This window comes from Synechococcus sp. WH 7805 (genome assembly GCF_000153285.1).
In the GTDB taxonomy this organism is placed as follows: domain Bacteria; phylum Cyanobacteriota; class Cyanobacteriia; order PCC-6307; family Cyanobiaceae; genus Synechococcus_C.
In genome coordinates this window covers 2,023,455-2,250,758 of record NZ_CH724168.1, presented here as the reverse complement: position 1 = coordinate 2,250,758, position 227,304 = coordinate 2,023,455, and the positions used below count along the sequence as shown (strand labels likewise).

The 227,304-nt window shown below is 57.6% G+C and carries 224 protein-coding genes, 5 tRNA genes, 3 rRNA genes and 3 pseudogenes (1 of these 235 cut by a window edge); 125 read left to right on the top strand and 110 right to left on the bottom strand.

Going from position 1 to position 227,304, the window contains the following annotated elements; genetic code table 11:
* Positions 1-482 carry the 3' portion of a histidinol dehydrogenase gene (hisD, locus tag WH7805_RS11370; protein ID WP_232199049.1) on the top strand. Its footprint begins 787 nt before the window's first position, so 482 of the gene's 1,269 nt are visible here — the last part of the coding sequence; its start codon lies off the left edge, out of view; it ends in the stop codon at positions 480-482.
* 2 nt (positions 483-484) lie between these two features.
* Here hisD and rpiA read toward each other — a convergent pair whose 3' ends face one another.
* The 4 genes and pseudogenes from rpiA to WH7805_RS14785 all read right to left on the bottom strand — a co-directional run bounded on the left by rpiA (position 485) and on the right by WH7805_RS14785 (position 6,153).
* The gene (gene rpiA / locus WH7805_RS11365) at positions 485-1,201 is read right to left on the bottom strand and encodes a ribose-5-phosphate isomerase RpiA (protein WP_006043252.1); all 717 of its coding nucleotides are present in this window, start codon (positions 1,199-1,201) and stop codon (positions 485-487) included.
* A gap of 36 nt (positions 1,202-1,237) precedes the next feature.
* Positions 1,238-2,295 (bottom strand): annotated as a pseudogene (locus WH7805_RS11360) (trypsin-like peptidase domain-containing protein).
* Between the two features lie 125 nt (positions 2,296-2,420).
* Entirely contained in the window at positions 2,421-5,720 is a 3,300-nt protein-coding gene (locus WH7805_RS15015; RefSeq protein WP_006043249.1) for a glycosyl hydrolase family 18 protein, read from the bottom strand.
* Positions 5,721-6,006: 286 nt separating this feature from the next.
* Positions 6,007-6,153 (bottom strand): hypothetical protein, encoded by a 147-nt coding sequence (locus tag WH7805_RS14785; RefSeq protein ID WP_006043248.1) that lies wholly within the window; start codon positions 6,151-6,153, stop codon positions 6,007-6,009.
* On the opposite strand from WH7805_RS14785, the gene WH7805_RS11350 reads away from it, so the two are divergent.
* Positions 6,152-6,334 carry a hypothetical protein gene (locus WH7805_RS11350; protein WP_006043247.1) on the top strand — a complete coding sequence of 61 codons (183 nt, stop codon included), beginning with the start codon at positions 6,152-6,154 and terminating at the stop codon, positions 6,332-6,334. The two genes, WH7805_RS14785 and WH7805_RS11350, sit on opposite strands and share 2 nt — an antisense overlap.
* Before the next feature lie 425 nt (positions 6,335-6,759).
* On the opposite strand, the gene WH7805_RS11345 is transcribed toward WH7805_RS11350, so the two are convergent.
* A complete protein-coding gene (locus WH7805_RS11345) occupies positions 6,760-7,464 on the bottom strand; it encodes a response regulator transcription factor (RefSeq protein ID WP_006043246.1) in 705 nt (234 codons plus the stop codon).
* Positions 7,465-7,592: 128 nt separating this feature from the next.
* Between WH7805_RS11345 and grrP (WH7805_RS11340) the strand changes: the two genes are divergently transcribed.
* From grrP (WH7805_RS11340) to WH7805_RS15010, 11 genes and pseudogenes are all read left to right on the top strand, one after another.
* Positions 7,593-8,498, top strand: coding sequence for an extracellular substrate binding-like orphan protein GrrP (grrP, locus tag WH7805_RS11340; protein ID WP_156783691.1), 906 nt, complete (start codon positions 7,593-7,595; stop codon positions 8,496-8,498).
* A 47-nt stretch (positions 8,499-8,545) separates the two neighbouring features.
* Positions 8,546-8,908 carry a GrrA/OscA1 family cyclophane-containing rSAM-modified RiPP gene (grrA, locus tag WH7805_RS11335; protein ID WP_006043244.1) on the top strand — a complete coding sequence of 121 codons (363 nt, stop codon included), beginning with the start codon at positions 8,546-8,548 and terminating at the stop codon, positions 8,906-8,908.
* 52 nt (positions 8,909-8,960) lie between these two features.
* Positions 8,961-9,230 (top strand): hypothetical protein, encoded by a 270-nt coding sequence (locus tag WH7805_RS13960; RefSeq protein ID WP_071933710.1) that lies wholly within the window; start codon positions 8,961-8,963, stop codon positions 9,228-9,230.
* Between the two features lie 113 nt (positions 9,231-9,343).
* Positions 9,344-10,282 (top strand): extracellular substrate binding-like orphan protein GrrP, encoded by a 939-nt coding sequence (gene grrP, locus WH7805_RS11325; protein ID WP_006043242.1) that lies wholly within the window; start codon positions 9,344-9,346, stop codon positions 10,280-10,282.
* 34 nt (positions 10,283-10,316) lie between these two features.
* On the top strand, positions 10,317-10,649 hold the full coding sequence (gene grrA, locus WH7805_RS11320) for a GrrA/OscA1 family cyclophane-containing rSAM-modified RiPP (protein WP_006043241.1): 333 nt from the start codon (positions 10,317-10,319) through the stop codon (positions 10,647-10,649).
* Positions 10,646-11,797 carry a cyclophane-forming radical SAM/SPASM peptide maturase GrrM/OscB gene (gene grrM, locus WH7805_RS11315; RefSeq protein WP_006043240.1) on the top strand — a complete coding sequence of 384 codons (1,152 nt, stop codon included), beginning with the start codon at positions 10,646-10,648 and terminating at the stop codon, positions 11,795-11,797. The genes grrA (WH7805_RS11320) and grrM overlap by 4 nt, the downstream gene beginning before the upstream one ends.
* 317 nt (positions 11,798-12,114) lie before the next feature.
* Positions 12,115-12,582: a ribosome maturation factor RimP gene (gene rimP / locus WH7805_RS11310; protein ID WP_006043239.1), complete on the top strand. Its 468-nt coding sequence runs from the start codon at positions 12,115-12,117 to the stop codon at positions 12,580-12,582.
* Positions 12,583-12,631: 49 nt separating this feature from the next.
* On the top strand, positions 12,632-14,044 hold the full coding sequence (gene nusA / locus WH7805_RS11305; protein WP_006043238.1) for a transcription termination factor NusA: 1,413 nt from the start codon (positions 12,632-12,634) through the stop codon (positions 14,042-14,044).
* Positions 14,041-14,322: a YlxR family protein gene (locus WH7805_RS11300; RefSeq protein WP_006043237.1), complete on the top strand. Its 282-nt coding sequence runs from the start codon at positions 14,041-14,043 to the stop codon at positions 14,320-14,322. The genes nusA and WH7805_RS11300 overlap by 4 nt, the downstream gene beginning before the upstream one ends.
* Positions 14,323-14,385: 63 nt before the next feature.
* The gene (infB, locus tag WH7805_RS11295; protein WP_006043235.1) at positions 14,386-17,805 is read left to right on the top strand and encodes a translation initiation factor IF-2; all 3,420 of its coding nucleotides are present in this window, start codon (positions 14,386-14,388) and stop codon (positions 17,803-17,805) included.
* Positions 17,805-18,365 (top strand): annotated as a pseudogene (locus tag WH7805_RS15010) (low-complexity tail membrane protein); the annotation flags it as partial. The gene infB and the pseudogene WH7805_RS15010, both read left to right, overlap by 1 nt.
* A 42-nt stretch (positions 18,366-18,407) precedes the next feature.
* On the opposite strand, the gene WH7805_RS14780 reads toward WH7805_RS15010, so the two are convergent.
* On the bottom strand, positions 18,408-18,629 hold the full coding sequence (locus WH7805_RS14780; RefSeq protein ID WP_006043233.1) for a DUF3493 domain-containing protein: 222 nt from the start codon (positions 18,627-18,629) through the stop codon (positions 18,408-18,410).
* Positions 18,630-18,711: 82 nt separating this feature from the next.
* Between WH7805_RS14780 and WH7805_RS11285 the strand changes: the two genes are divergently transcribed.
* A tRNA-Thr gene (locus WH7805_RS11285) sits at positions 18,712-18,784 on the top strand.
* Positions 18,785-18,867: 83 nt separating this feature from the next.
* Positions 18,868-20,025, top strand: coding sequence for a DUF389 domain-containing protein (locus WH7805_RS11280; protein ID WP_156783690.1), 1,158 nt, complete (start codon positions 18,868-18,870; stop codon positions 20,023-20,025).
* Between the two features lie 78 nt (positions 20,026-20,103).
* Here the strand turns inward: WH7805_RS11280 and WH7805_RS11275 are convergent, their stop codons facing one another.
* Positions 20,104-21,687 carry a TRIC cation channel family protein gene (locus tag WH7805_RS11275; protein WP_156783689.1) on the bottom strand — a complete coding sequence of 528 codons (1,584 nt, stop codon included), beginning with the start codon at positions 21,685-21,687 and terminating at the stop codon, positions 20,104-20,106.
* Between the two features lie 449 nt (positions 21,688-22,136).
* On the opposite strand from WH7805_RS11275, the gene WH7805_RS14775 reads away from it, so the two are divergent.
* Both WH7805_RS14775 and WH7805_RS11270 read left to right on the top strand, forming a co-directional pair.
* On the top strand, positions 22,137-22,310 hold the full coding sequence (locus tag WH7805_RS14775) for a hypothetical protein (protein ID WP_006043228.1): 174 nt from the start codon (positions 22,137-22,139) through the stop codon (positions 22,308-22,310).
* 55 nt (positions 22,311-22,365) lie between these two features.
* Positions 22,366-23,247 carry a GNAT family N-acetyltransferase gene (locus WH7805_RS11270; RefSeq protein ID WP_006043227.1) on the top strand — a complete coding sequence of 294 codons (882 nt, stop codon included), beginning with the start codon at positions 22,366-22,368 and terminating at the stop codon, positions 23,245-23,247.
* A 152-nt stretch (positions 23,248-23,399) separates the two neighbouring features.
* Here the strand turns inward: WH7805_RS11270 and WH7805_RS11265 are convergent, their stop codons facing one another.
* Positions 23,400-23,627: a DUF3136 domain-containing protein gene (locus WH7805_RS11265; protein WP_006043226.1), complete on the bottom strand. Its 228-nt coding sequence runs from the start codon at positions 23,625-23,627 to the stop codon at positions 23,400-23,402.
* Between the two features lie 144 nt (positions 23,628-23,771).
* On the opposite strand from WH7805_RS11265, the gene WH7805_RS13945 reads away from it, so the two are divergent.
* From WH7805_RS13945 to WH7805_RS11250, 3 genes are all read left to right on the top strand, one after another.
* Positions 23,772-23,990, top strand: coding sequence for a CP12 domain-containing protein (locus WH7805_RS13945; protein ID WP_006043225.1), 219 nt, complete (start codon positions 23,772-23,774; stop codon positions 23,988-23,990).
* A gap of 62 nt (positions 23,991-24,052) precedes the next feature.
* Entirely contained in the window at positions 24,053-24,739 is a 687-nt protein-coding gene (locus tag WH7805_RS11255; protein WP_006043224.1) for a response regulator transcription factor, read from the top strand.
* A gap of 83 nt (positions 24,740-24,822) precedes the next feature.
* On the top strand, positions 24,823-25,062 hold the full coding sequence (locus tag WH7805_RS11250; protein WP_006043223.1) for a DUF3136 domain-containing protein: 240 nt from the start codon (positions 24,823-24,825) through the stop codon (positions 25,060-25,062).
* A gap of 408 nt (positions 25,063-25,470) precedes the next feature.
* Here WH7805_RS11250 and psbA (WH7805_RS11245) read toward each other — a convergent pair whose 3' ends face one another.
* The 3 genes from psbA (WH7805_RS11245) to psbA (WH7805_RS11235) form a co-directional block, all read right to left on the bottom strand.
* Entirely contained in the window at positions 25,471-26,550 is a 1,080-nt protein-coding gene (psbA, locus tag WH7805_RS11245) for a photosystem II q(b) protein (RefSeq protein ID WP_006040880.1), read from the bottom strand.
* 154 nt (positions 26,551-26,704) lie between these two features.
* Positions 26,705-28,243, bottom strand: a complete 1,539-nt coding sequence (locus tag WH7805_RS11240) for a bifunctional orotidine-5'-phosphate decarboxylase/orotate phosphoribosyltransferase (RefSeq protein WP_006043221.1) — start codon at positions 28,241-28,243, stop codon at positions 26,705-26,707.
* 159 nt (positions 28,244-28,402) lie between these two features.
* The gene (psbA, locus tag WH7805_RS11235; protein WP_006040880.1) at positions 28,403-29,482 is read right to left on the bottom strand and encodes a photosystem II q(b) protein; all 1,080 of its coding nucleotides are present in this window, start codon (positions 29,480-29,482) and stop codon (positions 28,403-28,405) included.
* A 375-nt stretch (positions 29,483-29,857) separates the two neighbouring features.
* Here psbA (WH7805_RS11235) and WH7805_RS11230 point away from each other — a divergent pair, with 375 nt between their 5' ends.
* The gene (locus tag WH7805_RS11230; protein WP_006043219.1) at positions 29,858-30,217 is read left to right on the top strand and encodes a hypothetical protein; all 360 of its coding nucleotides are present in this window, start codon (positions 29,858-29,860) and stop codon (positions 30,215-30,217) included.
* Positions 30,218-30,710: 493 nt separating this feature from the next.
* Positions 30,711-31,079, top strand: coding sequence for a hypothetical protein (locus WH7805_RS11220; protein WP_006043217.1), 369 nt, complete (start codon positions 30,711-30,713; stop codon positions 31,077-31,079).
* 2 nt (positions 31,080-31,081) lie between these two features.
* Here WH7805_RS11220 and WH7805_RS11215 read toward each other — a convergent pair whose 3' ends face one another.
* Positions 31,082-32,005, bottom strand: a complete 924-nt coding sequence (locus WH7805_RS11215; RefSeq protein ID WP_006043216.1) for an aspartoacylase — start codon at positions 32,003-32,005, stop codon at positions 31,082-31,084.
* A gap of 50 nt (positions 32,006-32,055) precedes the next feature.
* Here WH7805_RS11215 and WH7805_RS11210 point away from each other — a divergent pair, with 50 nt between their 5' ends.
* The 4 genes from WH7805_RS11210 to WH7805_RS11190 all read left to right on the top strand — a co-directional run bounded on the left by WH7805_RS11210 (position 32,056) and on the right by WH7805_RS11190 (position 36,244).
* Positions 32,056-33,045, top strand: a complete 990-nt coding sequence (locus tag WH7805_RS11210) for a glutathione S-transferase C-terminal domain-containing protein (protein ID WP_006043215.1) — start codon at positions 32,056-32,058, stop codon at positions 33,043-33,045.
* The gene (locus tag WH7805_RS11205; RefSeq protein ID WP_006043214.1) at positions 33,042-33,680 is read left to right on the top strand and encodes a DUF2301 domain-containing membrane protein; all 639 of its coding nucleotides are present in this window, start codon (positions 33,042-33,044) and stop codon (positions 33,678-33,680) included. The genes WH7805_RS11210 and WH7805_RS11205 overlap by 4 nt, the downstream gene beginning before the upstream one ends.
* Entirely contained in the window at positions 33,677-35,587 is a 1,911-nt protein-coding gene (locus tag WH7805_RS11200) for an ABC-F family ATP-binding cassette domain-containing protein (RefSeq protein WP_006043213.1), read from the top strand. The genes WH7805_RS11205 and WH7805_RS11200 overlap by 4 nt, the downstream gene beginning before the upstream one ends.
* A 438-nt stretch (positions 35,588-36,025) precedes the next feature.
* Complete coding sequence (locus tag WH7805_RS11190) at positions 36,026-36,244, top strand: CP12 domain-containing protein (RefSeq protein ID WP_006043210.1); 219 nt, start codon at positions 36,026-36,028, stop codon at positions 36,242-36,244.
* Between the two features lie 94 nt (positions 36,245-36,338).
* On the opposite strand, the gene WH7805_RS11185 is transcribed toward WH7805_RS11190, so the two are convergent.
* Together WH7805_RS11185 and obgE are read right to left on the bottom strand one after the other, a co-directional pair.
* Positions 36,339-36,521, bottom strand: a complete 183-nt coding sequence (locus tag WH7805_RS11185; protein WP_006043209.1) for a hypothetical protein — start codon at positions 36,519-36,521, stop codon at positions 36,339-36,341.
* Positions 36,522-36,616: 95 nt separating this feature from the next.
* Positions 36,617-37,606, bottom strand: a complete 990-nt coding sequence (gene obgE / locus WH7805_RS11180) for a GTPase ObgE (RefSeq protein WP_006043208.1) — start codon at positions 37,604-37,606, stop codon at positions 36,617-36,619.
* A gap of 59 nt (positions 37,607-37,665) precedes the next feature.
* On the opposite strand from obgE, the gene WH7805_RS11175 reads away from it, so the two are divergent.
* Positions 37,666-38,898: an ABC transporter ATP-binding protein gene (locus tag WH7805_RS11175; protein WP_038005436.1), complete on the top strand. Its 1,233-nt coding sequence runs from the start codon at positions 37,666-37,668 to the stop codon at positions 38,896-38,898.
* Positions 38,899-38,917: 19 nt separating this feature from the next.
* Here WH7805_RS11175 and WH7805_RS11170 read toward each other — a convergent pair whose 3' ends face one another.
* The 5 genes from WH7805_RS11170 to WH7805_RS11150 are packed head-to-tail and all read right to left on the bottom strand — an operon-like array spanning position 38,918 to position 44,080.
* On the bottom strand, positions 38,918-41,302 hold the full coding sequence (locus WH7805_RS11170) for an endonuclease MutS2 (RefSeq protein WP_006043206.1): 2,385 nt from the start codon (positions 41,300-41,302) through the stop codon (positions 38,918-38,920).
* Positions 41,302-41,700, bottom strand: coding sequence for a VOC family protein (locus WH7805_RS11165; protein WP_006043205.1), 399 nt, complete (start codon positions 41,698-41,700; stop codon positions 41,302-41,304). Before WH7805_RS11165 ends, WH7805_RS11170 begins: the two co-directional genes overlap by 1 nt.
* Positions 41,701-41,721: 21 nt before the next feature.
* Positions 41,722-42,000, bottom strand: a complete 279-nt coding sequence (locus tag WH7805_RS11160; RefSeq protein WP_038004687.1) for a hypothetical protein — start codon at positions 41,998-42,000, stop codon at positions 41,722-41,724.
* 38 nt (positions 42,001-42,038) lie between these two features.
* Positions 42,039-43,040 (bottom strand): porphobilinogen synthase, encoded by a 1,002-nt coding sequence (gene hemB, locus WH7805_RS11155; RefSeq protein WP_006043203.1) that lies wholly within the window; start codon positions 43,038-43,040, stop codon positions 42,039-42,041.
* A 50-nt stretch (positions 43,041-43,090) separates the two neighbouring features.
* Positions 43,091-44,080: a DnaJ C-terminal domain-containing protein gene (locus WH7805_RS11150; protein WP_006043201.1), complete on the bottom strand. Its 990-nt coding sequence runs from the start codon at positions 44,078-44,080 to the stop codon at positions 43,091-43,093.
* A gap of 117 nt (positions 44,081-44,197) precedes the next feature.
* Between WH7805_RS11150 and WH7805_RS11145 the strand changes: the two genes are divergently transcribed.
* The 3 genes from WH7805_RS11145 to WH7805_RS15005 all read left to right on the top strand — a co-directional run bounded on the left by WH7805_RS11145 (position 44,198) and on the right by WH7805_RS15005 (position 47,067).
* Entirely contained in the window at positions 44,198-44,566 is a 369-nt protein-coding gene (locus WH7805_RS11145; RefSeq protein ID WP_006043200.1) for a hypothetical protein, read from the top strand.
* 4 nt (positions 44,567-44,570) lie between these two features.
* Positions 44,571-46,211: a SulP family inorganic anion transporter gene (locus tag WH7805_RS11140; RefSeq protein ID WP_006043199.1), complete on the top strand. Its 1,641-nt coding sequence runs from the start codon at positions 44,571-44,573 to the stop codon at positions 46,209-46,211.
* Positions 46,212-46,869: 658 nt separating this feature from the next.
* On the top strand, positions 46,870-47,067 hold the full coding sequence (locus WH7805_RS15005) for a hypothetical protein (protein WP_006043196.1): 198 nt from the start codon (positions 46,870-46,872) through the stop codon (positions 47,065-47,067).
* A gap of 141 nt (positions 47,068-47,208) precedes the next feature.
* Here WH7805_RS15005 and WH7805_RS11130 read toward each other — a convergent pair whose 3' ends face one another.
* Positions 47,209-47,373 (bottom strand): DUF3764 family protein, encoded by a 165-nt coding sequence (locus WH7805_RS11130; protein ID WP_006043195.1) that lies wholly within the window; start codon positions 47,371-47,373, stop codon positions 47,209-47,211.
* 703 nt (positions 47,374-48,076) lie between these two features.
* Between WH7805_RS11130 and WH7805_RS11120 the strand changes: the two genes are divergently transcribed.
* Positions 48,077-48,652, top strand: coding sequence for a hypothetical protein (locus WH7805_RS11120; RefSeq protein ID WP_006043193.1), 576 nt, complete (start codon positions 48,077-48,079; stop codon positions 48,650-48,652).
* Between the two features lie 509 nt (positions 48,653-49,161).
* Here WH7805_RS11120 and WH7805_RS15175 read toward each other — a convergent pair.
* The 4 genes from WH7805_RS15175 to WH7805_RS13595 all read right to left on the bottom strand — a co-directional run bounded on the left by WH7805_RS15175 (position 49,162) and on the right by WH7805_RS13595 (position 52,875).
* Positions 49,162-49,341, bottom strand: a complete 180-nt coding sequence (locus WH7805_RS15175; RefSeq protein WP_156783686.1) for a DUF3764 family protein — start codon at positions 49,339-49,341, stop codon at positions 49,162-49,164.
* A gap of 397 nt (positions 49,342-49,738) precedes the next feature.
* Positions 49,739-50,251 (bottom strand): hypothetical protein, encoded by a 513-nt coding sequence (locus WH7805_RS11115; protein WP_006043191.1) that lies wholly within the window; start codon positions 50,249-50,251, stop codon positions 49,739-49,741.
* Positions 50,252-50,424: 173 nt separating this feature from the next.
* Positions 50,425-51,057 carry an outer membrane protein gene (locus WH7805_RS13940; protein ID WP_232199003.1) on the bottom strand — a complete coding sequence of 211 codons (633 nt, stop codon included), beginning with the start codon at positions 51,055-51,057 and terminating at the stop codon, positions 50,425-50,427.
* 852 nt (positions 51,058-51,909) lie between these two features.
* Positions 51,910-52,875: a calcium-binding protein gene (locus tag WH7805_RS13595; RefSeq protein ID WP_006043189.1), complete on the bottom strand. Its 966-nt coding sequence runs from the start codon at positions 52,873-52,875 to the stop codon at positions 51,910-51,912.
* Between the two features lie 700 nt (positions 52,876-53,575).
* On the opposite strand from WH7805_RS13595, the gene WH7805_RS14480 reads away from it, so the two are divergent.
* Entirely contained in the window at positions 53,576-54,064 is a 489-nt protein-coding gene (locus tag WH7805_RS14480; RefSeq protein ID WP_156783684.1) for a hypothetical protein, read from the top strand.
* Between the two features lie 138 nt (positions 54,065-54,202).
* Here the strand turns inward: WH7805_RS14480 and WH7805_RS13590 are convergent, their stop codons facing one another.
* Complete coding sequence (locus tag WH7805_RS13590; protein WP_006043187.1) at positions 54,203-54,622, bottom strand: hypothetical protein; 420 nt, start codon at positions 54,620-54,622, stop codon at positions 54,203-54,205.
* A 435-nt stretch (positions 54,623-55,057) separates the two neighbouring features.
* On the opposite strand from WH7805_RS13590, the gene WH7805_RS11095 reads away from it, so the two are divergent.
* Positions 55,058-55,480, top strand: coding sequence for a hypothetical protein (locus tag WH7805_RS11095; protein ID WP_232199002.1), 423 nt, complete (start codon positions 55,058-55,060; stop codon positions 55,478-55,480).
* Positions 55,481-56,052: 572 nt separating this feature from the next.
* Here WH7805_RS11095 and WH7805_RS11085 read toward each other — a convergent pair.
* A complete protein-coding gene (locus WH7805_RS11085) occupies positions 56,053-56,793 on the bottom strand; it encodes a hypothetical protein (protein ID WP_156783683.1) in 741 nt (246 codons plus the stop codon).
* 535 nt (positions 56,794-57,328) lie between these two features.
* On the opposite strand from WH7805_RS11085, the gene WH7805_RS14475 reads away from it, so the two are divergent.
* A complete protein-coding gene (locus tag WH7805_RS14475; RefSeq protein ID WP_156783682.1) occupies positions 57,329-57,790 on the top strand; it encodes a hypothetical protein in 462 nt (153 codons plus the stop codon).
* Between the two features lie 361 nt (positions 57,791-58,151).
* On the opposite strand, the gene WH7805_RS11080 is transcribed toward WH7805_RS14475, so the two are convergent.
* Entirely contained in the window at positions 58,152-58,637 is a 486-nt protein-coding gene (locus WH7805_RS11080; protein WP_232199001.1) for a phosphoribosyltransferase, read from the bottom strand.
* Between the two features lie 546 nt (positions 58,638-59,183).
* On the opposite strand from WH7805_RS11080, the gene WH7805_RS11075 reads away from it, so the two are divergent.
* Both WH7805_RS11075 and WH7805_RS11070 read left to right on the top strand, forming a co-directional pair.
* Positions 59,184-59,645: a hypothetical protein gene (locus WH7805_RS11075; RefSeq protein ID WP_006043180.1), complete on the top strand. Its 462-nt coding sequence runs from the start codon at positions 59,184-59,186 to the stop codon at positions 59,643-59,645.
* A gap of 295 nt (positions 59,646-59,940) precedes the next feature.
* Positions 59,941-62,016 (top strand): 4Fe-4S binding protein, encoded by a 2,076-nt coding sequence (locus tag WH7805_RS11070; protein WP_006043178.1) that lies wholly within the window; start codon positions 59,941-59,943, stop codon positions 62,014-62,016.
* 723 nt (positions 62,017-62,739) lie between these two features.
* Here WH7805_RS11070 and WH7805_RS11065 read toward each other — a convergent pair.
* From WH7805_RS11065 to WH7805_RS11055, 4 genes are all read right to left on the bottom strand, one after another.
* Positions 62,740-63,477, bottom strand: coding sequence for a carbamoyl-phosphate synthase subunit L (locus WH7805_RS11065; RefSeq protein ID WP_198005754.1), 738 nt, complete (start codon positions 63,475-63,477; stop codon positions 62,740-62,742).
* Between the two features lie 432 nt (positions 63,478-63,909).
* The gene (locus tag WH7805_RS14470) at positions 63,910-64,455 is read right to left on the bottom strand and encodes a hypothetical protein (RefSeq protein WP_156783681.1); all 546 of its coding nucleotides are present in this window, start codon (positions 64,453-64,455) and stop codon (positions 63,910-63,912) included.
* A 608-nt stretch (positions 64,456-65,063) separates the two neighbouring features.
* On the bottom strand, positions 65,064-65,447 hold the full coding sequence (locus WH7805_RS11060) for a hypothetical protein (protein WP_006043175.1): 384 nt from the start codon (positions 65,445-65,447) through the stop codon (positions 65,064-65,066).
* Positions 65,448-65,488: 41 nt separating this feature from the next.
* Positions 65,489-65,707 (bottom strand): hypothetical protein, encoded by a 219-nt coding sequence (locus WH7805_RS11055; RefSeq protein WP_006043174.1) that lies wholly within the window; start codon positions 65,705-65,707, stop codon positions 65,489-65,491.
* An 876-nt stretch (positions 65,708-66,583) separates the two neighbouring features.
* Between WH7805_RS11055 and WH7805_RS11040 the strand changes: the two genes are divergently transcribed.
* From WH7805_RS11040 to WH7805_RS11025, 4 genes are all read left to right on the top strand, one after another.
* Positions 66,584-67,804, top strand: a complete 1,221-nt coding sequence (locus WH7805_RS11040; protein WP_006043170.1) for a hypothetical protein — start codon at positions 66,584-66,586, stop codon at positions 67,802-67,804.
* A gap of 544 nt (positions 67,805-68,348) precedes the next feature.
* Positions 68,349-68,600, top strand: coding sequence for a hypothetical protein (locus tag WH7805_RS11035; protein WP_156783680.1), 252 nt, complete (start codon positions 68,349-68,351; stop codon positions 68,598-68,600).
* Positions 68,601-68,854: 254 nt separating this feature from the next.
* Positions 68,855-71,350: a phage/plasmid primase, P4 family gene (locus WH7805_RS11030; RefSeq protein ID WP_006043168.1), complete on the top strand. Its 2,496-nt coding sequence runs from the start codon at positions 68,855-68,857 to the stop codon at positions 71,348-71,350.
* 7 nt (positions 71,351-71,357) lie between these two features.
* Positions 71,358-71,684, top strand: coding sequence for a hypothetical protein (locus WH7805_RS11025; protein ID WP_006043167.1), 327 nt, complete (start codon positions 71,358-71,360; stop codon positions 71,682-71,684).
* A 43-nt stretch (positions 71,685-71,727) separates the two neighbouring features.
* Here WH7805_RS11025 and WH7805_RS11020 read toward each other — a convergent pair whose 3' ends face one another.
* Positions 71,728-72,768 carry a hypothetical protein gene (locus tag WH7805_RS11020; RefSeq protein ID WP_006043166.1) on the bottom strand — a complete coding sequence of 347 codons (1,041 nt, stop codon included), beginning with the start codon at positions 72,766-72,768 and terminating at the stop codon, positions 71,728-71,730.
* Positions 72,769-72,783: 15 nt separating this feature from the next.
* A complete protein-coding gene (locus tag WH7805_RS11015) occupies positions 72,784-73,344 on the bottom strand; it encodes a J domain-containing protein (RefSeq protein WP_006043165.1) in 561 nt (186 codons plus the stop codon).
* Positions 73,345-73,774: 430 nt separating this feature from the next.
* Between WH7805_RS11015 and WH7805_RS11005 the strand changes: the two genes are divergently transcribed.
* Positions 73,775-73,993 carry a hypothetical protein gene (locus WH7805_RS11005; RefSeq protein WP_156783679.1) on the top strand — a complete coding sequence of 73 codons (219 nt, stop codon included), beginning with the start codon at positions 73,775-73,777 and terminating at the stop codon, positions 73,991-73,993.
* A 35-nt stretch (positions 73,994-74,028) separates the two neighbouring features.
* Here WH7805_RS11005 and WH7805_RS11000 read toward each other — a convergent pair.
* Positions 74,029-74,253, bottom strand: a pseudogene (locus WH7805_RS11000) (phospholipase D-like domain-containing protein); the annotation flags it as partial.
* A 206-nt stretch (positions 74,254-74,459) separates the two neighbouring features.
* A complete protein-coding gene (locus WH7805_RS10995) occupies positions 74,460-75,356 on the bottom strand; it encodes a hypothetical protein (protein ID WP_156783677.1) in 897 nt (298 codons plus the stop codon).
* Between the two features lie 752 nt (positions 75,357-76,108).
* Between WH7805_RS10995 and WH7805_RS10990 the strand changes: the two genes are divergently transcribed.
* Entirely contained in the window at positions 76,109-77,281 is a 1,173-nt protein-coding gene (locus WH7805_RS10990; RefSeq protein WP_006043160.1) for a class I SAM-dependent RNA methyltransferase, read from the top strand.
* A gap of 3 nt (positions 77,282-77,284) precedes the next feature.
* On the opposite strand, the gene WH7805_RS10985 is transcribed toward WH7805_RS10990, so the two are convergent.
* Complete coding sequence (locus WH7805_RS10985) at positions 77,285-77,683, bottom strand: phage holin family protein (protein ID WP_006043159.1); 399 nt, start codon at positions 77,681-77,683, stop codon at positions 77,285-77,287.
* Positions 77,680-78,120 carry a hypothetical protein gene (locus WH7805_RS10980; protein ID WP_038005427.1) on the bottom strand — a complete coding sequence of 147 codons (441 nt, stop codon included), beginning with the start codon at positions 78,118-78,120 and terminating at the stop codon, positions 77,680-77,682. The genes WH7805_RS10985 and WH7805_RS10980 overlap by 4 nt, the downstream gene beginning before the upstream one ends.
* Positions 78,121-78,174: 54 nt before the next feature.
* Here WH7805_RS10980 and WH7805_RS10975 point away from each other — a divergent pair, with 54 nt between their 5' ends.
* The 3 genes from WH7805_RS10975 to WH7805_RS10965 all read left to right on the top strand — a co-directional run bounded on the left by WH7805_RS10975 (position 78,175) and on the right by WH7805_RS10965 (position 83,361).
* Entirely contained in the window at positions 78,175-78,576 is a 402-nt protein-coding gene (locus WH7805_RS10975; RefSeq protein ID WP_006043157.1) for a hypothetical protein, read from the top strand.
* Positions 78,577-78,693: 117 nt separating this feature from the next.
* Positions 78,694-82,245 carry a chromosome segregation protein SMC gene (gene smc / locus WH7805_RS10970; protein WP_006043156.1) on the top strand — a complete coding sequence of 1,184 codons (3,552 nt, stop codon included), beginning with the start codon at positions 78,694-78,696 and terminating at the stop codon, positions 82,243-82,245.
* A 60-nt stretch (positions 82,246-82,305) separates the two neighbouring features.
* Complete coding sequence (locus WH7805_RS10965; protein WP_038004673.1) at positions 82,306-83,361, top strand: PRC-barrel domain-containing protein; 1,056 nt, start codon at positions 82,306-82,308, stop codon at positions 83,359-83,361.
* A 20-nt stretch (positions 83,362-83,381) separates the two neighbouring features.
* Here the strand turns inward: WH7805_RS10965 and msrB are convergent, their stop codons facing one another.
* The 3 genes from msrB to WH7805_RS10950 all read right to left on the bottom strand — a co-directional run bounded on the left by msrB (position 83,382) and on the right by WH7805_RS10950 (position 85,214).
* Entirely contained in the window at positions 83,382-83,795 is a 414-nt protein-coding gene (msrB, locus tag WH7805_RS10960) for a peptide-methionine (R)-S-oxide reductase MsrB (RefSeq protein ID WP_006043154.1), read from the bottom strand.
* Positions 83,796-83,820: 25 nt separating this feature from the next.
* Entirely contained in the window at positions 83,821-85,107 is a 1,287-nt protein-coding gene (locus tag WH7805_RS10955) for a hypothetical protein (RefSeq protein ID WP_006043153.1), read from the bottom strand.
* 25 nt (positions 85,108-85,132) lie between these two features.
* Positions 85,133-85,214, bottom strand: a tRNA-Leu gene (locus WH7805_RS10950).
* A 148-nt stretch (positions 85,215-85,362) separates the two neighbouring features.
* Here WH7805_RS10950 and accC point away from each other — a divergent pair.
* Positions 85,363-86,706 carry an acetyl-CoA carboxylase biotin carboxylase subunit gene (gene accC / locus WH7805_RS10945; protein WP_006043152.1) on the top strand — a complete coding sequence of 448 codons (1,344 nt, stop codon included), beginning with the start codon at positions 85,363-85,365 and terminating at the stop codon, positions 86,704-86,706.
* Between the two features lie 21 nt (positions 86,707-86,727).
* Here the strand turns inward: accC and WH7805_RS10940 are convergent, their stop codons facing one another.
* Positions 86,728-87,057, bottom strand: a complete 330-nt coding sequence (locus WH7805_RS10940) for a YggT family protein (RefSeq protein WP_006043151.1) — start codon at positions 87,055-87,057, stop codon at positions 86,728-86,730.
* Positions 87,058-87,144: 87 nt separating this feature from the next.
* Between WH7805_RS10940 and psbX the strand changes: the two genes are divergently transcribed.
* The 4 genes from psbX to WH7805_RS10925 all read left to right on the top strand — a co-directional run bounded on the left by psbX (position 87,145) and on the right by WH7805_RS10925 (position 89,308).
* Positions 87,145-87,267: a photosystem II reaction center X protein gene (gene psbX / locus WH7805_RS13920; RefSeq protein WP_006043150.1), complete on the top strand. Its 123-nt coding sequence runs from the start codon at positions 87,145-87,147 to the stop codon at positions 87,265-87,267.
* Between the two features lie 81 nt (positions 87,268-87,348).
* Positions 87,349-88,296, top strand: coding sequence for a Ycf66 family protein (locus tag WH7805_RS10935; RefSeq protein WP_006043149.1), 948 nt, complete (start codon positions 87,349-87,351; stop codon positions 88,294-88,296).
* A 23-nt stretch (positions 88,297-88,319) separates the two neighbouring features.
* Complete coding sequence (locus WH7805_RS10930) at positions 88,320-88,820, top strand: Tol biopolymer transporter periplasmic protein (RefSeq protein WP_198005774.1); 501 nt, start codon at positions 88,320-88,322, stop codon at positions 88,818-88,820.
* Entirely contained in the window at positions 88,817-89,308 is a 492-nt protein-coding gene (locus WH7805_RS10925) for a PD40 domain-containing protein (protein WP_006043147.1), read from the top strand. The genes WH7805_RS10930 and WH7805_RS10925 overlap by 4 nt, the downstream gene beginning before the upstream one ends.
* Here WH7805_RS10925 and WH7805_RS10920 read toward each other — a convergent pair whose 3' ends face one another.
* The 3 genes from WH7805_RS10920 to WH7805_RS10910 are packed head-to-tail and all read right to left on the bottom strand — an operon-like array spanning position 89,309 to position 91,885.
* The gene (locus WH7805_RS10920) at positions 89,309-89,512 is read right to left on the bottom strand and encodes a chlorophyll a/b-binding protein (RefSeq protein WP_006043146.1); all 204 of its coding nucleotides are present in this window, start codon (positions 89,510-89,512) and stop codon (positions 89,309-89,311) included.
* A gap of 8 nt (positions 89,513-89,520) precedes the next feature.
* Complete coding sequence (locus tag WH7805_RS10915) at positions 89,521-91,518, bottom strand: ABC transporter ATP-binding protein/permease (protein WP_050751990.1); 1,998 nt, start codon at positions 91,516-91,518, stop codon at positions 89,521-89,523.
* A gap of 25 nt (positions 91,519-91,543) precedes the next feature.
* Positions 91,544-91,885 (bottom strand): histidine triad nucleotide-binding protein, encoded by a 342-nt coding sequence (locus WH7805_RS10910; RefSeq protein WP_006043144.1) that lies wholly within the window; start codon positions 91,883-91,885, stop codon positions 91,544-91,546.
* A 70-nt stretch (positions 91,886-91,955) separates the two neighbouring features.
* Here WH7805_RS10910 and WH7805_RS10905 point away from each other — a divergent pair, with 70 nt between their 5' ends.
* Positions 91,956-93,533, top strand: coding sequence for a YifB family Mg chelatase-like AAA ATPase (locus WH7805_RS10905; RefSeq protein ID WP_006043143.1), 1,578 nt, complete (start codon positions 91,956-91,958; stop codon positions 93,531-93,533).
* Here the strand turns inward: WH7805_RS10905 and WH7805_RS14770 are convergent.
* The 5 genes from WH7805_RS14770 to def all read right to left on the bottom strand — a co-directional run bounded on the left by WH7805_RS14770 (position 93,518) and on the right by def (position 95,396).
* Positions 93,518-93,661: a hypothetical protein gene (locus WH7805_RS14770; protein WP_198005752.1), complete on the bottom strand. Its 144-nt coding sequence runs from the start codon at positions 93,659-93,661 to the stop codon at positions 93,518-93,520. The genes WH7805_RS10905 and WH7805_RS14770 overlap by 16 nt on opposite strands.
* A gap of 87 nt (positions 93,662-93,748) precedes the next feature.
* Positions 93,749-93,919, bottom strand: a complete 171-nt coding sequence (gene rpsU, locus WH7805_RS10900; protein ID WP_006043142.1) for a 30S ribosomal protein S21 — start codon at positions 93,917-93,919, stop codon at positions 93,749-93,751.
* Between the two features lie 44 nt (positions 93,920-93,963).
* Positions 93,964-94,530, bottom strand: a complete 567-nt coding sequence (locus WH7805_RS10895; RefSeq protein ID WP_006043141.1) for a DUF3747 domain-containing protein — start codon at positions 94,528-94,530, stop codon at positions 93,964-93,966.
* A 58-nt stretch (positions 94,531-94,588) separates the two neighbouring features.
* Entirely contained in the window at positions 94,589-94,786 is a 198-nt protein-coding gene (locus WH7805_RS10890) for a hypothetical protein (protein WP_038005425.1), read from the bottom strand.
* 4 nt (positions 94,787-94,790) lie between these two features.
* The gene (gene def, locus WH7805_RS10885; RefSeq protein ID WP_038004666.1) at positions 94,791-95,396 is read right to left on the bottom strand and encodes a peptide deformylase; all 606 of its coding nucleotides are present in this window, start codon (positions 95,394-95,396) and stop codon (positions 94,791-94,793) included.
* A gap of 63 nt (positions 95,397-95,459) precedes the next feature.
* Between def and WH7805_RS10880 the strand changes: the two genes are divergently transcribed.
* On the top strand, positions 95,460-97,394 hold the full coding sequence (locus tag WH7805_RS10880; RefSeq protein WP_006043138.1) for a prolyl oligopeptidase family serine peptidase: 1,935 nt from the start codon (positions 95,460-95,462) through the stop codon (positions 97,392-97,394).
* On the opposite strand, the gene WH7805_RS13585 is transcribed toward WH7805_RS10880, so the two are convergent.
* The 3 genes from WH7805_RS13585 to mtnA are packed head-to-tail and all read right to left on the bottom strand — an operon-like array spanning position 97,391 to position 100,700.
* A complete protein-coding gene (locus WH7805_RS13585; RefSeq protein ID WP_006043137.1) occupies positions 97,391-98,908 on the bottom strand; it encodes an alpha/beta fold hydrolase in 1,518 nt (505 codons plus the stop codon). The two genes, WH7805_RS10880 and WH7805_RS13585, sit on opposite strands and share 4 nt — an antisense overlap.
* A gap of 36 nt (positions 98,909-98,944) precedes the next feature.
* Positions 98,945-99,607: a class II aldolase/adducin family protein gene (locus WH7805_RS10870; RefSeq protein WP_006043136.1), complete on the bottom strand. Its 663-nt coding sequence runs from the start codon at positions 99,605-99,607 to the stop codon at positions 98,945-98,947.
* Positions 99,600-100,700: an S-methyl-5-thioribose-1-phosphate isomerase gene (gene mtnA, locus WH7805_RS10865; RefSeq protein ID WP_006043135.1), complete on the bottom strand. Its 1,101-nt coding sequence runs from the start codon at positions 100,698-100,700 to the stop codon at positions 99,600-99,602. The genes WH7805_RS10870 and mtnA overlap by 8 nt, the downstream gene beginning before the upstream one ends.
* 14 nt (positions 100,701-100,714) lie before the next feature.
* On the opposite strand from mtnA, the gene WH7805_RS10860 reads away from it, so the two are divergent.
* Complete coding sequence (locus WH7805_RS10860) at positions 100,715-102,220, top strand: sodium/glutamate symporter (RefSeq protein WP_006043134.1); 1,506 nt, start codon at positions 100,715-100,717, stop codon at positions 102,218-102,220.
* A gap of 83 nt (positions 102,221-102,303) precedes the next feature.
* Positions 102,304-103,050: a class I SAM-dependent methyltransferase gene (locus WH7805_RS10855; RefSeq protein WP_006043133.1), complete on the top strand. Its 747-nt coding sequence runs from the start codon at positions 102,304-102,306 to the stop codon at positions 103,048-103,050.
* Here the strand turns inward: WH7805_RS10855 and WH7805_RS10850 are convergent.
* The 5 genes from WH7805_RS10850 to WH7805_RS10830 all read right to left on the bottom strand — a co-directional run bounded on the left by WH7805_RS10850 (position 103,014) and on the right by WH7805_RS10830 (position 108,139).
* Entirely contained in the window at positions 103,014-104,282 is a 1,269-nt protein-coding gene (locus WH7805_RS10850; RefSeq protein WP_006043132.1) for a SufS family cysteine desulfurase, read from the bottom strand. The two genes, WH7805_RS10855 and WH7805_RS10850, sit on opposite strands and share 37 nt — an antisense overlap.
* Positions 104,279-105,475 carry a SufD family Fe-S cluster assembly protein gene (locus tag WH7805_RS10845; RefSeq protein ID WP_006043131.1) on the bottom strand — a complete coding sequence of 399 codons (1,197 nt, stop codon included), beginning with the start codon at positions 105,473-105,475 and terminating at the stop codon, positions 104,279-104,281. The genes WH7805_RS10850 and WH7805_RS10845 overlap by 4 nt, the downstream gene beginning before the upstream one ends.
* A gap of 2 nt (positions 105,476-105,477) precedes the next feature.
* Positions 105,478-106,266 (bottom strand): Fe-S cluster assembly ATPase SufC, encoded by a 789-nt coding sequence (gene sufC / locus WH7805_RS10840; RefSeq protein WP_006043130.1) that lies wholly within the window; start codon positions 106,264-106,266, stop codon positions 105,478-105,480.
* A gap of 68 nt (positions 106,267-106,334) precedes the next feature.
* Positions 106,335-107,774: a Fe-S cluster assembly protein SufB gene (gene sufB, locus WH7805_RS10835; RefSeq protein ID WP_006043129.1), complete on the bottom strand. Its 1,440-nt coding sequence runs from the start codon at positions 107,772-107,774 to the stop codon at positions 106,335-106,337.
* Between the two features lie 5 nt (positions 107,775-107,779).
* Entirely contained in the window at positions 107,780-108,139 is a 360-nt protein-coding gene (locus WH7805_RS10830) for a ferredoxin-thioredoxin reductase catalytic domain-containing protein (RefSeq protein WP_006043128.1), read from the bottom strand.
* A 209-nt stretch (positions 108,140-108,348) separates the two neighbouring features.
* On the opposite strand from WH7805_RS10830, the gene WH7805_RS10825 reads away from it, so the two are divergent.
* The 9 genes from WH7805_RS10825 (at position 108,349) to WH7805_RS10785 (ending at position 115,800) form a co-directional block, all read left to right on the top strand.
* Positions 108,349-109,422: a class I fructose-bisphosphate aldolase gene (locus tag WH7805_RS10825; protein ID WP_006043127.1), complete on the top strand. Its 1,074-nt coding sequence runs from the start codon at positions 108,349-108,351 to the stop codon at positions 109,420-109,422.
* Positions 109,423-109,463: 41 nt separating this feature from the next.
* Complete coding sequence (gene sufR, locus WH7805_RS10820; RefSeq protein WP_006043126.1) at positions 109,464-110,129, top strand: iron-sulfur cluster biosynthesis transcriptional regulator SufR; 666 nt, start codon at positions 109,464-109,466, stop codon at positions 110,127-110,129.
* Positions 110,129-110,506 (top strand): hypothetical protein, encoded by a 378-nt coding sequence (locus WH7805_RS10815; RefSeq protein ID WP_006043125.1) that lies wholly within the window; start codon positions 110,129-110,131, stop codon positions 110,504-110,506. The genes sufR and WH7805_RS10815 overlap by 1 nt, the downstream gene beginning before the upstream one ends.
* 60 nt (positions 110,507-110,566) lie before the next feature.
* Positions 110,567-111,157, top strand: coding sequence for a phycobiliprotein lyase (locus WH7805_RS10810; protein ID WP_006043124.1), 591 nt, complete (start codon positions 110,567-110,569; stop codon positions 111,155-111,157).
* Positions 111,158-111,249: 92 nt separating this feature from the next.
* Positions 111,250-112,008 (top strand): phycobilisome rod-core linker polypeptide, encoded by a 759-nt coding sequence (locus WH7805_RS10805; protein ID WP_006043123.1) that lies wholly within the window; start codon positions 111,250-111,252, stop codon positions 112,006-112,008.
* 158 nt (positions 112,009-112,166) lie between these two features.
* On the top strand, positions 112,167-113,240 hold the full coding sequence (locus WH7805_RS10800; RefSeq protein ID WP_006043121.1) for a DUF4912 domain-containing protein: 1,074 nt from the start codon (positions 112,167-112,169) through the stop codon (positions 113,238-113,240).
* 10 nt (positions 113,241-113,250) lie between these two features.
* Positions 113,251-113,433 carry a hypothetical protein gene (locus WH7805_RS10795; RefSeq protein ID WP_006043120.1) on the top strand — a complete coding sequence of 61 codons (183 nt, stop codon included), beginning with the start codon at positions 113,251-113,253 and terminating at the stop codon, positions 113,431-113,433.
* 39 nt (positions 113,434-113,472) lie between these two features.
* Entirely contained in the window at positions 113,473-114,903 is a 1,431-nt protein-coding gene (locus WH7805_RS10790; protein WP_006043119.1) for a phosphatidylserine/phosphatidylglycerophosphate/cardiolipin synthase family protein, read from the top strand.
* Positions 114,904-115,422: 519 nt separating this feature from the next.
* Positions 115,423-115,800 carry a hypothetical protein gene (locus tag WH7805_RS10785; protein WP_232199000.1) on the top strand — a complete coding sequence of 126 codons (378 nt, stop codon included), beginning with the start codon at positions 115,423-115,425 and terminating at the stop codon, positions 115,798-115,800.
* 5 nt (positions 115,801-115,805) lie between these two features.
* Here WH7805_RS10785 and WH7805_RS10780 read toward each other — a convergent pair whose 3' ends face one another.
* The gene (locus WH7805_RS10780) at positions 115,806-116,045 is read right to left on the bottom strand and encodes a hypothetical protein (RefSeq protein ID WP_006043117.1); all 240 of its coding nucleotides are present in this window, start codon (positions 116,043-116,045) and stop codon (positions 115,806-115,808) included.
* A gap of 112 nt (positions 116,046-116,157) precedes the next feature.
* Here WH7805_RS10780 and WH7805_RS10775 point away from each other — a divergent pair, with 112 nt between their 5' ends.
* The gene (locus WH7805_RS10775; RefSeq protein ID WP_006043116.1) at positions 116,158-117,816 is read left to right on the top strand and encodes an alpha-D-glucose phosphate-specific phosphoglucomutase; all 1,659 of its coding nucleotides are present in this window, start codon (positions 116,158-116,160) and stop codon (positions 117,814-117,816) included.
* 53 nt (positions 117,817-117,869) lie between these two features.
* Here the strand turns inward: WH7805_RS10775 and WH7805_RS10770 are convergent, their stop codons facing one another.
* The 3 genes from WH7805_RS10770 to WH7805_RS10760 are packed head-to-tail and all read right to left on the bottom strand — an operon-like array spanning position 117,870 to position 122,685.
* Positions 117,870-118,163 (bottom strand): hypothetical protein, encoded by a 294-nt coding sequence (locus WH7805_RS10770; RefSeq protein WP_006043115.1) that lies wholly within the window; start codon positions 118,161-118,163, stop codon positions 117,870-117,872.
* Complete coding sequence (locus tag WH7805_RS10765; RefSeq protein ID WP_006043114.1) at positions 118,160-121,567, bottom strand: efflux RND transporter permease subunit; 3,408 nt, start codon at positions 121,565-121,567, stop codon at positions 118,160-118,162. Before WH7805_RS10765 ends, WH7805_RS10770 begins: the two co-directional genes overlap by 4 nt.
* 11 nt (positions 121,568-121,578) lie before the next feature.
* The gene (locus WH7805_RS10760) at positions 121,579-122,685 is read right to left on the bottom strand and encodes an efflux RND transporter periplasmic adaptor subunit (RefSeq protein WP_038004662.1); all 1,107 of its coding nucleotides are present in this window, start codon (positions 122,683-122,685) and stop codon (positions 121,579-121,581) included.
* Positions 122,686-122,709: 24 nt separating this feature from the next.
* Between WH7805_RS10760 and WH7805_RS10755 the strand changes: the two genes are divergently transcribed.
* Positions 122,710-124,989: an AAA family ATPase gene (locus WH7805_RS10755; protein ID WP_006043112.1), complete on the top strand. Its 2,280-nt coding sequence runs from the start codon at positions 122,710-122,712 to the stop codon at positions 124,987-124,989.
* A 70-nt stretch (positions 124,990-125,059) separates the two neighbouring features.
* On the opposite strand, the gene WH7805_RS10750 is transcribed toward WH7805_RS10755, so the two are convergent.
* The 3 genes from WH7805_RS10750 to WH7805_RS10740 all read right to left on the bottom strand — a co-directional run bounded on the left by WH7805_RS10750 (position 125,060) and on the right by WH7805_RS10740 (position 126,989).
* A complete protein-coding gene (locus WH7805_RS10750; protein WP_006043111.1) occupies positions 125,060-125,689 on the bottom strand; it encodes an alpha/beta hydrolase in 630 nt (209 codons plus the stop codon).
* 164 nt (positions 125,690-125,853) lie between these two features.
* Positions 125,854-126,360 carry a thymidylate synthase gene (locus WH7805_RS10745; protein ID WP_232198999.1) on the bottom strand — a complete coding sequence of 169 codons (507 nt, stop codon included), beginning with the start codon at positions 126,358-126,360 and terminating at the stop codon, positions 125,854-125,856.
* A 14-nt stretch (positions 126,361-126,374) separates the two neighbouring features.
* Complete coding sequence (locus tag WH7805_RS10740; RefSeq protein WP_232198998.1) at positions 126,375-126,989, bottom strand: 4'-phosphopantetheinyl transferase superfamily protein; 615 nt, start codon at positions 126,987-126,989, stop codon at positions 126,375-126,377.
* A gap of 49 nt (positions 126,990-127,038) precedes the next feature.
* Here WH7805_RS10740 and bcp point away from each other — a divergent pair, with 49 nt between their 5' ends.
* Positions 127,039-127,506: a thioredoxin-dependent thiol peroxidase gene (gene bcp / locus WH7805_RS10735; protein ID WP_006043108.1), complete on the top strand. Its 468-nt coding sequence runs from the start codon at positions 127,039-127,041 to the stop codon at positions 127,504-127,506.
* Here bcp and WH7805_RS10730 read toward each other — a convergent pair.
* Both WH7805_RS10730 and WH7805_RS10725 read right to left on the bottom strand, forming a co-directional pair.
* Positions 127,503-128,186 (bottom strand): type III pantothenate kinase, encoded by a 684-nt coding sequence (locus tag WH7805_RS10730; protein WP_006043107.1) that lies wholly within the window; start codon positions 128,184-128,186, stop codon positions 127,503-127,505. The two genes, bcp and WH7805_RS10730, sit on opposite strands and share 4 nt — an antisense overlap.
* A 2-nt stretch (positions 128,187-128,188) precedes the next feature.
* Positions 128,189-128,941: a phosphoadenylyl-sulfate reductase gene (locus tag WH7805_RS10725; RefSeq protein ID WP_006043106.1), complete on the bottom strand. Its 753-nt coding sequence runs from the start codon at positions 128,939-128,941 to the stop codon at positions 128,189-128,191.
* Between the two features lie 89 nt (positions 128,942-129,030).
* On the opposite strand from WH7805_RS10725, the gene WH7805_RS10720 reads away from it, so the two are divergent.
* From WH7805_RS10720 to WH7805_RS10700, 5 genes are all read left to right on the top strand, one after another.
* Positions 129,031-130,206, top strand: a complete 1,176-nt coding sequence (locus WH7805_RS10720) for an NAD(P)/FAD-dependent oxidoreductase (protein WP_006043105.1) — start codon at positions 129,031-129,033, stop codon at positions 130,204-130,206.
* The gene (hflX, locus tag WH7805_RS10715) at positions 130,203-131,909 is read left to right on the top strand and encodes a GTPase HflX (RefSeq protein ID WP_006043104.1); all 1,707 of its coding nucleotides are present in this window, start codon (positions 130,203-130,205) and stop codon (positions 131,907-131,909) included. The genes WH7805_RS10720 and hflX overlap by 4 nt, the downstream gene beginning before the upstream one ends.
* A gap of 132 nt (positions 131,910-132,041) precedes the next feature.
* Positions 132,042-133,445: a TrkH family potassium uptake protein gene (locus WH7805_RS10710; RefSeq protein ID WP_038005415.1), complete on the top strand. Its 1,404-nt coding sequence runs from the start codon at positions 132,042-132,044 to the stop codon at positions 133,443-133,445.
* A 24-nt stretch (positions 133,446-133,469) separates the two neighbouring features.
* Positions 133,470-134,174 carry a TrkA family potassium uptake protein gene (locus WH7805_RS10705; RefSeq protein ID WP_006043101.1) on the top strand — a complete coding sequence of 235 codons (705 nt, stop codon included), beginning with the start codon at positions 133,470-133,472 and terminating at the stop codon, positions 134,172-134,174.
* A gap of 11 nt (positions 134,175-134,185) precedes the next feature.
* Entirely contained in the window at positions 134,186-135,349 is a 1,164-nt protein-coding gene (locus WH7805_RS10700; protein ID WP_006043100.1) for an anhydro-N-acetylmuramic acid kinase, read from the top strand.
* Here the strand turns inward: WH7805_RS10700 and WH7805_RS10695 are convergent, their stop codons facing one another.
* Positions 135,350-135,670: a hypothetical protein gene (locus WH7805_RS10695; RefSeq protein ID WP_038005413.1), complete on the bottom strand. Its 321-nt coding sequence runs from the start codon at positions 135,668-135,670 to the stop codon at positions 135,350-135,352. It abuts the gene before it with no gap.
* 140 nt (positions 135,671-135,810) lie between these two features.
* On the opposite strand from WH7805_RS10695, the gene WH7805_RS10690 reads away from it, so the two are divergent.
* Positions 135,811-136,125, top strand: a complete 315-nt coding sequence (locus tag WH7805_RS10690) for a hypothetical protein (RefSeq protein WP_006043098.1) — start codon at positions 135,811-135,813, stop codon at positions 136,123-136,125.
* A 79-nt stretch (positions 136,126-136,204) separates the two neighbouring features.
* A complete protein-coding gene (locus WH7805_RS10685) occupies positions 136,205-136,432 on the top strand; it encodes a hypothetical protein (protein WP_006043097.1) in 228 nt (75 codons plus the stop codon).
* Here WH7805_RS10685 and WH7805_RS14765 read toward each other — a convergent pair.
* Positions 136,410-136,580: a hypothetical protein gene (locus WH7805_RS14765; protein WP_006043096.1), complete on the bottom strand. Its 171-nt coding sequence runs from the start codon at positions 136,578-136,580 to the stop codon at positions 136,410-136,412. The two genes, WH7805_RS10685 and WH7805_RS14765, sit on opposite strands and share 23 nt — an antisense overlap.
* Before the next feature lie 74 nt (positions 136,581-136,654).
* Between WH7805_RS14765 and WH7805_RS10680 the strand changes: the two genes are divergently transcribed.
* Together WH7805_RS10680 and WH7805_RS10675 are read left to right on the top strand one after the other, a co-directional pair.
* Positions 136,655-138,379 (top strand): ATP-binding cassette domain-containing protein, encoded by a 1,725-nt coding sequence (locus tag WH7805_RS10680; protein WP_006043095.1) that lies wholly within the window; start codon positions 136,655-136,657, stop codon positions 138,377-138,379.
* Positions 138,380-138,494: 115 nt separating this feature from the next.
* Complete coding sequence (locus WH7805_RS10675; RefSeq protein ID WP_006043094.1) at positions 138,495-138,674, top strand: hypothetical protein; 180 nt, start codon at positions 138,495-138,497, stop codon at positions 138,672-138,674.
* On the opposite strand, the gene WH7805_RS10670 is transcribed toward WH7805_RS10675, so the two are convergent.
* Positions 138,675-139,850, bottom strand: a complete 1,176-nt coding sequence (locus tag WH7805_RS10670; protein ID WP_006043093.1) for a trypsin-like peptidase domain-containing protein — start codon at positions 139,848-139,850, stop codon at positions 138,675-138,677.
* Positions 139,851-140,033: 183 nt separating this feature from the next.
* On the opposite strand from WH7805_RS10670, the gene WH7805_RS10665 reads away from it, so the two are divergent.
* The 8 genes from WH7805_RS10665 to WH7805_RS10630 all read left to right on the top strand — a co-directional run bounded on the left by WH7805_RS10665 (position 140,034) and on the right by WH7805_RS10630 (position 145,806).
* Positions 140,034-140,294: a DUF2973 domain-containing protein gene (locus WH7805_RS10665; protein WP_038005411.1), complete on the top strand. Its 261-nt coding sequence runs from the start codon at positions 140,034-140,036 to the stop codon at positions 140,292-140,294.
* A 56-nt stretch (positions 140,295-140,350) separates the two neighbouring features.
* The gene (locus WH7805_RS10660) at positions 140,351-140,734 is read left to right on the top strand and encodes a hypothetical protein (protein ID WP_006043091.1); all 384 of its coding nucleotides are present in this window, start codon (positions 140,351-140,353) and stop codon (positions 140,732-140,734) included.
* A 230-nt stretch (positions 140,735-140,964) separates the two neighbouring features.
* Complete coding sequence (gene hrpB, locus WH7805_RS10655) at positions 140,965-143,487, top strand: ATP-dependent helicase HrpB (RefSeq protein ID WP_038004658.1); 2,523 nt, start codon at positions 140,965-140,967, stop codon at positions 143,485-143,487.
* Between the two features lie 68 nt (positions 143,488-143,555).
* Entirely contained in the window at positions 143,556-143,702 is a 147-nt protein-coding gene (locus WH7805_RS10650) for a chlorophyll a/b-binding protein (RefSeq protein ID WP_006043088.1), read from the top strand.
* A 102-nt stretch (positions 143,703-143,804) separates the two neighbouring features.
* Positions 143,805-143,981 carry a hypothetical protein gene (locus WH7805_RS14760; RefSeq protein WP_198005751.1) on the top strand — a complete coding sequence of 59 codons (177 nt, stop codon included), beginning with the start codon at positions 143,805-143,807 and terminating at the stop codon, positions 143,979-143,981.
* Complete coding sequence (gene xseA, locus WH7805_RS10640; protein WP_006043086.1) at positions 143,971-145,119, top strand: exodeoxyribonuclease VII large subunit; 1,149 nt, start codon at positions 143,971-143,973, stop codon at positions 145,117-145,119. Before WH7805_RS14760 ends, xseA begins: the two co-directional genes overlap by 11 nt.
* A gap of 47 nt (positions 145,120-145,166) precedes the next feature.
* On the top strand, positions 145,167-145,448 hold the full coding sequence (gene xseB, locus WH7805_RS10635; protein ID WP_006043085.1) for an exodeoxyribonuclease VII small subunit: 282 nt from the start codon (positions 145,167-145,169) through the stop codon (positions 145,446-145,448).
* The gene (locus tag WH7805_RS10630) at positions 145,441-145,806 is read left to right on the top strand and encodes a DUF2834 domain-containing protein (RefSeq protein ID WP_006043084.1); all 366 of its coding nucleotides are present in this window, start codon (positions 145,441-145,443) and stop codon (positions 145,804-145,806) included. Before xseB ends, WH7805_RS10630 begins: the two co-directional genes overlap by 8 nt.
* Before the next feature lie 30 nt (positions 145,807-145,836).
* Here WH7805_RS10630 and WH7805_RS10625 read toward each other — a convergent pair whose 3' ends face one another.
* The 11 genes from WH7805_RS10625 to WH7805_RS10575 form a co-directional block, all read right to left on the bottom strand.
* Positions 145,837-146,184, bottom strand: a complete 348-nt coding sequence (locus WH7805_RS10625; protein WP_038005408.1) for a hypothetical protein — start codon at positions 146,182-146,184, stop codon at positions 145,837-145,839.
* 49 nt (positions 146,185-146,233) lie between these two features.
* The gene (locus WH7805_RS10620; RefSeq protein WP_006043082.1) at positions 146,234-147,166 is read right to left on the bottom strand and encodes a YihY/virulence factor BrkB family protein; all 933 of its coding nucleotides are present in this window, start codon (positions 147,164-147,166) and stop codon (positions 146,234-146,236) included.
* 102 nt (positions 147,167-147,268) lie between these two features.
* A 5S ribosomal RNA gene (rrf, locus tag WH7805_RS10615) occupies positions 147,269-147,385 on the bottom strand.
* A gap of 116 nt (positions 147,386-147,501) precedes the next feature.
* Positions 147,502-150,366, bottom strand: a 23S ribosomal RNA gene (locus tag WH7805_RS10610).
* Between the two features lie 418 nt (positions 150,367-150,784).
* A tRNA-Ala gene (locus WH7805_RS10605) sits at positions 150,785-150,857 on the bottom strand.
* Positions 150,858-150,866: 9 nt separating this feature from the next.
* Positions 150,867-150,940, bottom strand: a tRNA-Ile gene (locus WH7805_RS10600).
* A gap of 184 nt (positions 150,941-151,124) precedes the next feature.
* Positions 151,125-152,609, bottom strand: a 16S ribosomal RNA gene (locus tag WH7805_RS10595).
* The 16S, 23S and 5S rRNA genes sit together here with 2 tRNA genes alongside, the layout of an rRNA operon.
* A 593-nt stretch (positions 152,610-153,202) precedes the next feature.
* Positions 153,203-154,042 carry an inositol monophosphatase family protein gene (locus WH7805_RS10590; protein ID WP_006043081.1) on the bottom strand — a complete coding sequence of 280 codons (840 nt, stop codon included), beginning with the start codon at positions 154,040-154,042 and terminating at the stop codon, positions 153,203-153,205.
* Entirely contained in the window at positions 154,017-155,732 is a 1,716-nt protein-coding gene (locus WH7805_RS10585; protein ID WP_232198997.1) for a TolC family protein, read from the bottom strand. Before WH7805_RS10585 ends, WH7805_RS10590 begins: the two co-directional genes overlap by 26 nt.
* A 66-nt stretch (positions 155,733-155,798) precedes the next feature.
* Positions 155,799-157,196: a TIGR03279 family radical SAM protein gene (locus WH7805_RS10580; protein WP_006043078.1), complete on the bottom strand. Its 1,398-nt coding sequence runs from the start codon at positions 157,194-157,196 to the stop codon at positions 155,799-155,801.
* Positions 157,197-157,215: 19 nt separating this feature from the next.
* Positions 157,216-158,076: an undecaprenyl-diphosphate phosphatase gene (locus tag WH7805_RS10575; RefSeq protein ID WP_006043077.1), complete on the bottom strand. Its 861-nt coding sequence runs from the start codon at positions 158,074-158,076 to the stop codon at positions 157,216-157,218.
* A 147-nt stretch (positions 158,077-158,223) separates the two neighbouring features.
* On the opposite strand from WH7805_RS10575, the gene WH7805_RS10570 reads away from it, so the two are divergent.
* From WH7805_RS10570 to nadB, 3 genes are all read left to right on the top strand, one after another.
* The gene (locus tag WH7805_RS10570; protein WP_006043076.1) at positions 158,224-158,943 is read left to right on the top strand and encodes a DUF3120 domain-containing protein; all 720 of its coding nucleotides are present in this window, start codon (positions 158,224-158,226) and stop codon (positions 158,941-158,943) included.
* Between the two features lie 114 nt (positions 158,944-159,057).
* Complete coding sequence (gene psbU / locus WH7805_RS10565) at positions 159,058-159,435, top strand: photosystem II complex extrinsic protein PsbU (RefSeq protein WP_006043075.1); 378 nt, start codon at positions 159,058-159,060, stop codon at positions 159,433-159,435.
* A gap of 53 nt (positions 159,436-159,488) precedes the next feature.
* Positions 159,489-161,171 (top strand): L-aspartate oxidase, encoded by a 1,683-nt coding sequence (gene nadB, locus WH7805_RS10560; RefSeq protein WP_006043074.1) that lies wholly within the window; start codon positions 159,489-159,491, stop codon positions 161,169-161,171.
* A 22-nt stretch (positions 161,172-161,193) separates the two neighbouring features.
* Here the strand turns inward: nadB and WH7805_RS10555 are convergent, their stop codons facing one another.
* Complete coding sequence (locus WH7805_RS10555; RefSeq protein WP_006043073.1) at positions 161,194-162,135, bottom strand: vitamin K epoxide reductase family protein; 942 nt, start codon at positions 162,133-162,135, stop codon at positions 161,194-161,196.
* Between the two features lie 70 nt (positions 162,136-162,205).
* On the opposite strand from WH7805_RS10555, the gene rimO reads away from it, so the two are divergent.
* A complete protein-coding gene (rimO, locus tag WH7805_RS10550; protein ID WP_006043072.1) occupies positions 162,206-163,612 on the top strand; it encodes a 30S ribosomal protein S12 methylthiotransferase RimO in 1,407 nt (468 codons plus the stop codon).
* Entirely contained in the window at positions 163,609-164,835 is a 1,227-nt protein-coding gene (locus tag WH7805_RS10545) for an MFS transporter (protein ID WP_006043071.1), read from the top strand. Before rimO ends, WH7805_RS10545 begins: the two co-directional genes overlap by 4 nt.
* Here WH7805_RS10545 and WH7805_RS15000 read toward each other — a convergent pair.
* Positions 164,822-165,022, bottom strand: coding sequence for a hypothetical protein (locus WH7805_RS15000; RefSeq protein ID WP_232198996.1), 201 nt, complete (start codon positions 165,020-165,022; stop codon positions 164,822-164,824). The two genes, WH7805_RS10545 and WH7805_RS15000, sit on opposite strands and share 14 nt — an antisense overlap.
* Before the next feature lie 48 nt (positions 165,023-165,070).
* On the opposite strand from WH7805_RS15000, the gene WH7805_RS10535 reads away from it, so the two are divergent.
* The gene (locus tag WH7805_RS10535; protein WP_006043069.1) at positions 165,071-166,645 is read left to right on the top strand and encodes a B12-binding domain-containing radical SAM protein; all 1,575 of its coding nucleotides are present in this window, start codon (positions 165,071-165,073) and stop codon (positions 166,643-166,645) included.
* A gap of 25 nt (positions 166,646-166,670) precedes the next feature.
* On the opposite strand, the gene WH7805_RS10530 is transcribed toward WH7805_RS10535, so the two are convergent.
* Together WH7805_RS10530 and WH7805_RS10525 are read right to left on the bottom strand one after the other, a co-directional pair.
* Positions 166,671-167,045 carry a DUF4346 domain-containing protein gene (locus tag WH7805_RS10530; RefSeq protein ID WP_006043068.1) on the bottom strand — a complete coding sequence of 125 codons (375 nt, stop codon included), beginning with the start codon at positions 167,043-167,045 and terminating at the stop codon, positions 166,671-166,673.
* Positions 167,046-167,069: 24 nt separating this feature from the next.
* Positions 167,070-168,251 (bottom strand): GNAT family N-acetyltransferase, encoded by a 1,182-nt coding sequence (locus WH7805_RS10525; RefSeq protein WP_038005404.1) that lies wholly within the window; start codon positions 168,249-168,251, stop codon positions 167,070-167,072.
* A gap of 116 nt (positions 168,252-168,367) precedes the next feature.
* On the opposite strand from WH7805_RS10525, the gene WH7805_RS10520 reads away from it, so the two are divergent.
* The gene (locus WH7805_RS10520; protein ID WP_006043066.1) at positions 168,368-168,796 is read left to right on the top strand and encodes a hypothetical protein; all 429 of its coding nucleotides are present in this window, start codon (positions 168,368-168,370) and stop codon (positions 168,794-168,796) included.
* Here the strand turns inward: WH7805_RS10520 and WH7805_RS10515 are convergent.
* Positions 168,751-169,437, bottom strand: coding sequence for a dihydrofolate reductase family protein (locus tag WH7805_RS10515; RefSeq protein ID WP_006043065.1), 687 nt, complete (start codon positions 169,435-169,437; stop codon positions 168,751-168,753). The two genes, WH7805_RS10520 and WH7805_RS10515, sit on opposite strands and share 46 nt — an antisense overlap.
* A 12-nt stretch (positions 169,438-169,449) precedes the next feature.
* Positions 169,450-170,370: a 6-carboxytetrahydropterin synthase gene (locus WH7805_RS10510; protein WP_006043064.1), complete on the bottom strand. Its 921-nt coding sequence runs from the start codon at positions 170,368-170,370 to the stop codon at positions 169,450-169,452.
* Positions 170,371-170,421: 51 nt separating this feature from the next.
* Between WH7805_RS10510 and WH7805_RS10505 the strand changes: the two genes are divergently transcribed.
* A complete protein-coding gene (locus WH7805_RS10505; protein ID WP_006043063.1) occupies positions 170,422-170,997 on the top strand; it encodes a shikimate kinase in 576 nt (191 codons plus the stop codon).
* A gap of 3 nt (positions 170,998-171,000) precedes the next feature.
* Here WH7805_RS10505 and WH7805_RS10500 read toward each other — a convergent pair whose 3' ends face one another.
* Positions 171,001-171,264 (bottom strand): chlororespiratory reduction protein 7, encoded by a 264-nt coding sequence (locus WH7805_RS10500; RefSeq protein WP_038004653.1) that lies wholly within the window; start codon positions 171,262-171,264, stop codon positions 171,001-171,003.
* A gap of 31 nt (positions 171,265-171,295) precedes the next feature.
* Between WH7805_RS10500 and WH7805_RS10495 the strand changes: the two genes are divergently transcribed.
* The gene (locus tag WH7805_RS10495; RefSeq protein WP_006043061.1) at positions 171,296-171,985 is read left to right on the top strand and encodes a DUF6816 family protein; all 690 of its coding nucleotides are present in this window, start codon (positions 171,296-171,298) and stop codon (positions 171,983-171,985) included.
* Here the strand turns inward: WH7805_RS10495 and WH7805_RS10490 are convergent.
* Positions 171,954-172,682 (bottom strand): glutathione S-transferase family protein, encoded by a 729-nt coding sequence (locus tag WH7805_RS10490; protein WP_006043060.1) that lies wholly within the window; start codon positions 172,680-172,682, stop codon positions 171,954-171,956. The two genes, WH7805_RS10495 and WH7805_RS10490, sit on opposite strands and share 32 nt — an antisense overlap.
* A gap of 59 nt (positions 172,683-172,741) precedes the next feature.
* Between WH7805_RS10490 and WH7805_RS10485 the strand changes: the two genes are divergently transcribed.
* From WH7805_RS10485 to WH7805_RS10465, 5 genes are read left to right on the top strand one after another with little or no spacing between them, the layout of a single operon-like run.
* Positions 172,742-172,948, top strand: coding sequence for a DUF751 family protein (locus tag WH7805_RS10485; RefSeq protein WP_006043059.1), 207 nt, complete (start codon positions 172,742-172,744; stop codon positions 172,946-172,948).
* A 1-nt stretch (position 172,949) separates the two neighbouring features.
* Positions 172,950-173,372, top strand: a complete 423-nt coding sequence (gene rbfA, locus WH7805_RS10480; protein WP_006043058.1) for a 30S ribosome-binding factor RbfA — start codon at positions 172,950-172,952, stop codon at positions 173,370-173,372.
* Complete coding sequence (locus tag WH7805_RS10475; protein ID WP_006043057.1) at positions 173,359-174,987, top strand: glycoside hydrolase family 3 N-terminal domain-containing protein; 1,629 nt, start codon at positions 173,359-173,361, stop codon at positions 174,985-174,987. Before rbfA ends, WH7805_RS10475 begins: the two co-directional genes overlap by 14 nt.
* Positions 174,988-175,023: 36 nt before the next feature.
* Positions 175,024-176,232, top strand: a complete 1,209-nt coding sequence (locus tag WH7805_RS10470; RefSeq protein WP_006043056.1) for a glycosyltransferase family 2 protein — start codon at positions 175,024-175,026, stop codon at positions 176,230-176,232.
* A complete protein-coding gene (locus WH7805_RS10465; protein WP_006043055.1) occupies positions 176,229-177,047 on the top strand; it encodes a uroporphyrinogen-III synthase in 819 nt (272 codons plus the stop codon). The genes WH7805_RS10470 and WH7805_RS10465 overlap by 4 nt, the downstream gene beginning before the upstream one ends.
* Here WH7805_RS10465 and WH7805_RS13580 read toward each other — a convergent pair.
* Genes WH7805_RS13580 through zds form a run of 3 tightly spaced genes read right to left on the bottom strand, consistent with a single transcriptional unit; the run spans position 177,017 to position 179,499 of the window.
* Positions 177,017-177,556, bottom strand: coding sequence for a hypothetical protein (locus WH7805_RS13580; RefSeq protein ID WP_006043054.1), 540 nt, complete (start codon positions 177,554-177,556; stop codon positions 177,017-177,019). The genes WH7805_RS10465 and WH7805_RS13580 overlap by 31 nt on opposite strands.
* 22 nt (positions 177,557-177,578) lie before the next feature.
* The gene (locus WH7805_RS10455; protein WP_006043053.1) at positions 177,579-178,028 is read right to left on the bottom strand and encodes an SRPBCC family protein; all 450 of its coding nucleotides are present in this window, start codon (positions 178,026-178,028) and stop codon (positions 177,579-177,581) included.
* A gap of 4 nt (positions 178,029-178,032) precedes the next feature.
* The gene (zds, locus tag WH7805_RS10450) at positions 178,033-179,499 is read right to left on the bottom strand and encodes a 9,9'-di-cis-zeta-carotene desaturase (RefSeq protein ID WP_006043052.1); all 1,467 of its coding nucleotides are present in this window, start codon (positions 179,497-179,499) and stop codon (positions 178,033-178,035) included.
* Between the two features lie 70 nt (positions 179,500-179,569).
* On the opposite strand from zds, the gene WH7805_RS10445 reads away from it, so the two are divergent.
* The 4 genes from WH7805_RS10445 (at position 179,570) to WH7805_RS13910 (ending at position 181,924) form a co-directional block, all read left to right on the top strand.
* A complete protein-coding gene (locus WH7805_RS10445) occupies positions 179,570-179,962 on the top strand; it encodes an iron-sulfur cluster assembly accessory protein (RefSeq protein WP_006043051.1) in 393 nt (130 codons plus the stop codon).
* A gap of 63 nt (positions 179,963-180,025) precedes the next feature.
* On the top strand, positions 180,026-180,445 hold the full coding sequence (locus tag WH7805_RS10440; RefSeq protein WP_006043050.1) for a hypothetical protein: 420 nt from the start codon (positions 180,026-180,028) through the stop codon (positions 180,443-180,445).
* Position 180,446: 1 nt separating this feature from the next.
* A complete protein-coding gene (locus WH7805_RS10435; RefSeq protein WP_006043049.1) occupies positions 180,447-181,643 on the top strand; it encodes a lipid-A-disaccharide synthase-related protein in 1,197 nt (398 codons plus the stop codon).
* A gap of 5 nt (positions 181,644-181,648) precedes the next feature.
* Positions 181,649-181,924: a hypothetical protein gene (locus WH7805_RS13910; protein WP_071933708.1), complete on the top strand. Its 276-nt coding sequence runs from the start codon at positions 181,649-181,651 to the stop codon at positions 181,922-181,924.
* On the opposite strand, the gene WH7805_RS10430 is transcribed toward WH7805_RS13910, so the two are convergent.
* The gene (locus WH7805_RS10430) at positions 181,860-182,807 is read right to left on the bottom strand and encodes a TIGR01777 family oxidoreductase (protein WP_006043047.1); all 948 of its coding nucleotides are present in this window, start codon (positions 182,805-182,807) and stop codon (positions 181,860-181,862) included. The two genes, WH7805_RS13910 and WH7805_RS10430, sit on opposite strands and share 65 nt — an antisense overlap.
* Before the next feature lie 32 nt (positions 182,808-182,839).
* On the bottom strand, positions 182,840-184,093 hold the full coding sequence (locus WH7805_RS10425) for a cation:proton antiporter (RefSeq protein WP_006043046.1): 1,254 nt from the start codon (positions 184,091-184,093) through the stop codon (positions 182,840-182,842).
* 58 nt (positions 184,094-184,151) lie between these two features.
* On the opposite strand from WH7805_RS10425, the gene WH7805_RS10420 reads away from it, so the two are divergent.
* Positions 184,152-184,409: an NAD(P)H-quinone oxidoreductase subunit O gene (locus WH7805_RS10420; protein ID WP_006043045.1), complete on the top strand. Its 258-nt coding sequence runs from the start codon at positions 184,152-184,154 to the stop codon at positions 184,407-184,409.
* Here the strand turns inward: WH7805_RS10420 and WH7805_RS10415 are convergent.
* The 5 genes from WH7805_RS10415 to WH7805_RS10395 all read right to left on the bottom strand — a co-directional run bounded on the left by WH7805_RS10415 (position 184,388) and on the right by WH7805_RS10395 (position 191,774).
* Positions 184,388-186,484, bottom strand: a complete 2,097-nt coding sequence (locus tag WH7805_RS10415) for a glycosyltransferase family 39 protein (RefSeq protein ID WP_006043044.1) — start codon at positions 186,482-186,484, stop codon at positions 184,388-184,390. The genes WH7805_RS10420 and WH7805_RS10415 overlap by 22 nt on opposite strands.
* Positions 186,484-187,188, bottom strand: a complete 705-nt coding sequence (locus WH7805_RS10410; RefSeq protein WP_006043043.1) for a J domain-containing protein — start codon at positions 187,186-187,188, stop codon at positions 186,484-186,486. The genes WH7805_RS10415 and WH7805_RS10410 overlap by 1 nt, the downstream gene beginning before the upstream one ends.
* Complete coding sequence (gene cysK / locus WH7805_RS10405; RefSeq protein WP_006043042.1) at positions 187,181-188,131, bottom strand: cysteine synthase A; 951 nt, start codon at positions 188,129-188,131, stop codon at positions 187,181-187,183. Before cysK ends, WH7805_RS10410 begins: the two co-directional genes overlap by 8 nt.
* A 195-nt stretch (positions 188,132-188,326) precedes the next feature.
* Positions 188,327-189,970: an iron uptake porin gene (locus tag WH7805_RS10400; protein ID WP_006043041.1), complete on the bottom strand. Its 1,644-nt coding sequence runs from the start codon at positions 189,968-189,970 to the stop codon at positions 188,327-188,329.
* Between the two features lie 190 nt (positions 189,971-190,160).
* Positions 190,161-191,774: an iron uptake porin gene (locus tag WH7805_RS10395; RefSeq protein WP_038004649.1), complete on the bottom strand. Its 1,614-nt coding sequence runs from the start codon at positions 191,772-191,774 to the stop codon at positions 190,161-190,163.
* A 278-nt stretch (positions 191,775-192,052) separates the two neighbouring features.
* Between WH7805_RS10395 and WH7805_RS10390 the strand changes: the two genes are divergently transcribed.
* From WH7805_RS10390 to WH7805_RS10380, 3 genes are all read left to right on the top strand, one after another.
* Complete coding sequence (locus tag WH7805_RS10390) at positions 192,053-193,645, top strand: DUF2079 domain-containing protein (protein ID WP_006043039.1); 1,593 nt, start codon at positions 192,053-192,055, stop codon at positions 193,643-193,645.
* A gap of 253 nt (positions 193,646-193,898) precedes the next feature.
* The gene (locus tag WH7805_RS10385; protein ID WP_006043037.1) at positions 193,899-195,470 is read left to right on the top strand and encodes a glycosyltransferase family 39 protein; all 1,572 of its coding nucleotides are present in this window, start codon (positions 193,899-193,901) and stop codon (positions 195,468-195,470) included.
* Positions 195,452-196,912 (top strand): DUF2079 domain-containing protein, encoded by a 1,461-nt coding sequence (locus tag WH7805_RS10380; RefSeq protein ID WP_232198994.1) that lies wholly within the window; start codon positions 195,452-195,454, stop codon positions 196,910-196,912. The genes WH7805_RS10385 and WH7805_RS10380 overlap by 19 nt, the downstream gene beginning before the upstream one ends.
* 182 nt (positions 196,913-197,094) lie before the next feature.
* Here WH7805_RS10380 and WH7805_RS10375 read toward each other — a convergent pair whose 3' ends face one another.
* Complete coding sequence (locus tag WH7805_RS10375) at positions 197,095-198,531, bottom strand: DUF2079 domain-containing protein (RefSeq protein ID WP_006043035.1); 1,437 nt, start codon at positions 198,529-198,531, stop codon at positions 197,095-197,097.
* Between the two features lie 357 nt (positions 198,532-198,888).
* Complete coding sequence (psbD, locus tag WH7805_RS10370; protein WP_006041823.1) at positions 198,889-199,944, bottom strand: photosystem II D2 protein (photosystem q(a) protein); 1,056 nt, start codon at positions 199,942-199,944, stop codon at positions 198,889-198,891.
* Positions 199,945-200,100: 156 nt separating this feature from the next.
* Between psbD and WH7805_RS10365 the strand changes: the two genes are divergently transcribed.
* The 4 genes from WH7805_RS10365 to WH7805_RS10350 all read left to right on the top strand — a co-directional run bounded on the left by WH7805_RS10365 (position 200,101) and on the right by WH7805_RS10350 (position 202,289).
* Entirely contained in the window at positions 200,101-200,364 is a 264-nt protein-coding gene (locus WH7805_RS10365) for a hypothetical protein (protein ID WP_006043034.1), read from the top strand.
* Positions 200,365-200,369: 5 nt separating this feature from the next.
* Entirely contained in the window at positions 200,370-201,074 is a 705-nt protein-coding gene (locus WH7805_RS10360) for an ABC transporter ATP-binding protein (protein WP_006043033.1), read from the top strand.
* A gap of 23 nt (positions 201,075-201,097) precedes the next feature.
* Positions 201,098-201,169 (top strand) — tRNA-Asn (locus WH7805_RS10355).
* A 322-nt stretch (positions 201,170-201,491) separates the two neighbouring features.
* Positions 201,492-202,289 carry a response regulator transcription factor gene (locus tag WH7805_RS10350; RefSeq protein ID WP_006043032.1) on the top strand — a complete coding sequence of 266 codons (798 nt, stop codon included), beginning with the start codon at positions 201,492-201,494 and terminating at the stop codon, positions 202,287-202,289.
* Between the two features lies 1 nt (position 202,290).
* Here WH7805_RS10350 and WH7805_RS10345 read toward each other — a convergent pair whose 3' ends face one another.
* Genes WH7805_RS10345 through WH7805_RS10335 form a run of 3 tightly spaced genes read right to left on the bottom strand, consistent with a single transcriptional unit; the run spans position 202,291 to position 206,282 of the window.
* Positions 202,291-203,265, bottom strand: a complete 975-nt coding sequence (locus WH7805_RS10345; RefSeq protein WP_006043031.1) for a DNA polymerase III subunit delta' — start codon at positions 203,263-203,265, stop codon at positions 202,291-202,293.
* Positions 203,266-203,268: 3 nt separating this feature from the next.
* Entirely contained in the window at positions 203,269-203,910 is a 642-nt protein-coding gene (gene tmk, locus WH7805_RS10340) for a dTMP kinase (RefSeq protein WP_006043030.1), read from the bottom strand.
* Positions 203,911-203,912: 2 nt separating this feature from the next.
* A complete protein-coding gene (locus tag WH7805_RS10335; RefSeq protein ID WP_006043029.1) occupies positions 203,913-206,282 on the bottom strand; it encodes a cation-translocating P-type ATPase in 2,370 nt (789 codons plus the stop codon).
* A gap of 34 nt (positions 206,283-206,316) precedes the next feature.
* On the opposite strand from WH7805_RS10335, the gene WH7805_RS10330 reads away from it, so the two are divergent.
* A complete protein-coding gene (locus WH7805_RS10330; RefSeq protein WP_369776004.1) occupies positions 206,317-206,862 on the top strand; it encodes a photosystem I assembly protein Ycf3 in 546 nt (181 codons plus the stop codon).
* Positions 206,863-206,874: 12 nt separating this feature from the next.
* On the opposite strand, the gene radA is transcribed toward WH7805_RS10330, so the two are convergent.
* Positions 206,875-208,269 (bottom strand): DNA repair protein RadA, encoded by a 1,395-nt coding sequence (radA, locus tag WH7805_RS10325; protein ID WP_006043027.1) that lies wholly within the window; start codon positions 208,267-208,269, stop codon positions 206,875-206,877.
* A gap of 90 nt (positions 208,270-208,359) precedes the next feature.
* On the opposite strand from radA, the gene rpaB reads away from it, so the two are divergent.
* Genes rpaB through WH7805_RS10300 form a run of 5 tightly spaced genes read left to right on the top strand, consistent with a single transcriptional unit; the run spans position 208,360 to position 213,052 of the window.
* Complete coding sequence (rpaB, locus tag WH7805_RS10320) at positions 208,360-209,106, top strand: response regulator transcription factor RpaB (protein WP_006043026.1); 747 nt, start codon at positions 208,360-208,362, stop codon at positions 209,104-209,106.
* Positions 209,087-210,394 carry a phosphate acyltransferase PlsX gene (gene plsX, locus WH7805_RS10315; protein ID WP_038004647.1) on the top strand — a complete coding sequence of 436 codons (1,308 nt, stop codon included), beginning with the start codon at positions 209,087-209,089 and terminating at the stop codon, positions 210,392-210,394. Before rpaB ends, plsX begins: the two co-directional genes overlap by 20 nt.
* Positions 210,395-210,416: 22 nt before the next feature.
* The gene (locus WH7805_RS10310) at positions 210,417-211,460 is read left to right on the top strand and encodes a beta-ketoacyl-ACP synthase III (protein ID WP_006043024.1); all 1,044 of its coding nucleotides are present in this window, start codon (positions 210,417-210,419) and stop codon (positions 211,458-211,460) included.
* Positions 211,461-211,487: 27 nt separating this feature from the next.
* Positions 211,488-212,384: an ACP S-malonyltransferase gene (fabD, locus tag WH7805_RS10305; RefSeq protein WP_006043023.1), complete on the top strand. Its 897-nt coding sequence runs from the start codon at positions 211,488-211,490 to the stop codon at positions 212,382-212,384.
* 41 nt (positions 212,385-212,425) lie between these two features.
* Complete coding sequence (locus WH7805_RS10300; RefSeq protein WP_038005385.1) at positions 212,426-213,052, top strand: 1-acyl-sn-glycerol-3-phosphate acyltransferase; 627 nt, start codon at positions 212,426-212,428, stop codon at positions 213,050-213,052.
* On the opposite strand, the gene WH7805_RS10295 is transcribed toward WH7805_RS10300, so the two are convergent.
* From WH7805_RS10295 to WH7805_RS10285, 3 genes are read right to left on the bottom strand one after another with little or no spacing between them, the layout of a single operon-like run.
* On the bottom strand, positions 213,043-213,630 hold the full coding sequence (locus tag WH7805_RS10295; protein WP_006043021.1) for a YdcF family protein: 588 nt from the start codon (positions 213,628-213,630) through the stop codon (positions 213,043-213,045). The two genes, WH7805_RS10300 and WH7805_RS10295, sit on opposite strands and share 10 nt — an antisense overlap.
* Complete coding sequence (gene tsaB, locus WH7805_RS10290; protein ID WP_006043020.1) at positions 213,630-214,280, bottom strand: tRNA (adenosine(37)-N6)-threonylcarbamoyltransferase complex dimerization subunit type 1 TsaB; 651 nt, start codon at positions 214,278-214,280, stop codon at positions 213,630-213,632. The genes WH7805_RS10295 and tsaB overlap by 1 nt, the downstream gene beginning before the upstream one ends.
* On the bottom strand, positions 214,277-214,528 hold the full coding sequence (locus WH7805_RS10285; protein ID WP_006043019.1) for a Ycf34 family protein: 252 nt from the start codon (positions 214,526-214,528) through the stop codon (positions 214,277-214,279). Before WH7805_RS10285 ends, tsaB begins: the two co-directional genes overlap by 4 nt.
* On the opposite strand from WH7805_RS10285, the gene WH7805_RS10280 reads away from it, so the two are divergent.
* Both WH7805_RS10280 and WH7805_RS10275 read left to right on the top strand, forming a co-directional pair.
* Positions 214,527-215,792: a CCA tRNA nucleotidyltransferase gene (locus WH7805_RS10280; protein ID WP_006043018.1), complete on the top strand. Its 1,266-nt coding sequence runs from the start codon at positions 214,527-214,529 to the stop codon at positions 215,790-215,792. The genes WH7805_RS10285 and WH7805_RS10280 overlap by 2 nt on opposite strands.
* Positions 215,793-215,857: 65 nt before the next feature.
* A complete protein-coding gene (locus WH7805_RS10275) occupies positions 215,858-216,298 on the top strand; it encodes an RNA-binding protein (protein WP_006043017.1) in 441 nt (146 codons plus the stop codon).
* Between the two features lie 72 nt (positions 216,299-216,370).
* On the opposite strand, the gene WH7805_RS10270 is transcribed toward WH7805_RS10275, so the two are convergent.
* Together WH7805_RS10270 and pds are read right to left on the bottom strand one after the other, a co-directional pair.
* Positions 216,371-217,279, bottom strand: a complete 909-nt coding sequence (locus WH7805_RS10270) for a phytoene synthase (protein WP_006043016.1) — start codon at positions 217,277-217,279, stop codon at positions 216,371-216,373.
* A 3-nt stretch (positions 217,280-217,282) separates the two neighbouring features.
* Complete coding sequence (pds, locus tag WH7805_RS10265) at positions 217,283-218,701, bottom strand: 15-cis-phytoene desaturase (RefSeq protein ID WP_006043015.1); 1,419 nt, start codon at positions 218,699-218,701, stop codon at positions 217,283-217,285.
* A gap of 108 nt (positions 218,702-218,809) precedes the next feature.
* Here pds and WH7805_RS10260 point away from each other — a divergent pair, with 108 nt between their 5' ends.
* Together WH7805_RS10260 and WH7805_RS10255 are read left to right on the top strand one after the other, a co-directional pair.
* Positions 218,810-219,157, top strand: coding sequence for an NAD(P)H-quinone oxidoreductase subunit M (locus WH7805_RS10260; protein ID WP_006043014.1), 348 nt, complete (start codon positions 218,810-218,812; stop codon positions 219,155-219,157).
* Positions 219,154-219,786 carry a DUF3172 domain-containing protein gene (locus tag WH7805_RS10255; RefSeq protein WP_006043013.1) on the top strand — a complete coding sequence of 211 codons (633 nt, stop codon included), beginning with the start codon at positions 219,154-219,156 and terminating at the stop codon, positions 219,784-219,786. The genes WH7805_RS10260 and WH7805_RS10255 overlap by 4 nt, the downstream gene beginning before the upstream one ends.
* Here the strand turns inward: WH7805_RS10255 and WH7805_RS10250 are convergent.
* Positions 219,777-220,781: a LysR family transcriptional regulator gene (locus WH7805_RS10250; protein ID WP_006043012.1), complete on the bottom strand. Its 1,005-nt coding sequence runs from the start codon at positions 220,779-220,781 to the stop codon at positions 219,777-219,779. The two genes, WH7805_RS10255 and WH7805_RS10250, sit on opposite strands and share 10 nt — an antisense overlap.
* Positions 220,782-220,911: 130 nt before the next feature.
* On the opposite strand from WH7805_RS10250, the gene WH7805_RS10245 reads away from it, so the two are divergent.
* The 6 genes from WH7805_RS10245 to WH7805_RS10220 all read left to right on the top strand — a co-directional run.
* Positions 220,912-221,613, top strand: a complete 702-nt coding sequence (locus WH7805_RS10245) for an NnrU family protein (RefSeq protein WP_038005382.1) — start codon at positions 220,912-220,914, stop codon at positions 221,611-221,613.
* Between the two features lie 34 nt (positions 221,614-221,647).
* On the top strand, positions 221,648-223,660 hold the full coding sequence (locus WH7805_RS10240) for an NAD(P)H-quinone oxidoreductase subunit 5 (protein WP_006043010.1): 2,013 nt from the start codon (positions 221,648-221,650) through the stop codon (positions 223,658-223,660).
* Positions 223,661-223,762: 102 nt separating this feature from the next.
* Positions 223,763-225,433 carry an NAD(P)H-quinone oxidoreductase subunit 4 gene (locus WH7805_RS10235; protein WP_006043009.1) on the top strand — a complete coding sequence of 557 codons (1,671 nt, stop codon included), beginning with the start codon at positions 223,763-223,765 and terminating at the stop codon, positions 225,431-225,433.
* 81 nt (positions 225,434-225,514) lie between these two features.
* Positions 225,515-225,880 carry a lipopolysaccharide assembly protein LapA domain-containing protein gene (locus WH7805_RS10230; protein ID WP_006043008.1) on the top strand — a complete coding sequence of 122 codons (366 nt, stop codon included), beginning with the start codon at positions 225,515-225,517 and terminating at the stop codon, positions 225,878-225,880.
* A gap of 64 nt (positions 225,881-225,944) precedes the next feature.
* Positions 225,945-226,847 carry a segregation/condensation protein A gene (locus tag WH7805_RS10225; protein WP_006043007.1) on the top strand — a complete coding sequence of 301 codons (903 nt, stop codon included), beginning with the start codon at positions 225,945-225,947 and terminating at the stop codon, positions 226,845-226,847.
* 45 nt (positions 226,848-226,892) lie between these two features.
* Positions 226,893-227,304: nucleotidyltransferase family protein (locus WH7805_RS10220; protein WP_006043006.1), on the top strand; the 412-nt coding region annotated here is incomplete at its 3' end.

The window sequence follows — 227,304 nt, the reverse complement described above, 5'->3', positions numbered from 1 at the left end:
TGCTCACCACCGCGAGCGCCCTGGCTGAGGCGCTTCCTGCTGAATTGGAGCAACAACTTCAAAAGCACCCACGGGAAGCCATTTGCCGGCAATCCTTGCAGCAGTGGGGACTCGTCGTGGTCTGCGACAACCTCGAAACCTGCGCGTCGCTGAGTGACCGGTTTGCCCCCGAGCACCTCGAGCTCTTAGTCGAACGGCCTCGCATGCTGGCGGACCGAATCCAACAGGCTGGTGCGATTTTCATCGGTTCCTGGAGTCCGGAGGCTGTGGGGGACTACCTCGCTGGGCCGAATCACACGCTGCCCACCTGTGGCGCAGCGCGTTACAGCGGTGCTCTCAGCGTGGAAACCTTTATGCGTCACACCTCACTGATTGAATTCAGCCGTGAAGCCCTCGAAGCCACCGGTGGTGCTGTTATGGAATTGGCCGGCAGTGAAGGACTTCACAGCCATGCCAATTCGGTGAAGATTCGTCTTAGCTGAAATCAGCGGGCCCTCTCAAGGCTGCGTGCGCTGGCAACACCATCATCAACCTGTCCAACGAGGACCTCGTCAGCAAGGTTGACGAACAGACCGTTCTCAAGGACGCCGGGAATGTTGTTGATGTCCTTTTCAAGAGAGACGGGATCAGCGATGCCACCCTCAAATCGCACATCCAGAACCAGGTTGCCCTGATCGGTCACCACAGGACCGGCCTTGCGGGTGGCCATGCGCAGTTCGGCTTCGCCACCCATGGCATTCAGTTGCTGGCGAATCTGCACCCAGGCACCGGGCAGGACCTCGACGGGAAGCAAAAACCCAAGATTCAAACGCTCCACGAGCTTGGTGGAATCGACCACCACGATGAAACGGTCAGCTCGAGCAGCGACAAGTTTCTCCTGCACATGGCAAGCACCACCACCCTTAATGAGTTGGAACGAAGGGTCGACCTCATCAGCACCGTCGATCGCCAGATCGATTCGGTCCACCGCATTGAGGCTGCGGAGAGGAATCCCTAGTTCAGCTGCAAGAACTTCACCCTGGAAAGACGTTGTGACTCCCACGATGTCGTTCAGTTGACCTGCAGCAAGGCGTTCACCCAATCCCTTGATCATGAGGGCCGCTGTTGAGCCGGACCCAAGCCCAACCACCATGCCGTCTTGGAATTGCTCCACTGCAGCATCAGCGACGGCCTGCTTCATCTGATTCTGAAGTTCCGACATGGTCCGCTAGTAATCGGCGCGACCGTAGCAAGAGTTTCAGCTCATTCCCGGCAAGGGCTCCGGTTTGACTGAAAGTTGCAGATCCTGTTCCCCGCGAATGATGGATAGGGCGAGGGGCTTGTTGATCTCAGCATCATCCACCTGCTGCAACAAATCCTGGGGATCGGCGATGGGGACATCGCCGGCCTGGATCACAAGGTCTCCTCTACGAAGTCCCGCCCTCTGGGCCGGACTGTTCGGGAGGACGGACTGCACTAGGGCTCCCGCTCGTTCCGGGAGCTCAACCAAGGCATTGGGATCCTCGTTGTGCTCCCGAGCGATGCGAGCGGTGAGCGCAATCAGCTGAACGCCGAGATAAGGATGCACAACTTCACCGGAAGCCTGAAGCTGCTCGGCTACACGACGGGCAAGATTGATGGGAATCGCGAACCCAAGTCCAGCCCCAGGTCCAGAGCGAACCAACGTATTGATCCCGATCACGCGGCCTTCCGCATTCACCAGAGGACCACCAGAGTTTCCTGGGTTGATCGCAGCATCGGTCTGGATCAGATCAAGACGCTTGTCGGAAAACCCAAGGCTGCTGATATTGCGGTGCAAGCTGCTCACGATCCCAAGCGTGACTGTCCGTTCCAGGCCGTAAGGGTGCCGAGGGCGATGGCCCAGTCACCAACCTCGAGAGCCTCAGAATCGCCCAGCTGAGCAGAAGGCGGAAGAGAGGTGCCACGCAATCGAACCAGAGCAAGGTCGGTGACCGGATCACGACCGATCACCTCACCATCGCGTTGATCGCCATTGGCCAGGGTCACGTTCACGTCCTCCACCTGCTCGACAACATGGGCGTTGGTGAGAACGAGCCCCTGACGGTCGATCACCACCCCTGACCCCTGACCGCGTTGGCGCTCTGGGCCGTAACCGAAGCCAGGCTCACCGAGAAGATCACGCAGCAGTGGGTCGATTAGGTTGGGGTCAAAAGGCTGACGTTCCACCACACGCTCGGTGTCGATCCGAACGACGGCCGGGGCCACATCACGGACCGCATCAGCGACAAAGCTATGGCTACCCGGCAACGCAGCTGAAGCTGCCATCACCTGCATCGGCTGCAACAGGCTCAAAAACATGGCGGCGAGAACTGCTTGAACCTTCAAGAGCCTGAGAATCAATGACCGACCAGAACCCACAGACATGAGTGAAACGTCTTAACTCACGCTAGGGCCGTCCCTCAGGCAAGGAGGGTGAAGTCGTCGAGACCGAACTGCCCATCACCACCGAGGACGTAGTCAAATTGCAGACTGCGGGCCATCACCTCATCCGGGGTGGCACCACCCATCAGGAGGTCGGAGGCAGCGCTGATCAGGCTCTGATCGCCATTGCTGTCGTTGGACAGTGCCCAGAACATCATCCCGCCAAGACCGAGAGCATCCACGTAGGCCGCTTTGCCAGCAATCGTGGCAGCAGTTTCGATGGAACTCCAAACGCGCGTGTTTGCGTTGTAGACGAATGCCGCTTTGGAATCGTCATCCCAAACCAAGGTGAACGAGCCATCAGCAACCCCGGTAATCAGATCCTTCTGGTCATAATTCCCTGCCTCGAAAGATCCTGGAGCCTGCCTGGAATCACCTGGATTCCCGAGACCAAGGGTCCCACCGGCATCGACATTGCCCCAGGCCCGCGTGTAAGCGGGAGCACCCAAAACAACCTTGCTTAAATCGATGCCATTGTCCTGGAATTGTTGGATCGCTGTGACAACGTCATATCCACCGAGATCATTCGCCATCGCTGCCTGATGACCGGTGACCGATTCCCAGCCACCATGAAAGTCGTAAGTCATCACGTTATAGAAATCAACGTAGGGATCGATTCCTGTGAGATTGAGATTGGCGAGTTTGTCATAGCCACCGGCCGTGGCCACGGAGATCTCATACTCCTCCCCTGTAGAAGTTTCCAGGGCATCGAGTTTGGTGCGCAACAGCTCAAGAGTGAGCGCAAAGTTAACCCCGTCTTCAGGGCTAACAGCATTCCCGGTCTCGCCGCCACCACCGGGATATTCCCAGTCAAAATCCACTGTGTTAAAGAAATCAAAGCGTTGAAGTGTGTCGACAATGCTGCTGGTGAATGCCTCCCGATCCGCCGCTGAATCAACGGCCAGACTGAACTCATCCGAGAGTGTCCAGCCGCCAAGAGCGAGACCGAGATTGATCTCGGGATTGAGTTGTTTCAGCAGATCGAACTGACGCAGATTGCCCACGTAATCCACTGGCGTATTCCAATCCATTGGCACACCTGTCACCGTGACGGACCCATCACCGTTGGTGTTGGCCTTGAACTCTCCACCTTGCGAATAAACATTACGCTGGTTGCTACTTAGCTCCTTCCACTCAGCTGCAGAGAATGTTCGAGTCACCTGATCAGAAACACTGAAGCGTTTGTCCGTCGCGGCCCAGGAATCAAACAACTGCACATCACCATTGGCTTTCACATCAAAAAAGCTGTAGTTGACATGGGTAAGTTCTCCTACGTTGATATCACTCACCAGAAAATCACGCTGGTAAATCCCCCATTCCTCGAAATAAGCCACCACTCTCTTACCGGGATCGGCAATCACCTCCGCAGAGCCCTCTCCAGGTTCTGGCTCTTCCACCAGGGATGAATCTGCAGGCTCAGTCGGGGGATTCGAGTCTGGGTCGTCCTGTGGGCTGCTTGGCGTGGAACTAGCTTTGATAAGGACAATGTCATCACTGTTGATCAAGGGATTGCCCTTGAATTTGGCAATCGCAGCATCGTCGCTGCCGAGTCCTTTCCGTGAGCCATTTTCGTTATAGACAAGTTTGCCTATGTAGGCTTGATAAATGATGTTTGCGTCTGACTGCTTGAGTTGTTGATATTCCGTTTTGTTGTTGGCGATGGCCAGATCAATTGTGTCAATACCAGGAAATGTTTCGGCGTCAATGCCGATCTTGTCTTCGTCTAGACGATTGAAATCGGTGACGACATCAATGGGACCTCCAGTTCTGATGAATGCAAAGAGGTCGGCACCACCACGCCCGGTCATGATGTCTTTTTGGGCTGTGCTGATCAGGGCATCCGGTTGCGCTGTTCCAATGAAGCGGTACTGGCCTGTCTTTTTTTCTTTCGGTTGAATAATGTTGAAGTCGCTGAATCGATCGCCCTGAGGCGTTGGCGGCAGTGTTGTCTCTGACGGGGCGACCGGGGTGTTGGTCTCAGCAGCCCCATCGCCAGAACCAGCGTTCTCATCCCCGTCATCAACGAAAGCATCCTCAGGGCTGGGAGGTTCGAACGGCTGAGTGGTGTCTTGATCTGGTCCTTCCTCAACAAGGCCTTGCCCAGCAAGAAAGAACAGAGCACTGGTGAGCTCACCACTGCTGTCCAAGCCCACACTCTCGGCGTTGAAACTCACAGCAATGCTCTGGCCTGCGCCGATGGTGCTGTTCCAGGCCGCAGGGGTCAGGGTGACCCGATTGCCGCCACCCTCAAGGGCCTCAACCACTGCATCACCGGCCCAGCTCTGGAAATCCCTGTGGGGCGTTTCGAAACTCACGGACCAGTTTTCAATCGCACGATCCGACATGTTGGTGATCGTGAGCGTTCCACTCATCCCGCCCCAATAAAGAGTTCCGCTCGCTTGCAGATGAAAGGTGCCCGCGGCATAACCATGGTCATGGTGATGACCGCCGGAGTGGTCCTGATCCCCATGACCAGAGTGGTCAGCAGGCTCAGCGCTGGCGAGCTGAGCGCCGATGGAATAAACGGGATTCCCAAGCTCAACCTGAAAACCATCCGTGCTGGCACCAGTGGGTGCGGCCGGAGTGAGCAAGACGGTGCGATCAACAAGCGCGACATCGTTCTGATCGAACCCCAGAACCGCTTCCAAATTGTCCTCTCGAACCTGATCAAAATGAAACTCGACATTGTCAGCCCGCAGCTGCGTTGATTGCACGCCTTCAATCAACACACTTTGACCACTGGGCTCCACAGAAATCAGTAGTCCCTGATCAGTATCAACAGCCGAAACACGCTCCCGTGTTCCAAGGTAGATGAAACTGATCTTGTCATTTTCAGGATCAAAGTTACTGACCACTTCTTGCACTCCATACTCATGGGAGCGGATATAAACTGTTTCGCTCACAGCAGCACCAGGCTCCGTGAAATCGATGCGTCCCTCTGCATCAGCAGCGATCGCATCACTGCGAGGCCCCACACCGAGCTCCCAGGAAATCACGCCTCCCGCATCAGCCCTGAGATGCTCGTTACCGACTGGAGCAAAATTCTCAATAGCCAACTGATCCCAGCGCACAGGATCACCATTCAGATCAGTGATGCGCTGATAAGAATCCTGCTGCCATGGATTCACAATGACAGCCGATCCATCAACCAGCTTGCCGAGAATCATGCCGTGAACAGAGATATCACCAAAGTCCAGTCGATCACGCAGGGGATCAAACCCTGCCACCACACCTGACGTGCCAACAACACGATCAACACCACCACCGATGAAAGCCACAAAAAGAGCTCAGAACTTCTAAAATTCTGGACTTGGTCTGCCTTTCAATGAAACCCTTCAATTGGAGGGTTATCGGTAAGATCCAGTCAAATTCATTGATATATCAGTCACAATTCAGATCCGTTGCAGATCTTCGTACTTGCAAGCATTTCAACATCTCAATCCACACATGAGTACAGCATGGCGCAATGGATTGAAACCCTCGAATGACATTCATAGGCAAAAGCCCCTACCCCCGCAGGGGAAAGGGTGATTCGCATCGCGAGGTGCCCTAGAAGGGCCCTCCTCAAACAGCCATACCAGAATCGCGCCCAAGCATCCCGTGCATAGGAGAATCCAACAGTCCCGTCGGCTCGCCTTCGCCGTTGATATCAAGAACGCAGAGAGCTTTCAATCCTGCGCGAATCGCTTTGTCCTCGCTAAGATGGAACATGGACATTGAAACCAACGGACCCTGCCTGTTTCACAGCCAGGACATTCCAGCGAAGCGACATATTTTCAGATCGAACCTGACCGGAGTGGATATCCAAACCAATGGACACTCCATCATTGGAGGTGAAGCAAGCATCCTCACCATGAATGAGATCTGGACAATCGCCACGCCTAAAGCTTGACAAAACCATCAAATCATCCGTCATGCCATCGGATGACATAGAGGCCAACTTCATCAAAGCCTATGCAGGCGCACAGAATTAACTTCTCTTCAAAAGGCCACTGTGAGGCAGCCCTACACTCTGAGCATTGAAGCTGATTGAAATCTCGCACTTAGCGGGGACAGTGTCATTGCACGCGGCAGGCGTAAAGGTCACACAATTGAGACCATTCCCTGCATCTTCAACTATGACACCACCGGCCCAACTCTGAAACTGATCATGGGGCGTAGGGATCCATAACCATCATCAGTGAGACTTGGCGAGAGAAATCATGAGGTCTAAAGGCTGATATTCAGTTTTGCTACTTGCTTCACGAGTCACAGCTCACAAAGATCTCGCAACGACTAACCGAGACATACGTCAGTTTTAAAGCCGGTCCAACCTGGTCAATCCACCCAGTGACGACGAATTGCCTCAACCGCAGCAGCGGTTCGATCCTTCACGTTCAACTTGCGCATGATCGATTGCACATGCCCTCTCGCTGTGGTCTCAGCAATTGTGAGTGCCTCACCGATCTCCCGATTGGTCAAACCATTGCAAAGTTGCTGAAGCACCATTCGCTCTCTGTCGGAGAGAGCATGGGCTTGTCCCGAATTCCTCGACTGCAGGGCTGGAAAAATGGAAGGATCCACAAACCGCACGCCCTCAAGGATCGACTCCACCGCATTAACGATGGTCATCAGATCAAGGCTTCCGCGGGTGAGAATCACATTGGATGGACCTGCAATTGCCTGTTTGATTGAGAGTGGATTCGTCTGCTCCAGGGTGAACACGGTGTCGATGGGTGACTGATGAACAGAGCGCTGCTTGAGCTCGGTGATGAGGTCGAACCCTCTGCCCTCATCCAGACGCTCACTCACGAAAGCCAACAAAGGTCCGCGGACTTCATCGAGACAGGCCAACGCTTCTCGCTGCGTCGTGGCAATTCCGACCAGCCGACTGGGGTGTTCGTCGTGATGCAGAGCAAAACAACTGGCCAGAGCCAGGGCATAGGGGCGATTGTCAGTGGCCACCAAAATCCGATGGTGCCGAGACAGACCCTGAAGGTGCTGACTGAGCGTGCGGAAGGACTCGTCGATGGTGATCAACATGCACTCTCTACCCTTCTCGTCACGTCTTCAGCATGGGTGCTCCTTACATGCCAGCGCTAGAGGGCATGGCCAATTGAACCGGATGTCCCTACCAATGAGAGGGACATCCCTCCAGCAACGTGTGCCCCATGCCTTTCCATCGTGTCCTGAGGCCCGCACTGGTCTGTGCGCTTGGCTTTATGGCCTTTGGTTGCCAAGCCAAACTTCCTTTAACTGACACTGGAACAAACCGCCGGACTGCAGGGCAACTCCGGGCCGTCGTTGTAGGAGAAGAGCTTCCTTTAGCGACGAAAACAGACGCGGGCTACGACGGCTTGAGCTTTGTGTTCCTCGAAGCAATCCGCGATCAGCTCATCCACACCGATGGCGAGAAGATTGCCATTCAGACGGTTCCAGTAACAAACGTGCGCGAAGCACTGTCGCTATTGGAACAAGGCAAGGCAGACCTTGCCTGTGGCATGGATTTCAGCTGGGAACGACAGACCCGGGTGGATTACACACTGCCTTTTGCCACAACTGGAATCCGACTCTTGGTTCCTAAAGGGAATGACGGCACCCCGAACAGCCTGAAGGGCAAGACCATCGGCGTGGTGCAGGACAGCGTGGCCGCCTCGGTGCTGGCGAACAACCTTGAAGCAGCGACGTTCCAGTTCTTCCCCTCTCCCGCAGCAGCACTGGAAGCCCTCAAGGACGGGACCATCAGCATCCTTGGCGGAGACAGCCTCTGGCTTCAAGCCAGCCGTAAAGCAGCTGCACCCAAGGACAATCTGGTGCCTGATCAGCCCTACGCCCGGACAGCCGTGGCTTGCGTGGTACCTGAAGGCCACGAATCCCTTTTGGACGCCAGCAACATTGCCATCGGCCGGGTGTTGCAGGACTACGTGGACGGGGATCAAGCCGTTCGCAAGGAGATCAACAGCTGGATCGGCAGTGGGAGTGATGTGGGCTTAAACGACGACGATATTGCTCACTACTACAGCGTTGTGTTGGCAACGGTGACGGGATTCCGGAAGGACACGGATCGCACCGACTGAAACGCCGCTCACGCATAGCTGCTATTACCCCACACCTCCAAATCACCATGACCTTTAAAAACCCATTGCTCAGCCTGCTCACCTTGATGGCCGCCTGCAGCACACTCCAACAGGGCGCCTCTGCCAGCGTTTTCGTCGGACCGGATCCGAGTCTGGCTCTCGAGCAGCGCGTGAATGCTCTCAATCTTGAACAGCTCCAAAATCAGCACAAGGAACTCCTTGCACGCCACTGGCGAAACGGTGGTGGCTGGGGCAACGGCGGCGGACGACGATGGCGCAATGGCGGCTGGGGCAATGGTGGGTTCCGCAATGGAGGATGGCGGAACGGTGGGTTCCGCAATGGCGGCTGGGGCAATGGCGGCGGGATCGGCTGGGGCAATGGTGGCCCCGGGGTCGTCATCCGCTGGTGAGGCAGCTGTCGGGGAGAGGCCTCTAACCTTCTCGGACCGCTGAACTCTTTCCATGACGAGCACTGAACCGGGATTGCAACGCTGCGCGCTCTGCCAAGTCGAGATCCAAGGAGAAGGCTCCACCTCTGACCGAGTGATCTTCAGCAGAGGAACTCCCGGCACTCGCAGCAAACTCTGGGCGAGGGTTTGCCAGTACCTCAAAAGCGACGAGCAGAAGCAGCAGTGCATCAACCAGGATCCAGCCCTGCGTGGGACACCCCAGCCAGGTGATGGATTCGAGGAAATCAGCGCCATTCAGCTCGGCGATGGTGGCGCGGCTTGATGGCGTGATCAAGTCCTGCACCGATCCGAATCAGGCATCATTTGTCCAGATGTAGTGGACGCTTCTGCCGCGCGTGTCTAGACGTAAACGAGATACGTCCTGACTGCGTCGTCATGCGTCTGATCAAGAGAGCCGCCACCGGCCTGCTCGCCTTTTCCACATTGGCTCTGGTTGCTTGCCAGAACAAAGAAGCAAGCAAAACGACTGGCTCACAATCCTCCGCATCAGCTCCAGAGCAATCGACCAGCAACGTTTTTGACTCAGGCAAGCTTCGTGCAGTTGTCATTGGCAATGCCCTGCCGATGGTTAAGAAGGATGGTGACAACTACGACGGCCTGTCCTTCGTGGTTCTCGAGGCCATCCGGGATCAACTCAATGTGTCCGCTCTGAAAAAAGACAAGGAGATCGACATCGAACCGGTTGCCGTTGGATCGGCGCAGGAAGGACTCAACAAAATCCGTTCCGGAGCGGCTGATATCGCCTGTGGCGTGGCCTTCAGCTGGAAACGCCAACGCACCCTCACCTACACCCTTCCCTTCGCCATGGGTGGGGTAAGGGTGCTGGCCCCTAAAGGCAACGATGGAACCCCCGACAGCCTGAATGGGCAGACGGTTGGTGTGGTGAAAGACAGCGTGGCTGCCAATGTTCTGGCTTCATCGGTGGATGATGCCTCCTTCCAGTTCTTCGACACCCCCGACGAAGCGCTTGCCGCGCTCAAGGATGGAACAGTGAAGGTTCTCGGCGGCGACAGTCTCTGGCTGAAGGCCAACCAAGCTGCAACCGCGCCCGAAGCAGCCCTGGTCCCCGCACTGCCCTATGCACGCTCCGGCATCGGCTGCGTGGTGGCTGGAACCACACCCAAGCTTTTGAACATGAGCAACCTGGCCATCGGACGTCTTCTCTCGGCCTATGTCAACGACAACGACGAAGTCCGCACTGAGATCAACCGCTGGATCGGAACCGGCAGCACCTTGGGCCTCAGTGATGACCAGATCGGCAGCTTCTTCACGATCGTGTTGTCCACTGCAGCCGAATTCAACAAGCAGTCCTGACCCTGACCCGTTCGTCCATTCCCATTTCTGAACCATGAACAAAACAAGTCTGCTGAGCCTTGTCGCCGTCCTTGCGACCAGCGCCGTTCTCTGCGAGTCCTCGAAAGCCGCCGTGCACCGCGAGCCTGATCTCGGCAATGCGCTCGAACAGCGCATTGAACGGATGGGAACGAAGGCCTGGGCTCTCCTCGACAGCAACGGCATCACCGGCAGCACCCCCGACTCCATTGCCAGGGCCTGGGGCAACGGCGGTGGCCGGGCCTGGGGTAACGGTGGCCGGGCCTGGGGCAACGGTGGCCGGGGCTTTGCTAACGGCGGCGGCGGCGGATTCGCCAATGGCTACCGCGGCGGATTCGCGAACTGGTGAACACGTCTGATTACGGCCCCATCGGTCTTCTGGTGATCCAGTCGACCTCCCTCTGCAATCTCGACTGCAGCTACTGCTACCTGCCAGACCGACAGAAGCGGAACATCTTCAACCTCCAGCAGCAGCTACCCCTGCTGCTGGAGCGGGTGTACGAAAGTCCGTTTTGGGGTCCCCATCTTTCGATTCTCTGGCACGCCGGAGAACCCCTGACGTTGCCGGCTGCTTTTTATGACGAAGCCAGCGTCATCATCAATCGGGAAACTGCTGATCTTCAGGCCCAGGGGGTGGTGATTGAGCAGCACATTCAGACCAATGCCACGTTGATCAATGACGCCTGGTGTGACTGCTTCCAACGCAACAACATCGTGGTGGGCGTAAGCATTGACGGTCCCGAAGACATTCACAACAGCCACAGGCGATTCCGCAATGGCCAGGGCTCCTATGCGAACACCCTGAATGGCATCCACACCCTCAGAAAGCACAACATCGACTTTCACGCGATCGCCGTGCTCACTGAGGATGCTCTTGATCAACCCGAGCGCATGTACACCTTCTTCCGCGATGAAGGGATCCATGCACTTGGGTTCAACGTGGAGGAGCAGGAGGGTGTTCATACCAACTCCTCGATGCAGGGACTGGCCAAGGAACGTCGTTACCGCGAGTTTCTCTCCCGTTTCTGGGCCCTCAATCAACAGGACGGTTTTCCTTTGCGCATCCGGGAATTCGACCAGGTGATGGGAATGATCGCCGGCGGTCAACGTCTGCTGCAGAACGAAATGAACCGTCCTTACGCGATTCTGAGCGTGGATGCGAAGGGCAACTTTTCCACCTTCGACCCGGAGCTGCTCTCGGTGGAAACCGAGCGATACGGATTGTTCAACCTTGGCAACATCCGCGATCTCTCACTCTTGGATGCGACGCAAAGCCCCACATTTCAGCGTCTGTTGCAGGAAATGCAGGCCGGAACAGAGCGCTGTCAACAAACCTGCGAGTACTACGGGTTTTGCGGAGGCGGAAACGGCAGCAACAAGTACTGGGAGCATGGGAGTCTTGATGCTGCAGAGACCTGCGCCTGCCGCTTCTCGAGCCAAATTCCTGTTGACGTGGTGCTGAACAAGATGGAACTGGAGAGTGCAACCAGCACCTGAATCACTCGCTCGCCACCATCCACCCTGGGCTTCGCTGCGATCGTCGGCAGGATCTCGTAGGCAACCAGGGAGCCTATCCAATCAAGGCTCATCTCCATTCACTGATGAAAGCAGCACACGGTTCTGATAGCCCTCAGTCCCGTCTGGGAAGGCCGTGAATCAGGTGATTTCAAAATCAGCGCGACAACGATCCAGAAGCCAGCAGCCGAACCTCGATCACCTACATTTAGTGAAGGCCTGGTGAGTACCTCTCTCCGGGAGGGTGATCACAGCATCAACCATCGGGCCTGAGCCCGAATCACTCTCTCGCCTAGCCCTTGCCCCATCCACTGCTGCCGGACATCACCTCCGTTGCTGCAGCCACAGCTGCAGCTCAAGGTTTTGAGCTTGCAGGCATTCAGATTCTCACCCACCTTCAGCCGATGACGGTGCAGGTGCAGATCCGTCGCAGTGATGGTTCTGACGTGTCTCTAGATGACTGCGCAGGTTTCAGTAGACCCATGGGAGAAGCGCTCGAATCGCAGGCACTGCTCACTGAGGCGTATGTTTTGGAGATCAGCAGTCCTGGAATCGGGGATCAGCTCCAGAGCGATCGGGACTTCCAGACGTTTCGCAGTTATCCGGTTGAAGTCCTCTACCGCGATAACGAAGGCAGGGAACTACGGCAACAAGGCTCCCTTCTCGAACGCGACAACGACCACGTGCACGTGAATGTGCGTGGACGCATCAAACGCATTTCCAGACCCTCTGTGATTTCCGTTCAGCTCATCAGCCCCACTAGCTGAATCACCTCCGCCCGCTCATCTCCTTTTCTCTTTTTACGATCTCCACCCGATGGCTCTCGTTCTTCTTCCCGGACTCAGCAACCTGATCGAAGACATCAGTGAAGAGAAGAAGCTCCCTCCCCAGGTGGTGGAAGCAGCTTTGAGGGAAGCCCTCTTAAAGGGATATGAGCGTTATCGCCGCACGCTTTACCTAGGACTGGGTGAAGACCCTTTCGATGAGGAATACTTCAGCAACTTCGATGTCGCCCTCGACTTGGATGAGGAGGGTTACCGCGTGCTCGCCAGCAAGATCATTGTTGACGAGGTCGAAAGCGAGGACCACCAGATCGCCTTGGCAGAAGTGATGCAAGTCGCCGATGACGCCCAGGCTGGTGACACTGTGGTTCTGGATGTCACCCCGGAAAAAGAAGATTTCGGGCGAATGGCAGCTGCCACGACCAAGCAAGTTCTCGCCCAGAAGTTGCGAGACCAGCAGCGTCGGATGATTCAGGAAGAGTTTGCCGATCTTGAAGATCCTGTCCTCACAGCCCGCGTGATCCGCTTTGAACGCCAATCCGTGATCATGGCCGTGAGCTCTGGCCTTGGGCGGCCAGAGGTGGAAGCTGAGCTTCCGCGAAGGGATCAGCTTCCCAACGACAACTACCGCGCCAACGCCACTTTCAAGGTCTTCCTCAAGGAAGTCAGTGAAGTTCCCCGTCGTGGTCCCCAGCTGTTCGTAAGCCGAGCCAACGCAGGGCTTGTGGTGTATCTGTTCGAGAACGAAGTCCCCGAGATTCAGGAAGGCTCCGTCAGGATCGTTGCTGTTGCACGAGAAGCGAATCCACCGTCCCGTTCCGTTGGACCACGCACCAAGGTTGCTGTTGACAGCATCGAACGCGAAGTCGACCCCGTAGGTGCCTGCATCGGTGCACGCGGATCACGGATTCAGCAGGTTGTGAATGAGCTGAGGGGCGAGAAGATCGATGTGATCCGCTGGTCAGCCGATCCTGGCCAATACATTGCGAATTCCCTTAGCCCTGCCCGCGTGGATGTGGTGAGGCTGGTGGATCCCGTCGGTCAGCATGCCCATGTGCTGGTACCTCCGGATCAACTGAGCCTGGCGATCGGACGGGAAGGGCAGAACGTTCGCCTCGCTGCCCGTCTGACGGGCTGGAAGATTGATATCAAGAACGCCAGCGAGTACGACCAGGCCTCCGAGGATGCGGTCGTATCCGAGCTGATTTCCCAGCGGGAACAGGAAGAGGCCCTGCAGCGGGAAGCCGAAGAGCGAATTGCCGCCGAACAGGCCGCCAGAGCGGAAGAGGATGCCCGTCTGCGGGAGCTTTATCCCCTGCCGGAAGACGAAGAGGAGTACGGCGACGAAGCGGTTGACGACGTTGAAATGCCTGAAGGTGCAACCGACGAGGCCAGCGAACCGACCCCAGAATCTGATGAATCCTCCAACGAGGTAGGAGCCCGGTGAAGCCACAGCGCCCCATCCTGCGACGCTGTGTCGCCTGCCGTCAGCTGCTGGATCGAAACCTTCTCTGGCGGATTGTGCGTGACCATCGGGATGGGGTCCTCCTCGAACAGGGAATGGGGCGTTCTGCCTATCTCTGTCCTCAGGAGAGCTGTCTAGAAGAAGCACAACGTCGGAAGCGACTGCAAAAAGCCCTGCGATGCCAGGTGCCTGACAGCGTGATGGCGACGTTGAAACAGCGACTCTTCTCTGAGAAGGAGACAGTCGCTGAGGCAAGATGAACATTGGCCCCACCTTGAGTGATGCCCCGAGGCACACCGTGCCCGGACCGACCGGAGACCTGAATGACCAGCAGCGGCAAAGTCAGAATCTATGAGCTGTCCAAGGACCTTGGCCTGGACAACAAAGACGTGCTGGATGCCGCGGAGAAGCTGTCCATTGCGGCCAAGAGCCACAGCAGCTCGATCAGCGAGATGGAAGCTGGGAAGATCCGCAGCCTCTTAAAGGCAGGTGGCACTCCCCGCCCCGCAGCCTCTCCTGGCAAGCCCACGCCGAGTAAGGCCATCCTCTCCGTTCAGAAAGCCGCCGGTCAGAGCAGCAACACTCCGGCGCGCCCAGCTCAGCCCAAACCCGCAGCAAGCAAACCCCTCGCTTCACCAGCTCCAGCTTCCCCCAGCAAAGCGAGCTCACCGCAGCAACCGCCCGCGAGGCCTGCAGCCCCTTCACGACCGGCCGCGCCAAAAGCCACTGGTCCCCAGAGCACCACACCCCAGAAACCCGTGGTGCGACAGCAACCGACAGCTCAGCAACCGGTTCCCAGGCCGAAACCTGCACCTGCACCTGCACCTGCGCCTGCACCTGCACCTGCACGCACAGTCAGCCGTCCGCCATCACCTCCCGCGCGTCCGGTTCCCCAACAACCCTCCGCGTCTTCACCGAAGCCCCGCGGTGCCGCTCCCATGCGTAGGAGTTCTCCCAACGATGCACCACGGCCAGCCAATGCACCTCCAAGCCGTCCCCAACCCAAAACTCCTGTCAACAGGAATGCTCCCCCTCCGCAGCGGCCAGCCGCAAAACCTGAACTGGTGGGCCGCCCTCAACCCAAACGGCCGGCAGGACCACCATCGGCTGGACCACCAACCCGACAAAATTCAGGGGCAGGGTCTCCCAGACCGGCCGTAAGCCCTCGCCCCAGTGCGCCAGGAAGCCAACGGAACATGCCTCAACGGCCTGCCGGTGCCCAACGTCCCGGCTCACCCGCACGACCTGGGACTGGATCGGGACGTCCATCCCGCCCGGGTGGCAACTCGCTTGAGCTCGTCGGTAAGCCGATCCGCAGAGATAGCGGCGGCACCAAAGGTGATGGTGGCCGCCCCGGGGGAGGGCCACGCCCCGGACCCGGAGGAAACCGTCCGGCCATGCCGCCCGGTATGCGCAAACCGGTTGCCCCCGGCGAGCTCATGCAGCTGCAGAAACCAACCGGACGGCCAGGGGTTCCGCCACCGAGACGGCCTGATGGAACTCCGGTCAGCCCCAGAGCGGACGGGCCAAAAGCAACTCCTCCGGTGTCACGCCCAACCGCGACACCGCCCTCGCCAGCGACGGCACCAAGACGCCCAGGTGGATTCAGGCCAGGCGCGGGTCCTGGAGGACAACGGCGCCCAGGACGTCCCGATTGGGACGACAGTGCCAAGCTCGAGGCACTGCGAAATCGTTCACCGCAAAAGCAGCGCCAGAAAGTTCACATCATCGGCGAGAACGACGATTCATTGGCCGCGCAGACCGGGGGATTCGCCGGCGAACAGGAAAACATGGTGCTGTCGGCAAGCCTGGCGCGCCCGGCCAAGCCGAGAGCCCAACAAAAGGCTGCCCCCAAACCAGTGGCGGCCATGCGCAAGCGCCGCAAAGAAACCACCAGGCAACGACAACGTCGTCGGGCCATGGAGTTGCGTGCTGCCCGTGAGGCCAAGCAGGTCAGGCCCGAAATGATCGTTGTACCGGAGGACAACCTCACGGTTCAAGAGCTGGCTGACATGTTGAGTGTCGAAAGCTCGGAAATCATCAAATCCCTGTTCTTCAAGGGAATCATCGCCACGGTGACCCAGTCCCTCGATATGCCCACGATCGAAGCCGTGGCGGAGGAATTCGGTGTTCCCGTCCTTCAGGACGACGTTGAGGAAGCCGCGAAGAAGACTGTGGAAATGATCGAGGAAAAAGACCGCGATCATCTGATCCGCCGGCCCCCCGTCGTGACCGTCATGGGCCACGTGGATCACGGCAAAACAAGCCTGCTCGACGCCATTCGCAAAGCTCGTGTGGCGGCGGGCGAAGCCGGAGGCATTACCCAGCACATCGGTGCGTATCAAGTGGAGATCGAGCACGGTGGCGAACCTCGCAAGCTCACCTTCCTCGACACACCTGGCCACGAGGCGTTCACAGCCATGCGCGCCCGCGGCACGAAGGTCACTGACGTGGCTGTTCTTGTCGTGGCAGCCGATGATGGAGTGCGGCCTCAAACGCTCGAGGCGATCAGCCACGCACGCGCTGCCGAAGTACCCATCGTCGTAGCGATCAACAAGATCGATAAGGAAGGGGCCTCGCCTGATCGGGTGAAGCAAGAGCTCTCTGAACAGAATCTCCTGGCCGAAGAGTGGGGCGGTGATGTGGTGATGGTGCCCGTCAGTGCCATCAAGTCAGAGAACGTCGACAAGCTGCTGGAGATGCTCCTGCTCGTCACCGAGGTTGAGGATCTCCAGGCCAATCCCAATCGCCTGGCCCGCGGCACGGTGATCGAGGCGCACCTCGACAAGGCGAAAGGTCCAGTGGCCACCTTGCTGGTCCAAAACGGAACGTTGAGAACGGGCGATGTGGTGGCAGCGGGGCCTGTGCTCGGCAAAGTCCGAGCCATGGTCGATGACGCCAGCGTTCGCCTCAAGGAGGCAGGTCCATCCTGTGCCGTTGAAGCCCTTGGATTCAGCGAAGTGCCGACGGCCGGTGATGAGTTTGAGGTGTACCCGGATGAGAAGTCAGCCCGTGCCGTGGTCGGTGATCGTGCATCCGATGCCAGAGCCACCCGACTGGCCCAGCAGATGGCCTCGCGCCGTGTCTCCCTCACCGCGATGTCCGGTCAGGCGAATGAAGGCGATCTCAAGGAACTCAATCTCATCCTCAAGGCCGATGTGCAGAGTTCAGTTGAAGCCATTCTTGGCTCTCTTGAACAGTTACCGAAGGACGAGGTGCAGGTGAGGGTGCTGCTCTCAGCCCCTGGAGAGATCACTGAAACCGATGTTGACCTTGCCGCAGCATCTGGAGCCGTGATCGTGGGATTCAACACTTCCATGGCCTCTGGAGCGCGCAAGGCCGCGGACGCGACCGGTGTCGATGTTCGCGATTACGACGTCATCTACAAGCTCTTGGAGGATATCCAGCTGGCCATGGAAGGCCTGCTCGAACCTGAACTCGTCGAAGAGGCTCTCGGCGAGGCCGAGGTGCGCGCCGTGTTCACGATCGGCAAGAGCGCCGTGGCCGGTTGCTACGTGACCACGGGCAAACTGCAGAGAAACTGCAAAGTCCGAGTGCACCGTGGGAAGGAGATCGTCTATTCAGGCGCTCTCGACTCTCTGCGCCGCAACAAGGACGACGTCAAAGAGGTGGCAACAGGATTCGAGTGCGGGGTGGGCACGGATCGCTTTGCCAACTGGAAAGACGGTGACCGGATCGAAGCCTTCAAGATGGTCACCCAGCGACGCAAGCTCACCACCTGATGATCACCCGCCGAGAGCCGCTCCTCTGGCTTCAGCTGATGGCCTTGGCCGTGATTCCGCTGGAGCTCGAGCTGCTCAGGCTCCTTCTTGCAAGCAGCTCCTTCGGCCCCTCTCCAGCCCTGGAACGCCTATTGGTGTGGAGTCTGTCTGTGGTGGCGCCGGGGTACTGGCTGGTGCAACGGCCGGTGGACTGGGGATCATTGCTGCTGGTGCGCCAGCCTCTTTCAACCCGTCAGATCGACCAGCGGCGGATCAGTACGCTTCAACAATCACCCGCACTGCGCATCGCCACGGTGTTCGGCATGGTGCTGCTGCTGATGGTGTTCTGGTGGATCGATCGTTCAGCCCTCTTGGTGATCGATCTCTCGCCTCTCAGAGAAGGAAGCAGGCTCACGGGATTACTGCTCTCGGGCCTGCTTCTTTCTCTACTTCTGTGGCAGTGGCAACAGCTCTGCTCCGCCCTTTGGCTGCTCACCCGTTCTGACGCAAACGTCCTCGCCGTTGAGCCCCTCAGCGACGAACAGATGCGCAACGATCGAACCAGCTTTGGCTTCGGGCTGCTCACTCTTCCACCGTTGACATGGTCATCACCCAGCAAAAGCTCAGGTCTCAGTTCTGGGCCGATCAAACCAGAGCAAGCTTCCAAAGAGAACAACCGCTCCGATCTGGATCAACAAGTCGCTGGGAACGACGGGGTTCCCAGCACTGAGGCGAAAAGCCATCACGAAGAGACCCAGACCACCGGAACCGAACAAAGCGACCCAGAGGAGACGCCTGAATCCCCGCCAGGGAGTGCGTGACTCCTGAAGGAGTCTCTGACGCATAGCCGGATCCAGATCTCTGTCTCCTTGTTGATCTGATGTCACGGGCTGAAAGCGTGGCCTCAAATGTTAATTTCCATAGGATGCCGATGTAGCTCAGCTGGTAGAGCAACGCTTTCGTAAAGCGTGGGTCGCCTGTTCAAGTCAGGTCATCGGCTTGCAAAGTCTGTTGCTTTCCAGTCCTTCATCGTCTGTCAGCAAGCTGAATCGATCAGGCTGCTGAGATTCTTTCGAAAGGTTCATGGACTCGGAGAGCGCCTCCAGCCGCATGCTCAGGCGACTGCACCGCAGTCATATGCGTGATGCCTGCCTTGATGAGGTTTTCATCGTGTTGAGCGTGGGGGCAAGCCTGATTGCCACGCTCGGGCTGCTTGCGAACAGCGCCGCCGTGGTGATCGGCGCCATGGTGGTGGCCCCGTGGATCATGCCGCTGCGGGCGGCCGCTTTTGCAATCCTGCTTGGAGAGGTTCAACTGCTGGGGCGATCACTGCGCACCTTGATGGTGGGGGTAGTGAGCACCACACTCTTGTCTCTGGTGCTGGGATACCTGGCGGATTTACCGCGATTCGGCACTGAAGTGCTGACCCGAACAACGCCGAATCTGCTTGATCTCGGCATCGCCCTGGTGGCTGGCGGCCTTGCCACCTACGCCAAGCTTCGCAGCGATGCGGTGAGTTCCTTGGCAGGGACCGCCATTGCCGTGGCTCTTGTTCCGCCGGTGTGCGTGATGGGTCTGCTCCTTTCACAACAACAGTGGAACGAAGCAGTAGGTGCTGGCCTGCTTTTCGCCACCAACCTGCTGGGCATCCTCACCGGTGGCCTAGTGCTGATGGCCTGGAAGGATCCCGAATTCAGACAGGTGTTCCGACGCAGCCACCTCAGCGCAGCCAGTTTCACTCTCACCGGCCTGCTCCTTGTGCCACTCGGCAGTAGTTTTCTGAATTTGTTGGACAGAGCCCAGAAGGACAGCACCCGGGACATGGTTCAGGAGACCATCGAGGGTTTCCTGACGCGGGAGACGCTGACGTTCGGCGATCGGGAAACTGTGGATGTTGAGCGTGTTGATATCGCCTGGAATCAAAATCCTCCGGTCATCCGCGTCATCGTGCGGGTCTCGGATCCAGCCCTGCCGAGTTTCAAGCAGGTCTCAGCAGTCCAGGAAGAAATCAACCGCAGGCAAGCCATACGTTTCCGGTTGGTCGTACAGCGCACCGCAGTCGATGTCGTCGGACCTGAGGAAGCTCCAAATCCTGCGACACCCGCCGCCGAACAATTGTTGGCGCCTGCACCAAAGCCAGAACCGCCTCTTGGTTCAGGTGAGTCGGACGCCGTGCCATCCGAGAACAACCTGAGCGTTGATTCAGAGCCGATTCTGCCCCCAAATTTCCCTACAAACTGACGACAGCTCGTTGGAGTAAAAGGAAGCGTGTTGGGAAATCAGACGGCAGAAAACCAATGAACCTTTGCAGATAAGCGGTCACTGAAGCCTTCGGCCATCTTCCCTTTCGGAATAAGCGGATGGAGGCATCGTTTCCCTGTCTGGCATTGACGCGAAAGCAGGAGCCTGGATGCCCCGTTGAATCACTAGAACCCTCGTCAACAGACAACCGATACCGGTCAGAGCAACGGCGATCTTGATCGACATCAGATTGAAGCTCTCTACGTCCGCATAACTGACGATAAAGAGCGAAAATATAAATCCCCAGAGCAGAGAAATCTCTGCGTAAAACTCATGATGAAGCGACGGGTGGCTGGCATCAGCTCTGATCACGTCGCGCAGGATCGCGCCACCAGCCCCTGTCATTGCACTGAAAATCGGACCCCAGATCAACAGGGGATCGCACCGTTCCTCCACAGCAACAATCACACCCACAACAGTGAATGAAGCAAGACCAACGGCATCAAACAATTTAATGATCCAGTTGCCCTTCTCTTCGATCGTTGGAATCAATCGCAGGCGCACATGCCGTTCAGGCAATCGCAGAGCGACATAGCTGACCAACACGACAACAAAGACAACCGCAAGGTGATTGGGAGAGTCCATCACGGCAGGGCGATCCCGGTTAACAAGCAGATCCCTGAGGATTCCCCCACCCACGGCAGGAAGACTGGCGAGAACGAGCGCCCCGAAAAGGCTGAATTTCTCTTTGCGTGCCAGAAGAACCCCTGAGAACGCGAAGGCTGCAGTCCCAATGTTGTCGAGCATTCGAAACCATGGCTGATCAGCGGCCAATCCAAGAAGTGTGGGGAAAAGATGCCCTCGGACAATCATGTTGTATCGCCCACTCTTGCGAATCGTCTGAAGTGCTTGATTGAAAGAGCTCACTAGAGCAGGCGAGGTACTGCTTCGGCTGAACAAAGCCACGATTGGACCACTAAAAATGGGCGTTTCACCCATGACCAACTGACTCGCGAACTTGTTGTCCCAAATCAACGATGCGCCGACCAATCGGTCCACAGGAACCAGGTCAACCTTGCCCTCGATAAGGTTCTGGAGATTTGATTGGACACTCGCACTGGAGAGCACCCGGTTGCGGTTCGCAGGTGCACTTAAGAAGTCATCAATCACATCGCCATAGACGTAACCATCAACGACCCCGAGTCGCAGCTTGCTGTTGGGAAAGTCTTTGATGAATTTATCTTTATTGATAAATCGTCTCGCCTGTGCATCTCTTCGATTCGCTACGAGAACGACATCTTCGGTTCGATAGGGGGTCGAAAAATAGACATAGTTTTCGCGCTCTTCGGTCATGAAGGCTCCCCCGGCGATATCACGCTTGCCCTCTTTCAGTTGCTGCTGATGCTCATCCCAGTTGATCTGGGGTAACTCGAGAGTGAAGTCAAGCTGATTTTCAAAGATCTCTCGAAACAATTCGATATCGAGGCCTGTCAGTCTCTGAACCTCGTCTGTTTTTTCCTCGTATTGGTATGGCATCCACGGGTACCAGCCGCCACGGAGTTTTGAGACAGCGGCAGCGCTGACACTCACTCCAAGCGAAAGCATCAGGACCAGCACAAACAAGACGAATCCAGCCCTCCATGCCATCCATTTACGCCTCATGAATCCTTCTCGGAGGTACCCGTATTCTTGACAAGCAGGTGCTCAGGTGCCGCAATCTGAGTGAAAAACCGCATTAAGAGGCGGGCATAGGGGTGAGTCACCTCCTGAACATTCGCTTGCTATCAGCGTCAACCGGAAGGGTGCACAGGGGTTGGAGGAGAACCTTCCGAAACGATTCGGATCTCCCTTTCGCCGTTGCATGCACCGCTTGGATCCGCCAATGTACGCAGCGTTTGATTGGCAGCGTGAATTGTCCCCAGATGGGGGATAGATCAACGCGTTCAGAAGCAGTAAGACAGTTCCACTCGAGGCAAAGCCATGAAGCTCGACCTTGCTCAAGCACAACCCATGGGAAGCCTCATTGTTGAGGGGACTCACCGCCCATTCCATGCCCTTGCCTGCGCCCTGCGGCCAGCAACTGTGCGCATCGGACGGAAGGTCACAGAGCGATGACAACTGCACCACAACGCTTTGTCGTTCGATACAAGAAGAACGACGGCAGCCAACACACGCTCCAACTCCACGCGGCCAATCGCCAAGAAGCGCGCATCGTCGCCATGGAAACCGATGCCTACGTGCGTCGATACCCAACCAGTGTGGATTCGATTCTTCAGGCGGCCTGACGCCGCCTGAGCACTGATCGAACACTCAGGTTGCAGATCCCTCGCCTGACTGTCGATGCTGGAGATCAAACCGTTCACGCCAGCCGATCTTGACGTAGTCACAGGAATCGCCCGTGAACAGGATTTCGCTCCAGGAGTGGGCGACATCGAGATCTACGCCAACACCGACCGTCAGGGGATCTGGTTGGCCTGGCAAGACGACGTGCCAGTGGGCTGCATCGCCGCCGTCACCTACAGCTCCAGCTACGCCTTCATCGGCCTGTTTGTGGTGAAGCCAGAGCATCGGGGTCAGGGAATTGGCCGTCGCCTCTGGCAACACGCCTTGAAGACCCTTAGCAACGTTGAGTGCATTGGCCTGGAAGCCGCAGCGCAGATGGTGGACTTCTACGAGAAAGCCGGATTTCAAAGGGACTGCGTCACCACTCGCCGGCAGATGCTCTGCCGCAGCGATCAATCACAACACCCGAACACCACCCTGCTCCAGCGCAGCGACATCTCCGTTGTGCCACTGCGTGAGATCTCTCTCGAGGCGATTCAGCGCTACGACGAACGCCACGAAATCAGTCCACGGCCCCATTTCCTTGAACTGTGGTTACGCCACAGGGCAGGAGACGTGTTTGTGGCAAGAGATTCCCAGGGGACATGCCACGGCTACGTGCGCATTCGGCCTTGCTTACTCCCCATCGGTGAAGGTTGGCGGGTGGGACCCTGGCTGGCAGAAGATCCCGTCATGGCATCACTGTTGCTGAACAACGCCATGGACCGTCACAAGGGAGTTGTTTTAATCGACACGCCAGGGCATAACCGATTCGCCAAGACCATCACAACGGCCAAGGGGTTCAAACCCATGGGCTCAACGGTGCGCATGTACAAGGGCGTGATGCCGGAAGGCCATGACCGCAGTATTTATGGCTTGGCCTGCCTCGAGCTCGGTTGAATCTGAGGGTAGAGAAGCCATTCTCTGAATTCCTGAGTCAACGCATAGCTGTCTTCGTAGCGCTGCACTTGATCGAGTTCAGCGATCCTGCTCAGCACAAAGCTTAAAACCTTAGTCCTAAAGACATTCATTTCGACCATCACAAACCCTCCTCAGACATCTTGAACTGATGCGAACTCGGCCTGGATTATCAACATCAAACGCTCGGGAGATTTGTATTGCCTTGGCAAAGAGCGATGCAACAACCTCAAACGATCCCAACAGAGTGTTCGTTGAAGTTGAGCACTGGTTTTGCCCTGCTTGATGAGGATCTTCAAAGCTTTACAGTACAGCGGATACTTGGCTTCGAGCTCTCCAATGCTGAGGTTGCATGTGCTCATGGTTGTTCACTCCGCCAAGCAGAACTGTGCAATGAACAAGGCCATTGCATCGCCTCCCATTTGGGGACAATTGCTCTGTCCCCGGATGGGGGTAGCTCAACCATGCAGTCAGAGCGTTGAATAACTCGGCTTGCAATCTTGACCGTGGAATCAATCGAAATTCATATCGCCAAAGACCGTGAGGAACTCGCCAAGGCGAAGGCCAGCGGAGACCAGGCCAAGGCGCGTCACTTCTCCACCGAGCTCGAGGAGCTCGAGACGTATCGCAGCCACCATCCAGGAGAACACAAGGACCCCACCTCCCTCGAAGTGCATTGCGAGCTCAACCCAGACGCTCCAGAATGCCGCGTCTATGACGACTGACGACGTCCAAACCATATGGGCCGAGTGATCCGCAAGGATGAATAAAACATGCCGGGAAGCGCATGGATCTAACCCCATACCTGCAGAGCGAACACCAATCTGCCAACGAAGAGCCCCTACTTTCCGTTGCCATCAACGGACGAATAGCACTGGCCATGAAGGGGCGTTTCTTTCTACGTTGTTTCTGCGAAAGTTTCAGCGAAAAATCTCTCATTGGGTGTGCTGTTACGGATGAAGAATCCTGCCTGAGTTATTTCAAAATGGATTCATTCGAGCTACTTCTATGCACGGACATGCTTGAAAAAGGCAATGGCTTTGAGTTGGCGCGCAAAGCTCGGGAGTTGCAACCTGACCTGAAAGTAGTGGTACTGGCGTTGAGCGATGCCATTCCCGTGGAGTACGACAATGCATCTTGGCTGGAAGCAGTTGTTGCCGAAGCCGACATCATTGAAGACCGCAAACCTCTTGAAGCAGCAGTATTGGCGGTCATGGGAGATCACTCCTACCGCAGCCCATCACTACGATCTGATGAACTCCCCTATCTCAGCTGCCCGAGGCTCACACCAAGGGAATACGAAGTTCTCGACCGCCTCGCCCGCGGAATGTCCGACCGGGAAATCGCTGAGGATCTCATCGTCACCGAAGAGACCGCACGCACCTATACCAAACGGCTGTTGCGTACTCTTGAAGTGAACAACCGGGTTCAAGCAGTATTGAAGGGAATGCGCTGCGGCATGGTTCAAATCTGAGCAAACAATTCACCCCAGATGGGGGTAGAGCTCAAGACCCGGCTCAGGTATCAATGGATGGCGACAAGTGATATCGCAAAGAGATGACAACAATCACCTTCACCCATGAACCATCTTTAGCAGAACTGCGAGAAACGGAAGCGGTATACACCCGCGCCATGGAATACCTGGTGGCCGATGGTGTGAAAGAAGGGGAAGCCAGACAAAGCGTCTGCTGGCGACGACTAAAGCGACTCCATCAAGCATTCCCAGACCGTTACGGCAATCCGCGCGCGCTGTTCCTTTCGCTCCAGGCGCATCAGCGAAGCCAGAAAGCGGCTTAGTTGCTCCGGGACAACGTCAGGCCGATGTTCAGCAACAAACAACTTGAGAGAAGTGATCGAATTCAACGAATCCTGGCACCAATAGAGAAACAAATTCAGACACCTCCAGCGGCGGAAGCAACAGGTTGCACCAAACAAACCAGCCACGCCTCGATTGTTGGAAAGTTCGTTGTCTGAATTTTCAGCAGACCGATCAAGGCATAGATCGCAATGGAGAGAGAGCAAACGATGCTGCTGAGAAGCTTCACAGGAACTCAGGTCGAACAATCTCAACGAATCATCCTTCTCCAAGGTTGTAAGACTTTTACGCTAAATGATGACAATTAATGCCACCAAAAAGCCCCCACCGTGAGGTGAGGGCTTTCCGATTCAACTGACGCTGAATCTTTGGGTTAAGAGACTTCAGCCTCAGCCGATGGCAGGTGCTTGCAGAGCCACAGGAGTGGACTCAGCAGCAGCCAGGTCGAGGGGGAAGTTGTGAGCGTTGCGCTCGTGCATCACTTCCATGCCGAGGTTGGCGCGGTTCAGCACATCAGCCCAGGTGTTCAGGACGCGGCCTTGACCATCAAGGATGGACTGGTTGAAGTTGAAACCGTTCAGGTTGAACGCCATGGTGCTGACGCCCAGGGCAGTGAACCAGATGCCGACCACAGGCCAGGCAGCCAGGAAGAAGTGAAGGCTGCGGCTGTTATTGAAGGAGGCGTATTGGAAGATCAGGCGACCGAAGTAACCGTGGGCAGCCACGATGTTGTAGGTCTCTTCCTCTTGGCCGAACTTGTAGCCGTAGTTCTGGGACTCGCTCTCGGTGGTTTCACGCACCAGGGAGGAGGTCACCAGGGAGCCGTGCATGGCGGAGAACAGGGAGCCACCGAACACACCTGCGACGCCCATCATGTGGAAGGGGTGCATCAGGATGTTGTGCTCTGCCTGGAACACCAGCATGAAGTTGAAGGTGCCGGAGATGCCGAGGGGCATGCCGTCAGAGAAGGAACCCTGACCGAAGGGGTACACCAGGAACACGGCGGAGGCAGCAGCCACAGGTGCGCTGTAAGCAACGCAGATCCAGGGGCGCATGCCGAGGCGGTAGGAAAGTTCCCACTCGCGACCCATGTAGCAGAAGATGCCGATCAGGAAGTGGAAGACAACCAGCTGGTAAGGACCGCCGTTGTACAGCCACTCATCGAGAGAAGCAGCTTCCCAGATGGGATAGAAGTGCAGGCCGATGGCGTTCGAGGAAGGAACAACAGCACCAGAGATGATGTTGTTTCCGTAGATCAGGGAGCCGGCGACGGGCTCACGGATGCCGTCGATGTCGACGGGGGGCGCTGCGATGAAGGCAACGATGAAGCAGGTGGTGGCAGCCAGCAGGGTGGGGATCATCAGCACACCGAACCAGCCCACATACAGGCGGTTGTTGGTGGAGGTGACCCACTCGCAGAAGGACTGCCAGCCATTGGCGCCGGAGCGCTGCTGAATGGTGGTGGTCATGAGTACGGGGGAGAAAGCGTCAGGGAAAACCCGTCGGCGGTAAAGAAAGTCGGTTAACCGACCTTCACAATGTAAAGGGACTTTGTGCAATGTGAATGCCAACCGACCCCCTGTGCACAACAGCGCTACTCATCCCTGCGATCAGCCCCGCTGATCAATAGCCATCTTGGGAGCGCAGAGCCTCGGCTTGGCGGCTGCTGATTCGGCCTGCCTCCTCCAAAAGGTCGCCGATACTTTCGAGTGTGAGCACCGCCTGAAGATTCAGGCCTGCATCAGCGAGGCGTTGTTTGGCTCGCGTGTCATGGCGACCGCCATGGTCGAGGAACACCACGACGTCGCTGACGGTGAGGCCTGAGGTGGTGAGCTTAGCGATTCCCTCCAGCACGCTTCCTCCGGTTATCAGGATGTCGTCGACGACGGCCACCGTTTCACCTTCATTGAATTCACCCTCCACCAAACGCCTGGTGCCATGGGCCTTCACCTCTTTACGCGGGTAGATCAATGGCTTGTGAAGTTGGAGTGAAAGCCCGGTTGCCGTTGGCAGAGAACCATAGGGAATGCCAGCAATTCGGTTAAAACAGAGCGGCCGCAGCACTTGGGCGTAGCAATCCAGCACACGCCGAAACAAGGCCGGGTCGGAAATGATTTGGCGGAGATCAACGTAGTAGTTGAAGATTGCGCCGCTCGCCTGCTTGAACTCGCCAAACAGCAAACAACGAATATCAAACAGGTCGATCACCAGATCCCTGAGTTCTTGCGTCATGCCTTGCTGCATTTGATCAGACTCGGCAAGCGATTGCTGCATCGATACCGAAGACTGAGCATGGGGCCAGATCCGGCAATCATTGAATGGAACTGCCTGCGAATCCCGTCGAGCCACAAGGTGCTCTTGACGCAAGTTGTTGATTCGCTGCTTGAGAGCTGCGGTCTGTTCGTGGATGTCGTCTTGATTAAGCAGGCTCTGGGGTAACGGCAAGAGCAAGCCATCACCGGTGGCATTCAGGCCACTGCCCATGAGCCGTTGCAGATTTCCCTCTTCACCCCAAAGCGAGCGGAGCATGACAAACCGTTCTGGCGCTTCCTTACGTACGCGCGCAAGAACGCTGGGGTCACTTGTGCCAACTTCCAGAAGCACTTGATCGGGAGTCCCCCAGCTCTGGCTTTCCCTCACCACCTGTAAGTAAAGGGGCTGCTGCTCACTGGGGAAATGCTGCAGGCTTCTGGCTCCCGGGTTGGAGCTGTGGCAATTGATCAAGACACCTTTGCCCGGATAAAGCAGAAACGGCGCGGCGATGTCTTGACCTGCCAAAGGATTCAGGGTGACTGCGTCAGCGTGGAGTGTTTTGAACAGGTAAGCGGCGATGGCACTGGAGCTGTTCAGATCCCCGTGTTTGAGATCAATGATGAGAGGAAGATCGTTGGGCAGCAGTTCACGCACTTCGAGCATCAGCTCAACCCCTGCTGATCCCATGGCTTGATAGAAACCCAGGCTTGGCTTGTAAGCGCAGACATGGTCAGCGGTGGCTTCAATCACCGACTTACACCAGGAGCGAGCCTGACTGAGAAGAGAACTACCGCCAAGGCCGCACGATTCAGCCCAGCTGCGAAGCATTTCCGGATTGGGATCAAGGCCGGTGACCAACAGAGATTGCCTGCTGCCCATCGCCTCGGTGAGTGCCGTGAAGAAACCCATGGCCCCGAGGTGTTGTTATATCCAGATTGCGCGGTCTGCCCCTCGTTCGTTGTGGCTACTGCATGAAATGAATCAATTGCCCAAAACAAAAAGCCCCCTCGCGAGAGGGGGCTTTCCGATTCAACCGAAGCTGAATCTTTGGGTTAAGAGACTTCAGCCTCAGCCGATGGCAGGTGCTTGCAGAGCCACAGGAGTGGACTCAGCAGCAGCCAGGTCGAGGGGGAAGTTGTGAGCGTTGCGCTCGTGCATCACTTCCATGCCGAGGTTGGCGCGGTTCAGCACATCAGCCCAGGTGTTCAGGACGCGGCCCTGACCATCAAGGATGGACTGGTTGAAGTTGAAACCGTTCAGGTTGAAAGCCATGGTGCTGACGCCCAGGGCAGTGAACCAGATGCCGACCACAGGCCAGGCAGCCAGGAAGAAGTGAAGGCTGCGGCTGTTGTTGAAGGAGGCGTATTGGAAGATCAGGCGACCGAAGTAACCGTGGGCAGCCACGATGTTGTAGGTCTCTTCCTCTTGGCCGAACTTGTAGCCGTAGTTCTGGGACTCGCTCTCGGTGGTTTCACGCACCAGGGAGGAGGTCACCAGTGAACCGTGCATGGCGGAGAACAGGGAGCCACCGAACACACCTGCGACGCCCATCATGTGGAAGGGGTGCATCAGGATGTTGTGCTCTGCCTGGAACACCAGCATGAAGTTGAAGGTGCCGGAGATGCCGAGGGGCATGCCGTCAGAGAAGGAACCCTGACCGAAGGGGTACACCAGGAACACGGCGGAGGCAGCAGCCACAGGTGCGCTGTAAGCAACGCAGATCCAGGGGCGCATGCCGAGGCGGTAGGAAAGTTCCCACTCGCGACCCATGTAGCAGAAGATGCCGATCAGGAAGTGGAAGACCACCAGCTGGTAAGGACCGCCGTTGTACAGCCACTCATCGAGAGAAGCAGCTTCCCAGATGGGATAGAAGTGCAGGCCGATGGCGTTCGAGGAAGGAACAACAGCACCAGAGATGATGTTGTTTCCGTAGATCAGGGAGCCGGCGACGGGCTCACGGATGCCGTCGATGTCGACGGGGGGCGCTGCGATGAAGGCAACGATGAAGCAGGTGGTGGCAGCCAGCAGGGTGGGGATCATCAGCACACCGAACCAGCCCACATACAGGCGGTTGTTGGTGGAGGTGACCCACTCGCAGAAGGACTGCCAGCCATTGGCGCCGGAGCGCTGCTGAATGGTGGTGGTCATGAGTACGGAAAAGAAGGCTCCGAAGAGCGGTTACGGAAGGGCAGGAATGCCCTGCCAGTCCGGAGTGTAAAGCAACATTGCGAAAAATATCCAGTGCTTTATGAAGTCGTTGTGAAGAAGCGTTGAGCTCCAGCCCGTCCCAGGCCTGAAGGAATCGACGATCGCTAAAGAATCGCTTAAGATTCTTAGTGTGATTCTTAAGGAGACGCGTGTGGTCTTGATCCGATGGCTGATCGCTGGCCAACGTCTTGAAGAGACAGTGCCAACCAACCGTGCACGCCATCGGCGCAATGAGTTGGAAGCCCAGGGTGCCGTTGTGTACTGGAGCGAAAGACTGGCTGAGAGCCACTGAAGCGCCAAACTGGACTTGCTGTAATGGCAGTCATGCACCTGAAGTTCAAGCCACCGTTCAGACAACTGACTTCAGGCGCCTTGGCGATCTTGGCGATCGGACTTCTCACCTCCTGCCAGTCCACAGCCAATCGCAGCTCGAGTGATTCCAGAGAACAAACGGAAGCACTAAAGCGACTTGAACAGCGCCTCCAACAACTCGAGCAACGCGTCAAGGCCCCATTGACCGCATCGGACCAAGGGAATCGTGTGCCCCCGGGACCGATCAAATCAATCACCTTCCGCAGCGGTACAGCGGATGACCGAGTCCGTATCTACTGGGCAAACGGAGAACGAACTGATCTCCCTTGCACGCTTGAGCAAGGCACTTGGGCCTGTGGATAGGAGACGTCCCAGTCACAAACGGACAAGACCGGAAGAGGGGTTGGCCATGCATCAACAGACCCCAACGTTCACCGTGTTGATCTTCGGCTCACATCAGTGATGGGAGGCTTAGTTTTGTCGATCAGGATGGTTCTAAGGATCAGCACCAGCCCGGTGGCCCGCGCCAATCAATCCTTGCCGTTCACCCAGACCAAGGCAGCCAATCTGGCCAGGATGCGTGCGGAATGCATGCATGAAACGGGTGCTCTCTCGTGTCTGGCCTCAAATCCTCGCAGGGGCTCCTGATCAGCTTTCAGGGAGGCTCACCAGGGTGGGAACAGAAGATCCCACCGCAACAACCTTCAGTTGCAACAAAGGTTCTGGTCTCTAGGGATGGAGACCGAATGCTGGACGTCCCATACAACGGCCCGCTGTGCTGACGAATCAACCTCAGCGCAATGTTGTTGACACTCCGCCGCTGAATGAGTGCCATAGAAGAGTCTGTGAAAAGACCATGAATCTTTCAACTGTTTCAGCACTGGCCCTGATTTTTGGAGCAGGCACCTTCTCAGGTGCATCAGCGCTTGCTCAAGCGCCTGTGCCCGCATCCCAGATCAGAGCCCTGAACCTGGCCCGCAACACTGCTGTCACAGAAAACGGCGGGCTCAGCGTCTATCGCCCCCAGCCCTGCATGTTCAAAACTAGCGATGGAGGTGGTGAGTGCCTGGTGCAGGATGATGCCAACGGCTACACCTTCAACTTTCTAGGCGGGCAGCCAGGCTGGCCAGAGGACGGAAGCAATCCCACAACGGAAACCGAACTTCAGGTTGCTCCTGACGGGCGAAGCGTCACCAACATCATTTACAACGGATCCCCCCGCTGACTTCACCTCAGCAGTTCGGCCAACGCCTCTTTCCAGTCTTTGGGAAGAGGCCACGTCTCCCGCTTTGTGAGGCTCAAGGCGATCGCCTTCTCGGCATAAGCCGCTTCGTTGATAAACACAGGAACCAGTCCATCCTCACCGTCAAAAACAACAGTGTTTGATTCGGCGTCGATAAACAGTGGATCCCCTGCTTTCAAGGGTTGCCAATCGCGACCCTGAAGATTGGGATGCACCAGGGCATCCGGATCACCAGAACTGCGTCTCGGCACATCCAGGCTGCCCAGATGGAGGTGAATCACAACCTGGTCGGGATAGCGAGCACTCCCGTCACGCACCGATGTGATCGCCGCCAACACAGCTTCGAGAGCCAGGCGGGTCTGCAGCACGATGTCGGAACGGCGTACGTTCTGGGGAACCGGTCCCACCTCGATCACCAGTCCACAGGGCCAGCGCTCCGCAAGAAAGCCCTGCTGCGCCGCGTCCGCTTCATGCAGATAGATCGGAAGACCCAGTCGGTGCTGAACCAACGCCGCCAATGCCAAATCGACGGGCCGGCGTCCATACACAACCAGGCAATTGCCCATCGCTGAGGTGGTGCTGTGCAGGTCCACCACCAGGTCGCAGGGCGTTTGCCCCTTCGGACCGAATTGCTTCAGCAATTCGAGTGCCTGCACCATTTCCCGATCCGACTCGGCAGCAGACTCTGATGCCTCCTTGTGGAGGTCCGGGTGGAAAGAACGGTTGAGATCTCGGTCGAGGTAGCGCCGGCCCTTCGCGCAAGCCGCAGGATTGCCGATCGCCAGCTGCACGTTGAGACCCTCGGAATCAATCAAGGCCGGATATTGGCGCCATTGGTCGAGCAACCAGGGCCCATTTATCTCATTGCCGTGGGTACCGGCCACCACCAAAACCCGAGGCCTCACCATCCAGCACCTGGCAACGCATCCAGACTGACACCACTCGTCACTGATCGACCATGGCTTTACCTCCTCTGGTTGTTGCTACTGCCAGAGAGGGCTGGCGGTGGCAGTGGCGCCAGCTGATGCAGGGGCTTGGACCGGCTGATACCGAAGGGCGTTACCAGCGTCCTGCGAGCGACCGAATCGACGTGCTGATTCCAGATAAGTCTGGCCTGCAATTCCGTGCCGACGCGCAACGGCCACGGTTGGTGATCGGGAGAAGCTGCCCTTGGGCCCATCGCACCTGGCTGATGCATCGACTGCGTCAACTGGATGACACCCTCACCCTGTTGATGGCCACAGCTGATCACCGCGCCGGACGCTGGTCCCTCGTTCCAGCCTGGCTGGGCTGTGACTCTCTGCTCGCTCTGTATCGGCATTGCGGTACTCCGCCCCATCACAGGGCCACCGTTCCAGCCCTGATCGATCCAGGGGAGGAGGCTGAGCCCACTCCCCAACTCCTAGGGAATGACAGCGCTGCACTCACCGAAACGCTCAATCAATGGCCAGGAGGGGAAGGAGCCATGGACTTGGCTCCCGCCGCTCTGGAGCCAAACATTCAACGCTGGCTCCAGCTCTTGCAGCCAGCCGTCAACGATGGCGTCTACCGATGCGGCTTCGCACGCACGCAGAAGGCTTACGACGAGGCCAGCGCAGCCTTGTTCTCAGCGCTGGACGAGGTAGAGGCCGCATTGCAGCACCAGGGCCCCTGGCTCTGCGGCGCGCAACCCACCATCGCGGATGTGTGCCTGTTCCCCACGTTGATCCGCTGGGAGCTGGTCTACGCCCCACTCTTTGGATGCAACGCCCAGCCGTTGTGGATGTTCCCGGCGCTATGGAGCTGGCGTCAATCCTTCTACGCCCTTCCAGGGGTTGCAGAAACCTGCGATGGCGAGGCCTGGCGCGCCGACTACTTCGGCGCCCTTTTCCCGTTGAATCCCGGCGGCATCATTCCAGCGGGGCCGGATCTCTGCACACTGATAAAGAGTTCACCGGCATTGCCATGACCAAAGCCGATCCCCAGTTTGAAGGCGTCTATGGCTCCTATGCAATCACCGAACAGGATCGGCAGGAGGTGCGTCGGTATCGGATTGCGCTGCTCGTGAGTGGCCTTGCACTCAGTGCCGGTCTGCTGCAGTGGTGGCAGCTCGGCAGTGAACTGGCCTGGCTCTGGATCTTGCCACTTGCCTCTGCCCTCGGATTGGCGCTGCGCTGGATCCACATCTACCTGCGTCCGTTGCACCAGGCCTTGCAGCTGTTCTGGTTGCTGGGATGTCTGGGATGGTGCGCCTTGCTGGCTCTGAACGGCCCAGCCGCTGCCCTGCCAACCCTGCAACGCCAACCCTTGTGGATCCTGGCGATCGGTCCCCTATTCGCGGCAATGGCCGGCATCGGTTTCAAGGAGTTCTTTTGTTTCCGCAGGCCTGAGGCCATCGGACTCACCCTGTTACTGCCCATGGCACTCCTAGGGAGATTGAGCAACCTGCTTCCAGCAGACGTCTGCCTTGCATTGCTCACGACGGCTGCTCTGCTCCTGGTGATCTTGGCGGTCCGCAAGTTCGGAATGGACCCAGCCGCCGATATCGGCGATAAGAGCGTGTTTGCTTACCTGGAAGCGCAGCGCAATGTCGTCACCCCGTGAGTCTGATCAGCCTTGTTGATGCGTCCAAGGACTTCGGGATCCGCACACTGTTTGAGGACCTCACCCTGCATGTGCGAGAGGGAGATCGTCTCGGGCTGATTGGCCCCAATGGAGCGGGGAAATCAACCCTGTTGAGGGTGCTCGCAGGGCTGGAGCCCCTCGGCAGCGGAGAGCGTCGCTGCTCAGCCCGACTGCGGGTGGAACTGGTGGGGCAAGAGAGCCGAGTGGATCCGGGATTAACGGTGCTGGAGCAGGTTCTGGCTGGATGCGGCAAGAAAAGGGATCTGCTTCTGCGCTTCAGCGAGGTCTCGGAAGCCGTTGCAAAAACGCCGGATGACACGGCCCTGATGGGTGAGCTGGGAGCGCTCAGCGAACGCATGGATGAAGAGGAGGCCTGGGCGCTGGAGCAGCAGTGTCAGGAGGTGCTGCAACGCCTGGGAATCTCCGACTTGCATCGGCCCGTGGAGGATCTCTCCGGCGGATACCGCAAGCGGGTGGGATTGGCCTCAGCCCTGGTGGCCTGCCCCGATGTTCTCCTACTGGACGAACCCACGAACCATCTCGATGCGGCGGCGGTGGAGTGGCTTCAGAGCTGGCTGGATCGCTATCCAGGCGCCGTGGTTCTCGTGACCCACGATCGTTACGTCCTGGATCAGGTGACCCGTCGGATCGTGGAAGTCGAACGGGGGGTCGCCAGCAGCATCGACGGAAATTACAGCGCCTATCTGCAACGCAAGGCCGACCAGGAGGTGGCCGATGCCGCAGAAGCCGCTCGCTTCAAAAGTGTGATGCGTCGCGAACTGGCCTGGCTGCGCCAAGGTCCGAAAGCGAGAAGCACCAAACAGAGAGCCAGGATCGAAAGGATTGAGGCCCTTAAGGCGTCACCGACGAAGCAAGCCAAGCAGGAGCTGGCGATGAGCAGCGTCAGTCGGCGCATCGGCAAGGTCGTCATTGAGGCTGAGGAGCTCACCGTCACAACGGATGGCCAGCCGGGCGGGCCCTCACTGCTGCGGGATTTCACCTACAGCTTCAGCCCCGAGGATCGAGTCGGGATCATCGGCCCCAACGGCAGCGGCAAATCGACCCTTCTCGATCTGATCGCTGGCCGCCGCCAGGTCACCAGCGGCTCCCTGCGGCTGGGTGACACGGTCCACCTCGGCTACCTCGATCAGCACACGGATGCTCTCAGCGAGGGACGCGGTCTCGAAAGGAAGGTGATCGAATTTGTAGAGGAAGCAGCCTCCAGGATCGAACTAGCTGGCGAACAGTTGAGTGCATCCCAGCTTCTGGAACGGTTTTTGTTTCCCCCTGCCCAACAGCACAGCCCCCTGAACAAACTCTCGGGTGGCGAACGCAGGCGTCTGAGTCTCTGCCGGATGTTGATCCAGGCTCCGAATGTGCTGTTGCTGGATGAGCCAACCAACGATTTAGACGTGCAAACCTTGAGCGTTCTCGAGGATCTGCTCGAGGATTTCCGTGGCTGTGTCGTTGTGGTCTCGCACGATCGCTACTTCCTCGACCGCACGATTGATCGTTTGTTCTGTTTCGAGGACGGTCGTCTGAAGCGGTTCGAAGGCAACTACAGCGCCTTCCTTGACCACAAACGTGCCTTGGAGAAGAACAGCTCCGAGCCATCGTCTGTTCCGAAAGAGACCGCCAGCTCCAAGAAGAAGCCGAAGAAATCCTCCGATTCAGGCCCACGACGCCGCAGTTTCAAGGAGTCCAGAGAACTGGAAACTCTGGAGCAGACATTGCCAGACCTTGAAAAGCGCAAGGCTGATCTGGAAGAGGCGATCGGGTCAGGCCAGGGAGACCTCACCAACCTGAGTCAAGATCTGGCGACACTGCTCGAACGAATTCAGGAGAGCGAAGAGCGCTGGCTGGAACTCAGTGAACTGGCTCCCTGAGTGAACAACGCTGTCGACAGAGATGTGACGACTCGATAGGCAAGGGGCAACCCAGCGGAGCTGTGGCCGTCCAGCCCTTGGAGCCGGACTGGATCCACCTCCAAATGATGTGAGGTCATTGGATCCCCCATCTGTTGCAAGTCGAGATCGAGTGACCATTTCACCTGAATCTGTTCCAACACCTCGCAGGCTTCCGGAATGGAACGGAAGCGTTGATCCAGAACACACTTCCCTCTTCATCCATGAAGTGGCGACCTTGTCGCTGCTGGATCCTCACCATGGAATTGAGGCCTCTGCAGCTCTTCTTGTAGCGATTAACACAAAGGCGTAACAAGCGTGTTGTTACGGAAACCTCGTCTTCGCTCCCATCGCTGGCATGTCTGTCCAACAGCCTTATGGTGTGATTGTCGCCATTGGCCTGGACGCGCCAACGATTCCATGAAATCCATCGACGAGCACATCAAAAAGGACCAGTCCGAACTCGAGACGGCCAAGGCAGAAGGGAACGATGCCAAGGTGCGTCACATCAGCGAGGAGCTGGAATCCTTGCAGGAGTACAAAAAGGAGCACCCCGAAGATTCCCACGACCCAACGCCTTTGGAGCTTTATTGCGAAGCCAATCCAGAAGCTGACGAATGCCGTGTCTACGACGACTGATCTGCAACGAGAGTGAATTAGCACTCATAAATAGGCGGGGCTAACACCCCGCCTATTTTGTTTCTAATTCTCCGTCTCAATCAGCAAAAGAGGGTCAAAGATCCTCATTGAACTCGGAGGGACTGCCGGTGAGGCTACAAACAACCGACTCCTCAGGTTTCAACTCACGAACTTCAGCGATCGGACGACCGCGACGTCGGAGCGCTTCAATTTCTTCACGGGTCTGGCAGCGGGCGATCAGTTGACCCTGATCGTCAAAGCAAGTGAAAAAGGTCATTCAGTCTGGTTCGACATCGATTCCTTTATGGCCAGGACATCGGCGCAGCACAAGGGCGGATGAGCCCCTCCACACAGGGGGCAAACCGGAAGCTGTCACACACCAAGCTGCTGCCAAACCTGATCCAACAAAGCATCGAGTCCCTTACCCATCACAGCGGAAATCAGCAGAGGACGACGCCCACTCAACGCGTCTAGCCGTTCCAGCAGATCGTCTCTCCCCTGCTCATCGAGAAGTTCGAGTTTGTTCACCACCAGCAAGCGCGGACGACTGACCAGCCCATGTCCATAGGCCTCGAGCTCCTTTTCCACCACTCGCAGATCACCAAGGGGATCGTCGGCTCCTCCATCCACCAGATGAATCAGTAGGCGGGTGCGCTCGATGTGCCGCAGAAAGTCATGGCCCAGGCCAGCGCCTTGAGCAGCTCCAGCGATCAATCCTGGAATGTCTGCAAATACAGTGCCGTCGCCCGAGGGCCTGCGCACCACTCCGAGATTCGGCACCAGGGTGGTGAAGGGGTAGTCGGCAATTTTGGGGCGGGCTGCAGAGAGAACACTAATCAGAGTGCTTTTGCCAGCATTGGGTAGTCCGATGATTCCCACCTCAGCCAGCAGTTTGAGCTCGAGCTGCAGCGGCCACTCCTCGCCGTCCCTGCCTTCGGTGCACTTCTCGGGAGCGCGATTGCGGTTGCTGAGGTAATGCGCATTCCCAAGACCGCCTCGACCGCCGAAGGCCACCGTGAGCCTCTCCCCTGGGTTCGTGAGATCACCCAACAAGATTCCCGTTTTGAGATGACGCACCTCGGTGCCACAAGGCACCTTGATGACAAGAGGTTGTCCGGAAGCACCGGTGCAGCGGTTGGGACCACCGCGACGACCGTCGATGGCCGCGAACAGACGCTTGTATTTGAAATCCAGAAGAGTTTGGAGGTTGGCGTCTGCTTCCAGCACCACATCGGCGCCATGCCCACCATCTCCGCCCGAAGGCCCCCCGGCAGGGACATACTTCTCCCTTCGGAAGGCCACGATGCCGTCGCCACCGCGCCCCCCCCGCACGGTGATGCGTGCCTGATCGATGAACTGCACGAAACCCCTCGATGGGTTCAACCACCAACCCTAGGATCGTGCAGTGCCGGAGATTGGGCTTGGCAGGCGTTTGCTTTAAGGCGCTCAGCAAGAGCTATCCACCCCGGGGAGGGTCCGATCCGGTCGAGGTGATCCGTGAGCTCTCTCTGACGATTGAAGACGGGGAATTTCTGGTGCTGGTCGGCCCATCAGGCTGCGGGAAAAGCACACTCCTACGCCTGATGGCGGGCCTGGAAACCCCGAGTTCAGGAGAAATCTTCATTGGAGACCATCCCGTCAGTCGCCTGCGTCCGGCCCAACGCAATGTGGCCATGGTGTTTCAGAGCTACGCGCTCTATCCCCACCTCAGCGTGCGGGACAACCTGGGGTTTGGATTGAGGCGCAGTCGTCAACGCACCGTTCTGCAGCAGATCCAAGACCAGCTGCATCGCTCCACCCGACGCTTTCCTCAGCCTCTCTCGCTGAGTTCTCCCCGGGAAGCGCGCCTGGAAATCCGGGTGAATGAGGTCGCCGAGGCCCTCGAACTTGATCAGCTTCTAGACCGGCGCCCGAAGGAGCTCTCTGGGGGCCAGAAACAACGGGTGGCGCTGGGACGGGCCATGGCACGGCAACCGGACGTCTTCCTGATGGATGAACCTCTGAGCAATCTGGATGCCAAGTTGCGCGGAAGCACCCGAACGCGCATCGTTGATCTGCAGCGACAGCTGGGTACCACCACGCTGTACGTGACCCATGATCAGGTGGAAGCGATGACCATGGGGCACCGGATCGCGGTGCTGAATCAGGGCCGGTTGCAGCAGCTGGGCACACCGATGGAGCTCTACCGCTGGCCCTCAAATCTGTTTGTCGCCCAGTTCATCGGAAGCCCGCCGATGAATGTGCTTCCTGTAACGGTGGCCTCAGCGGGGACATTGCTTCTCGGTGAGCGACGTCTGCCGGTCGAAGGCGTCCTCGCCGATGCGCTGCCCGCTTTGGAGGGGCAATCGTTAAACGGCGGAATCCGCCCGGAACAACTTCGGATTGCACCTGCCACCAACCGCAACCTCCCAGCTGATGTCAGTCACAGTGAAGTGCTAGGCAACGAACAACTGATCACCTGCCGGCTGCTGGATGGCGGACATTTGATTCAGGTTCGGGCCGATCCTGACCTGGACGCCACACCGGGATCCAGAGTTCATCTTGAGGCCGAGCCCACAGGCTGGCGACTCTTTGATCGCCTGGGAGAGGCCATTGCCAGGCCTCACCCCCCCCGATCAAGTGAAAACGAGCCACTTCTGCCCAACCTGGGCTGACTGGCGCTCGAGAAGATCCTCATCGCACCCACACCACACTGCAGCCGGCCCCCCCGTCTCCCTGTTCAGCATCCACAACCCGTTCCACATACGGCAGGGACTGAAACCAGTCCCTGAGGCCACGCTTGAGCCGTCCGGTGCCGATGCCGTGAATCACCCACACAGGACCACTGGCCCCGCGCAGCACCTCTTCAACGGTCGACTCGGCTTCATGAACGCGCATTCCGCGCACATCCACGGTGTTCCTTGATGTCCGCACCTCGGCACTGCCGCTCCCCCGCCGAGCCTTCACCCGCACCTGCACCACTGGAGCGGCTGGGGGGTCAGGCTTGCGTCCGTCCAGGCTTTCGACAGCCGACAGTTCAACGGTGCTGCGCATCACTCCGCAGCGCACCTGAAGCTGCAGACCATCGTCAGACACTTTCAGAACCTCAGCGGCCTTGCCGAGGGCCAGCAAGCGGATGCGATCTCCCACTTGCGGTCGCCAGCCTTGATGCCGGCGACGTTCCGGCTCAGGACGGTGGCGATCCTCGAGTTTGCGCAGCCGCTGCCCCGCTTGTCTTGCTGTTTCGCCATCGGCCCCATCATCACGGAGACGTCGGATCAGTTGGCGCACTTCTTTCTGGCCGGCACGGATCGAGGTCTCCAGGCGTTGCCGTCCCTGTTCCTGCCGTTCAGCGGAATGCTGTTTCTGCTTCTCCCAACGCTGCAGGAGTTCTTCATGCAGCAGTTCGGTCCTTGCGAGGAGCGCCGCTGCATCTTCCGCTGCGGCCTGTTGGCGCATGCGCTGTTCTTCCAAGCCGCGAATCACGGTGTTCACCTCACCATCTCCGACAGGAGCAAGCAGGGCGCGTGCTTCATCGATCACACTGCCTTCAAGGCCTAGCCGGGTGGCGATCGCCAGCGCATTGCTACGACCTGGAATCCCCCAGAGCAGGTGATAAGTCGGCGACAGCGTCTCGCTGTCGAAGGCAACCGACGCATTCTCAAAGCGGGCATCGCTGTACTTAAGAGCCTTGAGCTCGCCGAAATGGGTGGTCGCCACAGTGAGCCGTGCACGATCGGCCAGGGTGCGCAACAGTGCTGTTGCCAGAGCCGTGCCTTCACTGGGATCGGTACCGGCACCCACCTCATCCAGCAGCACCAAAGCAGGAGCCGGCCCGGAACGAATCGCCTCCAGGATGCGACCGATCCGTTTCACATGACCGCTGAAGGTGGACAAGCTTTGCTGCAGCGATTGCTCATCGCCGATATCAGCTAGCACCTGGGCACACCAGGGAAGGGTGGGGCTGCCACTGCACGGCACCCACAGTCCTGCCCGCGCCATCAAAGCTGCCAAACCGATGCTCTTGAGGGTGACTGTTTTCCCACCGGTGTTTGGCCCGGTAATCGCCACCACACGCAGAGACGACGACACCTCAACACTGACGGGCACAACGGTTGGCCCCTGCTCGTTGCGCTCCTGCCAGACGAGCAGCGGATGGCGCAAGGTTCTCAGCTCGAACGGAGCATCAACAGCGGACTCCAAACGGGGAGGAACCGCACCGAGCCACTGCCCATAGCGGCCACGGGCCAAGGCCAAATCCAATTTGAGCAGCACCTGCATCAGATGCTGGAGTCCCTCAACCTGCTCAGCGACAGCTGCACTGAGCTCGGAGAGCACCCGCTGTTCCTCCTCACGGATCCGGCCATCCACATCAGCGAGCTTGTTCCCCAGATCGATCACCGATTTGGGTTCCACGAACATCGTGCTGCCGGATGCGGAGCTGTCGTGCACCATTCCCGGGCACTGTCCACCGGCACCGGCTTTCACCGCCAGCACGGGCCGGCCGTGGCGCTCGGCAATCACGGTGTCTTGGAGATGGGCGGCCCAACGCCTGATCACGTCCTGCAACCTGTCCCGGCGTCTGGCCCGCAGCTCCTGCCACTGCCGCCTCAGACCATCAAGCCCAGGGCTGGCTCGGTCAGCAACCCGTCCCCCCTCTTCAATGGCGAATTTCAAGCGCTGCTCGAGATCGGGGAAGGTCGCCACATCCCTGAGGAGTGTTGTGCACACCGGGCGCAGCTCCGGTTCATCGATCTGGCGACGCAAGCGACGGGCAGCGGCCAGGGTGTTGGCCACATCTAAAAGCTCCTCACCCGAAGCCGTCCCCCCTTTACTGCAGCGCAACAGGGTGCGAGCGAGATCACTCACACCTTGGAAACTCAGCCCACCCTCGAGAACACCGTCCAGAGAGCCCATCTCCAGGGTCTGGGCCTGAAGGGCGAGGCTGTCTTGGAGCGAGGCCGGGAGAGCATCGATTTTGCAGTGACGACGTCCCTGCACGGTGCTGGCGAAACTGGCGAGATGGTCACAGAGCCGCGGCCACTCCAGCAGCTCCAGGGTTTCCTGAAGAGCAGACATCAATCAGCTGTCGTCACTCCTGATTGATTGGAAGGAATGCCACCTGGAGGCTCATAGAGCATTTCGAGCCAATTGCCGTCAGGGTCACGCAGATAGAAGGAGGCTGTGCCGTCGCGATGATCATGGACGGCTCCCACAGCGACACCCGAAGCCTTCAGTTGATCATGCACCACATCCACTTCAGAACGGTCACGGAAGTGGAAGGCAAAGTGGGGGCCTGCGGCTTTGTAATTCGGTCCCAACAGAGCCAGGCCATCACGTGACTTGACGGCTTCCAGGTAACACCAGTCGTCTGCTTTCCAGACCATCTCCATCCCCAGCTGAGAATAAAAAGCCACAGCCCTTTCCATATCCTCAACGCGGATGGCGACGTGCCCCAAGCGCTCCACCACAGGCATGGACTGGTTCTCGAATAAAAATCATTCTGAATGGTGCCCGACGTCCGGCGAGAGGGAGTCGGGGCTCCGCTCGTGCGCTAGAGACTCTGGACGGGCGCCATGGGCAAAGGAAATTCCCCATGACGTGCGGCAGACACATCCAATCGAGAAGCAGATGAGTCCACTTCCCAGCAGTAGAAATCCCTCAGAGCGATCCTGACGATCACCGCTGGTCAGCAGATGCCCAGCGAGAATGAAGGCCACGGATGCACACACGAAAGGGAGAGGGCTCCAGAAACGCATCGGACGACCTGAGGCCATAAATCGACGAGCACTGACTCCTGATTAGCTCGCTTCTGCTAACCCTGCTTCAACCATTCAGCGGCATCACAAGCGTGATAAGTGAGGATCAGATCCGCACCGGCACGCTTGAAGCTGAGCAGGGTCTCCAGCACCAAGGCCTTCTCGTTGATCCAGCCACGCTCGGCGGCCGCTTTCACCATGGAGTACTCACCACTGACGTTGTAAGCCGCGATGGGCAACTCCGACTCTTCCCGCAAGCGATGAATGATGTCGAGGTAAGCGAGACCGGGCTTCACCATCATGATGTCAGCCCCTTCCTGTTCATCGAGCTGGGCCTCGGTGATGGCCTCACGGGCATTCGCCGGATCCATTTGATAGGTGTCCTTGTTCCCAGGAATTGGCTTGCTTCCAGCAGCCCGGGGCGCGGAATCAAGAGCTTCGCGGAAGGGCCCGTAATACGCCGATGAGTATTTGGCTGTGTAGCTGATGATGCCCACATGCTCGAAACCTTCGTCATCGAGGGCTTCACGGATCGCCCCGACCCGGCCATCCATCATGTCGCTAGGTCCGATCAAGTCAGCACCGGCTCTGGCCTGGGCAACGGCCTGCTTGCAAAGCAACTCGATCGTTTCATCGTTCAGAACCACACCCTGTTCGCTGACGATGCCGTCATGGCCGTCGCAGGAGTAGGGGTCGAGGGCCACGTCCGTCATGATCGCCATTTCCGGGAGCTCTTGCTTGAGCTGGCGAATGGCACGCGGAATCAATCCGTTCTCGTTGAAGCATTCGGCACCATCTTCGGTTTTGAGTCCCTCAGAGACCTTCGGGAACAGAACGATGCAGCGGATTCCAAGCTCCCAGGCGCGCCTCACCTCCGAGGTGAGCTGCTGCAAGCTCCAGCGATTGGCCCCAGGCATGGCCCCAATTGGCTCCACCTCCGCACCTTCGTGCACGAACAGCGGGTAAATGAAATCAGCAGGCGACAGATTGGTTTCGCGCACCATGGCCCGCAGAGACGCAGTACGACGCAGGCGGCGTGGGCGGTAAGTGAGGTCCATCAGCAGGACAAATCGAGGACGTGATCGTAGGCGGCAAGCCTGACAGCTCTTCAGAGCCGGGCGGTTTGAATCCAATCGCGGCGCGGATCATCGCCGCGTTCCTCACGCAATCGCTCAAGTAGAGAGCGCTGCGTCTCAGACCACTGGGAAGGCCACTGCAGGCTGAGGGTGAAAAGGAGGTCTCCCCGGCCAGTTTTCAGCGGCCAACCCTTGCCCTTCAGCCGCAGACTGCGGCCTGGGCTGGTGCCCGCAGGGATCGAGACTTCGGCTTCGCCGTCCGGTGTCATCACGGTAACGATGCCTCCGAGCGCCAACTCATCGAGAGCCACAGGAAGATCAGCACGCAGCTGATCACCGTCGAAGCGCCACACGGGGTGAGCCTGAACCTCAAGGTTCAGATAGAGATCGCCGCGACGCCCGGTTCCTGGCTGAAGGTTGCCCTTGCCCTTGAGACGGAGGCGGGAACCGTTCTTCACTCCCGCAGGGATGCGCACCTGTACCCGTTCATCATTCACGGAAAGCATGCGCTCACCACCACGGAAAGCCTCCGCGAAACTCACTTTCACCGTAGCTTCAGCATCGAGATTCACCGGAGGGCGTGAAGCTCCTCGAGGAAAGCCGCCCCCAGCAAAACCGCCAGGAAATCCACCACCAGGAAATCCACCGCCCGAGAAACCACCCGGTGCACCGCCGAAACCACCACCGCCTTGACCGCCGAATCGACCAAGAAGGTCATTGATGAAATCGTCGAAATTGCCGTAGCGGCCGAAATCAACATCACCCATCCCGGCACCGCCACTGCCGGCCTGATTCCAGTACTGCCCAAATTGCTCGTACCGCTTGCGCTTCTCAGGATCCGACAAGACCTCATAGGCCTCGCTCACTTCCTTGAACTTGGCTTCAGCCGTCTTGTCACCCGGATTCACATCCGGGTGGTACTGGCGCGCCAGTTTTCGAAACGCCCGCTTAATGGCATCAGCATCAGCGCCACGATCCACCCCGAGCACCTTGAAGTAATCGCGGTACCCACTGCCGGCCATGATGATCCTTCAGTCCCAAGGACTCCACTGCCACTGAGTCTCCCAGTTCCATCCGGGGTTCGGCACCGTTAGGGCAGGCCGGATGCCCGTACGCCTGAGCGCACGTACATTCTCGAAATGATCAGATTCTTATTTCTCGGCATCATCTCCAGTGCCAGCATCGGCCTTTTGGGTGCAGGGTTGGTCCGTTCAGCCCCCGACCCGGCCGTCCTTGCCGACCACCTCAGCAAAACGCAGGTTCTGTACTACGGCTCCTGGCGTTGTCCAGCCTGCCAGGCTCAGGGGCGGCTGTTCGGCGACGCGGTCAGCAACCTTCCGTACGTGGAATGCGGCAAACCCAAAGAGCTTCCGATTCAGGCCGCTGCCTGTAAAAACGCTCGAATTCGAGCCTATCCAACTTGGATTCTTCCGACTGGTGAACGCCGCGAGGGTGTCCAGTCGCTCGAGGAACTTCAGGTATGGACAGGGATGAGCACGACACCCTGAGGCGATGAACAAACGCCGGCACGCTCTCATCCACGGCTTTAGCTGGACGCATTGGCGCGGAGACCTCTCGGGCGGTCTCACTGCTGCGGTCGTGGCACTACCCCTGGCATTGGCCTTCGGCAATGCAGCCCTCGGTCCGGGTGGTGCGATTTACGGTCTTTATGGAGCCATCGTGACGGGCTTTCTTGCAGCCCTATTCGGGGGAACCCCTGCACAGGTGAGCGGACCAACAGGGCCGATGAGCGTCACCGTGGCAGGGGTTGTAGGCAGCCTCGCAACCGTTGGCGTCAGCCGGGAACTCAATGGCGGAGAGCTGCTGCCGCTGGTGATGGCTGCCGTGGTGATCGGTGGACTCATTCAGATCCTGCTGGGCGTGCTGCGACTCGGTCGTTACATCACCCTCGTGCCCTATTCCGTGGTCTCGGGTTTCATGTCTGGCATCGGGATGATTATCCTCTGCCTGCAAATCGGTCCGCTGCTGGGAATCAACAGTCGCGGTGGTGCGATTCAGTCTCTTCAGATGGTGGTGGCCGATTTCAGGCCTGAGCCGTCGGCGCTTTTGGTTAGTGCCGCCACCTTGCTGGTGGTCTTCGGTACTCCACGTTTGATCAGCAAGGTGGTCCCGTCGCCTCTGCTGGCGCTCGTTGTGATCACCCCCCTGTCTTTGTGGCTCTTTCCAGACCAGTTGACGCGCATCGGCAGCATTCCAGAAGGGGGGCTCACCTTCATGATTCCCAACTGGCGGGACCACCTGCCTGTGCTGATGCGAGCCGGGGTGGTGCTGGCCGTCCTCGGTGCGATCGATTCCCTGCTCACCTCACTGGTCGCCGACAACATCAGCTACACACGCCATCGCTCCGATCGCGAACTGGTAGGCCAGGGCATCGCCAACAGCGTGGCGGGTCTTCTCAGCGGTCTTCCTGGAGCGGGGGCCACGATGCGCACGGTGATCAATATCAAGTCCGGTGGTCGCACACCCCTCTCAGGGATGACCCATTCGGTTGTGCTCCTGCTACTGCTGCTGGGAGCCGGTCCCCTGGCAGAAGGAATCCCCACTGCTCTACTGGCTGCAATTTTGATCAAGGTGGGATTCGACATCATCGATTGGGGCTTCCTACGCCGCGCCCACCGTCTCTCCTTCAAAACAGCTCTGGTGATGTGGGGCGTTCTGCTGATGACAGTGTTCTGGGACCTGATCGGTGCGGTGCTGGTCGGCATGTTCGTAGCAAACCTGCTCACGATCGAATCACTCACCGACCATCAGCTCGGCACCATGAACGTGGATGCAGCTCCTCTGGATGAGGAGGAACAGACCCTGCTGGAACGCTGCGGCGACCAACTCATGCTGTTCAGGATGCAAGGGCCACTCAGTTTCGGTGCAGCCAAAGGCATCAGTGAACGGATGATGTTGGTGAGGCAATACACAATTCTGCTGCTGGACATTACTGACGTTCCACATCTGGGAGTGACGGCCAGCCTGGCGATCGAACGCATGGTGCAGGAGGCTGCGCAGCACGATCGACAGGTGCTCGTGGCCGGTGCGGCAGGCAAGGTGAAACGCCGTCTAGAAATGTTCGGGATTCCATCTCTCGTGGATACCCGCCTGGCAGCTCTGCGTGAAGCTGATCAACGTCTCAACAGTTGAATCATGAGCTTCATCGTCTTTCGAAGATGGAGACGATCCCCATGGGCTCCTCCAGCTAGCGCTGACTGGAACGAATCAAAACGGTGAAACGGATCAAGTCCTCGCAGACATCAATGCAGAGATCAATCAAACGGTGGCGATAGGAAGACCCCTTCATCGTGCAGTCGTCATTGCAATCAGCCATGGAGCGAGGAACACTGATCCGATTCGTGATGCAGATCATCCGCATCCAACGGCCCAAAATGCGAATGGCGAGTGTTTGTCATCTTGTGGACCTCGAGGCTGCACTTTGGAGCGGGATCCAATCGATCTAATTGTTGAAGACACCACTCAGATTTCCATACAGTTCCGACGAGCACCAGAACTTTGCCTCCAACCCAACCACCAATTCAAAGAGCTCTTGCGCCTTCGGATGAACCGACGACTTTGACGCCAACACCCATTGCCACGAGGAGGCGCCAAGCCACCAGGGTGAGCCAGCGCAAGCGGGAGTTAGCTCGAAACGAACCATACAAAGCAAAGATTCATGGTGGATCGCCGCTCACCTGACCGGATTGGAACGGCTCGAGAGGACGATCGAACCCAATGGGCGCTTACCCGCACTGGAGCGCGGAAAGCACGCTGATTAGAGCTAAACCAGAGGAACGCGGGTTAACCCATGATCCATTCGCTATTGATCGCACAGCTTCTGTTCGCAAGCGATTACCAAGGCTGGGTCGACAGTCAGACCCCTGCAGAACTGTGCCAGGAGTACCAAGACGGAAAGATCGAACAACAATATCTACCGGGAGGACGTTCGCAAACACCCTGCGGGGAAGGAACCTTTGACGACCCTCTGAATTACATCCCCCAATAAAAGAATCAATGTCAATGGCAATTGAACCGCTGATCAAACATCAAGATAGGAACGAGTCACCGTGCTTTCGATAACGTGGCTAGCGTCGAGGATCATCTACATGTTGTCATCAAAGATCTTGTGCGCGACTTCCACAGGGCCCTACTGAACCGCGCAAACTGTGATTGGATCGTCTTTGCTAACACTGCAAAAAAGTGATTTCAAACCCGCAGCGGCGTGCATCTTGGCAACATCATCGCTGTCGCAGATCACAGCCCATTTAGCAAATGGAACACTGAGGTTCAAAGCCCCAACGGTGGTTTCCATAAAACGTTGGAAGATCATTGATTGAAGCACTTGTTCCGCGTTTGATCCGTATGCGCCACAACACGAAGCGTGCGGACCAGCGACCAGAGGACCTTTAAAGCCAATCAAGACTCGCGACCCCTTACGATTAGCTTAGCTATGGCTAAAAGACACCATGGAATTTTCAATCGTCATTCTCAATCAGTTTGTTGACCACTATCCAACAATCGAGTGGAGCAACTGGAAAGATGACAATAGCAAGCAAATGAAAAGCGAAGGTGATCACTGGGCCAAGGCGATCCTCCCAGGAACAGATATCTGGTCTTGCCTGGACACGCATCAGATCGATCCAAACCACCTCGTGCAATGGAGGCCTCTCAACGAGACCCTGCACAAGGTCAGTCTCCCAAGCAGAACAACAACAAAATAAGCATCAACAGTGTCTTTTGCATTCATCGGTGGAGGACGATGAAAGCCGCATCGACACAAGCGGAAACTGCATTAGTCACAGGATGTTCATCGGGCATTGCCCGCGCCATCGCAATTCAGCACGATATCAACCTCCCCCAATCTAAATAAGACCTAAAACAATGCCATCCAAAAACTGGCAAAGGCGACCACGAGTCGATTAGGGATGGATGAGAGTTTACCCTTAAATCAGTGAAATCAAAGGCAATACTTCAGCCTTAATCATAAGCTGATCAATAGATCTGGATGAGACGAGATGAATGTCCCAGTTGCAGCCCTGATCACTGGGACTCTAGGAATAGCAATAGCCTGGAGCAATCAGAGAACAGGGGCGCTACCACAAAAAATTTGCCCAAAAGAAAAGAATCTCCCCTGCAGAATTATTAGCGAACGTCCACTTCAAGGAATCTGGGTGATGAAATCATCTGAGACTTATACCAGCAAAATCCCTAAAAATAGCTTTTGGTTTTCAGACTTACAAGCCTTCACCTTTACAGAAGATAGATATTTCAAGCATTTGATCAGCAGTGGCAAAAACCTTGATTTGAATGATCTAAAGCAAAATGCATCTCTTCCATCCCCTAACTATCAAACATATGAGTTTAAAGATGGATTTCTTTGGATCAACCATCCGGAACGAAAGCCAGCGCCTTACTACGTTTTAGAGTTTCAAGAAGATCGCTTAGGAGGAGAAATCCAACAAGGTGATATTGCCCTTTGGGCTATCGTGCCGAAATCACTGTCCGGAAAGAAGTCTAAGAAACTCACAGCAGAACCCCTAAAAAACCTAGAAATGATGTACGTCAAACAACTCAGAAAAACCAACTGGTAGATCAGCAATCATTAGTTACTTCTGAACATTATGCAAGAGAAGGCTATGACTAAACACACAACTGTGTCACTAAGTAGTTGTGAACTCGATGGTAGCGCCGACTAATCAATAGACTGATCTCATCATCAACATTTGGATGAAAGCGATCCATATCAACACCACTGAATTAATCAAGAAATCTAAAACATTGAAGCCATCGACAGAATGCGATGAGGAGAAAAACGATCGACTAGGCAGAAGAGCATTGCGTAACCGAGGACTGAGAGGTCGAACGCTTTGTGCATGGAACACTGAAATCGCGTCATCAAGAGACCTCTTAAATCAGTTGTTCATCTATTGAACAAGGACACCGATTTGTGTGAGCCTCAAGAGAAGGAGTAGATGCAGAAGCCAAGAAATACAGTCGAAAGCAAAGCAATCAACGAGATCTACACCAAGACTGAGATAATCCTGAATGAGGAGCAAGCGGACTACAAAAGGCTTTGAAATACACAGCAGGCCGATCTGAATTATGAAATGTACTGTGCACCAAGCGTCAAACCACGAACTGAATTGTGCAGATGAGACATCCGTAGCATGACTGGCGAGCCATTCCGAATACTTTCCCATAAAGGACTCAAGGCCTCTTTAGGAGCTTGGTGAATCACAAGAATGTCACTGGAATCAGCATTTCTGACACCTCGGTACAAAGATTTGAGGTGGACTCAGGATGACGATCTTTTATAAGTCAACTCTCAAATTGTTTAGCTGATTCACCGAATAGAGCAGTACGCTTAGGAGTAATCGGAGGCGCAATCGACATGTCAAAACAGAGGCTGTTAAAGATTTAAGCAGAAAAATTCTATTCTATTTGTGGCGACAAAGAGAATCGTTCAAAGCAATCCTGCCAAGCCTAGAGATCACCCTCGGTGGCGCAGAGGCCGAACAAAAAGAGCATTAGAATTAATTTAAAACGCTATTACTTGTAAGAAAGTACGGAGAGATCAACAGGGGGGTCGCTAACCTGTTACCCGATAACAAGAGAACTTTAATCGTCAATTGTCAGGAAGTCTAAGCTTTAGCAACAAGCGTCCTATCGAGAGAACATTACCTTTTGCAGCTCGCAATTTTTCCACCTTTACCGAAAAAGAGCAGTCTTTTACTCGACAACGTCTTTATATCAAAGGACGTTGTCTTTCCCGTCCGTTGAGATTTAGATGTTCCAGTTTTCAAGTTAATTGTGGTGATACTTTTCTGACCGGGGAAAACCAATTGTTCTGCTTTAACGATCATCCATACACCTTTGGTCACCACTCGGCTGTTCCCTACTTGCAGATCAGATTTCAACGAACCATTTGGTGAAAAACTATATTGAAACTTATCTGTTGGAATTGTTTTCCCCCCTGATTTAAAGATGCAGTTCCAAGTACCCAGTATTAATTTGCGTTGTTCAGAAACTTTGTCTTCCCCATAAGCCTCTGAAGAGATGAAAGTCATTAACGAAGCAACGACAATAGCGGCAGTCATTGGGTGCAACAGCTTCATCTGATTTAACTTGTTCACAAGAATCTCTAGCAAGGAATGAATACTATTGCACTCTTGTGCTTTGGTCAGGCTCATCAATGACAAACAACTGCCTAGCTCTACAGCCTGCACTCTTCATGTTGCCCGATAGGCTCACCCTGGCGATTGGGGTGCGACTTTAATTCGAAAAAATTAATAACCTCAAACCTTTCAACAAAATAAATGCTTAAGCTTTTACGATTAGCGATGAATCAACCCAAAAGCGAAGCTTAAAGCCCTACTCGGACCCCGAGTTGACCTCCCCAGCTACTCCAAGAAGCATTATTCCAATCATTAAATCCGTCATTCGTGTCAAAACGCGATGTTCCTCTGTAAATACCTTCAGCAAAAATCTTTGAACTTGCTGAAACATCTACAGAAATGCCAGCTTTAAATTGATACCCCCATAGGGAACGATTGAATGCTTCATAAGAGAGACCTGGATCAGAAAAACCTCGAACATCCAAATTTGAATACCCTATTCCTGCTCCGAGGTATGGAGTCCAGCTCTTCCTTCGTAAAATATCCCAGTATCCGCTCAAGAAAGCTGATTGCTTTCGAACTTCTCCGCCTGAAATATAGTCAAAATCAATACCTCTGACGTTTGTGTATCCACTCAATTGGCTTGCATCGAGAGCATAAGTCGCCTCGATTCTCAAACCATCAAAATTCACTCCTAATCCTAACTCTGCAGACGCACCAGGGCTTGTATATTCCTCAAAAGTTCCTGCTTCTCCTGTATTTGTTCGGGTCGTTGGATTATTAGCTCCAGCTGCACCCGTTAAATACAGATAGGGGAACTTGACACTTTTATCTTCTTCAGCAAAGGCAGGCAGAGAAGCAAAGCAAATGGCAAAGCCCAACAGCCCCAAGGAGTGACGACACAACATGAGACCACACTTAATTCCGTAATTATGCATCGCTTGTGATGCTGATGCCTGCTGCCATAGCCAGTTTCAGCTTTGCTGTTCTGCACTCTCCAACGGATGCGACATGCCTGCGCCCGCCACAAAACACGAGGTGCAGCATGACTGTTTGAAAAGTTGAGCGCGGGGGCGTGCCGATCGGTAGTGATAAGGAATCCGTTTTGGACGTCTGCGGCCGTCCTGAGATGTAACGGCCGATATGGAGGCCCAGTTCTGCTGCTGTAGAGGGTTCTATAGCAACCGCCACGCGGACCCTTGCGGGGCCCAAAGAGGAGTAACAGGAGCCTTATAGGGCTTGGCTTGCAAATCCCGCGTTCGACGGCGATCTTCCTAAAGCTTTCGAAGTCTCGTCCCCCTACAGGTCGAACGAACCCCGCTCTTTGAACCAGGTTCCATAAGGCTGTGACTCCTTTCCAGTGGGATATTGCAGCCAAACCTTGTAAGCCTTCAAGCCTTTTGCCGTAGTTCAGGGTTGATTGTCACTCAACCTCCTTTGTCAGCAAAAGTTCTTCTGCTCTGCAGGCTGCTTTTCTCTCTTCCGTTCTGCGGGGGTTGTTTTCCGCTTCCCGCGCCTCTCTCTCAGCATTAAGCTCATGCCCCTTTCGTGCGCCTTTTTCCTCTGCTGTTCGGATAAAGCCATTTGAGTTTGATGTTCAGCTGTGAGCTTGGTTAGCGGGGGGGGGCGATTTTGCACCGCGTCGACTGGGGTGCATATCCCTCAACTGGGAGAGCAGTAACAACCCCCGCCATTGCTGACGGGAGCGAGAAGGCGGATTTTATTTTCTGGAATTAGTGGAAGTTTTCCTGAAGCCACTGGGATGTGCCAGTCAGTTGTTCCATAAACCTGAACTTTGCTCCGTCCCAATCTCCATTCGTGTCAATCACCTCCAGGCCGCTGGCATTCCAACCAATCGTGATTCCATCCAGCGTTGGACCTTCGACTAAAAATAAGATCTCCCCTTCGGCATTTTTGATCTGTGTTGATTGGTAAAAATCGCCAAAATTACGAGCTTCACGATGAGGAAGCTGAGCATTGCCATTCCAGAGTGTTGTTTCCACGCTGGCAATTCCACCTGTTTGCGCCATGAAATCCTCGCTGAGGAAGATGCGATCACCTTCATCTACGAAATCCCAGATCTCATCTGGTGCATGATTGTCATGGTTGGCCAAGTAAATCGAATCAACTCCGCGTCCCCCATTGAAAATATTCTGACCGTCTCCATTTCCGATGAGTACATCGTTATCGTCACCTCCGTATAAGTAGTCATCGCCTGCCCCGGCAGTCAACCAGTCATTACCTGACTGTCCATAGAGTCTGTCGTTTCCTCCTCCTCCGTGGATCGTGTCGTTGTCTGAATACTCATTCGTGCCTGTTATGTATTCCCCATCTCTTCCGTCCTGTTCTTTTCCTCCATAAATGATGTTGTTGCGGCTGTCCCCCGTGAGGATGTCATTGCCGCCGAGTCCCCAGAGATTGCCGTTAAAAGTATCGGCGGCTCCCATATGATCGTCGTCTTCAGTTCCAATGCTTTTCATTGCAATTTCACTGACAGCCTCGAAAAGCTCTTGATACTTTGTCTTGACTTCGAAATATTCGAAAATTTCCTTTTCGCTAGGGTTTGAGAAGTGGCTGAATTTTTCAGGAAGTTTGAAGTCCATGGATTGAGAGGCGGTGTGGTTCGTGTCGTTGGGATTGTTCCCTTCGATGGACACACCATCTCCGGAATGACGGGTCAACTTGATGACCTGCGTCAAAGCGGCCTGTGATCTTGGTCACTTGGGTACAAAAACATTGCAATAACTGGGGTTAGAGGCTTACCCCTAGGTGCCAACCAACCAGACTGTTCGCTTCGTCTGTCGCGAGGATCGAGTCTGTCCGGTCCACCATCAGCTCAATGGCAGGAGGCTTTCCAAGGCGTTCAATTCCTAGAGTCACTCAAGCCTTGAAGTCATTAGGGGCGTTGGCACGAAGCGCTAGGAGCAGTTCCTGTAGCAGCGCAAGGGTCATCTGAGTGTCGAGTGGCAATGGTTCAGTGCAACTGCTGAAAGCATTCCCCGCTGCCAATACAAAACCCAGCCATTGCTGACAGCACGAATAATTTGTTGATAGATAGTCAGCGACAATCAACTCCCCCTGCTTTCCGTTGCGGATCTTGTATAGCTTTCTGCTAACTGGCCTTCAGGCTTACCGACATGAAATTGCAAGCAGCTGGCGTTACACGTATTTCTGAAAGTGAAGCAATAGGAATAACGAGAAAATGGACTACAGATAGACGAATGAGTCTTGTTTCCATCCCATTTCTACGAAAGCGTCGAGTGATTCGATTCGCTAATTCATCCGACAACACCAAGGCAGCTGAATCTATAGCCAATCCACAAAGTGCCACAGACTATGAACCCGCGAATTATTGCTTCAGCTTTGAGTGTATAATTTATTTTTTGACGATAAACAGTGTTGTATTTCAAAATGGTGTGCTCCATTGTTTGCGCCGCAACCGTTGTTAGTGGTTGCTCTACCAATAAAGACAGAGTCGCTCGAGATGCACCCTGCAAACCTCCATCAGACCTGACAACGCTTTCAGGCTCATATTCCTCTGAAAATATAGGAATAAATAGCAACGGCAAGCACCAAGGCACTTCTAAACTTATGATTGAAGTCGATACCGATGGAGTAATCACAGGCGAGCGCTCTTGGGAGTCTACTATTCATTCCGGTCACACGAAAGACGGACAAATCACTAAGTCTGATTCCGAAAAAATAATCGGCGTTATCGATCCCTACAGCTGCCAAATTGGCATGGCAGAATTTGAAGAGTCAGGAAATTATAATGGGCGGTTATTAAATGATGGCTCTATCGAACTGGTGCTTGTTCAATCTGGCGAGCGTCCCGTCGTTATTCGCAATCATTACAAAAAAACGAGCTCTATGGCTGATCAAATGTAGAGCCTATGACTCGCTAATTGCTTGATTAGTTGATCTTCTACAATTTCCAAAACTTCACTCTCAGAGACACTAGCCAATGGCATATTTGACAATTAAAACCAGCTGCATTGCTGACGGGAGCAGCCGTTGAATCCTTGTTCACCACCAACGGTCAACGCGACCAACGGACGGACGGCCCGGCTCACTGGGAACCGTTAGCACCGACAACCGCTGCAGATCTCGGCGGTAATCAAAGCGGCAGAAGCCAACGCCCGTGCTGGAGCAGACCGAAAGGCTTTCGAGCGCAACAGAGGACAAGCGCCGTTCCTCCGGTGTTGGCGTTTTTTCCGGCGCGGGACGCCAGCCATTGGCGATCAAGTGGCGATTCGCCTCAAGGATGGTCTGCCTGGCACTGAGCTTCGGCTCATGCTTGAGGGCTTTGGTAACGGTGTGCGCAGGTGCCGCGTCGGCCTGTTTCGGCAAAACCGCTTCGATGGCGAAAAACGACGCCGCACCCAGACCAGCACCAGCAAGTGTGCCGAGACAAACACTGCCTAACCCCCTGAAGAAATCGTTCATTGCTTGAGACCTTTCGATGCACACACCATCTCCGCAATCAACGACCCAAGTGATGATCCCTGTCATCCGCAGCTGTGATCTTGGCCACACGCAGAAGCAGGTCATAAAAAACCCCGCCATTGCTGTCGGGACGAGTGATGACTGGCAAGTTCCTCAATTGAAATGTCTCCCGTTCTGAACCACTCCCCAATCCACCCTGCCAAGGCGGATGAGTGGCCTCTGACGCTCCCCGAAGTAGAGGATGTCTTAGGAGGCCCCAAAACATGAATCCCACTCTCCAACTCCCGGGAAGGACTGAATAAAAAACTGGCCTATAGAAGCACTGCCACACACACTCGTGGCGGAGTCGAAAGAAAAAGATTACTCTAGTTTCACTTATTAACAATCCATTTGACCAAATTCAGTCAATTCTTTCTACGAATCGTGTTTTGGTTTGTGGGTGCTGGCTACCTGTTCATCGAAGCCCGTGAGGTTATTGAAACCAAGCAACTCTCTAATATTGCAATTTTTGCCATTTTATTCATCTTGGCAAGCCATCAATTAAACATTTCACGGGTCTACATATCTCTCAAGAAATTCGCACCGGCAAGTCGATGCTACCGGGCATCAAGCCTGATGTTTATTGCGTCATTAATGGCAGTTCTCGATGCTTCTCTCGACTATTTGATCAGCTCAATCACACCAGAATCTCTCGCACCACCTGTCCTTTCCTCGCTTTTCATCCTTGGGTGGGGCGTGAATTTAATGGCTGTTATTTTCGCACTTATCGCAATGGAATTATTTCTACCGATCATGGTCGCTGGGCCTTACACAAAGGCTGCTGAATGGCATTCGGACGAATCCGTCTCCTCCAATTGAGGGAACCACAAAAAACCCCGCTATTGCTGGCGGGGTGAATGTTTTGTCGGGAGATTGTCGGCGACACACAGCGCCCCCTGCTTTTCCCCGAAGGGTTTTGTATAGCTTTCAGCCCCGCTAAACGGCTTCAGGCTCCCCGACCATCTGGTAAACACACCATCTCTTGTTCATTGATTCAAAACACCTTGAGTTGACTCAGAGTTGACTGAGAATTAGCTGAGTGCAGACCAGCACCTGTCTAGAGGCACACTCCCAGGTGCCAACCGACCAGCCTGTCCGCGTCGTCTGACGTGAGGATCGGGTCCATCCAGTCCACCAGCAGTTCAATGACAGCAGGCTTTCCAAGCCGTTCGATGCCAAGTGACAACCAAGCATTGAAGCCATCAGGGTCGTTGGCACGAAGCGCTATGAGCGGTTCCTGAAGCAGCGCAAAGGTCGGCTAGCCAACGAAGATCATGGTTCAGACGTGAAATTTAGAAGTATTCACCCTTATAAAGGATAGAAAAGCCCCACCATGGTTGACGGGGAAACTTACAAGCTTGCGGCAGTAAAGTCATTAAAGTACTGAATACTCACCAAACAACAGGTGGCAATTCCTCATCAACTGAAATAAATGGCAGCAATTCCAAGTCGGCAGCATCCGAAGGCTGATTAATATTTTGCACAGTAGCAAGAACGGTTCCAGTTACGGCATTCTCAACACTAAAGAATCCAAACTTACTTTCAAATGTGTAGTCATCTATGTCTCCATCAATTAAAATACTATCAACGCCAAATTTAAAATCTAAAATCTTTGCATCTCTCGTATCAGTCGAAAGAACGAATGCGTCAGCGCCAGGGCCACCAAGGGCTTCGTTAAAGGATTTCAAGAAGAAAGTATCATTTCCTTTGTATCCCCTAAGCAAACCTGTCGAGAATTCTGCACCGGTTATCTGATCATCCCCTCTTAATACCTTTTTAAGAGAATTAAAAGTTGGATCAGTAAAATTAGCAAGACTTAAACCTGTGATTTCATCAATTTCGACCTTGAATTGAATATCACCAGCGGTTTTTAACACGCTTTTAAAAGATCTAATCTTTCTATCTTCAAAGGGCAAAAGTTGATTGAGCTTTCCTTTTAAAACTGTAGATTCCGTGAAACCACCTTTATCAAATGATTCAGTGAAATTATATCTTCTGTTTGAAAGTGAAACAGAAAGCTCTGGACGAATAAGCCAAGGTCTTGCGAAAAAATCAGTAACGGTAGTCTGTGAAGCAACAAAGGGAATACTGACTGGTGCGTTGCTAAATCCTGTAATTAAGACTTTAGCCATTTGCTGGATAGAAGATTCAATTCAAAATAGTTTTATAGCTTAATCCCGCAACCTGATCTTAAATTATTTTAAGGTCATGCTTGAGAGCAGCCATCCCAAAGCCACAAAGCCTTAGCGCTGCGTTTTCAGGGCAAGCTAGAGGTGGGCGATTCGCAAAAAGGACAATTAATTTGATTGTCTTTCAACTCGAACTGAAGCAAAATGTAGCAGTTCCAACAAAAGAATCACCGCTCGGTTGAACAACCCAATTACCAGCCCCTGGCCAAGGGCTATGAAGGCTGTAACCAGCGAAGCAGAAAGAAGCTGGAAGAGATTGCATACTTACACGATACCGAGAGCAAAACTGCTTACGAAGCAAGCATCACTGTTGTACGAGCTGAAAGCATTCCCCGCTGCACTAAACAATCCCGCCTGCCTCAACACGTGGGTGACCAGACATGATGACTTATCAAATACTCATATTTTTTAAATCCTATATTCAGATTCATAGCCTTTCATTCGGCCATGATGAATTGATAGATATATTCTCTTAGTTATGTTTAAAGCCGCTTCGCTTCTGCTTTTAGCCTTCACTTTTTCTGCGCCTGCATTGGCGAATTCTGATGCTATCAGACTTAGAAATCAATACAGCAGTTGGATGGATGAGTATAGAAATTATACGGATAGAGAAAACAAATGCGGAGCACTGGCAGGTGCCAGACAAAACGCACAATGGTTGATGGAAGACCACGCTGACGCAACCCTGGCTAATCAGTGGAATGCCACCCTTCGCTCATCAGGCTGTCGGCTCACTCGTCTAATCGTTGACAGCTCTGCCACGAACAAGTCCAGTAATCCCTCAGTTAATCCAAGTGCTGATGTAGCAGTTGCATCTCCTGCACCAGTCCCATTATCTGATGGTGGTTGTCTCAGCTGGTGGAATATAGATACTTCTACCAATATTGTTGACAAAAGGTGTAGCGATGGTGGGGCTATCTATATTCGTATTAATCGTTAAACAATCAATTTCTAAGGCGCAGTTCCTGTAGCGGCGCAAGGGTCATCTGAGTGTCGAAGGTCATGGTTCATACGTAACTGCCTGAAGTATTTCCCGCTCTTGCAGGCAATAAAAAGCCCCGCTGTTGAGCAAGGCCTAAAGATTCGGTTGTTAGGAGAGTTCAGAACTCGCCATCATCAGCAGCCTTGAATGACAACTCTGCCGCCGGAGTCACGAAGGGGTGACCGCCTTCGAGCAAGCAGCTGACATTCAGCTCTTCGATCTCCGCCAATGATGGTGGTGGTATTCCGTGAACGTTTGGGCACGGTTGCGCTACCCAGAACCAGCTCAGGAAGGTTGGGCAAGACCATTGAATAAATCACTAACGCATTGGCATGAGCTTGCCTGGTTGTAGCTTCTCCCAATGTTCAAATGGCTGAACGATCCAAGGATTTTCCGTTAGCTCCATCGCCCAAAAATCTGGGATAAATGCGCTACCAACCTTTCGCCACAGAACCCCAGTCAACAGTTGAGTTGGGCTGACTTGGTTCTTCAGCCAAGCGCTGGCCTCAACCAAGGTGTTTCCACTATCCACTAAATCGTCTACAAGAAGGAGTCGTGGTCCGAGCTGGTCACATGTGTGGGCAAGCTGATGGCCGAGTTTTAGTTTTCCTTGAATTCGTTCGTCATCGCCGCTGTAACTAGTAGCTGCCATTACGACCAAAGGGCATTCAAAAAGGCGGGAAAGCAGATCCCCCACCCGTAAACCACCACGGGAAAGGGCCACGATCTGATCAAAGTCCGCTGAGGCTTGATGCAATTGCAGTGCCAAGTGCTCGATCAGCCTGTCGTACTGCTCCCAGCTCACCACTAGCTCGTCACAAGTGTTGTCGCTGACGGCCGGGGGTTCTAGGTGAGGTAGCGCTGCCATCACGAAAAGACCATTGAATACAGTCTGTAGTGATCCCTTGGTCCATTGAAAGGGGCAGCCATGGGTGGATGATCTCCTGTGCTGCCCTCCCTCAACAGGGTAGGCATAGTCGGCAGTAGCAACCTGTTAGGGCAAGAAGGGTCAGCAGTGAATCCCGCTGGATCCATCTAGTCGGCTAATGCCCTGCTCCGGGCGGATTAGGGAAGTCGGAGTCAGGGGAAGATGTGATGAGCAGGGTGAGGCCACGAGCAACGCTGGAGGCCAAGGGCGGTTGACACATGCTGCCGCCGCGATGAACAGGAAAACGTGCATGACCTCCTCTATGCGTGAACCCTTCCACAATGCGAGGTCTTTTGTTCCGGCACATCCCCCATTGTGACCAGTGAACTGGCTTCAAGTCACCACTTTTGGGGGAGGTGCTTTCCAGCGAGAACGGCGATGGTGAATGCACCGGAGGGATGACCTCCTCAACACCAAACTCCAATGAACCTCGCTTTCACAACCAAACAACTGACGCCAGAGACCATCGCGACAATCCTCAATGGTGCTTACATCAAAACTGAGCTAATCACCCGCAACGAAGGTACAGAAACCGAGTATGTATTTGCGCAAGCACGATTGCACCAATGGACATTTGAAATTGTCACAGGACGATTTGACGATATTATCTTTAGAGCGTACGTCCCGTTTGACAAATCTTTCGACCAGGAGAAGCTTAAAAAAACTGCTGACTATATGGATAATTATCCCGTCGACACTACATACATTGCAAATTTCGAATCAGGCGACCACATGATGTGCTTCCATTACAATCATGTTTTGCCGGAGGACGAGACTATTTCGCCCGCCTATCTGGTCAAGCTGACGAGGTATTTCGTCAAGTATCTCAATCAGTTCTTCGTTGATTGGAAGATTATTGAACAGCATGCTTGCGAGACTGCATAACTTTAAGGCTTCGGGAAGCCTGAAGCCTGTGGGCTGAGAGCTATACAAGACCCGAGAGGGGAAAGCAGGGGGCGTAGGTGTCGCTATCGATCTCCCGACAAACATTCACCCCGTCAGCAATGGCGGGGTTTTTGTTGCAGCCTTGTGAGCTGCGCCTGAAGCTTCAGAGCTCCAATGGCATTGCTGTGTTGCTTGCAGCGGATGCTGGCTTCGATGATCACAGCCAAGAGAACTGAACGTCTAGAGCGCGGGCAGCTTCTCAAGTTGTCTTCAGACTTCAGTCCATAACCTCTGTATGGCTTTGGACGCATCGCCCGTACTGCTTAGCTTGGCGCCCCTGCTGGTGGGCCGCGCACGACGGGGCGTGGTGGGCAGCAGTCGTTACGCCAAAACGCTAAGGGAGTCCGTGCGACAGGCTGCCGCGGATGTTCAGCAGCGAGCGGTCTTCATCCTCGGAGAACCGGGCCTGGAGAAGGACAACATTGCGGCGCTGATCCACTTCGGATCTCCTCAGCGCAAAGAGCTGATGCTTCGCCTCGATGCGGCCCTCACAAAAGCGGATGGCAGCGATTTGCTGCAGCCGCTGGAAGCTTCAGATGGTCGTTCCCTGATTCAGCTTGTTGGCGATGGATCACTACTCATCGATCAGGTCGACCGTGCTCCAGAGACGCTCAAACACTTGCTGCTGGAGCTTCTTGATGGTCATCACGGTTTCCGAGGACGCCTATTTTTCACCTCAGAGACGGTCTGCCCCGACATTGTTCAGCGCTGCAGCCTGATTCGGGTACCGCCGCTTCGAGTACGTCGAAAGGATCTCGGGGAGTGGCTTCGGTATGGCATCCGACTGCGCAGTCGGAAACTCGGATGGCATAAAGCTCCTGGAGTGTCCGAGGCTGTGATTAAACGTCTTCAGGCTTACGACTTTCCAAGCAACATCCGTGAGCTTGAAACTTTGATTGATCGAGCGCTTCAGCAGATCAATCAGCAAGACGGCTCCACGTTTCCGGAACTAATTCCAGAGGACGTGTTCTGGACACCGCCTCGCCAACAGCGCTACCGCTTCGACATTTGGCGTTGGAAGCCTCAACTGAGGGAGTGGATGCGGGCTCCATTGCTCTGGAACACATTGCTCTTTGGCTTGGTCAGCTGGCTGTTTGTGCTGGTCAATCTCTGGCTATGGCTGGGACCGCAAGATCGCGCCCATAACGGTGCATTGAACCTGTTCTGGGCTTGGTGGTGGCCCTTGATCCTTCTTGGCTACCCACTAGTCGGTCGTCTGTGGTGCTCCTTCTGTCCATTCATGGTTTGGGGTGAGATCAGCCAACGTCTGGTGCGAGCCTTGGGCTGGCAACCCGCTCGCTGGCCCCGCGGGGAGAGTGACCGGTGGGCCTCCCCCCTGTTGGCGGCGGGCTTCGCACTGATCCTGCTTTGGGAGGAGGTCTGGAACCTGCAGAACACGGCGTGGCTGAGCAGTTGTCTGCTGTTGTTGATCACAGCAGGTGCAGTGATTGGCTCTCTGTGCTTTGAAAAGCGGTTTTGGTGTCGATATCTCTGTCCGGTTGGAGGCATGAACGGTCTGTTCGCAAAGTTGTCAATCTTGGAGCTACGCGCTGAGGTCGGAACCTGCAGCGGCAGTTGCAACAGCTACTCCTGCTTCAAAGGCGGTCCAGCCGATGGCGAGGGAATGGCCACGGAGGGTTGCCCTCTGGGGACTCATCCCGCTCACCTGAAGGACAACCGCAACTGTGTCTTGTGCATGACTTGCGCCCAAGCCTGCCCGCATCGTTCGGTTCAACTCGCACTCAGGCCACCTGCCGCGGATATTCAGCGTGAGATGCAGTTGCCCTACGGAGAGCCCGCATTGCTACTGGTCCTGGCGGGAGATGTTTGCTTGCACCAGGCAAACCGACTGCTCGGATGGATTCCCGGCACCCCGGAAAGCCTGTTGGATGGTCCGCTTCTTCTTCGTCTGCTCCTGTCCATCTCTGCCCTTTCGATCCCAGCACTTCTGTATGGCCTCGCTTCGATGGCCTTTAGCCGCGAGCGGATTCGACGCACTCTTTATGGCCTTTTGCCACTCGTTTGGGCCCTGCTGCTGGCGCGGCATCTGCCTTTGGGTATGAGCGAAGCAGGACAGCTGCTCCCCGTCAGCCTTGCACCAATGGACTGGAGTTGGTCTCAGACCTTGCCGACTTGGAGAGCTGACTCACACGTCATTGCTTTTTGCCAAAGCACTTTTGTGCTGCTGGGGTGGGGCGCGAGCGTGGCGCTGCTGCGGCGCCAGTTGGCAAACCATCGGACAGCTTGGATGGGAGCCTCGGGATTAGCTCTCGTTCTCGCCTTGGCGGGCCGCTGGTTGGTGGCGGCCTGAACTGTGTCTGAAAAGGTTCGGGGCTATCAACCTGACCAGAACACCCATCACTCTGCGGTCTCAGGCCAAACGGCTCGGCAACCAGGACTCCGCTCTTATGTTCCCCTAGGGGTTTCCGAAGGGTCGTCATGCATAGTTACTTTTCTTTTTTAAAGTCACTCATTGAAATCACCTCCTGGGAATTATTGCAAGTAATGGTTTCGTCCATATCCCCAAACTGAGGGATTTTCCGCCCGATTTCAGCCGCCTACCTCCCCCAACTGAGGGAGCAATAAAAAACCCCGCCATTTCTGACTGGGATTATGTTTATTTATTGCCAGGTATTGGATGGTATTTAGGCATGATTAGGCATCGGCTAAAGAAATAAAAAGACCCTGCAATTGCGAGGGCTTGAGCCAATAATCCTGATCAATGCTGCATGGGAGTTGGAATCTATTAAGTAGTGGGACTTTGGTCGAACCCTCAGGCAGCATCTCCGCCGGTGCCATCACCTTGCCCAGGAGCACCCTGACCTCTTTGTTGTTCAAAATCCCCATCCAAATCCCCACTACAGCCCTCAGGGAAAATCGAACCACAGGAATTACCAACTCTAATATTTCTATTTCTTGGATTATCACTTAGTCCTTGCAGCACAGGGAATCCGATGAATTTAGACAGTGACTTTGCATCACTTCCAAAACGCACCTTGAAATCTGCAGATACTCTCGACTCGAAATTTTCGTCTTAGGTGTAGACGACACCAGCTTGTAATTGATCATTCAGGTCATATGTCAAGCGTGCCTTAAATCCAGAGCCGTCGGGATAGCTCTTGAATTCATCAAGTTCTTTCTCGCTATATTGATAGCAATAACCGCCTGACATAGATAGACCAGGTAGAATATTGCAATCAATATCGGCTCCAACAGTTGTTAATGGCGATGCTCCATAGAAGCTATTAATCGTGGCAACATTGTCAGAGCCATATCCATACTCGCCGATGGGAATCAGTCCATAAGAACTCACGCCCCAGCGATTGCTCTTGGCTTCTGCATTAATCTCAACCTGCTGGAACAAGACCGTTTGAGGGTCAATGATGGGCAGGTCATTGGTCGTGTCACCAGTTGCCATCTGGCGGGTGTCATAGCCGCCGTTGACGCCATACATCCAACTGCGATCCCCATTCAGCCAGCGATACCCCAAACGCGTAAAGGTGGAGAGGGTGGTACCTGACACCAAGGTGTCGCCAATGCTGCTGAAGCTGCTTCGGTCTCCAAAGTTGGCGTTGACCAGTGCATCAATGAACCAAACGCTGTTCTCATTAACAGACAGTGGAAGGAACCCGCCGATGCCTGCCTGATTCGGGGTGCCAGCACCTTGCAGTGCTCCCTGGAACCCAATGGTCGGCTTCACGACGTCCTTGAGGCTGATGCTCATCACATCACCAAGGTCTTCTGCAGTTCCTGCATGAGCCTTGGTGGGCAAAGGGGCTAGGACTAGGGCAGAAGCCAGTAGTCCGACGGAAAGGCGGCGGAGCATCGAACAGGTTCTGTTCCGCGAATGATGGCCCTGATGCTCTCGGCTGTCACGCAGTGCTGTCACCCAGCCTCAAGCGTCCATCCCATCACCTTCTGCAAAGCAATAAAAAACCCCGCCATTTAGTCGGGGTGAATGTTTTGTCGGGAGATCGATAGCGACAACACCACGCCCCCTGCTTTCCCCTTGTCGGGGTGTGGACCAATTTACAAATAAGATTCAATTCTCTCGAAATATGCTGCACCTGCAAAAAGCAGGCGCAGTTCGTAGAAAATATTTGCTTTTTCGCTAGAAAGAATTGGATAGACAAACCATACACCCAGAACATTTCAATCAAAAACATGAGTAATTACTTCCCTGAACCTAAGCGACTCCCGGCAACTAGTCGGCCCGCGGAGAAGGAAATGTCAATGGAATATTCAGTTTTGGGAAAGCAGAAACTTTCTCCAGGTAATACACGAGAAGTGTAACATCTCCGTTTGCACCTCTACCCAATTGAGACAGCCTCAATGTTTTGCTATCTAAAAGGTGAATATATCCCGAACCACGCGTACCAGGAGTCGTGCTTGCATAAGGGATACGACGATCTTCGGCAGATTTAGCCTCTTTATATGCAAGAGCTTTTGCTGTAACCGTTGAAGCCAAAGCATATTCTTTCACCCTAATCTTTGACTCTAGATTCCACCATTCGAAACTTACCTTCCAAGCACCCATTTTGCCCACCCTGTCAAGACTCATGCAGGTATTGCCGCTTGATACATAGCTAACATCTCCACGGTAAGTAATCCTTGCAATAGAATTAGCCTTGTCAAAAGTGCACCATTTTGTACCATCAAGCTGTTCTACAGAATTAGCCTGAGACAAAACCTTGTTTGGCCAAAAAGACAATGCCAACAGAGCTGAAATCAGAAAACTCGTCTTAAACATGAGCGACACGCGGTAGCAATCCTTCTATTCATAGCAATCAAACAGAACGCTGATGCTCAGCGCAAGACTCGCTGCATGCCTCAAATATCTACAATCTCTTAACCTTTAGCAAGCACGCCCCTTGTCCCGTCAGATGACACGCTAGGAACCATCTGCGCTCAATTCCAATGAAATATTAATATTGCAAAACCTTTCTTGAATAGTGAAATGCTTTGAGGAAATGCACAATACCGAAGATTGTCGTTTCTTAGAGATTAATTAGAAGCATCAAAGTATTTTCAGCCTTTGCTGGTAATTAGCTTTAAAGCAAATCAGTCGCCTGCTGCAGTCATCAAGGTCAATCAATTTGCTATTGCAGGGCGACGACCGTGAATGAATCGCCATCAGCCCTAGCGATGGTTTACCTAGTCTCATTTGTAATTAAGTGAGTTGTGGAGGTCATCTCTCCGATGTATTCACCATCGCCGCTCTCGCTGGAAAGCACCTCCCCCAACTGAGGGACTTTCACCCACATCAACCCAACACACACACCTCGCCGTCATTGGACGCAGCAACGCACCAGCCTTCAGCCCTGGCCTGATCTCCATGGTCTAGATGGGCCGCCGAGCTCACTTCCCCCAGTAATCTGCATCAAGCAGGGACTTGTGGGCTGCTTTCCGGGCACGGTCAATACCATTTTTGACAAGGAACGGCGTTGCGGCGATAGCCGTGAGATTGCCTAAAATAGAAAACATCATTGATGCTTGTTCATCCTCAATCGCAACTGCAGGGATTAAGAACACAATCGTGATGGCAATTGAGCCCAGCAGATCCACCAGAAAGGGTGTGATGGTGCGCCGTGTCACTGCATAATAAAGGCCAACAAAGGGCACCAGATGTGCCCAGGCATAGCCCCAGCCTGTATCGCGTTGCCTTAACCGAAAGGCGTTTACTTTTTCTTGCGAGAGTTGTTGAGACATAAGCTTTTCAATATTGGAGGTGCGTTGATCCATAGATAGGACACCAATGGAGTATCGGGCACGCCCCAACTGCGTTAGAGGCTGCCCCCTAGGTGCCAACCGTCCAGCCTGTCCGCCTCGTCAGTGGTGAGGATTGGGTCCATCCAATCCACCATCAGCTCAATGACAACAGGCTTGCCAAGCCGTTCGATTCCTAGAGACAGCCATGCTTTGAAGCCATCAGGGTCGTTCGCAAGCAGCGCTAGAAGCATTTCCTGAAGCAACGCAAGGGTCATCTGCGTGTCGCAGGTCATGGTTCAGGTGTTATTGCCTGAGGTCTTCCCCGTGACTTCCTTGATTGAGGGGGTAGCAGGGAGTTCGGCAAGCCGACCCTCGAAAGCAGCCTGTCACCGTTAGACCATGCAAAGGTTTGTGTAATTCCCTTGACTATCGATCTTTCATTTTGGGAAGTCAATCGGTTCTCTAGTTGAAAGCAGCGATCACGCACCTTTTCGTGCTCTCGCTTGTCCGCTGCAGGTATTGGCAATGGCTTCAGGGGAATCCCCATTGGATTCAGCCCAAAGGCGCCGCACATTTCGCTCTAAGAACTGCTGAAAGCATTCCCCGCTGAAAAGAGTTCTGTTCACCTCGCCAGAATTGGTGAGAGAGAGCCGAAGCATGGGTTGTCGCCAGTGTCAGAAGAACCAAGAGCGGACGTTGACGCGGCGACAGCAGCTAATGGCAGCGAAGGTGGATCGGCTGAAAGTAGCGTGTTCTGAGGGCGATCAGAGGAGTTGTATGGCGTTGCAGCAGATGCTCGCCATGGATGCCAATCGAGGTGCTGGGAAGTTTCGATCAGAGCTGCACCGGCGGGCATGAATCAGACCTGCGCCAGTGCTGCGGTCACGAATCTCCTGTTGTCAACGCGGCCTGATCTTTTTGAACGTTGTCAACGTTTTGTCAACGGACTGCTTTTTGGCAACACGGCAAATCCCTTGGATCCACTGCGGTGGAGTGATTAAGGGGGCCTTCCAGCCCCCGTGAGTCAATTGGGTGATACAGGATGATTTGGCCAGTGAGAGCCTGAAAACCGTTGCTGTTACAAGGAACCGTGAAGACCTCGACCGACCTATATTGACTTTAATGCCCACGGATGCCCACAATCATGGGCAACAGATCACAAATGACTCATGCCTAAAACCACAGCAGGTGCACCCTGGGAGCAAGGGTTTAGGGCTGCCGTTCGTGCAAATGCAGTGGGTTGGACCGTCAGCCAGCACAACGGCAAAATGCGCCTTGAGCATCGACCGCCAGGAACTGGCAAAAAGCAATCGGTTGTTCTGCCACTGGACTGGGCACCGGGCAACACAAACAGGGCTTTGCTGCTGATTAACCGCATTGCCAAGTCAGTCCTAAGCAATGAGCACGGCACCCTTAAGAGCGCACTGGCTGCGGCACAGGGTGACAGCACCACCATGCGTCAGAAACTGGCCTGGCCTGATGTTGCCGACAGCCTGCGGGATGTCTTGATGAATCACCGCAATGAGATCCGGGCCACCACATGGCGGGACAACTACCAGCCTTATGTGACCGAAGCCATTCGACTGATTGATGCCGGTCAAGCCTCTGATGGCCACAGCCTTCTAAAGGGAACACTGGCCAAATGGACGGGCATGGCCCCATCACGTGCCGCCTGTTGCATCGCATTGCGAAACCTGACTGATCACGCCATCGCCCGGTTTGGTGCCGCCAAGTCCTGGCAGATCACCAAGGTGGACATCAAGGAGTTGCGAGGCAAAGCACCCAAGAAACGCCGCAAGGCCACATTGTCTGACACTGAACTGCAGTTTTTGATAGATGCCATCTCAAGCCGCAATTTGGGATGGGGCAACGTCATTAGGACATTGACGCTATTTGGCCTCAGGCCCATCGAATTGCAGCACCTGACTCCCAACACCAGAGATGACGGCAGCCTGGGCATCTGGTGCAGTTATGAGAAAACCTGCGGTGCAAGCCAAACCGCCCAACGCCAACTTGAACCCTGCTGGCTGCAGGACACCGATGGCAGTCCCATTCGCTGGAACCTGATCGAGCAAAAGCACGCTGGTGTTCTGGAATGGCCGGTGGGCAATGACGGCGAACCACGAAAACTGGATGGCCATCACGTTGAAGTGTTTCTGAAGCGACAACCAGAGTGGCAACAGCTGAAGCAGGTTTGTGAGGAGCGCGGTGAATGGCTGCGGGCCTACTCATTCCGCGACACCTACAGCCTGCGCTGCCACCGGCAGAAGATTGAGCTGGGGGCCATCTGTGCAGCGATGGGCCACAACATCGAGGCCCACGGACGCGCTTACCGGTGGGAATCACAAGAGACCACAGCAGCAGCGTTTGCAGGTGTTTTCGCCGCTTAGGTATACCCAGGCGGAATGATATTAGGATTCTGGAATCATCCGGGGACGCAAGGTTTCAGGATCCAATTTTCAATTAACCCTTGCAGATTTGGATTGACCTGTGTAGCGTTGCGGTCACAGAGATACCGGATTGCGGAATTTCCGTCCGGTGCGGTTCACCCTTAATCGGGCGGATCGTGATGCAGGTCGTTGACCACGAGCCCTCTGGTTCCCGTTGCGTTTGGTGCTTTGGCACGCCGCCGCCAACAACAGCAATCTCAAGTCTTCGTGATCAATCACGAGACTGGAAATCGCCATTGGGTAAGCACACCTAAGGGCACTTTTCACCCGAGAAAGCTGGTGAAGGCACTGGAATCAGTTGCTTCTGGTGACGATCCCCAAGCGGTCCTGAAGTTGGTAGAGCCCTACCGGCTGAATGGTCCCAACCCCCGTCCAGATGTGCTCTCATCCATTTTCAATGGGATGTCGGCCATGGGCGGGAGTTCGCTTTCCAGGGTGCGGGCTGAGCACCAGCAACGGGCAGAAAACACCTGCCCGAACCACGATGTCCCCGAGTGTCCGCGAGACGCTGAGCACGCCAGACATGGCCAAGGCTCTAGGCATCTCGCAAAAACTGCTGCTGAAACTGCGGCACCTTGAACCCAGCCCCTTCAAGGCTGGAGAGCATTACAGATTCCAAGGCATGACCACAGCCGCACCACTTCGGTGGTTCCCGGCTGAAACAGACACTGCTTTCACAACGTTCAGCAGGGTTGATCCCTCCGACATCGAAACGATGGATGGAGGTGAAGCATGAGTTGTGGTGAAGAAAGCGCGCCTGCCCAAGAGACCCCTCAGGTTGTTATTGACCACGGGGTGGGCTGATGAAAGGTCACTGCATTGATTGCCGTTTCTGGGAACCCAACGGCAATGAAGGGCTGTGCCATCGACACGCCCCACGCCCCTTAGTCGTGCGCACCTCACTGGAAGACAGCCCCGAGGCTCACTTCCCCTCCACCTGCGGCGGTGACTGGTGCGGCGAGTTCCAGAAAAGACTCAGGAGGCGGGTTGATGAACCTCACTGAGGAATTGCTGGCATCGGCGTTGCCGGAGTCCGTCCACCACCGGCTGCAATACCGCGAGGTGTCTGCCGAGGAGGCACTGAAACTCACGGGCCACAAACACGCTGGTTGGGTGGTGCCGATGAATGGCCCTGACGGCCAGCCTTACCAATGGGAAGACGGCAAGACCTTCTATCGGTTGAAGCCGGTCACACCGGTGCCAACCAAGGACGGGAAGACCGCCAAATACCTGACCGCAGGCGAAGCTGGCTGTCGGCCTTATCTCTCCCCCCTGCTGCCCAAAGCAGCATTGAAACCAGGCAAGGACCTGGACTGGACCGAAGGCGAGAAAAAGGCTGATTGCGCCAATCACCACGACTTCCCCACCATCGGTCTGTCAGGGGTGGATTCATGGCGCGACAAGCGCACCGGCCGCAGCCAGCCGCTACCTGAATTCGATGCCCTCGAATTGCGGAAGCGCACCCATCGGATCGCCTTTGACTCGGACATCGTTCACAAGGTCGAAGTCCAGGGCGCCATGGCGGCGTTCTCGAAGCACCTTGCTGATCACCACGAAGGCCGCGTCCTTGTCACCTTCATCCCGCCCGAGCTGGATGGTCGCAAAAACGGCGTTGATGACTTCATCGTTCGCCACGGTGCTCAGGCCTATCGGGTGCTGCGTGAACTGGCCCGTCCGGCCACCGAAATCGACAAGGACGGCGACCATCAATTCATTTGGACTGTTGAGCCCAAGGAATCGCACGACAAGGCCCTAATCGCCTGGACCGTTTTCAAGGACAACTTCGCCAAGCGGAAGGGTGTTGGCCTATATCGCTGGAATGGTCGCCATTGGCAGCGTTGCCCTGATCGCAGCGACTCCAGCGCACTGCTGACGCCATTGCATCTGTGGATGGATCACTGCGGCTGGGTGAAGCGCAGCACCAGCGCCATCAACAGCATCACCAGTGAATTGCTGGCCCGCTTATCAACTGATGCGCCCTGGGATTCAGTTGACCTCATCGGCTTCGCTAACGGCACCCTCAACTGGCGCACGGGTCAATTCACCCCTGGGCACCGGCGGGAAGACTTCCTCACCTTCTGCCTGGATTACAACTACGAACCCGAAGCCAAGTGCCCGAACTTTCACCGGTTCCTGAGGGAAGCCTGCGCCAATGACGATGGCCTGATCAATTTGGTTCGTGGCGGTTTCCGGTGGGCCATCGCGCCAAAGGACACCAGCCAGGCATTCCCTATTGAACGGTCCTTTGATGTCACCGGTCGGAAGGGCCGCGGCAAAGGCACCCTCTCCGAAGCGTTGACCGCTCTGGTGGGTGGTGACCACGGGAGAGGCCTCATCAAATCCAGCACCTTCACTAACCCCAATTCCCTGGCGGGGTTAATTGGCAAACGGGTGGCCATGGACCCTGATTCCGATGGCCGCATCTCCAGCGCTGGCACCTTCAACGCTGTGGTCAGCAATGAACCCGTCGAGGTCAAGCTGCTCTACAAGGACACCCACCCGCAGCGCCTTGGCGTTGTCGTCTGGCGGTTCTTCAACGACTCCCCTGGGGCCTCTGGTGGCGGTGTGGAGGGCATGGGACGCCGCATCATCACCATCCCGTTCGACGTTGAACCTTCAAAGCGCGATCCACTGCTGAAACGCAAGATCGTCGAGGAAGCCGCGGGCATCTTTGCCTGGGTCTTCGCCATGACCACCGACGAGATGACGGCGGCATTGGCCAACTCCGGCACCGTTCAATCCAGTGCGGATGCATCCATCGAACACGCCCTGGAACGTGACCCTGTGGTGCGGTTCCTGTTGGAGACCTACCCCGAGGGAATCGACCGCATCCAAGGCCGAGATCTGTTCAAGCAATGGTGTGATTGGTGCGCCCAAGTCCGACACGAAAGCGGCAGTGAAACCCGCTTTGGCGGCCTCATCAAGAAGGTGAGGGTTGGGGTGGGAGTTGATGCAAAAGGGGTGGCAGTTCGCGTTTCTAAGGGCCGAAAGGTCTATACCGTCACCCCCATGCAGGACTTCCCGCTTGGTGCTTATTTCGGCGTGGTGACAGTTATCCCTCACCTTTCGGACAACCCTCAACCCAACCCTCACCCCACAAATCAACCTGAGGGACAGGATTCTGAGCAAAGGGGTGATAGGGGTGACAGTTCTTCTTTGAATTTAGAAAGATTAGAAAAAATAGATAAAAGGAAGGAAGAGAGCCCTATCTCTCCAATAGAAACTCTTTACCCCCCTGAACCCTCACCACTGTCACCCCAGCACCCTGCAGACGCTTTCAGCGATGCAACCTGGGCAACCTCCAGTAAGTCATTTATCGAAGCCCAGCAGCCCATCCCCGTCTACTTCTCAGCCACTAACGGGGCATACCTAATCGGGAAAATCGCAGGCGAAACTCGCGACAAAGACCTCATGGTCATTCGCACTCCTACCGATAAGATTGTTGGCTGCAAACGCAGCGATTTCACCCACGAAGGACAGCCATAATTGGGGCATGGGTAAGAAGAGCGATGCTGCAGAAATTGATCGGCGGATTCATGCCGTCGTCAAACTGTTGTCGTCGGCGAAAACATCCAGCTACATCCTGCGATTCTGCACGCAGGAATGGGGGGTACAGAAGCGACAAGCCGAGACGTACCTGCAACGTGCCCGAGAGATCATCAAGGCTGACTATTCAGTCGAACGCTCTGACTTCCTCGGAACGCGTCTAGCCCTGCTGGACGAAATCATCGAAGCCAGCATCCGAAGCAAGCAACACAGCAATGCCATTGGAGCTCTGAAGCTTCAGGCGCAGCTCACAAGGCTGATGGAGGGCGGTTGAAGCAGTTCAGCAGCCAGTGACGCGAAGTACCCGTCTTCTGCATTCAGGCATATCTCAACCTATTGCCCTCATAATTTTTCTGCAGAATGACCAATCGCTCTGTCAAGGAGTCATGCCTTGCAGCTGCAGCAGAATTACTTGGATCAATCAGATCAAATCTGGCAGTGGCAAGATATTCCAGAAAGTCCTTGGGCTCACACTTTGCACCTCTTCTGCTTTGCCAGCTATGGAAGTCAGCATGGATACTGCTTTCGAGAATCAAGATGTTTTCATGAAGGTCAGCAAGATCTGGCCTGCTGCACTTATTGAACAAATGATGTCCATCAAGGGTTAGCTGCTTTCCTCGTGCTTTGCGAGAGCCCGTAACCTGGCAGGTATCCCTGGAAGCTCGCTTTGCATGCTTAATCGCTTTAGTAATTCTCAAATCGGCACTAGACAGTCTTTTCAGCTCTTTTTTAAAACAATCCTCAACAACATCCCCTACGGCTGAGACCCAAGCACGCCTGGACTTTGTAATTGAAGAATTTACTTTCATGTCCATGGCAATACTTGCGAGACCTTTTTGGCTCCATGCTTTTTCGCCGCTCGCATCAAGTACAAAATGCATTTCAATCTCAAGACCTTCCTGGCCATCCAGGGAATCTGATTTCACAAGCCGATCAATAGCATTGTTAATTCCAAGTCCATTGGTTTGAAGCACTTTAATAGAAGTACACCTATCAACGAATAACAACTCTCCAGAGGCATGAACTATGCCATTGGCTTCAATCAACTCTTGCGTGATTCTTCGCGAAACAAGCAACTGCTTACGCTTGCGTTTGCGGTGAGTAAACATCTCCACAACCCTGGCAATGACACCTTCCCTATCCCCTTCCAGGTACTTGGCAATCGCCTCAACGCCTTCTTCAGTAAAACGTCGTTCTTGATAGTCACCTGTACTTTGAACGAACTCAAAATGCTCGCCTTCGACTAGATCCCAGGGATCGTCATCATACTTTTCGAAGAAATCGACGGTGGCATAAAGCTGATTAATTTTGATGCCAAGGATTTTGGCGGATTCCCTGTCAGTTAGAAGTTCCCTCATAGCTCTATTCCTGAATCAATTCATCAATGCGATTAGTGAGTCGCGCATCTTTTGAAGACGCTCGAAAACTCGTGCATCCCCTCCCATATCGGGGTGATGTGTCTTCACAAGCTGCCTATAGGACTCCTTGATGTCGTCCGTGGACGCTGTGGACGAGTTCAGACCAAAAACATGCCACGGCCTGAAGTTCTCAAGGACATCTATTCCATTGATGCAGGTAGGTCCCTTTTGGTACCTTTCATCTTCAGGAACTGCAATCCATTTTCGATATTGCTTTCTCCAGTCTTCGGTCGTCTTCAACCCAACTTTGTCTCCAGTAAAAGCCATTGCGAATGTCTTATGTTTACGCAAGTCGGCTACTGTCTTGCATTCGAATTTATTAAGCACAGCTTTTCTCATTACTGTTGCAGTGAGGCCTTTTGGCTTTGCTTGCTTAGGCGTCTTAAAAGGCCCCAGGTTGATCGTCTCCGCGAACACCAAAAGATCATCAACACTTGGTGAATTCGAGTAATCCAGTAGATCCTGAATCAGCTGCTGGACTTCTGGAAGAGTTAATTTCGTCTTTCTGGTTGCCATGAACTATCTCGACATGTGAGGCTCTGGCCCCGTAAACACACCATCGCCGTTCCAGCAGGGAATCACATCCCCCAACTGAGCTATTTATTTTCCCGATTTCAGGGGTCTCTATCCCCCAGTCGAGCTAGAGACTCACCCCCAGGTGCCAACCGACCAACCTGTCCGCTTCCTCTGTCGTGAGGATTGGGTTCATCCAGTCCAGCAGCAGCTCAATAACAGCAGGCTTTCCAAGCCGTTCGATGCCAAGAGACAGTCATGCCTTGAAGTCATCAGGATCGTTGGCACGAAGCGCCAGGAGCAGTTCCTGAAGCAGCGCAAGGGTCATCTGCGTGTCGCAGGTCATGGTTCAGACGTGACTACCGGAAGTGTTCCCCGCTCATGAGTGTTCTGGTTTCACTCTCGACAAACTGAGAGAACGTGCTCAACGCTCATGACTATTGATCAGATGTCTTGCATGGAAGCGTTCTGCCTAGGGCAACTCAGCTATCTCGAACAGCTTGAAGGGCCTTGGCTTGAGCTGATGGCTGGCGGTGAACCCGAGATGGTGGCAACGACGTTGAGATTGCTGTTGGCCCATATGACGTGGGGAAGCAAGTTGATTCTTCAGGCAATGGTGCTGGATGAAATGGAGATGGAGTTGGCCAATTGAAGCTGTCAGTGATCACTGTCTTATTGACGTGACCGTTAAGGCCGCTGCTCACCACTAACGCACTTGATCCGTTGCCGTTCCAGCTTGCGGCGCATCCATGGTGTAATTCCCAGTTCCACGCCTCTCCACATCCGATCGATCTCACGGGTGAAATGCGCTGCCAGCTGGAGCGAGTGAATCACCAACAGGGTTTCATCGTTCTGATGCGCAGCACTCGGGCTCCAGTTGAAGGATCCGGTGATCACTGTGCGGTTGTCGATTTTTCAAGTTTGTATGGCAGCACATTCAAATAATTATCTGTTTGGTTTTTATTTAGTTTTCCAGTAATATTTTTCTTAAGAGCAGTATTTCTTTCGCCTGATCATTGTTAGCGTCATTCCCGAGACCTCCCTCCTTCTTCTTTGAGCTATAGCCAGGAGGATAAGAGTTGTCGCCTGCAGGCTGCTTGGCTTGATGAAGGGCTAATTTATTGCCAGTAAGCTTGATTACTAAATAAGTCCATTTGAGTAACTGCTTTGCCCGCAATCAATGCATGCATAGCAACATGAAAGCCGACATTGCCTGTATGTGTGACTACAGCCGTGCATTTACTTGCCGCGATTACGGCTGCAATTAGATACTCGCACCATTCTTGTCTGTGTTGTCTTGGCATTCCGGCGCAATGCATTACCGTTGTCCCGAAAGTGGCAGGAAGCTCTTCGAAGTGGCAACACTTTCTATCGTATCTCTGCGCAAATTCTTGCCTTACTTGTTCTTGATCTGTTTGAATGATAACGCGCCCTTTTGGGTGATTATCGAAAAACTTATCTGATTCATTGAAATAATGCTCGATTGGAGCAGGCGAAACTTCTTTATACTTGTCCGTGCCTCGATAGCACACAAATAACGCATTTTTTTCGATTAGCTCATACTTTTGCGATAAAAATTCAATTTTATTTTTGATCCTTGCCGTTGGCTTCATGTATGATTCGATCATATTTTTAATCCATTCACGCCCAAGTAAGTTGTTGATTATTTCGCTGTAGTTTCCATGGTGATTGAAGTATGGTGTACTAAGTTTTAGTCGTGTTTTTGGCACCAATGGAGTGCTGTCCCTTTCGATGGCCTCGTAGAGGCGGTTGTAAGAATTGCAATATTGAGAATTTTTGAAATGACTCATCGACAGTGAATTATTTATCTCTGTAATTCTATATTTTGCCTCCTGAAGTTCAAGGATGCTCCAAGCCAAAGTTGTTAAGCATGAAAAAAGTCCACAATTATGAGTCATCCAAAAGCAGTTATTTTTGGTTGATTCTGATATTACTAAAAAACCATATTTAAGTACAATTATCTTAGTTGATTCTTGCAGGAGCTTGCTTTGCAAGGCCGTGAGGAGACTGCAGGGATTGTTCTTGTTGTGCCTAAACAGCAAGTTTGTATTGAGGTCGCTAAGAACTTGGCCTTGGCTGTTAAGTAATACTGCTTTCATTTTCATTTATTATTGCAAGGGTATTTTAACTATATCAGCCGGTGGGTAGCGATTCGAAGTTTTTCTGACCAAGCATTTTTTCCTGCAATTTAGTTTTTAATATGTGCTTTGCTCGACTTCAGTTTTCTCAGAGATTTCAGGAAATACTTGGTTTTGGGCTAAATATTTGGGGGATTAACGGATTAATTAATCATAAAAGCTTTGTTATCTCAGCAGGCTTTTCAAGGCGGCCACCACGCGACTGGATGCCTACGGCGTGGGCAACAGAACCGGATGCCCACAGGGATGCCCACAGACATTTGATCACTAAAAAGGCGACCATTGAGATCGCCTGCGCTGGAATGGTTGAGGGGGCCTTCCAGCCCCCGTGAGTCAATTGGGTGATAAGGCTGACTTCACCCCATCTCCCCTAAGGGTCAGGCAGCAACAGGGGCTGCTTGACGGGAGAAACGAACGATGTTGTTCGCAGTTACGTGTTTGCTCTCACCGAGCAGGCTTCAGTCACCCTCCTCATGCCCCGTCGAAACCATTGCAGCCCCGGGAAGGGGGAATGGAGCTGAGCGGAATCGAACCGCTGTCCGAAACACTGGTGTGGATCACCTAGTCCGGTCGAAACCGGACCTTGCCATTCTGACAGCAGTGGTGACGTGGAGCACAGCAGCGTGGGGAGGGAACACCGCCATTCAGTCAATCGGGTCTCGTGCATTGCTGTCCTCCCCCAGGGGCTGGAAGACATCGGAGCTGCAGAACTAGACGCTCTTGGAGCCAAGGAGGTGAAGCCTCTCCGCCGTGCCGCTTCTTTTGCAGCCGACATGGCCTGCCTCTACAGACTGCATCTCCAAGCGCGACTGCCGTTTCGGCTGCTCCGCGAAATGAGCCACTTCCCCTGCAGAGAGCGTGATGATCTCTACGACGGCATCCAACAAGCCCTCGACTGGGAGCGATGGTTGCATCCCTCGATGACGTTCCGAGTGGACGTGACCGGCACCGCCCCTGGACTGAACCACAGCCATTTCACGGCCCTGCAGGTGAAGAACGCAGTGATCGACCGGCAACGAGACCTCTGGGGCAAACGCTCGTCCATCGACCTTGAAGAGCCGGATCTAAGCCTGCATCTGCATCTCCACCGCGGCGAGGCCACGCTCAGCCTCGATGGCTCCGGTGGCAGCCTGCACCGGCGCGGCTATCGCGCAGCCATGGGAGCAGCGCCATTAAAGGAAAACCTGGCTGCAGGGCTGATCCGGCTCTCCGGCTGGGATGGCACAGGCCCGCTGGTGGATCCTCTCTGCGGTTCCGGAACCCTTCTGATCGAAGCAGCCGCCATGGCTCTGCAGCTCGCACCAGGACTCGATCGTTTCTTCGCTCTCGAAAGCTGGGCCGACTTCAACCTGGAGCAATGGGACGCCGAGAGACAACGCGCTCAGGGCCGGGCATGCAGGCAGCGGGACCTTCCCCTGATTCAGGGGTTTGAAGCCGATCCCAGCATCGCCGATCAAGCCAGAGCCAACGTTCAGGCCGCAGGCCTGGAGAACGTGGTGGAGATCCAGACAGGCTCGTTCCACAACTTCGCCCTGCCGCAGGGACCTGGAACGCTGGTGTGCAATCCGCCCTACGGCGAACGCATTGGTGCGGGAAGCGATCTGGAGAGTCTTTACTCCGATCTGGGCCGCTACGCCAAAGAGCAGGCATCGGGCTGGGCGCTGTGGGTGCTCAGCGGCAACCCCCAGCTCACGGGAGCCCTTCGCATGAAGGCCACCCGCAGGATTCCGATCAGCAATGGCGGCATCGACTGCCGCTGGTTGCACTACGACGTGCGCTGAAGCTCAGCGGCCGAGAACAGCGCGGGTCGTGCGCGACAGTCCCTCAAGGGTCTGGGGCAGGTAAGGCCCCTTGGCCAGTTGCCCGCCCACGCGCAGGCTGATCCCAGCCACCACCAGGTTGAGCACAGCCAAACCGAGCAACGCCTGAAGCAGGGACCAGTCCCAGGCCTCCAGCACCCAAACCAGCAACGCCGCTTCTGCGGCCACCAGTGCCAGAAGCATCAAGGTTCCGCCCATCGCCAGGAACACTCCACCACTGATCAGGCGTCGCTTTTCGCGATCAACCTCCTGGAGTGCAATGCGCACGTGAAGATCCATCACCGAACCCGCCAGGGCCGTCACCCTGGCGGCCGCGCCGAGCCCGCGAGGACGAGGCTCCTGCGACCGGGGCAGTTCACTCATGAGGAGCGCCGGCCGCTGGTAAGAAAGGCTCCGACCAACACCCCCACACCCGCAGCCACAGCCACAGAAAGCAGGGGGCGCTCCCGCAGGGGCTTCTCAATTTTCGGGCGCAGGGTGCGGTTCAGTTCATCCAGCAACTGCTCGAGCTGTTCCTCAAGAGGCTCGAGGCTGTCCACAAGATTGCGCGTTCGATCACCAGCTTGATGCAGCAGTTCCTCGAGCTGGTGCTGCACCGATGAAGACGCGCGGTCGGATTGGGTGGAGATCAGATGCACCACATCATCAAGACTTCCGCGGGTGGCTTCCAGCGCCTGATGTGTCACCTCCGGCCAGCGGCGCTTGATCTCAGGGAGAAGCGTCTCAAAGCGGTCTCGAAATCGAGTCGCCAGATCCTGAGGTTCCGCAGTCGACTCGGCAGGGGATGGAGCTGAATCCAAGGCGATCCTTGTAGACACCGTCAGGTTAGGGGTGGTGACCTGCGCAGGAAACCCATGCTCGCCGATCCACACCGTTACGTGCTGCTTGAGCATTTCGGTGCTCCAGACGATCCTCGGGGCTGCCATCTCGACCTGCTGCTTGAAGACGGTGACAGTTGCCGCAGCTGGCGGCTCGACGCCATTCCCGTCCTCAACGGACCTGCGCAGAGCGCAACTCCGCTCCCCCCCCACCGACTGGTGTGGCTCGACCGGCAAGCCGCTGCAGTCTCCGGAGGTCGAGGCTGGGCGCGACGAGTGGTGGCGGGTACCTATCGCGGCAACCTTCCAGCCGCGGCCGATCAGCCGGTGAACCTGGAGCTGACCGGCATGGCCGGAATCGGCATGCCTGAACCCGTTTATGTATCGCTGAGCGAAGGGCTTTGCCGGTTCAGCCAGTTCTCAAGGTCACAAACCTGAACAGGACGCTTGAGCTTTTCAGGTATTTCGCTAGTTTCAGCACGCTGACAGCTGTGGCACCTGTTGGTACATATCAATCAGGTAGGGCTGACGCACTTCAAGTCCTTCGGGGGGGCGATGAGCATCCCCCTGGAGCCCGGTTTCACTGTCGTGACCGGGCCTAATGGATCGGGCAAGAGCAATATTCTCGATGGCGTGCTCTTCTGCCTCGGTCTCGCCAATAGCCGAGGCATGCGGGCTGATCGTTTGCCGGACCTGGTGAACAGCGGGGTTCTCAAGGCAGGCAAATCAGCTGAAACCACCGTGAGCGTGCGGTTCGATCTCTCCGATTGGCAACCGGATGCAGCTGAGGAAGGCATCGAAGCTCCGGCAGAGGGACCCTGGATCCGGTCCGATCAGACCGAATGGACAGTGACCCGCAAATTACGGGTGATGCCTGGCGGCTCCTACAACAGCAGTTACAGCGCCGACGGGATCCCTTGCAATCTGCAACAGCTTCAGACCCAGCTCCGACGGCTTCGGATCGATCCCGAAGGAAGCAATGTGGTGATGCAAGGGGACGTGACCCGAATCGTCTCGATGAGCAACCGTGACCGTCGCGGCCTCATTGATGAACTGGCCGGAGTGGCTCTATTCGACACCCGCATCGAACAGAGCCGCAGAAAACTAGACGACGTGCAGGAACGGCAGGAACGTTGCCGCATCGTTGAGCAGGAACTTCTGGCCACGCGAGCGCGGCTCGAAAAAGATTGCGCCAAGGCCAGGGCCTATCAGGAGCTGCGGGAACAGCTCCAGCTGGGTCGCCGACAGGAACTAGTCCTGGCCTACGACGCAGCCCAAGCCGAATGCCACCGCCTTCAACAGCGGCACCAGCAGCTGGGTGATCAGGACGCCCGCGACTCCCGTTCCATCGAAGAACGGGAGACCACACTTCAAGAGGCGGCCGCCAAGCTGAAAACACTGCAGGACAACGTCAAGGCCCTTGGCGAAGACAAGTTGCTGGGAGTGCAGGCGGAGCTGGCCGGACTCGATCCTCAGAGCCGCGAACTCGAAAGACAGGCAGCGCAGCACCAGCAGGAAGGCGAACGGCTGCAGGCCCTGCGCCATGACCTGCAGGGGCGCAGGGGGCAGATTCAATCGGAATCCGAATCCCTGCGGCTCAGCGCCGACCCGGCAGCGCTCGAACGTGCGGATGAGGACTGCCGCAGGGCGGAAGGAGCTGTGGAGCTCTCGCGCCGTCGGCTAGGGGAAGTGGCCGGCCGTTCGAGCACCTGGATTGAGGAGCAGCGTGAGCGCAGCCGCCGCCGGCAGCAGCTGCAGGCCTCCCTGGCGCCTCTGCAGGAAGAGCGTCAGCAACTGATGGAGCGGCTGCGCCAGAGCGACAAGCGCAGGCACGACCTAGAGCTGGAACGGGACCAGGACGGCGGAGAAGACCGCAGGGTTCAGACGCTGCAGGAGCAACTGGAGCAGGAGTGGCAGACCCTGCTCAACGCGATCCGCAGCGGACAGGAACAGCTGCAACAGCTGGCGGACTCTGTGGCGATTCAGCAGCGCACCCGCGCCCGGCTTGAGCAGGAGCAGACACGACTGGAACGGGAGATCGCACGCCAGGACAGCCGGCGCGAAGCTCTTCAGGAAAGCCGCGGCACCGGAGCCCTGCGCCTTCTGCTCGAGTCCGGCCTGGAGGGTATCCATGGACCGGTTGCACAGCTTGGGGAAGTGGAGGACCGCCACCGCATGGCGCTCGAAGTGGCGGCCGGCGCCCGTATGGGCCAGGTGGTGGTCGACGACGACCGCATCGCCGCACGGGCCATTGATCTCCTGAAGAGCCGCAGGGCCGGACGTCTCACCTTTCTGCCTCTCAACAAGATCCGCGCTCCCGGCAGTGGCGGAGGCGCAGCCATGGCCCGTGGGCGCAGGCCAGACGGTGACAACGCGGATGGCCTGATCGGCAGGGCCGTCGACCTGATTCGATACGAACCGATCTATGGAGAGGTGTTCGCCTACGTGTTCGGTGACACCCAAGTCTTCACAGACCTGGGCAGTGCCCGACGCGTGCTGGGCCGCTCCCGTGCCGTCACCCTCGATGGTGAGCTGCTGGAAAAAAGCGGCGCCATGACCGGAGGCAGCCTGAGTCAGCGGAGCGGCGGACTCAGCTTCGGTGTGAGCAGCGAAGGGGATGAGGCCGCTCCCCTGCGGCAACGACTGCTGGAACTGGGAGAGACCCTCGCCGCCTGCTGCCGAGAAGAACACCGCCTAACAGCACAGCTTGAGGAGCAACGCCCGGGGTTGCGCCAGCTCGAGCAACGCCAGGCAGCCCTGGAGGCGGAACGCCAGGCAGCACGCCGTTCCCACGGCCCTCTACTGGAACGCCTGCAGCACCATCAACGCAGGCTGCAGGAGCTGCAGGAAACCGGTGCCCAGGACCGCCATCGTCTCCAGGAGATCGAAACAGCACTCAGCCCCCTGCAGAGCGATCTCCAGCAACTCGATCAGCAGGAGAGCAAGGGAGAAGCGAATGCCGATACCGAGCGCTGGCAAGCTCTCCAAAAGAGCCTGGAACAGGCCGATGCAGCCCTTGAGACAGCCCGCCGTCAACGCGACACCCTGCTGCAGCAGGACCGTGACCGCCAGATGACGGCCCAACGCCTGGCCGATCAGCTGCAAGGACTCGAACGGGACGAACAGTCCCTCAAAGAAGCAGTCCAGACCCTCGCTGAGACTCACGGACGTTGGCGGCAGCAGCACCAGGATCTGAACAGACGTCGCGATGCCCTCAACGCCCAGCAACAGGATCTGCAGACACGCTTCGGAGAGGAACGTCGTGCCCGCGATGAGGCGGAAGCCTCCGTTGCGGAACAACGTCAAGGGCTGCAGCAGGCCCGCTGGGAACTGGAGCGGTTGCGCGAGGAACGCATTGGATTGGAGGAACAGCTGCGCAGTGGCAGCATGCGGCTGGACGAACTCAAATCCTCCCTCCCCGATCCACTGCCGGAGATCAGTGACGCCGTCCGTGACGGTGGCCTCGAGGCGCTGCAAGAGCAGCTGCAACAGCTTCAACGGCGCATGGAAGCTTTAGAGCCAGTGAACATGTTGGCTCTGGAAGAACTGCAAGAACTTGAGCAGCGCCTCGGAGATCTTGGCGAACGCCTGGAGTTGCTCAGTCAGGAACGAGAAGAACTGCTGCTGCGGATCGAAACCGTTGCCACGCTCCGCCAAGAAGCCTTCATGGAGGCTTTCGAAGCGGTCGATGGACACTTCCGCGAGATTTTCGCGAGCCTGTCCGATGGCGACGGCAAGTTGCAGCTGGACAATCCCGAAGACCCCCTTGAAGGTGGCTTGACCTTGGTCGCGCATCCCAAGGGCAAGGCGGTGCGTCGCCTCGCTGCCATGTCGGGCGGTGAGAAATCCCTCACCGCCCTCAGCTTCCTGTTCGCGCTGCAGCGCTTCAGACCATCGCCGTTCTACGCCCTCGATGAGGTGGACAGTTTCTTGGACGGCGTGAATGTGGAGCGCCTGGCGGCGCTGATCGCCCGGCAGGCCGAGCAGGCCCAGTTCCTCGTGGTCAGTCACCGTCGACCGATGATCGGTGCCTCGACCAGAACCATCGGTGTGACCCAGGCACGAGGCGCCCACACCCAAGTGGTTGGCCTCCCGGATGCAGCCTGACGGGCCGGCGTCGACTCCTTGCGTCAAAATGACGCAAATCCCTCCGGCTGAGGCCTGCGGTTGAGTTTGTCGTCGTCTTCCAATGATCCACTGGCCAACGTGCCCAGTGATCGCCTCTGGCTGAGGTCTGAGCTCATGGGCACCCAGGTGATCACCCGCGATACCGGGCGCCGCCTCGGTGTGGTGGGTGAGGTGATCGTGGACATTGACGGCCGCGAGGTCGTCGCCCTCGGTCTGCGTGATAACCCCCTCACCCGATTCCTGCCGGGGCTCCCTCGCTGGATGCCCCTGGATCGCATCCGTCAGGTGGGCGACGTGATCCTCGTGGATTCAGCCGATTCCCTGAGTGAAGCCTTTTCACCCGAGCGCTACAGCCGGGTGATCAACTGCCAGGTGATCACCGAATCGGGCCAGCAGCTCGGCAGGGTGCTCGGTTTCTCCTTCGACATCGAAACCGGAGAACTCACCACGCTTGTGATGGGGGCCGTGGGCGTCCCCCTGCTGGGTGAAGGGGTGCTGAGCACCTGGGAAATCCCCGTCGACGAAATCGTGAGCAGCGGGGCTGACCGGATCATTGTTTATGAGGGAGCTGAGGAAAAACTCAAACAACTCAACAGCGGCTTTCTCGAAAAGCTGGGCGTTGGTGGCCCCAGCTGGGAAGAACAGGAGCGGGATCGCTACAGGGTGAACGTGGTGCCTGTGGAGAATCAGTTGAGCTCTGGTCAGAGCGCCGAAGACACTCCAAGGCAGCTGGGAGCCTCCTCCTCCCAGAGGTTTGACGTGGATCAGGACGAGCTCGAGTACGTGGAACTGGAGCAGCCCCGCCAGGACGAGGTCCGCCGCAGGCGCTACCTCGATGAACTGCCACTCGAGGAAGACCCTGAGCGCTATCAACCTCAGGAGAGCTACCAGCCTCGTGAGAGCTATCAGTCCCGAGACTTCGACTCCGAGCCTCCTCGCTACGACGAGGTCCCACCTCAACCACGCAGCGATCAGCGGCCGCGGCCGGCATCGCGACGACCGATCGAGCGACCGGGTGAACCTTTGGATGTGGAGCCCTTGGATGATGAACCTCAATCCAGCGCCCCCAGGGAACCGATGGATGATCCCTGGTAGATCCATCGATAGCGATTGTCCTAACCCTTGAACTGGAGTGACGCGCTGTTCACGCAGTAACGCTGCCCTGTAGGCGTCGGACCATCAGGGAAGACATGGCCCAGATGGGCATCACATCGGGCACAGAGAATTTCAGTGCGCACCATGCCATGGGTGCGGTCCTCCTTGGTGCGAATCGCACCTGAGCTCACCCCATCCCAGAAACTGGGCCAGCCTGTCCCGGACTCGAATTTGGTGCTCGAACTGAACAGTGGCGCATCACAGCAGATGCAGTGATAGGTGCCGTCGTCCTTGTGATTCCAATAGGCCCCGGTGAAGGCGCGTTCAGTCCCCCCCTGCCGGGCAACTTGGAACTGCTCGGGGGTGAGCTGCTGTTTCCATTCGTCCGGAGAACGCTCCACGCGATCGCCTTCGGCGGGGAGAGAGCTGGACATCAATTTGCAGCAGGTGGGGCGGACCCTAATCGGAAAGAGCAAGCGGAAGCAGCTCCCGCACTTCCTCAGCCAGAGCTGCCACAGCACCGGGCTGTCCGCGCAGTCTGCGCAAATCCTCGCGTTGGCCATCCAGACGTTCAGGTGCCTGAAGCCATTCGAGAGCTTCCCCGGCGATGTCCTCAGGCGTGATCGGCCCGACACGCTCGGGAACCACCATCCGTCCGGCAGCGATGTTCGGCCAAGCCAGTAGGCCATGGTTTCGCATGCGCCAGGCGCTGAGGAGAAGTCCGATGAGCCGTCGCAGAACTGGAAGTCGGGCAAGCAGACCAAGCCAGCCATCCCAGGCCTGCATCACCCCAAGATGTTGCGTTGGCACAAGCACAATCATCGGCACCCCAAGAGCACCGAGCTCAGCGGTATTCGCTCCAACGGTGGTGAGAGCAAGCGCACACTGGCTAAGCGCGCCATGGGCAGGCGGATCTTCCTGCAGATGGATCACCGTGCCGGCATGGGTCAGCAGGCGACGCCATGGCCAGTCATCGTCAGCAGGCAGCAAGGAGCGGATGCCACCGCGGTAGCTGGAGGCAATTGGATTGGTTGCGCTGGAGAAGCGCAGAAGCTCCTCTGGACTGGTGGTGGGAGCCACCGGCAACAGGAATTGGCAGTCGGGCTGCTGGGTCGCAAGACGATCAGCGGTCTCCACCAGAAACGGCATGCCCACCCGCAACTTGGCGGGCTTTGAACCAGGCATCAGCGCCACCCAGAGCCCTTCAGGCAATGGGTCTCTGCCTTTGGCGTCATCAGTGAGATCCGCCATCAAGTCCCCGACGACACGGCAGCGAGGACGAAAGCGCCTGGGCAGCTGTTCAAGCACCGCTGGAGCCATCGCAGCGATCCGGTCGTTCCAGCGGGGCCAGCGTGCCACCCATTCGGCATACGTGATGTGGCGATACCCGAGACGGGCCGAAAGCAACACGGTCCAAAACTGGTCGCCACCCAGAAACACCACCACACCTCGCGATGGCCAGGGTCCGTAGCGGATGGGATTCAGCAACAGTGTCCAGAAGCGTCCCGCCGGAATAATGCGATCGAACTGGCCCCACCGCGCAGCCGCCTCAGCCTCCGTACCGGTGGCATTCGGGCAGGGAACCAAGACCAGACGGAGACTGACCGGTGATCCAGGGGCCCTTGGCCTCATCAAGAGGCGGCGATGCAGCTGCTCTGCCAGAGGACGAACCCATGTTGCGAGCTCTCCAGGTCCGTTCGAAACAAAAACGATGGAGAGTGCCTGATCTGTAGGTCTCGTCGTCACGCGCGACAGATCAGGGGAAAAGAAGTGCGGATGGCGAGACTTGAACTCGCAAGGCCGAAGCCACACGCCCCTCAAACGTGCGTGTCTACCAATTCCACCACATCCGCGTGGTCGACTCAGCCGCTCGGGCCTTGTCGAGGATCGATCATACCGGCTCATGGTTCAGGCCATTCCAGAAGCCCATGTCAGGCCGGCTGAAAAAAAGACCTGCAGAACAGACGCTGATACGATCCGCCCTGGCTTGGTAACTGCGGGATGTCCATCGGCAAGGTGCTGATCGCCAACCGCGGCGAAATCGCTCTGCGGATCCTGAGAAGTTGCCGCGAGATGGGGATCGCCACGGTCGCTGTTTACAGCACCGTGGATCGCAATGCTCTGCACGTGCAGCTGGCAGACGAAGCAGTGTGCGTGGGCGAAGGTCCCAGCAACCGCAGCTACCTGGATATTCCCAACATTCTTGCTGCGGCCACATCGCGAGGGGCCGATGCCATTCACCCCGGCTACGGCTTTCTTGCTGAGAATGATCGTTTTGCCGAGATCTGCAGGGATCACGGCATCACCTTTGTAGGCCCGTCCCCCCACGCGATCCGCTCCATGGGGGATAAGTCCACGGCCAAAACCACCATGCAGAACGTGGGGGTTCCGACCGTGCCGGGCAGTGAGGGCCTCTTGTCAGGGCCGGACGAAGCAGCCGACCTGGCCATGGCCATGGGATACCCCGTGATGATCAAGGCCACAGCTGGCGGTGGCGGCCGTGGCATGCGTCTCGTGCAATCCCCGGATCAACTGGAGAATTTGTTTAAGGCAGCTCAGGGAGAGGCGGAGGCGGCGTTCGGCAACCCGGGGCTCTACATGGAGAAATTCATCGACAGACCCCGCCACGTTGAAGTTCAGGTACTCGCCGACCGCCACGGACATGTGGTGCATCTCGGTGAACGCGACTGCTCGATTCAGCGACGGCATCAGAAACTGCTGGAGGAAGCACCCAGCCCAGCCCTGGACCAGAACCTGCGCTTACGCATGGGCGAAGCCGCCGTCGCTGCAGCACGCAGCATCAACTACGAGGGTGCGGGCACCGTTGAATTCCTGCTGGATCGCAACGGCGGGTTCTATTTCATGGAGATGAACACCCGCATTCAGGTGGAACATCCCGTTACTGAGATGGTCACAGGCATCGACCTGATCGCGGAACAGCTGCGCATCGCTGGGGGTGAACCCATCAGCGTGTCTCAGGACCAGATCGAACTGCGCGGTCACGCCATCGAGTGTCGGATCAACGCCGAGGATGCAACCCATAACTTCCGGCCGGCTCCTGGGCGAATCACCGGATGGCTCCCTCCAGGAGGCCCGGGTGTGCGCGTCGACAGCCATGTGTACACCGGCTACGACATTCCTCCTTTCTACGACTCACTGATCGGAAAGTTGATTGTGTGGGCACCTGATCGGGAAGCCGCTATCAGCCGTATGCGCAGGGCCTTGAACGAATGTGCCATCACCGGCATTCCCACCACGGTGGATTTTCATCTGCGCATGCTGGAACGGCCCGAGTTTCTGCAGGGTGACATCCACACCAAATTCGTGGAACAGGAGATGCTCTGAACACACCACGTGGAGTGCAGTTCAAGCGATCGCCTGTGCACGCAGCAACACCATCGTGAACAGCCCCTGCTGACCGACCAGCAGCTCACGAACCAGACTCACGATTCCCACCCAGATCACGGGGGTCACATCAACCCCACCGATGGGGGACACCAGGCGACGTGTGAGCGCAAGCACGGGTTCCGTTGGTGAGGCGATCACTGCCCAGGGGGCGGAGCTCAGATCCACCTGGGGATACCAGGTGAGCACGATGCGCAGAAGGAACATCAAACTCCAGGCTGCCAGCAGCAATCCCAGGACCGGATTCAGGAGAGAAAGCACCTGGAGCAAGGTCGGCGTCACAAACCTCAAAGCAATCGCGAAGACATCGTAGAAACAAGCCAGCGATCCCTAGGATCACCAGGTTTCGTCCAGATCGTCAGCCCCGGCGTACTCGCTATGACCCCCTCCCTCGCCAATTTCCTCAGCAGCCTGGTCTGGGGTGCCGTCATTGTTGTTGTTCCGGCATCCATCGGTTTGTTTTTCCTGAGCCAGACCGACCGCGTCGATCGCAAACTCTGATCGCTCTGACACGCTTCGTAGAATTAAGACGTCAGACCTTGCTTCATCAAGAGCTGACAACCGTTTCCCGGGGGCCTCAACGTGGTTAACGCCAGTCTCAACTGGGCCAGCATTGTTGGAATCGTGCTGGCCGTTGGCGGCGCAATGCTGTATTTCATGCGCAGCTTCAAGCCAGCGCTGGCCCGCGATTACGACGTCTTTTTTGCGGCTATCGGCCTTCTCTGCGGTGGAATTCTGTTCTTCCAGGGATGGCGTCTTGACCCAATCCTCCAGTTCGGACAGTTTCTCCTTGCTGGCACCACAGTCTTTTTTGCCTACGAGAGCGTGCGTCTCCGAGGTATTTCTGCAGAACAGGCCAAACGGTCGGCTTATTTCGATGACGAGCCCGCGACCAGGGCTCCCGCTGGCGGCCTGAGTGGTGGATACGACGATTCCTATGACCGCTTCGACGAACCACAACCCCTAAGGCGCCGGTTCGCTGGCAGAGAGTTCGACGAATCAGATCCAGAGGATCAAGACTTTTACCGACCGCGCCGGAATCCCCGTGCCGCGATCCCTGAAGAGGCGGCCAGTCGCAGGCGTGGACGCAGCGAGGCGTCCAGCGGTTGGAGCGGTGATTCAGAGCAGGATCGACGCATGGCGCGGTTCGGCAATCGTGACGATGAACCCAGTCGTTCAGGCCCCAGCTTCGGCGACCGGCGCAGCCAGCGGGACGATCAGCGTCGAGGCAGCAGACCCAACCCCGCATCAACGCGTTCCGCCAATCCGTCCCCAACGGCGGGACGGGGCAGCACTCCACCAACCCAACAGCAGAAGGGCAGCAGGCCCATCGGCCAGTCTCAAGCCGGCATTCCCCAAGGGACACCTTTGCGCCAAAAGGCGGAAGATGCTGCCTACACCCCCAGCGAACGTTCAGCACCCACACCACGGAGACCTGCAGGCCCCACCGCCGCCCGACCTGACAGTGCTGAACGCACTCCCCCCCGCAGTTCCCGTCCACGGGACAACAGCTCCCGATTCGACGACTGAACCGCTGGATCCTGGTGCTAGTGCTGGCTGGTCTCACCACAGCTGGCTGCAGCGGCAGAAGCCGTCGTGCTCCGAGTGGGCTGGTACCAACCCAACAGCAGCAACCCAGTCTGAGTGGCGATGGCAGCAAACTGGCTGTCATCGCCGACCAACGCGGACGCCCAACCGTGCAAGTCAGGGACCTCAAGAGCGGGCAGCTTCTGCAACTCCGTCACTTCTCTCGCCACCAGCCTCACAGCTCACCATCACTGAGTTGGAACGGTCGCTATCTCGCCGCTGTGATTCAGCGAGGCAACCGACGACTTGTGCTGATCGAGGACCGTCTCACAGGGCGGGCACATCCCCTGAGGCTTCCTGCAGGACGTAATCCTGTGAACCTCAGCCTGGCACCCGATGGACGCGAACTGGCGGTTCAGACTGCTGAGCAGGGGCGCTGGCAGGTTGAGGTGTTCAACCTCAGTGAGCTGCTTGAATCCGATCGACCGGGAGGGCGTCGAGAAACGACTGCCCCTGAGGAACCTTGAGGGGATGGCAGGGAACAGTGGTCCTGGCTTCGGTGCTGGGAATCAGCATCTCAGGGTGCTCCCGATCCGGCTTGCGTCCGCAACCGGGCTTGAATTCGTCACTGCAGCGCAGTGCAGACAGTCGCAGGCAGCCAGCCCTGGGGCAGCGGTGGCTGGTGTCGATTGCAAGCCGAAACGGGCGGGAACGCATTGAGCTGGTGGATCTACGGTCCCGCCAACCGGTTCCTCTGCCTGGACTCAATCAAGCCGGAAGCCAGCCAGTGAGCGTGAGCGTGAGCGGCAATGGCAAGCGCATTGCTTTCGTCCGAACCCGGGAGGGACGCACAGAGCTGATGCTCTACAGACGAGACGCTGCTGGACTGCAACGATTACCCATTGAACCTTCAGGGGTCCCCAGGGAGGTGAGCCTGGATGGAGAAGGCAGGCGTCTGGCCGTCCAAGTGAGTCGCCAAGGACGCTGGGACGTGGATGTGATCCGACTCCCCTGATCAGCGAAGGAAACCAGCCCAGTGCAGGAAGGTGTCATGACTGATGGCTTCCACGAACAGAATGGCCACAAATCCGACCATCGCAAAACGACCGTTCACTCGCTCTGCGTACCCACTCCAGCCGAAAGCCGGAACATCCGATGTGGTGGCAGAGGGAGTCTGGTCCGGGCTATCCGTGGATGCGTTCGAAGAATCAGACGTCATCAGATCAGTCAGGCGAGTTCAGGTTGATAATTGGATGCCGCAACAAGACGCCAGTCACCGTTGCCGTACAACTCCAGCACACTGGAGTGAAAACGCTTCAGGGATGGGCGGTGGCCAACACTAACGAAGGAGATCTCGCGCTCAAGCAGTAGCTCATAAAGCAGCCGCTCCGTTTTCACATCAAGAGCACTGGTCGCCTCGTCTAAAACCACATAACGAGGTGAGTTCAAAAGCAATCGTGCAAATGCAAGACGCTGCTGCTCACCCAAAGAAAGAATTCTCTGCCAATCTTGCTTCACATCAAGATCAGGATATCGACGCACTAACTGAGGGAGATTAACTTTATCCATCACATTTAGAAGTTGCGAGTCAGTGAACAAGTCCTGATCACTTGGGTAACAAAGCTGCTCTCTTAGAGATCCCAGCAGTAGATAAGGCTTCTGAGGGATGAAGAGAAGATCTCCCGTGGCAGGACGCTCGACACAACCAGCAGTAGGACTCCATAAACCGCTGATCATCCTCATCAGCGATGTTTTACCGCAGCCGGAGGGACCGACAACCAAAATCCTGTCGTCTTCGCTAACGGTCAGACTGAGATCACGGATGATTGGAATTCTTGCCTTGGGGGTATAGAGGTCTGCATTCGAAATCACGATGCCACCACCAGGGCGCACAAGCTGCCGGTCATCGGCAGTCGGCTCATCAGCCACCTGCTCAACCTTCGACTGGAAACCTTCCAGTCGGTTGATACCAGCCGTAAACTTGGCAAGCTCTTCAATTTGGTTCACAACAAAAAGTAGAGAACCTTCAACCATGTTGAATGCAAAATTGGCCTGCACGAAACTGCCGTAATCGGTTTCACCCGAGAAAATTGCAGGAGCCAAAATGAGATACGGGAAAAACACTCCGGAATAGTTTGTGGAGCGCCGCATGACATCGATAACAACCTGCCAGTTGATAATGAAATTGAAGTTGCGCACAACCTCTCCTAGACGGCGCTTCGTTTCGTGAGCCTCAGGAGCCTCACCAGCATAAAAAGCGATCGACTCGGCATTATTCCTGATATGGACAAGCCCATAACGGAAATCCGCTTCATAACGCAACTGATCAAACTGCAGAGTCACTAACTTCCTGCCAGCTACAACCAATAACGTCGTGGAGAATGCTGCATACAAAAACAGCCCTAATGTTAATTCCTTACTGATCCCCCACAAGATCAAAATATTCAGGAAGAAGGTCAGAAGTGCATCAAAAATGCCGATTGTGAAAGCAAGGCTTTGAGCAGTGAAAGCACGAGTATCTTCCGTAATCCTTTGATCAGGATTATCGATATCAGTCGCCTGCTCATCATTTGGATTCAGAATATAATAGGCACGATTGCTCATGTAATCGCTTATCAGCGCACGCGTAAGCCAATCTCTCCAAATAATTCCTAACTTAAATGTGAAAAATATCTGAGACACCCTGATGGGCAGAGCGACCACAAAACAGCTCGCATAAATAATCAAGATCCGATAAAAACTTGCCTCTTGCTGCTGCACAAGTGCATTCGTTAGATCGCGGGCAATAAAACCGATACCAGCATTAATGCCATTGACCGCGAGAAGCATCAAAACGATGGCCGCAAGCAAAAGCCAATGCAGCCAACGTCGCTGCTTTAACTGATTGCGAAAGGCCGTAAAACTTGCTATTCCAATTAAAAATAGAGCGACAAATGCGCCACCCCACCAAGATGACCAGATCCCAGTAATTGTGGCGGCTACACCCCCGAAATAGTTTTCGGTTAGAGCAGGCTGCAAACGCTCGAGAACGTTGAGCAACCCTGTCAGCAAAGCCAGGACAACTCCACCAACACAAAAAAGAAGTGAAATCAGCAGCCAGACGAATTGCCAGCCATTCGCTTGATTAAGAGGTAGGAAAAACGGCTGCGAGAGGTGACGCAACCTGCTGAGTTGCTGCTGCAGAGACCGAAGCGATCCGGTTCTCACGGGACTAAGAGATGTCATGGCGCAATTCTCGCTTGATCCAGGCTCAACCGGGAGGCCACGCCAGTGGACGCCCACCCATCACATGCACATGCAGGTGAAACACGGTCTGGCCAGCAGCTGCACCGGTATTGATCACAGTGCGCCAGTCGTCCAGCCCCTCCTGCTGCGCCACCCTCGCAGCCACCAGCATGAGGTGTCCAAGCAACGAGGCGTGCTGCTCTTGCGCCTCACGCAGGCTTGGAATCGGCTCACGGGGAATCACCAACACGTGAACCGGTGCCTGCGGCGCGACATCCCGGAAGGCAAGGCAGCGATCATCGCTGTAGACCTCATCGCAGGGAATCTCGCCCCGCAGAATGCGGGCAAAAATCGTGTCTTCAACCATGGCGCTGGGCTCGTTGGAGAAAGGCATGCGACGGACTGGGCATTGGATCCCTGAACCGTTTCAACCATGAATGCTTGCACGTTGCCTCAGCGCCTCTCTCCTGGGAATTGACGCCCGACCGGTCACCGTGGAGGTGGACCTGGCCCCTGGCCTGCCAGGCCTGCAACTGGTGGGCCTCCCGGACACGGCGATCCAGGAATCCAGAGAGCGGGTGCGCTCGGCCCTGCGCAACAGCGGCTTCCGTGGCCCCCTCGTGAAGGTGGTGGTGAATCTGGCGCCGGCTGATCTGCGCAAGGAAGGTCCTTGCTTCGATCTGCCGATTGCCCTCGGCCTGCTGATCGCGAGCGGTCAACTCGATTCACCCTGCCTAGAGGGCCTCTGGAGCGCAGGAGAACTGGGCCTGGACGGCCGCCTACGGCCGTGTCGAGGCATTCTCGCCATTGCCTGCCTGGCCAAATCCCAAGGAGCCCGCGGGCTGCTGGTCGCCGCGGAAGACGCGGCAGAGGCCGCCCTGGTGAAGGGTCTCAAGGTGACGGCGGCGGCATCGCTGAAGGATCTGGTCAACCGGCTCCGCGCTGGTGACCTGGTGCAGACCCCAGCAGGGCACCAACACCAAGTCCCGAGGGGTCAGTGCGCTGCTGCAGAGCGAAACGCAGCACCACCACCCCTGAACCTTCCAGCTCAACATTTGGCCCGCCAGGGGTTAGCCCTCGCGGCGGCAGGCGGGCATCACCTGCTGATGGTGGGGCCTCCGGGGTGCGGCAAGACACTGCTCGCGCAGCAATTGCCAGCTCTGCTGCCTCCTCTCGACGATGACGAGGCTCTCGACATCACCAGGCTGCACTCAATCGCGGGACTGCCTCGCAACGAGAAGCACCTAATCCGCCAACGGCCGTTCCGGGCTCCGCACCACAGCGCTTCAGCCGCTGCATTGCTTGGCGGTGGCGCGAATCCCAGGCCAGGGGAGTTGAGCCTCGCCCATGGAGGCGTGCTGTTTCTCGATGAGCTGGGAGAGTTCCCTCGAGCAGTGCTGGATCAGTTGCGGCAACCGCTCGAAGAGGGCGTGCTGATGTTGAGCCGGGCCCGGGTGCGTTGTGCTTTCCCTTGCAGAGTCACCCTGGTGGCCGCCACCAATCCATGCCCCTGTGGCTGGCACGGCGATCCTCGCTGCCGCTGCAGCGAGTCACAGGTGAAACGCTATTGGCACAGGATGTCGGGTCCCTTGCTGGATCGGCTGGATCTGCAGCTGCGACTGGAACCCCCGGCAGCGGACTCGTTGCGTCAGGTGATGGAAGAGCGCCACGGACCCATCGACAGGGACCCTCTGCCCGAGACGATCGAAGCGGCACGCCGGCAGATGCATCAACGCAACCCGAATGGATGCTGCAATCGCGACCTCTCCACCGCTGACCTCAAGCGGCACGGAGCGTTCAAGTCAGGGACCCTCACGTCCTGGGAACAGGTGCTGAAGGCGCGTCGGCTCAGCCTGCGCAGCGGGTTGAAGCTGCTGAAAGTGTCACGCACCATTGCGGACTTAGCCGGTCAAGGAGACGTGACCGTGGAACACCTTGCAACAGCGCTGTGTTTTCGCAGCTTCGACGAACAGACCCAAGACAAGTCTGCACACCACTCTCACCGCGCTGAATGAGGGCGATCCTTGTAGGGCTGGGTACCAATGGTTGGAGGCTGCGTCAGCCTCTCTTCCCGAGGATTGCCCATGGCGTGGGAGAGGGTTTCAGCAACCCAGCAGCGGAATTCCTCAAGCTTCTGACCCATTGCTCTTGCCTCACGTTCTCCTTTCAGTCTCAAGCCAACGTGAGGTCGTGCCAACGGGTTGAAATACCGGTTTCCCGGGCAGCGAACTCAGCGACGGCGACGGCGCTGCTGGGCCTTGCGCTTGTACTTCTCGATGGGCGTTTCGTGGTGACGCAGACGCTTGAGATCAGCGAAGATGCCGGCTTTGGAGACCTGGCGCTTGAAGCGACGCAGGGCTGATTCGATGCCTTCGTTTTCTCCGACCGTGACCTGAGTCATGCAATCTGCAGGGATATCCAGCTAATCAACTTAGCAAGCCAAGGTCAGGGAGCTTCCGCTGCTGGAGCAGCATCCCGATACACATACAGATGACCCAGGGTGCGTTTGCCGTACTGGCGACGCATCAGGCGCCAACCGGGCTCCATGACCAACTGAATGAAGCCATTGCCCGATCCACCTGCCTTGGCGATCAGATAGGAGGATTGAGAGGGATCTCGGGTTGGTACGGCCATGAGCTGCACATCGCTTGCCAACTTGATCACCGACAGCCGGTAACGGGTCCCCAGGTCATCGCCTCCGATCCGCAGGGAATAACCATTGCCATCGATGTAGCGATTACAGATCCCAGTGAAATCAAAGGTGGCCAGCAACGGATTCACCACAGCCGGCGCACTTCCTGACATCTCATAACAGGGCCTAGCGTTGGTGCGCTGCTCATAGATGTTGAGCTGAGAACTGGCGCCGCTGCCGATCGGAGCCGCCACCATCACGAACTTGGTCTGATCCACTTCTGCAGTGGTGAAAAGAGAGCCCTGAGCCCTGATCGGAGAGGGCAGGCCGGAAGCAACTGTGGCGGTGAGAACAGCTGCAGCGATCCGGGAAAGGGCCATTCGGAGCAAGGTGTTGTGTGTGGATGGTAAAAGTCCTGTGCAGGTTCAGCTGCCCCAATCAGGCCGGTTTATTGAGCCGAATCGCAACCAGAAGTGACCCGATGGTGGCCGGAAGGCTCAGCCCGAGAATCAGACGCGTGAGGCGCACACCGAGGTCTGGGTCGCCGTAGGCCAGCTCGAACACACAACCCGTGGCAGCGATTCCAAGCACACAGGCGAGGGCCAGGAAGAGGCCTGCGAGGGGTTTCATCGGCATGGCGTCAGGCCAGAGAGCGAACGTCATTGGGCTGGAACCCATGGTCCTTGAGTTCTTTGGTCAGGCCTCCGGCATCGGTCACCCGGTCGACGAACAAAACACCAGTGAGATGGTCCATTTCATGCTGAATGCAGCGAGCCATCAGGCCATCCGCTTTCAAGGTTTTCGGCCGCCCCATCTCATCACGAAAACTCACTTGCACAGCGCTGGGGCGCACCACATCCAGGTAGACCCCTGGAATGCTCAGGCAGCCTTCCTCGTAAGTATCGAGACTTGCACTTGCAGAAATGATCTCCGGGTTGATCAGCACCAGCGGCGGGGAACTGGCTGTTTCCGGATCCAGATCGATCACGAGCAGCTGCTGATGAACGCCAACCTGAGGAGCTGCCAGACCGATACCGCGAGCTGTATACATGCTGCGCAGCATGTCGCGCGCCAGATCACGCACGGTTTCATCCACCTTGCCGATGCGCCGGGCATCAAGCCGCAGCACGTCGTCTCCGAGGGTATGGATCTGCAGAGGAGCCGTTTCTAAAGGCTCCTTGGGGACGGCCACAGGAGAACCTGCCTTCTCAGCCGATCGTGCTAATTGGGCAAAGCTCCTAGCCAAGACCGTTCCTGCAATCTGCTGTGCTGATCTTAGGCAGTCCCCTCAACCATCGGATCGCGCGCGATGGCCACCCGCCAGCCCCTCTCCGCCCGTCAAGCACTCGGGCGGCAACCCTCACTAAAAGCACCCAGAGTTCTCGGCGACTGGCTGCTCTGGCTCGAGCAACGCCCCCAGGAGAAAGGCCGCACCACAGCCCTGCTGCGGCGATGGGGACAGCCTGATCACCCGCCCCTGGAGTTAACGCCGGCCCCCTGCAACCTGCGTTGCCGGATCCACGAATACGGCGGCGGCGCGAGTGCGGCGGCCCTCCTCGAGCATGGCCTCCTCTTCACCTGGATCGATGACAGCGATGGCTGTCTCTGGGCCCGATCCTGGAGCGGACTGTCTGGCGGAGACCCTCGATCGGTGGTGGCGGAAGGAGCTGCCAGGCGCCTGACGGCGCCAGGAGATGGCCTGCTGGGCGGTGGGGTGATCGATTCGAAGCGGCACCGGTGGATCGGCGTGATGGAGCAGGGCGGACGGGACGACCTGGTGCATGTGGCGCTCGACTGCATAGATCAGACGCCGGTTGTGCTGCACCCCGCGGCGGATTTCGCGGGATACCCAGCAATCAGCCCTGATGGAGACCAGCTGGCTTGGGTGGAGTGGGAGCAACCCGCCATGCCCTGGGATGCCGCCGCACTGCGATGGGCATCCATCAAGGCCAACGGTGATCTCGGCACCGTTGGCACGCTGGCCGGGAGCAGGCCAGGAGCTGAGCTTCCAACCTCCATCTTCCAGCCGCTTTGGCTTCCTGATGGCCAGTTGATCGTGGCGGAGGACGGCAGTGGCTGGTGGAATCTGATGCGGCACCCGGATCCCGGCGCCCCCTCGCAGAGCTGGGAACGGCTCTGGCCCATGCAGGCGGAAACGGCGATGCCGCAATGGGTGTTCGGAATGAGCACTACAGCCTGGGATGGTGAGCAGCTGCTCGCCGCAGTGTGTAGCGAAGGCCGTTGGCAGTTGAAGCGTCTCGGAGCCGATGGCTCGGTCAGCCCGGTGAACCAACCCTTCGACGACCTTGCAGAGCTGCATGCCGACGCAGGCCGGGCCGTGGCGATCGCTAGCAACAGCACGACTGGGCAGGGGCTGTTGGAACTGCACATCGCCAGTGGACGCTGGAGCCATACGCCGGCTTCAGACGCGGTGTTGGAACCCGAGCACATCAGCATCGCCGAACCACTCTGGTTCGAGGGGACGGACGGCCAACGCTCCCACGCTTGGTACTACCCGCCCTGCGGTGGTGCCTCGCCAAACACGCCCCTGCTGGTGAAAAGCCACAGCGGTCCAACGTCCATGGCCCGCCGCGGCCTCAGCCTCGGCATTCAGTTTTGGACCACCCGCGGCTGGGGCGTCGTGGATGTGAATTACGGGGGCTCCACTGGGTTCGGGCGGGCTTATCGCGAACGACTCAACGGTGGATGGGGCGTGGTGGATGTGCAGGACTGCGCCGCTGCGGCACAAGCCGTGATCGCCAGCGGACGCGCCCACCCGCAGCGGGTCGCCATTGAAGGGGGCAGCGCCGGCGGCTTCACAACCCTGGCCTGCCTCTGCTTCACGGATGTCTTTCAGGTGGGGGCCTGCCGTTATGCGGTCAGCGACCTCATGGCGCTGGCCTCTGAAACCCACCGCTTCGAGGCCCGCTATCTCGACGGTCTGGTGGGTGCATGGCCCCAGGAACGCAACCGTTATCAGAAGCGTTCACCCCTGCACCACGCCGATCGCATCCGCTGTCCGGTGATCTTCTTTCAGGGTTTGAAGGACAAGGTGGTGGTGCCGGAGCAAACGGAGCGGATGGCAGCGGCCCTGCGCAGCAACGGCGTTCCGGTGGAGGTGCACACCTACGCAGAGGAAGGGCATGGCTTCCGAGACAGTGCCGTGCAGGTGGATGTGCTCGAGGCAACGGAAGCCTTCTTCCGCCATCACCTCAGGCTCGATCAACCTGAAGGGAAGACCTAAGGCACAGCCTGCAGATCTTTGGCCGTCTCGTAGGCACAAACCTGATCCTGCTCAGGAACCCTGGCCGTCAACAAATAGTCGGTAACCGCCACCTCCACACAATCCGACTGAGCATTGAGATAAATGCCATGTTCCTGGCCCACAACCTGCAACGTCCTCATTGAAGGGAACGCTCTCGCCATCTCTATTGACCAATGCCAGGGAGTTGAACCATCCCAGTTCGATCCAGTGATCAATCCGGAAACATCGGAGACATTGAATGGAGCGCGAGGAATGGGATCGGTTGAGGGCAGCTCCTCATAGCCACTGCAGATGGCTAGAAAATTCACAGCTAGCGATCCTCCATAAATAGGAGCGCGACGCGTCAGTTCTGACAGGCCATGGCGTTGAGCTTCCATCTCAGGACGCTGCGGAAAGTCTTGGCACGCAACGGCAGAGAAACCTGCTGCTGCATTCCCATCCACGGGATCACTCCGAAAAACAGGTTGCTGCAGATCCTCAAGAGCTGCGGCCCGTTGCGTTCCGCTGCTGAACACGGCCTGATCCACGGTCATGATCAGCGTGCGTCCATAACTTCCTGCCAAGCGTGAAATTGGGAGAAACTGAATGAGGCGATCCAAAAAATCCCAGCGCGTGTAAACCGAGCCATCGGGCAGGCGTAACGACTGGCGCTCGAGGGACTTCAGGGCACGGTCAAATTTGTACGCCAGATCTGGATTGGCCTGCAGGAAGAATCGAAGACTGTCGTCAGGGGCAAGGCTGGAATGACTCAGGCCCTCCAAACCAAGCCAAGGGCTCACGTTGCCATCAAGCACTAGAGCCCTGACCCGGTTTGGGAACAGCGCGGCATAGGTCGAGCCGATGACCGTTCCGTAGGAAACACCCCAGAACGTGAGTGTCGTGTCACCGACCGATGCCCGCAATGCTTCAAGGTCATGGACTGTCTCCACAGTCCCCATGCCCTGAATGAGCTCCCGATGTCTCACGATGCAGTCCCGGTTGGCCTCAGCCAACTGCTGCTGTCGGGTCATCAGCACCTGATCCCAAGCGACCCTTCCAGTTGCCGGTCGTTGGGGCATGCCCACCGAGCAATTCTCAAGTGCGGGCGAAGACTGACCAATGCCACGCGGGTCCCAGGTGATGAAATCAAACGAGCGACGGATGGCATCAGGCAGCAACAGCCCTTTCCAGGAACTGCCATGACCTGATTGACCAGGACCTCCAGGATTGAAGAACAACGTTCCAATTTTCTGGTCAGCAGGCCCGGTTGCAGGCAGCCGGAACACAGCCAGATCCACCTGAGGTCCGTCCGGATTCAGATGACGGAGCGGTCGCTGCAAGGTGGAGCAATCAAAGCCCTGCTTGGCGAGCCTCTCGAGACGACATGGCCCCCACTGCAGCTCTTTTGAATCACGGGCTGCTGCCAGAACAGACGGTGTCAGGCCCGCCAACACAAGCAAGGGGAGTAACCCCTTGAAGATCGGCATGTGCACGCAGTTCCGCTCCATCGCCATCACCCCGCTCTCGACCCTGGGTTTAGCAGGGATCCATCACTGGGTCCGTCCCTGCGACTGGCCGTAATGGAGGCCACGGAACTGGGCATGCACCGCATCCATCTGTGCCGAGGTCAGCAGAGGCGGTTCCCCGAGCTGAAGCGCCTGCAGGTACATCCGAGCCAAGGTCTCCACTTCCACGGCAATGCTCAGAGCCTGATCCAGGCTTTCACCGGCACTCACGAGACCATGCCTGGCCAAGAGGCAGGCCTTGCGATCAACCATCGCCTCAACAGTGAAGCGCGAGAGCTCCTGCGTTCCGAAGGTGGCGTAGGGCGCACAGCGGATGTCGTCGCCGCCGGCCACCGCAGTCATGTAGTGGAACGGTGGTATGCCCCGATCGTGGCAGGCCAGAGCTGTTCCATGGATCGGATGGCAGTGCAACACAGCCTGCAGTTCTGGCCGAGCCGCAAGCACATCCGCGTGCAGGCGCCATTCGGACGACGGGCGACGACGACTCTCGGCCGAAAGCGATCCATTGAAATCGATCGCCACCAGATCATCAGACTCCATCTGCTCGTAAGGCAACGAGCTGGGTGTGATCAGCAAGCCACCGGGAATGCGGGCGGAGAGATTACCGGAGGTGCCCTGGTTAAGCCCCGAGGCATTCATGCGCCTGGCCAACGCCACCATCTGCTCACGCAGCGCCTGCTCAGGCATTCGCATACAACCTTCTAAGGCCGGTCTCACTGGCCTCCGCCACACCCCGTTCCGTGATCAGACCAGTCACAAGGCGGGCTGGGGTGACGTCAAAGGCGGGATTGAACCCCTTGCTGCCATCGGGTGTGAGCTGCACACGAGTGATCACTCCGTCCGTGCCGCGCCCCTGAATGTGGGTCACCTCCTCGGCAGACCGGGCTTCAATCGGGATGTCAGCCACACCGTCATCCAAGCTCCAGTCGATCGTGGAAGCAGGAAGTGCCACGTAAAACGGAACGCCGTTGTCGTGGGCGGCCAGGGCCTTCAGGTAAGTGCCGATCTTGTTGCAGACATCGCCGCGGCGCGTGGTGCGGTCGGTGCCAACGATCACCGCATCAACCTCACCATGCTGCATCAGATGGCCGCCGGCGTTGTCGACGATCACCGTGTGAGGGACACCCTCCCGCCCCAGCTCATAGGCGGTGAGTGAAGCCCCTTGGTTCCGAGGACGGGTCTCATCCACCCACACATGAATGTTGAGTCCGGCGCGATGGGCCTTGTAGACGGGAGCCAGAGCAGTGCCCCAATCCACGGTGGCCAGCCAGCCGGCGTTGCAGTGGGTCAGCACCTGGAAGGGCATCCCCTGCCGTGCCTGGGGGCGAGCCGCCGCCAGCCTCTGGAAGACCTCAAGGCCGTGATCGCCGATGGCCGCACACATCGCCACGTCCTCCTCGGCGATCAGACCCGCCTCCTGCCTGGCCGCGCCAGCCCGTTGTTCCGGCGGCAGGGGACGCACCCGATCGTGCACGCGCTCCAGGGCCCAGCGCAGATTCACCGCTGTGGGCCTGGTGGCGTTGAGCTGGTCAAAAGCCGCTGTCAGTGCCGCATCCTCGGGATCATCCTGCAGAGCCAGCATCAGCCCGTAGGCACCGGTCACGCCGATGAGCGGAGCGCCGCGAACCACCATCGTGCGGATGGCCTCGGCCGCCTGCGCACAGGTGCTGAGGGTGAGAGTTCGAAACTGATGGGGGAGCTGGGTTTGGTCGATCACCCACACCGAGCGACCGCCTGGTTCAAGCCCGATGGTGCGCCAGGCCTGGCCATCAATGTTCATTTGATGCGCAATGGGTGACCCAGCCAATCTGCCTGGCCGGTCACCCCCGCGAACCAACGGTGCCACCGAGATGGCAACCTGCCGGCACTCACGCAACCTTTATGGGGCTCAAGCTGTTCGACGTGCTGGTGGCCTTTGCCGGCCTGAGCCTGCTGCTGCTGGCGGGGATGGCCCTTCGTCAAAGGCTGCGCTGGCTGCGTGCTCTGGGCATTCCCGAGGCCCTGGTCGCTGGTCTGCTGGGGTTGCTGGTCGGTCCTTTCGGGCTTTGGTCGGTGTTCCCTGATGCGGTTTACAGGGTGTGGAGCCAGACCCCTGGCGTGCTGATCTCCCTGGTGTTCGCCACCTTGTTCCTTGGACAAAGACTGCCCAGCCCAAGGGTGATCTGGAACCGGGCTGCAGGACAGACCGCATTCGGCATGGTGCTGGGTTTCGGTCAGTACCTGGTGGGAGCACTGTTGGTGCTGGGGGTGCTCCAGCCCCTGTTTGGCACTGATCCCCTGATGGCTGCTTTGATTGAAGTGGGCTTCGAGGGCGGTCACGGCACCGCCGCCGGCATGGGCCCCACCTTCACAGAGCTGGGGCTGCCCTCCGGGGAAACCCTGGGTCTTGCCATGGCCACGGTGGGGGTTCTGACCGCCGTGCTGCTCGGCAGCACTCTGGTGGTGATCGGACGCAGTCGCCGCTGGTTATCCCAGGGTGAGAGCGAAGCCGCCAGCAGCGCCTCTGCCACTCCGCTGATGCGGACAGGCGACGGCGATCCGATGTCAGCGGATGAACGACTCGCTCTGGAGACGGCTGCCGGAACCGTGGAGTCCGAGCGAACGCAGTCGATGACCATCGATGCGCTCACGGTGAACGGGGCTCTCGCCGGAGGCGGCGTCGGTTTAGGAATTCTGCTCAAAGCAGGGCTCACCCAGCTGGGTGGACTCGCTGGAGGCGAAGCCACAGCCAGGCTGCTGGCCGCGATTCCCGTCTTTCCTCTGGCGATGGTGGGGGGATTGATCGTTCAGGTTCTGCTGCAGCGAAGTCGCCAGACCCGCCTGGTGTCTCCTGTGGCCCAGGCCAGCATCGGCTCCCTGGCGATGGATCTCCTGATCACAGCCGCCATGGCCAGCCTCAACCTGCCGCTTCTGGAGGAGAACTGGCTTCCATTCGCGCTGCTCGCTGCAGCAGGTCTCACCTGGAATGTCTGCGCATTCCTCTGGTTGGCGCCGCGCATTTTTGGCGACCACTGGTTCGAGCGTGGCATTGCAGACTTCGGTCAGGGCACAGGCGTGACGGCCACAGGGTTGCTGTTGCTGCGCATGGCTGACCCCTTCGGACGCAGCCGCACCATGGAGGCGTTCTCCTTCAAACAATTGCTGTTCGAACCTTTCCTCGGCGGCGGGCTGGTGACAGCCCTATCCCCCTTGCTGATCGTGAGCTGGGGTCTGCCCCGCTTCAGCGTGGTCGCCCTGCTTCTCACCCTGGCCTCGCTGCTGCTGGGTCTGCGTCTCGGGCGGCAGCGCCAACGGAGCTGACGGTCGGGATGTCGGGATCCCCGCCCCCTGTCCCCTGTCCCCTGACGCCGCTGTCAGCCTGAAGGAAACGGGAGACAGGAAAGGTGAGCCTGTTTGAACAGCAGTGGCAGACCTACCGCACCGTGCTCGAGCACGACGCCATGGAACACCGGGCGGCGGCGGCCGCTACGGCCGAGGCGCTGCAGGCCTGGCTGGCGGAACGACCCGCTCACCGGTCCCCACCATCCCTCGTGGATCTTGGCTGCGGCGACCTGGCCCGCATGGCCGACATCTTCAGGACCTTGCCACTGGGTACCTACACAGGCCTGGACCTGACAGCGTCGGTACTGCCTCTGGCCGCCAGAGCGATGGGTGAGGCGCCGTTCCCCTGCACATGGCAGCAAGGCGATCTCCTCGATTGGGCGGAACGGCCCACTCCTCTGGCGGAGGGCAGCAAGCCTGAGCGCGTGGATGTGATTCATTCCGCTTTCGCGATTCACCACCTCAGCGACAGCCAAAAAATTCAGTTTCTGCGGGGAGCCAGGAATCGGATCAAGCCCGACGGCTTGCTGCTGTGGGTGGATGTGTTCCAGAACGCCGACGATTCCAGGGAGACCTACCTCGATCGTTACATCGATCGGGTGCGCGACTGGCCCGCGCTCAACACCCTGCAGACCAAAGCCATTGTTGAACACATGCAGGAGTTCGACTGGCCGGCCCAACGCGGCACGATCGAGACGATCGCAGCCCAAGAGGGCTGGAGCTGGCGCTGGGCCTGGAGCAGCTCCCATGGGAGCGAGGCTCTCGCCGTGCTTCAGCCGTGCTCCCTGAAGAACGCGAGCACGCCTTGAAGCTCAGCCGCAAAACGATCGATCTCCTCAAACGTCGTGGTGAAGCTGAGACTGGCCCTGGCCGAGCCAGTCACGTTGAAATGCCGATGCAGGGGCTGGCAGCAGTGATGTCCGCTGCGGATGCAGATTCCAGCGAGATCCAGCATGGAGGCGATGTCGTTGGCGTGGACACCATCAACCAGAAATGTGGCGAGGGCTCCCCGTCCAGGCTGCTGCTCAGGGGTGGGACCAAGGATGAACAGCCCCTCGATGCTCTCGAGCTTGTGAAACAGATGGCACGTGAGTTGCGCTTCCCAGGCAGCGATCTGCTCAAGCCCAAGTTCTTCCAGGTAAGCGATCGCCGCACCCATCCCCACCGCTTCGCCAATGGCGGGGGTACCTGCCTCGAACTTATGGGGCAGAGACGCCCAGGTGCTGTGATCGAGGTACACATCCTGGATCATTTCTCCACCTCCCAGAAACGGAGGCATGGCCTCGAGCAGCTCTTTTCGCGCCCAAAGAAAGCCCATTCCAGTAGGACCGCACAGCTTGTGGGAGGACCCCACGAGGAAATCAGCTCCCAGGCGCTGCACATCGGTGGATTGGTGGGCCAGGCTCTGGCAGGCGTCAACGAGCATGAGAGCACCGACACCATGAGCTAAAGCCGCGATCTCCTCCACTGGATTGCGACACCCGAGGGTGTTGCTGATGTGCACAAGGCTCACCAATCGAGTGCGCTTGTTGAGCTGCCGGCGAAGGTCATCGAGGTCGAGCTCTCCACTCCCGGTGATCCCCACATGACGCAGCACGCAACCCGTGCGCTGGGCAAGCTGCTGCCAGGGAACGAGATTGCTGTGGTGCTCCATCACGCTGAGCAGCACCTCATCGCCGGCCTGAAGGTTGTCATCTCCCCAGGTGCGTGCGACCAGATTGATGGCCTCGGTGGCATTGCGGGTGAACACCACCTCCTCAGGGCCGGCAGCCCCCAGGAATCGGGCGACAGCAGCGCGGGCCCCCTCAAAGGCATCCGTGGCACGGGCGCTGAGCTGATGTGCTCCCCGGTGCACATTGGCGTTGTCGCAGCTGTAGTAGCTGCGCAGGGCGTCGAGCACTACCTGGGGCTTCTGACTGGTCGCCGCGTGGTCGAGATAGACCAAAGGATCACCTTGAGCGGACACCTGAGCCAAGATCGGAAAATCGGCACGAGTCCGTTCCGCAAGCGTTACGCCAATGTCACGAGAAAGTGTGGTCATAGGGGGCGGGCGGGATCCTTGACGGCAGAGGATGCCAGCCAGGAGGGCGCCACTGAAGGAAGACGATCCACCACATCGCAGCAGTAGCCCTTCAGCAACAGCGCAGCAGCTTCATCAGCAGCCACGCCTCGGCTGCGCAAGTAAAACAGCTGATCCTGCTGCAGCTGGCTGACCGTGGCTCCGTGGGCACAACGCACATCGTCGGCCACGATCTCCAGCTCTGGCTTGGCATCGACGCGGGCCTGACTGGACAGCAGCAGATTGCGGCTGAGCTGGGATGCATCCGTGCGCTGCGCAGCCCGGGGCACCTGAATCGCACCATTGAAGATGCTGTGAGACCGATCAGCCGCCACTGCTTTCTGAAGCTGATCGAGTGATCCCTCCGGGCCTTGAAAGCAAACGCCGGTATGGGTGGCAAATTGTTCATCCCCACCGGTCATCGCCAGACCATTCAGCCGGGTGGTGGCCTGTCCATCCACCTGCAGCACCCGGGGCTCCAGCCTGCCGAAGCGCCAACCACGGCAAACACTCACGAAGTCATAGCTGCTGCGAGGTTCCTGCTCCACCGCCAGATGAGCAAGCAGAGAGGTGTCACCACTCGCACTGGCCAGAAGACCGTGGCGCAGACGAGCCTCCTGCCCGAGATGCACCTCAATCACGTGGCTGTGGGCCAAAGGTGCAGCTGCGTTGTCGCGTTCGGCTGGAATCACCTGAAGCAAGTCCAGCTCCGCTTTTTCCTCCAGAAGCAGGAGTACCCGCGTAGCAATCAGGCCATCGCCTGCAGCCAGCACGATCTCGAGAGGGGCCACCGAGCCACGCACCCGCAGAGCCAAGACGCGCCGACTGTGGGCATGGTTGAGTTCCACGGGCCAAACCTCGGCACAACCGCAGCGATCCAGGGTGTGTCCAAGGGCCTGCTCAAGCTCGGCCTCGCTCAGAGGCGACACGCCCTCTGGAAGCTGAATCCCCTCCAGGGGATCGGAATCTGTCCCGATCACAAGGCGGATGACACCCTGGTCAACCGACGGCCAGGAACTCTGATCGGCGCCTGCGACATGTGGAAGGGACGCCATCGCCTTCAGCCGCTTGAGATCCGTGAGCCGCCAGGCTTCCTGACGTCGGGTTGGCAAGCCGAGCTTCTCGAGGTTGGCCTGCCCTCGCTTCTGAACTGGTGCCAACACGGTGTTGACCATGATCAGGACACTCCCTCGGTCGCCAGCTGCTCATCCACCCAGTCGTACCCGATCTGCTCAAGCTCCACCGCCAGTTCCCTGCCACCGGTCCGCAGAATCCGGCCTGCAGCCATCACGTGGACGTAGTCGGGAGTGATCTCATCCAGCAAACGCTGGTAATGGGTGATCAAAATCGATGCTGTGTCTGGGCTGGAGAGCTGATTCACCCCGCCGGCAACGATGCGTAGAGCATCGATATCGAGTCCGGAGTCTGTTTCATCAAGGATGGAGATCACTGGCTCGAGCAAAGCCATCTGCAGGATTTCATTGCGTTTTTTCTCTCCCCCCGAAAACCCCTGATTGACGCTTCGCTCAAGGAAGGCAGGATCCATCTGGACCACCTTGAGCTTCTCGCGCACATGGTCTTCGAACTCGAAGGTGTCAAGCTCTTCTTGGCCCTGCGTGTCCCGGCGAGCATTGGTGGCCACCCTTAGAAATTCCAGGTTGCTGACCCCGGGAATCTCAACCGGATACTGAAATCCGAGGAACACGCCGAGGCGTGCCCGTTCCTCTGGTTCGAGCGCGAAGAGATCATCACCGCGGTAACGCACGGATCCTCCAGTGACGCGGTAAGAAGGATGGCCGGCGAGAATCTTGGAGAGGGTGCTTTTGCCGCTGCCGTTACGTCCCATCACCGCATGGACCTCACCGGCACGAACCTGCAGGTTCACGCCTTTGAGGATGGGCTGATCCTCCACGGAAGCATGCAGGTCGGAAATGTCGAGAAGCAGCTCGGCGTCGGGACGAATCACGGTGGAAGAAAAGGTGGAAAAGAAGAAGGAGTGAAAAGAAAGAAACTTGAGCTGAAGCGGTGCAGGCGTCAGCCCACGGAGCCCTCGAGCTTGAGGGCAAGGAGCTTGTCAGCTTCAGCAGCGAATTCCATCGGCAGCTGGTTGAACACATCGCGGCAGAAGCCACTCACCATCATCGATACAGCCTCTTCGAAACCGATTCCTCGACTTTGAAGATAAAAGAGCTGGTCTTCGGAGATTCTGCAGGTGCTGGCTTCGTGCTCCACCGCTGAATCAGGCTGCTGGGAGCGGATGTAGGGATAAGTGTTGGCACCGGCCTGATCACCGATCAACATCGAATCGCACTGGCTGTAATTCCTGGCGCCGGACGCACCCGGACCGATCTGTACCAAACCGCGATAGCTATTGCTGGAGTGACCGGCACTGATGCCTTTGCTCACAATCGTGGAGCGGGTGCGTGGTCCAACATGAACCATCTTGGTTCCGGTATCGGCCTGCTGGCGGTTGTTGGTGAGAGCCACGGAATAGAACTCGCCAACCGAGTCGGCTCCTTGAAGAACACAGCTCGGATATTTCCAAGTGATCGCCGAGCCTGTTTCCACCTGAGTCCAGCTGATGCGACTCCGCGCGCCACGGCACTGGCCCCGCTTGGTCACAAAGTTGTAAATCCCGCCCACCCCGTTCTCATCGCCGGCGTACCAGTTCTGAACCGTGGAATATTTGATCGAAGCGTCATCCAGCGCCACAAGCTCGACAACGGCCGCATGCAGCTGGTTGGTATCGAACATCGGCGCGGTGCATCCCTCGAGGTAACTCACCGAAGCCCCCTCCTCGGCAACAATCAGCGTGCGCTCAAACTGCCCTGTATCCCCTGAATTAATGCGGAAATACGTGGAGAGCTCCATCGGGCACTCCACACCCTTAGGGATGAACACAAAGGACCCATCACTGAACACAGCGGAATTGAGAGCCGCGAAGTAGTTGTCGTTGCTGGCCACCACAGTGCCCAGGTAGCGCTCGATCAGGGCGGGGTGTTCCTTGACCGCCTCACTGAAGGAGCAGAACACCACACCGTGCTCTGCAAGCTTCTCCTTGTAGGTCGTGGCAATGGACACACTGTCAAAGACAGCATCCACGGCCACATTGCTCAAACGCTTCTGCTCGCTCAGAGGAATTCCGAGCTTGTCAAAGGTCTCCAGAAGCTTGGGGTCGACCTCATCGAGGCTGGCTTTTTTGTCTTGCTGCTTCGGGGCTGCGTAGTAAATGATGTCCTGGTAGTCGATCGGCGGATACCCGAGCGCAGCCCAGTCGGGTTCCTCGAGGGTGAGCCAATGCCGAAATGCCTTCAGACGGAACTGGAGCAGAAAATCGGGTTCATCTTTTTTTCCCGAGATCAGACGCACCACGTCCTCACTGAGACCTTTAGCGATCTTGTCGGTCTCGATCTCGGTCACGAAGCCGTATTTGTACGGCTGGCTGACAAGATCCCGTGTGGACGTGGAGGTCATGGCAATCAGCCGGCAGTGGCGTGAATGGTTTCGGTAGTGATCGTCTGATCGTCACCCCGGAAAGGGTTGTCCTCCGTGAGGAACAGCATGCAGTGGCATTCCTTGCGCTCACGCATCGGCACGCAAGGACAGTTCCAGAACGCCTGAGACACCTCCGCTTCCTTGTCCTCGTAATGGCGGCAGGGACAGAGCGCACCACCGAGTTCATCCTTATGACGCGCTAGTCCTTTCAGCACGACAGCAGTCACACCAGGATCGCTACAGAAATAAGTCCCTGTGCGCTGGGCGTAGGTCTCAGCAAATTTACGGATGACCTCAAGGCTCTCAACAGTCGGTTCTGAAGTGCCGGCAGGGGCGTCTGTCATGGCGCGGAATGGGGCTTTGGGGGAACGGAACCGGGGGAGATACGAAACCCATTGGTTTCGTTTTTGGAGCCTAGAGCACGGATCCATCACCCGACGGATCCGCCCATTGTGAATGACACCAGATCACCATCTCAGGAGGCGATGTCGCCCATGCACTGACGGAGTGGCGGGCTGTCATTACCTTCGGCGCAATACCACCGTTATCCGCCATGGCCATTGCCAACCGCCCGCTCAGCGACTGGCTTGGAGCCGAAGCTGAATTGATCCTGAACACGCCGCCAAGGGTGAGCAGAGAACAACTCCACCTACCCAACACCCACGTGGTGGATCGATTCAGCCTGTCGGACCGCAATCCGCAGGTATTGCGAAGCATTCAACAGATGTATGGGAGTGGTCGCTTAGCCAACACCGGGTACCTGTCCATCCTCCCGGTCGACCAGGGCATCGAACACTCTGCAGCTCACTCCTTCGCCCCCAACCCCGACTATTTCGATAGCGAGGCGATCGTCGAGCTGGCTGTCGAGGCCGGCTGCAATGCCGTGTGCTCCACTCTCGGCGTTCTGGGTTCCGTGGCCCGGAAGTGGGCGCACCGCATTCCCTTCATGGTGAAGGTGAACCACAACCAACTGCTCACGGCACCGAACGTGCATGAGCAAATCTTGTTCGCATCGGTGGACCAGGCCTGGAACATGGGTGCCGTGGCCATCGGTGCCACCATTTATTTCGGGAGCGACGACTGCAACAGGGAGCTGCAACAGATTGCTGCCCTGTTCGAACATGCCCACGATCGCGGCCTGGCCACGGTGCTCTGGTGCTATCTGCGCAATCCGATCTTCAAACAGCCCGAAGCCGATTACCACCTCTCCGCAGACCTCACCGGTCAAGCGGTCCACCTCGGGGTCACAATCGGTGCCGACATCATCAAGCAAAAGCTGCCGGCCAACAACGGTGGCTACCCCGCTGTAGCCAAAGCTCTCGGCCAGTCTTTTGGCATGACAGACGATCGCATCTACAGCGAGCTGTCGAGTGAGAATCCAGTCGATCTTTGCCGTTACCAGGTTCTCAATTGCTACGCAGGCCGGATCGGCCTGATCAACAGCGGCGGTGCCTCTGGCAGTGACGACATGCATGAAGCGATCCGTACAGCCGTCATCAACAAACGAGCCGGGGGCAGCGGACTGATCATGGGACGCAAAGCATTCCAGAAGCCTCGGCAGGAGGGCGTGGATCTGATCCACGCGGTTCAGGACGTGTATCTGAGTCCCGAAGTCACCATCGCTTGAGTCCTGATCCCGTGGCATGGTGAGAAGACCATCCCGACGTCATGGGCGCTCCATCCCAGGCACCCACCCGCGAAGCGACGCTCACCCTGCTGCTTCGGCAGGGTGAAATCGATGCGGCCGGACTGGCCAGCCAGCTGGGAATCTCAGTGCAAGCCATGCGGCGGCATCTGCGCACGCTCGAAGAGGAAGGGCTGGTGGAATCCACCGCGGTAACCGCGGGACCAGGGCGCCCGTCCAACCTCTGGCATCTGACCGCCCGCGGGCATCAGCACTTTCCTGACGGGAGCGAAACCTTCGCCCTCGGGTTGCTGGACTCCTTAGCCCAAAGCCTCCCTCCCGAGATGCTGGGCGCCCTGCTCATGCAGCAGGCTCACGAAAAAGCCGATCAGTACAGGCGGCATCTCGGTGATGCTCCTCTTGAACAACGGGTCCGTGCCCTCGTTGATCTGCGCAGCCGCGAGGGATACGTCAGTGACATGGCGCCTGCGGAGGATGGATGCGGGTGGTGCATCAGTGAATTTCACTGCTCTGTCCAGCGAATCGCTGAAGCATTCCCCGCCATTTGTGATCAAGAACTTCAGTTGATCAGACTCACGTTCCCCGACTGCCGGGTGGAGCGGGTGCACTGGCGCCTGGAATCGGGCCACTCCTGTGGCTTTCAGATCAGCCCTGTGGGCAACCATTCAGAAACGAAGACCCCGTCGTGATGGAGTCTTCAACACTGAACGGACCTCTCACCCGAGAAGAGGCCGAGAGGATCGAAGCCACACTTCTTCCAACACTGGATCGGCATCATCTGCGCTTGCAGGCGCACTGCCTGGCAACCCTGAAATCCATCGCAGCGCCGCGCCGTCAGGGACCGCTCCCCAGCAATGAAGAGATTCAGGTCTGGTGCGGGGAGCAACCTGCGCTTCGCGACGATTCGGAGTTCCAAGACGAACTGCTCAGACAGTTTCAGGTGATTTCCAACCAGCTCAACACCCTGGCGGACGCTTGTGGACTCACCCCCCTCGAGCTCACCCTCGAGGCACTGATCGACAAGGCCGAAGCCGCGAGTCGTCGACGTCTTCAAGAGAAAAGCTGAAGCAACTGGTCCCAATCGCTGCGGACCTCCTGTAATCATCAGTGAAGCTCTGCTCCCACCATGACTCTGGAGATTCCCAACGCGCTGAGCTTCTTCCGGCTCAGCTGCGGGCAATGGCGATCCCAGCGCAGCGTTCACCACCTTCTGCACCGGCGTGCGGAAGCCGGAGGGTCACTGATCGTGGTTGACGACCTTCTGCCAAGCGATGACCGCCTTGTGGCGATGGCCCGGCAACATGGGCAAGATCCCGAGCGGATCATTGGCGGAAGCCATGTTCGCTGGAGCGCCAACATGGCGTGGGATCGCGATGGCGATGCGCACGACGGTGAAACCTGCTTCGCCCTGATTGATAGCGGTGATGGTGACCGCAGCGGCACCTTGCTGAGAGATCAGGGTTACGCCGAGAAAGCTCCTGCGACATCAACCTTCAACATGGATGACCGCGACGGCCTGATCCTGCGCACGAGCTACGAGATGATGACGGTGTGGGAGCGGTTCAGCTTCTGCGGACCCGATGTGAGAGTGCGGTCGAGCACCGTGGAAGGCTTGTCGAACAATGCATCCTTCTGCATCGAGACACGCCTCTCTGAAGCAAGAGCCACAACCGTTGCTGCTGTCCCTGGACCAGTGAACTCGCTGTTCGGCTGGTGAGATTCACTGTTACGGACTGTGAGGCGGAGGTGGGCAGTGGAGAGGTGCGTTGACTCGCACTTCTACGATCACGCCAGTGGATTCCTAAACGCGTGGCACTCCCCCTTCTGCAATACGCCCCAACCACGCAGAACAACCGAGTCGCTGCCATCCGGGTCGCCTCTGACGAGAACCAGCGTTCACGCCAGATGGATATCTCGATGGACGCGGAGAACCTCACAACGGTGATCGAGTCGGCCTATCGGCAGATCTTCTTCCACGCGTTCAAAAGCGACCGCGAGACCTTTCTCGAATCCCAGCTGCGAAACGGTCAGATCACCGTCAGGGATTTCATTCGAGGCCTGTGTCTTTCGGACACGTTCAAGCGCAGTTTCTACAGCCTCAACTCCAACTACAAGGTGGTCCGCCACTTGGTTGAGAAGGTTCTTGGTCGCAAGACCCATGGCAAATCCGAAGAGATTGCCTGGTCGATCGTGATCGCCACCAAAGGTGTCGAGGGGATGGTGGACGCTCTTCTCGATAGTGAGGAATACCTCAACGCCTTTGGATACGACACGGTTCCTTATCAGCGCAACCGTGTCCTTCCAGGGCGCGAACTCGGTGAGACCCCCTTCAACATCACCACGCCCCGTTACGACGAGTACTACCGAGGCATTCTCGGATTCCCTCAGGTCATCTACACCGGCATCGCCAAGGCCTTACCCCCGAGAGCGAAGCGCGTCCGCGGTGGCTTCCCCGAGGACTACCTGCCCTGGGTCCGTGGCATGGCCGGAGCAACCGGAGCTTCACCCAGCGGATCCGCCGACATCGACTATCTCTCAAAGGTCCCCTATCGCAGCGTGGGACGCTGAGCGATCGCTTGCTTCATCAGTTCAACGGGGCCAAAGGCCCCGTTTTTTTGTGGGACAAGGCCACCTGCAGTCAGAAGATGCTGACCACAGGCGTTCCGATTGTTTGAAAAAAGGAAATTGCCTGCAGACTGATCCCGAAGAAACCCGGTAGACCTCCAGTGACGCAAGCCATCACGAATCTCGCCCGTCTGACTCTTCGTCAGCTGCGTCAGATGGCTAGTGATCTCGGGGTAACTCTCTACAGCCGCAAGAGCAAGGAAGCTCTGGTCTCGGCGATCGCGGAGAAGCAGGAGCGTCGAGGTGGAGACCTCAAGGCGATCGAAGCCGAGCTGAACCCACCAGCACGCCCCCAGACAAGCACCAGGGTTGTTTTTCTGCCCCGTGATCCCCAGTGGGCTTATGTGTTCTGGGAGATCTCCGATGAGGATCGCCGGCATGCGCAGTCTGAGGGGGCTTCACACCTCAGCCTTCGTTTAGCTGACGTGACCGGTCTTCAAGGCGGGTCTTCCCATCCCCACACCCTCCAGGAAGTTCCAGTCGATAGCCACAGCACGGAGTGGTACCTCCCTGTTCCGCTGTGCGACCGCGATTATCGGGTTGAGCTCGGTTTCCGTGCAGGCAGCAACTGGATCTCTCTGGCCTTCTCTTCAGTGGCAAGAGTTCCTGCTCTTCATCCCAGCGACCAGATCCTCGATCAGTTTGTTCCTTTCAGCCTCGACACAACGACGACGCCGGCTCCTGAGCCGATCGTTACACCGATCGAGTCCGGTGACAGCGGCTTGCACGAGCGCCTCTACCAAAGCGCAACCACCCACTTCCGTAGCCGAAGGGTTGGTTCTGAAGTCCTGCACGAGCAGGACTTCTACTCCAGTGATCAACGTGGACTCAGCGATTCCGGGGCAGGCCTTTGGGCCAGTGGCCGCAACGAATCAGGCCTCGGTGGCGTGGCTCCACGTCAACGCAGCTTCTGGTTGGTCGCCGATGCTGAACTGATCGTTTATGGAGCCACGGATCCCTCCGCCCGCCTCACCATCGGAGATGAGGAAGTGCCCCTTTCCAGCGAAGGAACATTCCGCATCCAGGTTCCTTTCCGTGATGGCGAGCAAACCTACGCGATCGAGGCCACAGCAGCGGATGGGGAGCAGAAACGCAACATCACGCTCAACTTCGAGCGGGTGACCCCAGAAGACAACAGCAACCCCGCCAGCGAAGCCAAAGCTGAGTGGTTCTGATTGCGTGGGGATGAACAATCGCCCGCTGCGCTGGTTTGTGGCCATCACCCCCCTAGCAGGGGCCATGATTTTTCCGGTGGCTGTTCCATTGACGATGGCCAAGGTTGGGATCGGAGCTGGTGTTGGCCTCGCTCTTGTTCTGAGCAGTCTCTGGTTTGTCACCATGCTTCGCACCTCGGAAATGCCCCACTGAACTTGGCCGGGGAATCCTGCTGTCATCCGCACCAGCGTGATGAACAACGCTCCAATTACCCGGAAATTCCTGTGTTTAACGCGACCATCCTTCGCGTTGCTGGCTTTCACATTGCTTGGTTGCAGCCAGCCCGGGGTTGTGATCGGCAGTGCGTCGAGCAACCTTCCCGTTCCACCCGGAATCCAGGTTCAGTTCAACCACCGCGATAACAACCGCTACCGATCTCCTCTGGGAGACCAGTGGCGCAATGGCGACGATTTAGAGCGGCACCTGGTCGAACACATCGACCGTGCCACGAATGAGTTGCTCGTGGCGGTTCAGGAGCTCACACTTCCTCAGATCGCCTCCGCACTGGTGAGAGCCCACCAACGCGGAGTCATCGTGCAAGTGGTGCTTGAAAACACCTACAGCGCACCCTGGGCAGACCTGCATGAATCGGATCTGCCAGCCCACGCCCGCCAGAGGCTTCGACGGTTGAAAGCTCTTGCCGACCTCGATAGTGATGGCGTGTTGACATCGCGCGAGCGTCGAGCTGGTGATGCAGTGGGGCTGCTGCAACAGGGCGGTATCCCTGTCATCGACGACACCGAGGACGGCAGCCGCGGCAGTGGACTGATGCACCACAAGTTCATGGTGATCGACCAGCAACTGGTGATCACAGGCAGTGCCAACTTCACAAGCTCCGGTATTCACGGCGATGCGGGCGCGCCACGGACGCGCGGGAATGTGAATCATCTGCTGAGCATCCAAAGCACCGAGCTGGCGAATGTATTCAGAGAGGAATTCCAGATCCTGTGGGGGGATGGTCCGGGTGGCCTGCAGAACAGCCGCTTCGGGAGAGGAAAGCCAAGCCGGCCTGTCAGAGGTGTGATGGTGGGGGGGGTACGGGTGGATGTGCTGTTCGCTCCCCATAGCCAGCGATCTGAAGACCATGGCCTCCAACTGATCGCCCAACACCTGACCGCCGCGAAGCACAGCATTGATCTGGCACTGTTCGTTTTCTCAGCCCAGTCGCTTACAGATGTACTGGCCGAACGCAGTCAATCGCAAGTGGCGATCAGGCTGCTGGCGGATCCTGGCTTTGCCAGTCGGTCCTTCTCAGAGGTGCTCGATTTACTCGGAGTGGACCTTCCTGACCGTTTCTGCAAGTTGGAAAAGGGCAACCGTCCTTTGGTCAAGGCTCTGAGCGGAGTCGGCTCCCCGCGCCTCGCCCGTGGCGACAAGCTGCATCACAAGTTCGCTGTAATCGACAACCGCATCGTGATCACTGGATCCTTCAACTGGAGCCCGAGTGCTGCGCATCAGAACGATGAAACCCTGCTAGTGATTCACTCACCCCAGCTGGCAGCGCATTTCAACCGTGAAATCGATCGGATGTGGCGAGGTGCGGAACTGGGAATCACACCATGGATGCGCCGCAAGCTGGAACGGCAACGGGTCAAGTGCGGGAGTGGGACAACGCGAGCATGAGCCATTGCTTTGGCATCGGCTGAAAAGGGAAGTGCGCCCCCTGCTGGAGTTCAGCCAACGCAGGAATCGCACGAACATTCTTTGCTGCCGGCTATCACGCGATCGGGAACGATTTCAAAGGCCAGGCCATCAATCAGACCCAACACAAACTGACCGACCCGCAGGTGGATGATGTTTGCGACCAGCTCGTCCGTCGTTGCCAGCGCTTACGTCGAGCGAGCAACAGCCCCTCGATCCTCGTCGGCAAATCACTGGGAGCGGCTCAGCCACCTCGAACACATCCACGGGCCCGTCGTCATCATTCAGGAGGAGGAAGACCGCTACGGAGCAAGAACCTGATCGCGGGGCTGACACTCTCCGAATCGAGCAGCATGGTGTGGATCGCTGGTGCCGAACACGGCTTCAAGCACCACATCCCTGCACTCAAAGACGCTGTGGCAGGAGCTTGTCAGGCGATTCTCAAAGCATCCGATTGTTGGAGATCAGAGGCAGAATGACATTCTCGATCTGCACCTCACCTTGCGCTTCCTGACTCTTCTGCTCAGCCTCGCGGTGTTGAGGGTTCCCGCCGCTCAGGCAAATGTTAAGTACGTTCCTTTCCCCACAAAAGAGGAGCTGCGCACCCTTCAGCTGCTCGCCTACGAGTGTTCGCGTGAGAACGAGACCGGGAGCTGCGAGCGCACTCGATTAACAGCAGACCCAATGATGGATCACCCGCGGCTGCCCGCTGCCTGCAAGGACGCCGTGTGGGAACTGATCCAGGCCTCGACCGCAGTGGATACCAACACGTTCCAACGCCGCGACAGGATCGACAGTCCAGCGCGGCGCCTCACCGTGGTTTGCGCCAAACCGGTCAAGCCCCAACAACAAACCCCTCAATTTCCAGGTAAGGCCTGAGGGTCTTATGACCAATCAAAACTAAAGCGCTGACCGGGAAGAAGCCGAGTCACCTCTGAACGAGCTTCTTCCAGCAACTGTGCGCTGATCAGGGGGTTGCTTTTCAGATCCCGGATCAACTCATTCATATCATCACTGGTGAGGCCATGGCTGGACACCATGGATTCCAGACGTTTGCGAAACCCATCAAGCACTGCCTTTTGCTTATCAGAGAGCGGTTCGGCGTTGGGGTGATCGATCTGCATGAGGCATGGGAACCCGCACGTGAAAGAAAGGTAGCTGCGACAACTGGTTGTGCCGAACACCCGTCTTGCGTTCAGGCGTGTTTAGGTTCCCGTTGAAACGCTGCCTGATGGGATGACCGCATCCGCTTCGGCTAAACCGACGCACACCCTTGTTCGTCTGGACGCTCCCTTCACTGACCAGAAACCCGGCACCTCCGGCCTGCGCAAAAGCAGCACCCAGTTCGAGGAGCCCCATTATCTGGAGAGCTTCATCGAGGCTTCATTGCGCACGCTGCCAGGCGTGCAGGGGGGAACCCTGGTGCTGGGGGGAGATGGACGTTATGGCAACCGCCGCGCCATCGACGTGATTCTGCGAATGGGCGCAGCCCATGGTCTGAGCAAGGTGATCGTCACCACCGGCGGGATCCTCTCCACACCGGCCGCCTCCAACCTGATCCGGCAGCGCCAAGCCATCGGCGGGATCATCCTGTCCGCCAGCCATAACCCCGGTGGTCCTGACGGTGACTTCGGCGTGAAGGTCAACGGCGCCAATGGTGGACCCACCCCCGCCTCCTTCACCGATGCGGTCTACGAGTGCACCAAGACCCTGGAGGAATACACGATTGTTGAGGCCGCAGCGATCCCACTGGATGCGCCGGGTCTGCACAGCATCGGTGCCATGCAGGTGGAGGTGATCGACGGCGTGGACGATTTCGTCGCGTTGATGCAGGAGCTGTTCAACTTTGATCAGATCCGCGATCTAATCCGCAGCGACTTCCCGCTGGCCTTCGATGCCATGCATGCCGTCACCGGGCCCTACGCCACCCGCTTGTTCGAAGGTCTGCTGGGTGCACCAGCCGGAAGCGTGCGCAACGGAGTCCCCCTAGAGGACTTCGGCAAGGGGCACCCCGACCCCAACCTCACCTACGCCCACGAGCTGGCTGAACTACTGCTCGAAGGCGACGACTACCGCTTCGGTGCCGCCTGCGACGGCGATGGGGATCGCAACATGATTCTGGGCCAGCGCTGCTTTGTGAATCCCAGCGACAGTCTCGCGGTGCTGACCGCCAACGCCACGCTGGCGCCGGCCTACGCCTCCGGCTTGGCGGGTGTGGCCCGTTCCATGCCCACCAGCGCAGCAGTGGATGTGGTGGCCAAGGAGCTGGGGATTGACTGCTTCGAAACCCCCACAGGCTGGAAATTCTTCGGCAACCTTCTGGACGCCGGCAAGATCACCCTTTGCGGTGAAGAGAGTTTCGGTACAGGCAGCAACCATGTGCGAGAAAAAGACGGCCTCTGGGCCGTGCTGTTCTGGCTGCAGATCCTGGCCGAACGCCGCTGCAGCGTCGCCGAAATCATGGCCGAGCATTGGAAGCGCTTCGGACGCCACTACTACTCGCGCCACGACTATGAAGCCGTTGCCAGCGAAGCCGCCCATGGCCTTTACGACCGCCTGGAGGCCATGTTGCCGAACCTGGTTGGCCAGCCCTTTGCTGGACGCACCATCAGCGAAGCCGACAACTTCAGCTACACCGACCCCGTCGATGGTTCCGTCACCACCGGCCAGGGTTTGCGCATCCTGTTGGACGACGGGAGCCGCGTGGTGGTGCGCCTCTCCGGCACAGGCACCAAGGGAGCCACGATCCGGATTTATCTGGAGAGCTATGTGCCCAACAGCGGCGACCTCAACCAGGATCCCCAAGTCGCCCTGGCCGAGATGATCAGCGCGATCAACGACCTGGCTGAAATTCAGTCGCGCACCGGCATGGACAGGCCCACTGTGATCACTTGATCAAGCCTGTTCATCGAAATGAGCACACTGCCTCCCGAGAGGGGGGCTTTTTTTTAGCCGCGAGGAGCGCGTTGCTTTTGGCGATACTCCTTTTCAGGTGACGCTTCCTGCAGCTGGCGCATGCTCTCGATGGATGAGCCGAACAGAGCCGCAGATGCCACCACCACTCCGTAGAGGTAAAGGAGTCGATTTTTGGAAAGATCTGCTGGGGTGTTGCGGATAAAAGTTTCAAGGAACAACGCCAGCACAACGCCGATGCCGGCACCGATGAACGCCGCCCAGAGCACCTTGAATCCATTGAATCCAGGAGGAGTGCCTGACTCCTTGCCAGCAGGAGCTTTGCTCATGCGCTGACCTCCGCGTCAGCCTGCCCCTCTGCCTGACCCAACAGGGTCTTCATCACGACGTAGAAGACTGGGACGACAAACAGAGACAACACTGTGGCGATCAACAGACCGCCGAACACCACGGCACCGAGAGAGGTTTGACTCCTAGCACCGGCACCACTGGCAAAAACGAGCGGAATAAAGCCGAACAGCGATGAAATCGCCGTCATCAAAATCGGCCTGAGCCTGGATCCTGCGGCATAGCGAGCCGCTTCCAGAGCATTGGCACCGGCCTGCATGCGTTGGTTGGCCATGTCCACGATCAAGATGCCGTTACCGGCAGCGAGCCCAATCAGCATCACCAGACCCACCTGCGCATAAACATTGAGCACCTCACCGCGCAGCGCCAGAAAGGCCAGGGCCCCGAGCATTGCCGTTGGAACCGTCATCAGGATGATCAAAGGATCCGAATAGCTTTCGTACTGAGCCGAGAGCACCAGATACACCGCCAGGATGCCAAGGGCGAAAATCACCACCGCGAGTGCACCCGCCTTGACCTCTTCTCGAGAGATACCTGTCCAGTCGAAACCGAGCCCCTGGGGATTCAGTGTTTCAAAGGTGCCTTTCATGGCGGTGATCGCCTGGCCTGAGCTCTTGCCAGCAGCTGGTGTGCCCTCAATCTTGATGGCCCGGTAAAGGTTGAAATGTGGAACCACCGTCGGTCCAAGGGTCTCGCGAACCGTGAAGAACTCAGATAGGGGAATCTGTTTGCCGCTCAGATCCTTCACGTAGATCGATGAAAGTTTCTCTGGTGTGGCCCGACTTTGAGCATCAGCTTGCACATAAACGCGGCGCACCTTGCCTTCTTGGAAGGTGTCGTTCACATACAAGCCTCCGAAATTGACACTGAAGGTCTGCATCGCAGAGCCAAAGTCCACATCAACAGCGGCCATGCGCTCACGATCAACCTTGATCTCGATCTGGGGAGACTCAGGAGCGAACAGGGTGTACACCCTGTTGAGATCAGAATCGGCATTACCTGCCTGCACGAGGCGTCCAGCGGTGGCATAGAGATCAGCAAGGTTGTAAGCACCCCCGCTTTGATCCAGCAACTGGAATTCAAAACCGCCTCCGGTTCCATAGCCAGGAATGGCAGGAGGTTCAACCACGATGACCCGAGCACCATCGACGGAGGCAGCCAATTTCTGATTGAGTCGCTCCACGATGGCGCCGACGTTCTGATCCCTCTCCTTGCGATCAGACCAATTCTTCGTGCCAAAGAAGAACAGACCCTTATTCGGGCTGTTTCCATCAAGACTGGCTCCGCTGAACACCGATGCGGCTGTGATGTCTTTTTCTGTTCTCAAGACAGCGGCCACCTTCTGGTTGATGGCTTCAGTCACTTGAGTGGACACGCCCTCAGGAGCCTGAACAACTCCGATGGCGTACCCCTGATCCTCAATCGGGACGAACCCCCCAGGGATCGCTCGGAACGCAACAGCGGTAAGGAGGATGCCAACGCCGAGAATCCCCATCACAAGCCGGCGTGAACCCAGGGCCCAGTTCAAGGCGGAGGAATAGCGGGTTTCCATCGCCGCATAGAAGCGATTGAAGTTGGCGAAAATCACGGGCGTGAACCACCCCAGAGTGAGGCCCAGGGCGGGATAGAAAATCACCGGAAGAATCCGGCTCACACCCACGAGCACCAACCCGGCAATGGCTCCACCAATGGTGAAGGGGAGAACAGCTTCACGTTGAAGGAAGCGGGACAGCAGCAGCCCGATCAGGGCGCCAACGATGGTCGGCACCAACACAAGCGCCGCACCATCACCCACCACAAGAAGTCCGTAGATGAATCCGATCACGGTTCCGGCGATGGCGTACACCTTGCGTCCGGGATCTTTTGATTCGCGCGCCAGCAAAAGGGCCGAAAGCATCGGCGAGAAGGTGAGGGCGTTGAAGGTGGATATAGCGATCGAGAAAATCACCGTGGCAGCGAATTGCTTGTAGATCGTTCCCGTGGCTCCTGGGAAGAAGAGCACTGGCAAGAACACTGCGAACTTCACAAGAGAGGTGGCGATGATGGCTGAGAACAACTCATCCATTGTGGATTTGGCCGCTTCAAGTGCGCTCAGCCCCTCCGACTTTTTGGTGGAGGTGTCTTCAATCACCGTGATCGCATCATCAACGACGAGACCTGTTGCCAACACAAGACCGAAGAGGGTGAGCTGATTCAGCGAAAAACCAAAGGCCAAAACCAGCCCGAAGGTTCCAATCAGTGCGACCGGAATTGCAATTCCAGGAACCAAGGTGGCCTTCCAGTTCTGCAGAAACAGAAAGAGAATCAGCACCACCAGAATCACAGCATCCCGGAGGGAATTCACAACTCCTTTAATTGATGCGGTAATGAAATCGGTATTGTCGTAGATCTTCTCCATCTTCATGCCGATGGGCATGGACTTTTCGAACTCCGCCAGCACCTTCTTGACCCCATCTGACACTTCCAGGGCGTTGCTGCCTGTGAGCTGATAAACAGCGAGGCCCACCGATGGCACTCCCTGGAGATCAGTTGCGCTAACCGCATAGGATTCACCACCCAATTGCACGCTGCCCACGTCGCGGAGACGCACAATTCCGCCTTCATCAGCCGTGCGCACAATCATGTTCTCGAATTCCTCAACACTGCGCAGGCGCCCTTGAAGCTGAACAGTGAATGTGAATTCCTGACCTTTCGGTGAGGGCTCACCGCCAACTTGCCCAGCTGGCACCAGTCGGTTCTGACTGGTGAGTTGATTCACAACATCGGTTGAAGTGAGACCGAATACGGACAATTTGTTCGGATCGAGCCAAAGGCGGAAGGCCAGTTTTCGGTTACCGAAGTAAGTGAGATCACCCACGCCTGTAACCCTTTTGATCGAATCAGTGAGCTTGAGATCAAGCAGGCCGCTGATGGTTTCAGCGCTATAAAGAATCTGCTCGGGATCAGCACTTCCGAAGTTGTAAACCAAAAGGATTGAGTTGGACGCCTTATTAACGGTTACTCCGGCCTTTCGCACTTCTTCAGGTAGCTGAGGCTCTGCCAACGACACCCTGTTTTGGACGTTCACCTGATTGATATCGCCGTCCGTGCCGCTCGCAAAAGCCACATCAATGGCACTCACACCATCGGAAGAACTGTTGGACTTAATAAAGTCCATGTTTTCCACACCATTGATCTGCTGCTCTAGAACGGTGGTGACACCTTCTTCAACTGACACCGCATCAGCACCGGTGTAGGTCGCTCTTACCTTCACCGTCGGAGGAGCAATATCCGGAAGGTTTTCAATCGGCAGAATCGGAATGGCGATCAGGCCAACGATCACGATGAGAATGCTGCAGACCGTGGTGAGAACCGGTCGCGTGATGAAATTATTGGATGCAGACATTATTTAAATCCTCAGCTCTTGACCTTCACGGGCACACCATGACGCAAGCTAAGTAAGTTGCTTGTGATCACCTTCTCACCGAGTTTCAATCCCTTCGTAACGGGATAACGGTTGTTCTGAAGAGACCCAAGATTGACCGGAGTCTGCAGAGCAAACAGTGTTGTGGAAGGAATCTTGCCGGCTTTGATTCCCTTTTTGATACGGGCTATATCGGCTTTTCCAGGCTGAGCCTCAAGTTGCTTGAAGCTGCCAAGCCGAAACACAAAGCTCTGACCCGATGACTGGGTCACAGCAGAAAAAGGCACCGAAGGCTCCTTGCGTTCCTCAAGCTGCAAACGCGTTCGCAAGCGTTGCCCGTTGCGCAGCTTCCCATCAGGGTTAGGAAACACAGCCAGAGCAAGCAGAGCCTGAGTCTCCGAGGAGATATTGGGGTCCACCGAACTCACGGTGCTTTTCGCCAGCACCTCGTCGCTGCCGGGAAGGCTGAGAAGCACCGGCAAGCCCACCTTCACACGGGTTGCTGAGGTGGATGGGATCTCCACACGCGCTTCAAGGGTGTTGTTGCGAATCAACTTGGTGAACGGGTCACCCGAACGCACCACATCACCGACCTTCACGGTGACATCCGCAACCGTGCCTCCAATCGGAGACCTCAGGTTGCTGTAAGCCAAGGTGGCCTCCTGGGCACGCACTTGCGCACGCGAGGCGATGTAGATCGCGCGACGCTGGTCACGCTCAGACGCTTCAGCTGCACCCTGAGGCACAAGAAATTCATAACGCTTGAGCTCAAGCAAATCCTTCTGCTCTTGAGCTCTGGAAGAGGCAAGTCGGGCCTGCTCCTGAGCCTGATCCAAGGTGATCAGCAACTGACCAGGCTGAACCTCATCCCCTTGAGAAATATTGAGTTGGAGGACCCTCCCAGAGGCCTGCGCTGCGAGGTGCACCAGGTCGTTGGCCTCCAGCGTGCTCACCGTATCGATGTCGTCAGTGAAGGATGCCTCCGTCACCGCAGCCTGCTGAACTTCAGGAAGGGGTTTTTGTGCCTCACCCTTCCCGCCACAGGCACTGAGTACAACGGTGGTTAGTGCCAAGGCCAGGCAGGAAGATAGCGCTCGCACGGTTCATCTCCGGTCGGGCGCATTATGACCGCGAATCAGGAACTCGCTGGGCTGTTTGGGCAAGAATCGGCTCATGCACATCAAACGGTCTTGAGCGGATCGCAGGAGTCCGATCTATTCAGTCATCAACGGGAGGCTTTGCTGCGGCGTCAAGCACCTCTCGCTGATCGCTTGCGACCGCGCAATCTCGATGAATTTGTCGGACAGGGAGCAATTCTCGCGGAGGGCCGATTACTACGCCGTGCCATCGCCGCGGATCGTGTTGGCAATCTGATCCTTCATGGCCCACCCGGCGTCGGCAAAACGACCCTGGCCCGAATCATTGCCAATCACACCAGAGCGCATTTCAGTTCGCTCAATGCCGTTCTCGCGGGTGTGAAAGACCTCCGTGCCGAAGTGAGCGAAGCCGGACAGCGGCTGGAACGCCATGGACTGCGCACCATCCTGTTCATCGATGAAGTGCATCGCTTCAACAGCGCACAGCAAGATGCCCTCCTTCCTTGGGTGGAGAACGGCACCCTCACATTGATCGGGGCCACCACGGAAAACCCTTACTTCGAAGTCAACAAGGCACTGGTCAGCCGCTCCCGTCTGTTCCGGCTTCAGACGCTCACGCCGGAAGACCTCAACAAACTCCTGGACAGCGCCTTGAAAGATCCCGAGCGTGGCTACGGCGGTCGCAATATCAAACTCGAACCGGAGGCCGCGGCCCACCTGGTGGACGTGGCATCAGGCGATGCGCGCAGTCTTCTGAATGCCCTTGAGCTGGCGGTGGAGAGCACCCCAGCGGATGACAACGGGGTGATCCGAATTGATCTGGGAATTGCCGAGGAATCCATTCAGCAGAGGGCTGTTCTCTACGACAAGCAGGGGGATGCACACTTCGACACGATCAGTGCCTTCATCAAGTCGATCCGGGGCTCCGATGCTGATGCCACCCTCTTCTGGCTCGCTCGAATGATCGAGGCTGGTGAGAATCCACGCTTCATCTTTAGGCGGATGCTGATCTCTGCTGGCGAGGATGTGGGTCTGGCGGATCCGCAGGCCATGGTGGTAGTGGAAGCCTGTGCCGCCGCCTTTGAACGCGTTGGCCTGCCGGAAGGCCTCTACCCCCTGGCTCAGGCTGCCCTCTACCTGGCCTGCACCGACAAGAGCAACAGCACCGGTGGCTTCTTCGAAGCTCTTCGAACTGTTCGCACCGCCCAACGTCAGGACGTTCCTACGCACCTGAGGGATGCCAACCGCGATGGGGACGCTTTCGGCGATGGCCAGGGATACCGCTATCCCCATGCCTTCCGGGAGCATTGGGTGGCTCAGCAGTACCTCCCGGATGCCCTTCAAGGAGAAGCGTTCTGGGCTCCAAGTCATCAGGGCTGGGAAGGTCAGAGGCGGGAGCTGAACCTGGAGCGCAGAGCAGCCCAGCTCGCTGCTGCAGCGGAAGCCGAGGATGCCCACCCACTTCTGGTGAGCAGCGGGCCCGATCAACCCCAGCTCGAGCGCTGGCTTCAACGGCAACTCGCAGGAGACGGCGAGCGACTCCAGACCCTCCGCAAGCACCTGTGGTCGGATCTCGAATGGAGCCGTACCGATCGAGTCCTGATGCTCAGCGGTCGATCCCTGCTCTGGAGCCTGGATCCCTTGGCGGCAGTTTCGGAGGGAGGCGTGTTGATTCTGTGTGCTTCAGCATCCGATCAGCAGCGTCTGGCAGCGCAGCTGGAGCTGCTGGATCCTTTGAACCGCCCTTCCCTGCTGAGCAACCTGCAGGCCCTTGACGCTCTCAGCCAAAACCACAACTTTGAGGTGATCGGTGGACGCCTCACTCAGGACGATCTCAAGTCGCCAACACTGATGCGGCACTGGCCCGCTATCACCAATCGAACATCCACAGGAGCCCGGCTACGCCTTCTCCTGAGTGAATCAGAACTTGGCCCTGCGTCGGCTCTCCTCGAGCACAGCCAGGAGGCTCTAACGCCTCAAGCCATCCATGAGCTGAATGACCTGAAGGAACTGGAAGCCCGCTGGCTCAGCCAGAGATCGGAGCGTGACGCACTCAGACAACAACTTGAGAACAACGGCTGGACCATTGAAAGCACCAACTGGCAGGAATCCTCCAGCCTGCGCGTGGATCAATCCTTGATGAATCGCTGGCTGGGTGACGGACGGCCCTACCGCGTGAGCTTCGAAAACCACGCCAATGGCGATCCCTCCGCTCTCGTCACCTTGAAAAAAGAACTGATGAAACGTGTTGGTCAACAACTGCCCATGCGGCTGCAGCACTGGCGGCTTGATGGTCGCCGTTGCTGATCGGCATAAAAAAATCCCCGGCAGAGCCGAGGATTGGAGAAGCGAATTGAAATCCGTAGATTTCAAAGGATCACCACAGACCGCGAACAGGAGCGGCAGAGCGAGGAGCGGGAGCTGCAGGGAGAATCTGGTTGGCCTGCACGCAAGCGGGCAGGAACACGTACCAAGACAGCAGGGAGGTGGACTGAGCGCCATCGAGGCCGTCCTTGCAGACGTTCTGAGAACCATCGGAAGAGCCGTTGTCGTTCAGACGGAAGGCAACGGGCAGCTGCTTCATGATGCCGGCAGAGGAGATCTTGCCGTCAGCAGCGTCGAGGATGATGGCGGAACGAAGAGCCACAACAGCGGTCTTCTTCTTCTGCCAGTAAGGGAAGTAGGAACGGGTCTGATCATCCAGGAATGCGACACCATCCTTGGAGTAGAGGAAGCGGGACACACCCACCAGATCCACTTCATAGGTCTTGGTCATGCCTTCTTGGATTTCGTCGGCAGTCCAACCGGAGTTGTTGATACCGGCTTGAAGAGCACGATCGGTGATTTCACCGTCCATGAAGAACTTTTTGAAAGCATTGGACTTGGTGGTCCAGACAGCACCACCGGACACCCAGCGCACGGGGTGCTTGGTGCCAGCTTCAGCGGCGACAGCCAGAGTGGAGATGGAAGCGGCGGCGAGAGCGCCTGCAGCAAAACGGGAGAACACGGACGGCGAGAAAAAGACGTCATTTTGAACTTAGCCGTAGGAAATACGAATGCCAACAACAATCCCTGGATCAGCACGGGAAGTAGCGAAAAATCGCCCAAAAAGGATCACACGTCTTGCGTCTCACGGATCTCACGAGACTCGTGAATCCCTGATCGAATCTCTTAAGGATTTAATTGAGAAAAAGTTGTCCACCCAACAGGACATTGATCAGCTTGCGGTTCAACATCACTGCCTGCAGTTCCTCGGCAATGAAGTCTTTCAAGCTTTTCGCCGTTGAAGCTGACTTGAGCCAAATAAGCCTCTGCCCCCCGCCGAGGGGTCAGCCAGAGCCGGCTCACTCCCTTTGAATTCTCAACCTGAACACCAAGAGAGGCATCAGCTGTAAGACCCAGGTCGGCAAGCGTGGGGGCGAAATGCCCCCAGTAATGACGCGTGAGTTGCCCCTTGGTGAACGCCGAGAGCAACTCTTCAACACCTCTTCGTTGATGCAACGTGGCATCTCTCTCATCCAAGAGGCTGTAGTCGGGATCTGCGCCATCCCAGACGGTTGCCAAGACCTTGCCCGATGGAGAATTCAGCGTCGCCGCGATTCCAAGGCCAGCCAGAATGAATGCTGAAGCCAAAGTAGGAAGGCTGGACCAGGCGGCGACAGGCACTGGATACGGCACCACAACGCTTTTGATCAGGTTAGGAAGAGCCTGATCGATTGCAGCAGTTGTTGATCTGTTGCCACAACGGCGAACTCCCAGGAGTCATGGGCATGCAATGCAGCGGAAAGCCTTTGATGGCTGCGTTGATGAACCACGCTGCGCATCCCAGGACGAACCTCCCAGAAGCGCAGATCACGGGCAATCGCCCCCTGCTGCCACTTGATCGATGCTTCTTTGATCAACCAGTGCTTCAACACAGCCCGTCGCAGGTCTTCCCCTTGCAAATGTTGCAGCCGTTCCCGCTCCTCCTGGGAATAGGCCCGTTGCAGAATCGAGGCCGCAGGAATCATGCGGTCGTGGCGCTCGAGATCCAAACCAATCTGATGCTTTGAACAGCCCAGCAGCAGAGCATCAGGGCAATGGCTCAAGCTCAGGAACCCCCAGCCCCTCGGCAGGGTGGGGGGTTCTCCAGGTGGCGCCTGCAATGGCACCGCCTGAGGGGGCACATTGAAGCAGTTAGCGAGGCAGGCTCGCATCCAGACCCGCGAACGGATGAACACCTCGGAGCGGGCCTTTGGCAAGCGCGTCGACCAATGCTGCTCCTTCGTCGACAAAGAGCTGGCATCACACGGCAGCAGAACAGACATCCGCTGAAACCAGAGGGCCGTTACGCTTCCGCCAGTCCATTCCTGATCCATGACTTTGCAGATCGGTGACCCAGCCCCGGACTTCACGCTTCCGAACGAAAAGGAAGAGCCAGTGACCTTGTCATCACTCAAAGGCCAGCGGGTCGTGATCTATTTCTATCCGAAGGACGCCACGCCAGGGTGCACCAAGGAAGCCTGCAATTTCCGAGATCGATGGGATCAATTCGAGGCCCATGGCATTCATGTCCTGGGAATCAGCAAAGACAATGCCGCATCGCATACCCGCTTCATCAGCAAACAGGAGTTGCCCTTCACTCTGCTCACCGACGTCGAACCCTGCTCTGTGGCCAGCGCTTATGAAAGCTATGGGCTCAAGAAGTTCATGGGACGCGAATACATGGGCATGATGCGACACACCTTTGTTGTGGATGCTCAGGGGAATCTGGAGCTGATCTACCGCAAAGTGAAGGCAGAAATCATGGCTGACCAGATCCTGAATGACCTTGGCCTCAGCTAGCTAACGAGGTCGACGAACGTCTCCATCACAAGATCCGGGGTGTGCTGAACATCCATACCCCGAGCTACCAGCTCGGGGAAAAGAAGCGGAGCGTCTCCTCCGCAAAGCCAGATCGTTCCATCGCAATGGCGCTGGGCACCATTGATCAAACCCAACAGGCTTTGAAGAACACCTTGGGTCATCGCACTCGCAGTGTCAGCAGGAAGTTTCGGGCCTGGCTCCATGCTTGGCACATCAGGTCCCACAACTGGCAAGGCGACAGTCCCCTCACTCATGGATTGGAGCTGAAGGCGCAATCCGGCACAAAGCAGTCCCCCGGCAAAGCATCCGGAAGCCGTAACCCGCGTCAGGCTGAGCACGGTTCCTGCATCCACCACCGACAAATCTTCGCCACCGCTTGATCGACTCCAGGCACCCCATCCAGCTAAAGCCCGATCAATCCCAAGCCAGGGAGGCACATCTTTGAGAGGCACCTGATCAAGATGCACCCGGCTGTCTTCGCTAAGAGAGAGCGCTTCGGGAACAGGCCCCACGGCTGCCCATCGATCGGGGACCATCGCTTTCCAGGAGGGTCCATCCCTTGGAGTCGTATGCCAATACGTCCATTGGGATGTCCCGGCACCTTCAGCCCAGTGCCAGCGCGTATTGCCGATGAGCAGGAATCGCTGCGGATTGATCACCCTCAGATGCCTTCGCCCATCACCCCCGGCAGGTGAATTCCGCATTCCTGTCTCTGCCCTCCGAAGCGTGTGCTGCGACCCACGACAGTGCCGCTGTCAGGCGCACTCGAATGCCAATCACCGACGGTGGAGTATCCACGTTCAAACAGAGGGTGCTGGGGAAGCTCATGCTCTTGCATGTAGTAATACATGTCTCGGTTGGTCCAATGCAGGAGCGGCCTGAGGGAGTAGCGACCGCGGATTTCATCGATCACCGTCATCGTGCGTCGGTGGTCGGTCTGCCCGCTGCGCACCCCACTGGCCCAGCAGGTCACAGCCAACTGATCGAGTGCACTTTCAAGCGGCTCAAGCTTGCGTAGACGCAGATAGAGGTCAAGGTCGCTGTCTTTTCCGGTTTCCCAGAGACGCCCGTGCAGGGCTTCCATCCTTGCCGGAGACATCGGTGACTGGACCACAACCGGTTGGAGGTGGAACAGCTCACACAATTTGTCTGCATATTGATAAGTATCCGGCGGTAAGTAACCGGTATCCACCCAGATCACTGGAACTGCCTCAGCGTCCGGCAGAGAGCTCAGCATGTGGAGAAGCACGGAAGACTGAATGCCGAAGCTCGTTGTCATTGCGAAACCCGCACCGAAGTGCTGCTTCGCCCACTGCAAGCGTTGAACAGGCTCGAGTGCCTCCAGGTGGACTCTCTGATGCGTCAAGAGCGCGGATTCACCACTGGAGTCCAAGTCCGCGGCAGCGCTCGTCATAGGGGTGATGCCGTGCCTCATCAAGTCATTCTCATACGCCGAGGGAACGAGAACCCTGCCTATGGTTCACGGAAGGAGCGAATGATCCCTTGCAGCCAGTATCCAACCCGCAGGAACGGCCGATCATCGTGGTGGGAGGTGGCTTCGCAGGATTATCAACCTTGCTGACACTCAGCAGAGTGCATCCCCGCCCGCCCTTGGTCCTGATTGAACCAAAGGCCCAATTTGTTTTTGTTCCCTTGCTCTACGAACTGCTCAGCGGAGAGCTGCAGGCATGGGAAGTGGCTCCCGACTACGCACCATTGATTCAGGGACATGGCATCAGCCATATCAGAGACATCGTCACCTCAGTCAATGTTGAGGATCACAGCATCACCACAGCAGGGGGAGACCATCTGGTTTACAGCCAGCTCGTCCTAGCCACCGGAGCAGTCCCTGACGACTTCGGGATCCCTGGTGTTCGCGATCACGCGCTGGGATTCCACTCCCTCCGCGACCTTGCCCCACTGCAGGAACGCCTGAGGCAGCTTCGTCTGCGTCCATCCGGCACGAGCTCTGTTGTGATCGTCGGAGCCGGGGCCACAGGCGTGGAACTGGCTTGCAAGCTGGTGGACCTGCTTGAAGGAGCAGCACAAGTTCATCTCGTGGATCAAGGCGATCAGATCCTTGCCCGCTCGCGGGCTTTCAACAGAGAGCAGGCAGAGCGTGCCCTGAAACGGCGAGGTATCAACGTCCATCTGAAGACACGCGTTCTCAGCGTCAAACCGGACTCCGTCCGCTGGAACGGCATCGAAGGCGATGTCGAGCAGCCTCACGACGGTCTGATCTGGACTGCCGGCAGCAAGCCGAACATCCCTGACCTGCAACCTTCAGCAGAATTGCATCAGAAGCGACTGCCTGTTGATCAGACCCTGCGGCTGCAGGGACAGCCTGACGTCCTTGCCCTCGGGGACATCGCCACCCATGCCCCCACAGATGAAGGCCAAACTCCATGGCCCCTGTCGGCCCAAGCCGCCATTCAGCAGGGCCAGGCAGCAGCACGCACTCTCGAAGCTCATCTCAAAGGCGGCACACCTTCACCTTTCATTTTTCAGGATCTCGGTGAAATGCTCAGTCTTGGGATCAGTGATGCCACGATCACGGGGATGGGCATGACCTTGGCTGGCCCTCTCGCCTTCAAGATTCGGCGATTGGCCTATCTCACTCGCCTGCCAGGACTATCCCTTGGACTGCGCTCTGCAGGGGCCTGGTTGCTCGGTTCTTGAAGCAGACCCATCTGTCAGGACGAACCCGCGGGCTAAGGCCATCGCAGCTGCATCAGCTGGAGAGCCTCAGTCATCGCCGCCACCCACCCGAGGATGGCGCCGATTTGTTCACCCTCGAACGCCTGGCCGAACTGTCACTTGAACTCAAGCAGTCTCTGCACCTGCTGGTTGATGCACGGGGGGTGTGCCGACTGCTGTGGGTCGGTCCTTTTGGGGAATCGGAGCGTATCGAAGGACATTGGCCAAAGGAATCGAGACGTCGCCAGCGCTGGAGGTTGATCAGTGCATTGGCTGGGACCCAGGGAGAAGGGTTGAAACCTGAGGGACGCGAAGCCGTCATTGCTCTGGATGTTCACACCAGCCATTGGTTACGGCTGCAGGCGACCGTTTCCGCATCGGGCACAAGGCCTGCTGCCATCTGGCGAGCCGATTCCGCTGCAACCCTTGGCTGGCGCTGCGACACGACAGGCAGACTCCAGGACCTCTGTGAAGCCGGACAAACCGAGCGCAGGTCTGATCAGGCCGCTGTCGCAGAGGTCCTCGACAACCCGGGATCAAGACAGGAACGCGTCCTGCTCTTAACGCTCACCGGAGCGGATCCTGCAATCAATGAGCGCGACCTGGCTGAACTCGAAGGACTGACACGCAGCGCGGGGGCATGCCCCGTAGCGGTCTGCCGTCAACGCCTGGGGCAGATCAATCCACAAACTCTTTGGGGCACTGGCAAGCTTCAGGAGGCTGCGCTGGATGTACGCCGACACGGGGCTTCCCTTGTGATTACCGACAGGGAACTGACGCCGGTACAGGCCAGAAACCTCGAACGTCTTCTCGACTGTCCGGTGATGGACAGAAGTGAACTGATTCTTGACATTTTCGCTCAACGGGCGTCCAGCGCAGCTGGACGCTTGCAGGTGGAGCTTGCCCAGCTGCGCTACAGACTTCCACGTCTCAAAGGACGCGGGCTGAGCCTGTCACGGCAAGGTGGGGGAATCGGCACTCGCGGGCCAGGCGAAACACAACTGGAAAAAGACCGTCGCGCCATCAGCCGGCGTATCGAACACCTGGGTCGGGAATTGCGGCAGCTTGGGGCTCATCGCGCCCGGCTGCGGCAACAACGCAGCATGCTTCCGAAGGTCGCGCTGGTGGGCTACACCAATGCGGGGAAATCATCCCTTTTGAATGCGCTCTGCGACCGTGGCCAGGGGCGCTCTGTGGAAGCAAGAAATAGTCTCTTCGCCACTCTTGACCCGACCACAAGACGATTGTGCCTTCCCAGATCAGGCTCTGCACCCAGGGAGCTACTGATCACCGACACAGTCGGCTTCATCCGTGAACTACCCGAGCCGCTCATCGAGGCGTTCATGGCCACGCTGGAAGAAACCCGGGAAGCTGACCGGCTTCTTCTGGTGGTGGATCTTGGAGATCCGGACTGGCTAGGCCAGCTCACTGCAGTGCATTCCATCCTGAACGGTCTCAATTGCCATCAACCGAGGCAGGTTCTGGCTAATCAGATTGACCGCTGCGATGCATCGACTCTCGAGCTGATCAGAAACCTTGAATCTGAGGTCCTGTATGTGTCAGCCACCCAAGGAACGGGCTTGAAAGGTCTGCGAGCATGGCTCGAGCAGACGTTCTGGGGAGCCTCACCGTCACCAGTCAACCCTGACCTGGCCTATCAGAACAGCGCAGACGCCGATGCATGAGATCAATGCCGCATTTCACCTTGCAGTTGGATCCAACGTTCTTCAAGATCAAGCATCCCAACCCTGGCCGCGCGCCATTTTCTTCAACACGAATCGCTCACGTTTCATGCCCATAGGGAACCCATGAAACGGATGCCTCTCCCCCGGGCGATTCATCGCACTCAGGCGTGGTACCGACGCCTCACCGTGCCTCAGTTCACAGTGGTGACAGGTCTACTGGTGATCGCCACCGGGACCCTTCTTCTCGCAACCCCGCTGTGCTCCTCCACGGATGTGGGGCTCTGGGAAGCGCTGTTTACAGCGACCTCCGCCGTCACGGTGACCGGGCTGACAGTGATCGATGTCGGACGTGATCTGACGCCTTTCGGCCAGGGCCTTTTGGCCTTCATGATCCTGGTGGGCGGGCTGGGATTGATGGCGATCACAACCTTTCTGCAGGGGTTCGTGGTGCGTGGTGCGTCCCTTCGCAGGCGACTGGATCGAGGTCAGACCCTGGATCAATTCGGCGTCGGCGGCGTCGGCAGCACCTTCCGCAGCATCGCTCTCACAGCGGCTGTTCTGATTCTGGTTGGTGCTTTGGTGCTGTACGCCTTCGGATTTTCAGACCTGCCCGCGGGAGGAACCAGGATCTGGGCCTCTCTCTTTCACAGCATTTCGGCTTACAACAATGCCGGCTTCGGACTCTGGAACGACAGTCTCGAGGGATATCGAACCAACCGCGTCGTGAACGCTGTGATCATGCTTCTGATCGTGCTGGGTGGTCTTGGCTGGAGAGTGACCAACGATCTTTGGAGCAACAGGCAGCGACTCAAGCGTCGAAATCTGAGCCTGCACACCCGGCTCGTGCTCCGCACATCAGCACTCCTGATTCTGATTGGCATGCTCGGACTGCTGCTGACCGAATCCCTGTCAAAAGGCCACGCCCTCACCTCAATGGGATGGCAAGAGAGAGTCATGAGTGCCCTGTTTGGATCCGTGAGCTCACGCACAGCAGGCTTCACCACCGTGCCTCTTTCCATCCAAAGCATTTCTGATTCAGGCCTATTGCTGCTGATGACGCTGATGTTCATTGGTGCCAGTCCCGGTGGCACCGGTGGAGGAATCAAAACCACCACATTGGCTGCGCTGATGGCCACCACCCGCTCCACCCTGCGAGGACACGATGATGTGGTGATTCGTCATCGTCAGATTCCTGACAAGGTGGTGCTTAGAGCCGTGAGCATCACGGTGGCCTCCCTGCTGTTCGTACTGGTGATGGCCTTGCTGCTCGCTTTGATCAGCGACCCCACAGGCGAGGACCCGTTGTCGTTTCTGGAACTGATGTTCACGTGCATCTCGGCCTTCGCGACTGTGGGCCTCGATCTGGGCGTGACAGAACAGCTTGGACATCTCGGACAGCTGATCTTGGTGGTCGGAATGTTCGTGGGGCGGCTGGGCATTCTGCTGTTGCTCAGCGCGATCTGGGAGAGCTTCGAGCGCGACCAGATCCACCGCCAGAATCGTGTCGGCTATCCCCGCGAGGATCTATATGTCTGAACGAGGTTCCTTGGAGAGGCTGTCATGAGGGACTGGTGGAATTGGTCACAGTCCTCGGTCAACGATCCACAGAGTTTCGGGATTGTCGGCGTCGGACGTTTCGGGAGCGCGGTTTGTCGTCAGCTCATGCAAAACGGCGCCGAGGTGCTGGCCGTCGACCGCTCCTCCAAGGCAATCGAGGAACTGCGCCAACTGGAGCCTTCCATTGAAGCGAGAGTGGTGGATTGCACCGATGAGGAGTCACTCCGCGAAGCCGGCATCCTTGACATGGACACCGTGGTTGTGGCCATCAGTGAGCCGATCGAGGCAAGCATTACAGCCACCCTGATCGCGAAAGACAGCGTTGGAACCCGAGTCCAACAAGTGATTGCGAGAGCCACCAGCGACCTGCACGAAAAGATGCTCAAGCGCGTTGGCGCTGATCGCGTGGTGTTCCCCTCCCGCATGCAGGGTGAACGTTTGGGGCTCGAGCTGGTGCGCCCCAACTTGATGGAGCGGCTGGAGCTCGATGAGCATCACTCGATTGAAGAGATCAAGGTCCCTGAACGGTTCGTGAGCCGATCACTTCGTGATCTGAATTTGCGCAAAAACCACAGGGTGAATGTTCTTGCAGCTGGCCCTGCAGGAGAACTGCTGGTGAATCCTCCCGCGTCTCACGTTTTGCTGAAGGGGCATGTCTTGGTCGTCATGGGGCTTACCGAGGACCTTCAGAATCTTCCGAGAATCTGAACAGCTCAATCATGCGCGTTCTCGGCCTGATGAGCGGAACCAGCGCCGATGGGGTTGATGCAGCGCTCGCTCAGTTCAAAGGCAGACCCGATGCCCCGGACTGGGCTCTGTTGAGCACCGCATCGGTGCCCTACCCAGCAGAGCTGAAAGAGCGATTGGTTCATGTGGCCCAGGGTGAGGCCATCAGTGCTTCTCATCTACTGGAGATGTCAGTGGCCGTGACTGAGATGCAGGCGAAAGCCGCGCAACTCTGCGACCCTCAACGATCGGCAAGCCTGGTGGGCTGTCATGGCCAGACGATCTGGCACGCCCCGCCTCCTCCTCAAAACGACCGGTCGGATGGAGTCCTCCGTCGAGGTGCCAGCTGGCAGATGCTGCAAGCTCCACTCCTGGCGCACCTGGTCGGACGTCCGGTTGTTCATGACTTCCGAGCCGCCGATCTTGTGCTCGGAGGACAAGGCGCACCTTTAGTGCCGATGGCGGATGCCGCTCTGATGGGTCGCATCGACGGATGGCGAGGACTTCTCAATCTGGGCGGCATCGCCAACATCACATTGATTCCACCAAAGGCTGGCCCGGATCGCCAGAACCCTGTGCTGGGTTGGGATTGCGGCCCAGCCAATACGCTGATGGATCTGACCATGGCCCGGCTGAGCGAAGGTAGAGAAGTTTGTGACCAGGATGGAGCGCTCGCAGCACGTGGGACCGTCTGCGAGGAGACCCTCCAACGATGGCTTCAGGAGCCTTATTTCCTGAGCTCACCGCCGAAATCCACTGGACGGGAGGTGTTCGGGCAGGAGGATCTCAACCGGCGACTCCGCCAGCTCGGCCCCCATGCACCTGAGGACCAGCTGGCGACTCTCACCGCCTTCAGCGCTGCAGTGGTGGCCCAGGACCTGCGCCGGCTGACATCGACAGGTCAGCCTTTGCCCGTAGAGCTACTGGTTGCGGGTGGGGGCTGCCAGAACAAAACCCTGATGCAGCAGCTCCGGCAGCGATGCCTAGGAGTGCATGTGCGCCCCAGCAGTGAACTGGATCTCCCAGAGCAGTTCCGTGAAGCACTCGTCTTCGCACTTCTGGCCTGGTGGCATCAATCCGGCCATCCCGGCAACGCGCCTGCCATCACAGGCGCATCGAAAGCCACAGTGCTTGGTCACCGTGTGGACCCAGCTTGATCAGGCGCCGGGCCCATTGGGACGATGCAAGCGAACCCGTCGAGGCGCACCACGCAACCGCCTCGGTTGCTGGGCCTCAAGTGCAGACCGGAGGCGCTCGGTCGGGGACTGAAGCGGAGCAGATACGGAGGGCTGCACAGCAGACTCCCCCTGTTCCAGACGCTGGACGCCCTGCTGAATCAGCACTTTGGCCATATTGCTGACGGTGCGTGATTCCTGCTCCGCGAGTGCAGTAAGGCGAACGCACAGATCTTCAGGCAGCACCACTTGAATCCGAGGGGACTTCGGCTTCCCGCTGGATGACGTTTGGCGGGTTGCCACGACCGCAGACCCAGAGCTACTTAAAAGTGTACAGAGATGCGCAAGGATAGTATCCATCACTATGATGTGGTCATCGATCCGACCCCTGACACACGGTTCATTCATCAGAACTCCCATCTCGACGTTCAGCCAGGACTGCCATGCCCCGTTCCACCAGCCAGGCCACCAGCACCCGTCAGACGACGCCTCGCGCCAGGCGAACCAGCGGTGCGCGCCGGACCCGTCGCACCAATGAGAACAGTGACGTCTTGGTGTCTGCTGTGATCAGCACGTACTTACTGACCCACCTACACCATGTTCTCCAACGCGCCGAATACGGCGCTGTTCAGGAAGGACGTCCATCCCAAGCCGCAAACTATGCCCAGCTGCGCAAAGTTCTCTGCATGGATGCGCGGAGCATGGAAGACGCCTCAGCAGCAGGCCTGAAGGAGGCGGATCTCGACCAAGCCGCCTGATTCAGGTCTGATTTAGGTCTTGCGTGTTCAGGACTGATTCACGAGTCGTGAATAGGGTTGGGTCAGTCATGGGTGTGTCATGGGCAACGCAGCCGCGCTCTACAAACGAATCGAAGGTGACCAAGAACTCACCCGTTCTCTCTTTCGCCAGGCACTACAGAATCCTGGTGGCGCCATTGATGCCATCTGCGCAATCGGCGAGCAACTAGAGCTTCCCGTCACGGCCGACGAGGTGAAGGCTCATATCAACAATCTCGATGACGACCTGAGCAAGCAATGGTTGATCAAAGCGAGAGGGGGGCTCTGACCCGCTCTTCAGCCTGCGGCGACCGAGGAGGATCCACTCGACGCTCCCGAGTTCCCCCACCTCCAGCCCAGCTGAAGAACAACCAATAACTCACCAGCGCAAGTCCTGCCGCGACCACAAGAGCTGCGAACTGCTCAAGCCTCCGCATCAGCGCCGCCTCATCGATCCCCAGTCTGCCCTCACCCCGGCACGGGATGATGAAGGCATCTGCCTTCGCCCCCTGTGCTGCGACTTGAGCGCGTCAGCAAGATTTATCCGACAGGAGAGGTGCTCCGGGATGTGACCTGGGAGGTGAAAGACGGCGACCGCATTGGCCTTGTCGGCGTGAACGGCGCGGGAAAATCCACACAAATGAGACTGATCGCCGGTCTGGAAGAGCCCAGTAGCGGCCAGATCGTTCGTCAAGGAGAACCCCGGATCGCTTTTCTTCAGCAGGAATTCGATGTGGACCTTGAGCGCACGGTTCGTGAAGAGCTATTCCAGGCCTTTGGCGAAGCGGCGGAGGTGCTGACTGAGCAGAAGCAGGTGGAGCTGGCCATGGGGTCGGAGCAGGCCGCTGCCGATCCAGACCATCTCGACCGGCTTATCCACCGCCTTGGAGCCCTGCAGACCCGATTCGAATCCCTGCATGGCTACGAGCTGGATGCACGGATCGACAAACTCCTTCCCACCATCGGCTTCACAGCTGAAGGGGCCGAACGGCAAGTGAAGGACTATTCAGGGGGCTGGCAGATGCGCATCGCTCTCGGCAAGATCCTTCTCCAGGACCCGGATCTGCTGCTTCTCGACGAGCCCACCAATCACCTGGATGTCGAAACCATTCAATGGCTTGAGGACTACCTCCAGACACAAACCGCCGCACTGGTAGTCATCAGTCACGACAGAGCCTTCCTTGACAAGGTCTGCAATCAGATCGTTTCAACCGAACGGGGAATCTCCCGGGCGTACCTGGGGAACTACACAGCTCACCTCGAGCAGAAGACGCTGGAGCAGGAGGCCACGCAAGCCGCATTTGAGCGCCAGCAGAAGGACATCGCTGCGCAGCAGGCCTACATCGACCGCTTCCGAGCCAGTGCAACCCGCAGCACCCAAGCCAAAAGCCGGGAAAAGCAGCTCGAGAAGGTGGATCGCGTGGAGGCACCGATCGAATCGGTGGCGGGGCCAAGCTTCCGCTTTCCCCCCGCGCCCCGATCCGGAGCGCAGGTTGCCCTGATCGACAACCTCACCCATAGCTATGGAGACAAGATCCTTTTCCTGGGCGCTGAACTTGAAGTGGAGCGCGGAGATCGAATCGCATTCGTCGGCCCAAACGGCGCTGGCAAATCCACCCTGCTGCGTCTGGTGATGGGGCTGGAAACGCCGGATGAGGGGTCAGCAACCCTTGGCGAACACAACATCGTGGCGAGCTATTTCGAACAGAACCAGGCAGAAGCACTGGATCTCGGCAAAACAGTGATCGACACCATGTTCGAAGCCGTGCCGGACTGGACGCAAACCCAGGTGCGCTCCCTTTTGGGAAGCTTCTGTTTCAGCAATGACAGCGTCTTTAAAGAAGTTGGACAGCTCAGCGGCGGCGAGAAAGCACGCCTGGCACTGGCCCTAATGCTCCTGAGCCCCTGCAATCTGCTGGTGCTCGATGAGCCGACCAACCACCTCGACATTCCGGCCAAGCAGATGCTGGAGGACGCACTCTGTGCTTACGAAGGGGCTGCCCTGCTCGTGTCGCACGATCGTTATTTCATCTCCCGCGTTGCCAACCGGATCGTTGAACTACGCGACGGAGAGCTGGTGCTCTATCGAGGTGATTACAACTACTACCTCGAGAAAAAAAAGGAAGAGCGTCAAGCTGCCGGCGAAGCACTGCTGAAGGCGCAGCAGGAGGCCAAACGCCAAGCCAAACGCAACAAGCAAAAAGAGCGAGAAAGCCGTCGCAAAAAGGCGGCTTAACGCAGCAATTCGACACAGCAAGACGAAACTTCATGAACCGCTAGGAAGGAAGACTCATTTCCCTTTACCCACCCAAAACGTGTGCATAAGCTGACATTACTGATCCCGGCAGCTGATGACACACCCAGGAACCCTGCCCTCAGGCCTCAACCAGAACCGAGCCAATGGAGCAGACCATGAGCAGACCTGGGATGCGGTTGAGACCTATTTCGAATGCATCACCACATGCAATCTGGACGACGGCGAATGCATCACGCGCTGTGTCGAGCAGCTGCGTGATGCTGATGAGGAATGATCAGCGCATCTTCAGTGCGCGCATGTCCACCGGCGTCACCGTGATGGGAACTGATCGACCCTGACGCTCAACACGAAGCTCCAGAGGTCGCCCTACGCCACTACGGTCAATCGCTGTCACCACCTCCGCAGGGTTCTTCACAACAGCACCTGCCACAGCCACAATCACATCATTGACCTGCAGCCCCCCCTGAGCGGCCGGACCACCTGGCACGACGGAACGCACCACGGCTCCTGGAGGTGCTATCCCTCCAGGAGCGGATGCAGGGATTGAGGAGAGACCAATCCCTACCATCGGATGACTGGCTCGCCCCTGCTCGACGAGCTGCATGGCGATGGTCTTTGCACGGTTGATCGGGATCGCGAATCCAAGCCCAGCGCCCGGACCTGAGCGCACAAGTGTGTTGATGCCCACCACCTCTCCACTGGCATTGAGAAGAGGGCCACCTGAATTGCCTGGATTAATGGCTGCATCGGTTTGGATCAAATCCAAACGTTTGCCCTGAATTCCCAGCTGGGACACATTGCGATTCAGGTTGCTCACAATTCCCAGTGTGACCGTGTTCTCGAGACCGAAAGGATTGCCGACAGCAATCGCCCAATCCCCAACACGGAGCCGATCGGAATCCCCGAGAGGAGCCGTTGGCCAGCTGCTTCCACCCTCCAGTTTCACCACGGCCAGGTCCGTCACGGAATCCTGCCCCACAACCTGACCGGACACACGACGACCATCCGGAAGTCCCACCATCACCTGGTCGGTGTTTTCCACGACGTGGGCATTCGTGAGGACAAGGCCCTGGGCATCAAAGATCACACCACTTCCCTGGCCCCGCTCAACACGGGAGCGGGGAACCGGCTGAGCCTGCAGACCGAAAAACCGTTGAAAGAAGGGGTCCACCAGCAGCCCCTGTGGCATTCCATTGCCTTTTGATGTCCTCACCGTGCGTTGCGTTTCGAGTGTGACGACAGCAGGGCCGCTTCGAGCCACTGCACCAGCAACAAAGGATTGCGACGACAGCACAGACGAAGGCGCTGGGACGGCCTTGGCATGCCTGGGCGTCCATGGAGCGGTCAAGGGACCAAACAGAGACGCCATCACAACGAGTGGAATCAACCCACGTTTGTGACGGACACGTCGCGCCGAAATCCGAGGAGCGGAGGGAACGGCCACAGCCATGGGCGAAGAGGCGTTGAATCTTGCATCAGACCGTAGGAAGCAATCCTGGGAGATAACAGAGGGGAAGCCCGACCGTTCCATGACCGGATGCGACCGATGCCAAGGAATCGATGCCGCTTCCCCCCAGCAGAAGCGATGATGGAGGACGGAGGTTTGCGCCCAACCCCCATTCAGGCTTACGTCATGTTGAGTAGTCTTTTTCCTCTCCTCTACGGGCTGATCTTCCTGGCCCTGCTCTGGCAGGCGTTCAAGGTGATGGGTCGGGGCTTCAGTGCTGCAGGACGACCGCTGAATGCGTCTGCAAGTCGCAATGATCGGACTGGAAAGGTGACCATCCATCCCGAGCTACTGGATGGCGAAGGCCGCCTGACCGAGGAAAATCTGCTGACGGTTCGTTTCAGCGACGACGACGAGGGAGAACCTGCTGATCGCTCCGGTGAATAAGTTGGACGAATGAGCTGCATGACAGCTCGTCTCGGACTCGTAGGGGGAACTGCCTGGTGGACCAAAGAACACGGATCGTTGCTGCAGTGATCAAATCCGTGAAATTGCCGCCGCGTTTCCGGCTTCGCCTTCTCAAGGAAGATCCCGTGCGCCTGGAACTGAGCCTGACGCCCGCCTACGGCAAGGAGCCTGTGCAGGTTGGTCTTGTGGAATCGCTCGACCTCGTGGCCCGAAGAGATCGTGAAGGGCGCATCCCGAGAGATCTTCAGGGGACATGGGACTGGACGGTGCGGCATGGGCAGGTAAGCACCGGTGGCTGGAACCCTTATCTGAAGGAAGCCCTCCAGACCATGTTCGAAACGGGACTTCCAGCCATCGTGTACGAGGAGCTCACAGGCGAGGAGTACCACCCTGTTGATGGCGCCAGACACGTGCGTTGATCAGACGCGCATCTGTGAAGCCCTGCAAACCGGAGGTGGTGCACAAAGACGAGCCGGACTAGAACAGAGTCACTCCGGCCTTTAAGGTTTTCTTCATGGCCACACTCCGTTTTCGCTTCGCACCGCTTGTCCGCCTCCTCGCAGCCATGGGAGCGCTCAGCAGCCTGCTCCTACTGGGAGTTCTCGAGCTACTCAGCTAACGGGAGCAGCCCCTGACGGGTCCCTTCCCCATTGATCCCCTGCTGCCAGAGCTGCAGTCTTTGCTGATCCCAGGTGCCACTGTGATCCTGCAAGCTCCGCCTGGTGCCGGAAAAACGACCCGGGTTCCGCTGGCGCTGCTCGGCGAGCTTGCCGGCAAACAGTGCATTGAAGGCAGGGTTCTTCTGATCGAGCCCAGGCGACTGGCAGCGCGGGCAGCAGCAGCACGTCTTGCGCACTCTCTCGGCGAACCCATCGGCGAACGGGTGGGGTACTCGGTACGCAACGAACAAAGGCGGTCCTCAAAGACCCGCATTGAAGCCATCACCGATGGCTTATTCCTGCGCAGGCTTCAGGCACAACCCGACCTCCCCGGGGTGGCCTGTGTGATCTTCGATGAGTTTCATGAACGCCGTCGCGACAGCGACGTTGCCTTAGCACTGCTGCGAGAGGCCAGGGAGCTGCTCAGGCCGGATCTGAGGGTGCTGCTGATGTCAGCCACACTTCAGCTGGGCGATCTCAGCCGACAGCTGGGCGGGGCCAGGACCCTGCGCAGCGATGGACGGGCCTTTCCCGTGGACACCCTCCACTGTCCACGGCGCCAGCAGGAGCCCCTTGAACAACATGTGTTCCGCGCGCTTGAGACGGAGCTTCCGTATCTCGAAAACGAACGACTGATCAGCCCCCATCCGCCGGTTGTTCTGGTATTCCTGCCGGGCATCAAGGAGATCGAGCGCTGCCTCAGACAGATCAGAAGCTCAAACCGGCTGAAAACCTGGGAGACCGTTCCTCTTCACGGCCTGCTGACCCTGAACCAGCAGGCTTACGCACTGCAGCCCTGCAATCACGAATGGGATGGCCGTGTGGTGCTCGCCACATCGATCGCTGAAAGTTCACTCACCCTGGACGGCGTTCGACTGGTGATCGACGCCGGCCTGAGCCGGCACACACGGTTTGACCCGGGTACCGGCATGGAGGGCCTGGAGACGGTTCCTGCAAGTCAAGCCAGCGCTGATCAACGACGGGGGCGTGCCGGCCGACAGGCGCCTGGGCGCTGCGTCCGCCTGTGGTCTCCTGCAGAACAACAGCGTCGCCCTCTGCAGGATCTACCAGAACTCCAACGGGCTGATCCACAACCGACTCTGCTCGATCTCGCCCGCTGGGGAGCGGGTTTAGGGCAGGAGCTGGCATGGCTGGAGCCACCTCCACAAGCCCTCTTTCTTGAAGGGCGTCAGCAACTGCAGCAGCTCGGTCTCATCGATTCAGAAGGACAGATCACGAAGGGAGGGCATCACGTGGCGATGTTCGGCGTTCATCCCAGGCTGGGACTGATGATGGTTGAAGCTCGTCGCTTGGGACTGGAGCGACTTGGCTGTGATCTCGCGGCACTTCTGAGCGAACGAGACCTCCCTGGCGCCCGTTCTGAGGGGTGCGACCTCCTCCGCAGACTTCAGTTGCTTCGGCAATCGGGGCGACGAGATGGGACAACCAGTTCTGGGACGATCCTTCAGCAGAGCAAGCAATGGCAACAGCAGCTGGCAGGGCTCACCGAGATCCCCTGCGGCACAAAACCGCGGGAATCATGGGACGTGATGGCTGGACACCTGGTCGCCAAGGCTTTCCCCGAATGGCTCGCTCTAGCCCGCGACCAACGCCCGGGACAGTTTTTGCTGAGGCAAGGACGAGGAGCAACGCTTCCAGAACACGACCCATTGATCCATGCCGAAGCGCTCGCCGTGGCTCAGCTCGATCTCAGTGGTCGCGACGCACGGATCCGCCTGGCCATCCCCATGCCCAGGAGCTGGCTTGAAAGCGTCGCTGAATCCGAAGGGCAGTGGCGGGAAGACGTCGACTGGGACGACCGACAACAGAAAATCCGCGCGGAGCGGGTTCTCTCTCTCGGCGCTCTAGAGCTGAAGAGTCAGCCTTGGTCCAACCCTTCGGCCGATGCCATCAGTGCTGTCTTACTCGAACAGCTCAGGCGTGAGGGGCTAACGCTCTTGCCCTGGAGTCAACACAGCGAGCAACTTCGCCGACGGCTTCAGCTGGCCCACCAGCGCATCGGTACACCTTGGCCATGCCGTGAGAGGTCCTTCCTCCAGAATCATCCTGAGCTTTGGCTTAGAGAAGCAAGCCTGGGATCCCGCCGCTGGGGGGCGCTGGATGAAGCGAGCCTGATTGAAGCGCTTTGGGGAGACGTTGCGTGGAACTTTCGGCGCAAACTGGATGCATTGCTGCCCACAACAATTCGCATCCCCAGTGGGCGCGATGCGGCATTGACCTACGAAGAGGATGGGGTCGTTCTCGCCGTGAAGCTTCAGGAGATGTTCGGCTGCACAGACAGTCCTCACCTATTGAACGGCAACCTTCCGATCACCCTGGAACTGCTCTCCCCGGCGGGCCGTCCTTTGCAGCGCACGAGGGATCTACGGGGATTCTGGGAAGGCAGCTATCACGACGTTCGCAAGGAGATGCGCGGCCGGTACCCCAAGCATCCCTGGCCTGAATCTCCGGCGGAGGCCGTCGCAACACGCAGAACCAAAAAAGCTCCGTGATGTCGCCGTAACGACAGTCAATAAAAGTCAACCCTTTGTTACATTGGATCCGTTAGGAACCTTCCACCATGTCTGACTCCGCGCAACCCCGCTTCGGCTTCGTCAACTTTGCTGAAACCTGGAATGGCCGTCTGGCCATGCTCGGTTTCGTGATCGGCCTTGGCACCGAACTGCTCACCGGCCAGGGCATCCTGTCCCAGATCGGCCTCGGCTGATTTCGGCATCAAGCACCAATCCGTTGTATTACCCACCGGTCACCGGTGGGTTTTTTTGTGACAAGCGCTCTACGCGAGAGTGAAAGCCGCATTGTGAGTCAATTGCCTACTTTTTTTGCCAAGAACCGCCGCGATGGTGCCAGGTTGCTCAGTAGTGGATTGGTGATTCTTGCCATAGCCCTCACTCAACTGAACCGGCCTTGGGGGCAAGTCGTCATTGTGTTGTCCAGTGCCATCTGCTTGTACTGGGGGTTCGCCTACCGACGCCTTGAACGCTGACTCCATTCCCAGCTACTCCGTACAGGAGTTAAATGCCTCCGTCGGAGCCCTTCTCGAACGAGGGTTTGCTCCAAGGTTTCTGGTGCACGGCAGCGCCCTGCGTCCGCAGATCAAGAAAGGGCATCTCTGGCTAACGCTCAGCGACGGAAACGCCAGCATCACTGTTGTCTGCTGGGCTTCAAGGCTGCAGCAGTTGAACTTCGTGCCCGCTGAGGGCGAAGGCGTCACGGTGGTGGGGAAACTGAACTTTTGGGCCACTCGAGCAAGCCTTGCCATTCAGGCGATCGACCTGCGTCCCAGCAGAAGCACGATCGAGCGCCGCTTTGAAGCGGTTAAAGCGGTTCTCAGCAAAGAAGGATTGATCAATCCCTCGAGGCGGAGGGCCCTTCCACCTGCACCCGAGCGGATCGCACTCCTCACGAGCGTTCCGAGTTCAGCTCTCGCCGACATGTTGCGCACGGCGCGGGAACGCTGGCCGCTGACCGAGCTCCTCGTGATTCCCATCCCCGTCCAAGGCGAGGTAGGACCACGGATCTGCGCTGTACTCGAACGACTGGCCGATCAAATCGAGGCATTGCATGTGAATGCCATCGTTCTGGCGCGAGGGGGAGGGAGTCGCGAGGATCTGATGGTCTTCGATGATGAAGCGCTTTGCAGAACGTTGGCGCAGTACCCAGTCCCAGTGGTGACAGGTTTAGGCCATGAAGACGATCTAACAGTTGCGGATCTTGTGGCCGATTTCAGAGCTGCTACGCCGACCGCAGCGATTGTGACTCTTCTTCCCAACCGGAACGCGGCACTGCAGTACCTCAATCAATGCCGAACTCAGCTGGTTCAGTATCAGACCTGGAGACTGAACAGAGAGCAGGAACGGCTGGCACAGAGACGGATGGCGTTAACGCGCTTTGATCCAATAGCAGTCGTCGCAGATCGCCGTAATCGTCTGGACCAACGCAGACGGCTGCTGCAGGCCCTGTCACCTGAACGATGGCTGGCCCGTGGATTCGCCACGGTCACCGACAGCGAGGGGCGCCTGCTTCAATCCGTTGCCGAAGCCAGTCCATCTCAGCCACTGGTGATTCACCTCAGCGACGGAGAGATCGACGTCAGCACAGTAGAAGTCAGGTCCAGACCCTGAGTCCTCTCAAACTGCAGAGAGCACCACAACAGCACCCAAGCATCCCGATGCCGCGTCCAACGAAACCAAAAGGCAATGACACCCAGCGCCAGTGGCGGGAGGATGCAGAATCTCTCAGCTATGAGGAGTCGCTCCAAGCACTGGATCTGCTGCTGACGAAACTCCAGGATGATTCAATCCCCTTAGCTGAACTGCAAGGAGGCCATCAACGGGCCGAGATCTATCTGAACCGATGCGAAGAACTGCTGAACAAGATCGAACAGAGCGTTGCCCAACTCAACCCCGATACGCTGGAACGTGAATTAACGGAGAATCCACCTCGTGCCTAAAGCGTTGCCATGGATCTACCTGCTGCTTGCTGTTCTCGGTGGCATTCTTCCCTGGCAAGCGAACATTGAATTCATTCAATCCAGTTCAACGGGTGGTTTCGATCTCGCAGGCTTCATCTCAGATGCCAATCTCACAGCCGCTTCACGCTCACTCAGCCGTGATCTCTTGGTGGCCGCAAGCGCGTTCACGATCTGGATCGTTGTAGAGGGCCGACGCCTGGATGTCAAAGGTTGGCAATTCACACTCCTTGCATGTGTCACCATTTCTTTTGCCTGCGGTGGCCCACTATTTCTCTATCTGCGCGAACGAAAGCTGAATGAACTTGCATTGAATGCCGATACGAAATCAAACCCCTAGAAGACGTACTCACAAGTATTCACTGCCTATTCATGACTCCACGTCCTCAGCGCTGACATCGATGGTCGCCGAACTCGCGGGTGTGGCATCAGCATCAAAGGAACTGCTTGCCGATGGTTGAGAACCCATATCCAAAGCAGAACCACAGGCTGCGCAAACCGACGCCGAGCCGAGATTGGTCGTACCGCAATTGCCACAGACCTTGAACTGGCTTTTCATCCGTTTCCAACCCAACCAACCGAGACCTCCCAAAACCAGAGAGAGCGTCAGCAGCAGAAGAGCAGCTCCGCCAAAAATCCCGACCAAAGCGCGTCCAGCCGTCGTGGGCAGCAACAACAGCAAAGCAAGCAGCCAGACAAGAGGAGGAACACGACCCATCCACAGCCTCACATGAACGAACACAATCCATAATTACTTGATTCGCTGATCAATGGACACGAGAAGCAAGCGGATCTCCACACTGCTTCTGCCTCATCAAAGCGAGCTCAACACTCCAGCACTGACCAAAATAGATCACAACACCAACCATATACACCCACAATGTGAGCACTAGGACGCCACCAATAACACCATAGGCTTGAAAGCGAGCACCCAGAGAAAGAATGCTTCGACTCACCGCTAAATTCAAAGTTGTAAGCAAAAAACCAATCAGCAAAGATCCTGGAATTAAAGGGATAAATGGCACGCGACGACTTGGGAGAAGCGCCTGCAAAAGCAGAGCCATCGATGAAAACCCAACAAAAGAGAACAACACACGTCCAACCTGGAGCAAAGGAAGCGCATCAAGGAAATCCCCGAGCCAGGGCAGAGATTGCTGAAAATCCTGCACTACACCAGCAGGAATCATCCGCAAATTGACACTAATTTGATCAGCAACAATCAGAAGACCGATCAGGATCACAATAAAGAAGGCCTCAATTCGTACCCGTACAAACTGAAAAGCTTGTGCGCCAAAGGGCATGGACTCTGGCAGAGGGCGAAGCACATCCCTCCAAAGACGATCAGCGCCACGCTGCAGAGTGAGGTAAACGTTACCCGCAGTGATAAGCAGGACTGCTGCACCGAGAAGTCCGGCACCAAAGCCCTGCTGAACAAGCTGATTCAACGTTTGCCTCACGATTGAAACAGCAGGCGGTGGCAGAGCACCACTGGCGTAAAAGATGATCTGCTGATCGAGATTATCCTGCCTACCCAACAAGAATGAAGCGAGGGACAAAGAAATCAGCAGAATTGGGAAAATCGATTGCAGTGTGTAATAGGCAAAAGCAGCACTGAGATCAATACAATCACTTCCTGCCCAGCGTTGATAAGCCAACCAAAGCGAACGCACGATTCGGCGCAGAAGCAGCCGTTTGGCCATCAGATCACATTTGCACCAATACTCCAAACTAGCGTGCAAAGAAAATAAGGCACAAAAAAAGCCACCCCTCCAAGGGGTGGCTTTCTTCGTTTGGAATGTTTTACCTGGCATTGAGCTATTTTCTCAGGGGGCTACCCCCCAAATATCGTCGCCGCTGCTGCGTTTCACAACCGAGTTCGAGATGGATCGGAGTGGGTCCACAGCGCCATGAACACCAGGATAGATACATTCCCAAGGGTTGAACCCTGAGAACTGCATAGGTCATTACCCAAAGCTCTCACTTCAGATAATGGGTCTGGTCTAAATAAAACTTGCCTCAGACAAGAGCCAAATTAATGGTCAAGCCCTCGGTCTATTAGTACTCCTCCGCTGCATCCATTACTGGACTTCGACGTAGAGCCTATCAACGGGTGTTCTTCCCGTGACCTTACTGGGTTACCCCATGGGAATACTCATCTTGAGGTGGGCTTCCCACTTAGATGCTTTCAGCGGTTATCCACTCCGCACATGGCTACCCAGCGTTTACCGTTGGCACGATAACTGGTACACCAGAGGTGCGTTCCTCCCGGTCCTCTCGTACTAGGGAGAAATCCTCTCAATATTCCTACGCATACACCGGATATGGACCGAACTGTCTCACGACGTTCTGAACCCAGCTCGCGTACCGCTTTAATGGGCGAACAGCCCAACCCTTGGGACCGACTTCAGCCCCAGGTTGCGATGAGCCGACATCGAGGTGCCAAACCTCCCCGTCGATGTGAACTCTTGGGGGAGATCAGCCTGTTATCCCTAGAGTAACTTTTATCCGTTGAGCGACGGCCCTTCCACTCAGAACCGTCGGATCACTAAAGCCGACTTTCGTCCCTGTTCGACTTGTAGTCTCACAGTCAAGCTTCCTTCTGCTTTTGCACTCGTCAGCTGATTTCCAACCAGCCTGAGGAAACCTTTGCGCGCCTCCGTTACCTTTTAGGAGGCGACCGCCCCAGTCAAACTGCCCACCAGATACTGTCCGCTCCCCGGATAACGGGTGAACGTTAGAACCCTAGCTCTGAAAGAGTGGTATCTCACCATTGACTCAGCAGCACCCACAAGCACTGCTTCAACGTCTCCCACCTATCCTGCGCATTCAGAGCCCGGGCACAATACCAAGCTACAGTAAAGCTTCATAGGGTCTTTCTGTCCGGGTGTATGTAGTCCGCATCTTCACAGACAATTCTATTTCGCCGAGCCTCTCTCCGAGACAGCGCCCTGATCGTTACGCCTTTCGTGCGGGTCGGAACTTACCCGACAAGGAATTTCGCTACCTTAGGACCGTTATAGTTACGGCCGCCGTTCACCGGGGCTTCAGTCGCCAGCTTCGCTTACGCTGACCGGCTTCCTTAACCTTCCGGCACTGGGCAGGCGTCAGCCCCCATACATCGTCTTGCGACTTAGCGGAGACCTGTGTTTTTGGTAAACAGTCGCCAGGGCCTCTTCACTGCGACCACCTTGCGGTGGCACCCCTTCTCCCGAAGTTACGGGGCCATTTTGCCGAGTTCCTTAGAGAGAGTTACCTCGCGCACCTCGGTATTCTCTACCACCCCACCTGTGTCGGTTTCGGGTACTGGCAGTTATGCCTTAACGGGTATAGAGCTTTTCTTGGAAGCTTGACATCACCAACTTCGCTGCCGTAGCAGCTCGTACTCACGCCTCAGCTCGGAACGTTTTCGCCGCTCCTCAACGCCTTGAACGCTTGAACCAGTAACCAACATCTGGCTTGGCTAGCCTTCTCCGTCCCTCTTCCCAAAACATAACCGGTACAGGAATGTTGACCTGTTATCCATCGACTACGCCTTTCGGCCTCGCCTTAGGTCCAGACTAACCCTCCGCGGACGAGCCTGCCGGAGGAACCCTTAGGGTTTCGGTGCATGGGATTCTCACCCATGTTTTCGCTACTCAAGCCGACATTCTCACTTCTATGCAGTCCACGCCCGCTCACGCTAACGCTTCGCCCCACATAGAACGCTCCCCTACCATAAATCCGCAGCTTCGGTACAACACTTAGCCCCGTTCATTTTCGGCGCAGGATCGCTCGACCAGTGAGCTATTACGCACTCCTTTGAGGATGGCTGCTTCTAGGCAAACCTCCTGGTTGTCTGGGCAATCCCACCTCCTTTATCACTTAGTGTTGATTTGGGGACCTTAGCTGGCGGTCTGGGCTGTTTCCCTCTCGACCATGGAGCTTATCCCCCACAGTCTGACTGCCTCGCTACACACAGGGTATTCAGAGTTCATCTCGATTTGGTACCGCTCTCGCAGCCCGCACCGAAATGGTGGCTTTACCCCCCTGCTGGAGCACGAGACGCTACGCCTCAACGTATTTCGGGGAGAACCAGCTAGCTCCGGGTTCGATTGGCATTTCACCCCTAACCACAGCTCATCCGCTGATTTTTCAACATCAGTCGGTTCGGACCTCCACTTGGTATCACCCAAGCTTCATCCTGGCCATGGTTAGATCACCCGGGTTCGGGTCTATAAACACTGACAAACGCCCTATTCAGACTCGCTTTCGCTATGGCTCCACCATTTCCGGTTTAACCCGCCAGTGCCTATAAGTCGCCGGCTCATTCTTCAACAGGCACACGGTCACCCTATGAGTAGGGCTCCCATTGCTTGTAGGCTCACGGTTTCATGTTCTATTTCACTCCCCTCCCGGGGTTCTTTTCACCTTTCCCTCGCGGTACTGTTTCGCTATCGGTCACACAGGAGTACTTAGCCTTACGAGGTGGTCCTCGCTGATTCACACGGAATTTCACGTGCTCCGTGCTACTCGGGATACAGCTAGGTCAGTTCAGTTTTCGTGTACGGGGCTTTCACCTTCTGTGGCGTGTCTTTCAAACACTTCCACTAACATTCCTGATCCACATTGCTGTCCCACAACCCCGACAGTCGAAACTGTCGGTTTAGGCTCTTCCCCGTTCGCTCGCCGCTACTTAGGGAGTCGTTTTTACTTTCCTTTCCTCCAGCTACTAAGATGTTTCAGTTCGCTGGGTTGGCTCGCGCCAGCCTATAGATTCAGCTGGCCGTTCTAGGGGTTGCCCCATTCGGAAATTCCCGGATCAAAGCGTGTTTCCAGCTCCCCGAGACTTATCGCAGGTAACCACGTCCTTCATCGCCTCTGTGTGCCAAGGTATCCGCCGTGAGCCCTTTGTAGCTTGACCATATAATCTCCAACACGCTTGCTGTTGTTGAAACAGATTCTTCCTGATTCATTGCTGAATCAAAAATCAAACTCTTGATTGCTCGACACAATCAAAAGAACGTGATGGAGTCTCGGCTCTTGCTCAAGAATCGACATCATCCTTAAAAAGAATGATGCATCCATGAGAGATGCTTTATTCTTTCCAGACTTACCTATGCAGTTGTCAAGGTTCTGCTAGAACTTCAAATCAAATCATCAATTGCTTGATCATTTGACTCGAGCCCAGCATCTTATCAACCAAATTTAACTAGCAAAATTTTTTTGCTTTCATTTGGAATGACAGGAAGCTGGGGTCATCCAGCGGACACGTCTAAAATCACACTCCAATCGAATTCATACTCCAATTCCTTTTGGAGATGGGGATACAGTTTGGTCAGTGGAGGTTAGGAGACTCGAACTCCTGACATCCTGCTTGCAAAGCAGGCGCTCTACCAACTGAGCTAAACCCCCAACACCGAATGGGCCATCCTGGACTTGAACCAGGGACCTCACCCTTATCAGGGGTGCGCTCTAACCACCTGAGCTAATGGCCCAGGAGTCTCATCCCTTCAGGGGTGTGACCTAGACAAAGTTTAGGAACTAAAAATCTCCACCATCCTCACTTGCATCGCTGCAAATTTGATGGCTTCAAAGCTGAGGTACCGATCGACCTAAGGTGACAGGATTTCGGCCTAAGAATAAAATACTCAGACATCAAAATCGTTGTTTGTCTCCCTGTTAGGAGGTGATCCAGCCGCACCTTCCGGTACGGCTACCTTGTTACGACTTCACCCCAGTCATCAGCCCCACCTTCGACGTCCTCCTCCACAAGGGTTGGAGTAACGGCTTCGGGCGTGGCCAACTTCCATGGTGTGACGGGCGGTGTGTACAAGGCCCGGGAACGTATTCACCGCAGTATGCTGACCTGCGATTACTAGCGATTCCTCCTTCACGTAGGCGAGTTGCAGCCTACGATCTGAACTGAGCCACGGTTTATGAGATTTGCTTGTCCTCGCGAACTTGCTGCTCTTTGTCCGTAGCATTGTAGTACGTGTGTAGCCCAGGATGTAAGGGGCATGATGACTTGACGTCATCCACACCTTCCTCCGGTTTATCACCGGCGGTCTCTCTAGAGTGCCCAACTAAATGCTGGCAACTAAAGACGTGGGTTGCGCTCGTTGCGGGACTTAACCCAACATCTCACGACACGAGCTGACGACAGCCATGCACCACCTGTCACTGCGCTCCCGAAGGCACCCTCTCGTTTCCAAGAGGTTCGCAGGATGTCAAACCCTGGTAAGGTTCTTCGCGTTGCATCGAATTAAACCACATACTCCACCGCTTGTGCGGGCCCCCGTCAATTCCTTTGAGTTTCACACTTGCGTGCGTACTCCCCAGGCGGAACACTTAACGCGTTGGCTACGACACCGAGGGGGTCGATTCCCCCGACACCTAGTGTTCATCGTTTACGGCCAGGACTACAGGGGTATCTAATCCCTTTCGCTCCCCTGGCTTTCGTCCATGAGCGTCAGTTATGGCCCAGCAGAGCGCCTTCGCCACTGGTGTTCTTCCCGATATCTACGCATTTCACCGCTACACCGGGAATTCCCTCTGCCCCTACCACACTCGAGCCCAACAGTTTCCACTGCCATGATGGAGTTAAGCTCCACGTTTTAACAGCAGACTTGAAGGGCCGCCTGCGGACGCTTTACGCCCAATAATTCCGGATAACGCTTGCCACTCCCGTATTACCGCGGCTGCTGGCACGGAATTAGCCGTGGCTTATTCCTCAAGTACCGTCAGATCTTCTTCCTTGAGAAAAGAGGTTTACAGCCCAGAGGCCTTCATCCCTCACGCGGCGTTGCTCCGTCAGGCTTTCGCCCATTGCGGAAAATTCCCCACTGCTGCCTCCCGTAGGAGTCTGGGCCGTGTCTCAGTCCCAGTGTGGCTGATCATCCTCTCAGACCAGCTACTGATCGATGCCTTGGTGAGCTCTTACCTCACCAACTAGCTAATCAGACGCGGGCTCATCCTCAGGCGAAATTCATTTCACCTCTCGGCATATGGGGTATTAGCGGCCGTTTCCAGCCGTTATCCCCCTCCTGAGGGCAGATTCCCACGCGTTACTCACCCGTCCGCCACTCACCCGAAGGTTCGTTCGACTTGCATGTGTTAAGCACGCCGCCAGCGTTCATCCTGAGCCAGGATCAAACTCTCCGTTGTAGATCATTTCCTCTTGAATGCTCGCGCATCCTCAAAATGATTTGCTTCACCCATTCATCAGCACTGGCGTACTGATCACAGTTGATGCCTCCTTCCTCTGACAGAAGGGTTCAAAAGAGTGCACTTAGAATCTCTCCTTCGTGACTTTCCAGGATCTCAGATCCGGTTGTTGCTCCACATTGCGCACACCGACAACTCAAAAGCTCGTGAAAACTTCAAGTTGTAGCACAATGCTCTCGCAACGAATGTTGTTGACGGGACCTCACACTTCATCGCTCTTTCATTCATCACTCACTCCTCAACTTCTCAGTTGATTCATCAGCAACAAACGCGATGAAAGCGTCAGTCCTAAACTTTTCAGTTGTCCAGGTTCTGCCGTCGCGCTCCCTTGCAGAAGCGGTTGGCGGTGCGGTCTCGCGACCGCTTGTGAAACTTACAACACCGTGGGATCGCTCCCCTTTGGCCTTGTAAGCACTTCCAAACACTACAAGCTCACGCCCTTCATGCTTGAAAGCTGCGCTTCAGGCCTCAGCCCCCCGCGCAGTCCATAACCATAACACCTCCCACCCCCTCTCAAGCAACTACAAACCGCATTAAGACAGAAGCAAGGACTGCCCCCAAGGTTTGAGCCGCGTCAGCTGATCCTCGGAACTGGCTGCGAGCACTGGGAAACCCACATCAGAGAGGTCACGACCGGGGACAAGAGAGGTTGGATCTTCACGCAACCAAAGAACAGGGCAACCAAGCTCCGACAGCACTAACCAAGCCGCGGAAAGATCCCAGATTTTGGGGGTAGCCTCCAATGCAGCCACGGTCTGCCCCATCGCCACACTCACAAGATTGAGGCTGGCAACCCCAAGCAGACGAATCTTTCCTGGGAACGGCTCCTGATGGCGGCGCTGCAACACCCGAATTGCTCGGCTACACAGGGATACGCAGGCACTTCCTGCCGCCAGACGGGTTTCAGTCGTCAGCCGCTTGCCATTGCGCCAGGCACCACGACCACGAATCGCCACGATGCGCTGTTTCAAGGAAGGAATCTCTAAGAACGCCTCCATCGGTTGACCATCCACAAAGCGCGCCACTGAGATCGCCCAATAAGGAATACCTGCAGCGAAGTTGGTTGTCCCATCCAATGGATCAACAACCCAGAACGCTGACGTACTCGGGCATCGTTTGTCGCCTTCCTCACTAAGGGTGCATTCCCCTGGTGAAATCTCTCCAAGACCTTGAACCAGAGTCGCATCACTCCAGCGATCACAAGCGGTGATCAAACTCCCATCTGGCTTGACATCGGACACGATGTGGCCAAAGTCTTGACGTTGTCTTTCAGCAACATGGTCAAGCAGTTGATGGACAGCCAGCAGCTGAGTCGGCGATAGAGGAGCTGGGGTCACAGGCCCAGACTCAGGCGCCGAGCTGAGAAGCCTCACAGGCTGGAATGTTGGGGACTGGTTCGATCGGAACAGCTTCCATTTCATCAACCTCAGGCTTCGTACCTGGCAGCTTGAGCTCAGGACAAGCCGCAACTTGATCAAGCCCTGTACGCCGCCTTAATCCAGCAAGATTGGAGTTGTAATCGAGAATTGCGTCGGCATAACGCACCTCAGCACTGGTGAGATCACGCTGGTTATCGACGACCTCACGCTGTGTGGTCACACCCGCTTGAAAACGCAGCCGTGCTAACCGCAGGGACTCGGTGGCAGACAGAACTTCTCTTGTTGTCGTGCGGATGTTCTGCTGCGCATCCCTGAGTTCATAGAAACTCTGCTCAACTTCAAGCCGGATCCTGTCGCGCTCCGAAGCAAAATTGAATTGACTTTCCTCTGCCGCCTGCTTGTTACGACGGTATTCGGCACGCGCCCGTCCACCATCAAAAATGTTCCAACGGGCCGATAGACCAACAGAATTGTCAAAACTCCACCCATTAACGTCATCATTAACAGGCGGAAACGCGTTGGCCTCACCTTGAAAACGCTGCGTATTGAAATTATTGAAAATACTCAGAACTGGTTGAACCGCAGCCAAAGCAGCGTTGGCATTGCTGTTATTAATAGAAATATCGAGCAGGAACTGGTCCAATTCCTCGCGGAACGTGTAGGCCGCAATGATGCTTTCCTGCAGTGAAGGCTCCCACAAACCGACAACACGAGCGGGAGTTGCAGAGGTAGGGGTGATGTCTTGGGGCAAGTCCATCAGACTCGACAAAGATCGGCGAGCGAAGACCTGAGCACCAAGTGCATTGGTGAGAAGCTGCTGATCCCGAGCCAGCTGTGTCTCAGCTTCTAAGACTTCGAGCTTCGTGGCCACGCCTGCTTGGTAACGGGCTCTGGCGTCGCGGAGACTAACCAGCGATGCTCTTACGGACTGCTGTCCAATTCGTACTTGTTCGTCTTGACGCTGAAGTTGGAAGAAAGCGTTAGCTGCCTCAAGACGAAGATCACGCAGTGCAATCAAATACGTGTCTTGAGTACGCTCATAATTATCTCGCGCTGCTGAAATCTGCGGAACCCTTGCAGGGTCGATAAGGTTCCAATTCAACTGTGCGGCAAAATTTGCAGACCAACGCGATGAAACAGTGCGTCTTGACCCCCCCGAGGACCGATCAGACAAAGAATCGAGATTATTTGGATTATCGAAGTCAGAACTTTGATTAGGATTGAAGTTGGAATCGGTATTAAATGACTGCCGCTCTCCTGAAAGATATTGAGGCAATCCGTTAGCATTAAGATTGAGAGTGGGATACCAGGACGACAGTGCTGCTCGAAGAGATGATTTCGCCTGTTGTACCTCACTAGCGACTGCTTTCAGGCTGGGATTGTTGACTTCAACCAAACGCTCAACTTCGGCGAGCGTGAGAGGGCGAAGCTCACGAATCCTGACCTGAGCAGGCTTATCAGGCAGTGCGAGTGGCGGTGGCGCCTGGAGAGTTTGTTGCCCCTCAGGAAGCGTCGTTGCGGCTGGAGGAAGGACTGAAGGATCCGATTTCGGCCTTGTGCCTTTGATTTCTGTCGCAGTGGGAAGGGTCGACTGGTCAATGAGCTCCGAACCATCTGCAGTTGATGCAGAACCAGCAGACAATGCTTCCTGAGCCCTCGATGAAACCCCAATGACAAAGGGCAAAACTCCCGCAATGAGTAAGAGACGTGCAGCAGTCCGAGGCACAATGATTCCGGGGCTGAGCGGAGTTTAGGAGGTTTTGACTTGCTGTCCCAGGACAGCAGACACGATGTCAGCTGCTCCATGCACAATCCGGATCGGCACTGGCAGTTGCTGCTGCAGCTGATCAAGCGTCATGTCGTCAAGAAACACAGGCTCTCCTTGGCGAAGCATCACCGAAGGCAGGAGCAGCTGATCCCCCAAAACTTGATCCCTGAGTCCATGCAGAAGGTCTTCGCCTGTGAGCAAGCCGGTCACCACCTGATCCTGGCCCCAGTAGGGACTCGGCAGCCCATGGAGCGACAACGTCACCCCATCAACCTGATTGAGGCGTGCTTGCACTGGCGCCAGAGCCTGATCCACCAAACGGCCCACCACCCAACTGCTGCGAAGCGGAGAATCGATCCTTTCAGGGAGCGTCTGAGTTGCCTGATCTAGTGATTCAAGAAACGCTCGGATGGTGCCAACACCGTTTTCCTCTTGGGGGAGATCTTCGTAGTTGCTTCTAGGCGGCAGAGGCTGACCAGCCATCAAATACCACTCATCAGACAGCCAGGCGAACCGACTGCCGATTTGTCTCTGAAATTTGTCCTGAAGCGGCTCCACAGCCTGAATCACCCTGAGAGCGTCCGACGGGGTGACAGCGCGAAGTCCATCCTGCGCAGGCCTGAATCGCGTCAACCCAACAGGAACCACTGCGACTGATAAAACAGCCGGCCATTCACCAGCACCAAACCGCACAAGGTCAGTGAGTGTCTGCATCAGAGCATCGCCATCGTTGATCCCCGGGCAGACCACAACCTGGGCATGAATCTGCAATCCGCGCTGCGCGAACCACTGGAGCTGATGGAGCAGATCACCCGCCCGTGGGTTGTCAAGCAACCGAGAACGGAGGCCTGGGTCTGTGGCATGCACCGACACAAAGAGGGGGGTGAGGCGTTGCTCTTCAATCCGGTTCCAGTCGCCCTCACCGAGATTGGTCAGCGTTAAGTAAGAGCCATAAAGAAAACTGAGCCTGTAGTCATCGTCTTTCAGATAGAGGCTGTCGCGATGTCCTGGCGGCTGCTGATCGATGAAACAGAACGGGCAGCGATTGGTGCATTGGCGTAAGCCATCGAATAGCGCCTCTGTAAAAGCAAGCCCGAGACCATCATCCGCATCCTTTTCGAGTTCCACACGATGGAGCTCCCCCTCGCTGTCTCGTACCTCGAGGATGAGATCTTCCTCAACGGTCAGATAGCGGTAATCAATGAGGTCACGCGGTCGAACACCATTGATGCTCAGCAACTGATCGCCGGGTTCGAAGCCGAGATCTTCACCGATCGAGCCAGGCTCCACCGATGCAACGATCGCGGGCTGGGGCTGACGTCCAACGCTCGACGGATCGAGAGCGGCAACCGCAACACCTGCGGAGGGTTCATTCCACACGGAATGGATTCGACTGGTTTCAGTTTGAGCCAGGACCGGCCCACCAGACCAGTAGCAGAACTCCGAACAGCAGCCGGTAGATCACAAACACCCAGGTGCTGTGTCGCTGCAGGAATTTGAGTAACCAGTCAATCGCTAGCCAGGACACCACCGCGGCAGAGATGATGCCCACCATCAGGGGCAGTACCCCACCAGCACTGGGTTCACTGAAAGCATCTTTAAGTTCGACCAGTCCAGCAATCGAGATGGCAGGAATGCCCAGCAGAAAAGAAAACCGAGCTGCATCGGGCCGTTTCCAACTGTCAAACAGCGAAGCAGTGAGGGTGCTACCGGAACGGGAAACACCGGGAATCAGTGCCAGGACCTGAGCCAAGCCCACAACGAGTCCATCCCGTCCCTGCACCTGATCGAGCTGCTTGGAGCGCGGTCCCAAACGTTCTGCCAAAGCAAGAAGCAGAGCCATCAGGATGGACACACCAGCAATTGCAGGCACGCTGCGCAGTGGCGAGGTTTCATAACCGGGCCAATAAAGTTTGATCGCGAGCCCAGCGAAGAGAATCGGAATGGTTCCAATCGCCATGGCGATTCCCAGCCGTGCCTCCGGCTCCCGCCACTGCCCCCTGAGCAGAGCACCACTCATCCCTCTCAAAACACCGGCCAGATCCGCTCTGAAGTAAGCGATCACCGCCACGATGCTGCCCAGTTGAATCACTGCGGTTACAGAGACTCCTGGATCACCCCATCCGGCAAGCACCGGCACGATCTTGAGATGAGCTGTGCTGCTGATGGGCAAAAACTCAGTAAGCCCCTGCACAACGCCGAGAACGAAATCTCTCCAAATGGCTTCAAGAAGACCGGGCTCCGACACCGCAGATTCCAATGGTTGGGTGGTCGGACGCTATGCCCATCAGGCCAAGGACGCCAGTGCTGCTCAACATTGAGCACTCAGCCCGCAGCCACGTTCAAATCTTCTAAGGTTTCGATTCTTTCTTGACGGTTTGGAGGTGCGGCCTTGTCCAGTGGGCTGATGCAAAATCCGGCACTGGGCACGCAGAGGCTTCCTGCCTCAGTCGTTCTGACATCGCTTCCCTTTTGGGCCTCTGTTCTCGTGGTGATGCCTGTGTTTGTGCAGGCACCATGGGTCCGTCACCAACCGTTCAGCTCTTGTTTGTTCGGGATTGTCCTTGCCGTGGCGGGAATCCTGATCAACCTCAAGGCTGATCACAACCGACAGCGCGATCTTGGAGCCCTCCTTTTGGGATTCAGTGGCAGCTGGATGGCAGGAAGTTTGTTTTGGGGGTGGTTGCCTGCTCACCCTGTTCTGCATTTACCGGTTGAGGCATTCGCCCTGCCACTGGCTGTGGGAGGACTGAACACTCGGTGGCGCTGCGCCTGCGCGTTTTATCTGGCGTCCCTGATCGGAACCGCCTTCACCGATCTCTCGATGGCCATCTCCGGGGTGATGAGTCTGTGGCCAGAGGTGGTCACAGCCACAGCCGACCAGGCACCAGCTCTGCTTCGCAGCGCAGCCTCTCAGGTCTTAACACCAAAGTCTCTCCTGGTCGTGATTCTTGCAGCGGCATTGATCACGAAGTTGGTGTCCGAATGCCGTTCCAGAGTTGATCGGATTGGAGACCACGCTTCGGCATGGGCAGTTGCAACATCAGTGTTGTTCACCACTTTGGTCATTGATGGAGTTTTCTTTGGGATTTCCTTGCTGGCACCAGGCCTGAGCGGTCTCATCTGAAACGAACTGCAAAAACCCTGTGGTTTTATGCCGGTGCCTGGGAAGAGCACTTGTAAGGTTTGCTGGTCGGTTCTGCCGGCATCATCCCTTTCCGATTCTCAGACGGAGAATTTCATGAAGCGTCTGCTGTCCTGGCTGACAGGTCTCGTCGTCATGGCTGGCTTGCTGATGAGCCTGAGCATGCCCTCCAGCGTCCAGGCCGCTGACATCCGCAATGTGGCTGACGACAAGATTGCCGAGCGCGGCGACAAGGTTGATCTGAACAATTCATCCGTCCGGCGCTTCCAGCAATTTCCTGGGATGTACCCAACCCTGGCCGGAAAAATCGTGCTGGGCGGTCCTTACGACAGTGTGGATGACGTGTTGTCTCTTGATCTCACCGACCGCCAGAAGGAACTCTTCGAGAAGTACCGCGACAATTTCACTGTGACAGCACCGTCGATTGCGCTCAACGAGGGCTTCGACAGGATTAACGACGGGCAGTACCGCTGAGAATGCGTCATGGTTAAACCGCCGGGTCGAGCGGTGGTTTACGACAAGCTCCGATGAGCAAAGCGCGTCTAACACCCCAGGATCCGATCCACAACGGCCCCTGGGATGTCGTGGTTGTTGGAGCAGGCGCAGCTGGCCTGATGACCTGCCTGGAGCTCCCTGCTGAGCTGAACGTTCTCCTTCTCAACCGGAATGCCGGTCGACGATCTTCAAGTCGCTGGGCGCAGGGGGGAATCGCCTCCGTCACCGGTCCTGATGACTCCGCCTTCTGCCATGGGGAAGACACCCTGAAGGCAGGTGCAGGACTCTGCGATGGCCATGCCGTTCGACTCCTCGTGGACCAGGCACCCCGCTGCGTTGACCGGTTGCTCTCCCTCGGCATGGCGTTTGACCGCAATCCCGATGGGTCTCTGGCGACCACACTGGAAGCAGCCCACAGCCAGCATCGGGTCCTGCACGTGCAGGACCGCACCGGAAGGGCTTTGGTGGATGTCCTACGAGAGCGCGTCGAGGCGAGACCAGGCTTGGTCCATCGACGCGGCGTCCGGGTCACCCAACTCTGGGTTGAAGATCAACGCTGCTGCGGGGTTCAGGTTCTTGATGGCCCTTGGCTGCATTGGGTTGCAGCCCGAGCGGTTGTCCTGGCGACAGGAGGCGGAGGCCATCTCTACACCAACACCACGAATCCACCCCAAGCCTGTGGTGAAGGCGTTGTTCTCTCATGGCAAGCCGGTGCGGCAGTCGACGATCTCGAATTTGTTCAGTTCCATCCCACGGCGTTGAAACGCGATGATGCGCCCTGTTTTCTGATCTCCGAAGCCGTCCGTGGCGAAGGCGCCGTCTTGGTGGATCCCTTCGGACGAAGTCCTGTGGAAGCGCTTCCCCAGCGCGATCTTGCTCCACGCGATCAGGTGAGCCGAGCCCTGCTGCGATGCATGCGCGACCAAGGATTGAGCAGTCTTGGGTTGGATCTCTCACCGATTCCAACAGACAAGGCCGAACGGCGTTTTCCGACGATTCTCGAGCGCTGCCGGGAATACGGACTCGACCCTTTGCAGAATCCGATCCCAGTGGCACCAGCCGCGCACTACTGGATGGGAGGGGTCGCCACGGATCTGCAGGCGGCCACAACGATTCCCGGCCTTTTTGCCGTTGGGGAGGTGGCCAGCACAGGGGTGCATGGTGCCAACAGGTTGGCCAGCAACTCATTGATGGAATGCCTTGTGTTCGCCGGGAGGCTCAGGAACATCACCCTGAATGACCGCAGCGCACCAACAATTTCAAGCAAAGGTCTGGAGCCTTTCGGGATGGAGATCCCAATGCCATGGCCAGGGCCTGCTGCTGAATCCCTGAGCCGATCGATCAACTCACTCCGATCAGCTTGCTGGGATGTAGCTGGAGTCGATCGACACGTGATCGGGATGCGACAGACCTTGCGGGAGCTTCTCAAGGCCAACGCGGCGCTGCAATCAAGCCCGCTTCTTGAGGCGATGCGTCGTCAGGACAAAGATCGATGCTTCCTGCTGGAAGAGAGCTGTCGCAGCAACATCAATCTTCTCCTGGACCTTCATCACCGCCAGCAGGCAAGCCGACTGCTGCTGGAGGCTTGCCTGTTTCGCACCGAAAGCAGGGGAGGCCACTTCCGCGGTGATGCCCCGACACCACTTCCGCAGTGGCGATGCCACAGCCGCCAGGTCAAAGGCAAGACCATCCACACCCGACCGGTCATCGATTGAAGGAACCAGGCCACATCACCCTTTAAAAATCACTCCCCCCCTTGAAACCGGAAAGACGGGCCAGCACATCCAAGGGCTTGACGCCTGAATCAAGTTTTCCGTTGATTTCCCAGGTGGGGAAACCTTCGATTTTCTTGCTCTCACACAGAGAACGCTGGCTGTTCTGGCCATCCGCAGCGCACTCAATCACCGTGAGTTTTTTCGCTGCTTCCTTGCCGAACGCCTGTTTCTGATCGTGGCAGTGGGGGCACCAGTAGGCGCTGTACATCACGGCACCATTGGCGGTGAGATGTTCCGCCAGAGCCACCTTGGCCGGTGTGCTTTCAGTCGTCACCAAAGGAGGCGCTCCAGGGCCCGTGACTGCGACATCCGGACGCTCCGGATCGAGAACGGAGGCCCAAATCAAACTTCCCAGCAACACGGCAAGCGCCAGGAGGAAGCCACGGAAGAACAGCTTGGACGGGTCGTCCCAGCCCCCGCCAGCAACAGCGAGAATCAATAGAAGAATGGCCAGGGTGGCGGACAGAGCGCAGAAGAAACAGAACGCCTGGATCTTGAACACCATCAGGCCTACCAGCACAAGACTGAAGACCGCCATTCCGAGGGATACAGCGAATAGTCCCCACCAAGTGCGCCGTGCCAGATCGCCGCGATTTTCAGACAGTCCTGGCAAGAGAGGGACCAGGGCCATGATCAACACAGCCAAGTAGGCCAGAAACCCCACAAACGAGAGCGGGACGCTGAAACCGTCTCCCTGAAAGAGCGTTCCCCAAGGACTGTTGAGGACTTTGTCGCAACCGTCCGCGGACATCGGGCAGTTGAGATTCCCCAGCAGACCCCAACGCTTAAGAGTGATCGAACCGGTGTCGATCACGCCCACGGTGGCCAGCACGGCCATGGCGATCCGCACCCATTTGGAGCCCTGGTCTTGGCGACGGCGGCTAGTCAGTCTGCTGGCGGCCATGCGAGCTGCAGAGAATGGGTGAATTCTGGCAGGAGTGGGAACGGGATTTATGGTGACTGATTGATTCGCCATGCCCATGTCCCCGGACCGACGTCCTGGCCGAGACGGGGCCAGCACCAAGCCAACGGTGGCGTTTGCCCATCTGGGCTGCGAGAAGAACCGAGTCGATACCGAACACATGCTCGGTCTTCTCAGTGAAGCGGGCTATGGGGTGAGCAGCGATGAATCCGACGCGAGCGTGGTGGTTGTGAACACCTGCAGCTTCATTCAGGACGCAAGGGAAGAATCCGTGCGGACGCTGGTCGGGTTGGCTGAGCAGGGAAAGGAGCTGATCATCGCCGGATGCCTGGCCCAGCACTTCCAGGAAGAGCTTCTGGAATCCCTCCCCGAAGCGAAGGCGATTGTGGGAACTGGCGACTACCAGCACATCGTGGAAGTGCTGGAGAGGGTGGAGGCCGGAGAACGGGTGAACCGGGTCAGCAAAACACCCACTTTCGTGGCCGACGAGCGACTTCCGCGCCATCGCACCACCGGAGAGGCCGTGGCCTACCTGAAAGTTGCCGAAGGCTGTGACTACCGCTGCGCCTTCTGCATCATTCCCCACCTCCGAGGCAATCAGCGCTCGAGACCAATTGAATCAATCGTGGCAGAAGCGCATCAGCTGGCCGCGGAAGGCGTGAAAGAACTGATCCTGATCAGCCAGATCACAACCAATTACGGCCTAGACCTGTATGGGCGCCCACGCTTGGCAGATCTGCTTCAGGCCCTCGGGGAGGTGGAGATTCCCTGGATCCGTGTTCACTACGCCTACCCCACAGGCCTAACCAACGAGGTCATCAGTGCATACAGGGATGTGCCCAATGTGCTGCCCTATCTCGACTTGCCACTGCAACACAGCCATCCAGAGGTGCTGCGCGCCATGAATCGCCCCTGGCAAGCCGATGTGAATGAGCGGCTGCTCGATCAGATCAGAAGCCAATTACCCGACGCGGTGCTGCGCACCACCTTGATCGTCGGCTTTCCAGGGGAAACTCAGCAGCAGTTCGAGCATTTGGCGAGTTTTCTGGAGCGGCAACGGTTCGATCACGTCGGGGTGTTCACCTTTTCGCCGGAACAGGGAACGGCCGCGGCCGAATTACCCGACCCCGTCGATGCCGACATCGCCATGGCTAGGAAAGATCGTCTGATGACGCTTCAGCAACCCATCTCTGCAGCGGCCAACGCGCGCTGGGTCGGCCGCACGGTGGATGCCCTGATCGAACAGCACAACCCTGCGAACGGCGCGATGATCGGTCGCTGTGGCCGATTCGCACCAGAGGTGGATGGGGAGGTTCACATCGAGCCCAGGGCCGACGGATTACAGGCTGCACCAGGGACCATGATCCCTGTCCAGATCACAGGATCGGATATCTACGACCTCCGCGCAGAGATCGTGGGTGCGGCATCGATGGTGGCCTCGGCACGGGCCGACCTGTGAGCTGGAGTGGTCTGCATGAACGCCAACGCATCATTTTCCTGATCGCCTCTGGCGTCAGTACCGCCGGATCCTTCGCCGGATTGACAGCGAAGGGATGGATTCTCATGGATGAAACCGCCGCCCCGATGGTGCTGGCGCTTCATTTTGCAGCGCTGTCGCTGCCAACCCTGCTGGTAAGCGGACCGGCAGGGGTCCGCACCGATCGCATCGGCTGTGAAAAGGTTTTGATCCAGGCGCAATGGGCCCTGCTGGGATCAGGCCTCGTGGGAGCTGTCGCCATTCCTTGGCTAGATGGGTTGCCTCAGGTGTTGATGTTGCTGGCCAGCACCCTTCTGGTGGGGATCGCTGGGGCCTATGAACTCACAGCTCGCAACAAGTACTGCGCTCTTCTGGTTGACGACAACGCCCAGCTCGCTCCTTATCTGACGAGTTTCTCCGTGGTCTTCAACGTTGGCAAATTAGTGGGGCCGCCCATTGGTGGCTGGCTCGTCACACTCACGGGTCCCGCTACAGCGCTGACCCTCGATGCAGCCACTTACCTCCTGCCGATCGCCAGCGTCATCTGGCTACTTCATCCCCGGCTTGAGCGAGAGCAGCGCAGTACATCAACCGAGGAATCGTCGCTTGCAGTGGCTTGGAGAGACTGCGGCTCCACCCTGCGTCGTGTGGTTCTGTTCACAGGAATGATGTGCATCGTTGGCTTTTTCCACCCTGGGCTGGCCCCATTGATTGCCGCTCAGGAGTTGGGAACAGACCCAATGGATCTGGGCCTTTTCACCAGTGTTCTGGCCTTAGGAAGCATTGCTGGAGGAATCGTTCTTCAACGCAACAGTCACAGTTTCTGCAGGCGTCCATCTCTAACGCTCGCCGGGTTTGGCCTGGTCACAGCTGTGGCTCAGCTTGGTATGGCGCGAGGAGGAAGTATCTCGTTCATCCTGCTGATGACTTTTTTAATCGGCGCTGGAACAGCAGGCCTTTTGAGTAGCAGCAACCTCATCACCCAGGTGGGATCCAATCAGATTTTGCGAGGCCGTATGGCCGGACTCAGTCAGATTGCCTTTCTTGGCGGCGGTGGAATCAGCGGCCTGATCGCAGCTCAGTTGAGCATCAGCGTTGGCCTGCCCGCCACATTTGCCATCACCGGTGGGATCGGAGTTGTGTTGGCTTTGGTCGAAATTCGCCGCCGTGGGGGCACTGTTCTGACCGAGATCAAATCAGTTTGATTCCACGTAACACCAAGCTGATGGCGGCTGCGGTGACAAGACCAGCGCCCACCAGGCCGAGATAAATAACAACTCCCATTGCAGTCACAGAATGCAGGACCATTAGATCAGAAATCGGGTCTCCAGACGACAGATCCCGCCTAAGCTTGCGTGCATCGAAATCAAAAGGAATCGGACGGGTCTGCAAGCAGGGTCGACCGTCAGCACCAGAGCTCAACAAACGCGACTTCGGATTATGCGCACCCTGTTCATCTATCCCCTGTTCCCGAAGACGTTCTGGAGCTACGAAAAAATCCTTGAACTCGTGAACCGCAAGGTTCTGCTCCCACCCCTCGGACTTGTCACTGTGGCAGCTCTGCTCCCCCAGGAGTGGGAGATGAAGCTGGTTGACCGCAATGTTCGCGAGGTCACAGAAGCCGAGTGGAACTGGGCTGAATTGGTCGTGATCTCAGGAATGATCGTCCAGAAGGACGACATGCAGGTTCAGATCGAAGAAGCGAAGCGTCGCTGTCTTCCTGTAGCCGTTGGGGGGCCCTACGCCAGCTCAACACCTGACGCCCCCGAAATCGCGGATGCTGATTTCAAGGTGCTGGATGAAGGAGAAATTACCCTCCCGATGTTTGTCGAAGCCATCCAAAGGGGAGACAGCGGCGGGCGGTTCAGCTCAGAAGGTGAAAAACCGGATGTGACGTCGACCCCCATCCCCCGCTTCGATCTGCTCGAACTCGACGCTTATGACTCCATGAGCGTTCAGTTTTCCCGGGGCTGCCCCTTCAACTGCGAGTTCTGCGACATCATCGTTCTTTACGGCCGCAAACCCCGCACCAAAACGCCTGACCAGCTGGTGGCCGAGCTTCAAAGCCTGTACGACCTCGGCTGGAGACGATCGATCTTCCTTGTGGACGACAACTTCATCGGCAATAAGCGCAATGCCAAGTTGCTGCTTCCCGAAATCAAACGCTGGCAAGAAGAGCGTGGTTATCCCTTCAGCTTCGCCACTGAGGCTTCAGTGGATCTTGCCGATGACGACGAGATGATGCGAATGATGCATGAAGCCCGCTTCGAAAGTGTGTTCCTCGGCATTGAAACGCCCGATGAGGCCAGCCTCGAAACCTCCCGCAAGATCCAAAACACACGCAATCCTCTTGACGCGGCCGTGGATCGCATCACCGCCAATGGCATCCGCGTGATGGCTGGGTTCATCATCGGTTTCGATGGTGAAAAAGATGGTGCAGGTCGTCGCATCGTGGACTTCGTGACGCGAACGGGCATTCCCGCGGCGATGATGGGGATGTTGCAGGCCCTCCCCAATACCGCTCTTTGGTATCGCCTCGAGAAGGAAGGCCGCCTGATCCAAGACAAAGACGCCGCAAAGGGCGTGAATCAGACCAACCTCCTGAATTTCAAACCCACAAGACCGATTCGGGACATCGCCAACGAGTACGTGGAGGCGTTCTGCGCTCTGTACGAACCCAATGCCTACATGGATCGGGTGTATTCCTACTACTTGAAGATGGGCGCTCCTCGCTGGAAGGGATCCACCCAGCTGCCGAGCTTGACTGATCTCCGAGCTCTTTCAATCGTGATTTGGCGCCAAGGTCTGAAGCGAAACACCCGTGGACGCTTCTGGCGTTACATGCTTGGTATGGCGATGCAGAATCCGGCTCTTTTGGAGCAATTCCTCGTGGTTCTGGCTCACAACGAGCACTTTCTCGAGTACCGCTCGATCGTTCAAAGCGAGATCAGGGAACAGCTTGAATCACTGCCACCTGAAGAACCCAGCGCGTCCAAGGAACTTCAACCCGTCTGAGAGCGAGGACTACGTTCAAAAAGACTCAATCCTGAACGTACGTCGTTCCCTTCAACAAGCACTCTTCCGCTTTCTGGAGTTCCCGTCCGAGATAGAGGGCATGATCAAGACAGCTCACCGGATGGGGTCCATCACCTTCCGTGAGCGCGATTCCCAGCTCTTTGGCCGTTCGCCCTCGGTAACAAACAGAGGGAGTGCGTTGGCTTCCGCCCCGGCAACTGAGCACCTCACCGGTTTCTGGGTCGGTTGCTCGGCCTTTGGAGTCAACATCATTGCGATAGTGCTCGGCCACCAACTGCCCTGCATCCTCATCAACCCGAATCAGAAAATATCCGCTGGGATCCAGTGCGATGAAACGCTGGGAAAGCTGATCATCGAGAGAGAGGGTGCCATCTTTCATCGGATCACCCTACGAATCCGAAGGTCAGCTCACCAAATCAGGAGGTTGAGCACGGAACGGCAGATCCGCATTGATGGCCTCGATCTCCTCACGCATCAAGGCATTGGCACGCGGTAGCCACGAACGGATCAGAGCATCCATCTGCGGGTCATACCAGCGATGAAGACTGGTGCGGGCCATGGCCGAGAAACCTCTTCGCAGCTTGTGGCTTCCACCAGCACCTGGATCGAAACTCACCAACCCCTGCTGCAGTGCCCACTCGATCGGTGCGTAGTAACACACCTCGAAGTGCAGACAATCAATCTCCTCATCACTTCCCCAGTAGCGCCCCCAGAGATGCTGGGCGTCTCTGACGCAAAGCGACATGGCAACAGGGAGATCCACATCTCCACGATGGGCACTGAACAGCACGACATGCTGAGCCAGTGAGGGCTCACACAGTTGATCAAAGAAGCTGGCATCCAAGTATTTGCTACCCCAGGCTCCCCAGCGAGCACAGTGTTGCTCGTAGAAATCATGCATTCTCGACACCAGAGCAGGGCTGAGAGCGTCACCGGTGATCGGTGTCACGGTGACTCCTGCATTCCGCACGGCCTTGCGTTCCCGTTTGATGTTGCGACGCTGATTGGCATTGAAACCAGCGAGGTAGTCGCTGAAGGTCTGCTGTCCGTCAGCGGACCACTGACTCTGCTGATTCAGCCAGCCGGCACAACCGGCTGATTGAGCGAGTGGCTGCCAGGCGGGATCGACATAGAGAAAATTGCAGCTGAGAATTCCGTGCCGTGCTGCGAAGTCATCGATCAAGCCGAGCATCAGCGTGGTGAGCTCCTGGGCGTCTTCACTGGCGGCCAGATGGAAGCGATAACCCTGCACGGGGCTGACCGGACTCATCCCGATCAATTTCGGGTAATAACGAAGCCCAAGATCACCGGCCAGGCGCGCGAAAGACTGATCAAACACGAATTCGCCATAGCTGTGACCCTTGAGATACAGAGGGGCCACAGCCACGAGCTCGTTGTCGTCGCGCCACAACGACAGGTGCAGGGGCTGCCAGCCTTGATCGGGGGAGACGCTGCCGGAACGCTCCAACGCCAGCAACCATCTCCAGCGGTAAAAAGGAGAAACCTGATCACCGATCAGATCGTCCCACCGCTCCTCCGGAATCTCGCTGATGCTTCGATGCCAGCGAGCCGAGAGCGACGCCATCTCAGGCCAATCCATGTGCCGTAGTCGAACCCTAACGAGGTGAGATCAAGGGGGCGAAGATCAAGAGTCAATGTCGTCGACCCTTGATCTGGAGAAGACCTTGGCAACCTTTGCTGATGGCCTTCTTGGCCGTAGGCATCAGCACGATGGCGATCGAGGCCAGGGCCGGGCTGCTGGAGCCCTTGCTGCAGTTGATGCGGCCCAGGGTGGAGCAGCAGCTTGCCGGGGAATGCCAGCGAATCGCCAAGCGTGCTATTGGCAGGATCGATACCAGCTCCCTGCCTCTGGGTGAGCTGATATCCGGCATTGACGAGACGGTTCTGCAACCTTGTCGTGACCTGGCGCTGCCAGCCAGCGAATGCTTGATCCGCGAAGCCTCTCGCAGTGGGAGAGAACTCGGCATCGTCAGTGAACTGATCAGCGGTCGGGTGGGAGACGACACCCAGGTGGTGGTCAAACGCTGCCTGGCTTCTCTTCTTGGCTTGCCGGCCACAGGTCTTCAGGACCTTCCTCTCAAAGACCTGATGCTCCGGTTACGCCGGTAATGCACCAGCAGCTCACCGCCGCCAAGAGGCTGGCTGTGCTCCAGCAACCAGGCATCAGCCGCGGCCAGGTTTTCAGGGAGTGCTGGGGCCAAGGATGGCACCCAACAGAAAGGTCCACCGAGAAGTCGCGGGCAGAGCGTGAGCTGCAGCTCGTCTACGGCATCATCCGCCAGCATCGATTCGCAAAGACCAGCCCCTCCCAAGAGCACAAATTTTGACCAGCCACGGGCAGCCAGGCTGGCCAAGGACTCGGTCCACGACGCAGCGAGGGGATAGCCATCATTGAATCCCTTAGCACCGCCGCCCCCCGGGGTCAGCAGATAACGCGCAAAGGGTTGCTGAAAAAACGGCCAATGCAGAGGGAAATCCGCTTGGCGACTCACCACAAAAAGGTCGGGCTGTGGAGAACGACACGCCGCTTGGCGCTGCTCCAATAAATCGTGCGCATGAATCAGACAACTGGAACGATGCGCCCGCAGGGTTCCAGCTCCGATCAATGCTCCGTCAGACCAGGCCAAGGCTTCCTCTAAAGCCTTGCGATCACCGGCCCCCCCAAGCTGGGAAGGGCCTCCCTGGGGATAGGCCAAACGTCCGTCCAGGCTGACGGCCAGCACCAGCCTGACTGTTGTCTGAAGAGTCATCCAGGGACGCGATCAGACCCCGGCCGTCGCTTCCAACGTGGCTGGTGTCATTTCGAGCTGAGGCATCTCGGCGTACACCTCAGCCGCGTTGTTGGGACTTTCCTGAAGGCGCACCTTGTGGAGCTGGGCACCAATGGCACCCACAGGACCCGAAAGACGGTCGGCGATGTGCAGAGCGATGTTTTCCGCAGTGGGCACACACTCAGCAAAGAAGGGCACATCCTTGTTGAGGAAGGTGTGATCGAAGGGCTCCACCACCAAATCATCCACAAGTCGCTGGAGCGCGGAGAGATCGCAGACCATGCCGGTGCGTGGGTCGATGGCACCACGCACCGTCACATCCACCAGGTAGTTGTGACCATGACCATGGGGACGAGCACATTTGCCGTAAATGCGCTCGTTCTCTTCCTGGCTCAGCTCCGGTCTTGCAAGACGGTGGGCGGCAGCGAAGTGGGTGCGGATGGTGAGGAAGGCGTCCATGGGATGTCCGAGGTAGTCGGCCCAGAGGCCCGGTTGTTCGTAGAGGCGGAGTGCCGTGATCGGCAAATGCGGTGCAAGCCGTTGCCAGATGCGATGCACAAGCGCTTCGGTGGTCGGCAGGCAACCTTCCGGTCTTGACACATCAAAATCCGACCAGGCGTCATTCAGGAATCGGAAATTGAGCTGATCGGTGACCTCCTTGCGGATGGCGTGCTTCACCTCGGAGAGATTGAGCACCATGCCATCGGCATCGAGGTCACCCGCCATCGACACGATGAGCTCGTAGTTGTGTCCATGACCGGGAGCCAGCGCACAGGCACCGAAGCGGGCTGCGTTGTCATCAGCAGAGAGTTCCGGCAACCAGTAGCGATGACTGGCGCTGAAACAGGCTCGGCGGGTGATCACACAACCGCGGCCCTGGCCGTGCCGGGCAATCGACTTCGTTTCAGTCATGTGAAGGTCCGGCCGGGAGGCATCCTAATGAGCTAACGGCAATTCGGAGCCATGCTGGATCCCGTCCCCTCCCTCAGACAGCGGCTCGGCGGCCGCAACCTGTATCTCGTCGGGATGATGGGGAGCGGCAAAACCAGCACCGGGCGGCCCCTCGCCCAACGTTTGCAATACGGCTTTGTGGATGCCGATGCCGTGATTGAGCAAGCCGCAGGCTGCACCATTCCCGAGATTTTCAAGCGCGATGGTGAAAGCGGTTTCCGAAGCCTCGAGACCCAGGTGCTCAGCGCGATTAGTCAGCGCCACTCCCTCGTTGTGGCCACAGGCGGCGGCGCAGTCACCCGCCCTGAAAACTGGGGAGCGATGCACCAGGGGATCGTGATCTGGCTGGACGTGGAGCGACAACAGTTGTTGAAGCGACTGGAGAAGGACGACACCCCTCGCCCCCTGCTGCAAGAACAGGACCCTGCCATGGCTTTGGACAGGCTCTTGATGACACGTCGGCCGATGTATTCAGAGGCCGATCTCACCGTAGTGATCGATGCTGAGCCACCGGATGCGGTGGCGGACGGAATTCTGAACTTGTTGCCAACGCTGATCCAAGACCCACCGAAACAGCGACCCGATTGACCATCAGTTCTGAGGCGGTTCCAGACGGACGGCGTACCACTGCACGCAGACACCTGGCGAGAGCTCCAGTTCACAGGCGGTGTCGAGGAGGCGTTCTGCGGCTTTGGTTGCACCGTCGCATCCACGAAGATCCTCCGGCCATGGACTGAGAGCCATCAGTCGTTCAGCCAGCCATGTCAAGGTGGCGGCGGCTGATAGGAGCTGTTCCGATTCACCCGGCACAAGCACTACATAGTGATCGAGTGATCGGATCAGGGGGTCTGACATGAAGCGGCGGCTGTTGAGTGTGATGTTCACCATGCTGCTGCAGCTGTTCATGGTGTCGGGTGCGGGCGCAGCAGCACCAGCCCAGGCCTCCCTGCTGGAGCAACGCGCAATGGAATGGCCCGAGTGGTCCCTGCCTGCACCTCTTCCCCGGCCGCGTGCCCGACAAGATCTGATCTATCCCGACTGGTTCGCGGGCGACTGGCAGGTGCAAAGCGACACGCTCGACCGTGATGGTTCACGTCTTGAGAACGAATCCACGCTGCTTCACAAGGCTCGCTTCAAACGCAATCAGGCGGGACAGCTGGTCGGCGACCGCTCTTTCAATGCCACAGCCATCGGCAAAGCGCTGCTGGGGGACAAGCTGCTATCGGTCGAGCAGGATCCAGAGCGTGTGAACCGTCAACTGGCGAGGCTCAGCGGAGATGTTCTGCTGGAAACCAGCGTGATCGGCCGCCGTCAGGCCGTGGTGTCCACAGAAAGCGGCACCGAAGAATTCCTGAGTGATGAGCTCGTGCTGCAGATCGTGCATGGCCCGGGAGCACCCAGACTGAGCAGAATCGAGACGCTGACGCGCTACGAACAGTGCGGATCAGAAATCTGTGGGGATCAGCGCCAGGTGAGTTATGGGGCACCTGGCTTGCAGACGGATCAAAGCCTCGCCGGACGAAGCAGCCGATTTCGGCTGGTGCTCACTCGGCTGCCGCAGGATCCCGCTGAATGAGCTGGGCCTCCAACTGATCGCGCCAATGGAATAGGGACTGAAGGCGGGGATGATCGCTGAGACCAGGAACGCCGCGGCCAGCTAAAGAATCTCCTGAGGAGCCAGGGAAACGCAGCAAGGAGAGCTGAGCGGCCACAGCAAGATCCGCCAAGGTGAGTGTGTTGCCTACCAGGTGCTCGTTCTTGTCGAGGCCTTCGGCCAGAGCCATGAGACTGGAAAGCATGGACGCCCTCTGCTCCTGACCGAGCAAATCCCCCAAGTTGCTCAACCACCCACCTGGAACCACAGACATGACCTGTCGCAAGGGTGCCGGCAGATCATCAGGCAGAAGAGCCGACCTGAGCTGGGTGTCGTCAGCTGCAGCCTGCAGAAGCGCTGCCCGGGCTGACGCGGCCAGGGTGGTGTCAGCCCAATCTTCAATCAGTTCCACCTGGGCTCTCTGGAGCGGATCGGAAGGAAGCAGGACGGGCTCGGGTTGCAGCGTTTCGAGATACCGGCAGATGGCGCTGGAATCAGCGAACACCTGATCACCGTCAACCAGAACCGGGACCTGTCGCTGACCCGAGATCCGAAAAACAGACAGTTGACCCAGCCCCGGAGTGACCTCCACCTCACGAAAACTCAGGTCTTTGGCGTGGAGCGTCATCCGCACCTTCATGCAGAAGGCGGAGTGGCGGAACTGGTGGAGCTCCAGCATGTCCAGACCGGGGCAGGGACCGGCAGAGTAGCCATGAGAAACGGATCAACGCCATCGCCATGCGCGAGTTCTTCGTCAATGTGACCCGCTATCCGCGATATCTGATCGCGTTCAGCCTTGGCGTGCTGAATTCCGTTGCGGAACCGCTGGCCCGCCGGCGCAGCAATCCCGTGACCGCTGTGGCACTGATCGGAGCCTTAATCAGTGGCTTCATCAGCCTCGGACTGGTGTTGCGTGCCATGGTGTCTTCAGCACCAATGAGCTGAGATGGCTCCTGGACGACGGGTAGAACGTGTCGCAGCTCTGATCCGCAAGGAGACGAGTGAACTGCTCATTCATGGCATCCGCGATGAACGGGTGCATCAGGGGCTGATCAGCATCACCGGGGTGGAGGTGAGCGGGGATCTGCAGCACTGCAAGATCTTCGTGAGTGTGCTGGCCGACCCTGAAGGCAAAGCCCAAGTGATGGACGGTCTGCAGGCAGCCAGTAGCTTCCTGCGCGGGGAGCTCGGTCGTCGTCTCAAGATGCGGCGTGCACCGGAAGTGGTCTTCCATCTCGACCGTGGCCTGGAGAAGGGAGCCTCCGTTCTGGGGCTGCTTGGGGACCTCGAGCGAGAACGCCAGGTGCGGGGGGAGATCCCGGCAGGCAGTGACGACGCTCATGAAATCCACGACGATGAACGCAGCTGAGCAGAGGCGGGCGGTGTCCCAGCTGCTGGTGGTGAGGGCCAGCGGTCATTCCAGCGATCACCAACGGCGATACCCCCGCTGGGAATTGAGCAACGGGGAGCTTGAACGCTTACTGGCAAACGGCGTCGGCGGCGTGATTCTCCTGGGAGGCACGGCCACAGAACTGCAGCAGCGCTGCCGAACGCTGCGCTCCTGGGCCGGTGATGAGGATCTGCTGCTCTGCGCCGACGTGGAGGAGGGGGTCGGTCAGCGCTTTGAGGGCGCCACCTGGCTGGTCCCACCGATGGCCTTGGGCCGTCTGCAGTCGAACGACCCGGCGAAGGCGAGGCTTCTTGCCGAACGCTACGGGCGCTGCACTGCTGACCAGGCCCGCCGATGCGGACTCAATTGGGTGCTGGCGCCGGTTTGCGATGTCAACAGCAACCCGGACAATCCAGTGATCAATGTGAGGGCTTGGGGCCAGGTTCCTGAAGCCACCGCTGCGCTGGCTGAAGCATTCCAGCGCGGCCTTCAGGCCGGAGGCGTTCTTGGTTGCGCCAAACATTTCCCTGGACACGGGGACACAGCCCAGGATTCCCATCTGGAGCTGCCGGTACTGAAGCATTCGCGGGAGCGGCTCGATCAAATCGAACTGAGGCCGTTCCGTCAGCTCATCGCTGCAGGGGTGGACAGCGTGATGACCGCGCATTTGATGATTCCATCCCTTGATGCCGATCGGCCCGCGACCCTGTCTCCCAGGGTGCTGACCGACCTGCTCAGAGATTCTCTTGATTTCCAAGGACTCATCGTCACCGATGCCCTGGTGATGGAAGCGATCACAGGCCTGGTGGGTCCTGGGGAGGCTGCAGTGCAGGCCTTCGAAGCCGGGGCGGACCTGATCCTGATGCCCGCCGATGCAGACAAGGCCATTGACGCTGTCTGCGCAGCTCTCGACAGCGGGCGCATCCCCTCCCTACGCCTTGAGCAGTCTCTGCAGAGACGTCGGGACGCTCTGCAACGCTGCAGCGGGGACCAAGCCAGGACCGAAGGCGCTTCAGCGCCTGAGGCGGGAGAAACCACAAACGAGCATCAGCTCGCCCTCGAGTTGGTGAGCACCACCCTCGAACGACAGGGAGCGACTCCGGTGCATCCACCCGCTGCTGGCGGTGTGACCCTGATCCGCGTGGATGGAGTGCTGGGCTGCCCATTCTTGCGCCCTGATGCTCCGGCCATCGTCTGGCCCGCCAGCCGCGGATTCAGGCCAATCATTTGCCATGACCTCGGGATCAGCCCCTGGCATGAACCTCCACAGGAAGACAATCCTTTGGCCCTGGATCGCCTGGATGACGGACCGGTTTTGCTGCAGCTGTTTCTGCGCGGCAACCCATTCCGCGCAGGCCGGGATCGTGATGATCCATGGCCTGCAGCCATCCGCCAGCTTCTGAAGCTGAACCGCCTGGCAGGGATGGCTGTGTATGGCTGCCCCTACCGATGGGAAAGCCTGCGAACGCTTCTGCCCGACACCATCCCCGCCGCCTACAGCCCTGGGCAGATGGCTGCTGCCCAGCAGATGCTGATGGTTCAGTTGCTTGGGGACGAGAACACGCTGGAGCTGGGGACCGAATTCACCGACTGAACGGCTCTAATCTCGGCGCCAGTGCGAGACGACATCATGCTCAGCCTCTCGATGATCGTCCGCGACGAAGCCGAGCGCATCGATGCCTGCCTGAACTCGGTGAAAGGAATCGTCGACGAGATGGTTCTGCTCGACACCGGCTCAACGGACAACACCGTGGCGCTGGCTGAAGCTGCCGGTGCCCGGGTGGAACGGATGGACTGGCCCGGGGACTTCGCACCAGCGAGAAACGCGGCACTCGAGCACGTGAAGGGGGACTGGGTGCTGGTGCTGGACGCCGATGAACGCCTGCGCGCAGAGGCCATCCCGGCGATTCGAGCACTGATGGCTCAACCGGATGTTCTGGTGATCAATCTGCTTCGCCACGAACTGGGAGCTGCCATGGCCCCGTATTCGAATGTGAGCCGGCTGTTCCGACGGGATCCTCGAATCCGCTGGAGTCGGCCTTATCACTCGATGATTGACGACAGCGTGACCGAGATCCTGCAGCAGGAACCGCATTGGCGGGTGGCGAACTGCGCGGAACCGGCGTTGCTGCACGACGGCTACCGCCCTGAGCTCCTGAACCAGAGTGACAAGGCCGAACGACTGCGTCGTTCGATGGAGCAGTGGTTGGAGGATCAGCCGGATGATCCCTATGCCTGCACCAAGCTCGGGGCACTGGAGGTGAGCAGTGGCAACCATGAGCGAGGTGTGAATCTCTTGCGCAAAGGGCTCGGGCAGCTTCCGGATGGAGCAGGAAGAACGGCTGAGCGCTATGAGTTGCTGCTCAATCTGGGGATCGCCTTGGCACCTGAGGATGCTGATGCAGCTGAGAGCTACTACAGGCAGGCGCTGGATCTGGCCTTGGATGTGCGTTTGAGCCTCGGTGCCCGGCTGAACCTGGCCGCCTTGCTGATGCAGGCCAATCAGCTGGATGAGGCGATTCAGCTCACCACCACAGCCTGCCAGCGTGCCCCTGAAGTAGCGCTGGCCTGGTACAACCTCGGCCTGATGGAACGACGCCGGGGCGACCTCGCTGCATCCCTGCGCGCCTACGAGCGTTCACTCGAGCTCAATCCCGATCACGCGGAAAGCCACCAGAACTTCGCCGTCGCGCGACTGATGGGTGGCGATATCGACGGTGCGCGCGCCAGCTTCCGCGCAGCGATCGACAAGCTCCGTCAACAGAACCGTGCCAAGGAGGCCGGGGCTCTTCAGGCCCAGGTGAGCGGGATTGTGAAATTGGACGGGAGCGCTCAATGACCACTGACGAGGCCTCTCCGCTGCAGGGACGCACCGTGGTGATGACCCGAGCGGTGGAGCAGCAGAGTGAAGGTCGCCGACTGCTGGAAGCACTCGGCGCCAAGGTTCTCGATTTGCCGGCTCTGGAGATCGGCCCTCCGGATCACTGGGGCGCCCTCGACGATGCTCTGGCTGAATGGGACACCTTTCACTGGCTGATCGTCTCCAGCGCGAACGGAGTGGAAGCTGTGGAAGATCGGCTGCAGAAGCAGGGGCGGACCCTGGCCCATCGACCGGCCAGCCTCAAAATTGCAGCGGTGGGACGCAAGACCGCCAGACGCCTGGAGGAGCTGGGCTCAGAGGCGGATTTCGTGCCCCCCGAGTTTGTCGCCGACAGCCTGATCGAACACTTCCCGGTGTCTGGCTGGGGACTGCGCATCCTGCTGCCACGGGTCCAGAGCGGCGGCCGCACCGTTCTGGCGGAAGCTTTCGGTGAAGCCGGCGCGCGGGTTGTGGAGGTGCCGGCTTACGAGTCCCGCTGTCCGGAGGCGATCCCAGCAGCAACGCTGGATGCCTTGCGAGCCGGGTCAGTGGATGCGATCTGTTTCACCAGCGGCAAAACGGTGCTGCACACCACACATCTGCTGGCACAGAGCATGGGGGAGGAGGAGGCGACAACCCAGCTCCAACGGGCTGCCGTGGTGTCGATCGGTCCGCAGACCAGTGAACGGTGCCGCAAGCTGCTGGGCCGTGTGGACCAGGAAGCCCATCCCCATGATCTCGAGGGCCTGGTGATGGCTTGTGTTCAGGCAATGCAAAACGGAGATTCTGTTTGACCGGCCACCGAAACAGTGAGGCAGCCGCGGCGCAGGTCGATGGCCTGCACCACCCATCCCACGGGGAGTAAAGCGCTCGAGTCGCCAGGGCAACGACCTCTCTCGCCGACACAGACCGGTCCGGATCCTTCCGCTGTGGTCACCAGCGCACGACGCTGACCACCGACCGCGAGCACCCCTTGAACCTGGAGCACAAGGCCCGGCTGTTGATCAGCATCGGATGCACTGGGCGCAGGAGCCGTTATTGAACCAGCAGAAGCCACAGGAGCGAAGGGATCAGGGCGGCCATCGGGAACCGCGCTGAGCACCTGCTCAAGACTGGGCAGGGGCACAAACGAGGAGGACGGGGCAAGCCGCTCAGGAGAAGTCTCGGAGGGTTCAGAGGCAAAGTCCTCAACCTCAGGCGGCTTTAACCCAGGCGCAGCGTTCTGAGTTGAGTCACTGCCGCAAGCGCTGATCAGGATCCAGAGCAGTCCGGCCAAACTGACCCCTCGCACGAGAGCGCGCAAGAAGACCCATCTGGCACTCTGTTCACACCCCGGATGCCTGTTCACGCTCAACCAAATCCCGGAAACGATCAAGATTTGCCTGAAGCTCCTTGGTAACAATCCCACCCAGGATGCTGGGTTCCATCAGTGGTGCCAAGACCCCGGGAAGCTCGTAGGTGACTGTGAGCTTCACAGCGGTGCGCTCCGGCTGCTCAACGTAAAAACGAACAGCGCCTTTGGTCGGCAGGCCACCGACGGATTCCCAGTGCAGTTGCTGAGCTTCAACGCGCTGGGTGATGCGTGCCTTCCAGTGGAAGCGAAACCCTTGGGCGGCAAGCGTCCAGTCGGTGAGTTCAGGATCATCAAGGGTTTTCACCGATTCAATCCAACGCATCCACTTAGGCATGGCCTCGAGATCGCTCCAGACAGCCCACACCCGGTCCACGGGAGCGTTGACCTCGGTGGTCACAGAATGTTCAAGCCAGCGTCCCATGGGTTCAGGCGACTGCAGTGTTTGTGGCCAGCCGGGCCGGCTTCCTGAGGATGGCAGCGGCAGCGAGATGTCCGCTCATCGTGGCTCCCTCCATGGAATCGATGTAGTCCTGACGGGTGTAGCTGCCGGCCAAAAAGAAGTTGCTTACCGGAGTGCTCTGGTCAGGTCTGTAAGGCTCCATGCCAGGAGCTTCGCGGTAGAGCGACTGAGCGAGTTTCACCACGTTGCTCCAGGTGAGCTTGAGGTTCCGCGCTGATGGAAACAGGTTTCTGACCTGCTGGTCGGTATGAGCAACGATCTCATCCACGGACTTGGGGATCCAAGGATCACCGGGGGTCAGAACGCATTGCAATAGGGATCCCATCCCCTCCTTGCGGTAGTCCTCAGGGCTCGCCAACGCCAGATCGGCGAAACAACTGAAATCAGCATCGGCTGTGTAGAGGAGATTGTTGAGCCCAGCAGGCTGGGACACATCCCGGCGACGCTCTTCGTGGGACTCTCCAAGCTCAGTGACCCAGCCGTCATAGCGCAATTGCACCGTGGCGACTGGAACGGCCTCGAGCTTGTGGATCGCCTCGAATTGGGGAAAGCGCCGCCAAGCCTCAGGCAGCAAGCGCTGAATACCTGGCACATCACAGGCAGCCAAGTAGGCATCGGCCTCGATCCGCACATCACCCTCAGGGGTCCCAAGCTGCAGGCTGGTGACCTCCGGGAGATCCCCTTCCGTGAAATGCACCTGCTTCACTCGGTGGCGCAAATGCAGCTTGCCGCCGCGCTCCTGGATGTAGTCAAGGATCGGACCGGTGAGCCAACGGTGAGGAGAGCCTTTGAGCAGGTTCAGCTTGGAGGCTTCTGTCTTGGCGGCGAACATCATGAAGATGGTGAGCATGCAACGAGCAGAGATGGCCTCACAGTCGATGAAACCGAGGGCATAGGCGATGGGGTTCCACATGCGACGGATGCTTTCCGGACTGCCGCCATGCCCGACAAACCAGTCTTGGAAGCTCATGGAATCCAAGGCGCGGATCGTGCGCATCGCCCCTTCGTAATCGACAAGGCCACGCACGATTGGGCTGGTTCCCAGGGCGAGGGCATTTCGGAGCTTGTCGATCCAACTCAGCTGTGGGGTCGTGAAGAAGGCCTTGAGGCCGTTGAAGGGTGCACCGATCGGAAAGCGAAAATCCAGCTCCCGCAGATCTCCACCCTGATTCACAAACAGATGGGTGTGCTGCTTCGGCAGCAGATTCTCGAAGGCACCCACCTTGCGCATCAGCGCAAAGAGATTGGCGTAGTTGAAGAAGAACACATGCAACCCCATCTCAATGTGGTTGCCGCCGTCATCCACCCAGCTGCCTACCTTGCCGCCCATGAACGGACGAGCCTCATAGAGATTGACCTCATGACCGGCATCGACCAGATCCACAGCAGCGGAGAGGCCGGCGAGACCTGAACCGACGATCGCGACCCGCACATGATCTGCACAACTGAAGCGACTCTATGTATGAGCCTCCATAGAGTGAGGGAACCAGCCTGTGTTTCCCATGACCTCCACCCCAAGCACTGCGCCGGCGCACACCGCGAAAGACGGCAAGGGGATCCTGATCACTGAACCGGCCATGAAGCAGTTGGCCAAGCTCTGCGGCGAACAGGGTGACAACCAGGTGCTGCGGGTGGGCGTGCGATCCGGCGGATGCAGTGGCATGAGCTACACGATGGATTTCGTGCCGGCTTCAGACACCCAGAGCGATGACGAAAGCTATGAGTACGCGGCCTCTGATGGCCAGAGCTTCCGAGTGATTTGCGACCCGAAAAGCCTGCTTTATATCTACGGAATGCAGCTCGACTTCAGCACAGCGCTGATCGGTGGCGGCTTCAATTTCACCAACCCCAATGCCACGCAGACCTGTGGCTGCGGCAGCTCCTTTGCCGTCTGAACAGAACCCTTTCCATGGCCCGCTATGGGAATCTGAATGGATTGCTGTCTCGGTTGATCATCCATGGATGCCACTCAGGACTCCCTGTTCCAGCAGGCGATGGCCCGCTACCAGGACGGAGTGCCTGCTGAAGATCTTCTTGGAGATTTCGAGACGATCACCGCCGCAGCGCCAAGACAATCGGCTGGCTGGACCTGCCTGACCTGGCTTCAGCTGCTGTGTGATCAGCCAGACGACGCCCTGCGATCGGGACGGATGGCGATCAAGCTCAATCCCCAGGACCCGCAGGCGCGCATCAACCTCTGCCTGGCCATGCTTGAGACCAAAGCCAAAGGTGTCCGCGACCACATCGAAGTGGTTCAGCAGGTTCTGGCTGTGGCGCCCGAGGTGGCTGGTGATCTGCGCGAATCGATCGATGATGGACTTCGGCGACGCCCGGAGTGGCCTGCCCTCTTGAAAGTGAAGGCGTGGCTGGAGCTCTGAGGTGAGCCGCCTGCTCCTGCTGAGCAACGGTCACGGCGAAGATCTGTCTGGATCACTGCTGGCCAAGGCACTGGCAAACCGGGGGCACACCGTGGAGGCCCTGCCCCTGGTGGGACGTGGTCAGCCCTACCGGGATGCTGGCATTGCCCTGATCGGCGGCACGCAGGAATTCAGTACAGGAGGCCTGGGTTACACCAGCCTGCGAGGGCGACTGACCGAACTCATTCAAGGGCAGGTGGTTTATCTGCTGCGGAGGTTGATGCGGCTGCTGCGCATCGGCCATCGCTACGACCTCGTGGTCGTGGTCGGCGATGTGATTCCTGTGATGGCAGCCTGGCTGTGCCGGCGCCCCGTGGCCACTTATCTCGTGGCTTACTCCAGCCATTACGAGGGCCGCCTGCGTTTGCCGTGGCCATGTGCCTCCTGTCTGAAGAGCCGACGCTTCCGTGCCGTCTTCAGCAGGGATCAGTGCACAGCCGATGATCTCAGTGATCAGCTGAGACGGGTGGTGCACTTTCTCGGCAATCCCTTCATGGACCCGGTGCTGGCCGATACCAGGAGACTGCCAGCAGCGAGACGGCGGATCGGCCTCCTGCCGGGGAGCCGCCGACCGGAGCTTGAGCAGAACCTTCATCTGCTTCTGCAGATGATCGAGCATTTGCCCAAAGAGCTCTTCAGGGGGGAAGCGCTTGAGCTTGATCTGGCTCTCGTGGCCACCCTCGAAGACCCATCCCTTCGCGCGCTGGTGCAACCGTGGGGTTGGGATCTGTCCGACGCGGTCGACGGTTCAGGGTTGCAGCTCCAGCGGGGGCACTGCAGCATCCATGTGCGACGCGGCCGATTCGCAGCCGTCTTGCACAGCTCGGATCTGTTGGTGTGCATGGCAGGAACTGCTGCAGAACAGGCGGTGGGACTGGCACGCCCCGTCCTGCAGCTCGCTGGCCAAGGCCCACAGTTCACCGCGGGATTTGCCGAAGCGCAGCGACGCCTGCTCGGCCCCACGGTGTTCTGTGCACCGGGCGAACCTGGGAAAACAGCCACCCTGGAAGCCTCGGCGAGGCTGGCCATCGATCTGCTCGAAAGGAGCCGCCTTGACCAGGATCTGCAGCGGCAATGTCAACACCAAGCCCTACAACGGCTTGGTTCTGCCGGAGGAGGCGCCAGGATGGCCCAAGCCATTTCCGACTTGGTGCAATAACCGTCATGACCCCACCATTGCAAGAGCCCATCTGGAAGCGGTGGTTGGACCGCGTGTTGGTCCTTGACGTGTTCCTGGTTCTGGGTGGTGCGGGCTGGTTCGCCTTGGCGATTCTGGGGAGCAGTCAAGGGGTTGAAGCCCCCATGCGTCAGTTTCAACGCCTCTGGGAGCCCCTGTTCACCCCAGCGATCGGTCTGTTGATCGCCTCCGCCCTTGTCAACGGCTGCTGGAGCTGGTGGCAGCGGCGAGTGCAGCGTCAAGCGTCGGACAACGGAAACTGAACGCAAGCTCCTCCAACCGGTTGGAGCACACTCGCTGGCCATCCAACACCACTTGAGCGCCATCGCCGAGCAGCAGCTGAAGAACGGGACCGGGGACCGGCAACAAACTGGGACGATCTAAGCAGCGTCCGAGCCCAGAAGCGAAGTCAGCCATCGAAACCGGCTCAGGTGCGACGGCATTGATCGCTCCAGACCAGGAAGGCTGCTCTAAAGCACTCTGGATCATGCGACAGAGATCGTTGCGCTCGATCCAGCTCATCCATTGCTGACCCGACCCGATCGGTCCTCCGAATCCAGTCCGGAAGACTGGAAGCATCTTCGCGAGGGCACCGCCGTCGCAAGACAGCACAATGCCGATGCGCAACACAACCAGTCGAGTGGCGTCCGGCTTCGCCGCGGCCATTTTTTCCCAGCGCTGGCAGAGACTCGCCAGAAAATCGGAACCGGGAGCACTGCTCTCCTCGAACCGGGCATTCGCACTGGTGCCGAAATAACCAACCGCCGATGCGTTCACGAGAACGGAGGGAGGTGTGTCGAGCGCAGCCATCGCTTCAACGAGACAACGAGTGGTCTCCAGTCGGCTGGATTCGAGTAGGCGCAGATGCTGGGGAGTCCAGCGCTGTTCTGCGATCGGCTCACCAGCCAGATTCACCACCCCATCACAGGCTGCAAGAGCCTGGGTCAGCGCTGCTGAGGAAGCCCAGCTGGAGGGTGCGGATGGGTCGGCCTGAATCCAGTGCAGCTGGGGGGCGATTCCATCGGGCAGACCAACCGCGGAGGCTGATCGTCGACTCACAACAGTGAGTTGATGGCCAGCTTCATGCAGGAGAGGGATCAGCCCACGCCCGACCAAGCCTGTGCATCCGATCAGCAGGAGACGCATGGGAGGTGAGCGCGAAGAAACGGTGCTCGACGTTAGGCAGCCGATGACGGATCAGCGCCTGGATCCGGAAGGGTGAGATTCATGCGCCGGGCAAGGGGCACCAGAGCGAAGCCCTGAATGAACAGGCCGTAGAGCACCACCGCCAAAGCCAGGGGAGGCATCAACACGCCCCAGCTCACCCCCGAAGACCAGGCATTGATGGCCAAGGCGATCGGCACGGCCCCGCGAAGACCAGCCCAGCAGACGAAAATGCGCTCACCAGGACTGAAGGGAGTTCGCCACAACAAAAGGTGCACCATCACCAGCCTCACAAGCTGCATCACCAGAAAAAGCAGAAGGGCCATCCCCGCCGCATACACCACATCCTGGGGAGCGACGACCAGTCCCATGCAAAGGAACAGGAGCAGCTCAGCCATTTTGGCGTAGCTCGAATGCGCTTTCTCCAGAACCGCCTGATCCAGACTGTCGCTATTGCCCAGCACCAGCCCTGCCACGTAAGCCGCCAACAGCGGGCTGCCTCCCAGCAGAGACGTGCCACCGCTGAGCACCATCAGGAGCGCCAGGCTCACCACAGGCAGCATCGAGGCCTGGTTCAGGCCCATGCGGGTGCCGAGGAGCTGAACGGTGAGGCTTCCACCCAGGAAGCCAATCAGGATTCCGAGCAGAAACTGACGCACCAGATCGGTCACCAGCACACCAGCACCGACGCCCTCTCCGCCCACTAGTGCGAGGGCAAGACCGGCCAGCACCACGGCCATCGGGTCATTGAAGCCCGATTCGCATTCGATCAGATCCATCAGCGGCTGTGGCAGTCGCCCCTGCAGGGGTCTCAGGAGTGCCAGCACCGCCGACGCATCCGTGCTGGCCACCATGGCGCCGATAAAAAGATTGCGCGGCACAATCTGCGTGAGGGCTGCTCCGCCTCGGGCCAGATCAAAGCCGATCCCCACGGCGGTGATCAACGCGGCCGTGATCAACACACCAATGGTGGCCAGGCGCGCAGCTGGCCGAATCACCCCTCGAACTTCTGACCAATTGGTCGTCAATCCCCCGAAGAAGAGGACGAGAACCAGCGATGACTGGGTGATCTGCTGAGCATGGTCCAGGCTCAGCAGCGTCAGCTCGCGAGTGCTGGATACATCCACCTGGTTGTTGATCAGCAGACCGAGCAGAAGCACCATGAGGATTCCCGGCACCCGCACCCGCGCCGCCAGATCATCCAGAAGCACCGACACGAGCAGGAGACCACCGAAGGCCACCAGATAAGTCGAAAGGCCGTTATCCAAATGGAAGGCAGGCGTTGCGTGTAAGGGTTCTAGCCTGACGAATAGAGACCGACCCGTGATGGCCGAGACACCGTCGAGCCCAGCTCCAGCCACGAAAGCCCCTCCAGCACTGAAGAAAGGTGCTCTGGTGCGCGTGAACAAGTCGGCTTATGAGGGCAGCACGGAAGCCGGTGCCAGTGATCCCCATCCACCGGCCTACATCTTCGAAGGGCCCGGAGAACTGCTCGTAGTGAAAGGAACCTACGGCCAGGTGCGTTGGCGCAGACCCGTCCCCGACGTGTGGCTGCGGATGGATCAGCTCGAAGCGTTCTCCTGAGTTTCGAGCGATTCCTCAACCAGACGAATGGCCTCGGGAAGGATTTCAACAGCCTCCGGAATCCGCCAGATTGCGCCTGACAGCACCGAAGCTGCAGCATCCAATCCCCTCAGAACGGGCTGGTTGCCATGCTGTTCACCAGCGGCCGCCGCTACAGCGGCGGCCTTGCCTGGGTCCCACCCAGCCAGCAGCACCACCGCTCGAAAAGCGCTTGGCCAAGCGTTGTTTGGAAGTCGCTGTTCCAATCCCGCAAACTGTCTGGATGCCTCCAGCGGGCGGTTGGCCAGCACGGCCAACAACGCCAGTGTCCACCTGGCCTGACGATCCTCAGGATCAGCCTTGAGCCGGGTGAGGGCCGCCTCGCGCGTCGGACCCCTGTAAAGGAAATGGCCATCGAGCATATGTTCGATCGCCACGCTGCTGAAGATCGGCTCCAGTCCAGAAGGACCCTTCTCAAGCGCTGAGGCCAACGCGGGGAAGCGCTGATCGAACCCTGGCAAGGCAGGGACATCAGCACGCCGACTCCACAGGGAATAGCTGCCCCCTCCTGGACGGGGGAAGGTCTCTACACGCTCGAAGACCCCGGCCTCCCGAACGGCGCGATCAAGCCTGCGGGCCGCCTTGCGCACGGATCCCTGATCCCCCTCCGCCAGCAGCACCAGCTCGGCATGATCCAGCACCGGCTGCACGTGATCGAGGCTGCCACCAAGCTGACGCCCGACCAGCTGGCCTCCATTCCGGCGCCCGTAGTAGCTGACGTTGTGCTGATTCAGATCAGGGGTGCTCGGCACCACGATCAGGGTGCCGGGCGCAGCGCCTGGCACTCCGCCTCCGGCACGCTGCACGATCGATTCCAATGGGCCTTGATAACGGTTCTGCAACCGTGCCGACTGCTGCATCCAGCCGTGGGTAGCAGCGGCCAGTCCTCCTGCGGCCAGGGCTAAACCCGGCAACCAGCGCGCGTGCACAGGCCAGCGACGCCGGATCCAGAGCCCCCACTGCAACCAGCCCCGGCTCAACAACAACAGCAGAAGTGGCAGCAACGGAGCGATGTAGCGGGAATCCTTATTTGGGCTCAGGTTGGTGAACAGCCAGCCCAGCACCAACATCCCCACCAACCAGACCCAGCCTTGGCGACGGTCGGCCCCATCCCGGGGCGGCGCCACCAGACCGCACAGCCATTGCTGAAGCAAGAGCACCAAACCTGATAAACCGACCAGCAGCAACACCCAGCCAACCTGATCCGGCAGCAGCCGGGGGTACCAGAGCCAACCGACCAGGGTCAACACGCCGGGATCACCCTCGAGGGCCGCCGACTCGATCACGGCGCGGTTGGTCCCTCCAAGGGTGGTGATCCAGTTGTGGCGCAGCCAGGGCAGGAGACTGAGGGCCACCAAAGTCAGGCCCACCGCCAGCTGCGCCTGGCGACGGACACCTGAACGCAGGGCAACCACCACAGCCCAGGCGCAGGCAGGAATCAGTACGAGCAGGGCACTCTGTTTCACGAGCAAGGCCGCTGACACCGCCAGAGCAGCGGCGAAGGCCTGCCACCAGGAGGACTGCCGATGGGGTTCGAGCCAACACCCCAGACGCCACAACGCCAGGGTCACGCATGCGGTAAGGGGTAATTCCAGCAGGTAGTCGGTGCGCAACTCCAGGAGCATTGGCGCCAGTGAGACGACGGCAGCAGCCAGCAGCGCGAATGGCCGGGCCAGACGCTGCGGAGAACGAAGATTCAACGCCCAACCGGCCGTGGCCAAAAGAAGCAGTCCATTCCAAAAACTGAGACTCCAGGCAGCCTGCGCCGGTGCATCGCCACTGACCGCGATCACAGCACCGTTGATCAAAGAGCCGAGAGGCGGAATTTTCGGAGAGAGGTCGAGCAGAGCCTGCCATCCTTGCCAGCCACCTCCCGGGAGCAGACCAAGCGCCCGACCATGATCCAGAGCACTGTTGAGATAGTCCGCCTGATCCCAGGCGGGCAAGCCACCGTGGCGCGTCCACCACAGCCGATCCGCAGCCGTGGCCAGCACCCAGATCAACAGCAGCAGCGCCCGAAACGCTCCCGCTGCCATCAGCTGATCTCCAGCCTTCGACGTTCGTCTTGGAGACGCTTGCGACGTTGCTTGGCTTCGCGCATCATCTCGCGTCCATCGTGGAGATAACTGTCCACGTAGCCCATCGTGTAGCGCTCAAGCTCCGCCACCGCATCCTCCACCTGAGACAGACAGTGATAAACACTCAGGCCGAAACCACGAGCCGAAGCAGGGGTTGGGATGGATTGAAACAGAGTTTTGACCTTATCGAGCCGGCTCCTGCTCTGTTCGAGATAAGCGCAGAACGCCTCCATCAGGGCATCGTCGTAGGGATCAGCGGATAAGGCGCGGAGTTCGGCCGCGAAGGGATTGATCACCTGGCCGAGCAAGCGGTCAATCGGGGCATAGACCTTCTTCAACCACGTGGCCAGATCCTGATCAGCATGACTGGAACGACCGCTGGCCCGCTTTGCCGCCTGACTGGCACGGGCATTGCGAGCCCCACGCGCCCGTGCCTCATCCCTTGCCGCTACCGCAGACCCGCTGCTCCTGTCGAAGACTCGGCGACTTTCGGGATCCCCAAGTTGTTCCCAGGCGGCATTCAGCGCCAGAATCCGCTCCTCGGTTCCACCCGCATCGGGGTGGTGCTGCTTCACCAAGCGCCTGTAGGCGGCCTTGAGTTCAGCCTGGGTCGCCGAGGGACACACCTCGAGCACGGCATAGGGATCCAGACCGTCAGGCATCAGGATCACCTGCTGCGCTGAACATCGGTGTGGAAAGGTAGCGCTCACCAAAGCTGGCCAGGATCACCACAATGCGCCGTCCCTCCATAACCGGACGCTGCCCGATCTGAAGAGCAGCAGCGACGACGGCACCGCTGCTAACGCCGCAAAGCAGCCCCTCTTCACGAGCGAGACGCCGACCAACCTCCATGGCTTCATCGTCGCTCACCGCGATGACCTCATCGATCAGATCCATATCCAAGACAGGAGGAATGAATCCAGCGCCGATTCCCTGAAGACGATGCGGTCCGGCGACGCCGCCGCCCAGCACCGGACTGGCGGCCGGCTCCACGGCGACCACCCGAAGCTTTGGGAGTCGACTCTTGAGGACCCGGGCACAACCGGTGATGGTGCCCCCGGTGCCGACCCCGGCCACGAGTCCATCCAAGGCACCATCTGTATCCGCCCAGATCTCCTCCGCCGTTGATGCAGCATGCACCGCAGGATTAGCGGGATTGTCGAACTGCTGAAGCAGATAGGCCCCGGGGATCTCCTGCACGAGTTCCCGGGCCCGTTCGATCGCCCCTTGCATGCCCTGCTCACCAGGTGTGAGCTGAAGCTCAGCGCCATAGGCTCTGAGCATCGCCCTACGTTCGGTGCTCATGGTGTCGGGCATCGTGAGGATCAACCGGTATCCGCGAGCCGCGGCCACCATCGCCAAGGCAATTCCGGTGTTGCCACTAGTGGGTTCCACCAGAACGGTCCGCTCCGCTGCAATCGTGCCGTCGTTCTCTGCGGCTTCCACCATGGCGCCGGCAATCCGATCCTTCACCGACGCCGTGGGATTGAAACTCTCCAACTTGGCCACGATGTCGGCCGTGCATCCCCAGGCCTGAGGCAGGCGGTTGAGCCGAACCATTGGAGTTCTCCCCACCAGGGTTGTGATGTTTGGGGCAATCGCCATACGAATCCGTCGGTTCGGGCTCCGTTACACCCATCCAATCATCAGAAGACAGAAGAAGCGATCGGTTTGATCATTGATAACAAAAAACCCCCTCGCAATGAGGGGGTTGAAGTGTGTGTAAAGAGTTAAATATGCGAGCGAAAGATTTCCAAGGAGTTCGATTGAACGAACTCCAGGGATGGCTCTTATGCCAGATCAGAACTTGAAGGTGGTTTGAATCAGGCCGCCAAACACGTTGAACTGACCGTCATAACCAGTGCCATCAACCTTAAGGTTCCGGGTGTTCTGGCCCATCGGGCGAGACAGGTAGAACAGAGCAGGGGTAACAGCGATGTTGTCAGTCACCTGGAAGTTGTAGTACAACTCGAAGGCATAGTTGCCATCAGAAGGTGTATCACTTCCTTTGAGGGCTGTGGCGAAGGTGGGCTGACCAAAGGCGAAACCGAGATCATTTCCTTTCAGGAAGACATCGGCCCAACGCAAGCCCGTGAACCAACTTTGGGATGTGGTGTAGGTACCATCCAGAATGTTGTCGCCGGAGATGTTATTGAGCGCCCAACCGACGGAAATCGAAGGGATAAAACCAGGATTTTCCGGCTGCCAGTAGGCATTCAACGCGTAGCTGTTGGATGAACGGGAATCATCACCAGGCTGGCAATTCAGGTTGAAATTACCGTTCTGAACAAACGAAGTGGAGCGACGGAAGGCTGAACGGCACTGACCATAGCGGTAAGCGAAGGCAGCTCCGTATTGACCATTGCCCCAACCCAGCTGAGCCAGGAGATTGGCACGGGAGTTGTCAGTCGCGAATCCACCCGTGGAGGAATCCGAGTTGTTCCCTTCACCATCATCAGCAACGTAGTTAACGCTGACACTGAAGGCAGGATCGCCTTTGTCGACCTTCTGCTTCCAATAAGCAGCAAGCAGCTGACCAGTTTCTTTGTTGTAGACACCTGGTACACCGGCAACAGCAAAGTAATCAAGGATCTTTGCGCCACCCTTGTTGTACTTCGAAGGCCACATCGCCAGAGACTCTGTATTACGAGCCAGCGCACCAACGATGAACGTGAACTCTTCGCCTACGGGGAACTTGTAATACAGACGGTCAATCGTGACGCTGTTTTCTGTGCTGCTAGCGATATCGAGGGCAGTCAGGTTGACACCATCACCACCGAAAGCATTGTTATCAAAGTTGCCAGTACGCAGACGGGTGAACAGCTTGTCCTTACCCGTGAAGCTGGTGTTCAGAGACAGACGCTGGTCGTAGTTGAAGGTGAAAGCACCGTATTCCCTGTTGTAGGCATCGGCACCACCGAGGCCTGCACGGCTGAATGATTCTCCAGCAACGCTGTCACCACCTGCGATCACACCACCAGTCACGAAGGTGGTCTGACCCTTCAGCTTGGTGGTGGTGGAGAACTGAGTCGCTTCCAGTTCACCCACGCGGGCTTCAAGACCGTCCACACGGCCCTTGAGGATGGCGAGTTCCTTTTCGAACTCCTTCATCAGGCGCTTCAGCTCGTCGGTCACTTCAGTGACGCGGTCGAGACAGGCATTCAGCAGGGCAGCCGCTTCAAAGCGGGTCATGGCCCGGTTGCCACGGTACGTGCCGTTGGGGTAGCCAGCCACGCAGCCGTAGCGCTCGATCAGATTGCTCAGTGCCTGATATGCCCAGTCGGTGGGGTACACATCGGAAAACTGAGTGATGCTGGTGACCTGCTCACCGGAAGCGGCGTAATCAGACACACCGTCGATGTTGAGCTCAGTGGCATTGACAGCCATTGGAGCCAGCAGGCCCAGGGCGGCAGGAGCCACCAAAAGGCGTTGGAACAAATTCATAAAAACCTCACACCAAAAAAGAGGATTTACGCGGAATACGCGCAGGCCGCAAACTACTCGCAATTCACTTTCAGCAGCGTTAAGAACTGATCAAGACCTGTTGATCTTTCATGCAAAAGCCCCCCGCGACAGCGGAGGGCTTGAAAGGTGAGGAGTGAAGCCCCGAAACGGGGCTCATGGGCATCTTCAATCAGAAAGTGAAGGTGGTCTTGATCAGACCGCCGAAGTTATTGAAGGTGTCATCCTTCTCGTTGACGATACGGAAGATGTAGCCCTGGGGAGCACTCAGGTAGAACAGTGCAGGAGTCACAGAGATGTTGTCGGTGACTTGGAACTTGTACCACCACTCCCAGGCGTAGTTACCGTCTCCGACCCAGTCAGTGCCCAGAGCATCTTTACCAGCACTGGTGAAGTCTGCTGCAGTCACGAATGTGGCCTGACCGACGGCCATACCAGCAGAGTTGCCCTTCAGGAAGACATCAGACCACTGAAGGCCCACATACCAGGACTGGGACGTGGAGCTCTTCGTGAGTCCGTCGACGCCAGCATTGTCATTCAGACCCCAACCAGTGCTGATGCTGGGAATCCAGCTGGACTCCTCAGGAGACCAATAAGCACTGATACCAACTGAGTTGTTGGCACCACCAGTTTGAAGAATGTTGGCGGTAGGAGTGCCGTTGCCGGAATAGAGGCCGACACCGTTATCGCCGGAAGCATAGTTGTACGCAGCAGCGATACCCCAATTGTCAGCGGTGTAGGCAACCTGAACAGTTCCGTTAGAACCGGAACAATCAGTACCAATACCACCAGTCGTATCGTCGCAGGGATTGAAAGGATCTCCAGTTCCCGAAGCGGAATTTTGGCCATTAATGCTGACGTAGTTAGCACTAATGCTGAAACCGTCGTTACTCCAGCTAAGGCCAGCACCTGCACCCAGAGAGAGGTTGTAGGTACCTGGGGCACCGGCGTAGGTGAAGATGTCGAGGATCGTGTCAGCGGGATAAGCGCTAGGCCACACAGCCAGCATGTCGTCCTGACGAACGCGAGCACCGACGGTTGCGGTGAAGCTGCTGCCGATGGGGAACTGATAGAAGACCCGGTCAATACCAACGCTGTTCGCGCCGGAAGGCTCTTCGAAGGCGACCTCCATGGCAGTCAGGCCGTTGCCAAACACGGAGTTACCGAAATTGCCAGTACGCAGGCGAGTCCGGAGCAGGTCCTTACCAGTGAAGCTGGTGTCGAGTGCCAGACGCAAGTCGTAGTTGAACGTTACGGCACCAAAGGACTGGTTGTAATCGTCAGCCGCAGAACTGACGCTGCTACCTGCAGTAGATGCACCAGTCACGAAGGTGGTCTGACCCTTCAGCTTGGTGGTGGTGGAGAACTGAGTCGCTTCCAGTTCACCCACGCGGGCTTCAAGACCGTCCACACGGCCCTTGAGGATGGCGAGTTCCTTTTCGAACTCCTTCATCAGGCGCTTCAGCTCGTCGGTCACTTCAGTGACGCGGTCGAGACAGGCATTCAGCAGAGCAGCCGCTTCAAAGCGGGTCATGGCCCGGTTGCCACGGTACGTGCCGTTGGGGTAGCCAGCCACGCAGCCGTAGCGCTCGATCAGGTTGCTCAGTGCCTGATATGCCCAGTCGGTGGGGTACACATCGGAAAACTGAGTGATGCTGGTGACCTGCTCACCGGAAGCGGCGTAATCAGAAACACCGTCGATGTTGAGCTCAGTGGCATTGACAGCCATCGGAGCCAGCAGGCCCAGGGCGGCAGGAGCCACCAAAAGGCGTTGGAACAATTTCATGAAAACCTCACACCAAAAAAGAGGGTTTACGCACAAGGCGTGAGGTAAATCTGACCGCTAACCGGAGCTTAACCAGAGAGCCTGTGACGGTACGCGGTTTGGATACTTCGCAGAGGGTCCTTTTTTCGCCCTTAACCGCATTAATTGATACAAAAAAGGGCGTTGCGCCCTAACACGCGCCCAGTGCAGAGTGACGGTCAGACGTTGCCGAAGCATTCAATCCATTGGACGTAAACCACGGTCAACGAATCGATTGCCGCGGACGATTCAACCTCCCCGTGCTGGCAGCGATCCTGTTTGCCCTTGTGACGCTCGGATTGCAGCTGTGGAAGTCCTGGGTCCTGCTCGCTGGATACGACCAGGGAATTTTCCAACAGGTGGCATGGAACAGCCTGCATGGGCATTGGTTTGAGAGTTCCCTTTCCTCGCAGCTCTCCACCAACGTTGTTCATGCCGGTCAGCTCCCGTTCGTGGGATACGAACGGCTCGGACAGCACTTCACACCCACCCTGCTGCTCTGGGCACCGTTGCTTGCCGTCTTCGGTGCCGCTGCCCTTCCTGTTCTGCAGGTGGGCCTGATCACCGCTGCTGGGTTGGTGCTGCACCGTCTGGCTTCATCGCGTGTCCCGGCAAGAACGGCCAATTGGCTGGTGTACGCCTACTTCGCGGGAAATGCCTTAATTGGCCCCACCCTCGGCAACTTTTCCGATCTTTGTCAGCTTCCTCTAGCGGTGTTCGGCCTGATGCTTGGCCTGCTGGAACGCCGACGCCGCCTCATCTGGGTGGCTGCGGTGCTCATGCCACTCATCCGTGAAGACACTGGAGTGGTTCTCGTTGCCATCGGACTGTGGCTCCTGGTTCGATCCCGCCAACGGTGGTGCTTGGCTTTGGCGCTCATCGCCTGGGGTGCTGGATGGGCCATTGTTTCCACGAATGTGCTGATGCCACTGTTCTCCGACGACAACAGCAAACGCTTCATGGTGGAGAACTTCGGTCAGTACCTCGGAGCTGATCCGGAAAAGGGAAGCAGCAGTCTTGGGGTGATTGGGCGTGTGCTCAGCCAACCGGCATTGCTAGTGCAACAGCTGGTCGATCCACCCGACAAGACTCTTCTGTATTTGCTGGGTCATAGCCTCCCGTTCCTTTTCGTCCCCCTGATCAGTCCCGACACGTGGCTTCTGGCAGGACCCAGCTTGTTGGGGCTGTTTCTTGCCCAGGGAGCGAACGATCCCCTGTCAATCACCATTCGCTACACCTGGCTCGTGGTGCCGGGGTTTGCTTTAGGAACTCTGTTTTGGTGGGAACATCGAAAGCAACCATCCCCAGGCCCACGCGTGCGATTGGCCTGGGCAATAGCACTGGTCATTTCACTGTTATTCACGGTGACCAGCAATCCCAACCGCAGCCTTTCTTTTGTGATCCCAGACAGCATTCAGCCCTGGGTTTACAGCTCTCCTCTAGCCCAATGGCGCCATGGACAGGCCGCGCGGGAGGTCTTGTCCTCCATCCCCGAAAACGCCAGTGTCAGCGCTAACACCAATCTTGTGCCCCTGCTGGCACGCAGGGAAGCGGCCGTGCGTTATCCCTACAGCACTCGTTACATCGACAGAAATCAAGTGGAGCGCTCCGTTGAATGGATCGCTGTCGATCTCGACTGGCTGGAGCGCTACGGGATTGCTTTCCGGGGGGACTGGAAAGCCCTCAGACGCATCCGGCAAGACCTGCTAGGGCAACTTGACAGCTTCAAAGTTCAAGCCATCAGCGATGGCATTGTCGTGTTGCAACGAAATGGAGCGGTGCAACCAAAACTGCAACAAGCCTTGCGCGATCGCCTGCAAAAGCCCCTACCGACAGATCCGCGCAACTTGTAATCCATTACTAAAACGATGCCCCCAACCGGTTATCCGGCTGGGGGCTCTCGCCGGGTCCGCTCTGTCGCGAAACCGATTGATCAGTCAGAAGGTGCCGTCAGCCGGCGTTCTCCGCGATCAGCAGACCCTGGATGCAAGAACTGGAACTCATGGACACCTCCTCCAATGGATTGATGAACGCCGGTGATGCATTCGATGCTGTAACGACATCCGAGGATGGAGTTACAGCATCACACCACTGCGATCTGAACACTTGAACCATAACGGAACTCATCTGTTCTTGAAAGGCAGACCTGCACTTGCTCTCTGGCTTTTGACCCTCTGCCTCTGGCTGCCCTGGCTAGGCAATCAGCCCTTGCGGGACTGGGATGAAGGCCTTGTGGCCACTGTGGCGCGATCCACTTGGCAGCAAGTTGTTCAAGGACAACATCTTCTTGATGGATTAATTGCCTACAAGTGGGAGGGGGCCTACCTCAACAAACCGCCGGGCTTGCATTGGCTGATCGGAGGGGCTGTCCAAAACTTCGGGGAAAAGGACTGGGTTGTGCGTTTAGTGCCCTGCCTGCTCTCAAGCCTCGCCGTCCCCCTGATCTACTGGCTGCGTCGCAGCCTGAACCCGGAACCCATATCGCCAAAGGAGCGGAAACAGCGCGACAGCAGCGCACTGATGGCGGCGCTGATCTTGATGACTCTGCTGCCGATGGCACGCCACGGTCGGCTGGCGATGCTGGATGGCTCCCTCGTGAGTTGCTCCCTGCTGCTCTGGAGCGGCTGGATCGCCTGCAGAGTTACCCGTTGGCATGCTCTGCTGGCGGGGTTGGGGGGCAGCGGCATTCTGCTGCTCAAACCACCGGCCTTGCTGGGATTTCTCCTGATCGCGCTGGTGATCAGCCTCTGGGAACGGCGGCCCTGGCGCACCTCGGCATTCGGCTGGTTCGGGCTTGGTCTGCTGCCTGGGATCGGATGGCATGGCTGGCACCTGCACCAGCGGGGTGCCAATGCCCTGGTGATGTGGGGCGGCCAGGGTCTGAGAAGGATCACCGAGGTGGTAGGAGAGAACCAGGGCGCTTGGGTGATGCCGATCACCGAAGTGATCGAGGGGGGCTGGCCCTGGTTGCTGCTCCTGCCCACCGGGTTGGCCTGGGCCTGGCGTCACCGGCATCAGAGCAGCGGTCGCTGGGAACTGGGACTGCTGATCGGCAGCGCCGCCCTAGTGCTGCCCCTGCGCACCCAGCTCCCCTGGTACAGCCATCTGCTTTGGCCCCCGATCGCCCTTCTCTGCGGCGAAGGCTTAGCCGAACTGCTGCAGACGGGCAAGCCACGCTGGCTGAGCTGGGGCTTCCAGCTTCTCGGTTTGTTCAGCCTTGTGCTGGCTGGGTTGGCCAGCTTTTTTGGTGAACCAATCCAGCTACCGATCGCCGCCCTCCTGCTCGCCGGGCTCGGGCTGCTGATCGGTGGCCCTGGCCTGCGTGGCCCCTCGCTCCGCACGCGTCACCGGGGCCTGGTGGCCGTGCTGATTGGCTGGGGGCTGGCCCTGCTGATGCTCTGGCAGAGCCAGCTCTGGCTCTGGGAACTGAACGAAAGCTGGGATCCCAGGCCAATCGCTGGCCTGATCCGCCAGCTTCCTAAGGATGCCGTGGTCATTCTCAAAGGCCCAACCCGGCCGTCGCTGGGCTGGTATGGCGGACGGGAGTTACGTCGTTCCATCGACACAGGCGCTAACGAGCACTGGCGGGTCAGTCGGCAGCAGGAGCCGGACTGCGAGCAGATCAGCTCCTCAAAGGATGGAGAATGGGCCCTCTGGCGTTGCCCCGCAAGAGCTTGAAAAGCCACGGCCACGAACCAGCCACAAACCAGCCACTGCCGCGCCGCGCTCCGGCTCCACCCCACGCCGCACTTTGGCTTTGGTCTGTGCTGCTCGGTCTGCTTGCCTGGGGTGCTTCAGCCCTGCGCCACTGGCTGCTGCAAAGCAATGCCTACGACCTCGGGCTGTTTGATCAATGGGCCTGGCTGATCGGCTCAGGGCGCGACCCGATCTCCTCGATGGAGGACGTTCATGTGCTCGCTGATCACGGCGCCTGGATGTTCTATGGGTCGGGTCTGCTGTATGGGTTGCATCCATCGATTCATTGGCTACTCGCAAGCCAAGCTCTATCCCTCAGTCTTACTGCAATCCCTGTCTGGATGTTGGCAACTCAAGCCGGCCTATCCAGACGGCTCTGCTGGTTCAGCTGCCTGTTGTGGTGGCTTCAACCATTGGTTTTCAACGTCAATTTGTTTGATTTCCACCCGGAGACCTGGATCATGCCTGGGCTAGCGATGGCGATTTGGTGCCAACGCCAGCAGCGCATCGGAGTCTGGCTTTTGCTGCTGGCCTTGATGCTGGGATGCCGTGATGGCCTGGTTCTGGTCACCCTGGGACTCAGCCTCAGCTTGGTATTCCAACGGCGCTGGACATGGGCGATCGCAGGCACTGGACTCTCCGGCTCTTGGGTCCTTCTGCTGAGCCATTGGCTTTATCCATTGTTCAGAAATGGAGAAGGGCCAAAAGCCGCTGGTCGGATGTTTTCCCATCTCGGTGACAATTTCGGGGACATTCTGTTCACATTGATCAGCCGACCATGGCTTGCCGTCACGCACATCGACTTAGGCAGCGGCGCCTTTTATCTCATGGTCTTAATCCTTCCCACCCTTCCCTTCTGGAGACGGAACTCCCTGGTGATTTTGAGCGCGGCAGTCCCACTCTTGCTTGTCAATCTCAATGCTGAGGCATCATCTTATCGAACGCTGATTCACCATTACAGCCTTCCACTTGCCGTCCTGAGCGTCACCGCCGCAATTGACGGAATGTCCCTACAGCCAAGACGAACTTTCCCTTGGAACGGTGTCATTTGGGCGGTGAGCCTTTGGCTCGCATTAGCCAAGCCATGGTTTTTCACGGGCCCCTATCTCGACAGAGTGCACATGATGGGTGATGCATACCAAGCCATCTCCAAGCTAACTCCAAACGATCGTGTCCTTACAACCAGTTACTTAGTGCCACAGATCAGCCAAAGGCAGCACGTTACCTTCGCCAAACGATCTCAGAGCGAGCAAGCCTTTAACAACGACTGGAACGTTTTCTTACTGAATCCAAACCATCCGGGTTGGGGGTCGAACAAGAGGATCCAGAAGCGCCTACTCAATGAGGCAGAGGAAAGGTATTGGACCTGCAAGAGCTGGGATTCTGGGCTGAAGTTTTGCCGCAAACCAAGCTCAACCTCATAGCGCCCCAACCATACCCATGGCCTGGCACTAGGCTTTTGATCGGATGAATCGAGACCTGCAAAGCAATGAATAAAGAAAGAATAAAACCAAACCACGACCACCGAAGACAGCAAAATCCAAAGACATTTAACAACAAGAAATAGCACCAACACAGGAAAACGCTGGGACCAGACAATCAGCCGTCAACCAGCACCCTTCCGACACAAACGAACGTAATCATTGGGTTGACTACAACTCATTCCCGAAGCCTTTGCCCTCTCCAGCACCTGATTCATAGTGCGGCCGATCTTTGTCTTTCCAACCTCCTTAAGCCGCCCTCTGACATTAATCAAAGCTTTTTCACTCGGAAAAATAATGACATCGAAGGGCCATTTTACCTTATAATCCTCTTTTTCGACTTGAGATATCTTTTCACGCCCGGCAAGATGGACGACATAATTCGAAGAAGCCAGAACTGACTCTTGAGAACCAATTCCAGAAACAACAGACTGAAAAGCAACTGCTTCTGGCAAGCGCGGCAGGTAACGGGATTTAAAATACATCACTCGCGAGTAACCCAAAAAGGCCACCATGGACAAGACTAAGGTGGCATTGAATACATTCTTCTGAATACGACGCGCCTTAACTGAGATTAACGGCAACGAATCAAGGCAACCAGCAATCAAAAAGGCTAATACTGGAATCGAGTAATGGTGATTTAGCTCACGCTGAATACCTGAATCGGAGATAACATTCACCAAGTAAACAGGGGCCGCACCAAGCAAACATGCCAACGCTGGCTTCCGAAGAAGAGCAAGGAAGGGAAGCGAAAGTCCTAAGGTATAGAGAAAAATACTCTCAGGAGAGGCAACACTAAAAACAATCCAAGGCCGCACAAGCAATGTTGCAAGCATCTCGAGTTTCGTATCACCCAAATAGCCCAAACGCATGGCAACATGATCTCCCCCTGCAGAAGAAAGATGCGTTGCCAAGAACCACCAAAAGATTGAAATTACAATTGAAATGAGCCCCCTCAGATACCTACCCTTTGTAAACGCATACAAACCCAAGCCCAGCCCAAACAGTGCTTGGGCATTTTTCGCAAAAAGTGTAATTAATAGGCAAAGATAATAGCGCCATCTTCGATCCTGAGTTACCTCATGAATAGCCACAATCATGAATGGAATCGTGAGGACATCTGGATGGAAGTCCCCCCTATTGACCAAAAAGCTATAAGGACAAAGAACGATTGCGCAGATTAATGCCCAGATGAGCCGAGCATCAATCTGACGCTTGACAGCTAGAGACGCAGCAATGGCAGGAAGTGCCCCCAAAGCAATCGACTGCAAACCGATGAAGGTGAATGTAGAGGGAAAGACTTTATAAATGGCCCCCAAGGGAAGGAGAAGAAGCGAAAAATGGTCCTCCAACGGAGCAACCTGCCTCAAACTGCTAATCGCTGCAATCTTTCCTTCACCAATCAGCCAACTAAATTGCTCAAAAAGTCCAATATCCCAAACCTGAGTACCAAAAAGATAATGCTGAACAGCCGCCGTCGCGAACAGAATACTGGCATAAACGATCGAGACAACAAAAGCTGCATGCTCAATCGAAGAACCCTGCTTAAAACCAATAGCCATACTTCCCCCTATCAATCATAAACGCCTCAAAGCCAAGTTTACGCCTTAGACCTTAACCCAGAAACACCACTCACATACCCAAGAAATCAGGCCTGCAACCCTTTACTTACCAAAGCATTGAATGACTCTAAAGAGACCTGCCAATCGTCGCCATCATCCACTCTTGATTGAATAAGTACCATCTCAACATAGTCGCTAGTCAGAATTCCATTAATGCAGGAATCAATCAAAGCCGGATTCAGCCCTAGCGAACACCTATCGACAAACACCTCTCAAAGGACCCGTTCCAATCAACGCCTGCTATTGAACATAAAAAAAGACCCCCTCACGGAGGCCTAAAGAAAAACAAGTTGAAGATCAGAGGGCGTTGCCGCGTGGCAGAACCTCTTCAGGGAAGACGAAGTTTTCGTGCGGCTGGTCAGCCGGTGCCATCCAGGCACGCAGACCTTCATTGAGAAGGATGTTCTTGGTGTAGAAGGTCTCGAATTCGGGATCTTCTGCAGCGCGGATCTCCTGCGACACGAAGTCGTAGGCACGCAGGTTGAGGGCCAGGCCGATGATGCCGATGGAGCTGGTCCACAGGCCCATCACAGGCACAAACAGCATGAAGAAGTGCAGCCAGCGCTTGTTGGAGAAAGCGATTCCGAAGATCTGGCTCCAGAAGCGGTTGGCGGTGACCATCGAATAGGTCTCTTCTTCCTGGGTGGGCTCGAACGCCTTGAAGGTGTTGGCCTGCTCACCGTCCTCAAACAGGGTGTTTTCCACGGTGGCGCCGTGAATGGCGCAAAGCAGTGCGCCGCCGAGGATGCCGGCTACGCCCATCATGTGGAAGGGATTCAGGGTCCAGTTGTGGAAGCCCTGGAGAAAGAGGAGGAAGCGGAAGATTGCGGCCACACCGAAGGAGGGCGCAAAGAACCAGCTGCTCTGACCGAGGGGGTACATCAGGAAAACACTGACGAACACCGCAATCGGGCCGGAGAAGGCGATGGCGTTGTAAGGACGGATGCCGACGAGACGAGCAATCTCGAACTGACGCAGCATGAAGCCGATCAGAGCGAAGGCACCGTGCAGAGCCACGAAGGCCCAGAGACCGCCGAGCTGACACCAGCGAACGAAGTCGCCTTGGGCTTCAGGGCCCCAGAGCAGCAGCAGGCTGTGTCCCATCGCATCAGCGGGGGTGGAGACAGCAGCGGTCAGGAAGTTGCAACCTTCCAGGTACGAGGAGGCAATGCCGTGGGTGTACCAGGAGGTAACAAAAGTGGTGCCTGTGAGCCAGCCACCGATGGCCAGGTAGGCCGTGGGAAAGAGAAGAATGCCGGACCAGCCGACAAAAACGAAGCGGTCGCGCTTGAGCCAGTCATCGAGGACGTCGAACCATCCCCGCTGAGGCGCGCGTCCTACAGCAATTGTCATGAGAGGAGCTTCATGAAGCTTTACGTGAAAAAGCCTAGTGGCCGTCGACGGTTCGTGGGCAAGAAAGCCGAACAACGGGGAAGACATGAGTAGAAATGCCCACACCTCGGGGAACGCGTTGATTGGCGAAGATGGTCCTATCTCTGGGATTGATTTGTGTACGTGATTGAGTTGGCTCTGCGCATGAGTCCAATGCCCGTATCCGTGCAACGAAAAGAGCAGGATTCAGCGGAGGCGCTGTACCAACAGGTGCGCTCGGCCCTTGAACAGGGTCAGCCACGCCTGCTGGAGCTCAGCTGCGAGAAAGTCGAGGGCAAACGCCTTAGCGTTCTCACGAGCGATCTGCTCGCCGTGCAGATCTATGAGAAGACCGCTGCCAGCGGCGGCACGAAGCGCCCGGGTTTCTCCTTCGAAGGCTGATCAGGATGAAAGCAGAGGCACACGCCGACTCCGACCGGGCAGCACTCTGCTTCGATCGGGTCAGCTTCTGCTGGCCCTGCGGGACCCAAGCTCTCGATCAATGCAGCGTGGAGATTCGGTCCCCTGGGCTTTGGATGCTGGTGGGCAGCAACGGCAGCGGCAAGAGCACGCTGTTCCGGATGATCTGCGGCCTGATCCATCCACAACGTGGAGAAGTGCGCTGCTCCTTACGACCTGCTCTGGTGTTTCAGAACCCAGACCATCAACTGCTGCTGCCGAGCTGCAGCAGCGAGCTTCTTCTCAATCTCCCTCCTCAGCTTTCGAGATCCAAGAAGTTGGAGAGGATTGAGGAGCTTCTTGAACAGGTGGGCCTGGCCGGAATGGGCGGCCGATCGATTCACACCCTTAGCGGAGGGCAGAAGCAGCGCCTCTCGATCGCGGGTGCTCTCGCCAGTGAAGCCAACCTACTTCTGCTCGACGAGCCGACCGCGCTGCTCGATTCCGCCAGCCAGACGACGATCCTTGCCACCGTTCAACAGCTTTGCCACCGCTCCAAAACCCCCCTGACCGCACTCTGGGTGACCCATCGACTGGGAGAGCTTGATCACGCCGATGGTGCCGCACGGATGGAAAATGGACGCATCGGCCCCTGGAGAAGTGGCCCAGTCGTGAGGCAGGAGCTCGAGCCTCTTGCAGGACGGCGGGGCTGAGAGGTAAGTTCTCTTGGTCACATTCCTCGGTAGCTCAGCGGTAGAGCGGTCGACTGTTAATCGATTGGTCGCAGGTTCGAATCCCGCCCGGGGAGCTTTCACCACCACACACCACGGCCGAAGGTTCGTGGTGTTTTTTTATTTTTCAGAACTGCCGGCCCGGCACCCGATCAAATTCCCTCATTGATGGAAATTCATTAACAGACGGGGCAGGAAACCAAAGACTTCCTGAAGAGGCGGCAAGACCTCTCGTCGCCGGAATCCCGCGCAACTTACTCCGCCGCAGTGGATTAAAGCCTTTGCTCCCTCAAATTCTGACTTAACCAATTTCTGCATCTGCAAAGGAATATTGAGAGAATCTGTCAAGCCACGACGCGGCATCACCACGTCTTCCCTGTTCCACCCGCCTGCGAGTCGATGAAGCCCTGCATCCTGCTAATCGAAGACGACCGGGATATGCGCGAGCTGGTCAGCGGCCATCTCGAGCACAGCGGCTTCGATGTTCAGAGCGCTGAGGATGGCATCAAAGGGCAAGCTCTTGCTCTGCAATACAGCCCGGATCTGATCCTTTTGGATCTGATGCTTCCGAAAGTCGATGGGTTGACCCTCTGCCAGCGGCTCCGTCGCGATGAGCGAACGTCAGGGATCCCGATTTTGATGCTCACCGCGCTTGGAGGCACCAAAGACAAAGTGAGCGGTTTCAACTCCGGAGCCGATGATTACCTCACGAAGCCCTTCGATCTCGAAGAGCTCCAAGTGCGTATCAAGGCCCTATTACGCCGCAGCGACCGGGCTCCAGTGGGCAGCTCCGGCAACCACCACGAAATTCTCAGTTACGGGCCTCTCACCCTGGTTCCTGAACGCTTCGAAGCCATCTGGTTCGACAAGCCGGTCCGCCTCACCCACCTCGAATTCGAGCTGTTGCACTGCCTGCTCCAGCGTCACGGGCAAACCGTTGCACCCTCTTTGATCCTCAAGGAAGTGTGGGGGTATGAGCCGGACGATGACATTGAGACCATCCGTGTTCATGTGCGTCACCTGCGCACCAAGCTCGAACCCGATCCTCGGAAACCCCGTTTCATCAAAACGGTTTATGGAGCTGGTTATTGCTTGGAACTTCCCACCGGTGCCCAGCTAGAGGGTCTTGAGGACGTCCTCTCCCAAGCACGTCAGGATCGAGAGCAAAACGATCAGAACAATCGCGCAACCGCCTGAATCAGGCGGTGTGGGATCTGATCAGGTTGAGCAGAGTCACTTCCCAAGCCAAACGTGGCTGCACAAACGACAGCAATTGGTGACGCAGGCGATTCAGGCGTTCAACTGACACCCTGTTGAGCTGCTGTCGCCAGAGAACGGTTTGCCACCAGCTGATCAACCAGAGCTGCTGCTCCCCCTCCAGCTGTTCGCAGACATCTCTCGCCAGCCCGAGAGCATCCACGGGAGTCTGGGGCAGATTCCTGAAGCGCTCCTTCAGTGCTTCAGGAATCGAACTCCACAAACGTACGTGCTCGAGCAGTGCACCGGGAGAGCCTGACGCCAAAGCCACAAGCTCAGGCTCAGAGGCAGCAATCTCCAGAGCTCGGTGCCCGGCATCATCTGGCAGCTGGGCCAGCACTGCATGCATTACTCCATCGGGCAACCGAGTGAAACGGATCTGCTGGCATCGAGAGCGGATGGTGGTCAGCAAACGATCAGGTGCAGCCGAAAGCAGAATCAGCAACCCGTGCCCCGGCTCTTCGAGGGTTTTGAGCAAGGCATTGGCCGCTCCCTCAGCCATCGCCTCCGGTTGCTCAAGAACCACCAGCCCTCGCGCTGACTCCAAAGGCTGTCGAGCCAGATAACGGCCGAGGTCACGAATTTGCTCCAAACGAACCTGGGGCGGTGTGCGTCTGTTCACTCCGGCGGCTTCGGCTTCAGACCTGGAGATGAGGCGCCCCTGATGGCTGTAGGTGGGCTCCACCCAAAGCAGATCAGGATGGTTGCGCTCTTCAAGACGCCGGCGTTCCCTGGGGTCTTGGCTGCCGCCACTGAGCACACCTTCCATGAAGCGCAAGGCAGCAAGCCGGCGTCCCACCCCATCAGGGCCGCTGAACAGATACGCCGGTGCCAGGCGCTGAAGCGCTAACGCGGATTGCAGCAACTGGGTGGCCAGGGGCTGCCCCTGAAGATCAGCAAACAGCTCGCTGGCCATCGGTCACGCACTCCTGAGGGCAGTATTCCCTTCCAAAGCAAGACGGATGGTCCTCTGAACCTCCTCTGGACTCAAATCAGCAGGGATACCAACCCAGTCCCGTTCCGCGGCCAGCACGCGGAATCCATTGGCCACCCTGCCCAGGAAGGCCTGCCCTTCAGCCTCAATCCGGTCCTCAGCCCGATCGCCCCGTCTGGCAATGCTCGCCTCAAGAGGCAAATCGAGCCAGAGCGTGACATCCGGCACGAGGCCAGCGGTGGCAATCCGCTCCAAGTCAAGAATCAGCGACTGGTCCAACCCACGTCCATGTCCTTGATAAGCAACGGTTGACCCACTGAAGCGGTCACTGAGCACCCAGTCGCCGCATTTGAGGGCTGGAAGAATTCGGCGTTGCACGTGCTGAGCCCGGTCGGCGGCATACATCAGAAGCTCGGCCTCCGGGCACGGCGCCGCTGCATCCGGTGGGTGCAGCAACAGTTCACGCAAAGCACGACCGAGGGGAGTGCCGCCAGGCTCACGGGTGAGATGCAGCGTTGCCCCGTCAGGCATTAGGCCGCTACCCGGAAGCCAATCAGCAAGCTGGCGCAGCTGGGTGGTCTTGCCGCAGCCATCGATTCCCTCCAAAACCAAGAAACGCCCCGTCATGGTCAGGGAAGCCGCAGGCTGAGGGCATTGACCACAACAGAGACCGAACTGAGGGCCATCAACAATGCAGCCAGGGGAGGGGAGAGAAGAATGCCGAATCCTGGCAGCAAAACCCCAGCCGCAACAGGCAGAGCAATGAGGTTGTACCCGAACGCCCAGATGAGGTTCTGGCGGATCTTGCGCATCGTGCGCCGAGCCAGGCCAAGGGCTTCAGGCAGGGCCTCCAGGCGATCACCCATCAGCACCAAATCAGCCGTGTCCTGGGCAATCTGGGTTCCGGTCCCCACGGCAATCCCCAAATCAGCGGCCGCCAGAGCCGGAGCATCATTGATGCCATCGCCCACCATCGCGATCGGCTGAGACTGGCGCCAAGATTCCAGGCGCTCAAGTTTCTGATCGGGCAGAAGCTGCCAGGCCAGTTCATCCCCCTGGAGCCCCAGCGTCTGGCCCACCCGTTCCACAGCTTGACGACGGTCACCGCTGAGCATGCCGAGTGATAAACCCTGGGATCGCAGGCGCTGCAATGCAATCACCGCATCAGGACGCAAACGATCGTCGATCGCTACCAGGCCCATCGGCCGCTGTCCCAGACTCACAGCCACAAGGGACTGTCCCCCGGTCTGAGCGGCTTCGACGGCATCCCGCTGGTGATCAGGCCATTCGACCCCCTGGCCCCGCAACCATTCCAGGGATCCAACGCGCAGAGGGTCCGAAGAGCCAGACAGTGATCCTTCCATCCCTGCTCCAGGAACGGTTCGACTGTCCTGAACCGGAAGCAGAGGAAGATTGAGGCGCTGCGCTTCCTGCAGCAGTGCATGAGCCAGAGGATGACGACTGGTCTGCTCAAGGCTGGCCGCCAACTGGATCGTGCGCGACGGATCATCACTCAAGAGCACCGCATCCACGAGTGGCCTCCCCAGCGTGAGGGTGCCGGTTTTGTCGAAAACCACCCGTTCGATGGCGGCGGATCTCTCGATCACATCACCACCCCGGAAAAGCCAGCCCTGGCGAGCTGCCAAACCTGACGACACGGTGATCACCGTGGGGGTCGCCAGACCAAGAGCACAGGGGCAAGCCACCACAAGCACTGCGATCGCCAGCTGCAGTCCCAGCGCGAACGGCGTCTGAGCTGCTGCTCCCAAGGACTGATGAACACCATGACCTTGGCCATGATCCATCAGCACCACAGGAACCTCCAGGACCTGAGGCCAAAGGCTGCTGCCAATCAGCCACCAGAACAGAAAGGTGAGCAGCGCCAGCGACACCACGCCGTAGCAGAAGCGCCCTGCCACCCGATCGGCAAGCCCTTGGATCGGCGCGCGCCGCGCCTGGGCCTGCTCAACCAAAGTGATGATGCGAGCAAGGGCCGTTTCACGGCCCACCCGGCGCACCTCCATCACCAGGGTGGCCTCGAGATTGAGACAACCGGAACTGAGCTCCGTTCCCGGGCCGGCATCCACTGGAAGAGGTTCTCCCGTGAGGCTGGACAGATCCACCGCGGAAAAGCCCTCCTCGATCACACCGTCCACCGGGATGCGATCTCCAGCGAGCAATTCAATCCGCTCACCTGGCCGCAACATCTCAACCGGCACATCCCGCACGATGCCATCGGCCATCACAAGCCTGGCCGAAGATGGCTGGAGTGCTGCCAGTTCCTTGAGAGCACGACCGGTGCGCCGACGGGCCCGTTCCTCAAGGAAACGACCAAGGAGCACAAAGCCCAGAAGCATCACTGGTTCGTTGAAGAAACAGGGCCAGCCCACCGCAGGCCACACCAGGGCGACCACACTGGCGAGGTAGGCACTACCAACGCCCAAACTCACCAACGTATCCATGCTGGGGACGCCACTCACAGCCGCGGCCCAACCACCTCGCAGGATGGACCGGCCCGGTCCGATCAACGCAACCGTGGCCAATCCCGCATGGAACGGCAGCGTCCCGATCAACGGCATCGACAGCGTCCCTGCCTCTGCCAGATGGCCGAGGACCGAGAGCAGCAGCAACACCAGGGCCACCATCAGCTGACGCCACTGGTTCCACCATCCCCAGGCCCGGCCAGGCTCAGCGTCCCCGCTCAAGACACCACTCTGGCGCGGCTGGGCTGGAAAGCCCCTGCTGCGCAATGCGTCAAGAGCCCCCTCGAGGGACTGCTGAACATCCAGACCCGTGGGCTCGAAGCGCAGCCAAGCACTGCGGGTCACCAGGTTGACGCTGGCTTCCTGGACTCCTGGCTGATCCTGAAGCGTGCGTTCAACGGCTCGCACGCACCCACCGCACTTCATTCCCTCCACATCCAGCAGCACCACCTGGGCGCTGCTGGATGTGGAGGTGTTCTCGGCTGACGACGATGTGGACACGGCGACGGATTCCATCAACTCACGCTAGGCATCACCTGTTGGGTTCAGGATGGATTCATCCGTCCAGCTCTTTGTGCCCCGCAGTAACCGCAACGACAACTTCATCGACAAGAGCTTCACGGTGATGGCCGACCTGATCGTGAAGCTCTTGCCCATCAACGCCAGAGCGAAAGAGGCGTATGTGTATTACCGGGATGGACTCTCAGCTCAAAATGACGGCGACTATGCAGAAGCTCTGGAAAATTACGAGGAAAGTCTGAAGCTTGAGGAGAACCCTATCGACCGGGGCGAAACCCTCAAGAACATGGCCATTATCTATATGAGTAACGGTGAAGAAGACCGGGCTCTGGCCACCTATCAGAAGGCCTTAGATGAAAACCCCAAGCAGCCGTCATGCCTAAAAAACATGGGGTTGATCTACGAAAAGCGTGGGCGCACTGCGGAGGAAGAGGGTCGCCGCGACGATGCCGACGGATGGTTTGATCAAGCCGCCGACGTGTGGACGCAAGCCGTGCGACTGAATCCCGGCGGCTACCTCGACATCGAAAACTGGCTGAAGTCCAGTGGCCGCAGCAATGTGGACGTTTACTTCTGATCGCGGTCACGCTCAATCGTCATCGCCGGGGTTCACTCCCAAGCCAAGAACGAGGGCCTCAGTGATCGATCCCGCTTCGAGCAAGGCAAGATCAAGGCGTGCGGCCAAAGGGCCCAGACCACTTCCTTTGGGGACCACAGCGCGGGTGAACCCGAGGCGCACGGCTTCCTGCAAGCGCAGTTCCAATTGCCCCACTGGCCGAAGCTGACCACCCAGGCCGAGTTCCCCAAGCAACACCGTTCCTGCCGGCAGGGTCAGATCCCGGTAGCTGGCCACCACAGCCGCGGCCACACCAAGATCAGCAGCAGGCTCCTCCACATCCAACCCACCGGCCACAGCCAGGTAGCAGTCGAACCTCGACAGGGGCAAGCCCATGTGTTTTTCCAGCACCGCGAGGATCTGATGCAAACGGTTCACCGCGATGCCTGTAGCCGTACGGCGGGGGCTTGAATAACTGGTGGTGCTGACAAGAGCCTGCAAATCCACCACAAGAGGACGGGTCCCCTCGCAAGCCACGATCGTGGCCACTCCGCTGGCCCGTTCCCCGCTGAGAAAAAGCTCGCTGGGATTCCCCACTTCGGCAAGGCCTTGCCCCCGCATCTCGAACACACCCAGTTCATGGGTAGCGCCGAAGCGGTTCTTCACCGCCCGCAGCAGACGATGGCTCGCGAAGCGATCCCCCTCGAAGGTGAGCACAGCATCCACCAGATGTTCCAGCACCTTCGGGCCAGCGAGCACCCCTTCCTTGGTCACATGCCCCACCAGCAGCAACGCGGTGTTCTGACGCTTGGCTACGCGCTGAAGCGCGGCCGCACACTCCCGCACCTGGGCCACGGAACCGGGGGCACTGGACAGATCACCGTCATGCAGGGCCTGGATGCTGTCGATGATCGCCACATCGGGCTGCAGAGCCTCAAGCTCCTCGAGGACCAGATCCAGATCGGTTTCTGCCAGAAGCTGAAGATCGCTGGAATCTGAGGTGAGGCGCTGCCAGCGCAATTTCACCTGCTGGGCTGACTCCTCCGCACTGACGTACAGCACGGAACGATGGCTGGCGATGGCCGATGCGCTCTGCAGCAGCAGGGTGCTTTTGCCGATCCCAGGGTCACCACCAACCAAAACAAGCGAACCGGGAACCAGCCCACCACCGAGAACGCGGTCCAGTTCTCCATATCCGCTGGGGAGCCGCTGCAACGGCTGGTCGCCAAGGGCGGCCATCGAGGTGGAACGGCGTGCCTGAGGTCCGGCTCCTGGTTCGGCTCCAGCACGGCGGCGGCGTGCGTCCTGCTTCGGGGCGGATTGCTCGACGAGAGAATTCCAGCTGCCGCAGCTGTTGCAGCGACCGAAAAACTGCCGGGTCTGCGCTCCGCAGCTCTGGCAGACGTAAAAAGTTGACGGACGAGGCACGTCGAATAATGAAGAAAGTTGGCGTTGCGTGAACAAAAAGGCATGTCGCTCGCCTATTTGTGACCCATAACTTGAAGCATTGCCGGCGACATGACGGCCTCAGCCCCTACCAAGGAAACCATTCTCGTAGTGGACGACGAGGCCAGTATCCGCAGGATTCTGGAAACCAGGCTGTCGATGATCGGCTACAACGTCGTCACCGCCTGCGACGGCACCGAAGCTTTGACCTGCTTCCAGGAGTGCGAACCGGATCTGGTCGTTCTCGACGTGATGATGCCGAAACTCGATGGCTATGGGGTCTGCCAAGAGCTGCGCAAGGAATCGGATGTGCCGATCGTGATGCTCACCGCCTTGGGCGACGTGGCCGACCGCATCACCGGCCTTGAGCTGGGAGCCGATGATTACGTGATCAAACCCTTCAGCCCCAAGGAGCTCGAAGCCAGGATTCGCTGCGTGCTGCGCAGGGTTGAGAAAGAGAACGCCGCCGGCATTCCCAATTCCGGGATGATCAAGGTGTCGGATTTAAAGATCGACACCAACAAACGCCAGGTGTTCCGTGCCGATGAACGCATCCGCCTCACAGGGATGGAATTCAGCTTGCTCGAACTGCTTGTGAGTCGCTCGGGCGAACCCTTCAGTCGCGGTGAGATCCTGAAAGAGGTCTGGGGGTACACCCCGGAACGACACGTTGATACACGCGTGGTGGATGTTCATATTTCCCGTCTTCGTTCCAAACTGGAAGACGATCCGGCCAATCCCGAGCTGATCCTCACAGCTCGGGGAACCGGTTACCTGTTCCAGCGCATCGTCGATTCCGTTGCCTCCGAAGGACCCTGAGCTGAACCCGGTCTCAACACCGCGGACTAAGCCCCGCCGCTCCAAGGCGGTACGCCGTCTGGTGATCTGGTATCGGCGCAATGCGGCTGTCACCAGCCTTGTTGGCACGGCGACGACCTCGGCGAATGCCGCGGGCTCCATGGCTGGATCCGTGACCTCCATGGCCGGATCCATGCTGCAACCGGTGATGGATCCCCTGCGCCGCCTGCAGGGAGGCCTGCCTGGGGAAGACATTGAGATCAACGACCAAGACAGGATTTGGGTCGCTGTGGACGGCATGGGCGGCGACCATGCCCCCACCCCAATTCTTGAAGGCTGCCTTCAAGCCATCGAGCGGCTGGCCGTACGCATTCGATTTGTCGGTGAGACGGATCGCGTCCTGGAAGCTGCGGCTGCCTCAGGCCTGACCGAAGCGTTGAACGCCGCGATTGATGCCGGCCATCTCGAATTGATCCTGAGTGGACCGTCGGTCGAAATGCATGAAGAAGCCACAGTCGTGCGTCGCAAACGCAACGCCAGCATCAATGTGGCGATGGATCTCGTGAAACGCGGTGAAGCCAAAGCGGTTTACTCCGCAGGAAATTCGGGTGCCGTCATGGCCTCCGCGATCTTCCGGCTGGGTCGCCTCACGGGGATTGACAGACCAGCCATCGGCGCCCTGTTCCCCACCAAGGACCCCGGACAGCCTGTCCTGGTGCTCGATGTGGGCGCCAACATGGATTGCAAGCCCACTTACCTCCATCAGTTCGCGCTTCTGGGCAACATCTACAGCCGAGATGTTCTGCAGGTCGCTCGGCCCAGAATCGGACTGCTCAACATCGGCGAGGAGGAATGCAAAGGCAATGACCTGGCGGTCAGCACCTATGCGCTGCTGAGAGAGGAATCCCGCTTGCACTTCGCTGGCAATTGCGAAGGACGGGACGTGCTCTCCGGAGCATTCGATGTGGTGGTGTGCGACGGCTTCACCGGCAATGTGCTGCTCAAGTTCCTTGAATCTGTGGGCAGCGTGCTTCTGGGTGTTCTGAAAGCCGAACTGCCAAGGGGCCGCCGCGGCAAGGTCGGCTCAGCCTTTCTGCGCAGCAACCTCAAACGCATCAAAAAGCGACTGGATCACGCCGAGCATGGTGGTGCGCTGCTCCTTGGCGTGAACGGCATCTGTGTGATTGGCCATGGCAGCAGCAAGGCTCTGTCCGTTGTCAGTGCCCTGCGTATAGCCCATTCAGCCGCCAGCCATGGCGTGATGGAGGATCTCGCTGCGCTCAGCCAGCAAACGACGGTGCAAGCCTGAGCTTGCCCCTGCCGGACTGTGGTTGACTGACGCCACCCGCTTGGATCTTCTCTTGGCTGGACAATCACCGCAGGTCCTTGGCGTGGCCCTGATCGGCAGCGGCAGCGCACAGGCAGCGCAGGTGATCAGCAACGATCAGCTCAGCCAAAGGGTCGATACCAACGATGAATGGATCCGCACACGCACGGGCATCGGTCGTCGCAGGGTCAGCGATGCAGGTCAGACCCTGGTCGATCTTGCTGCGGAGGCAGGTCGAAACGCCCTGACCATGGCCGGTCGATCTCCCGAGGATCTTGACCTCATTCTCCTGGCCACCTCCACACCCGATGATCTGTTCGGTTCAGCACCAAGAGTGCAGGCCGACCTCGGCGCGACCAATGCTGTTGCCTTCGATCTCACGGCCGCATGCAGCGGTTTTCTGTTTGCACTGGTCACGGCAGCGCAGTATCTGCGAACGGGGGCGATGCGCCGTGCCCTGGTGATCGGTGCAGACCAGCTCAGCCGCTTCGTTGACTGGGACGACCGCCGCAGTTGCGTGTTGTTTGGCGATGGCGCCGGAGCCGTCGTTCTGGAAGCCTCGGATCAGGATGGACTTCTCGGTTTTCTTCTAAACAGCGACGGGTCGCGCGGCGCCGTTCTCAATCTGCCTGCCATCGACACCTCCTCTCCCCTCGTCGATGAGGCCGTGCACCGTGCAGGTGGGTTTCAGCCGATCGTGATGAACGGCCAGGAGGTGTATAAGTTCGCGGTCCGTGAGGTTCCCGCCGTCCTCCAGTCACTCTTGAAGCGCTGCGACGTCTCTCCCGATCAACTGGACTGGCTCCTGCTCCATCAAGCCAACCAACGCATCCTCGATGCAGTCGCTGATCGACTGTCGGTTCCCAGCGCCAAGGTTCTGAGCAACCTGGCGGAATACGGAAACACCTCGGCAGCAACCATCCCGTTGATGCTCGATGAAGCTGTGCGCGACGGACGGGTCCGCTCCGGCGATCTCCTCGCCAGTAGCGGGTTCGGTGCTGGTCTGAGTTGGGGGGCGGCCCTGCTTCGCTGGCAGGGGCCCGCGTAGGCTCCAGAAACGATTGCGCCGTCAAGAATGTCGATCGCCTGGGTGTTTCCTGGTCAGGGGTCTCAGAAAGTCGGAATGGCCGATCCAGTTCTCAGCCTTCCTGGTGCTGAGGAGCGCTTTGCGCTGGCTTCTCGGTTGCTGGGTCGCGATCTCCTCGGGATTTGTCGCGGCGAGCCTGGGGATGCGGATGATCCTGCTGATTTGAACGACACGCGGAACACCCAGCCCGCGCTGTTCGTGGTCGAGTCGCTGATCGTGGATGAGCTGCGTCGGCAGGGTCGCGAGCCTGCGCTGGTCGCCGGCCATAGCCTCGGAGAACTGGTTGCCCTTTATGCAGCAGAGGTGTTTGATGCTGAGACCGGTCTTGAACTGATGCAGCGCCGGTCTGAACTGATGGCCGCAGCTGGCGGAGGAGCCATGGCCGCCGTTATCGGTTTCGAGCGCAGTCAGCTCGACGACCTGGTGAACGCTACGGAAGGCGTGGTGATTGCCAACGACAACAGTGCGGCCCAGGTTGTGTTGTCGGGCACAGCAGACGCCGTGAAGGCGGTTGGTGAAGCCCTGACCTGTAAACGAGTCATCCCCCTGGCTGTATCGGGAGCCTTTCATTCACCCTTTATGCAGGACGCGGCGGATGCCTTCTCGCAACACCTCAATGATCTGACCTTTAAGGATGCCCGCTTCCCAGTCCTAAGCAACACGGACCCCACTCCCTGCGTGGATGCGGCTGAACTCAAGCAGCGCCTGCAACGCCAGATGATCACAGGCGTTCGCTGGCGTGAAACCATGGTGGCGATGACTGAAGCGAACGTGGAGACCCTGGTGGAAGTCGGCCCAGGGGCTGTTCTCAGTGGTCTGGCCAAACGCGCCATGGCCGGGGTCACGCTGTCCCAGCTCGCTGGAGCCGGCGATCTCGGACTTTGAGCGTGAACACTCCTGACTCCGAGAATCAACCGTCAGGACCACTGATCTTGACGCCACGACCGAGTCTCACCTACAGGCTCGTTAGCGGAATACTGGTGTTTCCGCTGTTCCGGCTGCTGTTCCGAGGAAGTACCTGCGGGAATGAGCGAGTCCCTATGCAGGGTCCTCTTGTGGTGGTGGCCAACCATGGTTCCCATCTCGATCCACCCTTGTTGGGACATGCCCTGGGGCGTCCTGTGGCCTTCATGGCGAAGGCGGAACTGTTCCGTATTCCCCTGCTGGGTCCCCTGATCCGGGCCTGCGGGGCCTACCCGGTGAAACGTGGCGCCAGTGACCGAGAAGCAATCCGCACCGCCACAGCCCGTCTTCAGGAAGGATGGGCAATTGGCGTGTTCCTGGATGGAACGCGCCAGCCAGACGGCCGCGTCAATCAACCCATGCCGGGAGCGGCCCTCCTGTCCGCTCGTTCAGGAGCACCGCTTCTGCCTGTCGCCATCCTCAACAGTCATCGAGCCCTTGGCACTGGGCAAAGTTGGCCCAGGTTGGTGCCAGTCCAGCTGCGCATCGGTGAGCCGATCCCTGCACCCATAAGCCGCCGCAAACCCGACCTGGAGGCCGCCACCATCGAACTCCAGCAAAGAATCAACGCCCTGCTCGATCAGGGCTGAGGGAACAATTCGGGCCATTGCCTGCGTGCCCAGGGCTTCAGATCACGCCCGGTGACAACCCAGGCGAGAGCGCGGAGGCCATCACCCCAACGCTTTCCCAGGCTTTCCTTGCGGCACCGTTCGGCACAACTCACTGGCACGCCCGTCAACCGGATCCCACGACTGCCGGCAACGATCCCACCAACCATCAAGGCCCGGGGCAGATGATCCTCACTGGTCACCAACAGCACGTGCTCAATCTCCTCTCCCTGGAGCTCATCCACCAGTGAGGTGAAATTGCCGAGGGTGTCCTGCGCCCGGTAATCAAGTCGAACCTCATTCTGCCCAAGTCCCTCATGCTCCATCAACCACTGGGCATACTCAGGATTGGTTCCACCACTGACGACCAACGGCAGCTCCAGTTGACGGGCCAGGCGTAAACCGATGCGTTCTCGGTCGGCATCACCACCCAGCACAAGAATCTTTTGCGGATCCTGTCGGGTGAGTGCCGCCACAGCGAAAGGCCGAAGAGGCGTCGCAAAAGCGGCTCCAGCAACCAGTGATGAAATTAAAAGGAAAGGGCGGATGCCAAAGCCCATCACACCGATCCCACCGGGGAGGTGGGGTAAATCGGCAGCACGGGGTCCCAGGGACCGGACGCATGGCGTGAATGGCGATCCTGGCAGCAGCGCAGCAACTGCAGAACATCACAAGCCACATCAACAGCCATCGTCACCTCAGGTGCCGGCTGCTCGGCCGCTTGAAGCAGCACCGGAACCTTCAATTCCCTGAGGTCCATCTCAGCGCAGGTTGCATTGTCTCGATTCCAGCCATCACGCACCTGATAGCGGCCTGCAACCCGACCCCGCCGAGGCAGAACCTGAACGATGGAGAAGGGTTCACCCCGCTGCTCAGCGGGAAGCTCAAGCTGCAGGCGTGGAGCCATCAACGCAAAGCTACTCAAGCCATCGAGAGGACATTGAAGCTGCTGGGCCAGCGTGCGAGCCAGCACGACCGTCAGCCGGGTTCCTGTGAAACCCCCGGGACCTGTGGCCACAGCAAGGCGACGGATCCCTGACCATTCAGACGTCGGCAAAACCTCCTCAAGAAGAGAAGGAAGCGCGTTCGTCAGAGCACGCCCCATCGTACGGCAGAGAACCCTCGCCTCACTGAGGGGTGCCTGCGCAGAAACCAACGCGATGCCTACGGTTTCCGTCGAACTGTGCAGCGCCAGCAGCCAGTCATTCATTGGGGCACCTCTTCACCAGGGCGCAGCCGCGCCCATCGCCCTTGGTCAAGGGTGAAGCTTGCACAGGTACGCACATCCCATTCAACGCCGACCTGTCCATGGGGGAGGTCATGCACACTGATGTGAATCCTTGGTTCAACAGGCTTCATCTGAGGGGCTTCGCAGAGATGCGCGGCACCATGCTGACGCTCAACCGCGTGATAGGCCTGACAACGATCGACCCAGCGGCAGTCCACACAGATGCACATGCCCAATGGTTTTAGTGCGAACACCATTCTGACGGTGGGTCCAGACCGGCTGCCGGATTTGCTCTGGAGCCGACTGAAGCCAGAACGATGGCCTGTTCAGCCCGCTCAACTGCCTGATGGGGCCATCCTCGTTGGTGGAGCAGTCCGCGACGGATTACTGAACCGATTGCCCCCATGCCCTGATCTTGACCTGGTGATTCCCGGTGCGGTGCTTGGCATCGTTCAAGGCCTCGCTAGAGACCACGGTGGTGTGTGTGTGGTGCTGGATGAACAGCGCGACATGGCTCGGTTGGTGCTGAACGGCTGGACGATCGACTTCGCCAGGATCGAGGGAAATGATTTAAGAGAGGATCTCTTCCGACGTGATTTCAAACTCAACGCCATTGCGCTGAGCCTGTCGGAACCCCAACAACTGTTCGATCCAACAGGGGGCCTCAAGGATCTTCAGAACGGACTGATCTCCGCAATCCGGGAGAGCAATCTCCGCGACGACCCCTTGCGCCTGCTGCGCGCACTTCGGTTGATGGCCGAACTGGAGATGCGCATCGATGCAGACACACTGGCCATGATGAAAGCCAACAGTCAATTGCTGTCTCAGTCGGCACCGGAACGGATTCAGGCCGAATTGCTGCGACTCGTCTCAGCTCCAGCCGCCGACCAAGCGATTGCGTTGATGAACTCTCTGAGCCTTCTCCAGCCCTGGAGAGCAGAGGAGGCTCAGCATTCGGACACCACAACAGACATGACGGTGACGGATGCGCCATGGATGACCGAGGAAGAGCACAACCTCGCGATGCCTTTAGCGAGGCTGACTGGCCTTCTCAGCGATCAAGGGTTGAAATCGCTTCGCTTCAGCCGTCGGCAGATTCAACGTTGCATGAGGCTGCGTTACTGGCAAAAACGCCTTGGTGCTGATCACGACAACCCCCCTAGCGAAGTGGAAATGGTGCGGCTGCATCAAGAGCTGGAGGCTGATCTTCCCGCCTTGCTTCTGCACTGGCCGGAACAACGCAGAAACCAATGGATGCAGCGCTGGAGGGATCCCGAAGATCCCCTCTTTCACCCCTGTTCACCAGTGGATGGAGACAGCCTTCAGGCAGAGCTCTCACTCAAGCCTGGCCCAAGGCTTGGCGCCTTGATTAAGCACCTGACCATCGCTCACGCTTATGGTCGGGTCGTTTCTCAACAACAGGCCCTCGACGAGGCCCGCCGATGGCTCCACCGGCCTTCTTCGGCAAGCCAATCGAACGGGCGCTGTGATTAACTGCCATTGCAGCGACGACAACGATCGGCCCTGACACGCAGTTTTCCGTTTTTCTCCCCCGTTTCATGAGCGTGCGTCTTTACATCGGCAATCTGCCGCAAAATTTCGAAAGCAAGGAGCTTGAAGCTCAGCTCACCAGCGTTGGGGAGGGGATTCGCTTTAAGGCTGTACTTGACAGAGAAACTGGAGCCTGTCGTGGATTTGGTTTCGCCAACATCGACGACGAAAAGGTCGCCGATGCTGTGATCGAACAGTTCAACGGAAAGGACTTCAATGGCAACGTCCTTCGTGTTGAGCGTTCAGAGCGTCGTGATAACAACAGCAATGCTGGGGGTGGACGCCGTTCAGGGCAGCAGGGTGGAGGCCATGCCCCAGGCTCTGCTCGCAAAGCGGTCAATAAAGTTGTCCATAGCGATGCCAAAAGCGAAGATGGCCCTGACCCCCGCTGGGCAGGAGAGCTCGCGAAGCTAAAAGATTTGCTGGGAAACCAAAAAACAGCGGTTTAAACCCCAAGAGCTTAATCAAGCACAATTCAAATTCATTTGAAACCGATCTCAGTGAGGTCGGTTTTTTAATCTTCAACGCGATTGAGCGAGAACAAATGAGCGGGGTAAATCAAGAAACTTATCGAATTTACCAACATAAGCCCGTGCATTAAAAACGTCATATTCTTGGCGTTCAATAACATCGAGAATGCCTCTGTATAAACGGAGAGACGTCCAAACCGGCCATCGCGCATCTCTCGAAAGCCAACGCACTCCCGCCTCGGAGCGATCAAACCAATCACGAGCCCTTTGCAGCTGAAAGGCCATAAGGTCTTTCCATGATTGATTAAGCTTGCCGGCAAGAAGATCATCCTCACTGTAACCAAAATAATCAAGATCTTCCTGGGGCAAATAAATTCTCCCTCTCCCACGATCTTCACCAATGTCTCGAAGAATATTTGTGAGTTGATTAGCAATACCAAGTGCTATGGCCGCATCAGAAGTATCCGGTCGATCGCTCCAGGGCGCTGAGGTATAGGCATCATCAACTCCCATAACACCCTGTGTCATTAATCCCACAGTGCCGGCCACTCTGTAGCAATACAGCTTGAGATCTTCGAAACACGGATATCGAGTCCACGTTAAATCCATTCTTTGCCCCTCGATCATGTCGAGATAAGGCTGAATTCCCTGCGGAAATCGCTCGAGCGTGTCAACCATGACAGCATCAAGATCATCGCGAACCTCACCACGAAAAAGTGCTCGCGTTTTGTGTTCCCACTGATCCAGGCGATCAGAAAGCTCCTGAACTGAACGGGATTGCGCCTCTTCGCTATCCATCAGTTCATCTGTGCGGCGACACCAAACGTAAATTGCCCAAATGGCTCGACGCTTCTCAGCGGGAAGAAGAAGTGTTCCCAGGTAGAAGGTTTTTGCCCACTCAGCGGTCTCTCGACGGCAGGCCTCAAAAGCTGCGTCGAGATCCGGGGTGGAAAGGCGCATGACTCAGGCCGAGACCGGCTCGCTGACAGGGGTTGATGATGACAGCTGATCCGTCTTTCGATCAACTGCACCGGCACAGAGTTTGCCGCTCAACACAGCACCCTCCATCGAAGCCAGGTAACGCTGCATCGTGTAATCGCCGGCCAAGAAAAAATTCTTGATCGGTGTGGTTTGATCCGGTCTGAGCTTTTGGCAGCCAGGAGTGGTCTTGTAAACCGAGAGAGGGGTCTTGACGACCTTGTACTTACGCAGTTGGGCAGGGTTATCTCCGCTGAAATGGGTAGGGAACAACTTATGCAGCTCACCCATCGTCGCCTCAATAATGTCCTCATCGCTGCGACCAATCCAATCCTTCGCGGGAGCAAAAACCAGCTCAAGCATGGAACGATCAGGGTCTTCATACTCCTTGCAGGTGATGCTCATATCGGCATAAACGCTGAGCAGTGGAGAGCGACTGAATAAGAGATGATCGATATCAGTAAGTTTGCGATCGAACCAGAGGTGCAGATTGATCACTGGTACACCTCGCAGCCCATCAAGTTTTTGAAAAACGTCGAGCTGCTGCCAGGCCTCGGGCAAGAGCAACTTGAAAGGGTCCACAGGCAAGGCGCTCACATAGGCATCAGCCGTGAGGTCAAAATTCTCCTTGCCTTTCACACCGCCGATATGAAAGGCCGCCACAGAGCCGTCATCGTTCAATTTGATTTCCCGCAGCGGGCTATCAAGGTGAACCTCCCCACCCAAGGAGCGGATGTGGTCAACCATCGGCTCACAGAGCCGCTCCGGTGGCGCACCATCTAAAAAGGCCATCTGCGAACCGTTTTTCTCCTGAAGGAAGCGATTCAGGGCTGTGAGCACCACCGTGGCCGAAATCTCATCCGGGTCGATGAAGTTCAATGCCTTGCTCATGGCGATGAACACCTCATCGTTCACACGCTCAGGGATGTTGTGGATGTTCAGCCATTCCGTCCATGAATACTGATCGCATTCCTCGACGTACCCCTGCCCCCTCAGCATCGCCGGGACCAGGCCAAGGCCGAAACTGATCTTTTCCGGCCAGGTGAGCATGTCGTTGTTGCCAAGAATTGCGGCGACACCGTTGATCGGAGCCGGAAGATCAGGGAAATCAAAACGGCTGTAGGTACCAGGCTCTTCTGGCTGGTTGAAGATCATCGAATGACTTTTCCACTGGAGCCTGTCCTCGATATCAAGCTCCTTGAACAGCTGGAGCATGTTCGGGTAGGCGCCAAAAAAGATGTGCAGACCCGTTTCGTACCAGTCACCGTCTTCATCCTTCCAGGCAGCAACCTTTCCACCCAGAACGTCCCTGGCTTCCACAACAATTGGGGTGTGACCTGCATCGGCGAGATATTTGGCACAGGACAGACCTGCCAGACCGGCTCCCGCGATAGCGACGCGCATGCTTGAGATCACAAGTTGAAACCAACCTTAAAAGGAGAGGTTCCTGCTCCGCTTCTTAAAGTCAAGATCAGTGCGCCTCTGCGGTGCCCATTCCGCAATGTTTGCCCTATGGCCGAGACCCTGCTCAAGAGCACCACGCGCCACGTCCGTCTGTTCACAGCTCGGGTTGAGAACGGAGATCTCGTCCCCGATTCGACTCAACTCACTATGGATCTGGACCCTGACAACGAATTTCTTTGGAGCGATAGCTCCGTGGAGATCATTCAGACCCGCTTTCGCGAACTGGTCGACAGCCATGCGGGTCAGGCCCTGAATGACTACAACCTGCGGCGCATCGGCACCGAACTGGAGGGATGCATCAGAGAGCTCCTCCAAGCTGGAACTCTCAAGTACAACCCTGACTGCAGGGTGTTGAACTACTCCATGGGCCTGCCAAGGACCCCTGAACTGCTGTGAGCCGATCCCCCTACGACCGTCCCCGTGCCGGCGTTGACCGACGCTCCGACGACCGCCGTCGCACTGGGGATCCCCGCATGGATGAGCGACGCAGTGGCCGAGGCTATGGAGGCCCTCCACCTGGCCCATCGGCCAATGGGGGCATGCGCCTGAACAGTGCCACTGTGGCCATCCTGGCCGGTGTTCTCGTGATTGGGATTGGCATCGGAAGTGCTGTGACCAGCACCACCCAGGGAGACCAGGGCAACATTGCCAGTTCTCAGCAGCTCGACATGGCCGTGCCGGATCCTGAGTTCTGCCGACAGTGGGGAGCGAGCGCATTCGTGATGGACATCGAGATGTACACCACGCTCAATCCCTCCAGCAGCTTCGTGACCCAACCCACGCTTCAGCCTGGTTGCGTGATCCGTCGCGAGAACTGGGCTGTCCTGAGAAAGGAAGGTGCCATCACCTCCTCCCAGGAGCGTGAGTGCAAGCAGCGGATGAATACATTTGCGTACATCGGGTCTGTTCGCGACAAACCGGTAGTGCGCTGTGTCTATCAAACCGACATCAGCCAGAACAAGTTTCTGACGCGTGGTGTCGCTGACGACACTGTGGGAATTACACCTGAAGCTGATCAGTTCTGATTTCTCGTTTCAAAAGGGTCTTCCGCAGGTTCAAGAGGGGAAGACCCACCTCTGGCTTGTCGCAGGGGGCTGTCGGCACTGGCAAACACCGGCAACACATCCCTGCGAAACGCCTCTGCTGCGCGAGAGCAGTAACGCGATGGATTCGTGATCAGCTTCAGCTGTCGGCGCACCTGCAGATCCACCACCATGGGGCGATGCAGAGTGTTCGCTGTGAGCTCCCGCTCGATCGACACCACAGGCAAAAAAGCTGCTCCAAGACCGGCCTGAACGGCATTTTTGATGGCCTCGAAGGAATTCAACTCCATCTCGATGCGTAGACGCTGCACGTCAAGACCGGATCGCGCCAAGAGCTGATCCACCATCTTGCGCGTCGTGGACTGCGCGTCCAAGCTCACGAATCCGAGACGGTAGAGATCATCCTTGCTGAGCTCCACCAAGCGCGCCAGGGGATGCTTGACGGGCAAAACCAGCGCCAGCTCATCACTGGCGTAGGGCACCACCTGCAACAGCTCATTCAGTTCAGCGGGGAGCTCCCCGCCAATGATCGCCAGATCGATCTGACCATTGGCAACGCTCCATCCGGTACGCCGAGTGCTGTGCACGTGCAGCTGCACGGAAACATCTGGGAATTTTTGACGGAACAGTCCGATCATCCGCGGCATCAGATACGTGCCCGTCGTCTGGCTGGCGCCCACGAGCAGCGAGCCGCCTTTGAGGTCATGCAGGTCATCAAGCGCTCGGCAAGCCTCATGGCATTGGCTGAGGATTCGATCGCAGTAACTGAGGAGAAGATGGCCCGCTTCGGTGAGCTGTGCCTTGCGTCCACCGCGGTCAAACAGCGAAACCTCTAGCTGTTTCTCGAGATTCTGGATCTGGAGGCTCACAGCCGGCTGGGTCACGTAAAGGCTGTCAGCAGCCTTCTTGAAGCTTCCCTCGCTGACGATGGCTCGCAGGATGCGCAGCTGATCGAGAGTGAAGGGCAGATCGGCCATGGAGAGCTGCCTTGAGGCAGCAGGAAGGTAAAAACTGTAAGTGGATCTCCCCCCCAGCCTCCAGAATCAACGCTCCCGCTGCATCTCGTTGGCTGAAGTAACCGGCGATCTCCACCACAGCAGCCTTGTGATGGTTCTACTGCTTCTGGGTTTCGCCCTGATTCACAGTGGCGGAGCTGCTCTGCGCAGTCGGGCGGAAGTCAGGATCGGTGCCCGGGCCTGGCGTTTGATCTTTGCCGCCCTCAGTATTCCCTCGGCGGTTGTCGTGATCGGCTACTTTCTCGCCCATCGATACGACGGGATCCGTCTGTGGAATCTCCAGGGGGTACCTGGAATGGTGCCCGCGGTATGGAGCATCACGGCCATCAGCTTCCTGTTTTTGTATCCAGCCACGTACAACCTGCTGGAAATTCCCGCGGTACTCAAACCCCAGGTGCGTCTCTACGCAACCGGAATCATCCGCATCAGTCGACACCCTCAGGCTGTTGGACAGATTCTCTGGTGCCTCAGCCACGCCCTCTGGATCGGGAGCAGCTTCATGTTGGTGACCTGTGCCGGACTGATCGGGCACCATCTGTTTGCGATATGGCACGGCGACCGTCGCCAGAGGGCTCGGTTCGGAGACGCATTCGAGACCCTGCGCTCTGAGACCTCAGTGCTTCCATTCGCGGCTGTTCTCGATGGCCGCCAGCAGCTGGTCTGGCAAGAACTGTTCAGACCAGCCCAGTTGGGGATCGCCATTGCCGTAGGAGTGTTCTGGTGGGCCCATCGGTTCATCCCGGCCGGAGGAATGGCCTTCCTGCAGTCCCGTCTCGGAGAACTGCTGAACTGAGCTGCTTACACTCGAGACAACCTTCCTTATCCGGATGCCCTCGGCTGCAGACTCCGCCTGGTTGATTCCGGTGCTGCCCTTGATTGGGGCATTGATCACTGGTCTAGGCCTGATCAGCTTCAACCGCACCATCAACCGCCTACGCAAACCGGTTGCACTGCTGCTGATCAGCTGCATTGGTGCTGCGGCAGTGATCAGCTACGCGGTCCTCTTCGAACAGTTGGGAGGGGCTCCGCCCGTTGAACACCTTTTTGTGTGGGCGAGTGCGGGTGATTTCAGCCTGCCGATGGGCTACGTGGTTGATCCACTCGCCGCTGTGATGCTGGCACTGGTCACCACCGTGGCTTTGCTGGTGATGATTTACTCCCATGGCTACATGGCGCACGACAAAAGCTATGTGCGCTTTTTCACCTACCTGGCGATCTTCAGCAGCTCGATGCTGGGCTTGGTGGTCAGTCCCAACCTCCTTGAGATTTACGTGTTCTGGGAGCTTGTGGGCATGTCCTCTTACTTATTGGTCGGTTTCTGGTACGACCGTGATGGCGCGGCTCACGCTGCGCAGAAAGCCTTTGTCGTGAATCGAGTGGGCGACTTCGGACTTCTACTGGGCATCCTTGGCCTGTTTTGGGCGACGGGTAGCTTCGGCTTCCAAGGCATTGCTGATGGACTATCGGCGGCGGTCAGCAGCGGGGTGGTTCCCGGCTGGGCCGCTCTGGCCCTCTGTCTGTTGGTCTTCATGGGACCGATGGCGAAATCAGCCCAGTTCCCTCTGCACGTGTGGTTGCCCGACGCCATGGAAGGCCCCACGCCAATCTCAGCCCTGATTCATGCCGCCACGATGGTGGCTGCCGGTGTGTTCTTGGTGGCCCGACTGGAACCGCTCTACAGCCAGTTCCCCAGTGTCGGAGTGTTCATCGCTGTGATCGGAGCGCTGACCTGTTTCCTAGGTGCCTCGATCGCCCTGACGCAGATGGATCTGAAAAAAGGCCTGGCCTACAGCACTGTCTCCCAGCTGGGCTACATGATGCTGGCCATGGGTTGCGGTGCACCGGTGGCCGGGATGTTCCACCTGGTCACCCACGCATTCTTTAAGGCCATGCTCTTCCTGGGCTCAGGATCGGTGATCCACGCCATGGAGGATGTTGTGGGGCACGAACCAGTCCTGGCGCAGGACATGCGCCTGATGGGAGGTCTACGCAAGAAAATGCCCATCACGGCCATCACCTTCCTGATCGGCTGTGTCGCCATCAGCGGAATTCCCCCCTTGGCGGGTTTCTGGAGCAAAGACGAAATCCTTGGTCAAGCGTTTCAGACCTTCCCTGTGCTCTGGGTTGTGGGCTTCCTCACCGCAGGCATGACGGCCTTCTACATGTTCCGCCTTTACTTCCTCACGTTCGAAGGGCAGTTCCGCGGAAACGATGAAGCCCTGCAGGCACGGCTTATGGAAGCTGCAGGCAAATCCGTGGATGCTGAACACACCCACCATGGGGGGTCTCTGCACGAGTCACCTTGGTCGATGACCGCGCCGCTCATCGTGCTGGCCGTCCCCTCCATCCTGATCGGCTTGCTGGGGACTCCCTGGAACAGCCGGTTTGCGGCCTTGCTCAACCCGGAGGAAGCCGTCGAGATGGCCGAACATTTCAGCTGGGGCGAATTCCTGCCCCTTGCCGGCGCCTCTGTCGCCATCTCGGCAGCTGGAATCACAGTGGCTGTTTTGGCCTATGCGCTGCAACGGATCGATCTGGGACAGCTAGTAGCGGCCCGCTTCCCCAGCGTGAATGCCTTCCTCGCCAACAAGTGGTACCTCGATGCCATCAATGAAAAGCTTTTTGTGCGTGGCAGCCGAAAAATTGCCCGTGAAGTTCTCGAAGTGGATGCCAAGGTCGTCGACGGCGTCGTGAACCTCACAGGCCTCCTGACGCTGGGCAGTGGCGAAGGCCTCAAGTATTTCGAAACGGGGCGGGCGCAGTTCTATGCCCTGATCGTGTTCGGAGGTGTGATCGCCCTGGTGGTCTTATTCGGTGTCCTCGGAGGTCCGATCGCCTGATTCCAGGATGAGGATTCGGCGTTGTGTGTGTCAACGCCTATCGACGGGATGCCAGATCACTGAGCATTTCTACACTCCGAACAGTGGTGAATGTGCTGATTCTTGCTGGACTTTGCCGTCAGTGCCCCGTTTGACCCGGCAGCTGATATCGCTGCGGGCATCATCCCCGCCCAGTTCCCCTGGCTGAGCCTCTCGATTCTTTTCCCGATCGTTGGTTCGCTGATGGTTCCCTTCATCCCTGATCAGGGTGACGGGCGTCAGGTGCGTTGGTTCGCCCTGGGTATCGCCCTGACTACTTTTCTGATCACGGTCGCTGCCTACCTCACCGGCTACGACCCCAGCTTCAGTGGATTGCAGCTCTCGGAGCGGGTGAGTTGGCTTCCGAATCTTGGTCTGACCTGGGCCGTCGGGGCCGATGGCTTGTCCATGCCCCTCATCCTTCTGACCAGCTTCATCACAGCCCTGGCTGTACTGGCTGCGTGGCCGGTGACTTTCAAACCGAAGCTGTTCTTTTTTCTGATGCTGGCCATGGACGGCGGGCAGATCGCTGTCTTCGCTGTCCAGGACATGCTGCTTTTCTTTCTGGCTTGGGAACTTGAACTGCTGCCGGTGTATCTGTTGCTGGCGATCTGGGGAGGAAAGAAACGTCAATACGCGGCGACCAAATTCATCCTCTACACGGCAGGAAGCTCTCTGTTCATCCTTTTGGCTGCCCTCGCAATGGGGTTCATGGGCGGAGGCGCTCCCAGCTTTGAATATTCCGTGCTGGCCCAGAAAGGATTCAGTACAAATTTTCAGCTTCTTTGCTACGCAGGACTGTTGATCGCGTTCGGCGTCAAACTTCCGATTGTGCCTTTGCACACCTGGCTTCCAGATGCCCATGGTGAAGCCACAGCACCTGTGCACATGCTGCTGGCGGGAATCCTTCTGAAAATGGGGGGCTATGCGCTGATGCGATTCAACGCCGAAATACTGCCGGAAGCCCATGCACAGTTCGCACCGCTGCTCGTGGTGCTTGGGGTTGTGAACATCATTTACGCGGCTCTCACGTCCTTCGCCCAGCGCAACCTCAAACGCAAGATCGCCTACAGCTCGATCAGTCACATGGGATTTGTGTTGATCGGCATCGGCAGTTTCAGTGCCCTCGGAACCAGCGGAGCCATGCTCCAGATGATTAGCCACGGACTGATCGGCGCCAGTCTGTTTTTCCTAGTTGGCGCCACTTATGACCGCACCCACACCCTGCAACTGGATGAGATGGGCGGTGTCGGGCAAAAAATGCGCATCATGTTTGCCCTCTGGACCGTCTGCTCCCTGGCCTCTTTGGCTCTTCCGGGCATGAGTGGTTTTGTCAGCGAACTCATGGTGTTCACCGGATTCGCCACCGATGAGGCTTATACCCTCTCCTTCCGCATTGTGATCGACGGGCTCGCTGCCGTTGGTGTGATCCTCACCCCGATCTACCTGCTGTCGATGCTGAGGGAGATCTTCTTCGGCAAGGAAAACGTGCAGTTGGCCTCCAATACCAATCTGGTGGATGCCGAACCTCGCGAGGTTTACATCATCGGCTGTTTGCTCGTGCCCATCATTGGCATCGGGCTCTACCCACGCCTGATGACCGACAGCTACCGCACAGCCATCGAGGCACTCGTGGATCGCAATGTCGCGGCCATGGAAGCCATCACCCGTCCAACCGCACCTCTGATCAGAAATCCAAGCCTGGCCCCCGCTCTGCTTCAAGCACCCAAACTTCCCTCGCCTGGCGCAACGTAACGATCTTCATCTGTTCCGATTCGTCCGTTAATCAATCAATTGTGTTCCCATACCTTTTGGGTGAATGAACCAATTCGGTCGATGCGCCAGATCAATTTCAGTTTGATTTTCATCTTCGGACTGAGCACCGTGTTTTTCACTCTGGAGAACACCACCTCCACCACAGTGCATGTTCTGCCAGGCATTCAGTACTCGCTGCCTCTTGCCGCTCTGCTGCTGATTGCCTCTGGCTTCGGAGCTGCAGCAGCCTGGTTGTTCGCCACCTGGAGCGGCATGCTGAACAACGTTGAGAAGTTCAGCCAAGCCAGTGAGTTTGATGCCCAGAAGATACGAATTCATGAACTTGAGACAGATCTGAACCGCTACCGAGCCACGGTCGAGACTCAGCTGGGGCTTCTTCCTTCGGCAAGCACGCAAGACCCCGGCTCTGAAGAATCTCAGAACTAAAGAGCATCGGGCACTGGCCTACCCCTTCAAGGCTGGGTACTTTTCCTGAAGTTGGTAACTGGTAGTGACAGACGCCGGGCTGAATCAGAGTGCTGATGCCGGCGCCAGACTTGCCATTCGTCTGCTTCAGGACGCCGCTCAACGCGGTGACTTGGACCCATGGGACGTGGATGTCATTGCCGTGGTCGACGGATTTCTCGACCAGCTGAAACAGAGAATCGATGTTCCTAGACGCATGGCAGAAGCCATGGCCAGTCGAGGGGGCAGCTACGAACGCGATCTGGCCGACAGCAGCGAAGCCTTCCTGGCTGCGTCGGTCTTGGTGAGTCTCAAGGCGGAAGTGTTGGAAGCCCAGACCTTCCCACCTGCACCGGTGTTTGAAGAGGCTTTTGAAGCCGATTGCGCAGATCAGGGCTGGCTGGATCCAAGCTTCGACCTGCCGCGAAGACCTGAGAAGCACCTGAAGCGGCGGCCAGTGGCGCCACCGCCTTTGCGGCGAGCGGTCACCCTCGGTGAACTGATTGAACAGCTGGAGTCAATCGCTGAGCAGATTGAATCGGATGAGCTGGACATGCGTCGTCGACAGCGGCAAAAGCGTTACTCCAATCGTGAGGCGATTGCCCAGGTCGCGGCACTGGCCCATCGTGAGAAGTTGCCAGAGACAACCGCAGCACTCGGCCTGTACCTGAAAAATTGGGAACAAGCTCTCCAGTGGGTCAACTTCGAAACCCTCGTAGAGCACTGGAGTGATGCCGCTGCCCCGGATCTCGACAAGGATCGCGTGGGTGTGTTTTGGGCTCTTCTGTTCCTCTCGTCACAGGGTCAGGTTGAGCTTGAACAGTTCGGCGTTCTGCATGGACCGATTCAACTCAGACGCGTGCTGGAACCCGGACAGATAGCGCAACTACCCCTGACCAGCCTTGACGTGCCAGCTGTTCCGCCGGCCAAAGCGGCGATGGCCGCTTAACCCCCCATTTATGGTGGCCTTTCTAATCAAAAGCCTGTAACGCCGATGAAGGCGATGATCCTGGCCGCGGGAAGAGGAACGAGGGTTCAGCCGATCACCCACGTGATCCCCAAACCCATGATTCCGATCCTGCAAAAGCCGGTGATGGAATTCCTGCTTGAACTGCTCAAAGAGCATGGGTTCAAGGAAGTGATGGTCAATGTGTCTCACCTCGCCGAAGAGATCGAGAACTACTTCCGAGATGGACAACGCTTCGGTGTTGAAATCGCTTACAGCTTTGAGGGGAGAATCGAAGAAGGAGAGTTGATTGGTGACGCCCTCGGTTCGGCTGGTGGCCTTAAAAAAATTCAGGATTTCCAGAGATTTTTCGACGACACTTTTGTGGTGCTGTGCGGCGATGCACTGATCGATCTGGATCTCAGCGAGGCCGTTCGACGCCACCGTGAGAAAGGAGCGA

Excerpts from the sequence above, each read along its gene's own strand:
- accC (WP_006043152.1), top strand. The coding sequence starts at position 85,363 with ATGTCCATCGGCAAGGTGCTGATCGCCAACCGCGGCGAAATCGCTCTG.
- grrA (WP_006043244.1), top strand. The coding sequence starts at position 8,546 with ATGACCTTTAAAAACCCATTGCTCAGCCTGCTCACCTTGATGGCCGCC.
- WH7805_RS10555 (WP_006043073.1), bottom strand. The coding sequence starts at position 162,135 with ATGGCCGCCAGCAGACTGACTAGCCGCCGTCGCCAAGACCAGGGCTCC.
- WH7805_RS11215 (WP_006043216.1), bottom strand. The coding sequence starts at position 32,005 with ATGGTGAGGCCTCGGGTTTTGGTGGTGGCCGGTACCCACGGCAATGAG.
- WH7805_RS11230 (WP_006043219.1), top strand. The coding sequence starts at position 29,858 with ATGGCAGTCATGCACCTGAAGTTCAAGCCACCGTTCAGACAACTGACT.
- WH7805_RS10700 (WP_006043100.1), top strand. The coding sequence starts at position 134,186 with ATGCGCGTTCTCGGCCTGATGAGCGGAACCAGCGCCGATGGGGTTGAT.
- msrB (WP_006043154.1), bottom strand. The coding sequence starts at position 83,795 with ATGTCCAGCTCTCTCCCCGCCGAAGGCGATCGCGTGGAGCGTTCTCCG.
- WH7805_RS10510 (WP_006043064.1), bottom strand. The coding sequence starts at position 170,370 with ATGACTGAAACGAAGTCGATTGCCCGGCACGGCCAGGGCCGCGGTTGT.
- WH7805_RS13960 (WP_071933710.1), top strand. The coding sequence starts at position 8,961 with ATGACGAGCACTGAACCGGGATTGCAACGCTGCGCGCTCTGCCAAGTC.
- WH7805_RS10250 (WP_006043012.1), bottom strand. The coding sequence starts at position 220,781 with ATGGCCGATCTGCCCTTCACTCTCGATCAGCTGCGCATCCTGCGAGCC.
- WH7805_RS11210 (WP_006043215.1), top strand. The coding sequence starts at position 32,056 with ATGGCTTTACCTCCTCTGGTTGTTGCTACTGCCAGAGAGGGCTGGCGG.
- WH7805_RS10985 (WP_006043159.1), bottom strand. The coding sequence starts at position 77,683 with ATGAGTGAACTGCCCCGGTCGCAGGAGCCTCGTCCTCGCGGGCTCGGC.
- WH7805_RS10650 (WP_006043088.1), top strand. The coding sequence starts at position 143,556 with ATGTCTGACTCCGCGCAACCCCGCTTCGGCTTCGTCAACTTTGCTGAA.
- bcp (WP_006043108.1), top strand. The coding sequence starts at position 127,039 with ATGACTTTGCAGATCGGTGACCCAGCCCCGGACTTCACGCTTCCGAAC.
- WH7805_RS10755 (WP_006043112.1), top strand. The coding sequence starts at position 122,710 with ATGACCGCGAATCAGGAACTCGCTGGGCTGTTTGGGCAAGAATCGGCT.
- fabD (WP_006043023.1), top strand. The coding sequence starts at position 211,488 with ATGTCGATCGCCTGGGTGTTTCCTGGTCAGGGGTCTCAGAAAGTCGGA.
- nusA (WP_006043238.1), top strand. The coding sequence starts at position 12,632 with ATGGCTCTCGTTCTTCTTCCCGGACTCAGCAACCTGATCGAAGACATC.
- WH7805_RS10445 (WP_006043051.1), top strand. The coding sequence starts at position 179,570 with ATGACCTCCACCCCAAGCACTGCGCCGGCGCACACCGCGAAAGACGGC.
- WH7805_RS11205 (WP_006043214.1), top strand. The coding sequence starts at position 33,042 with ATGACCAAAGCCGATCCCCAGTTTGAAGGCGTCTATGGCTCCTATGCA.
- WH7805_RS10505 (WP_006043063.1), top strand. The coding sequence starts at position 170,422 with ATGCTGGATCCCGTCCCCTCCCTCAGACAGCGGCTCGGCGGCCGCAAC.
- WH7805_RS10780 (WP_006043117.1), bottom strand. The coding sequence starts at position 116,045 with ATGCAGATCGATCACCCCAACGCCGAACCGCTCTCTGATAAGCAAAAG.
- WH7805_RS10725 (WP_006043106.1), bottom strand. The coding sequence starts at position 128,941 with ATGACGAGCGCTGCCGCGGACTTGGACTCCAGTGGTGAATCCGCGCTC.
- psbA (WP_006040880.1), bottom strand. The coding sequence starts at position 26,550 with ATGACCACCACCATTCAGCAGCGCTCCGGCGCCAATGGCTGGCAGTCC.
- hemB (WP_006043203.1), bottom strand. The coding sequence starts at position 43,040 with ATGGACCTCACTTACCGCCCACGCCGCCTGCGTCGTACTGCGTCTCTG.
- nadB (WP_006043074.1), top strand. The coding sequence starts at position 159,489 with ATGAGCAAAGCGCGTCTAACACCCCAGGATCCGATCCACAACGGCCCC.
- sufR (WP_006043126.1), top strand. The coding sequence starts at position 109,464 with ATGGGCGCTCCATCCCAGGCACCCACCCGCGAAGCGACGCTCACCCTG.
- WH7805_RS10525 (WP_038005404.1), bottom strand. The coding sequence starts at position 168,251 with ATGGCGTCGCTCTCGGCTCGCTGGCATCGAAGCATCAGCGAGATTCCG.
- WH7805_RS10675 (WP_006043094.1), top strand. The coding sequence starts at position 138,495 with ATGACACACCCAGGAACCCTGCCCTCAGGCCTCAACCAGAACCGAGCC.
- WH7805_RS10850 (WP_006043132.1), bottom strand. The coding sequence starts at position 104,282 with ATGACCACACTTTCTCGTGACATTGGCGTAACGCTTGCGGAACGGACT.
- WH7805_RS13910 (WP_071933708.1), top strand. The coding sequence starts at position 181,649 with ATGACCCCACCATTGCAAGAGCCCATCTGGAAGCGGTGGTTGGACCGC.
- WH7805_RS10830 (WP_006043128.1), bottom strand. The coding sequence starts at position 108,139 with ATGACAGACGCCCCTGCCGGCACTTCAGAACCGACTGTTGAGAGCCTT.
- sufB (WP_006043129.1), bottom strand. The coding sequence starts at position 107,774 with ATGACCTCCACGTCCACACGGGATCTTGTCAGCCAGCCGTACAAATAC.
- WH7805_RS11140 (WP_006043199.1), top strand. The coding sequence starts at position 44,571 with ATGAACAAACGCCGGCACGCTCTCATCCACGGCTTTAGCTGGACGCAT.
- WH7805_RS11015 (WP_006043165.1), bottom strand. The coding sequence starts at position 73,344 with ATGGCAACCAGAAAGACGAAATTAACTCTTCCAGAAGTCCAGCAGCTG.
- WH7805_RS10350 (WP_006043032.1), top strand. The coding sequence starts at position 201,492 with ATGAAGCCCTGCATCCTGCTAATCGAAGACGACCGGGATATGCGCGAG.
- WH7805_RS10330 (WP_369776004.1), top strand. The coding sequence starts at position 206,317 with ATGGATTCATCCGTCCAGCTCTTTGTGCCCCGCAGTAACCGCAACGAC.
- WH7805_RS11005 (WP_156783679.1), top strand. The coding sequence starts at position 73,775 with ATGACTATTGATCAGATGTCTTGCATGGAAGCGTTCTGCCTAGGGCAA.
- tmk (WP_006043030.1), bottom strand. The coding sequence starts at position 203,910 with ATGACGGGGCGTTTCTTGGTTTTGGAGGGAATCGATGGCTGCGGCAAG.
- rimO (WP_006043072.1), top strand. The coding sequence starts at position 162,206 with ATGCCCATGTCCCCGGACCGACGTCCTGGCCGAGACGGGGCCAGCACC.
- WH7805_RS15005 (WP_006043196.1), top strand. The coding sequence starts at position 46,870 with ATGATCCATTCGCTATTGATCGCACAGCTTCTGTTCGCAAGCGATTAC.
- WH7805_RS10375 (WP_006043035.1), bottom strand. The coding sequence starts at position 198,531 with ATGGCTATTGGTTTTAAGCAGGGTTCTTCGATTGAGCATGCAGCTTTT.
- WH7805_RS10770 (WP_006043115.1), bottom strand. The coding sequence starts at position 118,163 with ATGAGCAAAGCTCCTGCTGGCAAGGAGTCAGGCACTCCTCCTGGATTC.
- WH7805_RS10815 (WP_006043125.1), top strand. The coding sequence starts at position 110,129 with ATGGAGTCTTCAACACTGAACGGACCTCTCACCCGAGAAGAGGCCGAG.
- smc (WP_006043156.1), top strand. The coding sequence starts at position 78,694 with ATGAGCATCCCCCTGGAGCCCGGTTTCACTGTCGTGACCGGGCCTAAT.
- WH7805_RS10470 (WP_006043056.1), top strand. The coding sequence starts at position 175,024 with ATGCTCAGCCTCTCGATGATCGTCCGCGACGAAGCCGAGCGCATCGAT.
- WH7805_RS14475 (WP_156783682.1), top strand. The coding sequence starts at position 57,329 with ATGTTTAAAGCCGCTTCGCTTCTGCTTTTAGCCTTCACTTTTTCTGCG.
- WH7805_RS14775 (WP_006043228.1), top strand. The coding sequence starts at position 22,137 with ATGACAACTGCACCACAACGCTTTGTCGTTCGATACAAGAAGAACGAC.
- xseB (WP_006043085.1), top strand. The coding sequence starts at position 145,167 with ATGCCGCGTCCAACGAAACCAAAAGGCAATGACACCCAGCGCCAGTGG.
- mtnA (WP_006043135.1), bottom strand. The coding sequence starts at position 100,700 with ATGAACATTGATGGCCAGGCCTGGCGCACCATCGGGCTTGAACCAGGC.
- WH7805_RS10665 (WP_038005411.1), top strand. The coding sequence starts at position 140,034 with ATGTTGAGTAGTCTTTTTCCTCTCCTCTACGGGCTGATCTTCCTGGCC.
- WH7805_RS10270 (WP_006043016.1), bottom strand. The coding sequence starts at position 217,279 with ATGCGCCTTTCCACCCCGGATCTCGACGCAGCTTTTGAGGCCTGCCGT.
- psbU (WP_006043075.1), top strand. The coding sequence starts at position 159,058 with ATGAAGCGTCTGCTGTCCTGGCTGACAGGTCTCGTCGTCATGGCTGGC.
- grrP (WP_156783691.1), top strand. The coding sequence starts at position 7,593 with ATGCCTTTCCATCGTGTCCTGAGGCCCGCACTGGTCTGTGCGCTTGGC.
- WH7805_RS11345 (WP_006043246.1), bottom strand. The coding sequence starts at position 7,464 with ATGTTGATCACCATCGACGAGTCCTTCCGCACGCTCAGTCAGCACCTT.
- WH7805_RS10890 (WP_038005425.1), bottom strand. The coding sequence starts at position 94,786 with ATGCCGATGAAACCCCTCGCAGGCCTCTTCCTGGCCCTCGCCTGTGTG.
- WH7805_RS10260 (WP_006043014.1), top strand. The coding sequence starts at position 218,810 with ATGGCCGAGACCCTGCTCAAGAGCACCACGCGCCACGTCCGTCTGTTC.
- WH7805_RS10285 (WP_006043019.1), bottom strand. The coding sequence starts at position 214,528 with ATGTGCATCTGTGTGGACTGCCGCTGGGTCGATCGTTGTCAGGCCTAT.
- WH7805_RS11270 (WP_006043227.1), top strand. The coding sequence starts at position 22,366 with ATGCTGGAGATCAAACCGTTCACGCCAGCCGATCTTGACGTAGTCACA.
- grrA (WP_006043241.1), top strand. The coding sequence starts at position 10,317 with ATGAACAAAACAAGTCTGCTGAGCCTTGTCGCCGTCCTTGCGACCAGC.
- WH7805_RS10690 (WP_006043098.1), top strand. The coding sequence starts at position 135,811 with ATGCCCCGTTCCACCAGCCAGGCCACCAGCACCCGTCAGACGACGCCT.
- WH7805_RS13590 (WP_006043187.1), bottom strand. The coding sequence starts at position 54,622 with ATGAACGATTTCTTCAGGGGGTTAGGCAGTGTTTGTCTCGGCACACTT.
- psbA (WP_006040880.1), bottom strand. The coding sequence starts at position 29,482 with ATGACCACCACCATTCAGCAGCGCTCCGGCGCCAATGGCTGGCAGTCC.
- WH7805_RS10625 (WP_038005408.1), bottom strand. The coding sequence starts at position 146,184 with ATGGGTCGTGTTCCTCCTCTTGTCTGGCTGCTTGCTTTGCTGTTGTTG.
- WH7805_RS11265 (WP_006043226.1), bottom strand. The coding sequence starts at position 23,627 with ATGAGCACATGCAACCTCAGCATTGGAGAGCTCGAAGCCAAGTATCCG.
- WH7805_RS14785 (WP_006043248.1), bottom strand. The coding sequence starts at position 6,153 with ATGTTCCATCTTAGCGAGGACAAAGCGATTCGCGCAGGATTGAAAGCT.
- WH7805_RS10895 (WP_006043141.1), bottom strand. The coding sequence starts at position 94,530 with ATGGCCCTTTCCCGGATCGCTGCAGCTGTTCTCACCGCCACAGTTGCT.
- WH7805_RS10345 (WP_006043031.1), bottom strand. The coding sequence starts at position 203,265 with ATGGCCAGCGAGCTGTTTGCTGATCTTCAGGGGCAGCCCCTGGCCACC.
- WH7805_RS11250 (WP_006043223.1), top strand. The coding sequence starts at position 24,823 with ATGACAACAATCACCTTCACCCATGAACCATCTTTAGCAGAACTGCGA.
- WH7805_RS10400 (WP_006043041.1), bottom strand. The coding sequence starts at position 189,970 with ATGAATTTGTTCCAACGCCTTTTGGTGGCTCCTGCCGCCCTGGGCCTG.
- WH7805_RS10620 (WP_006043082.1), bottom strand. The coding sequence starts at position 147,166 with ATGGCCAAACGGCTGCTTCTGCGCCGAATCGTGCGTTCGCTTTGGTTG.
- WH7805_RS10415 (WP_006043044.1), bottom strand. The coding sequence starts at position 186,484 with ATGGCAGCGGGAGCGTTTCGGGCGCTGCTGCTGTTGATCTGGGTGCTG.
- WH7805_RS10905 (WP_006043143.1), top strand. The coding sequence starts at position 91,956 with ATGCTTGCACGTTGCCTCAGCGCCTCTCTCCTGGGAATTGACGCCCGA.
- grrP (WP_006043242.1), top strand. The coding sequence starts at position 9,344 with ATGCGTCTGATCAAGAGAGCCGCCACCGGCCTGCTCGCCTTTTCCACA.
- WH7805_RS10495 (WP_006043061.1), top strand. The coding sequence starts at position 171,296 with ATGCTGCTGCAGCTGTTCATGGTGTCGGGTGCGGGCGCAGCAGCACCA.
- WH7805_RS10765 (WP_006043114.1), bottom strand. The coding sequence starts at position 121,567 with ATGTCTGCATCCAATAATTTCATCACGCGACCGGTTCTCACCACGGTC.
- WH7805_RS10475 (WP_006043057.1), top strand. The coding sequence starts at position 173,359 with ATGAACGCAGCTGAGCAGAGGCGGGCGGTGTCCCAGCTGCTGGTGGTG.
- WH7805_RS10845 (WP_006043131.1), bottom strand. The coding sequence starts at position 105,475 with ATGGTCAACACCGTGTTGGCACCAGTTCAGAAGCGAGGGCAGGCCAAC.
- WH7805_RS10395 (WP_038004649.1), bottom strand. The coding sequence starts at position 191,774 with ATGAAATTGTTCCAACGCCTTTTGGTGGCTCCTGCCGCCCTGGGCCTG.
- WH7805_RS10975 (WP_006043157.1), top strand. The coding sequence starts at position 78,175 with ATGCTCGCCGATCCACACCGTTACGTGCTGCTTGAGCATTTCGGTGCT.
- WH7805_RS10920 (WP_006043146.1), bottom strand. The coding sequence starts at position 89,512 with ATGACGTCTGATTCTTCGAACGCATCCACGGATAGCCCGGACCAGACT.
- WH7805_RS11350 (WP_006043247.1), top strand. The coding sequence starts at position 6,152 with ATGGACATTGAAACCAACGGACCCTGCCTGTTTCACAGCCAGGACATT.
- WH7805_RS10420 (WP_006043045.1), top strand. The coding sequence starts at position 184,152 with ATGGCCGAGACACCGTCGAGCCCAGCTCCAGCCACGAAAGCCCCTCCA.
- WH7805_RS10670 (WP_006043093.1), bottom strand. The coding sequence starts at position 139,850 with ATGGCTGTGGCCGTTCCCTCCGCTCCTCGGATTTCGGCGCGACGTGTC.
- WH7805_RS10430 (WP_006043047.1), bottom strand. The coding sequence starts at position 182,807 with ATGCGTCTCCTGCTGATCGGATGCACAGGCTTGGTCGGGCGTGGGCTG.
- WH7805_RS10240 (WP_006043010.1), top strand. The coding sequence starts at position 221,648 with ATGCCCTCGGCTGCAGACTCCGCCTGGTTGATTCCGGTGCTGCCCTTG.
- WH7805_RS11185 (WP_006043209.1), bottom strand. The coding sequence starts at position 36,521 with ATGACCTTTTTCACTTGCTTTGACGATCAGGGTCAACTGATCGCCCGC.
- WH7805_RS11120 (WP_006043193.1), top strand. The coding sequence starts at position 48,077 with ATGAATGTCCCAGTTGCAGCCCTGATCACTGGGACTCTAGGAATAGCA.
- WH7805_RS10440 (WP_006043050.1), top strand. The coding sequence starts at position 180,026 with ATGGATGCCACTCAGGACTCCCTGTTCCAGCAGGCGATGGCCCGCTAC.
- infB (WP_006043235.1), top strand. The coding sequence starts at position 14,386 with ATGACCAGCAGCGGCAAAGTCAGAATCTATGAGCTGTCCAAGGACCTT.
- WH7805_RS11055 (WP_006043174.1), bottom strand. The coding sequence starts at position 65,707 with ATGACCTGCGACACGCAGATGACCCTTGCGTTGCTTCAGGAAATGCTT.
- WH7805_RS11275 (WP_156783689.1), bottom strand. The coding sequence starts at position 21,687 with ATGAGGCGTAAATGGATGGCATGGAGGGCTGGATTCGTCTTGTTTGTG.
- WH7805_RS11220 (WP_006043217.1), top strand. The coding sequence starts at position 30,711 with ATGAATCTTTCAACTGTTTCAGCACTGGCCCTGATTTTTGGAGCAGGC.
- WH7805_RS11040 (WP_006043170.1), top strand. The coding sequence starts at position 66,584 with ATGCCTAAAACCACAGCAGGTGCACCCTGGGAGCAAGGGTTTAGGGCT.
- WH7805_RS11035 (WP_156783680.1), top strand. The coding sequence starts at position 68,349 with ATGTCCCCGAGTGTCCGCGAGACGCTGAGCACGCCAGACATGGCCAAG.
- WH7805_RS10915 (WP_050751990.1), bottom strand. The coding sequence starts at position 91,518 with ATGACATCTCTTAGTCCCGTGAGAACCGGATCGCTTCGGTCTCTGCAG.
- WH7805_RS10490 (WP_006043060.1), bottom strand. The coding sequence starts at position 172,682 with ATGCTGGAGCTCCACCAGTTCCGCCACTCCGCCTTCTGCATGAAGGTG.
- WH7805_RS10740 (WP_232198998.1), bottom strand. The coding sequence starts at position 126,989 with ATGTCTGTTCTGCTGCCGTGTGATGCCAGCTCTTTGTCGACGAAGGAG.
- WH7805_RS11255 (WP_006043224.1), top strand. The coding sequence starts at position 24,053 with ATGGATCTAACCCCATACCTGCAGAGCGAACACCAATCTGCCAACGAA.
- WH7805_RS10465 (WP_006043055.1), top strand. The coding sequence starts at position 176,229 with ATGACCACTGACGAGGCCTCTCCGCTGCAGGGACGCACCGTGGTGATG.
- WH7805_RS10230 (WP_006043008.1), top strand. The coding sequence starts at position 225,515 with ATGCGCCAGATCAATTTCAGTTTGATTTTCATCTTCGGACTGAGCACC.
- WH7805_RS10280 (WP_006043018.1), top strand. The coding sequence starts at position 214,527 with ATGCCCAATGGTTTTAGTGCGAACACCATTCTGACGGTGGGTCCAGAC.
- WH7805_RS10295 (WP_006043021.1), bottom strand. The coding sequence starts at position 213,630 with ATGGGCTTTGGCATCCGCCCTTTCCTTTTAATTTCATCACTGGTTGCT.
- WH7805_RS10790 (WP_006043119.1), top strand. The coding sequence starts at position 113,473 with ATGAACAACGCTCCAATTACCCGGAAATTCCTGTGTTTAACGCGACCA.
- WH7805_RS11130 (WP_006043195.1), bottom strand. The coding sequence starts at position 47,373 with ATGGAAACCACCGTTGGGGCTTTGAACCTCAGTGTTCCATTTGCTAAA.
- WH7805_RS10705 (WP_006043101.1), top strand. The coding sequence starts at position 133,470 with ATGAGGGACTGGTGGAATTGGTCACAGTCCTCGGTCAACGATCCACAG.
- WH7805_RS10685 (WP_006043097.1), top strand. The coding sequence starts at position 136,205 with ATGGGCAACGCAGCCGCGCTCTACAAACGAATCGAAGGTGACCAAGAA.
- WH7805_RS11145 (WP_006043200.1), top strand. The coding sequence starts at position 44,198 with ATGATCAGATTCTTATTTCTCGGCATCATCTCCAGTGCCAGCATCGGC.
- WH7805_RS10910 (WP_006043144.1), bottom strand. The coding sequence starts at position 91,885 with ATGGTTGAAGACACGATTTTTGCCCGCATTCTGCGGGGCGAGATTCCC.
- rpsU (WP_006043142.1), bottom strand. The coding sequence starts at position 93,919 with ATGACTCAGGTCACGGTCGGAGAAAACGAAGGCATCGAATCAGCCCTG.
- WH7805_RS10335 (WP_006043029.1), bottom strand. The coding sequence starts at position 206,282 with ATGGAATCCGTCGCCGTGTCCACATCGTCGTCAGCCGAGAACACCTCC.
- WH7805_RS10500 (WP_038004653.1), bottom strand. The coding sequence starts at position 171,264 with ATGTCAGACCCCCTGATCCGATCACTCGATCACTATGTAGTGCTTGTG.
- WH7805_RS10360 (WP_006043033.1), top strand. The coding sequence starts at position 200,370 with ATGAAAGCAGAGGCACACGCCGACTCCGACCGGGCAGCACTCTGCTTC.
- WH7805_RS14765 (WP_006043096.1), bottom strand. The coding sequence starts at position 136,580 with ATGCGGAGGCTTGAGCAGTTCGCAGCTCTTGTGGTCGCGGCAGGACTT.
- WH7805_RS10485 (WP_006043059.1), top strand. The coding sequence starts at position 172,742 with ATGCGCGAGTTCTTCGTCAATGTGACCCGCTATCCGCGATATCTGATC.
- rbfA (WP_006043058.1), top strand. The coding sequence starts at position 172,950 with ATGGCTCCTGGACGACGGGTAGAACGTGTCGCAGCTCTGATCCGCAAG.
- WH7805_RS11165 (WP_006043205.1), bottom strand. The coding sequence starts at position 41,700 with ATGCCTGTGGTGGAGCGCTTGGGGCACGTCGCCATCCGCGTTGAGGAT.
- WH7805_RS10410 (WP_006043043.1), bottom strand. The coding sequence starts at position 187,188 with ATGCCTGACGGTCTGGATCCCTATGCCGTGCTCGAGGTGTGTCCCTCG.
- WH7805_RS10775 (WP_006043116.1), top strand. The coding sequence starts at position 116,158 with ATGACCGCATCCGCTTCGGCTAAACCGACGCACACCCTTGTTCGTCTG.
- WH7805_RS11190 (WP_006043210.1), top strand. The coding sequence starts at position 36,026 with ATGAAATCCATCGACGAGCACATCAAAAAGGACCAGTCCGAACTCGAG.
- WH7805_RS13585 (WP_006043137.1), bottom strand. The coding sequence starts at position 98,908 with ATGGCGATGGAGCGGAACTGCGTGCACATGCCGATCTTCAAGGGGTTA.
- WH7805_RS14780 (WP_006043233.1), bottom strand. The coding sequence starts at position 18,629 with ATGCGTCAGAGACTCCTTCAGGAGTCACGCACTCCCTGGCGGGGATTC.
- WH7805_RS10710 (WP_038005415.1), top strand. The coding sequence starts at position 132,042 with ATGCCTCTCCCCCGGGCGATTCATCGCACTCAGGCGTGGTACCGACGC.
- WH7805_RS11280 (WP_156783690.1), top strand. The coding sequence starts at position 18,868 with ATGGACTCGGAGAGCGCCTCCAGCCGCATGCTCAGGCGACTGCACCGC.
- cysK (WP_006043042.1), bottom strand. The coding sequence starts at position 188,131 with ATGGCGATTGCCCCAAACATCACAACCCTGGTGGGGAGAACTCCAATG.
- WH7805_RS11085 (WP_156783683.1), bottom strand. The coding sequence starts at position 56,793 with ATGGCTAAAGTCTTAATTACAGGATTTAGCAACGCACCAGTCAGTATT.
- psbX (WP_006043150.1), top strand. The coding sequence starts at position 87,145 with ATGACCCCCTCCCTCGCCAATTTCCTCAGCAGCCTGGTCTGGGGTGCC.
- WH7805_RS10870 (WP_006043136.1), bottom strand. The coding sequence starts at position 99,607 with ATGCCTGAGCAGGCGCTGCGTGAGCAGATGGTGGCGTTGGCCAGGCGC.
- WH7805_RS10880 (WP_006043138.1), top strand. The coding sequence starts at position 95,460 with ATGGCCACCCGCCAGCCCCTCTCCGCCCGTCAAGCACTCGGGCGGCAA.
- WH7805_RS11025 (WP_006043167.1), top strand. The coding sequence starts at position 71,358 with ATGGGTAAGAAGAGCGATGCTGCAGAAATTGATCGGCGGATTCATGCC.
- WH7805_RS11060 (WP_006043175.1), bottom strand. The coding sequence starts at position 65,447 with ATGGATCAACGCACCTCCAATATTGAAAAGCTTATGTCTCAACAACTC.
- WH7805_RS11020 (WP_006043166.1), bottom strand. The coding sequence starts at position 72,768 with ATGAGGGAACTTCTAACTGACAGGGAATCCGCCAAAATCCTTGGCATC.
- WH7805_RS11075 (WP_006043180.1), top strand. The coding sequence starts at position 59,184 with ATGAACCTCGCTTTCACAACCAAACAACTGACGCCAGAGACCATCGCG.
- WH7805_RS10455 (WP_006043053.1), bottom strand. The coding sequence starts at position 178,028 with ATGGGACGCTGGCTTGAACATTCTGTGACCACCGAGGTCAACGCTCCC.
- WH7805_RS10810 (WP_006043124.1), top strand. The coding sequence starts at position 110,567 with ATGACTCTGGAGATTCCCAACGCGCTGAGCTTCTTCCGGCTCAGCTGC.
- WH7805_RS10275 (WP_006043017.1), top strand. The coding sequence starts at position 215,858 with ATGAGCGTGCGTCTTTACATCGGCAATCTGCCGCAAAATTTCGAAAGC.
- WH7805_RS11240 (WP_006043221.1), bottom strand. The coding sequence starts at position 28,243 with ATGGGTTTCTTCACGGCACTCACCGAGGCGATGGGCAGCAGGCAATCT.
- WH7805_RS14770 (WP_198005752.1), bottom strand. The coding sequence starts at position 93,661 with ATGGGTCAGAAGCTTGAGGAATTCCGCTGCTGGGTTGCTGAAACCCTC.
- WH7805_RS11070 (WP_006043178.1), top strand. The coding sequence starts at position 59,941 with ATGGCTTTGGACGCATCGCCCGTACTGCTTAGCTTGGCGCCCCTGCTG.
- pds (WP_006043015.1), bottom strand. The coding sequence starts at position 218,701 with ATGCGCGTCGCTATCGCGGGAGCCGGTCTGGCAGGTCTGTCCTGTGCC.
- WH7805_RS10520 (WP_006043066.1), top strand. The coding sequence starts at position 168,368 with ATGGCCTTCTTGGCCGTAGGCATCAGCACGATGGCGATCGAGGCCAGG.
- WH7805_RS10825 (WP_006043127.1), top strand. The coding sequence starts at position 108,349 with ATGGCCATTGCCAACCGCCCGCTCAGCGACTGGCTTGGAGCCGAAGCT.
- WH7805_RS10570 (WP_006043076.1), top strand. The coding sequence starts at position 158,224 with ATGCAAAATCCGGCACTGGGCACGCAGAGGCTTCCTGCCTCAGTCGTT.
- WH7805_RS11150 (WP_006043201.1), bottom strand. The coding sequence starts at position 44,080 with ATGGCCGGCAGTGGGTACCGCGATTACTTCAAGGTGCTCGGGGTGGAT.
- tsaB (WP_006043020.1), bottom strand. The coding sequence starts at position 214,280 with ATGAATGACTGGCTGCTGGCGCTGCACAGTTCGACGGAAACCGTAGGC.
- rpaB (WP_006043026.1), top strand. The coding sequence starts at position 208,360 with ATGACGGCCTCAGCCCCTACCAAGGAAACCATTCTCGTAGTGGACGAC.
- WH7805_RS10795 (WP_006043120.1), top strand. The coding sequence starts at position 113,251 with ATGAACAATCGCCCGCTGCGCTGGTTTGTGGCCATCACCCCCCTAGCA.
- WH7805_RS10530 (WP_006043068.1), bottom strand. The coding sequence starts at position 167,045 with ATGAAAGATGGCACCCTCTCTCTCGATGATCAGCTTTCCCAGCGTTTC.
- WH7805_RS14470 (WP_156783681.1), bottom strand. The coding sequence starts at position 64,455 with ATGTTTAAGACGAGTTTTCTGATTTCAGCTCTGTTGGCATTGTCTTTT.
- WH7805_RS10515 (WP_006043065.1), bottom strand. The coding sequence starts at position 169,437 with ATGACTCTTCAGACAACAGTCAGGCTGGTGCTGGCCGTCAGCCTGGAC.
- WH7805_RS11030 (WP_006043168.1), top strand. The coding sequence starts at position 68,855 with ATGAACCTCACTGAGGAATTGCTGGCATCGGCGTTGCCGGAGTCCGTC.
- WH7805_RS11170 (WP_006043206.1), bottom strand. The coding sequence starts at position 41,302 with ATGTCTGCTCTTCAGGAAACCCTGGAGCTGCTGGAGTGGCCGCGGCTC.
- psbD (WP_006041823.1), bottom strand. The coding sequence starts at position 199,944 with ATGACAATTGCTGTAGGACGCGCGCCTCAGCGGGGATGGTTCGACGTC.
- WH7805_RS10245 (WP_038005382.1), top strand. The coding sequence starts at position 220,912 with ATGGTTCTACTGCTTCTGGGTTTCGCCCTGATTCACAGTGGCGGAGCT.
- WH7805_RS11115 (WP_006043191.1), bottom strand. The coding sequence starts at position 50,251 with ATGAGCCTGACCAAAGCACAAGAGTGCAATAGTATTCATTCCTTGCTA.
- WH7805_RS11160 (WP_038004687.1), bottom strand. The coding sequence starts at position 42,000 with ATGGCCTCAGGTCGTCCGATGCGTTTCTGGAGCCCTCTCCCTTTCGTG.
- rpiA (WP_006043252.1), bottom strand. The coding sequence starts at position 1,201 with ATGTCGGAACTTCAGAATCAGATGAAGCAGGCCGTCGCTGATGCTGCA.
- WH7805_RS10535 (WP_006043069.1), top strand. The coding sequence starts at position 165,071 with ATGCGCACCCTGTTCATCTATCCCCTGTTCCCGAAGACGTTCTGGAGC.